At 56.8% G+C, this 230,686-nt stretch carries 218 protein-coding genes, 4 tRNA genes and 2 rRNA genes (1 of these 224 cut by a window edge); 65 read left to right on the top strand and 159 right to left on the bottom strand.

Annotated elements, in window-relative coordinates; genetic code table 11:
- A protein-coding gene (locus tag AP059_RS14395; protein ID WP_059763954.1) for a GreA/GreB family elongation factor crosses the window boundary here: on the top strand, positions 1–47 show its final stretch. 448 nt of this gene lie to the left of the window's left edge; only the last 47 of its 495 coding nucleotides appear in the window; its start codon lies off the left edge, out of view; its stop codon occupies positions 45–47.
- Here AP059_RS14395 and gdhA read toward each other — a convergent pair.
- Positions 44–1,381 (bottom strand): NADP-specific glutamate dehydrogenase, encoded by a 1,338-nt coding sequence (gene gdhA, locus AP059_RS14390; RefSeq protein WP_059763952.1) that lies wholly within the window; start codon positions 1,379–1,381, stop codon positions 44–46. The two genes, AP059_RS14395 and gdhA, sit on opposite strands and share 4 nt — an antisense overlap.
- Before the next feature lie 274 nt (positions 1,382–1,655).
- Positions 1,656–3,323 (bottom strand): energy-dependent translational throttle protein EttA, encoded by a 1,668-nt coding sequence (ettA, locus tag AP059_RS14385; RefSeq protein WP_048362440.1) that lies wholly within the window; start codon positions 3,321–3,323, stop codon positions 1,656–1,658.
- A 293-nt stretch (positions 3,324–3,616) separates the two neighbouring features.
- Between ettA and AP059_RS14380 the strand changes: the two genes are divergently transcribed.
- Together AP059_RS14380 and glyA are read left to right on the top strand one after the other, a co-directional pair.
- Positions 3,617–7,477, top strand: a complete 3,861-nt coding sequence (locus tag AP059_RS14380; protein WP_059763951.1) for a bifunctional diguanylate cyclase/phosphodiesterase — start codon at positions 3,617–3,619, stop codon at positions 7,475–7,477.
- Between the two features lie 131 nt (positions 7,478–7,608).
- Complete coding sequence (gene glyA, locus AP059_RS14375) at positions 7,609–8,862, top strand: serine hydroxymethyltransferase (RefSeq protein ID WP_059763949.1); 1,254 nt, start codon at positions 7,609–7,611, stop codon at positions 8,860–8,862.
- A gap of 139 nt (positions 8,863–9,001) precedes the next feature.
- Here glyA and yjiA read toward each other — a convergent pair whose 3' ends face one another.
- The 3 genes from yjiA to AP059_RS14360 form a co-directional block, all read right to left on the bottom strand.
- A complete protein-coding gene (yjiA, locus tag AP059_RS14370; RefSeq protein ID WP_059763947.1) occupies positions 9,002–9,967 on the bottom strand; it encodes a GTPase in 966 nt (321 codons plus the stop codon).
- Positions 9,968–10,106: 139 nt separating this feature from the next.
- Positions 10,107–10,304 (bottom strand): YbdD/YjiX family protein, encoded by a 198-nt coding sequence (locus AP059_RS14365; protein WP_007937254.1) that lies wholly within the window; start codon positions 10,302–10,304, stop codon positions 10,107–10,109.
- 15 nt (positions 10,305–10,319) lie between these two features.
- Positions 10,320–12,386: a carbon starvation CstA family protein gene (locus tag AP059_RS14360; RefSeq protein ID WP_048362436.1), complete on the bottom strand. Its 2,067-nt coding sequence runs from the start codon at positions 12,384–12,386 to the stop codon at positions 10,320–10,322.
- 168 nt (positions 12,387–12,554) lie between these two features.
- Here AP059_RS14360 and AP059_RS14355 point away from each other — a divergent pair, with 168 nt between their 5' ends.
- Positions 12,555–12,926, top strand: a complete 372-nt coding sequence (locus AP059_RS14355) for a PilZ domain-containing protein (RefSeq protein WP_059763945.1) — start codon at positions 12,555–12,557, stop codon at positions 12,924–12,926.
- Position 12,927: 1 nt separating this feature from the next.
- Here AP059_RS14355 and radA read toward each other — a convergent pair whose 3' ends face one another.
- The 3 genes from radA to katB form a co-directional block, all read right to left on the bottom strand.
- Positions 12,928–14,298: a DNA repair protein RadA gene (gene radA / locus AP059_RS14350; RefSeq protein WP_048362434.1), complete on the bottom strand. Its 1,371-nt coding sequence runs from the start codon at positions 14,296–14,298 to the stop codon at positions 12,928–12,930.
- 45 nt (positions 14,299–14,343) lie between these two features.
- A complete protein-coding gene (locus tag AP059_RS14345) occupies positions 14,344–14,874 on the bottom strand; it encodes an ankyrin repeat domain-containing protein (RefSeq protein ID WP_059763943.1) in 531 nt (176 codons plus the stop codon).
- An 88-nt stretch (positions 14,875–14,962) separates the two neighbouring features.
- A complete protein-coding gene (gene katB, locus AP059_RS14340; RefSeq protein WP_371260634.1) occupies positions 14,963–16,480 on the bottom strand; it encodes a catalase KatB in 1,518 nt (505 codons plus the stop codon).
- Positions 16,481–16,790: 310 nt separating this feature from the next.
- Between katB and mscL the strand changes: the two genes are divergently transcribed.
- A complete protein-coding gene (mscL, locus tag AP059_RS14335) occupies positions 16,791–17,207 on the top strand; it encodes a large-conductance mechanosensitive channel protein MscL (RefSeq protein WP_059763938.1) in 417 nt (138 codons plus the stop codon).
- A gap of 62 nt (positions 17,208–17,269) precedes the next feature.
- Here the strand turns inward: mscL and AP059_RS14330 are convergent, their stop codons facing one another.
- Positions 17,270–18,046, bottom strand: a complete 777-nt coding sequence (locus tag AP059_RS14330; protein WP_059763936.1) for a ferredoxin--NADP reductase — start codon at positions 18,044–18,046, stop codon at positions 17,270–17,272.
- A 420-nt stretch (positions 18,047–18,466) separates the two neighbouring features.
- On the opposite strand from AP059_RS14330, the gene AP059_RS22070 reads away from it, so the two are divergent.
- Complete coding sequence (locus AP059_RS22070; protein WP_082706811.1) at positions 18,467–19,216, top strand: LuxR family transcriptional regulator; 750 nt, start codon at positions 18,467–18,469, stop codon at positions 19,214–19,216.
- 161 nt (positions 19,217–19,377) lie between these two features.
- Complete coding sequence (locus AP059_RS14320) at positions 19,378–20,502, top strand: methyltransferase (RefSeq protein ID WP_059763933.1); 1,125 nt, start codon at positions 19,378–19,380, stop codon at positions 20,500–20,502.
- 182 nt (positions 20,503–20,684) lie between these two features.
- On the opposite strand, the gene AP059_RS14315 is transcribed toward AP059_RS14320, so the two are convergent.
- The 3 genes from AP059_RS14315 to AP059_RS14305 are packed head-to-tail and all read right to left on the bottom strand — an operon-like array spanning position 20,685 to position 23,359.
- Positions 20,685–20,852 (bottom strand): DUF2474 domain-containing protein, encoded by a 168-nt coding sequence (locus AP059_RS14315; RefSeq protein WP_048362428.1) that lies wholly within the window; start codon positions 20,850–20,852, stop codon positions 20,685–20,687.
- A gap of 56 nt (positions 20,853–20,908) precedes the next feature.
- Positions 20,909–21,916 carry a cytochrome d ubiquinol oxidase subunit II gene (gene cydB, locus AP059_RS14310; RefSeq protein WP_048362427.1) on the bottom strand — a complete coding sequence of 336 codons (1,008 nt, stop codon included), beginning with the start codon at positions 21,914–21,916 and terminating at the stop codon, positions 20,909–20,911.
- A 3-nt stretch (positions 21,917–21,919) separates the two neighbouring features.
- Positions 21,920–23,359: a cytochrome ubiquinol oxidase subunit I gene (locus AP059_RS14305; protein WP_059763931.1), complete on the bottom strand. Its 1,440-nt coding sequence runs from the start codon at positions 23,357–23,359 to the stop codon at positions 21,920–21,922.
- A gap of 405 nt (positions 23,360–23,764) precedes the next feature.
- Between AP059_RS14305 and AP059_RS14300 the strand changes: the two genes are divergently transcribed.
- Positions 23,765–24,991, top strand: coding sequence for an MFS transporter (locus AP059_RS14300; RefSeq protein ID WP_059763928.1), 1,227 nt, complete (start codon positions 23,765–23,767; stop codon positions 24,989–24,991).
- A gap of 102 nt (positions 24,992–25,093) precedes the next feature.
- Here the strand turns inward: AP059_RS14300 and AP059_RS14295 are convergent, their stop codons facing one another.
- Positions 25,094–25,531 (bottom strand): DUF4879 domain-containing protein, encoded by a 438-nt coding sequence (locus tag AP059_RS14295; protein WP_059763926.1) that lies wholly within the window; start codon positions 25,529–25,531, stop codon positions 25,094–25,096.
- 210 nt (positions 25,532–25,741) lie between these two features.
- Between AP059_RS14295 and AP059_RS14290 the strand changes: the two genes are divergently transcribed.
- A complete protein-coding gene (locus AP059_RS14290) occupies positions 25,742–27,037 on the top strand; it encodes an NCS2 family permease (RefSeq protein ID WP_059763924.1) in 1,296 nt (431 codons plus the stop codon).
- The gene (trmA, locus tag AP059_RS14285) at positions 27,034–28,122 is read left to right on the top strand and encodes a tRNA (uridine(54)-C5)-methyltransferase TrmA (RefSeq protein ID WP_059763922.1); all 1,089 of its coding nucleotides are present in this window, start codon (positions 27,034–27,036) and stop codon (positions 28,120–28,122) included. The genes AP059_RS14290 and trmA overlap by 4 nt, the downstream gene beginning before the upstream one ends.
- Positions 28,123–28,409: 287 nt before the next feature.
- Here trmA and AP059_RS14280 read toward each other — a convergent pair whose 3' ends face one another.
- The 7 genes from AP059_RS14280 to AP059_RS14250 all read right to left on the bottom strand — a co-directional run bounded on the left by AP059_RS14280 (position 28,410) and on the right by AP059_RS14250 (position 38,250).
- Complete coding sequence (locus tag AP059_RS14280; protein ID WP_059763919.1) at positions 28,410–29,738, bottom strand: TolC family outer membrane protein; 1,329 nt, start codon at positions 29,736–29,738, stop codon at positions 28,410–28,412.
- Positions 29,735–31,060: an HlyD family type I secretion periplasmic adaptor subunit gene (locus AP059_RS14275; RefSeq protein WP_059763917.1), complete on the bottom strand. Its 1,326-nt coding sequence runs from the start codon at positions 31,058–31,060 to the stop codon at positions 29,735–29,737. The genes AP059_RS14280 and AP059_RS14275 overlap by 4 nt, the downstream gene beginning before the upstream one ends.
- Positions 31,057–32,811, bottom strand: coding sequence for a type I secretion system permease/ATPase (locus AP059_RS14270; protein ID WP_059763915.1), 1,755 nt, complete (start codon positions 32,809–32,811; stop codon positions 31,057–31,059). The genes AP059_RS14275 and AP059_RS14270 overlap by 4 nt, the downstream gene beginning before the upstream one ends.
- A gap of 158 nt (positions 32,812–32,969) precedes the next feature.
- Positions 32,970–33,599 carry a heme acquisition protein HasA gene (locus AP059_RS14265; protein WP_059763913.1) on the bottom strand — a complete coding sequence of 210 codons (630 nt, stop codon included), beginning with the start codon at positions 33,597–33,599 and terminating at the stop codon, positions 32,970–32,972.
- 96 nt (positions 33,600–33,695) lie between these two features.
- Positions 33,696–36,476: a TonB-dependent receptor gene (locus tag AP059_RS14260; RefSeq protein ID WP_059763911.1), complete on the bottom strand. Its 2,781-nt coding sequence runs from the start codon at positions 36,474–36,476 to the stop codon at positions 33,696–33,698.
- A 164-nt stretch (positions 36,477–36,640) separates the two neighbouring features.
- Positions 36,641–37,657: a FecR family protein gene (locus tag AP059_RS14255; RefSeq protein WP_059763909.1), complete on the bottom strand. Its 1,017-nt coding sequence runs from the start codon at positions 37,655–37,657 to the stop codon at positions 36,641–36,643.
- An 86-nt stretch (positions 37,658–37,743) separates the two neighbouring features.
- Positions 37,744–38,250 carry an RNA polymerase sigma factor gene (locus AP059_RS14250; protein WP_059764036.1) on the bottom strand — a complete coding sequence of 169 codons (507 nt, stop codon included), beginning with the start codon at positions 38,248–38,250 and terminating at the stop codon, positions 37,744–37,746.
- 226 nt (positions 38,251–38,476) lie between these two features.
- Between AP059_RS14250 and ypfJ the strand changes: the two genes are divergently transcribed.
- Positions 38,477–39,367 (top strand): KPN_02809 family neutral zinc metallopeptidase, encoded by an 891-nt coding sequence (ypfJ, locus tag AP059_RS14245; protein WP_048401413.1) that lies wholly within the window; start codon positions 38,477–38,479, stop codon positions 39,365–39,367.
- Positions 39,368–40,354: a hypothetical protein gene (locus AP059_RS14240; RefSeq protein ID WP_059763907.1), complete on the top strand. Its 987-nt coding sequence runs from the start codon at positions 39,368–39,370 to the stop codon at positions 40,352–40,354.
- A gap of 48 nt (positions 40,355–40,402) precedes the next feature.
- Here AP059_RS14240 and AP059_RS14235 read toward each other — a convergent pair whose 3' ends face one another.
- The 3 genes from AP059_RS14235 to AP059_RS14225 all read right to left on the bottom strand — a co-directional run bounded on the left by AP059_RS14235 (position 40,403) and on the right by AP059_RS14225 (position 42,535).
- Positions 40,403–40,993, bottom strand: coding sequence for an HAD family hydrolase (locus AP059_RS14235; protein ID WP_059763905.1), 591 nt, complete (start codon positions 40,991–40,993; stop codon positions 40,403–40,405).
- Positions 40,990–41,859: an acyl-CoA thioesterase II gene (gene tesB / locus AP059_RS14230; protein ID WP_048362412.1), complete on the bottom strand. Its 870-nt coding sequence runs from the start codon at positions 41,857–41,859 to the stop codon at positions 40,990–40,992. The genes AP059_RS14235 and tesB overlap by 4 nt, the downstream gene beginning before the upstream one ends.
- 106 nt (positions 41,860–41,965) lie before the next feature.
- Entirely contained in the window at positions 41,966–42,535 is a 570-nt protein-coding gene (locus tag AP059_RS14225) for a GNAT family N-acetyltransferase (RefSeq protein ID WP_059763903.1), read from the bottom strand.
- Positions 42,536–42,626: 91 nt separating this feature from the next.
- Here AP059_RS14225 and AP059_RS14220 point away from each other — a divergent pair, with 91 nt between their 5' ends.
- Together AP059_RS14220 and AP059_RS14215 are read left to right on the top strand one after the other, a co-directional pair.
- On the top strand, positions 42,627–43,547 hold the full coding sequence (locus AP059_RS14220) for a histone deacetylase family protein (protein ID WP_059763895.1): 921 nt from the start codon (positions 42,627–42,629) through the stop codon (positions 43,545–43,547).
- 214 nt (positions 43,548–43,761) lie between these two features.
- Complete coding sequence (locus AP059_RS14215; protein WP_059764034.1) at positions 43,762–45,003, top strand: TIGR03862 family flavoprotein; 1,242 nt, start codon at positions 43,762–43,764, stop codon at positions 45,001–45,003.
- A gap of 111 nt (positions 45,004–45,114) precedes the next feature.
- Here the strand turns inward: AP059_RS14215 and AP059_RS14210 are convergent, their stop codons facing one another.
- The 4 genes from AP059_RS14210 to AP059_RS14195 form a co-directional block, all read right to left on the bottom strand.
- The gene (locus tag AP059_RS14210; RefSeq protein WP_059763893.1) at positions 45,115–46,452 is read right to left on the bottom strand and encodes a DEAD/DEAH box helicase; all 1,338 of its coding nucleotides are present in this window, start codon (positions 46,450–46,452) and stop codon (positions 45,115–45,117) included.
- Positions 46,453–46,519: 67 nt separating this feature from the next.
- Complete coding sequence (gene yedA, locus AP059_RS14205; RefSeq protein WP_059763891.1) at positions 46,520–47,410, bottom strand: drug/metabolite exporter YedA; 891 nt, start codon at positions 47,408–47,410, stop codon at positions 46,520–46,522.
- A 124-nt stretch (positions 47,411–47,534) separates the two neighbouring features.
- Positions 47,535–48,146: a 3'-5' exonuclease gene (locus AP059_RS14200; protein WP_059763889.1), complete on the bottom strand. Its 612-nt coding sequence runs from the start codon at positions 48,144–48,146 to the stop codon at positions 47,535–47,537.
- A gap of 29 nt (positions 48,147–48,175) precedes the next feature.
- Entirely contained in the window at positions 48,176–48,652 is a 477-nt protein-coding gene (locus tag AP059_RS14195) for an NYN domain-containing protein (RefSeq protein WP_059763886.1), read from the bottom strand.
- Between the two features lie 193 nt (positions 48,653–48,845).
- On the opposite strand from AP059_RS14195, the gene AP059_RS14190 reads away from it, so the two are divergent.
- A complete protein-coding gene (locus AP059_RS14190) occupies positions 48,846–49,508 on the top strand; it encodes a hypothetical protein (RefSeq protein ID WP_059763884.1) in 663 nt (220 codons plus the stop codon).
- 86 nt (positions 49,509–49,594) lie between these two features.
- The gene (locus tag AP059_RS14185) at positions 49,595–50,677 is read left to right on the top strand and encodes an endonuclease/exonuclease/phosphatase family protein (RefSeq protein WP_059763882.1); all 1,083 of its coding nucleotides are present in this window, start codon (positions 49,595–49,597) and stop codon (positions 50,675–50,677) included.
- A gap of 105 nt (positions 50,678–50,782) precedes the next feature.
- Here AP059_RS14185 and hrpB read toward each other — a convergent pair whose 3' ends face one another.
- A complete protein-coding gene (gene hrpB / locus AP059_RS14180; protein WP_059763880.1) occupies positions 50,783–53,326 on the bottom strand; it encodes an ATP-dependent helicase HrpB in 2,544 nt (847 codons plus the stop codon).
- A 102-nt stretch (positions 53,327–53,428) separates the two neighbouring features.
- Between hrpB and AP059_RS14175 the strand changes: the two genes are divergently transcribed.
- A complete protein-coding gene (locus AP059_RS14175; protein ID WP_059763878.1) occupies positions 53,429–53,848 on the top strand; it encodes a hypothetical protein in 420 nt (139 codons plus the stop codon).
- 14 nt (positions 53,849–53,862) lie between these two features.
- Positions 53,863–54,756, top strand: a complete 894-nt coding sequence (locus AP059_RS14170; protein WP_059763875.1) for a cation diffusion facilitator family transporter — start codon at positions 53,863–53,865, stop codon at positions 54,754–54,756.
- Here the strand turns inward: AP059_RS14170 and AP059_RS14165 are convergent.
- A complete protein-coding gene (locus tag AP059_RS14165; protein ID WP_059763873.1) occupies positions 54,753–55,784 on the bottom strand; it encodes a DUF6515 family protein in 1,032 nt (343 codons plus the stop codon). The genes AP059_RS14170 and AP059_RS14165 overlap by 4 nt on opposite strands.
- A gap of 413 nt (positions 55,785–56,197) precedes the next feature.
- Between AP059_RS14165 and AP059_RS14160 the strand changes: the two genes are divergently transcribed.
- Both AP059_RS14160 and AP059_RS14155 read left to right on the top strand, forming a co-directional pair.
- Positions 56,198–56,677: an Lrp/AsnC family transcriptional regulator gene (locus AP059_RS14160; RefSeq protein ID WP_048362399.1), complete on the top strand. Its 480-nt coding sequence runs from the start codon at positions 56,198–56,200 to the stop codon at positions 56,675–56,677.
- A gap of 172 nt (positions 56,678–56,849) precedes the next feature.
- Complete coding sequence (locus tag AP059_RS14155) at positions 56,850–57,059, top strand: DUF2788 domain-containing protein (RefSeq protein ID WP_003444116.1); 210 nt, start codon at positions 56,850–56,852, stop codon at positions 57,057–57,059.
- Here the strand turns inward: AP059_RS14155 and AP059_RS14150 are convergent.
- The 4 genes from AP059_RS14150 to AP059_RS14135 form a co-directional block, all read right to left on the bottom strand.
- On the bottom strand, positions 57,054–57,620 hold the full coding sequence (locus AP059_RS14150) for a pseudouridine synthase (protein ID WP_165599942.1): 567 nt from the start codon (positions 57,618–57,620) through the stop codon (positions 57,054–57,056). The two genes, AP059_RS14155 and AP059_RS14150, sit on opposite strands and share 6 nt — an antisense overlap.
- A 175-nt stretch (positions 57,621–57,795) precedes the next feature.
- Positions 57,796–59,268 carry an AMP nucleosidase gene (gene amn, locus AP059_RS14145; RefSeq protein WP_165599940.1) on the bottom strand — a complete coding sequence of 491 codons (1,473 nt, stop codon included), beginning with the start codon at positions 59,266–59,268 and terminating at the stop codon, positions 57,796–57,798.
- A 141-nt stretch (positions 59,269–59,409) separates the two neighbouring features.
- Complete coding sequence (locus AP059_RS14140; RefSeq protein ID WP_059763868.1) at positions 59,410–61,059, bottom strand: acyl-CoA dehydrogenase family protein; 1,650 nt, start codon at positions 61,057–61,059, stop codon at positions 59,410–59,412.
- 75 nt (positions 61,060–61,134) lie between these two features.
- Positions 61,135–63,507: a hybrid sensor histidine kinase/response regulator gene (locus AP059_RS14135; protein WP_059763866.1), complete on the bottom strand. Its 2,373-nt coding sequence runs from the start codon at positions 63,505–63,507 to the stop codon at positions 61,135–61,137.
- 288 nt (positions 63,508–63,795) lie between these two features.
- On the opposite strand from AP059_RS14135, the gene AP059_RS14130 reads away from it, so the two are divergent.
- From AP059_RS14130 to AP059_RS14115, 4 genes are all read left to right on the top strand, one after another.
- Positions 63,796–64,593, top strand: a complete 798-nt coding sequence (locus AP059_RS14130) for a hydroxymethylpyrimidine/phosphomethylpyrimidine kinase (protein WP_059763863.1) — start codon at positions 63,796–63,798, stop codon at positions 64,591–64,593.
- A 17-nt stretch (positions 64,594–64,610) separates the two neighbouring features.
- Positions 64,611–65,234: a thiamine phosphate synthase gene (thiE, locus tag AP059_RS14125; RefSeq protein WP_059763861.1), complete on the top strand. Its 624-nt coding sequence runs from the start codon at positions 64,611–64,613 to the stop codon at positions 65,232–65,234.
- A gap of 31 nt (positions 65,235–65,265) precedes the next feature.
- Positions 65,266–66,549, top strand: a complete 1,284-nt coding sequence (gene hemL / locus AP059_RS14120; protein WP_059763859.1) for a glutamate-1-semialdehyde 2,1-aminomutase — start codon at positions 65,266–65,268, stop codon at positions 66,547–66,549.
- Between the two features lie 224 nt (positions 66,550–66,773).
- Positions 66,774–67,322: a tetratricopeptide repeat protein gene (locus AP059_RS14115; protein ID WP_048362392.1), complete on the top strand. Its 549-nt coding sequence runs from the start codon at positions 66,774–66,776 to the stop codon at positions 67,320–67,322.
- 55 nt (positions 67,323–67,377) lie between these two features.
- On the opposite strand, the gene AP059_RS14110 is transcribed toward AP059_RS14115, so the two are convergent.
- Entirely contained in the window at positions 67,378–67,704 is a 327-nt protein-coding gene (locus AP059_RS14110; RefSeq protein WP_019411970.1) for a DUF1820 family protein, read from the bottom strand.
- A 132-nt stretch (positions 67,705–67,836) separates the two neighbouring features.
- On the opposite strand from AP059_RS14110, the gene miaB reads away from it, so the two are divergent.
- The 5 genes from miaB to lnt all read left to right on the top strand — a co-directional run bounded on the left by miaB (position 67,837) and on the right by lnt (position 73,290).
- A complete protein-coding gene (miaB, locus tag AP059_RS14105; RefSeq protein ID WP_048362391.1) occupies positions 67,837–69,165 on the top strand; it encodes a tRNA (N6-isopentenyl adenosine(37)-C2)-methylthiotransferase MiaB in 1,329 nt (442 codons plus the stop codon).
- 227 nt (positions 69,166–69,392) lie between these two features.
- Complete coding sequence (locus AP059_RS14100) at positions 69,393–70,412, top strand: PhoH family protein (RefSeq protein ID WP_059763857.1); 1,020 nt, start codon at positions 69,393–69,395, stop codon at positions 70,410–70,412.
- A complete protein-coding gene (gene ybeY, locus AP059_RS14095; protein WP_059763855.1) occupies positions 70,405–70,863 on the top strand; it encodes an rRNA maturation RNase YbeY in 459 nt (152 codons plus the stop codon). Before AP059_RS14100 ends, ybeY begins: the two co-directional genes overlap by 8 nt.
- Before the next feature lie 41 nt (positions 70,864–70,904).
- Positions 70,905–71,744 (top strand): HlyC/CorC family transporter, encoded by an 840-nt coding sequence (locus tag AP059_RS14090; RefSeq protein WP_048362388.1) that lies wholly within the window; start codon positions 70,905–70,907, stop codon positions 71,742–71,744.
- Positions 71,745–71,766: 22 nt separating this feature from the next.
- Positions 71,767–73,290, top strand: a complete 1,524-nt coding sequence (gene lnt / locus AP059_RS14085) for an apolipoprotein N-acyltransferase (RefSeq protein ID WP_059763853.1) — start codon at positions 71,767–71,769, stop codon at positions 73,288–73,290.
- Positions 73,291–73,559: 269 nt separating this feature from the next.
- On the opposite strand, the gene AP059_RS14080 is transcribed toward lnt, so the two are convergent.
- The gene (locus AP059_RS14080) at positions 73,560–74,321 is read right to left on the bottom strand and encodes a YdcF family protein (protein WP_059763851.1); all 762 of its coding nucleotides are present in this window, start codon (positions 74,319–74,321) and stop codon (positions 73,560–73,562) included.
- Positions 74,322–74,472: 151 nt separating this feature from the next.
- Positions 74,473–74,766 (bottom strand): hypothetical protein, encoded by a 294-nt coding sequence (locus AP059_RS14075; RefSeq protein ID WP_059763848.1) that lies wholly within the window; start codon positions 74,764–74,766, stop codon positions 74,473–74,475.
- A 236-nt stretch (positions 74,767–75,002) separates the two neighbouring features.
- Between AP059_RS14075 and leuS the strand changes: the two genes are divergently transcribed.
- The 5 genes from leuS (at position 75,003) to AP059_RS14050 (ending at position 80,991) form a co-directional block, all read left to right on the top strand.
- Positions 75,003–77,609 (top strand): leucine--tRNA ligase, encoded by a 2,607-nt coding sequence (gene leuS / locus AP059_RS14070; protein ID WP_059763846.1) that lies wholly within the window; start codon positions 75,003–75,005, stop codon positions 77,607–77,609.
- Between the two features lie 91 nt (positions 77,610–77,700).
- Positions 77,701–78,306 (top strand): LPS-assembly lipoprotein LptE, encoded by a 606-nt coding sequence (locus tag AP059_RS14065; protein ID WP_059763844.1) that lies wholly within the window; start codon positions 77,701–77,703, stop codon positions 78,304–78,306.
- Positions 78,307–78,348: 42 nt separating this feature from the next.
- On the top strand, positions 78,349–79,386 hold the full coding sequence (holA, locus tag AP059_RS14060; protein ID WP_059763841.1) for a DNA polymerase III subunit delta: 1,038 nt from the start codon (positions 78,349–78,351) through the stop codon (positions 79,384–79,386).
- A gap of 103 nt (positions 79,387–79,489) precedes the next feature.
- Positions 79,490–79,639, top strand: coding sequence for an alternative ribosome rescue factor ArfA (gene arfA / locus AP059_RS14055; protein WP_059763839.1), 150 nt, complete (start codon positions 79,490–79,492; stop codon positions 79,637–79,639).
- A 50-nt stretch (positions 79,640–79,689) separates the two neighbouring features.
- Complete coding sequence (locus AP059_RS14050; RefSeq protein ID WP_059763836.1) at positions 79,690–80,991, top strand: lytic murein transglycosylase; 1,302 nt, start codon at positions 79,690–79,692, stop codon at positions 80,989–80,991.
- 50 nt (positions 80,992–81,041) lie between these two features.
- Here AP059_RS14050 and AP059_RS14045 read toward each other — a convergent pair whose 3' ends face one another.
- The 13 genes from AP059_RS14045 to AP059_RS13985 form a co-directional block, all read right to left on the bottom strand.
- Positions 81,042–82,004, bottom strand: a complete 963-nt coding sequence (locus AP059_RS14045; protein ID WP_059763834.1) for a S66 peptidase family protein — start codon at positions 82,002–82,004, stop codon at positions 81,042–81,044.
- A gap of 4 nt (positions 82,005–82,008) precedes the next feature.
- Positions 82,009–83,049 carry a lipoyl synthase gene (gene lipA / locus AP059_RS14040; protein WP_048401478.1) on the bottom strand — a complete coding sequence of 347 codons (1,041 nt, stop codon included), beginning with the start codon at positions 83,047–83,049 and terminating at the stop codon, positions 82,009–82,011.
- A 1-nt stretch (position 83,050) separates the two neighbouring features.
- The gene (gene lipB / locus AP059_RS14035) at positions 83,051–83,704 is read right to left on the bottom strand and encodes a lipoyl(octanoyl) transferase LipB (RefSeq protein ID WP_059763832.1); all 654 of its coding nucleotides are present in this window, start codon (positions 83,702–83,704) and stop codon (positions 83,051–83,053) included.
- Entirely contained in the window at positions 83,704–83,979 is a 276-nt protein-coding gene (locus tag AP059_RS14030; RefSeq protein WP_048401480.1) for a DUF493 domain-containing protein, read from the bottom strand. The genes lipB and AP059_RS14030 overlap by 1 nt, the downstream gene beginning before the upstream one ends.
- 79 nt (positions 83,980–84,058) lie before the next feature.
- Positions 84,059–85,216, bottom strand: coding sequence for a D-alanyl-D-alanine carboxypeptidase family protein (locus tag AP059_RS14025; protein WP_048362375.1), 1,158 nt, complete (start codon positions 85,214–85,216; stop codon positions 84,059–84,061).
- Positions 85,217–85,390: 174 nt separating this feature from the next.
- Positions 85,391–86,386, bottom strand: coding sequence for a septal ring lytic transglycosylase RlpA family protein (locus tag AP059_RS14020; RefSeq protein ID WP_048362374.1), 996 nt, complete (start codon positions 86,384–86,386; stop codon positions 85,391–85,393).
- Positions 86,386–87,396 (bottom strand): lytic murein transglycosylase B, encoded by a 1,011-nt coding sequence (gene mltB, locus AP059_RS14015; protein WP_059763830.1) that lies wholly within the window; start codon positions 87,394–87,396, stop codon positions 86,386–86,388. Before mltB ends, AP059_RS14020 begins: the two co-directional genes overlap by 1 nt.
- Positions 87,397–87,413: 17 nt before the next feature.
- Positions 87,414–88,517 carry a rod shape-determining protein RodA gene (rodA, locus tag AP059_RS14010; RefSeq protein ID WP_048363005.1) on the bottom strand — a complete coding sequence of 368 codons (1,104 nt, stop codon included), beginning with the start codon at positions 88,515–88,517 and terminating at the stop codon, positions 87,414–87,416.
- Positions 88,518–88,548: 31 nt separating this feature from the next.
- Complete coding sequence (gene mrdA, locus AP059_RS14005; protein WP_059763828.1) at positions 88,549–90,444, bottom strand: penicillin-binding protein 2; 1,896 nt, start codon at positions 90,442–90,444, stop codon at positions 88,549–88,551.
- Between the two features lie 12 nt (positions 90,445–90,456).
- On the bottom strand, positions 90,457–90,924 hold the full coding sequence (rlmH, locus tag AP059_RS14000; protein ID WP_003444191.1) for a 23S rRNA (pseudouridine(1915)-N(3))-methyltransferase RlmH: 468 nt from the start codon (positions 90,922–90,924) through the stop codon (positions 90,457–90,459).
- 9 nt (positions 90,925–90,933) lie between these two features.
- Positions 90,934–91,428, bottom strand: a complete 495-nt coding sequence (gene rsfS, locus AP059_RS13995; RefSeq protein WP_048362371.1) for a ribosome silencing factor — start codon at positions 91,426–91,428, stop codon at positions 90,934–90,936.
- Between the two features lie 71 nt (positions 91,429–91,499).
- Complete coding sequence (gene nadD, locus AP059_RS13990) at positions 91,500–92,165, bottom strand: nicotinate-nucleotide adenylyltransferase (RefSeq protein ID WP_162207794.1); 666 nt, start codon at positions 92,163–92,165, stop codon at positions 91,500–91,502.
- Positions 92,166–92,190: 25 nt separating this feature from the next.
- On the bottom strand, positions 92,191–93,462 hold the full coding sequence (locus AP059_RS13985; protein ID WP_059763826.1) for a glutamate-5-semialdehyde dehydrogenase: 1,272 nt from the start codon (positions 93,460–93,462) through the stop codon (positions 92,191–92,193).
- A gap of 176 nt (positions 93,463–93,638) precedes the next feature.
- Here AP059_RS13985 and AP059_RS13980 point away from each other — a divergent pair, with 176 nt between their 5' ends.
- Both AP059_RS13980 and AP059_RS13975 read left to right on the top strand, forming a co-directional pair.
- The gene (locus tag AP059_RS13980; RefSeq protein WP_059763824.1) at positions 93,639–94,319 is read left to right on the top strand and encodes a DNA-3-methyladenine glycosylase; all 681 of its coding nucleotides are present in this window, start codon (positions 93,639–93,641) and stop codon (positions 94,317–94,319) included.
- A gap of 25 nt (positions 94,320–94,344) precedes the next feature.
- A complete protein-coding gene (locus AP059_RS13975) occupies positions 94,345–95,661 on the top strand; it encodes a bifunctional DedA family/phosphatase PAP2 family protein (RefSeq protein WP_059763822.1) in 1,317 nt (438 codons plus the stop codon).
- A gap of 101 nt (positions 95,662–95,762) precedes the next feature.
- Here the strand turns inward: AP059_RS13975 and AP059_RS13970 are convergent, their stop codons facing one another.
- The 3 genes from AP059_RS13970 to AP059_RS13960 are packed head-to-tail and all read right to left on the bottom strand — an operon-like array spanning position 95,763 to position 97,439.
- The gene (locus AP059_RS13970) at positions 95,763–96,353 is read right to left on the bottom strand and encodes an LON peptidase substrate-binding domain-containing protein (RefSeq protein WP_059763820.1); all 591 of its coding nucleotides are present in this window, start codon (positions 96,351–96,353) and stop codon (positions 95,763–95,765) included.
- A 10-nt stretch (positions 96,354–96,363) separates the two neighbouring features.
- Positions 96,364–97,080: an LrgB family protein gene (locus tag AP059_RS13965; RefSeq protein WP_059763818.1), complete on the bottom strand. Its 717-nt coding sequence runs from the start codon at positions 97,078–97,080 to the stop codon at positions 96,364–96,366.
- A complete protein-coding gene (locus tag AP059_RS13960) occupies positions 97,077–97,439 on the bottom strand; it encodes a CidA/LrgA family protein (RefSeq protein WP_059763816.1) in 363 nt (120 codons plus the stop codon). The genes AP059_RS13965 and AP059_RS13960 overlap by 4 nt, the downstream gene beginning before the upstream one ends.
- A 170-nt stretch (positions 97,440–97,609) precedes the next feature.
- Between AP059_RS13960 and AP059_RS13955 the strand changes: the two genes are divergently transcribed.
- Both AP059_RS13955 and AP059_RS13950 read left to right on the top strand, forming a co-directional pair.
- A complete protein-coding gene (locus AP059_RS13955) occupies positions 97,610–99,292 on the top strand; it encodes a C13 family peptidase (protein WP_059763814.1) in 1,683 nt (560 codons plus the stop codon).
- A 61-nt stretch (positions 99,293–99,353) separates the two neighbouring features.
- Positions 99,354–99,995 (top strand): nucleoside-diphosphate sugar epimerase, encoded by a 642-nt coding sequence (locus AP059_RS13950; RefSeq protein ID WP_059763812.1) that lies wholly within the window; start codon positions 99,354–99,356, stop codon positions 99,993–99,995.
- A 9-nt stretch (positions 99,996–100,004) separates the two neighbouring features.
- Here the strand turns inward: AP059_RS13950 and AP059_RS13945 are convergent, their stop codons facing one another.
- The 4 genes from AP059_RS13945 to AP059_RS13930 all read right to left on the bottom strand — a co-directional run bounded on the left by AP059_RS13945 (position 100,005) and on the right by AP059_RS13930 (position 104,280).
- Complete coding sequence (locus tag AP059_RS13945) at positions 100,005–100,292, bottom strand: YceK/YidQ family lipoprotein (RefSeq protein WP_048362361.1); 288 nt, start codon at positions 100,290–100,292, stop codon at positions 100,005–100,007.
- Complete coding sequence (gene ubiX, locus AP059_RS13940) at positions 100,285–100,914, bottom strand: flavin prenyltransferase UbiX (protein WP_059763809.1); 630 nt, start codon at positions 100,912–100,914, stop codon at positions 100,285–100,287. Before ubiX ends, AP059_RS13945 begins: the two co-directional genes overlap by 8 nt.
- A complete protein-coding gene (gene mpl, locus AP059_RS13935) occupies positions 100,911–102,260 on the bottom strand; it encodes a UDP-N-acetylmuramate:L-alanyl-gamma-D-glutamyl-meso-diaminopimelate ligase (RefSeq protein ID WP_059763807.1) in 1,350 nt (449 codons plus the stop codon). The genes ubiX and mpl overlap by 4 nt, the downstream gene beginning before the upstream one ends.
- A gap of 133 nt (positions 102,261–102,393) precedes the next feature.
- Positions 102,394–104,280 carry a sigma-54-dependent Fis family transcriptional regulator gene (locus AP059_RS13930; protein ID WP_059763805.1) on the bottom strand — a complete coding sequence of 629 codons (1,887 nt, stop codon included), beginning with the start codon at positions 104,278–104,280 and terminating at the stop codon, positions 102,394–102,396.
- 345 nt (positions 104,281–104,625) lie between these two features.
- On the opposite strand from AP059_RS13930, the gene exaC reads away from it, so the two are divergent.
- From exaC to AP059_RS13890, 8 genes are all read left to right on the top strand, one after another.
- On the top strand, positions 104,626–106,146 hold the full coding sequence (exaC, locus tag AP059_RS13925) for an acetaldehyde dehydrogenase ExaC (RefSeq protein ID WP_048362357.1): 1,521 nt from the start codon (positions 104,626–104,628) through the stop codon (positions 106,144–106,146).
- Positions 106,147–106,297: 151 nt separating this feature from the next.
- Positions 106,298–107,746, top strand: coding sequence for an ethanolamine permease (gene eat, locus AP059_RS13920; RefSeq protein ID WP_059763803.1), 1,449 nt, complete (start codon positions 106,298–106,300; stop codon positions 107,744–107,746).
- A gap of 52 nt (positions 107,747–107,798) precedes the next feature.
- Positions 107,799–109,199, top strand: coding sequence for an ethanolamine ammonia-lyase subunit EutB (locus AP059_RS13915; protein ID WP_059763801.1), 1,401 nt, complete (start codon positions 107,799–107,801; stop codon positions 109,197–109,199).
- A 2-nt stretch (positions 109,200–109,201) separates the two neighbouring features.
- Positions 109,202–110,011, top strand: a complete 810-nt coding sequence (eutC, locus tag AP059_RS13910; protein WP_059763798.1) for an ethanolamine ammonia-lyase subunit EutC — start codon at positions 109,202–109,204, stop codon at positions 110,009–110,011.
- A gap of 239 nt (positions 110,012–110,250) precedes the next feature.
- Positions 110,251–110,898: a DedA family protein gene (locus AP059_RS13905; protein WP_048362353.1), complete on the top strand. Its 648-nt coding sequence runs from the start codon at positions 110,251–110,253 to the stop codon at positions 110,896–110,898.
- Between the two features lie 15 nt (positions 110,899–110,913).
- Positions 110,914–111,726 carry a zinc-dependent peptidase gene (locus tag AP059_RS13900; protein ID WP_059763795.1) on the top strand — a complete coding sequence of 271 codons (813 nt, stop codon included), beginning with the start codon at positions 110,914–110,916 and terminating at the stop codon, positions 111,724–111,726.
- Positions 111,727–111,827: 101 nt separating this feature from the next.
- Complete coding sequence (ppa, locus tag AP059_RS13895) at positions 111,828–112,355, top strand: inorganic diphosphatase (RefSeq protein ID WP_048362351.1); 528 nt, start codon at positions 111,828–111,830, stop codon at positions 112,353–112,355.
- Between the two features lie 229 nt (positions 112,356–112,584).
- Positions 112,585–113,343: a LexA family transcriptional regulator gene (locus tag AP059_RS13890; protein ID WP_059764028.1), complete on the top strand. Its 759-nt coding sequence runs from the start codon at positions 112,585–112,587 to the stop codon at positions 113,341–113,343.
- Between the two features lie 280 nt (positions 113,344–113,623).
- On the opposite strand, the gene AP059_RS13885 is transcribed toward AP059_RS13890, so the two are convergent.
- The 16 genes from AP059_RS13885 to tssA are packed head-to-tail and all read right to left on the bottom strand — an operon-like array spanning position 113,624 to position 133,821.
- A complete protein-coding gene (locus AP059_RS13885; protein ID WP_059763793.1) occupies positions 113,624–114,499 on the bottom strand; it encodes a serine/threonine-protein kinase in 876 nt (291 codons plus the stop codon).
- Positions 114,500–114,510: 11 nt separating this feature from the next.
- A complete protein-coding gene (locus AP059_RS13880) occupies positions 114,511–115,197 on the bottom strand; it encodes a PP2C family protein-serine/threonine phosphatase (RefSeq protein ID WP_059764026.1) in 687 nt (228 codons plus the stop codon).
- A gap of 41 nt (positions 115,198–115,238) precedes the next feature.
- Positions 115,239–118,751, bottom strand: coding sequence for a type VI secretion system membrane subunit TssM (gene tssM / locus AP059_RS13875; RefSeq protein ID WP_059763791.1), 3,513 nt, complete (start codon positions 118,749–118,751; stop codon positions 115,239–115,241).
- A gap of 13 nt (positions 118,752–118,764) precedes the next feature.
- Positions 118,765–119,634: a type IVB secretion system protein IcmH/DotU gene (gene icmH, locus AP059_RS13870; RefSeq protein ID WP_059763789.1), complete on the bottom strand. Its 870-nt coding sequence runs from the start codon at positions 119,632–119,634 to the stop codon at positions 118,765–118,767.
- Between the two features lie 5 nt (positions 119,635–119,639).
- A complete protein-coding gene (gene tssK / locus AP059_RS13865) occupies positions 119,640–120,971 on the bottom strand; it encodes a type VI secretion system baseplate subunit TssK (RefSeq protein WP_059763787.1) in 1,332 nt (443 codons plus the stop codon).
- Positions 120,968–121,471, bottom strand: a complete 504-nt coding sequence (tssJ, locus tag AP059_RS13860; protein WP_059763785.1) for a type VI secretion system lipoprotein TssJ — start codon at positions 121,469–121,471, stop codon at positions 120,968–120,970. Before tssJ ends, tssK begins: the two co-directional genes overlap by 4 nt.
- A gap of 5 nt (positions 121,472–121,476) precedes the next feature.
- Entirely contained in the window at positions 121,477–122,676 is a 1,200-nt protein-coding gene (gene tagH / locus AP059_RS13855) for a type VI secretion system-associated FHA domain protein TagH (RefSeq protein WP_256209876.1), read from the bottom strand.
- 17 nt (positions 122,677–122,693) lie between these two features.
- Positions 122,694–122,834 (bottom strand): hypothetical protein, encoded by a 141-nt coding sequence (locus AP059_RS13850; RefSeq protein WP_059763782.1) that lies wholly within the window; start codon positions 122,832–122,834, stop codon positions 122,694–122,696.
- A 53-nt stretch (positions 122,835–122,887) separates the two neighbouring features.
- The gene (locus AP059_RS13845) at positions 122,888–124,396 is read right to left on the bottom strand and encodes a sigma-54 interaction domain-containing protein (protein ID WP_059763780.1); all 1,509 of its coding nucleotides are present in this window, start codon (positions 124,394–124,396) and stop codon (positions 122,888–122,890) included.
- A 10-nt stretch (positions 124,397–124,406) separates the two neighbouring features.
- Entirely contained in the window at positions 124,407–127,004 is a 2,598-nt protein-coding gene (tssH, locus tag AP059_RS13840) for a type VI secretion system ATPase TssH (RefSeq protein WP_165599939.1), read from the bottom strand.
- Positions 127,005–127,010: 6 nt separating this feature from the next.
- Positions 127,011–128,018 (bottom strand): type VI secretion system baseplate subunit TssG, encoded by a 1,008-nt coding sequence (gene tssG / locus AP059_RS13835; RefSeq protein WP_059763776.1) that lies wholly within the window; start codon positions 128,016–128,018, stop codon positions 127,011–127,013.
- Positions 127,982–129,748, bottom strand: coding sequence for a type VI secretion system baseplate subunit TssF (tssF, locus tag AP059_RS13830; RefSeq protein WP_059763774.1), 1,767 nt, complete (start codon positions 129,746–129,748; stop codon positions 127,982–127,984). Before tssF ends, tssG begins: the two co-directional genes overlap by 37 nt.
- A 53-nt stretch (positions 129,749–129,801) precedes the next feature.
- A complete protein-coding gene (tssE, locus tag AP059_RS13825) occupies positions 129,802–130,209 on the bottom strand; it encodes a type VI secretion system baseplate subunit TssE (protein WP_059763772.1) in 408 nt (135 codons plus the stop codon).
- Positions 130,210–130,220: 11 nt separating this feature from the next.
- Positions 130,221–131,696: a type VI secretion system contractile sheath large subunit gene (tssC, locus tag AP059_RS13820; RefSeq protein ID WP_059763770.1), complete on the bottom strand. Its 1,476-nt coding sequence runs from the start codon at positions 131,694–131,696 to the stop codon at positions 130,221–130,223.
- Between the two features lie 28 nt (positions 131,697–131,724).
- Positions 131,725–132,231 carry a type VI secretion system contractile sheath small subunit gene (gene tssB / locus AP059_RS13815; protein ID WP_059763768.1) on the bottom strand — a complete coding sequence of 169 codons (507 nt, stop codon included), beginning with the start codon at positions 132,229–132,231 and terminating at the stop codon, positions 131,725–131,727.
- A gap of 33 nt (positions 132,232–132,264) precedes the next feature.
- Positions 132,265–133,821, bottom strand: a complete 1,557-nt coding sequence (gene tssA, locus AP059_RS13810) for a type VI secretion system protein TssA (RefSeq protein WP_059764022.1) — start codon at positions 133,819–133,821, stop codon at positions 132,265–132,267.
- 377 nt (positions 133,822–134,198) lie between these two features.
- Here tssA and AP059_RS13805 point away from each other — a divergent pair, with 377 nt between their 5' ends.
- The 4 genes from AP059_RS13805 (at position 134,199) to AP059_RS13790 (ending at position 139,332) form a co-directional block, all read left to right on the top strand.
- The gene (locus tag AP059_RS13805) at positions 134,199–134,441 is read left to right on the top strand and encodes an exodeoxyribonuclease VII small subunit (protein ID WP_048362345.1); all 243 of its coding nucleotides are present in this window, start codon (positions 134,199–134,201) and stop codon (positions 134,439–134,441) included.
- Positions 134,438–135,325 (top strand): (2E,6E)-farnesyl diphosphate synthase, encoded by an 888-nt coding sequence (gene ispA / locus AP059_RS13800; protein WP_048362344.1) that lies wholly within the window; start codon positions 134,438–134,440, stop codon positions 135,323–135,325. Before AP059_RS13805 ends, ispA begins: the two co-directional genes overlap by 4 nt.
- 132 nt (positions 135,326–135,457) lie before the next feature.
- On the top strand, positions 135,458–137,356 hold the full coding sequence (gene dxs / locus AP059_RS13795) for a 1-deoxy-D-xylulose-5-phosphate synthase (RefSeq protein WP_059763766.1): 1,899 nt from the start codon (positions 135,458–135,460) through the stop codon (positions 137,354–137,356).
- Between the two features lie 125 nt (positions 137,357–137,481).
- Entirely contained in the window at positions 137,482–139,332 is a 1,851-nt protein-coding gene (locus AP059_RS13790) for a TonB-dependent receptor domain-containing protein (protein WP_059763763.1), read from the top strand.
- Positions 139,333–139,382: 50 nt separating this feature from the next.
- Here AP059_RS13790 and AP059_RS13785 read toward each other — a convergent pair whose 3' ends face one another.
- From AP059_RS13785 to nrdR, 10 genes are all read right to left on the bottom strand, one after another.
- Positions 139,383–140,180, bottom strand: a complete 798-nt coding sequence (locus tag AP059_RS13785; protein ID WP_059763759.1) for a cobalamin-binding protein — start codon at positions 140,178–140,180, stop codon at positions 139,383–139,385.
- Positions 140,180–140,599 carry a hypothetical protein gene (locus AP059_RS13780; protein ID WP_059763757.1) on the bottom strand — a complete coding sequence of 140 codons (420 nt, stop codon included), beginning with the start codon at positions 140,597–140,599 and terminating at the stop codon, positions 140,180–140,182. The genes AP059_RS13785 and AP059_RS13780 overlap by 1 nt, the downstream gene beginning before the upstream one ends.
- On the bottom strand, positions 140,596–141,213 hold the full coding sequence (gene ribA, locus AP059_RS13775; RefSeq protein WP_059764020.1) for a GTP cyclohydrolase II: 618 nt from the start codon (positions 141,211–141,213) through the stop codon (positions 140,596–140,598). Before ribA ends, AP059_RS13780 begins: the two co-directional genes overlap by 4 nt.
- Positions 141,214–141,451: 238 nt before the next feature.
- Entirely contained in the window at positions 141,452–142,414 is a 963-nt protein-coding gene (gene thiL, locus AP059_RS13770) for a thiamine-phosphate kinase (protein WP_059763755.1), read from the bottom strand.
- A gap of 15 nt (positions 142,415–142,429) precedes the next feature.
- On the bottom strand, positions 142,430–142,930 hold the full coding sequence (nusB, locus tag AP059_RS13765; RefSeq protein WP_019409429.1) for a transcription antitermination factor NusB: 501 nt from the start codon (positions 142,928–142,930) through the stop codon (positions 142,430–142,432).
- Complete coding sequence (gene ribH, locus AP059_RS13760) at positions 142,927–143,403, bottom strand: 6,7-dimethyl-8-ribityllumazine synthase (RefSeq protein WP_059763753.1); 477 nt, start codon at positions 143,401–143,403, stop codon at positions 142,927–142,929. Before ribH ends, nusB begins: the two co-directional genes overlap by 4 nt.
- Positions 143,404–143,495: 92 nt before the next feature.
- Positions 143,496–144,587, bottom strand: coding sequence for a bifunctional 3,4-dihydroxy-2-butanone-4-phosphate synthase/GTP cyclohydrolase II (ribBA, locus tag AP059_RS13755; RefSeq protein ID WP_059763751.1), 1,092 nt, complete (start codon positions 144,585–144,587; stop codon positions 143,496–143,498).
- A gap of 16 nt (positions 144,588–144,603) precedes the next feature.
- Positions 144,604–145,269: a riboflavin synthase gene (locus tag AP059_RS13750; protein WP_059763749.1), complete on the bottom strand. Its 666-nt coding sequence runs from the start codon at positions 145,267–145,269 to the stop codon at positions 144,604–144,606.
- Positions 145,270–145,315: 46 nt separating this feature from the next.
- Positions 145,316–146,407, bottom strand: a complete 1,092-nt coding sequence (ribD, locus tag AP059_RS13745) for a bifunctional diaminohydroxyphosphoribosylaminopyrimidine deaminase/5-amino-6-(5-phosphoribosylamino)uracil reductase RibD (RefSeq protein WP_059764018.1) — start codon at positions 146,405–146,407, stop codon at positions 145,316–145,318.
- A gap of 38 nt (positions 146,408–146,445) precedes the next feature.
- On the bottom strand, positions 146,446–146,910 hold the full coding sequence (gene nrdR / locus AP059_RS13740) for a transcriptional regulator NrdR (protein WP_165599938.1): 465 nt from the start codon (positions 146,908–146,910) through the stop codon (positions 146,446–146,448).
- A 140-nt stretch (positions 146,911–147,050) separates the two neighbouring features.
- On the opposite strand from nrdR, the gene AP059_RS13735 reads away from it, so the two are divergent.
- Genes AP059_RS13735 through AP059_RS13725 form a run of 3 tightly spaced genes read left to right on the top strand, consistent with a single transcriptional unit; the run spans position 147,051 to position 149,093 of the window.
- Complete coding sequence (locus AP059_RS13735) at positions 147,051–147,500, top strand: YbaY family lipoprotein (protein ID WP_059763747.1); 450 nt, start codon at positions 147,051–147,053, stop codon at positions 147,498–147,500.
- Positions 147,497–148,186, top strand: a complete 690-nt coding sequence (locus AP059_RS13730) for a class I SAM-dependent methyltransferase (protein ID WP_059763745.1) — start codon at positions 147,497–147,499, stop codon at positions 148,184–148,186. The genes AP059_RS13735 and AP059_RS13730 overlap by 4 nt, the downstream gene beginning before the upstream one ends.
- Before the next feature lie 31 nt (positions 148,187–148,217).
- A complete protein-coding gene (locus AP059_RS13725) occupies positions 148,218–149,093 on the top strand; it encodes a thioredoxin family protein (RefSeq protein ID WP_059763743.1) in 876 nt (291 codons plus the stop codon).
- A gap of 90 nt (positions 149,094–149,183) precedes the next feature.
- Here the strand turns inward: AP059_RS13725 and AP059_RS13720 are convergent, their stop codons facing one another.
- On the bottom strand, positions 149,184–149,525 hold the full coding sequence (locus AP059_RS13720) for a hypothetical protein (protein WP_059763741.1): 342 nt from the start codon (positions 149,523–149,525) through the stop codon (positions 149,184–149,186).
- Positions 149,526–149,660: 135 nt separating this feature from the next.
- Here AP059_RS13720 and AP059_RS13715 point away from each other — a divergent pair, with 135 nt between their 5' ends.
- From AP059_RS13715 to AP059_RS13695, 5 genes are all read left to right on the top strand, one after another.
- Entirely contained in the window at positions 149,661–150,218 is a 558-nt protein-coding gene (locus tag AP059_RS13715) for a DUF2796 domain-containing protein (protein WP_059763739.1), read from the top strand.
- 71 nt (positions 150,219–150,289) lie between these two features.
- Positions 150,290–151,000, top strand: a complete 711-nt coding sequence (locus AP059_RS13710; protein WP_048362328.1) for an ABC transporter ATP-binding protein — start codon at positions 150,290–150,292, stop codon at positions 150,998–151,000.
- Between the two features lies 1 nt (position 151,001).
- Entirely contained in the window at positions 151,002–152,267 is a 1,266-nt protein-coding gene (locus tag AP059_RS13705; RefSeq protein ID WP_059763737.1) for an ABC transporter permease, read from the top strand.
- 10 nt (positions 152,268–152,277) lie between these two features.
- Entirely contained in the window at positions 152,278–152,808 is a 531-nt protein-coding gene (locus tag AP059_RS13700) for a DUF3299 domain-containing protein (RefSeq protein WP_059763735.1), read from the top strand.
- Positions 152,809–153,046: 238 nt separating this feature from the next.
- The gene (locus tag AP059_RS13695; protein WP_059763733.1) at positions 153,047–153,745 is read left to right on the top strand and encodes an OmpW/AlkL family protein; all 699 of its coding nucleotides are present in this window, start codon (positions 153,047–153,049) and stop codon (positions 153,743–153,745) included.
- A gap of 438 nt (positions 153,746–154,183) precedes the next feature.
- On the opposite strand, the gene AP059_RS13690 is transcribed toward AP059_RS13695, so the two are convergent.
- The 4 genes from AP059_RS13690 to AP059_RS13675 all read right to left on the bottom strand — a co-directional run bounded on the left by AP059_RS13690 (position 154,184) and on the right by AP059_RS13675 (position 159,350).
- Complete coding sequence (locus AP059_RS13690) at positions 154,184–155,113, bottom strand: NAD-dependent epimerase/dehydratase family protein (protein ID WP_059763731.1); 930 nt, start codon at positions 155,111–155,113, stop codon at positions 154,184–154,186.
- Positions 155,106–155,990 (bottom strand): sugar nucleotide-binding protein, encoded by an 885-nt coding sequence (locus AP059_RS13685; RefSeq protein ID WP_082706807.1) that lies wholly within the window; start codon positions 155,988–155,990, stop codon positions 155,106–155,108. Before AP059_RS13685 ends, AP059_RS13690 begins: the two co-directional genes overlap by 8 nt.
- 146 nt (positions 155,991–156,136) lie before the next feature.
- Positions 156,137–158,251: a mechanosensitive ion channel family protein gene (locus AP059_RS13680; protein WP_059764009.1), complete on the bottom strand. Its 2,115-nt coding sequence runs from the start codon at positions 158,249–158,251 to the stop codon at positions 156,137–156,139.
- A gap of 193 nt (positions 158,252–158,444) precedes the next feature.
- Complete coding sequence (locus AP059_RS13675) at positions 158,445–159,350, bottom strand: LysR family transcriptional regulator (RefSeq protein WP_059763728.1); 906 nt, start codon at positions 159,348–159,350, stop codon at positions 158,445–158,447.
- Between the two features lie 110 nt (positions 159,351–159,460).
- Between AP059_RS13675 and AP059_RS13670 the strand changes: the two genes are divergently transcribed.
- Entirely contained in the window at positions 159,461–160,648 is a 1,188-nt protein-coding gene (locus AP059_RS13670; protein ID WP_059763725.1) for an MFS transporter, read from the top strand.
- A 1,486-nt stretch (positions 160,649–162,134) separates the two neighbouring features.
- Here AP059_RS13670 and AP059_RS13660 read toward each other — a convergent pair.
- The 7 genes from AP059_RS13660 to mads1 form a co-directional block, all read right to left on the bottom strand.
- Complete coding sequence (locus tag AP059_RS13660) at positions 162,135–163,376, bottom strand: three-Cys-motif partner protein TcmP (protein ID WP_059763721.1); 1,242 nt, start codon at positions 163,374–163,376, stop codon at positions 162,135–162,137.
- A gap of 31 nt (positions 163,377–163,407) precedes the next feature.
- Entirely contained in the window at positions 163,408–164,196 is a 789-nt protein-coding gene (locus AP059_RS13655; protein WP_059763719.1) for a DUF5131 family protein, read from the bottom strand.
- Between the two features lie 546 nt (positions 164,197–164,742).
- A complete protein-coding gene (locus tag AP059_RS13650) occupies positions 164,743–167,520 on the bottom strand; it encodes a DEAD/DEAH box helicase (protein WP_059763717.1) in 2,778 nt (925 codons plus the stop codon).
- 276 nt (positions 167,521–167,796) lie between these two features.
- Positions 167,797–169,500: a site-specific DNA-methyltransferase gene (locus AP059_RS13640; RefSeq protein ID WP_059763713.1), complete on the bottom strand. Its 1,704-nt coding sequence runs from the start codon at positions 169,498–169,500 to the stop codon at positions 167,797–167,799.
- Positions 169,501–169,510: 10 nt separating this feature from the next.
- Entirely contained in the window at positions 169,511–171,265 is a 1,755-nt protein-coding gene (locus tag AP059_RS13635) for an AIPR family protein (protein ID WP_059763711.1), read from the bottom strand.
- Positions 171,265–174,174, bottom strand: a complete 2,910-nt coding sequence (locus tag AP059_RS13630) for an SNF2-related protein (RefSeq protein ID WP_059763709.1) — start codon at positions 174,172–174,174, stop codon at positions 171,265–171,267. The genes AP059_RS13635 and AP059_RS13630 overlap by 1 nt, the downstream gene beginning before the upstream one ends.
- On the bottom strand, positions 174,171–174,368 hold the full coding sequence (gene mads1, locus AP059_RS13625) for a methylation-associated defense system helix-turn-helix domain-containing protein MAD1 (protein ID WP_441295895.1): 198 nt from the start codon (positions 174,366–174,368) through the stop codon (positions 174,171–174,173). Before mads1 ends, AP059_RS13630 begins: the two co-directional genes overlap by 4 nt.
- Positions 174,369–174,663: 295 nt before the next feature.
- Here mads1 and AP059_RS13620 point away from each other — a divergent pair, with 295 nt between their 5' ends.
- Both AP059_RS13620 and AP059_RS13615 read left to right on the top strand, forming a co-directional pair.
- Complete coding sequence (locus AP059_RS13620; protein WP_059763703.1) at positions 174,664–175,416, top strand: DUF2059 domain-containing protein; 753 nt, start codon at positions 174,664–174,666, stop codon at positions 175,414–175,416.
- A 262-nt stretch (positions 175,417–175,678) separates the two neighbouring features.
- On the top strand, positions 175,679–176,644 hold the full coding sequence (locus AP059_RS13615; protein ID WP_059763701.1) for a restriction endonuclease: 966 nt from the start codon (positions 175,679–175,681) through the stop codon (positions 176,642–176,644).
- Between the two features lie 180 nt (positions 176,645–176,824).
- On the opposite strand, the gene AP059_RS13610 is transcribed toward AP059_RS13615, so the two are convergent.
- The 6 genes from AP059_RS13610 to AP059_RS13590 form a co-directional block, all read right to left on the bottom strand.
- A complete protein-coding gene (locus tag AP059_RS13610; protein ID WP_059763698.1) occupies positions 176,825–177,181 on the bottom strand; it encodes a hypothetical protein in 357 nt (118 codons plus the stop codon).
- Positions 177,182–177,230: 49 nt separating this feature from the next.
- Positions 177,231–177,404, bottom strand: a complete 174-nt coding sequence (locus AP059_RS23065) for a DUF6957 family protein (RefSeq protein WP_371260633.1) — start codon at positions 177,402–177,404, stop codon at positions 177,231–177,233.
- On the bottom strand, positions 177,352–177,633 hold the full coding sequence (locus AP059_RS13605; RefSeq protein WP_256209872.1) for a DUF6957 family protein: 282 nt from the start codon (positions 177,631–177,633) through the stop codon (positions 177,352–177,354). Before AP059_RS13605 ends, AP059_RS23065 begins: the two co-directional genes overlap by 53 nt.
- 110 nt (positions 177,634–177,743) lie before the next feature.
- Positions 177,744–178,472, bottom strand: coding sequence for a metallophosphoesterase family protein (locus tag AP059_RS13600; protein WP_059763696.1), 729 nt, complete (start codon positions 178,470–178,472; stop codon positions 177,744–177,746).
- Positions 178,473–178,578: 106 nt separating this feature from the next.
- Positions 178,579–179,001 (bottom strand): hypothetical protein, encoded by a 423-nt coding sequence (locus AP059_RS13595; protein ID WP_059763693.1) that lies wholly within the window; start codon positions 178,999–179,001, stop codon positions 178,579–178,581.
- 42 nt (positions 179,002–179,043) lie between these two features.
- Positions 179,044–179,451, bottom strand: coding sequence for a DUF6957 family protein (locus AP059_RS13590; protein ID WP_256209870.1), 408 nt, complete (start codon positions 179,449–179,451; stop codon positions 179,044–179,046).
- Positions 179,452–179,605: 154 nt separating this feature from the next.
- Here AP059_RS13590 and AP059_RS13585 point away from each other — a divergent pair, with 154 nt between their 5' ends.
- The 3 genes from AP059_RS13585 (at position 179,606) to AP059_RS13575 (ending at position 181,251) form a co-directional block, all read left to right on the top strand.
- On the top strand, positions 179,606–180,118 hold the full coding sequence (locus AP059_RS13585) for a helix-turn-helix domain-containing protein (RefSeq protein WP_082706806.1): 513 nt from the start codon (positions 179,606–179,608) through the stop codon (positions 180,116–180,118).
- Positions 180,119–180,448: 330 nt separating this feature from the next.
- A complete protein-coding gene (locus AP059_RS13580; RefSeq protein ID WP_059763690.1) occupies positions 180,449–180,754 on the top strand; it encodes a hypothetical protein in 306 nt (101 codons plus the stop codon).
- Positions 180,754–181,251: a hypothetical protein gene (locus AP059_RS13575; RefSeq protein WP_059763688.1), complete on the top strand. Its 498-nt coding sequence runs from the start codon at positions 180,754–180,756 to the stop codon at positions 181,249–181,251. Before AP059_RS13580 ends, AP059_RS13575 begins: the two co-directional genes overlap by 1 nt.
- A gap of 65 nt (positions 181,252–181,316) precedes the next feature.
- Here AP059_RS13575 and AP059_RS13570 read toward each other — a convergent pair whose 3' ends face one another.
- The 8 genes from AP059_RS13570 to AP059_RS13535 form a co-directional block, all read right to left on the bottom strand.
- Positions 181,317–183,608: an AAA family ATPase gene (locus tag AP059_RS13570; protein WP_059763685.1), complete on the bottom strand. Its 2,292-nt coding sequence runs from the start codon at positions 183,606–183,608 to the stop codon at positions 181,317–181,319.
- A gap of 52 nt (positions 183,609–183,660) precedes the next feature.
- Positions 183,661–184,053: a VPA1267 family protein gene (locus AP059_RS22775; RefSeq protein ID WP_256209868.1), complete on the bottom strand. Its 393-nt coding sequence runs from the start codon at positions 184,051–184,053 to the stop codon at positions 183,661–183,663.
- Positions 184,053–184,466, bottom strand: a complete 414-nt coding sequence (locus AP059_RS13560) for a hypothetical protein (protein ID WP_059763682.1) — start codon at positions 184,464–184,466, stop codon at positions 184,053–184,055. Before AP059_RS13560 ends, AP059_RS22775 begins: the two co-directional genes overlap by 1 nt.
- A 3-nt stretch (positions 184,467–184,469) precedes the next feature.
- A complete protein-coding gene (locus AP059_RS13555) occupies positions 184,470–186,476 on the bottom strand; it encodes a hypothetical protein (RefSeq protein ID WP_059763680.1) in 2,007 nt (668 codons plus the stop codon).
- The gene (locus AP059_RS13550; protein ID WP_059763678.1) at positions 186,469–187,989 is read right to left on the bottom strand and encodes a site-specific integrase; all 1,521 of its coding nucleotides are present in this window, start codon (positions 187,987–187,989) and stop codon (positions 186,469–186,471) included. The genes AP059_RS13555 and AP059_RS13550 overlap by 8 nt, the downstream gene beginning before the upstream one ends.
- Positions 187,979–189,193, bottom strand: a complete 1,215-nt coding sequence (locus tag AP059_RS13545; RefSeq protein WP_059763676.1) for a site-specific integrase — start codon at positions 189,191–189,193, stop codon at positions 187,979–187,981. Before AP059_RS13545 ends, AP059_RS13550 begins: the two co-directional genes overlap by 11 nt.
- 142 nt (positions 189,194–189,335) lie before the next feature.
- A complete protein-coding gene (locus AP059_RS13540) occupies positions 189,336–189,875 on the bottom strand; it encodes a single-stranded DNA-binding protein (protein ID WP_048362320.1) in 540 nt (179 codons plus the stop codon).
- 9 nt (positions 189,876–189,884) lie between these two features.
- Complete coding sequence (locus AP059_RS13535; protein ID WP_048401537.1) at positions 189,885–191,276, bottom strand: MFS transporter; 1,392 nt, start codon at positions 191,274–191,276, stop codon at positions 189,885–189,887.
- A gap of 197 nt (positions 191,277–191,473) precedes the next feature.
- Here AP059_RS13535 and uvrA point away from each other — a divergent pair, with 197 nt between their 5' ends.
- The gene (gene uvrA, locus AP059_RS13530) at positions 191,474–194,308 is read left to right on the top strand and encodes an excinuclease ABC subunit UvrA (protein WP_059763673.1); all 2,835 of its coding nucleotides are present in this window, start codon (positions 191,474–191,476) and stop codon (positions 194,306–194,308) included.
- A 59-nt stretch (positions 194,309–194,367) separates the two neighbouring features.
- Here the strand turns inward: uvrA and bfr are convergent, their stop codons facing one another.
- The 51 genes from bfr to AP059_RS13275 form a co-directional block, all read right to left on the bottom strand.
- Complete coding sequence (bfr, locus tag AP059_RS13525) at positions 194,368–194,832, bottom strand: bacterioferritin (RefSeq protein ID WP_048362317.1); 465 nt, start codon at positions 194,830–194,832, stop codon at positions 194,368–194,370.
- Between the two features lie 155 nt (positions 194,833–194,987).
- Entirely contained in the window at positions 194,988–196,436 is a 1,449-nt protein-coding gene (locus AP059_RS13520) for a catalase (RefSeq protein WP_059763672.1), read from the bottom strand.
- 173 nt (positions 196,437–196,609) lie between these two features.
- On the bottom strand, positions 196,610–196,996 hold the full coding sequence (gene rplQ / locus AP059_RS13515) for a 50S ribosomal protein L17 (protein ID WP_016779185.1): 387 nt from the start codon (positions 196,994–196,996) through the stop codon (positions 196,610–196,612).
- Positions 196,997–197,038: 42 nt separating this feature from the next.
- Positions 197,039–198,040: a DNA-directed RNA polymerase subunit alpha gene (locus AP059_RS13510; protein WP_003176403.1), complete on the bottom strand. Its 1,002-nt coding sequence runs from the start codon at positions 198,038–198,040 to the stop codon at positions 197,039–197,041.
- 22 nt (positions 198,041–198,062) lie between these two features.
- Positions 198,063–198,683 (bottom strand): 30S ribosomal protein S4, encoded by a 621-nt coding sequence (gene rpsD / locus AP059_RS13505; RefSeq protein WP_048362315.1) that lies wholly within the window; start codon positions 198,681–198,683, stop codon positions 198,063–198,065.
- An 18-nt stretch (positions 198,684–198,701) separates the two neighbouring features.
- The gene (rpsK, locus tag AP059_RS13500; protein ID WP_007924177.1) at positions 198,702–199,091 is read right to left on the bottom strand and encodes a 30S ribosomal protein S11; all 390 of its coding nucleotides are present in this window, start codon (positions 199,089–199,091) and stop codon (positions 198,702–198,704) included.
- A gap of 30 nt (positions 199,092–199,121) precedes the next feature.
- The gene (gene rpsM, locus AP059_RS13495) at positions 199,122–199,478 is read right to left on the bottom strand and encodes a 30S ribosomal protein S13 (RefSeq protein ID WP_016779184.1); all 357 of its coding nucleotides are present in this window, start codon (positions 199,476–199,478) and stop codon (positions 199,122–199,124) included.
- A gap of 129 nt (positions 199,479–199,607) precedes the next feature.
- Positions 199,608–199,724, bottom strand: coding sequence for a 50S ribosomal protein L36 (gene rpmJ, locus AP059_RS13490; RefSeq protein WP_002555468.1), 117 nt, complete (start codon positions 199,722–199,724; stop codon positions 199,608–199,610).
- A 32-nt stretch (positions 199,725–199,756) separates the two neighbouring features.
- Positions 199,757–201,085, bottom strand: a complete 1,329-nt coding sequence (gene secY, locus AP059_RS13485; RefSeq protein WP_003444361.1) for a preprotein translocase subunit SecY — start codon at positions 201,083–201,085, stop codon at positions 199,757–199,759.
- Positions 201,086–201,523 (bottom strand): 50S ribosomal protein L15, encoded by a 438-nt coding sequence (gene rplO / locus AP059_RS13480; RefSeq protein WP_048362314.1) that lies wholly within the window; start codon positions 201,521–201,523, stop codon positions 201,086–201,088.
- 3 nt (positions 201,524–201,526) lie between these two features.
- Positions 201,527–201,703, bottom strand: coding sequence for a 50S ribosomal protein L30 (rpmD, locus tag AP059_RS13475; protein WP_003444363.1), 177 nt, complete (start codon positions 201,701–201,703; stop codon positions 201,527–201,529).
- Positions 201,704–201,705: 2 nt separating this feature from the next.
- Positions 201,706–202,206, bottom strand: coding sequence for a 30S ribosomal protein S5 (gene rpsE, locus AP059_RS13470; RefSeq protein ID WP_003186035.1), 501 nt, complete (start codon positions 202,204–202,206; stop codon positions 201,706–201,708).
- A 3-nt stretch (positions 202,207–202,209) separates the two neighbouring features.
- Positions 202,210–202,560, bottom strand: a complete 351-nt coding sequence (gene rplR / locus AP059_RS13465; protein ID WP_003444364.1) for a 50S ribosomal protein L18 — start codon at positions 202,558–202,560, stop codon at positions 202,210–202,212.
- Between the two features lie 10 nt (positions 202,561–202,570).
- Positions 202,571–203,104, bottom strand: coding sequence for a 50S ribosomal protein L6 (gene rplF / locus AP059_RS13460; RefSeq protein WP_016779180.1), 534 nt, complete (start codon positions 203,102–203,104; stop codon positions 202,571–202,573).
- 12 nt (positions 203,105–203,116) lie between these two features.
- Complete coding sequence (gene rpsH, locus AP059_RS13455; RefSeq protein WP_019409907.1) at positions 203,117–203,509, bottom strand: 30S ribosomal protein S8; 393 nt, start codon at positions 203,507–203,509, stop codon at positions 203,117–203,119.
- 211 nt (positions 203,510–203,720) lie between these two features.
- Entirely contained in the window at positions 203,721–204,026 is a 306-nt protein-coding gene (rpsN, locus tag AP059_RS13450) for a 30S ribosomal protein S14 (protein WP_019409906.1), read from the bottom strand.
- A 12-nt stretch (positions 204,027–204,038) separates the two neighbouring features.
- Positions 204,039–204,578 carry a 50S ribosomal protein L5 gene (rplE, locus tag AP059_RS13445; protein WP_048362313.1) on the bottom strand — a complete coding sequence of 180 codons (540 nt, stop codon included), beginning with the start codon at positions 204,576–204,578 and terminating at the stop codon, positions 204,039–204,041.
- Between the two features lie 22 nt (positions 204,579–204,600).
- Positions 204,601–204,915 carry a 50S ribosomal protein L24 gene (gene rplX / locus AP059_RS13440; RefSeq protein WP_003444369.1) on the bottom strand — a complete coding sequence of 105 codons (315 nt, stop codon included), beginning with the start codon at positions 204,913–204,915 and terminating at the stop codon, positions 204,601–204,603.
- A gap of 11 nt (positions 204,916–204,926) precedes the next feature.
- A complete protein-coding gene (rplN, locus tag AP059_RS13435) occupies positions 204,927–205,295 on the bottom strand; it encodes a 50S ribosomal protein L14 (protein ID WP_002555479.1) in 369 nt (122 codons plus the stop codon).
- 23 nt (positions 205,296–205,318) lie between these two features.
- Positions 205,319–205,585 (bottom strand): 30S ribosomal protein S17, encoded by a 267-nt coding sequence (gene rpsQ / locus AP059_RS13430; RefSeq protein ID WP_003176419.1) that lies wholly within the window; start codon positions 205,583–205,585, stop codon positions 205,319–205,321.
- A gap of 2 nt (positions 205,586–205,587) precedes the next feature.
- On the bottom strand, positions 205,588–205,779 hold the full coding sequence (gene rpmC, locus AP059_RS13425) for a 50S ribosomal protein L29 (protein WP_002555481.1): 192 nt from the start codon (positions 205,777–205,779) through the stop codon (positions 205,588–205,590).
- Complete coding sequence (gene rplP / locus AP059_RS13420) at positions 205,779–206,192, bottom strand: 50S ribosomal protein L16 (RefSeq protein WP_002555482.1); 414 nt, start codon at positions 206,190–206,192, stop codon at positions 205,779–205,781. The genes rpmC and rplP overlap by 1 nt, the downstream gene beginning before the upstream one ends.
- Positions 206,193–206,204: 12 nt before the next feature.
- Positions 206,205–206,891 carry a 30S ribosomal protein S3 gene (gene rpsC / locus AP059_RS13415; RefSeq protein WP_003176422.1) on the bottom strand — a complete coding sequence of 229 codons (687 nt, stop codon included), beginning with the start codon at positions 206,889–206,891 and terminating at the stop codon, positions 206,205–206,207.
- A gap of 13 nt (positions 206,892–206,904) precedes the next feature.
- Positions 206,905–207,237, bottom strand: a complete 333-nt coding sequence (gene rplV / locus AP059_RS13410) for a 50S ribosomal protein L22 (protein ID WP_003444373.1) — start codon at positions 207,235–207,237, stop codon at positions 206,905–206,907.
- Positions 207,238–207,250: 13 nt separating this feature from the next.
- The gene (gene rpsS, locus AP059_RS13405; protein WP_003232420.1) at positions 207,251–207,526 is read right to left on the bottom strand and encodes a 30S ribosomal protein S19; all 276 of its coding nucleotides are present in this window, start codon (positions 207,524–207,526) and stop codon (positions 207,251–207,253) included.
- A gap of 16 nt (positions 207,527–207,542) precedes the next feature.
- The gene (rplB, locus tag AP059_RS13400; RefSeq protein ID WP_048401541.1) at positions 207,543–208,367 is read right to left on the bottom strand and encodes a 50S ribosomal protein L2; all 825 of its coding nucleotides are present in this window, start codon (positions 208,365–208,367) and stop codon (positions 207,543–207,545) included.
- A 14-nt stretch (positions 208,368–208,381) separates the two neighbouring features.
- Positions 208,382–208,681, bottom strand: coding sequence for a 50S ribosomal protein L23 (rplW, locus tag AP059_RS13395; protein WP_003444375.1), 300 nt, complete (start codon positions 208,679–208,681; stop codon positions 208,382–208,384).
- Positions 208,678–209,280 carry a 50S ribosomal protein L4 gene (gene rplD / locus AP059_RS13390; protein WP_047277894.1) on the bottom strand — a complete coding sequence of 201 codons (603 nt, stop codon included), beginning with the start codon at positions 209,278–209,280 and terminating at the stop codon, positions 208,678–208,680. The genes rplW and rplD overlap by 4 nt, the downstream gene beginning before the upstream one ends.
- Before the next feature lie 12 nt (positions 209,281–209,292).
- Positions 209,293–209,928 carry a 50S ribosomal protein L3 gene (gene rplC / locus AP059_RS13385; protein ID WP_003444377.1) on the bottom strand — a complete coding sequence of 212 codons (636 nt, stop codon included), beginning with the start codon at positions 209,926–209,928 and terminating at the stop codon, positions 209,293–209,295.
- An 81-nt stretch (positions 209,929–210,009) separates the two neighbouring features.
- The gene (gene rpsJ / locus AP059_RS13380) at positions 210,010–210,321 is read right to left on the bottom strand and encodes a 30S ribosomal protein S10 (protein WP_003186070.1); all 312 of its coding nucleotides are present in this window, start codon (positions 210,319–210,321) and stop codon (positions 210,010–210,012) included.
- A 142-nt stretch (positions 210,322–210,463) separates the two neighbouring features.
- Entirely contained in the window at positions 210,464–211,657 is a 1,194-nt protein-coding gene (tuf, locus tag AP059_RS13375; RefSeq protein WP_059763670.1) for an elongation factor Tu, read from the bottom strand.
- 35 nt (positions 211,658–211,692) lie between these two features.
- Positions 211,693–213,798 (bottom strand): elongation factor G, encoded by a 2,106-nt coding sequence (fusA, locus tag AP059_RS13370; RefSeq protein ID WP_048362310.1) that lies wholly within the window; start codon positions 213,796–213,798, stop codon positions 211,693–211,695.
- A 30-nt stretch (positions 213,799–213,828) separates the two neighbouring features.
- The gene (gene rpsG, locus AP059_RS13365; RefSeq protein WP_019824369.1) at positions 213,829–214,299 is read right to left on the bottom strand and encodes a 30S ribosomal protein S7; all 471 of its coding nucleotides are present in this window, start codon (positions 214,297–214,299) and stop codon (positions 213,829–213,831) included.
- A gap of 123 nt (positions 214,300–214,422) precedes the next feature.
- Positions 214,423–214,794: a 30S ribosomal protein S12 gene (rpsL, locus tag AP059_RS13360; RefSeq protein ID WP_002555494.1), complete on the bottom strand. Its 372-nt coding sequence runs from the start codon at positions 214,792–214,794 to the stop codon at positions 214,423–214,425.
- Positions 214,795–215,009: 215 nt separating this feature from the next.
- On the bottom strand, positions 215,010–219,209 hold the full coding sequence (gene rpoC, locus AP059_RS13355) for a DNA-directed RNA polymerase subunit beta' (protein WP_048362309.1): 4,200 nt from the start codon (positions 219,207–219,209) through the stop codon (positions 215,010–215,012).
- A gap of 64 nt (positions 219,210–219,273) precedes the next feature.
- Positions 219,274–223,347 (bottom strand): DNA-directed RNA polymerase subunit beta, encoded by a 4,074-nt coding sequence (gene rpoB / locus AP059_RS13350; protein ID WP_048362308.1) that lies wholly within the window; start codon positions 223,345–223,347, stop codon positions 219,274–219,276.
- A gap of 219 nt (positions 223,348–223,566) precedes the next feature.
- Entirely contained in the window at positions 223,567–223,932 is a 366-nt protein-coding gene (gene rplL / locus AP059_RS13345) for a 50S ribosomal protein L7/L12 (protein WP_019409897.1), read from the bottom strand.
- A 78-nt stretch (positions 223,933–224,010) separates the two neighbouring features.
- Positions 224,011–224,511: a 50S ribosomal protein L10 gene (gene rplJ / locus AP059_RS13340; RefSeq protein ID WP_048362307.1), complete on the bottom strand. Its 501-nt coding sequence runs from the start codon at positions 224,509–224,511 to the stop codon at positions 224,011–224,013.
- A 197-nt stretch (positions 224,512–224,708) separates the two neighbouring features.
- The gene (gene rplA, locus AP059_RS13335; protein WP_048362306.1) at positions 224,709–225,404 is read right to left on the bottom strand and encodes a 50S ribosomal protein L1; all 696 of its coding nucleotides are present in this window, start codon (positions 225,402–225,404) and stop codon (positions 224,709–224,711) included.
- The gene (gene rplK, locus AP059_RS13330; RefSeq protein ID WP_048362305.1) at positions 225,404–225,835 is read right to left on the bottom strand and encodes a 50S ribosomal protein L11; all 432 of its coding nucleotides are present in this window, start codon (positions 225,833–225,835) and stop codon (positions 225,404–225,406) included. Before rplK ends, rplA begins: the two co-directional genes overlap by 1 nt.
- Before the next feature lie 120 nt (positions 225,836–225,955).
- A complete protein-coding gene (gene nusG / locus AP059_RS13325; RefSeq protein ID WP_048362304.1) occupies positions 225,956–226,489 on the bottom strand; it encodes a transcription termination/antitermination protein NusG in 534 nt (177 codons plus the stop codon).
- A gap of 9 nt (positions 226,490–226,498) precedes the next feature.
- The gene (gene secE, locus AP059_RS13320) at positions 226,499–226,867 is read right to left on the bottom strand and encodes a preprotein translocase subunit SecE (RefSeq protein WP_048362303.1); all 369 of its coding nucleotides are present in this window, start codon (positions 226,865–226,867) and stop codon (positions 226,499–226,501) included.
- Positions 226,868–226,912: 45 nt separating this feature from the next.
- Positions 226,913–226,988: transfer RNA gene (locus AP059_RS13315), tRNA-Trp, on the bottom strand.
- Positions 226,989–227,233: 245 nt separating this feature from the next.
- Positions 227,234–227,309 (bottom strand) — tRNA-Thr (locus AP059_RS13310).
- 26 nt (positions 227,310–227,335) lie between these two features.
- Positions 227,336–227,409, bottom strand: a tRNA-Gly gene (locus tag AP059_RS13305).
- Positions 227,410–227,433: 24 nt separating this feature from the next.
- A tRNA-Tyr gene (locus tag AP059_RS13300) sits at positions 227,434–227,518 on the bottom strand.
- A 110-nt stretch (positions 227,519–227,628) separates the two neighbouring features.
- A complete protein-coding gene (locus AP059_RS13295; RefSeq protein ID WP_059763668.1) occupies positions 227,629–228,096 on the bottom strand; it encodes a hypothetical protein in 468 nt (155 codons plus the stop codon).
- A 7-nt stretch (positions 228,097–228,103) separates the two neighbouring features.
- Positions 228,104–228,847 carry a pantothenate kinase gene (locus AP059_RS13290; RefSeq protein ID WP_059763665.1) on the bottom strand — a complete coding sequence of 248 codons (744 nt, stop codon included), beginning with the start codon at positions 228,845–228,847 and terminating at the stop codon, positions 228,104–228,106.
- Positions 228,837–229,784, bottom strand: coding sequence for a bifunctional biotin--[acetyl-CoA-carboxylase] ligase/biotin operon repressor BirA (gene birA, locus AP059_RS13285; RefSeq protein ID WP_059763663.1), 948 nt, complete (start codon positions 229,782–229,784; stop codon positions 228,837–228,839). Before birA ends, AP059_RS13290 begins: the two co-directional genes overlap by 11 nt.
- A gap of 302 nt (positions 229,785–230,086) precedes the next feature.
- Positions 230,087–230,202, bottom strand: a 5S ribosomal RNA gene (gene rrf, locus AP059_RS13280).
- Positions 230,203–230,361: 159 nt separating this feature from the next.
- Positions 230,362–230,686 (bottom strand): 23S ribosomal RNA (locus tag AP059_RS13275); the annotation flags it as partial.

The following is a 230,686-nucleotide window of genomic DNA, read 5'->3' as shown; positions in this document are numbered from 1 at the left end:
CTGCCGGGGATTTGCAGGTCGAAATCATCGCCATAAAACCGGCTTAAACCACGCCCTGCGCCAGCATGGCATCGGCGATTTTGACGAAGCCTGCGATGTTGGCGCCTTTGACGTAGTTGATACGCCCGTTTTCTTCGCCGTAGTGAACACACGCGTGGTGGATCGACTGCATGATGTTGTGCAACTTGCTGTCCACCTCACCTGCCGTCCACAGCAAGCGCATGGCGTTTTGCGACATTTCCAGCCCGCTCACCGCCACGCCACCGGCGTTGGAAGCCTTGCCCGGTGCGAACAGAATGCCAGCCTCGATAAACACGTCCACGGCGTCCAGCGTGGTCGGCATGTTGGCGCCTTCGGCCACGCACACGCAGCCATTGCTCAGCAACGTACGTGCAGCGTCTGCGTCCAGCTCGTTCTGCGTCGCGCACGGCAGGGCAATGTCACACGCCAGATGCCAAGGATGCTGACCGGCCAAAAACTCCAGACCAAACTGTGTCGCCATTTCGCTGATACGCCCACGCTTGACGTTTTTCAGTTCCATCAAGGCTTCCCACTGCGCTTCGTCCAGTCCGGCTTCGCAGTACAGCGTGCCTTCGGAGTCCGACAGAGAAATGACCTTGCCGCCCAGGTCCATGACCTTACGCGCGGCGTATTGCGCCACGTTGCCAGAACCGGAGATCGCAACACGTTTGCCGTCGATGCGCTGGCCGCTGCGCTTGAGCATTTCCTGGGCAAAGTAAACGCAGCCAAAGCCTGTAGCTTCCGGGCGAATCAAGCTGCCGCCGTAGCTCATGCCTTTGCCGGTCAGTACGGAGGTGAACTGGTTGCTCAGGCGTTTGTACTGGCCAAACAGGAAACCGATTTCGCGTGCGCCAACGCCGATATCCCCCGCTGGCACATCCACGTCCGAACCGATATGCCGGTACAGCTCGCTCATAAAGGCCTGACAAAAGCGCATCACTTCTGCATCGCTCTTGCCCTTGGGATTGAAGTCCGAACCGCCCTTGCCGCCGCCCATCGGCAGTGAGGTCAGGGAGTTTTTGAAGGTTTGTTCAAAGGCCAGGAACTTGAGTACACCCAGGTTCACCGAAGGGTGGAAACGCAGGCCGCCTTTGTACGGGCCAATGGCGCTGTTCATCTGAATACGGAAACCACGGTTAACCCGCACTTTGCCTTCGTCATCGACCCACGACACGCGGAACACAATCGCACGCTCAGGTTCGCAAATGCGTTCAAGAATTCCGGAGGTCAGGTAATGCGGATTAGCTTCTAGAAAGGGCCACAGACTGCGCAGGACTTCTTCCACAGCCTGGTGGAATTCTGGTTGGTCCGGGTCACGTTTTTTCAGGCGGGCAAGGAAGTGGTCGACGGATTCGATCATGGATAAGTCTCGGCAAATTTATTGTCGTTAAACGGAGATTGGCCAGAACTTTATCAATTCATGTCGCACCGCGACAGCGCAAAATGTCGCAGTTTTGAATTTAAATGGTGCTTTTATATAAATAACGCTGATTTTGCGGCGCTTTGCGCACCAAAAAAGTGAAACCTGTACCCACTTTTGCCCCGATAAAAAGCCCCCTTGGCAGAGAGGTGCCGTGCAGCCTGCAAAAAAACGGCGCCCGAAGGCGCCGTTGTATTGCAGCAAACTGCCCTTTTTATTGGGCCAGTTTTTTGTGACGCACACGGTGCGGCTGGGTGGCCGCTTCGCCGAGGCGCTTTTTACGGTCAGCTTCGTACTCGGTGTAGTTGCCTTCAAAGAAGACCGCTTGCGAGTCGTCTTCGTACGCCAGAATGTGCGTCGCAACGCGGTCAAGGAACCACCGGTCGTGAGAGATCACAATGGCGGCGCCAGGGAAGTCCAGCAGCGCTTCTTCGAGCGAACGCAGGGTCTCGACGTCAAGGTCGTTGGACGGTTCGTCGAGCAGCAGCACGTTGGCGCCCTCTTTCAAGGTCAGGGCCAGATGCAAGCGACCACGCTCACCACCGGACAGGTCCTTGACGAATTTCTGCTGATCGCCACCCTTGAAGTTGAAACGCCCCACGTAGGTACGCGACGGGATTTCGTAGTTGCCGATGCGGATCACATCGGAACCGTCAGAAATGGCCTGGAACACCGTTTTGCTGCCATCCAGGTCGTCACGGCTCTGGTCAACACACGCCAACTGCACGGTGTCACCGATTTCGATGCTGCCCGAATCCGGCTGCTCTTTGCCCATCAGCATGCGGAACAGGGTCGATTTACCGGCACCGTTACCGCCGATCACGCCCACGATGGCGCCTTTAGGCATGGCGAACGACAAGTTGTCGATCAGTACGCGATCGCCGTAGCCTTTGGAGACGTTTTTGAACTCGATCACTTTGTCACCCAGGCGCGGACCGGCCGGGATGTAGATTTCGTTGGTCTCGCTGCGCTTCTGGAATTCCTGCGATTGCAGTTCTTCGAAGCGTTGCAGACGGGCCTTGGATTTGGACTGACGCGCCTTGGCGCCTTTACGCACCCATTCCAGCTCGTCTTTCATGGCCTTTTCATGGGCCGACTGCTGTTTGGATTCGGCCGCCAGACGGTCCGACTTGGCTTCAAGCCAACCCGAGTAGTTGCCCTCGTAAGGGATACCGGCGCCGCGGTCGAGTTCCAGAATCCAGCCCGCCACGTTGTCCAGGAAGTAACGGTCGTGCGTAATCGCAACCACGGTACCCGGGAAGTCGTGCAGGAAGTGCTCCAGCCAGGCCACCGAGTCGGCGTCCAAGTGGTTGGTAGGTTCGTCGAGCAGCAGCATGTCCGGGGCTGAGAGCAGCAGGCGGCACAGGGCTACACGGCGCTTTTCACCACCCGACAGGTGTTCGATTTTGGCATCCCAGGCCGGCAGACGCAGTGCATCGGCCGCGACTTCAAGCTGGCGCTCAAGGTTGTGGCCGTCGCCCGCTTGCAAGATGGCTTCGAGCTTGGCCTGTTCGGCCGCCAGTTTGTCGAAGTCGGCATCCGGCTCGGCGTATTCGGCGTAAACCTGATCCAGACGCGCCTGAGCGTCCTTGATCACGCTGACGGCTTCTTCAACCACTTCGCGAACGGTTTTGGTCGGGTCCAGTTGCGGCTCTTGCGGCAGGTAGCCGATGTTCAAGTCCGGCATTGGACGGGCTTCGCCGTCGAACTCGGGGTCGACGCCAGCCATGATTTTCAACAGGGTGGATTTACCCGAACCGTTCAAACCGAGTACGCCGATCTTGGCGCCCGGGAAAAACGACAGGGAGATGTTTTTCAGGATTTCCCGCTTCGGCGGAACAACTTTGCTCAGCCGATGCATGGTGAAAACGTATTGAGCCATGGTGAACCTAGCGTCAGTGACTGATGAATAAGGCGCGAGCAATGCACGGCTCAGGCCATAGCAGACGGTCAGGGATTGATCTGGGTCAATGCCTGCTCATGTAAAAAGCCTGAGTGTAGGAGCTCTTATGCCCCCGCGTAACCGGCAAAGCTACCTGAATGCGCAGTGCAGGGCAAACCAGCGCAGAGCAGAGGGCTGGCACTTTGCCACAGTCCAAGGCATGCTAGCCGCCCTTTGGGCGTCCCGCTTATAGTGCGCCTCGCACCTTAGCAGCCAAATCGCAGGATCACAGCTTGCCCAATGTCACACCGCCCAACTCCGCGAGCGCTCCAGGCCAATGGCTTGGCACACCTGTGCGCGGCACGTTAAAAGGCGCATTGGCGACGCTGGTCTTGCTGTTGTTGGCGATGCTGTTCTGGTTGTTGATTGAACAGTTTCGCGAAACCCTCGCGCATAAACGCCAATACAGCGTCAATTACAGTGCCGATCTGGCCGATCACATCAGCCTGAGCATGGCCCTGCGCGCCGAAGTGGCGCTCAATCTGTTGCCCGTTCATGCCCCCCTCGCTCACCGGCAACAGTTGCAAGCGCTGGTCCATCAAATGCGCCAGTCACTGCCTTCGCTGCAAAGCGTGGCCTTGCTCAACCCAAATGGCGAAGTGTTGATCGACAGCGGCGGTATCAGCCCGGACGCGGCCTACCTGCGTGACTGGATCAAACACAGCCGCGCACGCAAACGCACTGACGGTTACTACTTCAGCAATAGCAGCGATGCCGGCACGGCGTACCTGTTGCTGAACAAACTGGGCAACGACCCGCAGGGTTACTGGCTGCTGCGCATGAGCCCGGACCTGCTGCACAACCTGACGCGTCAAAACACCCTTGCCGACCGCCCACAATGGCGGATCGAAAACACCCAGACCCACACCGTGCTGGGCCACAGCGCAGCTGCGATGGCCTCGGCGGCTCCCCTCAGCCCGCAAGACGAGGCCAACACCGTGCTGCTCGCCCCGTTGAGCCACAGTGACTGGCAATTGCGCGGCCTGTTCGATGCCGATGAAGTCGTGGCCCAACTGCTGCCCGGACTGATCGGCAAATGCCTGCTGGGGCTGCTGTTTGCCCTGTTGCCAGTGGTCGCACTGGTCAACATGCGCCGTCGCCAACGCCAGGTGCATGAAGGCCGTCGCCGCTATTACGACATTTTTGAAGGCACCGGCGTGGCGCTGTGTGTGATGGACCTGTCCGGCCTGCCAGCGTTTTTGGAGCGCGAACAGCTTTATGACAGCAACGCGCTCAAGCAATGGATGCATCACAACCCCGAACAGCGTCGCCAGCTGTGCGAGCAGTTACGCATCACTGAAGTCAATCAGGTGGCGTTGCACTTGCTGGACGTGGATTCAGGCGCTGGCGCGTGGATGAAGCTGATCAGCGGCTGCCCGACCAACACCTCGGCTATCAGCTATCAAGTGATCGAAGCCGTCCTCAACCACCAGCAGCAGCTTGAGCTGGAAATCACCCTGGTGGATGCCAATGGCCAGGATCAGCACTTATGGTTGGTGCTGCGCCTGCCCGATGACCGCAGCGAATATCACGCCGTCATTTTGAGCATCAGTGACATCACCAGCCGCAAGCTGATTGAGTTGTCGCTGCAAGAGCGCGAAAGCTTCTGGTCCGATGTGGTGCGCACCGTGCCTGACCACCTGTATGTGCAGGATGTGATCAGCCAGCGGATGATTTTCAGCAACCACCATTTGGGCCACACCCTGGGGTACAACGCCACCGAACTGCAACAAATGGGCGCTTACTTCTGGGAACTGCTGCTTCATCCTGAAGACGCCGAGCAGTATCACCGGTCGCGCCAGCAACAGCGCCATGGCGGCTATGTGCAATTGCTGCAATGCCAACTGCGCTTCCGTCACAGCAATGGTGTGTGGCGCCGCTTTGATATTCGCGAGCAAGCCCTGGCTCGCGATGCCTATGATCAAGTCACGCGCATTGTCGGGGTGGCCAAAGACATCACCGATCAGATCGAAGCCAGCGAGTCACTGCGCGACAGTGAGCAGCGCTATCGGATGCTGGCAGAAAGCATCAGCGACGTGATTTTCTCCACCAACAATACCTTGCAACTGAACTACGTCAGCCCCTCGGTACAAAGCGTATTGGGCTTTGATGCCGAATGGGTGTTCAAGAACGGCTGGCAATCGACCATTGCCAACCCGCAGCAGTTGGCTGGCGTTTACAGCCTGATGGAGCGGGTCAGCAACGCCCTCGACAAACCCGAGCAACTGTCGGCCCTGCGCACCCAACTGGACACCCAACTGTTTCTGTTCGATTGCCTGCGCGCCGACGGGCGCAAAATCCCTATCGAGCTGCGTCTGGTGTTGGTGTGGGATGAAAACGACGCCTTTGAAGGCATCCTCGGTGTGGGCCGTGATATCAGTCAGCAACGGCGTGCTGAAAAAGACCTGCGCATGGCCGCTACGGTGTTTGAGCATTCCACCTCAGCCATCCTCATCACTGACCCTGCGGGCTACATCGTGCAGGCCAACGAAGCGTTCAGCCGGGTCAGTGGCTACGCGGTGTCACAGGTGCTCGATCAATTGCCGAGCATGCTCACCGTCGATGAACAGCAGCAAGCGCACCTGCAATACGTGCTCAAGCAATTGCACCAGCACAACACCTGGGAAGGTGAAGTGTGGCTCAAGCGTCTCAATGGCGAGCATTACCCGGCATGGGTCGGCATCACGGCGGTGTTTGACGATGAAGGCGACCTCGCCAGTTACGTGTGCTTCTTCAGCGACATCAGCGAGCGCAAGGCCAGTGAGCAGCGGATTCACCGCCTGGCCTATTACGACGCCCTGACCCACCTGCCCAACCGCACCCTGTTCCAGGACCGCCTGCACACCGCGTTGCAACAGGCCGAGCGCAACAAGTCGTGGGTGGTGCTGATGTTCCTCGACCTCGACCGCTTCAAACCGATCAATGACTCATTGGGCCACGCCGCAGGCGACCGCATGCTCAAAGACATGGCCATCCGCCTGCTGGCCTGCGTGGACAATGACGACACCGTGGCGCGCATGGGCGGTGACGAATTCACCCTGCTGCTGCAACCGCGAGCCACCCGTGACATGGCGCTCAACCGCGCAATCAGCGTGGCTGAACAGATCCTCGCCAGCCTGGTGCAACCGTTTGTGCTCGAAAGCCGCGAGTTTTTCGTGACCGCCAGTATCGGCATCGCCTTGAGCCCCCAAGACGGCAATGAACTCAGCCAGTTGATGAAAAACGCCGACACGGCGATGTATCACGCCAAGGAGCGCGGCAAAAACAACTTCCAGTTCTATCAGGCGGACATGAACGCCAGCGCCCTGGAGCGTCTCGAACTCGAAAGCGACCTGCGCCACGCATTGGAACAACAAGAATTCATCCTCTATTACCAGCCGCAATTCAGTGGCGACGGCAAACGCCTGACAGGGGCCGAAGCCCTGTTGCGCTGGAACCACCCGCGCCGCGGGTTAGTGCCGCCGGGGGACTTTATACCGGTGCTCGAAGAACTCGGTTTGGTGGTGGACGTGGGCGACTGGGTGCTGGCCGAGTCGTGCCGCCAGCTCAAACACTGGCATCAGGCCAAAGTGCGGGTCCCCAAAGTCTCGGTCAACATCTCGGCGCGTCAGTTCTCTGATGGCCAATTGGGCACGCGTATCGCCACTATCCTCAAAGAAACCGGCTTGCCACCCGCGTGCCTTGAGCTGGAACTGACCGAAAGCATCCTGATGCGTGAAGTCAGCGAAGCCCTGCAAATTCTCGCCAGTTTGAAGAACCTCGGTCTGAGCATTGCCGTGGATGACTTTGGCACCGGGTACTCATCGCTCAACTACCTCAAGCAATTCCCCATCGACGTGCTGAAAATTGACCGCACCTTTGTCGACGGTCTGCCGGAAGGCGAACAAGATGCGCAAATTGCCCGTGCAATTATTGCGATGGCCCATAGCCTGAATCTGGCCGTGATCGCCGAAGGCGTCGAGACCCACGAGCAACTGGACTTTCTGCGCGAGCACGGCTGCGATGAAGTGCAGGGCTACCTGTTCGGCCGCCCGATGCCTGCGCGACAATTTGAAGCACGGTTCAGCCCCGAATCCCTGCCGGTCTTTGAATAAGCGCCTAAAGGCTATCAAAAAGACATCACCTGAAAGCCACTTGTCTGCCACATGATTGCCTTTCATATGCCAGATAAAACCCATTGAGTTAGAATGCGCTTCTTTTCTGCCCCCGATCCTTGAGGACCGCCATGTTCAGCCGTGATTTGACACTTGCCAAGTTCGACGCCGACCTTTTTGCCGCCATGGAGCAAGAAGCTCAGCGCCAGGAAGAACACATTGAGCTGATCGCTTCGGAAAACTACACCAGCCCAGCGGTGATGGAAGCTCAAGGCTCGGTACTCACCAACAAATACGCCGAAGGTTACCCGGGCAAGCGTTACTACGGCGGTTGCGAATACGTCGACGTGGTTGAGCAACTGGCAATCGACCGTGCAAAAGAACTGTTCGGCGCCGATTACGCCAACGTTCAGCCGCACGCAGGCTCGCAAGCCAACAGCGCGGTTTACCTGGCCCTGCTGTCGGCCGGCGACACCATTCTGGGCATGAGCCTGGCCCACGGCGGTCACTTGACCCACGGCGCCAGCGTTTCGTCCTCGGGCAAGCTGTACAACGCTGTGCAGTACGGCATCGACGCCAACGGCCTGATCGACTACGACGAAGTTGAACGCCTGGCGGTTGAACACAAGCCAAAAATGATCGTGGCCGGTTTCTCTGCCTACTCGCAGATCCTCGACTTCCCACGTTTTCGCGAAATCGCAGACAAAGTTGGCGCGTACCTGTTCGTCGACATGGCTCACGTAGCCGGTCTGGTGGCTGCGGGCGTTTACCCGAACCCGGTTCCGTTTGCTGACGTGGTAACCACCACCACGCACAAAACCCTGCGTGGCCCACGTGGCGGCCTGATCCTGGCCAAAGCCAACGCCGACATCGAGAAAAAGCTGAACTCGGCTGTTTTCCCGGGTTCGCAAGGCGGCCCACTGGAACACGTGATCGCAGGCAAGGCCGTTTGCTTTAAAGAAGCGCTGCAACCTGAGTTCAAGGTTTACCAGCAGCAAGTGGTGAAAAACGCCCAAGCGATGGCTTCGGTGTTCATCGAGCGCGGTTTTGACGTGGTATCGGGCGGTACTGAAAACCACTTGTTCCTGCTGTCGCTGATCAAGCAAGACATCTCGGGTAAAGATGCTGACGCCGCTTTGGGCAAAGCCTTCATCACCGTGAACAAAAACTCCGTACCTAACGACCCGCGTTCCCCGTTCGTGACCTCGGGTCTGCGTTTCGGTACACCCGCCGTTACCACGCGCGGTTTCAAAGTTGAAGAATGCCGTGAGCTGGCGACCTGGATTTGCGACATCCTGGACGACATCACTAACGAAGCCGTGATTGATGCAGTACGCGAGAAAGTAAAAGCCGTTTGCAAGAAGCTGCCGGTTTACGGCAACTGAGTGTAAATAGTTGAACAAAAGCCCGGCTCTTGAGCCGGGCTTTTTTGTGGCTGTGAATCCTTGCGCAGGCGCTGGCGAACACTGCAAGCGTTTGATTTTTTAGACGACCGCAGCCTTTGGCAGCGCCTACAGGAAGAGGTCAGGTGAGGTGGGCAAATCCCTCGCGGATCTTGGCCTCGGGTAACTCATCGGCAATAAACACCATCACGCTTTCACGCGCTTCGTCAGCGCGCCATTCGGTGTCCCAGTCAAAACCATACAGTTTCAGTACGCCCTGAAACACTAAGCGCCGGTCTTCACCCGCAATGTTTAACACGCCTTTGTAACGCAGCAATTGCTTGCCGTGGTCTTCGAGCAGTTGGTTCATGAACGTGCTCAGGGTGTCGATATCCAGCGGTTTGTCTGTGCGCAGTACCAGGCTTGAGATGCGATCAACCGTGGCCGCTGGCTGTACCGGACGCAGGCTCAGGCCGCCACCCAGGTCGGCATTGAGGTTAAAGCCACGCACATCGAGCAGCTCGGCCAGGTCGATTTTGCCATGCTCGACCACACGGACCGGCGCACGGCGGTTAATGCGGGTCAGGCGCTCGCACAGCGCATCGAAGGTGGCATCGTCCACCAGGTCGCGCTTGCTCACCAGCAGCCGGTCAGCAAAGCCGATCTGTGCCTGGGCGATGGTTTGTGCCAGGTGGACATCGGCGTGAGCGGCATCGACCAAGGTAATGATGCCGTCCAGCAGATAACGCTCACGCAGCTCTTCGTCGATAAAAAAGGTTTGCGCCACAGGTGCCGGATCGGCCAGCCCGGTGCATTCGATCACCAGTCGATCGAAGGCAATTTCGCCACTGTCCAGCCGCTCAAGCAGCAAGTACAGCGCTTTGGTCAGGTCGGTGTGGATGGTGCAGCACACGCAACCGTTGGCCAGGGTCATCACTTGCACCGGCTCCTCACCCAACAGTTGGGTGTCGATCCCGGCGTCGCTGAATTCGTTTTCGATCACGGCGATTTTCAGCCCGTGCTCGGCCTTGAGCAAGTAACGCAGCAAAGTGGTTTTGCCGGCCCCTAAAAAGCCGCTGAGGATGGTGACGGGGATGGGAGAGGACATGAACAGTCTCCTGAAAAATTGAGGCCGCAAAAAAATGCAGGCGCGAACGCACTGGCGAAAGCATCAAGCCACTCAACAACATCGTTGACTGACATAAAGCCTTCGCAAGCGCGCTCGCGCCTACACAGGCGTTAGCGGGTCAGCAGCACTTGGGGCCGCCCTTGCCGCCATAACGGGCCTCTTGGCGTTCACGAAAGAACGCCTCGTAGCTCATCACCGGTTTGTCCGGGTGCTTGGTTTGCATATGCTCGACGTAGTTGTCGTAGTCGGGCATGCCGACCATCAGGCGCGCGGCCTGACCGAGGTATTTACCGAGGCGACTCAGGTCATTGAACATGCGTGCAACCCTCTATCAGGCGTCAGGAACGGAGTGGTACGGCGACTCTTTATCCGTACGTTCTTTAGAACCCCAAGCCGCGATGCCCACTTTGATCGCAAAGAACAGGATGCTGAACACCACGAACAGGAACAGCACGGTCAAACCGGCATTGGTGTAGGCGTTGATAATTACGTGCTGCATCTGATCGATGTTTTTGGCCGGTGCAATCACTTGGCCCGCGTCCAGCGCCGTGCTGTATTTGTTGGCCAGGGCCAGGAAACCGACAGCCGGGTTGGCATCGAACAACTTGATGAAGCCCGCAGTGGTGGTGCAAATCAGCAACCACACGGCTGGCAGCATGGTTACCCAAATGTAACGCTGACGTTTCATTTTGATCAGTACGACGGTGGCCAGCATCAGCGCGATACCCGCCAGCATCTGGTTAGAGATACCGAACAGCGGCCACAAGGTGTTGATCCCGCCCAGCGGATCGATCACGCCCTGGTACAGCAGGTAGCCCCACATCGCCACACACAGGCCAGTGGCCAGCAAGTTGGCGCCCCACGACTCGGTGCGTTTGAGCGCGGGTACGAAGCTGCCAAGCAAGTCTTGCAGCATGAAGCGGCCAGCACGGGTACCGGCATCTACCGCGGTCAAAATGAACAAGGCTTCAAACAAAATGGCAAAGTGATACCAGAACGCCATAGTGTTTTCGCCCGGCAACACGTTGTGCAGGATCTGTGCGATACCGACCGCCAGCGTAGGCGCGCCGCCAGCACGGGCCAGAACGGTGGTTTCACCGATGTCATGGGCCAGCGCTGTCAGGGCGTCAGGGGTAATTGCAAAGCCCCAACTGCTTACGGTTTGCGCCACGCTCACCACATCGCCGCCCACAATCGCTGCCGGGCTGTTCATGGCGAAGTACACACCAGGCTCGATCACCGAAGCGGCAACCATTGCCATGATGGCGACGAACGACTCCATCAACATGCCGCCGTAGCCGATGTAACGGGCGTTGCTTTCGTTATCCAGCAGTTTGGGGGTAGTACCCGAGGCAATCAGTGCGTGGAAACCCGATACCGCGCCGCACGCAATGGTGATGAACAAGAATGGGAACAGGCCGCCCTTCCAGACCGGACCGTTACCGTCGATGAACTGAGTGACCGCCGGCATTTTCAGCTCGGGCATGGTGACCAGAATCCCGATGGCCAGCGCGACGATGGTGCCGATTTTAAGGAACGTCGACAGGTAATCACGCGGTGCCAGTACCAGCCACACTGGCAAGACCGCCGCGACAAAGCCGTAACCGATCAGCATCCAGGTGATTTGCGTACCGGTGAAAGTGAACACCGGCGCCCACTCAGGGCTTGCCGCAATCTGCCCCCCCAGCCAAATGGAACCCAGCAACAACAGCACGCCCATCACGGAGATTTCACCGATGCGGCCCGGGCGGATGTAGCGCATGTAAATGCCCATAAACATCGCAATCGGGATGGTGGCCATCACCGTAAACATGCCCCACGGGCTCTCGGCCAAGGCTTTGACCACGATCAGCGCCAGCACCGCGAGGATGATGATCATGATCAGGAAGCAGCCAAACAGCGCGATGGTGCCCGGTATTTTGCCCATCTCCTCGCGCACCATGTCGCCCAGGGAGCGACCGTTGCGCCGGGTTGACATGAACAGGACCATGAAGTCCTGCACCGCACCGGCCAGCACCACACCGGCAATCAGCCAAAGCGTGCCCGGCAGGTAACCCATCTGCGCAGCCAGTACCGGGCCGACCAAAGGTCCGGCACCGGCAATGGCAGCAAAGTGGTGACCGAAAAGAATGTGTTTGTTGGTCGGCACATAGTCCAGACCATCGTTGTTGACCACCGCGGGCGTGGCGCGCAATGGGTCCAGCTGCATCACCTTGGTGGCGATAAACAAACTGTAATAACGATAAGCGACCAGATAGATGGCAACGGCTGCCACTACGATCCACAAGGCGTTGATCGCCTCGCCTCGGCGCAAGGCCACTACGCCCAAGGCGCAGGCTCCTACAATCGCCAGCACTAACCACGGAATGTGGCGTAGCAGGCTATTTTTATTATTCATTTTTATATTCCGGCCAGTTGGACAAGAAGGACTGCCCCCGGAGTTTAGCGTCCCCAGCACTAAAGACCAGCCCCTGACGTTGGCCTAGAGCCTTCTTTCAAGTTTTTTTGCACGACTGGCGTTTGCCGTTGTGCGTCTATAGTTCAGGCATAACCAGAGGGTTTGAACATGCACCAGCACCCCGCAGAACGTCGGCGTTTTACCCGTATCCCCTTCGATGCCCAAACAAAAATCAGTCAGGGGCAACGTCATTGGTCGGTCAAACTGCTGGATGTGTCACTTAAAGGGTTGCTGGTCGAAAAACCGCAGAGTGGGTGCCTCGCTCCAGGGCAGACATTTACCGCCAATATCCATCTCAGCGATGAGACCCACGTCATCATGGAGGTACGTTTAGCCCATGAGGATGCGCAACACTTGGGTTTTGAGTGCACACACATCGGCCTGGACTCGATCAGCCACCTGCGGCGGCTGGTCGAATTGAATATGGGCGATGAGCAATTACTGGAGCGAGAGTTAGGGGCGCTGATCAGCACGCAGTAACTTATTCCTCGAATAAAGCATCCAGCGCCTGCTCCAGACGGGTCACGCCGATAATCTGCAATCCCGGTGGCGACTCTTTCGGGGCATTGCCCTTGGGCACGATGGCGCGTTTGAAACCATGTTTGGCGGCCTCTTTCAGCCGTTCCTGACCACTGGGCACTGGTCGTACTTCACCTGATAAACCGACTTCGCCAAACACCAGCAGATCGTGGGGCAGCGGACGATTACGCAGGCTGGACATCACGGCCGCCATCAATGCGAGGTCGGATGCGGTCTCCAGCACTTTGACCCCACCCACCACGTTGAGAAATACGTCCTGATCGTGGGTTGGAATGCCGCCATGACGGTGCAACACCGCGAGCAGCATCGCCAGTCGGTTTTGATCCAGCCCCAGCGTTACACGGCGCGGGTTGGACATATGGCTGTCATCCACCAGCGCTTGCACTTCGACCAGCATCGGCCGCGTGCCCTCCCATGTCGCCATGACCACGCTACCGGGGACTTCTTCTTGTGCTCGCGTCAGGAAAATCGCCGAAGGGTTGGAGACTTCTTTCAAGCCCTTGTCGGTCATGCCGAATACACCCAGTTCGTTGACCGCACCGAAACGGTTTTTTACTGCACGCAGTAACCGCAGACGCCCGTCGGACTCACCCTCGAAATACAACACGGTGTCGACCATGTGTTCCAGCACACGCGGGCCTGCCAGCGCGCCCTCTTTGGTCACGTGGCCAACGAGGAAGATCGCCGTGCCGCTGGATTTTGCATAGCGCACCAACAACGCAGCACTCTCGCGCACCTGCGACACTCCGCCTGGCGCCGACTGCAACTGCTCAGTGAAGATGGTCTGGATCGAGTCGATCACCATCACCTTGGGTTTTTCGAGCTTGGCAGTGGCGATGATGTTTTCGATGCAGGTCTCGGTCATCACCTTCAGTTGATCCTGCGGCAAGCCCAGCCGACGTGCGCGCATGGCCACTTGCTGCTGGGACTCTTCGCCGGTCACATACAGCGCGGGCATGCGCGTCGCCATGTGACACAAGGTTTGCAGCAGGATGGTGGACTTGCCGATGCCGGGGTCGCCACCGATCAACACCACGGAGCCATCTACCAGACCGCCGCCAAGTACCCGGTCCAACTCACCGGAAGCCGTAGAGAAACGCGGGATTTCTTCGATGCTGACTTCGGCCAGGGTTTTGAGCTGAGCTTGTTGACCCGTCCAGCCGCTGCGACCGCTGGGCGGAGCCGCTGCGCCACTTTCAACGATGGTTTCGACCAAGGTGTTCCACACACCGCACTCGGCGCACTGCCCTGACCACTTGGGAAAGGTTGCACCACACTCGGTGCAGCCGAAAATGCGCTTGGGCTTAGCCATCTGAACTCCACGGAAAAACCGCGATGATAGCCCACCCGGCCCGGATCAGTGCGACACCGGCATGCGGATTTCACCGTTGGCCAGCCGAGCGGCACTGTTGCCCAAGGGGTCTTCGGCGTTCAGATCGGCCCCTTTACCCGATAAGTCGTTGAGCAGTTCAACCCGTTTGAACAGGCCCGCGTACATCGCGGCGGTCTGGCCTGCGCCGTTGCGCTGGTCAGGATTGCAGTCGGTGGCCAAAAGCCTGCGAGCGATCTTGAGTTCGCCTTTGAAAATCGCGCCCATCAGGGCTGTGTTACCGCGTTTGTCTTGTACACACGCATTGGCGCCCGCGGCGAGCAAGTGCTCCACGGCTTCGGACTGGCCGTGATACGCAGCCAGAATCAACGCGCTGTAGCCTTTGCTGTCTTGCGTGTCGAGCGAATAACCGGACTCGATGAAGGTGTCGAGCATCGCCACATCACCGCGGCGTGCGGCATCAAAGTAATAGTCCTGAAGCTGAACGCGCACATCGGGTTCTGCGGCGGCGCAAATGCCGCTGACAAGCAGCAAGGCCAGGGAAATAAAAATTCGCATAGTGAGTAACCTGCAATGACGCGTTTGAATCAAAAGCCCCTCACCCCACCCTCTCACAGGGAGAGAAGGGTGGGGTGAGGTCTAGCGGTTAATCCACCAGTTTGGCTGCCAGAGCCTTGACCCGTGCCAAGTCACCTTTGGCCACTTTTGTCACACCTGTGCCGTACTCAGGATCAGCTTTGTAGAGGAACGACAAGATGATGTGCTTGCTTTCATCATCTGTTGTGGCCAGCGACCCGCCGAAGCTTTCAATCAGATCGTTACGCTCTTTCTTGTTGAATGAGCGGTACAAATCACCGGCCTGTTTGAAGTTTTGCTCACGCGTGATCTTCGCTTGCTGGGTCGTACCCGACAGCGTCATTTCGCTGTAACGCGCGGACTGTGGTTCTGCGCGCGGCTCCAGACGGCTAGGCTGATAGTTCACACCACTGCTGGTGTGACCCAGGTTCATCGCGCCGTCCTGATTGCCATTGTTCACCGAAACCCGTGGCGCGTTGATCGGCAGCTGCATTGCGTTAGCGCCCAAACGGTACATCTGGGTGTCGGCGTACGAGAAGACACGCCCTTGCAGCAAACGGTCTTCCGACGGTTCGATACCCGGTACCAGGTTGGCCGGAGCCATCGCGACCTGCTCGGTCTCCTGGAATACATTCGCCGGGTTGCGGTTAAGCACCATCTGGCCGACTTTACGCTCAGGCACATTCGGCCAGATTTTGGTCGCGTCCAACGGGTCAAAATCGAAAGTCTTCAGGTCTTCAGGCTTGAGCACCTGCACGTACAAGTCCCACTTGGGGAAGTCGCCGTTTTTGATGTGAGTGACCAGATCGTTGCTCATGTGGCTGTAGTCTTTGCCTTGAACCTCAGTCACTTGTTTCGGATCAAGGTTCTTCAGGCCTTGCAGGCTTTTCCAGTGAAACTTGACGTAGCGCACGTCGCCCTTCGCGTTAACCAATTTGTAGGCGTGCACACCGTTGCCGTCCATTTCACGGTAGCTGGCGGGCGTCCCCGCGTTGGAGTACAGCTCGGTCAGCGTGCGGGTCGCTTCTGGAACGTGGGAGAAAAAGTCGAAGCGGCGTGAGTCATCGTCCAGATTGGTGCGCGGATCGGGCTTGAAGGCGTGAACCATGTCCGGGAACTTGATCGCGTCACGAATAAAGAAAGTGGGGAAGTTGTTACCTACCAGGTCCCAGTTACCCTCTGCGGTATAGAACTTGGTAGCAAAACCACGCGGGTCACGCAGGGTTTCAGGCGAATGGTTGCCATGTACCACGGCCGAGAAACGCACAAATACCGGCGTGACTTCACCCGCTGCAAATACCTTGGCTTTGGTCAGATCGCTCAAACCATGGGTCACGGTGAACGTGCCGTGAGCGCCCGTACCGCGAGCATGTACAACGCGCTCAGGAATACGCTCGCGGTCAAAACGTTGCAATTTTTGCAACAATTGCACGTCTTGCAGCAGCACTGGACCGTTGGCTCCAGCCGTTTGAGAGTTTTGGTTATCACCAACAGCCGCGCCGTTGTCGCGCGTCAATGTGGCGGCGTGAACAGACGCCGACAGCAAGCTTGCGCTCAAAATACACAGCAGGCGACGCTGTGAAAGCATTCCGAAGCCAAGGGGGGTGGCCATGTGTAGATCCTCTAATTATTGGGTGCGCATCAACGTGCACTGAGCGAAGGCTAGAGGTCCGCGCCGCGAATTCTAAATAGAAAGGTCTCAAGTCAGCCATTAAGAAAAAAAGCTGGCATAGGACGATTTAATCGAGTATTTGGCGCCCCCTTGGCAAGCGGGTGAAAACTTATGACGCTTGAGCAGGTCGATGACTTGCGCATACAGGCAGTCAACCGGTCGGGCAATATCCCCAATGCTGATTTACACTGCGTTTACCAATCTCATCTGTAACAAGGAATAACCTATGGGCGTGATAAGTGAGTTCAAGGCCTTCGCGGTCAAAGGAAACGTGGTCGATATGGCCGTGGGTATCATCATCGGCGCGGCGTTTGGCAAGATCGTGTCGTCCTTCGTCGGCGATGTCATCATGCCCCCCCTGGGATTGCTGATCGGCGGCGTGGATTTCAGTGACCTGGCCATTACCCTTAAAGCTGCCGTAGGCGATGCGCCGGCCGTGGTGCTGGCTTACGGTAAATTCATCCAGAGCGTGATTGATTTCATCATCGTCGCCTTTGCTATCTTTATGGGTGTCAAGGCGATCAACCGTCTAAAACGCGAAGAAGCCGTTGCTCCGAGTGCCCCCGCCCTTCCTTCAAAGGAAGAAGAGTTGCTGGGCGAGATTCGTGATCTGCTTAAAGTTCAGAACAATCGACCTGAATGATCAATGAAAAAAACGGCGCCTGCAGGCGCCGTTTTTTATTCATTATTTTTATAAACAAACAACTACCAGTAGTTCTCAACTGCGACTTGCCCGGGTCGACGCGTCAAACTTAGTTGCATATTCCGTTCTTTCAGCAACTTACGCGTATCGTCAATCATCTGAGGGTTACCACACAACATGACCCGCGAATGTTCTGCAGTTAACTGAGCGCCCACCCTCGCCTCAAGTTCACCACTCTCAATAAGCGTGGTTATTCGGCCATGCAGTTCACCCGGTATTACCTCCCGAGTAACAATCGGCACATAGGTAAACTTGTGCGCATGCTGGGCGAGATACTCACGCGTCGTTAACTGATGGATCAAATCCTGATACGCCAACTCTTTTTGTTCCCTGGCGCTGTACACCAGAATAATGCGCTCAAATTTTTCCCACACCTCAAAGTCTTGCAGAATCGACAGAAACGGCGCGACACCCGTGCCCGTCGATAGCAACCACAGATCACGACCATCCACAAATCGGTCAAGCGTCAAATAACCGAAGGCCTGACGCTCAACCAGCACGCTATCACCTACCTGCAAACGACTGAGTTCACTGGTAAATTCTCCTCCGGGCACCACAATCGAGAAAAACTTTAGAAACTCATCATAGGGTGAAGACACCATTGAGTAGGCGCGCCAGACCGTGCTGCCATCGGCCTTGGTCACGCCCAGTCGGGCAAATTGACCGGCCGTAAACCGGAACCCCTGATCACGCGTAGTGCGCAGGGTGAAGAGGCTGGGGGTCAACGGTGTGACTTCAAGGAGGGTTTGACGGGTGAATTTTTCTGCACTGGCAGTCATGGTGCACTCCATTGGCTAGTGCGCCTAGTGTCGCGCAAAGCAGCGGTGAGGAACACCGACGGTTTGTGATGGCATTGTGTTCACAGCGCGGCGCAGTCAATAGCGCCTTCCAATAGCTCAATAGTCTATTGATAGAGCCTATATAACCCCACTCTTCAAGTGGTATTGCACCTATTACCCCCGGCCTACAAGCACGTAACATTGGCGTCAAAAAAATGCACCCCCTTGACCTTATTTTCATGACACCCATCATGTCCTTGGCCGTTATCGAATATCGATACTAGTGCAATTACACCAATTTTTTTGTACATGACCAAGTTCAAAATACATTGAATGATTTTGAAATGTCCTACAAAACTAAACTACTATGAAGATCGTCATGCAAATTGGATCACATTATTAGGGGCAAGGGATCTCCTCATGAAAACTCACAGTATCTTCTATGAAAATCAATGCATTACTCAAAAATCCGAGACTCAGCTCGCAGAGTACACACTCAAAAAGATAGAAGCCTATGGCTTTAACTTCTTTTTGTTCAGGTTAATCCCGCGTTTTGGGAACATCTCAACGCATAGCAAAATAATTACAAACTATCCGAATGGATTTATGGAATTGTATGAGAAAAACCATTACGTGCAGAAAAACCCTATTGTTATTCACTGCCAACTCTCTATCTCACCCATTATTTGGGATGAAGAGCTGTTTCGTGACACACCCGAAATTTGGGATGAAGAGCTGTTTCGTGACACACCCGAAATTTGGGCAGGCAATCAAGCGCACGGTTTGAATTACGGGTGGTCGCAGTCGGTACATGACACAAAGGGGGTGGTCAGTATTTTGAGCCTGGCCAGGTCTTGCACCCCACTCACTGAAGATGAGTTTGAAGACAAGGCAGCCGGTGTGTTGTGGTTGTGCAACCAATTACACACCTGCATGACAACCCGGTACTTGCCACGCCACGTGGAACAGGCCCAACCCCACCGACTTTCAGCGCGAGAGTCAGAAGTACTGAAATGGACCGCTGAAGGAAAAACGGCTTTCGACATTGGCATGATTCTTAGCCTGACCACCCGTACGGTGAATTTCCATATCAGCAGTGCCATCCGAAAAATGGGGGCGAACAATAAGACCTCCGCCGTCGTCATCGCGACCAAGTCCGGCCTGTTATAAACGGGCCGTATTGCCGCTCCCCAGCATTCACCTGATAAACGCATCAGGTAATCTCCTGCGAAAAAAAGTAAAATCGCGCACACCTGTAAAACCCACGGACTCCAGCGTTGCTACCTGCCCCACGGCACACACGCCGCTGCGATTCCTCAGAGTTTGTCCAAATGCCTGTGCTCGAAACCCCTTTCGCCCAACTCCAGTTGATCCGCCAGCCAGAACAACAGAATGAGCCTTTACAGGCTTTTGATGCGGCGGATGAATATTTGCTTAACCACCTTGCCGAACAGGGGCTGCCTTCTGGCAGCCGCGTTCTGGTGCTCAATGACAGTTTTGGTGCACTGGCTATCAGCCTGGTTAGCACGATGGACGTTACCAGCAGCAGCGACTCATGCCTCGCCATTCAAGCCCTGGAAAAAAATCTGACGCGTAATCACCTCGCATTTGATGCGGTCAAGGTCACGCCCGCCAGCGAACCTCTGGTGGGGCCTTTCGACTGCGTGTTGATTAAAGTCCCCAAGACACTCGCACTGCTTGAAGAGCAACTGATTCGTTTACAAGGTCAATTGGTGCCCGGCACCCCGGTGATCGCTGGTGCCATGGTCAAACACTTGCCACGTGCTGCGGGGGATCTTCTGGAGCGTTACATCGGTCCGGTTCAGGCATCTCTGGCGGTAAAAAAAGCGCGCTTGCTGAGCGCGCAGGTGCAAGCCAAGCCCCTTTTCATATCGCCTTATCCGACGCGTTATCACCTGGATGAGCCAGCCATTGAACTGCTCAACCATGCCAACGTGTTCTGCCGGGAAGGCCTGGACATCGGCACTCGCGCCTTCCTCCCGCATCTGCCAAAAAACCTGGGTGCAGCGCGGGTGGCCGATTTGGGCTGTGGCAATGGCGTATTGGCCATCGCCAGCGCACTGAACAACCCGGATGCTCATTACACACTGGTCGATGAGTCGTTTATGGCAGTGCAATCGGCCCGTGAAAACTGGCAGGCGGCATTGGGCGATCGCGACGTGATCGTGCGGGCTGATGACGGTTTGGCAGGCCAGGAACCCCAGTCTCTGGACGTGGTGCTGTGCAACCCGCCGTTTCATCAGCAGCAAGTGGTGGGCGACTTTCTGGCGTGGCGCATGTTCCACCAAGCCCGCGAGGCGTTGGTGGTTGGAGGCGCGCTGTATATCGTCGGCAACCGCCACTTGGGCTACCACAGCAAGCTGGCCAAGCTGTTTCGCGGCGTAGAACAAGTGGCCGCCACGCCCAAGTTCGTGATTCTGAAAGCGCGCAAATAAACGCTGATGCCTTTAGTGGCAACCCACGCACGAAGGCTGCGAAGTAAGGTTGTGACCCATCGCAGCCTTTGCCCCGCGCAGCGACTACGGCGTTGCCGGCAGCCGAGGTAAAAAAAAACCGCCGAAGCGGGTTATAAATCCGTGCTGCAAGGCAACGGGATGGGAAGTCGGTGGCTGCCTGATCAGTGGGTTTTCATACCCGCCGCCGACATGAACAAACGGACCAGCATGGCAAACACCGCCAGGCTCGCCACGCTGGCGGTCCAGATCACCAGCAACCAGCCAATGCGTTGCCACAGCGGCTTTTTCTCGCACTCTTGCACGTCGTTTAGATAATCTTTTCCAGCCATGTTCAGGCACTCCTCTGAAGGAAATGGCTGCGGCCCTCAGGCCGCAGCAGGCACGTCTAGTGGTAGCCGTCTTCGTGGGTCACCTTGCCGCGGAACACGTAGTAGCTCCAGAAGGTGTAACCCAGAATGAACGGGATGATGAACAAGGTCCCCACCAGCATGAAACCCTGGCTTTGCGGCGGCGCGGCCGCGTCCCAGATTGAAATCGAGGGCGGGATGATGTTCGGCCACAAGCTGATGCCCAAACCGCTGTAACCCAAGAAGATCAACACCAGGGTCAACAGAAACGGCGTGTAATGGGCATTGCGGGCAATCGCTTTAAGCAGGCCATACATCGTCACCAACACCAGAATCGGCACCGGCAAGAACCAGAACAGGTTAGGCAAGGTAAACCAGCGCGCGGCGATGTCTGAATGCGCCAACGGTGTCCACAGGCTGACAACGCCCATCAATACCAGCACAGCCAGTGCCAGCGGGCGACCCAGTTTGTGCATGCGCGCTTGCAGGTGGCCCTCGGTTTTCATGATCAGCCACGTGCAGCCCAGCAAAGCGTACGCCACGATCAGCGCAATCCCGCAAAACACAGTGAAGGGCGACAGCCAGTCCAGTCCACCGCCGGCATACTGGCGGTTGACCACCGGGATGCCGTCAATGAAGGCACCCAGCGCCACCCCTTGGAAAAAGGTCGCCGCCACCGAGCCGCCGATGAACGCCTTGTCCCAGATATGACGCTTCTCGGCACGGGCCTTGAAGCGAAACTCAAAAGCCACGCCGCGGAAAATCAAGCCAATCAGCATCAACATCAATGGCAGATACAACGCTGACAACACTACCGAATAGGCCAGTGGGAAGGCGCCAAACAACGCCGCGCCCCCCAATACCAGCCAGGTTTCGTTACCGTCCCAAACGGGGGCAACGGTATTCATCATCACGTCGCGATCTTGCTCGCCCTTGATGAACGGAAAGAGGATGCCGATCCCGAGATCGAAACCATCCATCACCACGTACATCATGATCCCGAAGATGATGATGATTGCCCAGATAAGTGGCAGATCAATACCCATGACTCAATTCCCCTTATTCAGGCTGTCGCTGTGGCCTTCTTCTGTACCCTCATGGGCAGCAGACAAAGGACGGGCAGGCGTGCGTTGCTGGCCTGGACCACCGGAGGGGTGTGCATCACCTTCATGGGTGATCGGGCCTTTGCGCACCAGGCGCATCATGTAACCCAGCCCCACACCAAACAGTGAGAAGTACACCACCACAAACATGATCAAGGTGATGCTCATCTGCGTCACGCTGTGGTTAGACGAGGCATCTGCGGTGCGCATCAAGCCGTACACCACCCACGGTTGGCGACCCACCTCAGTGGTGAACCAGCCCGCCAGAATCGCGATCAGCCCCGACGGCCCCATCCACAACACTAGGCGCAAGAACCAACGGTTCTCGTACAACGTGCCACGCTTGCGCAGCCACACACTCCACAGTCCGATGAAGATCATGATCATGCCCAGCGCAACCATGATGCGGAAGGTAAAGAACACGATGGTCGAGTTGGGACGGTCGGCGGCCGGGTAGTCCTTCATCGCCGGGATTTGTTTGTCCAGGCTGTGGGTCAGGATCAAGCTGCCGAGGTAAGGAATTTCAACCTTGTAATCGGTGGTTTCGGTTTTCATGTTCGGGATGCCAAACAGGATCAGCGGCGTAGGCTCGCCGGGCTTGTTTTCCCAGTGGCCTTCAATAGCCGCGATTTTCACCGGCTGATACTCAAGAGTATTCAGACCGTGAGCATCACCGATAAACGCCTGAACCGGCGCAACCACCAGGGCCATCCACATCGCCATGGAAAACATACGACGAATGGCGGGCGTGTTACGACCTCGCAGCAAGTGCCAGGCACCGGATGCACCGACAAAGAACGCGGTCGCAACAAACGCAGCGGTCGCCATGTGCGCCAAACGGTACGGGAACGAAGGGTTGAAGATCACCGCCAGCCAATCCACCGGGATCACACGGCCATCGATGATTTCAAAACCTTGCGGGGTCTGCATCCAGCTGTTGGACGCCAGAATCCAGAACGTGGAGACCAATGTGCCCAAGGCTACCATCGCGGTCGAGAAGAAGTGCATCCCTCGGCCCACGCGGTTCCAGCCAAAGAGCATGACGCCCAGAAAACCGGCTTCAAGGAAGAAGGCCGTGAGCACTTCATACGTCAGCAGAGGCCCGGTCACCGCCCCTGCGAAGTCGGAAAATTGTGACCAGTTGGTACCGAACTGATAAGCCATGACCAGACCGGAAACCACGCCCATACCAAAATTGACAGCGAAAATTTTCGACCAAAAGTGATACAGATCGCGGTACGTGTCGTCACGGGTTTTCAGCCACATCCCTTCGAGCACCATGAGATAACTGGCGAGACCGATGGTGATGGCGGGGAAAATGATGTGAAACGAAACGGTAAACGCGAACTGAATTCGGGCGAGATCTAAAGCCTCCAAACCGAACATAAGCCTTCCTCTATCAGGTATCAGGTCGTTCAGGACACGGGCACGGCGCCTGTATCCAACTGTCCCGCAGGCTCTGGCCACAGCGAATCAGCGTTCGCTCTTTTAACCACAGCGCAAAGGGGATCTGGCCGGCTGGCCATTCCAGATAAAACACGAGACGTTTTGATCTGGATCAAGCATTGCTGAAAGAGTAGTCCATTCCGGGCAGGCGGCTAATGTGGTTTGTTGTCGCGTGACAGGTTGTCCCAGGCCCCGGAATAGACCTTTGCAGGAACGATAGGTAATCGATAACCCGCCCTTTGCGCCGTACCGTCTGTCAGCTTTCAGACACCTTCTCCGCGTCATTCTTTGTTACAGATTAATGATAATCTCGCGATCTCCCTTGCCAGCACTCACGGCTTTTAGATGACCTCCCCGCCCTTGTTGCTTCGCCATCACCGACCGTTCATCGCCTTTTGGTTTGCGCGTATTTTCACCGCCAGTGCGTTTCAGATGCTGACTGTGGCCATCGGCTGGAACCTCTATCAACTCACCGGCAATGTGATGGACCTTGGCTGGGTCGGGCTGATCGAGTTCGCACCGCGCGTCATGTTTATGCTGCACACCGGGCATGTGGCGGATCGCTATGACCGGCGCAAGGTGGCGGCGTTATGCCAAACCCTGCAAGGCATGATTGCGCTGACGCTGGCCATCAGCAGCGCTACGGGCCATGTCACGCGGGAAATGATCTTCATCCTGGCGTTTTTGCTGGGCAGTGCACGTTCATTCGAGATGCCGAGCACACAAGCACTCTTGCCTTCCATCGTACCGGTGAGCCTGTTTCCACGGGCGGTCGCTGCCGCGCAGGCAGCACAACAATCGGCAACCATTATTGCCCCGGCGTTTGGCGGGTTGCTGTACGCCTTTGGCAGTGTGTGGGTATATGGCCCTTCGGTGGCGCTGTACCTGATTGCCGCATTGCTGATGAGCAACCTGCCAGCCCGTCAGGCCGCGCTTAATAAAGGCAAAGCCACGCTGGACTCACTACTGGGTGGGATTCGTTTCATCCGCAGTCGCCCTGATGTGCTCGGCGCCATCTCTCTGGACTTGTTTGCCGTGCTACTGGGCGGGGCAACGGCGCTGTTGCCGGTATTTGCCAAAGACATTCTGCTCACTGGGCCTTGGGGCCTGGGCATGTTGCGCTCAGCCCCTGCCGTGGGTGCGCTGTTAATGTCGTTGTGGCTTGCGCGGTTCCCCGTGGAGCGCAAGGTCGGGCGCATCATGTTCACGGCTGTCGGTGTATTTGGGGTCGCAACCATCGCGTTCGGGTTGTCGACCTCATTCTGGTTTTCAATGGCGGTGCTGGTAGTGCTGGGTGCAGCGGACATGATCAGCATGGTGATCCGCGCCTCGTTTGTGCAGCTCGAAACCCCGGATGAAATGCGTGGCCGCGTGAGCGCAGTCAATGGCCTGTTTATCGGCGCCTCGAATCAGCTCGGTGAGTTTGAGTCAGGGGCCACCGCCCACTGGTTGGGCACCGTGCCGGCCGTGGTGCTGGGCGGCATCGGCACATTGGTGGTGACCGGGCTGTGGATAAAACTGTTCCCCGGGCTGGCTAATCGCGACCGCATGGTCGAAGACAAAAATCCGTAATCCCCTTATGCGCGGGCTGCGAATGGGGATTACGGATTGAGGGGACTTTAAGAGATCGCGCCGTGTTGGAAAAAAACGGTGCTTCGCAGCCTGCGGCAGCGACTACCGTATATCGAGGCTGGCGCTGAGCCGGTCATGCGGCGGCACCAACGAAACGTTACTGAACTCAAACCTGCCGCCATCGGTGTTACTGAACGTGAAGGTGTGAAGGTAACCAACGGTGCTTCCTGCACCATTGCACACCACCAAACCTTCGGCCTGGTTGCATACCGGGGCGCTTTCGCCTCTCAACCTTTGGCCGTTGAACGTCACATTGGGCTGAGGGTTGCCATAGCCGCGCTCCAGTACATAGACGCGCACGTCTGAACCGTGGTGCTCGCGCACAGTACGCGTATTGCTGCCTACCTCCTCGTCAGCGCCCGTAACAGACGTCACCCGCAGGATTTCAATGCTGTCCAGCCGGGTCGCTGGCGCAGCGCTTAAACCCACACTCATAAACAGGCTGAAACAAGCTAAAACGAATTTAAATGTGCGCGTCATATGTCCCCCGAAAAACTGGCACACAGTATGCCTGTCACCTGCACGTTACAAAACATCGGCCCACACCAAAACCAAAGCAGCCATACGTCGAAGCTGCTGGTATGATGCGCGGCTTTTTCCGACAGACAGAAAATCTTCAGGCGTTCAAAGTCTGTGCTTTGCTGTTGAACACGATTTAATTACGGCGCCTGGGGCGCCACGGGGACTGGCATGCTGGAAAGGCTGTTTCAACTCAAGGCACACAACACCAACGTGCGGACCGAGATTCTTGCGGGTATCACCACGTTTCTGGCAATGGCCTACATCCTGTTCGTCAACCCGAGCATTCTGGGCGAAACCGGCATGGATAAAGGCGCGGTGTTTGTCGCGACCTGTCTGGCGGCCGCCATCGGCTCAGCAATCATGGGCATCATCGCCAACTACCCGATTGCATTGGCACCGGGCATGGGCCTGAACGCCTTCTTCACTTATACCGTGGTGCTGCATATGGGCCACACCTGGCAAGTGGCGCTGGGTGCGGTCTTCATTTCTGCTGTGCTGTTCTTTCTGTTGTCGATCTTCCGCATCCGCGAATGGATCATTAACAGCATTCCGCTGCCCCTGCGCTCGGCGATTGCAGCCGGTATCGGCTTGTTCCTGGCGCTGATCGCACTGGGTAACGCCGGCATCGTGGTGGCCAACAAGGCCACGCTGGTCGGCATGGGCGACCTGACCCAACCCAAAGTCATTCTCGCCTCGCTGGGCTTTGCCCTGATCGTGGCACTTGAAGCCATGAAAGTACGCGGCGCCGTGCTGATCGGCATTCTGGGCGTGACCGTGGCCTCCATCGTCATGGGCGTGACCGAGTTCGGTGGCGTGATGTCGATGCCGCCCTCGCTGGCCCCCACCTTCCTGCAACTGGACATCAAGGGTGCGCTGGACATCGGGCTGGTCAGCGTAATTTTCGCCTTCCTGTTCGTCGACCTGTTCGACAACTCCGGCACCCTGATCGGGGTTGCCAAGCGCGCGGGCCTGATGGGCAAAGACGGCCACATGCCGAAAATGGGCCGTGCCCTGATCGCTGACAGCACGGCGGCCATGGCCGGTTCACTGCTCGGCACCTCGACCACCACCAGCTACATCGAGTCGGCAGCGGGCGTGAGCGCCGGTGGCCGTACCGGTTTAACTGCCATCGTGGTCGGCATCATGTTCTTGCTGGCCCTGTTCTTCTCGCCACTGGCGGCCAGCGTACCGGCATTCGCCACCGCGCCTGCCCTGATGTTCGTGGCCGTATTGATGATGAGTGGCCTGGCTGAAATCGAATGGGATGACGTGACCGTCGCCGCGCCGGTGGTCATCACCGCACTGGCAATGCCGTTTACATACTCCATTGCCAACGGCATCGCCTTCGGCTTTATTTCCTGGACCGTGATCAAGTTGCTGTCGGGCCGCGCACGCGAGCTGAACGCGCCGCTGATCATTCTGTCGGTTCTGTTCGTGGTCAAGTTGGGTTGGTTTAACGCATGAGTGCCTTGCCGTTTGATTCTGCTACTTACGCCGTAGAACTGGAGGCCAAGGCCAACCGCCTGCGCGAGTTGCTGGCGCCGTTCGATGCGCCAGAACCTCAAGTGTTCGATTCGCCATTGAAAAACTTCCGCCTGCGCGCCGAGTTCCGCTTGTGGCGCGAAGGTGGCGAGCGTCACTACGCGATGTTTGCCCCAGAAGATAAACGTACGCCAATCCTGATCGAAGACTTCCCGATTGCCAGCCTGCGCATCAATCAACTGATGCCACAGCTCAAGGCCGCCTGGAAAGCCAGCTCGGCCCTGAGCCACAAGCTGTTTCAGGTCGAGTTCCAAACCACGCTGGCGGGCGATGCGATGGTCACCTTGTGCTATCACCGCCCGCTGGACGAGCACTGGCAAACGGCCGCCGAGCAACTGGCCAAAGACCTCGACATCAGTGTCATTGGCCGCTCGAAGGGCAAGCGTATCGTCATTGGTCGCGATCACGTCGTAGAAAAGCTCGAAGTCGCTGGCCGTGTCTTCAGTTATCAACAACCGGAAGGCGCCTTCACTCAGCCTAATGGCACGGTCAACCAGAAGATGCTCAATTGGGCGTACGACGCTTTGGGCGAACGGGCGGATGACCTGCTGGAGTTGTATTGCGGCAACGGCAACTTCACCTTGCCGTTGGCCACCCGTGTGCGCAAAGTGCTGGCCACCGAAATCAGCAAGACCTCGGTATATGCCGCACTGAACAACCTTAGCGACAACGCTGTGGATAACGTCACCCTGGTGCGCTTGTCGGCCGAAGAGTTGACTGAAGCCCTGAATGAAGTGCGTCCGTTCCGCCGCTTGCACGGCATTGACCTGAAAAGCTACGACTTCGGGAGCGTCTTTGTTGACCCGCCGCGCGCAGGCATGGACCCGGACACCTGCGAGCTGACCCGTCGCTTCGACAATATCCTGTACATCTCATGCAACCCGCTGACCCTGGCCGAAAACATCGCTCAACTGCATGACACTCACCGCATTGAGCGTTGTGCCGTGTTTGACCAATTCCCGTGGACGCACCACATGGAATCGGGTGTGTTGTTGGTTCGCCGGTAAACGCTTCGCGAGGCTGATAAGCGCGGTGTACCTGTTACACCAGATCGAGAATGGCTTTACGGCCACTACGCGCCCGATCGCAGCCTCGTGCCTCGTCAGCGGCTACATTTTCTGTCTTCCAAACGTGACGGGGCTGCGTGCTTTGTAGACGCTGGCGAGGCACGAGGCTGCGATGCGCGTAGCGGTCGTTCATCTGACCACTGCGGCATATCTGATACATCGTGCTCGCAGGGTTTTACGCGGATCCTGTAGGTGCGCGCTTGCTTCACGCAAGCGCTCTGCACCCTTCAAGATCGTTGAAAATAGCCCGCCATTTGCTGCAAATCTCCTTCGTTCAATAACCCCGCGTAGTACCTGAGTTGCACACGCGCCAGCAAGTAGGCGTACCGCGCCTCGGCCAAGTCGCGTTTGGCACTGAACAACTGCTGCTCGGCATCCAGCACATCCAGGTTGACCCGCTCACCACCGCGTACGCTTTTGTACGTTGCTTGCACGAGCGCACTGGCTGACTCCACTGCCATTTCATAAGCCCGGACTTTGGCCGCCGCACTGCTGCTGAGATTGAACTGCTTGCGCAGGTCTACCAATGTTGTCGCCGTCTGCGCGTCCAGTTCGTACTGCGCCTGGGACAATTGCCGCGCCGCCTGACGCGTCGATGCTGATACCGAGCCGCCCGCAAATAACGGCACGCTCAGTTGAATGCCCACGCTGTTGGTGTCGTACTTCTGGTTGTAGGTGCTTTCAGAATCCGAGCTGGTCTGTCGACTGCTGGCGTACAGGCTGAGTTTAGGAAAATGCCCGGCACGCTTACGCTCCACTTCGTACTCAGCCGAATTCAGTGCATGATGCTGCGACGCCAGTTCAGGGTTATTGGCCAGTGCCAACTCGCGCCAGTTTTCAAACCGCTGAGGCTCCAGCGGCTGAATATTGAAATGCGCCACCAACGGATCAAGTTGATCCACTTGTAACGGCTCACCGAGCATCGCCTCCAACTCACGCAAGGCAACGTCCTGGTCGTCTTGCGCCTCGATCTCTTGCGCCACGGCCATGCTCAGGCGTGCCTGGGTTTCCAGCACATCGGTGCGCGTGCCTTCGCCACCTTTGAGCAAGCGCTGATTGAGTTGCAAGCGCTCGGCAAAGGCCCGCTTCTGCGCCCGGCTCAGTTCAATGCGCTCCTGCGCCAACAACGCCTGGCTGTAGGCACTCAATACCCGCACCAACAGGTATTGGCTTTTACTGCGAAAACGCTCATCGGCAAACAATGCCTGCGCCGCACCTTGTCGCAAGCGGGCATACGCTTCGTAGTCCAGTAGCGGTTGTTGCAAGGTCAGAGTCGAAGCGTAGCTGCGGTAATCGCGGTCTGTACGGGTGCTGGCCTGGGTCACTTCAGAGTCGTTACGCGAGTTGGTGTAGTTCCACGTCAACGTAGGCAACAACGCGGAACGACCGAGAGCGCGGTTCTCCTCCCCTGCCGCCCGTTCTTGGATCGCGGCCTGAAAGGTCGGATCGTTATGCACCGCCAAGTCGTACGCTTGCAGTAAACCCAACGCGTGAGCCGATCCCGTCGAGATCACGCAGACGATCAATAAGGCAGCACTCAATCGACGCGCGCTCATTCCTCCACCATCGCCATGTGCGTACGGTCGAGCAACGGCTTGAACAAGTAATTGAGCATCGAGCGCTCGCCTGTACGGACAAAGGCTTCTACCGGCATGCCGGGGCGAATCTGCAACCCGGCCAGTTGCGCCATACCGGCTTCACTGACTTGGGCACGCAAGGTGTAATACGGCTCGTCGGTGCGTTCATCCACTTGACGGTCCGCCGACACCAGCGTGACTTCGCCCGCCACCCGCGGTGTGGTGCTTTGGCTGAAAGCAGAGAACATCAGCTCAACCGGCAACCCTGCGTGAACCTTGTCTGCCAGCTCAACCGGCACTCGTGCTTCGACCAGCAAAGGCTCGCCTTGGGGCACGATTTCCATTAATGCCTGGCCAGGTTTGATCACGCCGCCTTCGGTAAACACGTCCAGCCCCACAACGATGCCGGATGCCGGGGCGCGCAGTTGGCTGTTGGCCAGTTCAAACTCTGCCGAGGCCAGCCGGTTACGCAGGTCTTGGGTGCGTACACGGGTCTCAGCCAATTGCGTGCGCACCTCTTTCTGGTACTCCTCGGCCAGTTGACGAATTTTAAGACGCATTTCCTGAACTTGACGCTGTAATTGCCCGATACGGCCGTAGTCTTCGCTGATCGAACCCAGTACTTGCGCATACACGCGCTCACTGTCTAGCAGGCGGTTGCGCGGGATGTAGCCATCACGGGCCAGTTCGCGCAGGCCCGCCAATTGCTCGGTGAGGGCGCTGCGTTGCAGCACTTTATTGGCCTGTGAGTCTCGCACCCCACGCAATTGCGCCTCGGCACCCGCAATGCTTTCACCTATGCCCTGCTGATCGAGCAGTAACGCCTGACGCCGACTGCTGAACAACTGCCGTTGCAACGCCAGGTTTGACGCAATTTCAGGGTCGTTCTTGAGCGTCAGCAACTGAGGTTGAAAGGTCACATTCGCAGCACCATCGCCCTCGGCATTGAGTCGTGCCTCACTGGCCAGCGCGCCATAAAACTGGCTGCGCAACGATTGCGCCTGACCCAGCAGCGGCGTCTCCTTAAGGCGGATCAGTACCTGCCCGGCCGTGACCTTGTCGCCATCGCGCACATCAATTCGTTCAACGATCCCGCCCGTGGGGTGTTGCACCACTTTGCGGTGGCCCGACACCATGACTTTGCCTGACACGGCGACGCCTTTGTCCAAAGGGGCGAAGGCCGCCCACCCTAAAAACCCGACAAATCCCCCGAGCATCAGCAGCCAGCCCAGGCGCGAATAACGGGTGTCGTCCAGTTGCAATACGTTGCTGTCCACCGGTTTTACGTTTGAACGGCTCATGCTTTACCCGCCTGCGCCGTGCCAAGGTGGTAACTCACATTCATCGCCGGTTTCGGCGCAGGGGCTTTGACCGGTGCGGGTGTACCGAGCACCTTGGCTGTTGGACCAAAAGCTTGCAGTTGCCCGTCGCGCAGGATCAACAGTTGGTCCGTGAGGGTCAGGACATTGGGTTTGTGAGTAATCAAAATCAACGTTCGCTTAAGGGATTTGAGGTGGGTAATGGCCTGCAACAACGCCTGTTCTCCCGCTTCATCCAGGTTGGAATTAGGCTCATCGAGCACGATTACCGCGGGCAAGCCATACAGGGCCCGTGCCAGACCGATACGTTGTTTCTGCCCCCCCGATAACCCGGCACCCCCCTCGCCGAGGCGGGTTTCGTACCCTTCGGGCAGTTGCAGAATCAGCGCATGCACCCCGGCCATTTGCGCCGCGGCCAATACCTTGTCGGCGTCCACCTCTGCGAAGCGGGCGATGTTTTGCGCGATGGTCCCGGCAAACAGCTGGATGTCCTGTGGTAAATAGCCCAGATACGGCCCGAGTTGGTGCTTGTCCCATTGCGCTAGATCGGCGCCATCCAGTCGTACTTTGCCGCTCAGCGGTTGCCAGACACCCACCAGCAACCGCGCCAGCGTGGATTTACCGCAGCCCGAAGGCCCAATGATCCCCAGCACGTGCCCGGCCGGCAGGTTAAAGCTCAGGTTGGCCAGCGTGGCGCGGCGCGTACCCGGCGCACTGGCCCCCAAGTGCTCGACAGACAATTCACCGCGTGGCGCAGGCAACGCCATGCGCGCGGCGCGCGGGGGATGGGCATGCAGCAGGGCTTCGAGGCGTTGATAGGCCAGACGAGCTGAGGTCCATTGCTTCCAGACGCCAATCAATTGATCGATAGGGCCAAGCACCCGGCCCATGAGGATGGAACCCGCAATCATCATCCCCGCCGTGATTTGCCCTTGCACCGCCAGCCATGCACCCAGCCCGAGCACCAGCGATTGCAGGGCCAAACGCACACCTTTGGACCAGGCCGTGACGGTCGCAGTCTTTTCGCTGGCCAGGTTCTGCTGCGCCAAAAACGCGGTGTGCTGCGCCAGCCAACGCCCGCGCAACGTGTCGAGCATGCCCATCGCCTCTATCGCTTCGGCGTTGCGCAGGTGCGCGCTGGCCTGTTGCGTCGCCTCGACCGAGAGTTCACTGGCGGCTTTCAACGGACCTCGCGACACCCGCTGATTGATCCACGCCAGCGCCATCAGCACCACGGCGCCACCCAGCGCCAATAACCCGAGCCAGGGGCTAAACATGAAAATCACGCACAGATACACCGGAAACCACGGCGCATCGAAAAAGGCGAACAACGCATGACCGGTGGCAAACTGGCGCAAGCTCGTCAGGTCGTTCAGTGCCTGCCCGGCGGCCGGGCTACCGGTGCGTAACTGCGCTTCAAAGGCCGCGTCGTACACCCGTTGATTCAGGCGCATGTCCATTTGCGTGCCGAGGCGGATCACCACCTGGCTACGCACCCATTCCAACGCGCCCATCAGGCCAAACAGGCCGAGGATCATCAGCGTCAGCATCAACAGGGTCATTTGATTGCCCGACGCCAGCACCCGGTCGTACACCTGCAACATGTACAGCGCCGGTGCCAGCATCAGTAAGTTGATCACGGCCGAAAACAGCCCGATGTTGAAAAATGCACGCTTGTAGGCCGTCAAGGCAGCCAGCATCTCATTGGCGACGTGGGCTTTGGGCCGGGTCATGAAGGTATTCCGTGAGCGAAGAACCAACAAAACCGCGCACACCGGGGGGAGCGTGCGCGGCATAACGGTGCTCTTGCAGTGGCTGCGTCAGGCGCGAAGGTCGCTCCAGCGTATGGCGCCTTCAGCGTTGGGCAGCAACGACAAGAACCAGGCGGGTGTTACGCCGCCAACGCCCAGTCTTGGGCCACGTCTTGCACACCCACCAGACCGATGTCGGCCGCCAGCGGTGCATCGGCGTGAGCCAGGCCAGCCGCTGCCAAATCGTCGAAGGTGGATTCGGTAGACAGGCCAAACTCACTCAGCAGGTTGTTGAGTGCACCTTCCAGACCCGCAACGTTGCCTTTCATCAAGCCGTAGATCACGTCCTGTACGGCGTTGCCTGCACGGCCTGCGTCGCTGGCGGCGGAGAGGTCGAGGCCGTTGAAGGAAGCCGTGAAGTCATCCAGACCAAAATGGGCGCCATTGCCTCCATTTAGACCCGAGCCCAAAGTCACGGTATCCAACTCACCCCACAGATAATGGTTCATGTTATCGCCAGGGGAGATTTTCGGATTGAATACATAATTCAGGCCGTTATCGGTGTCGCTGCCGGCAATAAATGCATAGTCCGAGCTATTGGCACCGTGGGTGGCATATTGTTCGCCGCTCATTGCACGCCCTCCGGTATTAAAGCCCCCCGTATTACCCGTGCCATGACCGGCAGTATTAAACCCGGTCGACCATGCACTCAAAGCATCCTGAACAGAGAATGCACCAAATGCAGAATTGTAAGTAATTGAAATAGTCATACCTAAACCTTTTCCTTGGAGAGTTAGTAATACCGCGCATTCGAGTGCGCCTTTTGCTCGACATGAACAAAAACTTTTTAAATTGCGTCTGCGACGTTAGAACTTATATTCCAGCATGCCACTCAGGGTGCGGCCACGCGCCAAACTCAAGTTATTGGCATCGCCCATGGCCACGAAATAGGCCTCGTCCGTGGCGTTTTCCAACACCAGCGTGAGGTTCAAGGCATCGGTTGCCCAGTAGCTGGCATACAGGTCATACACGCTGTACTTGGGCCACGTCGCTTGCTCAAGGTTGGCATAGTTATGGGTATTAATATCCGATCCATTACCGGGGCTGTAACGCAAACGAACTCCCGTATCCAGACGTCGCTCAAGGAACCGCGCACCCACGGTCAATGAACCACGGTCTGCCGGCATGTAGGCAGCAGCCCCCATCACACCGCCGCAACTGACCTTATTGTTGCGGTCATCATCATCCAGCCATTCAGTTTCATGCACCGAACGTAAACTCCACCGTCCATTAGGTAACTGGAAACGTTCATAGCTACTCTTTAGCCTTTTCCCAAACTTCTTGGCGCCGCCCATGAAGTAGTTTTTAGAACAAAAGTCGTTACTCCCGATCATGTGCGTATAACTGAGATTGGTGTACATACGCCCCATGTCATAGTTGAGTTGATACTCAACCCCTCGAAAGTTTGTGTCACTCAAACTATTAACGTAGGCCAGGTCCCCAAAATTACCCGATGCCGTTTCTTCGGGCAGCATGATGCCGTATTGCATAAACGAAAAGTTTTTGACGCGGCTATCAAAGTAAGACACTTTCATGCCTAACCGGTCATTATTGAAAAACAAAGACTCTTTAAAAATATTAAAACCAACTTCCCAGTCGCGGGACTCTTCAGGCTTTAGAAACGGGTTGGGGAATACCCGCTCAGGCGCATTACCGCCATGGGGGCGACCGGTCATGAACACTTCCGTCACGGCGGGTGGGCGCCAGCCCTTGCCCCAGTGAGTGTAGAGCTGCAACCAGTCCACGCCCGGCTTGATTGCCAGGCCGAAGGTGGGGGAAAACTGACCTTGAGTACGATCTATGTCATAGACGTTTTCAGTCCGCACGGCCGGACCACTGCCGATCACTTCTACGCCGTTTTGGTGGCGGATGACTTTTTTGCGGTACTGGGTCATGCCCGTTTCGCCTTCAAGCCGGTAACGGTCATAACGCAGACCACCGCTGACGGTCAGCCAACCGTCATAGTCGTATTGCAGGTTGCTGAACAGGCTGGCCATGCCCCGCTTGCCCGCAGGGTCAGCACCCTCGATATAAGGCAGGGTGACTTCATTTTTAGCGGCGACTTTGCCGGTCTTGGGCTTGAAGGTGTCCTGATACATTTCCAGGCCATAGGTCCAGTTCAACTGGCCGAAGGTGTCGAAGTTGAACAGCGACGTGTTCTGGGCTTGCAGGCCCCAGGTGTCGGTACGAAACCGATCCTTGTAAGCACCAAAGGCGTTATCGGGCGTGGCGTTATGCCGGGCGTTGGCACGAACAAGCTCCGTGCTGACGAAATACAGCTTGCTCTTGAAATCAATCAGCTCGTTGTCCGGGTTAAAGCTGTAGTCAACGGCGTAGTTGACGGTGCCCAAATTGTTTTTGCTGTGGCGCACATAGTCGTAACCCTTCTGGTCAGAGGTGGCGTAGGTCCACGAGTCATTGCTGTCGCTGTCGGTGTTCAAGTAAGTGAATTGCACGCGCTGATCGTTCGCCAGGTTGAGCCCGAACTTGGCCATCTGCGAGCGCGTCACACTGCCGGCATCCCCCACTTCACTTTTCAGCCAGTCATTCCAGGCTTCACGACGTGATTGCTTGACCCTGATTTCACGCCCCAGGTTATCGGCGTTCTGCCGACCGCTGCGGTAGTTACCGAAGTGACGCTCACTGTAGGCAAACAGGACGTCACCGATGTCGTTACCGAAGGCAAAGACTCCACCGCCGTTGAAGTAGGTGCCGTTGCCCATTTCACCAATGCCGCTGCCCGCACGAATACGGCCGCCAAACTCTTTGCCGTCTTTGAGGAACTCGCTGGCTTGGAGGGTGTTGAAGGTGGCGATCCCGCCCAGTACCGCCGCACCGCCCATCCCGGACTGAGAGCCCTTTTCGATTTCGATGCTGGAGATCATTTCCGGGTCGATCAGCATCACGCCATTGCGATGCTGGTGGCCGTTAACGTTGAAGTTCTGGCGCATGCCATCCACGTTCATGTTGACCCGGCCATAGTCCTGCAATCCGCGAATATTGACTGACAGCCCAGGGTCACGCTGGTCCACGGCGGTGTACACGCCCGGGGTTTCTTCCAGCATGTCAGCCGTGTGGCGTGGCGCGCGCTTGTTGATTTGCTCGCTGGTAATCACCGACACCGCTTCGGGGGTCTGGTACACCCAATCCGCGCTATTGCCTTCGGCCTCACTGGCAGAAATTGACGTGGTGCCCAGTGCCAGCGCGCCTTTTAGGTCGCCGCTCACACGGGTTAGGGTGACTTGGCGCTCACCGGTAAAACGGTATTCAATCGGGTTATTGCCCACCAGTCGCGCCAGACCTTCCTGAACCCCGAAGTCGCCTTTGAGCGCTTGAGCGTGCAGGCCTTGCAACATCTGGGTGTCGAACAGCACCTGCAAACCCGCCTGTTCGGCGAATTGCAGTACCGCTTTGTCCAGCGGCTGCGCCGGGATATGGAAGGCTATAAACGCTTGCCGGACCGCACTGCTGACTGTTTGCGCGGCCTGTAGCGGCGCTTGCACGGCTAACAATGCGAATACACCGACATGAACTGCAAAGGCTAACCGGCTTACGGCCCCGATACCTTTGCGCTGATTGAACACCATTATTGTTATCCCCAAGCGTGCACGATTTGCTTTGCGAATGAATCTCAATAGCAAGACGAACAACAGGGGAAAAGTCAGTAACGGTTTTTGCGATTAATTTTCAAATGGGCGAAACAGGCAGGCCGCGGCCTTTAAGAACCACAAAATCGCAGCCTGCACGGTGATCAATAAATCAGGCTGAGGCCCGCCACTTCGACGCGTTTTACGTGCAGTTCACGGGTGAGCGTATGCAGCGCGCTGTCGAGCATTTCAAGGCGGAAGACGCCGCTAACCTGCCGATTGGCCAAGGAGGGATTGGCCAATACGATCTGACCGGGGCGATAGCGGTTGAGTTGCTCAATCACTTGCGCCAACGGCTGGCGGTCAAAAACCAACACGCCACGTCGCCAACCGGTAGCAGCACTCAGGTCGAACTCCGGCAACGGTTGTACACCGTCGGCCTGGCTGTAACGGGCGCTTTGCCCCTCTTTGAGCACGTATTTCGCTGCACCGTTGGCGGGAGGTGTTTGCAGGCTGACTGCCACACTGTGTTGCAACACACCAACCCAAGCCTGATTGCCGCTCTCGCGCCCCACTACAAACTGTGTGCCCAGGGCTTGGGTTTGGCCTCCTGCGCTTTGCACGACAAAGGGCCGGTTTTCGGCCTCGCCCATGGGCGCCACATCAAACACGGCGGACCCCGCCAACAGGCTGATACGCCGCTGCTGCGTGTCATAGTCGATGCGGATTGCACTGGAGGCATCCAGCTCAACCGAGCTGCCGTCATCCAGTTGCACCGTGCGCAACTCGCCGGTGCCGGTTTGATAGTCCGCCTGCATGTGCACCAGCAAGCCCGGGCCACTGACCCACGCTACAGCGATGAGGACGGACAGCGCGACAGCGCGCCCTACCTTGCGCAACGGTCGACGCCGTCGAGCCACTGAGGCAGGCACCGTGCGGGGCGATTCAGGACGCAAACGATGAGCCACGGTCTGCTCCCCGTCAGGCTCTAGCGCCAACTCGCCCAATGCGGCCCACGTCTGTTGTGCGAAGTGCAAGGCTGGCGCGTGGCGCTCATCGGCCGCCAGCCAGCGGCTCAGGTGCAGCTGCGCCTCTTCACTCAACGCACCCGCGTGCAAGCGCACCGCCCACTCGGCGGCCGCCTCAGTAATGGTTTGCTGTTCGGGGCCTTGGCTATTCACGTGTGAATCTCAATTTCTCGTTATGTATAAGCAGTGACGTCTTGCCTGAAGATTCTCAGTAAACCATTCGTCGACATGTAGGAAAGTTATGACTCCGGCGACTGCAAACGCTGCATGACATAAGCCAATGCTTTCGACAGATGCTTTTGCACTGAGCTGTCAGAAATTTCAAGGTGGCGCGCCACTTCCGCGTGGGTCATGCCTTCGATCCGGTTGAGCCTAAATATCTCCCGGGTGCGTTCAGGCAACTGCGCCAATGCCTGTTTTAACGCCATGCGCTGTTGTTCAGCCATCGCCTGGGCCTCCAGCCCTGCCAGTTCGTCCTCGATTTGAGCCAATGCCTCATGGGTCACTGAGTCTGTTTTGCGTCGGGTTTCCTGACGAATGTGATCCACCAGCAGGTTGCGCGCCGTGCGGTAGAGGTAGCCGGGGGAGTTGTCGATGGTGTGTTTGCGCCCATGCTCGGCCATGCGCAGGAAACTTTCCTGAACCAGATCGGCAGCCAGTTGCGGGTCTCGTACCTTGCGCGCCAAATACCCGCGCAGGGTGCTGGCATGCTTGATGAACAAGCCCTTGAGGTCCATATCCGACAAACTGACTCCCTGACGCATGAAGGAAGGGGGCGCCATCTTACTTTTTGTCGAGAATGATTTTCAATTGAAATTAGCGTCCCGTGCGCAGGCAGGCCCACTCAGTTCTGCGACGGCTGCGCACTAAGTGCCATACTTTGCGGTCACTGGAAGAACGTCTGACGACCGGGCTGGCGCAGCTCCTACTCAGCAACAACACTTACCAACAAGATTTACAGAGGAAACCTCCATGCTTTGGAAAAAAGGCCGACGTAGCGACAACGTGGAAGACGTGCGCGATCAAAGCACCGGAGGCGGCGGGATGCGCATCGGTGGTGGCAAGGGCTTGAGTTTGATCGCCGTCGTCGTGATCGTGGGCTTCGGTCTGCTGACCGGACAGGACCCGATGCAAATCCTCGGGCAACTGAGCGGGCAACTGGGCGAGCAATCCTCCCCGCAAGTCACTCAGCAAGCCGGGCATGCGCCCCCCGCCAACGACCAACAAGCCGAGTTTGTGCGCGCCGTGCTGGGCGACACCGAAGACACCTGGCGCCAGGTGTTTCAACAGGCCGGTCGAACCTACAAAGACCCGACGCTGGTGCTGTTTCGCGGCCAGATCAACTCCGCGTGCGGCTTCGCCTCATCGGCCAGCGGTCCGTTTTATTGCCCAGCCGACCAAAAGGTCTATCTGGACATGAGTTTCTTCCAGGAAATGGCTCAACGCTTTCAAGCCGCCGGCGAGTTCGCGCAGGCGTATGTGATCGCGCATGAAGTAGGCCATCACGTGCAAACGCTGCTGGGCGTGTCATCCAAGATGCAGATGGCCCGTCAGCAAGGTAAACGCATGGAAGGTGACGGCGGCCTGCTGGTACGTCAGGAGCTACAAGCCGACTGCCTGGCAGGGGTGTGGGCCAATTTGGCGCAAAAGCGTTTGAACTGGCTGGAACCGGGGGATATCGAGTCAGCCTTGAATGCGGCCAACGCCATCGGCGATGATCGCTTGCAGCAACAAGGGCAAGGCCGTGTGGTGCCGGACTCGTTCACCCACGGCACCTCGGCGCAACGGGTTAAATGGTTCAAGACCGGCTTTGCGCAGGGCAACATCAACCAATGCGACACCTTTTCGGCAGCGAGGTTGTAAATGGGTGCACGGGGTTTGGTGTCATGGATCGTGTTACTGGCCGCCTGCACCACGGCGCAGGCCGCTGAACACGGGGTGAAAGCGCTTAGCCCTGAACGCCTTGCGCTCAACCCCGGCGAGTTGAGCATTGGCTTAAGTCAAGACTGGCAGCACCCTCTGCCTGAGGTGCAACGGGCAGTGATTGTGATTCACGGACGTTTACGCAACGCCCAGACGTATTTGCACAGTGCGCAGCAAGCGGCGGCGCAAGCCGGGGTGCTGTCCACCACGCTGATTATCGCCCCACAGTTTTTAAATGAGCGCGATAACACGCGGCATCGCTTGCCGGACGCGGTGTTGCGCTGGCAAGGGAACGACTGGATGGGCGGGCAGCCCGCCATCAGCCCTGCGCCCCTCAGTTCGTATACTGCGCTGGATCAGATCCTCAACCAGCTCAATGACCGCACGCGTTTCCCGGCCTTGCGCGAGGTGGTGATTGCGGGGCATTCCGGCGGTGCGCAAGTGGTACAGCGTTATGCGCTGACCACCCGGGCGGACAAGGCGTTGCAGGCCGACGGGATCAAGGTGCGCTACGTAATCGCCAACCCGTCAAGTTACGCCTGGCTCACCAAACAGCGGCCCGTTGCGACGTTCGATGCTGCCACCTGCCCTGGGTTCAATACCTGGAAGTACGGGCTCAACGACTTGCCTGCCTATGCCGAAGGGCAAAAACACCATCAGCTGGAAGCGTCGTACGTTGAGCGGGACGTCACCTATCTATTGGGTGCCAACGACATCGACCCCAATCACCCTGCGCTGGATAAAAGCTGCGAGGCAGAGGCTCAAGGGGCTTTCAGGCTGGTCCGCGGCAAGAATTATTTCGCGTCTTTAACCCAGCGCCATCCGCAGGGGCTGCACCAGCGTTTGGTTGAAGTGCCGGGGGTTGGGCACAACGGCGATCAGATGTTCACCTCGCCCGAGGGGCAAAAAGCATTGTTTGGGCAGTAGGACAGTCCCGCAGGCTGTGAGCTTTCAAGATCAAAAGCTCCCAGTCTGTCAGGCCAATAAGCGCCGTAGCTCAAAGCAGTCTTTGGCGTGCCAGTCAGTCAGTTCGGGCCACGGGTTTTGCGGCACGTTGACCAGCACTGTCCGGGCTCCCGCTGCACGACCACACTCAAGATCGAAGCGAAAATCCCCCACCATCACCATCTGTGCAGGCGTTACGCCCCACGCGTTGGCCAATTGCAGCAAGCCGTCCGGGTCGGGCTTGTGCGCAGCGTTGTCGCGCCCCAATACGTCTTGCGCCGCAAAGCATTGCTCCAGGCCAATCGCCTTAAGGGTGATGCGCGCCAGCTCTTGGGCATTGCGGGTCAACACCCCTAAGCGCACACCACGCTCATGCAAATCAAGAACCAGCTCCACCGCGCCCGGCGCAGGCGTCGAGGCAAGCGCCAGTTCACGCTCGTGTTCGAGCAGCCAGGCATGCTTCTCGGCCGACTCAGCAGGCGGTAAGCCCGCAAGGTGGGTGAGGATGTCTTCGTCGTCCGCAATGCACAGCTCACGGTGAATCAGCTTGAAGTCATGCACAGCCACCGTCAGCGTGCCGTCCATGTCGAATACCCAGTGTTTTATGTTCTTAAGCGTCATGCCCAGTCCTTGCGATGGCGAATCAAACCTTCTTGTGTCACTGACGCAACCAGCTGGCCAGCCCGGTTATACACGCTGCCACGGGAGAACCCGCGCGAGTTGCCCGCCCACGGGCTGTCCATTGCGTAGAGCAACCAGTCATCGGCACGCAGGTCCGCATGGAACCACAGCGCGTGGTCGAGGCTGGCCACTTGCATGTCTTTTTGCCATACGCCTTTGCCGTGCGGCAGCAGCGAGGTGGTCAGTAAACCGAAGTCCGAGGCGTAGGCCAGCAGGTATTTGTGCAGCGCTGGCGTGTCGGCCAATGCGCCATCGGCGCGAAACCACACGTATTTGACCGGATCGCTGACCTTGGGGTTGAACGGGTCTTCACCGACCACCGGACGAAACTCGATGGGCTTGGCACACAGCAGTTTTTCGCGCATGGCTTCGGGGATCAAATGCGCGCGCTGACGCGTGATCTCAAGCTCGGAAGGCAAGTTCTCCGGGCCGACCACGTCGGGCATGGTGGTTTGGTGCTCAAAGCCGCCTTCGTCGTACTGAAACGAGGCGCTACAGGTGAAAATCGGCTGGCCCTTCTGGATCGCCGTCACTCGACGCGTGCTGAAACTGCCGCCATCGCGCACACGGTCAACCTGATACACCACCGCCAGTCCCGCATCACCGGGGCGCAAGAAGTAACCGTGCATCGAGTGCACGTGCCGAGCGTCTTCAACCGTCTGGCTCATGGCGGACAGCGATTGGCCCAGCACCTGACCGCCGAACAGCTGGCGAAAGCCCAAATCCTGACTGCGGCCGCGAAAGAGGTTCTCTTCAATCGGTTCCAGGGTCAGCAGGTTGACCAGATCATCCAACACTTGGCTCATTCAGATTTTCCTCACACAGAGCAATGCCGGCGCACTCTACGTTGCGACGGCCAACAAAAATTTGGCACTTGCCACTTAACCTACAACTTGAAAGTCATTTGCCTGCTTATCCGTGCAGTGTTTCCAGCCATTGAGCGCGGCTGATCCGATAGAGCACATGCTTGCTTAACGGATGACCCGGTTCCAACCCCGGATGTTCAAAATCACCGGCCATATCACGCTGCATGCCGATGGCTTGCATCACTTTCTGTGATGGCACGTTGGCCTCAGTGGTAAATGAAACCACTTGATCCAGCGCCAGCCGGTCAAACGCACAACGCAATACCGCCCACGCCGCCTCACTGGCGTAACCCACCCCCCAATGTTTGGGGTCCAGGCGCCAGCCGATCTCGACAGCCGGGGCGAAATGCGCTTTGAAACCGATCTGCGACAGGCCCGTGAAGCCAATAAACGCACCCGTGTCTTTGCGTTCCACCGCCCAAAACCCATAGCCGTGTTCGGCAAAATGACCACGAAAACGACCAATCACCGAGGCGCTTTCAAGACGGCTCAGAGACTTTGGAAAATAGCGCATGACCTGCGGATCGGCGCACATGGCAGCGAACTCCGCCAAATCGGTGTCACGCCAGGGACGCAGACGCAGACGAGCGCTTTCGAGTTCCTGAATTTGCTCCATCTGGCTCCTCCGATGGGTTACGCGGGTTTTCATCTGTCGGGCAGTGTACCGCGCTGATAAGATCCGGCGCTCGCTCCTACATGAAATCACTATGCCTTTACCGCTGATTTATCACGATGATTACAGCCCGCCGTTCCCGGCTGAGCATCGCTTCCCGATGGATAAATTCCGCTTGCTACGTGATCACCTGGTTGCAACCGGGCTGACCTGTGATGCAGACCTGCTACGCCCCTCGTTATGCCCTGTGGATATCCTCGCGCTGGCCCATGACCCGGCGTATATCGCGCGTTACATGGCTGGCGAACTGGCCCACGAAGACCAGCGGCGCCTGGGCTTGCCGTGGAGCGAAGCCCTGGCGCGCAGGACGATTCGCGCCGTGGGCGGCTCCCTGCTCGCCGCCGAGCAGGCACTGGAGCATGGGTTGGCCTGCCATTTGGCCGGCGGTACTCATCATGCGCATTACGATCACCCCGCGGGCTTTTGCATCTTTAACGATTTAGCGGTCATCAGCCGTTACCTGCTGGAAAGCGGGCGCGTCAATCGGGTACTGATTTTTGACTGCGATGTGCATCAAGGTGATGGCACCGCCCGAATTCTTGAACATACGCCTGATGCGATTACCGTTTCCCTGCACTGCGAGAAGAATTTTCCGGCGCGCAAGGCGCAAAGTGATTGGGACATTGGGTTGCCGATGGGCATGGGTGATGCGGCGTACTTACAAGTGGTCGACGAAGCGCTCAATTATCTGTTGCCGCTGTATCAACCAGACCTGGTGCTGTACGACGCTGGGGTCGACGTGCATCAAGATGACGCGCTGGGTTATTTGAAGCTGACCGACGCTGGCGTCGCCGCGCGCGATGTGGCGGTGATGCGCCATTGTCTGGGCCGCGATATACCGGTGGTCGGGGTGATTGGCGGTGGTTACAGCAAAGACCGCAAGGCGTTGGCGCGACGGCACGGGATTTTGCATCACAGCGCACAACACGTCTGGGAGTCATACGGTTGTCATTAATATGTGATTGTTACCCACAATGCCTGTGGAACTGCCTGTGGATAACCTGAGCGAAAGCCGTTGCAGGCCATATGAAACAAGGCGTGTAGAGCACTGTATGTTTTTCGTACAGCTCATACCTGACACTGCGTAGCCGCCTGCGCCAGCGGCTAGGGGAGATATGAAGCATGGTCAGGTAGAATGCAGCGCTTATTTCGCCGATTTGCAGCTCGCCATGACTGACACCAACACGCCCCTTCCCTTTCATGTCGCCATCATTGGCGGTGGCCCGGCCGGGCTGATGGCCGCTGAAGTGCTGAGTCAGGCTGGCGTGCGGGTGGATGTGTACGACGCGATGCCCTCTGTAGGCCGCAAGTTTCTGCTCGCCGGAGTGGGCGGCATGAACATCACTCACTCCGAAGCCTGGCCCGCGTTTTTATCGCGCTACGCTGAGCGTTCGCCGCAGATGGCACCCCTATTACAGGCATTTGATGCCCAAGCCTTGCGTCAATGGATCCATGATCTGGGCATCGAGACCTTTGTCGGCAGCTCAGGCCGAGTGTTCCCCACCGACATGAAAGCAGCCCCCCTGCTGCGCGCCTGGCTCAAGCGTTTGCGCGAGTGCGGTGTGGTTATCCACACCCGCCATCGCTGGCTGGGTTGGCAGGCAGATGGCACATTGCGTATCGGCAGCCCGGAAGGTGAAAAACAGCTCAGGCCTGATGCCGTATTACTGGCCTTGGGCGGCGGCAGCTGGGCCCGCCTGGGCTCGGATGGGGCGTGGATGCCGTGGCTGGCCGAGCGCGGTGTGACGCTGGCGCCGTTACAAGCCAGCAACTGCGGCTTCGATGTGGCGGATTGGAGCGAGGTGCTGCGCAGCAAATTTGCTGGCGCACCGCTCAAGAACATTGCCATTGCCCTGGAGCATCACAGCCCGCGCTTGGGCGAATGCGTGATCACGGCCACCGGGATTGAAGGCAGCTTGATTTACGCGTGGTCCGCGCCCATCCGCGAAGCGATCAACCAACACGGGGTTGCCACACTGGTCATTGACCTGTTGCCGGGCAAGCCTGTGGATAAAGTGGCAACCGCCCTGGCCAAGCCGCGCGGCTCACGTTCGATGAGCAAACATTTGCACAGCCAGTTGGGTCTGGATGGCGTCAAAGCGGCGCTGTTACGCGAGTTGGCACCCGCTGACGCGTTCAATGACCCGGCGCGATTGGCCGAGGCGATCAAGGCGTTAGCGCTGAAACTGGTCAAGGCTCGCCCGTTGGACGAAGCCATCAGCAGTGCCGGTGGCGTGGCGTTTGAAGCGCTGGACGAACACTTGATGCTCAAGCAATTGCCCGGCGTGTTCTGCGCGGGGGAAATGCTGGATTGGGAAGCCCCCACCGGCGGCTACTTGCTCACGGGCTGCTTTGCCAGTGGCCGTGCCGCCGGGTGGGGGGTTTTACGCTGGTTGAAAGTCAAACCTTAACCCCGTAATGCCTGAACGCAGGGTCTGGGTGGCAGACCGCGCGTTCTGGCTTTACGAAGGCTGCGTCGCCGCACGCAGCCTTCGTAAATTGCTACTAAATTCGCTCAACCCTTAAGGTTTGCGCTTACGCGGGCCAGTGTTGAAAACGGGCACTTTACGCACAGGTTTCACCGAAGGTTCGGCCGGGGCCGCTTCGCCGCTGTCGACCCACTTACCCAAGTTGCGTTTGCCGCCACCGCCCGAGGTTTTCGGCTTTTTCGGCTTCTTCGGTTTTTTGATCACTTGGCCCGAGGCGTCGGTTTCAGGCACACGGTGCTCTGGCTCGAAGTCTTGCTCTTCGTGGCGCGGCAACGTTTGGCGGGTCAACATCTCGATGGCCGAGAGCATGTTCACTTCATCGGCACATACCAGCGAAATCGCTTCACCCTTTTGCCCGGCACGGCCGGTACGGCCAATACGGTGGATGTAGTCTTCAGCCACGATCGGCAGGTCAAAGTTAACCACTAACGGTAAGTCTTCGATGTCCAGACCACGGGCCGCGACGTCAGTGGCTACCAGAATCTGCACCTCGCTGGCCTTGAAACGGTCCAACGCACGTTGACGCGTGGCTTGTGGCTTGTCGCCATGAATGCCGTCAGCGTTGATGCCCAAGCCCTGTAGTTTGCCCACCAGCTCGTCGACGCCATTACGGGTTTTGGCGAACACCAGCACCTGCTTCCAGTGCTGGGTACGCAGCAAGTGCAGAAACAGCTCGGGTTTGCGCTTTTTGTCGACCGGGATGACCCACTGTTTAACGCTGCTGGCCGCGACGTTGCGTGGGCTGACTTCAATGCTCAGCGGGTTGTCGAGCATTTGCTCGCCCAGCGCGCGAATGGCATCCGAGAAGGTGGCCGAGAACAGCAAGGTTTGACGCTTTTTAGGCAGCGCGCGATAGATGTCACGCAGCTCTTCGCTGAAACCCAGATCGAGCATGCGATCGGCTTCATCGAGAATCAGGGTTTGCAGTTGGTTGAACTTGATCGCCTTTTGACGATACAGGTCGAGCAGACGACCCGGCGTGGCGACCAGTACATCGACGCCTTTGCGCATTTTCATCATCTGCGGGTTGATGCTCACACCGCCGTACACCGCGTAGGTGCTCAAAGGCAGGTGTTCGGCGTACTGGCGAATGCTTTCGTGAACCTGTTCAGCCAGCTCACGGGTGGGCACCAGCACCAGGGCACGCACAGAGTTGCTGGCCACTTTCGGGCCTTCCATGGTCAGCAATTGCAGGAGCGGCAGAGCAAAGCCACCGGTTTTGCCGGTGCCGGTCTGGGCGGCGGCCATCAGGTCGCGGCCCGCCAGCACTGCGGGGATCGCTTGGGCCTGAACCGGGGTGGGCGTCTGGTAACCGAGCGTCTCTAGGGCGCGCAGCAAGGGTTCGATCAGGCCAAGGGTGGCGAATGTCATGGGGATACCGTCGAAAAAGGTCAGCGCGTGGGTGCATAGGTTGCAATGGCGCGCAGTTTACCCTAATTCAGACGGGTTTCTGCTTACGCCACTGCGGCAAACCGATCAACACCACGGCACTGATAATGACCGCCATCGCCAGGCACTCCTCCACGCCAATGGTCTCACCCGCAAACGCGATGCCCAGCATCACCGCCACGGCGGGGTTGACGTAGGCATAACTGGTGGCCGCTGCCGGACGTACGTTTTTGAGCAAGTACATGTAGGCGCTGAAGGCGATGATCGAGCCAAAGAACACCAGATAGAGTAAGGCGCCCCAACCCGCGGCGGTGGGCATGTGCGTCATGCGCTCACCGCTCAACAGGCTACCGGCCAACAGCACGACCCCGGCGGTGAGCATTTCGGCCGCACTGGCCATCGGCCCTGCTGGCAACGGCAGGTGGCGGCTCCACACCGAACCAAAAGCCCAGGCCGCCGCCGCAAACAGGATCATCGCCGCGCCCACTGGGCTGGCTTGCAGATTGGAGCCAAGGTTGAGCATGCCGATGCCGATCAAGCCGAGCAGGATGCCCGCCCATTCCAGACGCGTGTTACGCGCGCCCCAGAAGTAACCGAACAACAAGGTAAATAGCGGCACCGTGGCCACGGCCAGTGCCGCGACCCCCGAGGCAACGCCCGAATGCTCGGCCAGGGTCACGCCGCCATTGCCACACGCCAACAACAGAAAACCAATCATTGCCGCCGAACGCCATTGCACCCACGTCGGTGCAGGTGAACCGCGCCAGCGCATAAAGGCATACATCAAACTGCCCGCCACGAGGAAGCGCACCCCGGCCATCATCAGCGGCGGCCACGACTCAATACCGATGCGGATCACCAGGTAGGTCGACCCCCAAATCACGTACAAGGCAAAAAAAGCACCGATCAGTTGCAGCGGGAAACGACGTGCGGCAGGCATGGTTCAGCTCAAAGGCAAAGGCAGGGGACCGGGAAGTGTAGACAAGAGTCGCTATCAGCAGAAGTAACAGAACGCACCAAAAGTGGCCGTACACTTTGGCGGCTCTTACAGGCAGGCAGGGTGTTTAAAACCCGCGATAGCGCTTGAGATGCTCGTTGATTTTGGCCGCAGGCACTTTTTGCAAGCTGCGCAACAGGTCGTGGTTGAGCTCGCGCAACCCGTGCTGCTGGCGCAGTTGCTCAGCCAAGTGTGTGGTCAGGTTAGCTGCCATCTCGGCATCGGCCATCGCCCGGTGAGCCTTGCCGGTGTGGGGCAAGTCGGCAAAGGTGGTGAGCGTCCCCAGCTTGTGGTTGGGCGCCTGGGGCATCAAACGGCGCGCCAGCAACAGCGAACAGGCGAAGTTCTGCAAACGGGTGCGCTTGATGCGGCCCATCTCGAAATCCCAGAACTTTTGGTCAAACGCTGCATTGTGCGAGAGCAAAGGGGTGATACCGACAAACTCGTTAACCTCGTTCATCACCTGCTCTGCCGAGGGCGCGGTGCGCAACATGGCGTTGCTGATACCCGTCAACTGCTCGATAAAGCCCGGTACGCGTACGCCCGCGTTCATCAGGCTTTGATAGCGCTCAACGATGCGCCCTTGCTCCAGAATCACCACCGCGATTTCGGTGGCCCGGCAGGTACTGCTCGGGGAGATGCCTGTGGTTTCAAAGTCGATGACGGCGATACGTTCCAAACGAGGTCAATCCTGTAAAAAAGTGAGCGTTACTTGAGTAGCAGACTGCCTTCAATCGGCACATAACGGGTCGCCGCGCGAATCAGCGAGTTGGCCGTGAGGCCGGGCACGCCGTAAACCACGGTTTGTACCCCGTGCTTGCTGGCGATGCGTTCGAGCAACAGGTCAAAGTCGCCATCGCCCGAGGCCAGCACCACTTCGTCCACATTGGCGGCAGCGTCCATGATGTCGATGGTGATGCCCACGTCCCAGTCGCCCTTGGCCGAGCCATCACTGCGCTGGATGTACGGTTTGAGCTTTACGGTGAAACCGAGGTTGCGCAGGATCTGCTGAAACTGCTGTTGCTTGCTGTCGCCCCGGTCGATGGCATACGCGTACGCCTCGACAATCTCACCGCGCTGGCTGATATCCGCCCACAGCGCAGCGTAATTAAAATGGCAGCCATAAGCCTGGCGAACCGTGTAGTAGAGGTTCTGCACATCCGCGAAGACCGCAATTCTTTTCACCGGGAGACCTCAAGGCGCCCAAGCAAGCGGGCACGCAACTGAAAACAAGGCCGCAGTATGCCAGCCTGCTGAGACTTTGCGCGGATTAACCGCCCAACGCGCGAGCACACACGCAGTTCAACACGGACATTTGCTTGGTGCAGGGTTTGATCGGTTAAAGTGGCGCACCGCTTTTGACTGTTGATACCGAACCATGAACCCGCTGACTGTTATTCGCGACTCCCTGTACTTCTTCCAGCGCAACCTGGGCCAGATTGTGGCGCTGTGCCTGCCATTGGTGATTCTTGAGGCTGTGCTGCAACAACTGGTCAACAATGCCACGGGCCCGGATGCATCGCCCGGCTACAGTTTGATCGTCGGGTTGCTGGTGTACCCGATTTACACCGCGGCTCTGATTCTGTTTCTCGACGCCCGCAGCCGGGGCGAAAGCCCGCGCAACCGTGACCTGCTGGCCCGCGCCCTGTACCTGTGGCCGCGATTTGCGCTGCTGGCCGCCATCAGCACACTGCTGATTGTGCTCGGGTTGTCGATGTTCTTTGTGCCGGGTATTTACCTCACCGTAGTGTTCGCATTTGCCGAGTACCGCTTAGTGCTGCGCGGCGAGGCGCCATTGGCCGCGCTGAAGTCTAGTTTTGGACTGAGCAAGGGCCACTTCTGGCGTATTTTCGTGTGCATTTTGGCGGTGCTGGGGCCGCTCATGCTGCTCAAGGAATTAAGCTTTTCGGTGTACCCAAAAGCTGAAAACCCCCTGCTTTCGTTAGCGTTGGAAAGTATCAACAGCTTCTTGCAGTTGTTCTTGTCTGTAGTTCTATTCCGTTTATTCATGCTGATTAGCGACGAGCCTGACAGTCGATAAAACGCCTTCCTACGTATCATCCATTGGGATGCCAGGCAGCGGTCGCGTATGCTCGCTTACATCTTGAAACTTAATAAGCCGACGCCATGCCACGTCTTTTGCGTAATACCGTATTGGGTTTGCTGCTGACAGCCGCGCTGTTGGCGAGCCTGATTTATAGCCTGACGTGGCGCCCTGAAGCCAAAGAAGTGCTGACCGTCAGTTGCCCCACCACCGCCCCTGTGCTGGTGCCGGGGCAGGCGCTCAAGGTCATGACCTGGAACGTGCAATACCTGGCGGGCAAGCGTTATGTGTTCTGGTACAACCTGGCTGATGGCAGCGGGCCTGATACACGCCCGACCGCAGAGGACATGGCGTTCAGTCTGGATCAGGTGACGCGGGTGATTCGCGACGAGCAACCGGACCTGGTGCTGTTGCAGGAAGTCGATAAAAACGCCAAGGCCAGTGGCTATCAGGATCAGCTCACGTTGTTGCAAGAGCGGCTGGTCGACCTCTACCCGTGCAGCGCGCAGGCGGTCACCTGGCAGGCCGACTTCGTGCCCGACCGTCACATTTTTGGCAGTGTGGGCCGCACCTTGGTGACCCTCAGCCGCTTCCAGATCGAGCACGCCGAGCGCCTGCAACTGCCCGTGGCCGAGGCCAACCTGATCAGCCGTCAGTTTGCACCCAAGCCTGCGTTGCTGGTCAGTTACCTGCCCCTCAATGACGGCGGGCAATTAGTGGCCATCAACACTCAGCTTGATAGCCCGACACAGGACAACAGCAACCTGCGCCAACAAATGCAGGCCACCGCGGCGGCGCTGAACAGATTTGAAAGTTACGGCACCCCGTGGCTGATCGGCGGCGATTTCAATCTGCTGCCGATTGGCCAGTATCTGCGCCTGCCCGCCGAGCAGCGAGCGGGTTATTCGCCTGACAGCGAGCTGCATCAGCTGTGGGAGAAGTACCCGATGATCCCCAGCAACCCTGAAGCCACAGGCATCGACCGCGAATTGTGGCTCACCCACTTCCCCAACGACCCGCGTGTCGAAGAACCCGACCGTACCCTCGACTACTTGTTTTACAGCCCCAAGCTCAAACGTATCGAGGGCTATGTACGCCAGGAAGACACCCTCACCCTTTCCGATCATTTACCCGTGGTGGGCCGGTTTTTGTTGCCGCTGGATTGACTCGCCTTGCAGGAGTCGCTGCCAAAGGCTGTGAAAAGGGCCATGGGGGCGTGGGCGTCTAATCAAACGGGTGGCTGCGCAACCCTTCGCAGCCTTTGGCAGCGACTACGAAGAGGCAGGCTTTCGGGGTTTGATCCGTGCGGTGGCTTCGGCCACCAGCGGGTCGTCTGGCCAGTAGTGTTTGGGATAACGGCCTTTGAGGTCTTTTTTCACTTCGGCGTAGGTGCTGCGCCAAAAGTTGGCCAGATCCTGCGTCACTTGCACCGGGCGCCGCGCGGGCGACAGCAGGTGCAATTTGACCACTTGGCGGCCGCCCGCAATGCGCGGGGTGTCAGCCAAACCGAACAGCTCTTGCAGGCGAACGGCCAAAATCGGCGGGTGCTCACTGTAATCCACCCGCACCGAAGAACCCGACGGCACTTTGATGTGATGGGGCGCCAGCTCTTCCAGACGCTGCGGCAAAGGCCAGGGCAATAAGTTATGCACAATGCTCGACAGGTCGAGGCTGGCAAAATGGCTGAGCCGCGAGACCCGCCCCAAGTAAGGCGCCAGCCACTGCTCAAGCCCATTGAGTAACGCGGCATCAGTGACATCCGGCCATTCGCTCTGGCCGTGCGCGTCAAGATCCAGCTGACGCAGTAACGCCACCCGCGCTTGCCACTGACGCAGTTCAGGCGTCCACGGCAACAATTCCAGGCCTTTGCGCCGTACCAGATTGATCAGCGCCTGAGTGCGGGCCGCTTCATCGAGACCTGTCAGCGGTTCACGGCTCAACACCAGTTCGCCGACTTTGCGCTGGCGCTCGGCACGCAACACCCCTTCGCGCTCGTCCCAGTCCAGTTGATCCACCACGCTGACCTGCTCGCTCAACACGCCGTCGAGCAACCCGGGATCGAACTCCGCCGCCAGATAAATGCGCTCTTCACGCTGGCCCTGGCGGCTGCCCAAGTCGGCGATCACCAGCCAGGGATGTTTCATCAGCGCGTCCACTTCGCTGAACAACGCAGCCCGCCCGTTCGCCAGGCGATACTCGGCGCCACCCGGCTTGCGCTGCTGCGCGATACGATCGGGATACGCCAGCGCCAGCAAGGCGCCCAGCCAGCGCGGGTGATCAGGGTCAGCGACGGCTTGAGTCGGCTTACCCCGCAGGCTAGAGCGGTATTGGCGAGCCAGTTGTTTGGCGCGCTGTACGCCGCCCTGCCCACCCCGCGCGGCACGGGTATCGCCCGATAACAACGCCAGGCGACTGTGAACGTCGGCCCCGGCGCCGCGCACAATATCGCGCTCACCCAACAGCGCGGCGACATCACACGCCATCTCAGTCAGGCCCACGTCATGCCCGCGCAACAACAGGTGCGCGATACGTGGGTGTGCGGGCAACTGGGCCATCGCTTCGCCATGCGCAGTAAGTTTCCAGCCGCCATCCACTTGCTTGCGCAGTGCGCCCAAACGTTCCAGCAACTGCTGGGCCTGTGCATAACTTGCCGCAGGCGGCGGATCAAGCCAGATCAGTTCGTTCGGGCTCACCCCCCAACGCGCCAATTGCAGCGCCAGCCCTGCCAGATCTGCTTGCAGGATTTCAGCGCTGCCATAGGCGGCCAGTTGCGCGTGCTGGTCTTCTGACCACAGCCGATAACACACGCCGGGTTCCAGCCGCCCGGCGCGGCCTGCACGCTGGGTGGCGCTGGCCCGGGAGATGCGCTGGGTGTCGAGGCGCGTCATGGCGCTGCCCGGATCAAAGCGTGGCACCCGTGCCAGTCCGGCATCAATCACCACGCGCACGCCATCAATGGTCAGGCTGGTTTCGGCAATGTTGGTGGCCAGCACCACTTTGCGCAGGCCCTTGGGCGCAGGTTCGATGGCGGCCCGTTGTGCGCTCAACTCCAACTCGCCGTGCAGCGGGCACAACAGGATGTCTGTGCGCGAGCCCAGCGCGTCAGCCAACTGTTGATTAACGCGTCGGATTTCTGCCTGACCGGGCAGGAATACCAACACGCTGCCCGTCTCATCGTTGATCGCCTCCAGCACGGTGTTCACCACCCGTGGTTCAACAAACTCACCGGGCACAAACGGCCGCCCCCAACGCATGGCCACCGGGTACATGCGCCCTTCGCTGCGCAACACCGGGGCATCGTCGAGCACGCTGGCCAAACGCTCACCCTCAAGGGTGGCGGACATCAGCAAAATTTTCAGCGGCTGCTCGTCGCGAAACAACTCACGCCCATTAAGGCTCAATGCCAGTGCCAGATCGGCGTCCAGACTGCGCTCATGGAACTCATCGAAGATCAGCAGCCCTACGCCTTCGAGCGCCGGGTCTTGCTGCAGGCGCCGAGTGAGGATGCCTTCGGTGACGACTTCGATACGCGTGTTGAGCCCGATTTTGCTATCGAGTCTGATCCGATAGCCGACGGTTTCTCCGACTTTTTCTCCCAGCTCACTGGCCAACCGCTCCGCCGCAGCGCGGGCGGCCAGGCGCCGCGGTTCGAGCATCACAATCGTCTGCCCGGCGAGCCACGGCTCATTGAGCAAGGCCAGCGGCACACGGGTGGTTTTACCGGCGCCAGGCGGCGCTTCGAGCACGGCTTCGTGCCGTTCAGCCAAGGCGCAACGCAGCGCAGGTAAAACTTCATCAATCGGCAAAGAAATCATGGTGGCTCCAGAACTGTGCGGCGAGTATAACGGCGAACAGTTCGGCATTAAGCGCGGTCTTAATGTTTGGTTTGGCCCTTCAAGCGTTTATGAGGTTTTGGTATGCGTAGGTCTTCGCGCGTCATTGGCGGCATTGTGGTTGCTGCCCTGTTCACCCAACTGACTGCCTGCGGCAGTATTTTCTTCCCGGATCGTCGAGGTCAGATCGACGGCAAAATCGATCCGATGATTGCCGTACTGGATGCCGTGGGGCTGCTGTTTTATGTGATTCCGGGGCTGATTGCGTTTGGTGTCGACTTCGCCACCGGTGCTATTTATTTCCCGCCCGGTAAAACCGCACACATCGACCCGCAAAAATTGCAAGAAACCATCGGTGCTGACGGCAAGGTGGATAACAGCAAGCTGCAAGCCATTCTTGAAAGCGAACTGGGTGGCAGCTTTCCGCTGAACGACCCGCGCCTGATCCAACACAAAGGCAGCGTGCAGCAATTGGCGTTGTACGGTCTTGTACCCGCCGCCTGAGACAAGGAAGCGTCATGAGCAGCAGCCCGGAACACGCACGCCTGTTACGCCTGGCCACCCGCGCATCGGTGGCAGTGGCAAGCCTTTTGATTGTGACCAAGGCCATCGCCTGGTGGCTCAGCGGGTCGATCAGTATGTTGGCCGGGTTGACCGACTCGCTGCTCGATGGTGTGACGTCGTTTCTGAACTTACTGGCCGTGCATTACGCCTTGCGCCCTGCCGATGACGATCACCGTTACGGGCACGGCAAGGCGGAGTCGTTGGCAGGCATGGCGCAGGCGCTGTTTATCGCCGTGAGTGCCGTATTGATTGCATTCCAGGCCATTGAACGCCTGAAAAACCCCGAGCCGGTAGGTGCGCCGTGGATCGGCATTGGCGTGATTGTGTTCTCGCTGGTGATGACCGTCGCCCTGCTGATGCTGCAACACCGCGTGATCAAAGCCACCGGCTCCAACGCGGTGCGGGCGGACTCGCTGCACTACCGCTCCGACTTGTTGCTCAATGGCAGCATTTTGGTTGCGCTGGTGCTGGCCAGCTTCGGCTGGCCGCAACTGGATGCCTGGTTTGGCTTGGGAATTGCGGGTTACATCCTGTGGAGCGCGATCCAGATCGCCCGCGAGAGCTTTTCGGTGTTGATGGACGAAGAGTTACCCACCGAGGTCAGTCAGCACATGCTGGAATTGGCCTGTAGCGTACCCGGCGTGCTGGGCGCCCATGATTTGCGTACACGCATTTCGGGCAGTATCTGGTATGTGCAATTGCACTTGGAGTTGCCCGGCGAACTGACGTTGTCAGTCGCCCATGCCCTCAGCGACCGGGCCGCCGAGGCGATTGAAAAAGCCTACCCGCGCGCCGAAGTGCTGGTGCACGCCGACCCGCAGGAAGTGGTCAAACCCAAGGCTTATTAATAGGTGACCTGATAACCCCGGCTGCTGAGGCAGTTGCCCTGCGCTTGCCGGTAGGTTTGCACCACGGCAGGCGAAGGCGCGTAGGTGGCTTTAGCCGGGTCAAACCCGCTTTGCTCGATGGCCCAGCGATAGCAATCGTAGCGGTCCTGATTAATCTGCGCAGGTGTCTGACCATTCGCCGGGTAGGCCACGACGTCATAGCCGTTGCTCACCGGTTGCGGCGCAGCCACGGGAACAGGCGCCGGTGGCTGGACCACGATGTAGTCCTGCGTAGCGGGCTGATAGGCGTAGTACGCACCCGCTGCCAGGAACATCAACGAACTGCCGATCCACACTTCCCGCGCGTAATCGGGCAAGTAACCTACGCGAATCCCGTAGGGTGGCTGCACCACGACGTAACGCGGACCTTGCGGGCGATACCAATAACCACCGGAAAAGAAGTAGTTCTGCCCGCGATAGGGCACTTGCCAATGCTGACCGGGAAACCGGTCGACCACATAACCGGGCCGGTATTGCGGACCCGGCCCCCAGCCATTGCCCTGCCCGCTCGGGCGACCTTGCCAGCGATTGTCATAGGGGCGGCCATTATTAAAACCGGGGTTGCGGCCATAGTCGGGCCTGGAGTTGCCTTGCCAGTGCGAATAGTCGCCGGGACGCCGGGGAATATCCTGATAGTAACCACGGCGTGGCGGCTGAGTTTGCTGCACCGAATCGGGGCGTGGCTGGATGCTCAGGTGATTAGCCGGTTGCGCCGGGCGATTTTGAGGGTTGCCCTCGCCCTGGGGGCGGGCTTGCCATTGCCCGCCTTGCGGCCGACCCTGGCCCTCAAATGACGGAGGCCGGGCTTGATGACCCTGATTGTCCGGGCGCGGTTGATTATTCGCGCCCGGCCCTTGCGGCCGGTGCTCACCACCGTTGGGACGACCTTGCTGAGGGTTACCATCACCTCGTTCATCGGCCAATAACTGAGCGCTGATACTTACACTGAGCAAGCTAACGGCAGCCAAACGCCAAAGACGCGATTTCATGATGTTCCTCACTGCGGGTTGGGGCGTACACATAAGACTGGAAATCCGAGAACCGGTTCGGCGGCAGGTTAGCAGTTACGATGCTTATTTTCGGCCAATAAAAAAGGGCGACCCGTCGGCCGCCCTTAGAATTTTTCGTCCTGGCTCAACACTTGTGGTGTTGGCTCACCTCGCGCCGTCTTCTGGACAGTGCGTAGCCCGGGGACCGGGGCAACCCTGTGGGGTTGGCGGTCGCGGCTGGCCTGATTCGGCGGGCCGCAGTGGACTCTATGTCCGGGCAGTGATTCTGGTAGTAAGAATAGGCGTTGGCGTGCGGCAGGCGATTGCGAAGATTGCTCAATAAAACAGTACTTGCGCAATTTTTGCCTTAAGGTGGATACTTTCACGCAATAGTTATTACAAAGGGTTACTTCGTGAGCAAACTCGACCGATACGACTTGAGTATTTTGGCGGAATTGCAGCGTGATGCACGCATCTCCAATCAGGAGCTGGCCGAACGCATTGGCTTGTCGCCTTCGCCCTGCTCAAGGCGCGTCAAACAGCTTGAAGACGACGGCTACATTTCGCGCCAAGTGGCACTGCTGGACCGTAAAAAACTGGGATTAACCCTCACCGCCTACGTATTGATCGGCATGGACCGTCACACGCCTGAGCGCTTTGAGAACTTCGAAGCGGCCATTCGCAGCCTGCCGCAAGTGCTGGAGTGCAGCCTGGTAACGGGGGTGGACGCCGATTACCAATTGAAAGTAGTGGTGCCGGACATGGACCACTATCAACAATTGTTATTGGGCCATTTGACCCGTATTGACGGGGTGACCAGCGTGCGTTCCAGCTTCGTGCTTAATCAGGTGCTCAACAGCACTGAGTTGCCGCTGACTCATCTGCGGACATAAGCAGGCTGCGAAGGAGCTGTGGTGACCTCAAGAAAACGGGTTGCGGTGCACCCCTTCGCTGCCTTCGGCCATGAGTTCGCTGTGGGGGTACACCACCCAGATCAACAACCATGCGCACGCTCTGGCGTATACTCCCCCGGTTTTTAATCCCCGATCACGCTGGAGAACACCGATGGATCCTGCCTTACTTGAAGAGTGGATGATGACGATCCTGGTCAGCATCCTGATCATTTTCATGGCGTTTATCGTCTGGGATCTGGCGAAGAAGTCCAAGGCCGGACGTTTCGGCTCGTTCATTCTGTTTTTTGTGCTGGGCCTGGGCGTGGCCGCTTTCATCATCAAAAGCGTGGTCATCGGCCTGATCGAGTCGGGCGCGCTATAGCCGCGCCGGCACTTCCCTGTAGTGCCCCTGCTCCAGCCCTTCAATGCTCCAGTCACCGATGCGCACACGCACCAGACGCAAGGTCGGCAACCCCACGGCTGCGGTCATGCGTCTGACCTGACGGTTTCGCCCTTCGCGAATCACCAGTTCCAGCCAGGCCGTGGGTATGCTTTTGCGAAAACGCACCGGCGGGTTGCGCGGCCACAACTGCGGCTCTTCAAGGGCGCGCGCCTCGGCCGGCAGGGTTTTGCCATCGTTGAGTTCCACGCCCTCGCGCAATTGCTGCAATTGCGCCTCAGTCGGCTCACCTTCCACTTGCACCCAATAAGTTTTGGGCAACTTGTGCTTGGGGTCTGCAATTCGCGCCTGCAACTGACCATCGTTGGTCAACAGCAACAACCCTTCACTGTCGCGATCCAGACGCCCGGCCGGGTATATACAGGGAATCGGGATAAAGTCCTTGAGCGTCGCCCGCCCGCCTTCATCGCTGAACTGGGTCAGCACATCAAACGGCTTATTGAACAGATACAGTTTTGGATCTGACGGTGGCGCTTTGGCCACGCGCCGACTGGCCGCTTGAGGAGCGGGCGCTTTGGACGCCGGACGGTGTGCGGCGGGACGAACAGGACGGGACATGGCAAACCGGACATCTAGCGATCAAGGCCGGCAATGCTAGGGGCTGTTGCCATTTAAGTGCAAGCGCCCCAACTGCCTGATCGCTAAATGCCACGTCCCATCAACGGAATGGCGGTTCGTCAAAGCTGCGCAGTTTGCGCGAGTGCAATGAGTTGAGCTGGCTGCGCATCAAGTCCACGGCCGCAATACCGATTTTCAAATGCTGACTCACCGCGCGCTCATAAAACGCGTTAGCCGAGCCTGGCAGCTTGATTTCGCTGTGCAGCGGTTTATCCGACACACACAGCAACGTGCCGTACGGCACCCGCAAACGATAACCCTGCGCGGCGATGGTGCCGCTTTCCATGTCCACGGCCACGGCACGCGACAGGTTGATCAGCGGGCGCTCCTGTGCCCAGCGCAATTCCCAGTTGCGATCGTCATACGTCAGGACGGTGCCGGTGCGCAGGCGTTTTTTCAGCTCTTCACCACGCTCACCGGTGACTTGCGCTGCCGCTTCCTGAAGCGCCAACTGCACCTCGGCCAGGGCCGGGATCGGAATGTTGGGCGGTACAACCCGGTCGAGGATTCCGTCGCGGCGCATATAGGCGTGGGCCAATACGTAGTCGCCAATGGTTTGCGACTGCCGCAGGCCACCACAGTGACCAATCATCAACCAGCAGTGCGGACGCAACACGGCCAGGTGGTCGGTGATGTTTTTGGCATTGGAGGGACCGACGCCGATGTTCACCAGGGTCACGCCGTGGCCATCGTTGGCCTGCAAGTGGTACGCGGGCATTTGATAGCGGTGCCACACCACGCCCGCCGCAATCGCCTGCGCTTCACCGTAGTCCATGCTCTTTTCGATCAGCACATTGCCGGGCAGCACCATGCGTACAAAACGCGGGTTATCACGCAGTTGTTCCAGGCCGTGGAGGATGAACTGGTCAACGTAACGGTGATAGTTGGTCAGCAGAATCCACGGCTGCACATGACGCCAGTCGCTACCGGTGTAATGCACCAGACGACGCAGTGAGAAGTCCACGCGCGCGGCGTCAAACAGTGCCAGCGGCAGCGGGTCGGTGTTAGCCCAATCGTAGAGGCCGTCGGCAATACCGTCGGTGGCCGCCGACAGGTCGGTGCTGGGGAACACCCGCGCCAGCGCGGCCGCCGTCACGCCGGAGCCTGCGAGTTCGTCGCCCTGCTCAACCACGTACGGGTAAGGAATATTCTGCTGACTGAGGCCCACTTCGACTTCAACGGTGAAGTCACGCATCAGCGGCACCAACTGCTCCAGCAGGTAGTTACGAAACGCCGCAGGATGGGTCACGGTCACGCTGTAGGTGCCGGGCAATTGAACCTTGGCGTAGGCGCGGGTCAGGGTCGGCGTTTCACCATGAATGGTGTTGGTCAAGCGCAGCTCTGGGTAGCGAAACAGCGCACGCTCCTCTGCCGAAGGTTCGATGCGGTCTTTGAGGTAACGTTTGAGGGCCTGGCTCAAGGCCGTGGTTGCGCGTTCGTGCAGGGCGGCGAGGCGATCAACGGCCTCTTGCGCGGTTGAAACGACAATGAAAGCTTCGGTCACGATGAGCATCCTCTCTTCTGAACGGGCAGGCGCTTATCTTGCCTGCATCGTTGGCCAAAGGCACTAGCCAATCCCGTCATTGCCCTGGCGGATGAGGCGTCACGCGAGGCTGCGCCCGGGCACGTAGCGGCCGTCAAATCTGCCACTGACTCAGGCCACTGGCGGGGTTGAGCGCGCGACGAGGGCGGCCACGTTCAGACCGCGTGGCAACGTGCCGTACACCCGGCCACTGCCTTGTAAGCGGCTGGCAATAAAGGCGTCGCTCACGTCGCTGTTTCCTGCCTCCAGCAACAGTTTGGCCTGTAGCCCAAGGGCGATGTCTTCGCTCAGTTGGCGGGCGCGGTACTGAATGTCGTCGGTGTCTTTAAACGCCGTTTTAAGCTGTGCAATGTGCTGCGCCAACCCTGTATGGCCATGCCCGTCACCCAGCTCGATAAACAACGCCTCCAGCACACCTGGCTCTTTGGACAGTGCCCGCAGCACATCAAGGCATTGCACGTTGCCCGAGCCTTCCCAGGTAGAGTTGACCGGCGCTTCGCGGTACAAGCGCGGCAAAATACTGTCTTCGACATACCCTGCGCCGCCCATGCACTCGGCCGCTTCATTGATCATCGCGGGCGCCCGTTTGCAGATCCAGTATTTGCCCACGGCGGTTACCAGTCGCGAGAACTTGGCCTGCTGCGGATCGTCCAGGTGGTCCAGCGCTTGTCCCATGCGCAAACTCAAGGCCAGCGCGGCTTCGCTTTCAAGCGCCAGATCCGCGAGCACGTTTTGCATCAACGGTTGCTCGGCCAGCACCCGGCCACCGACCAAACGGTGAGCGCAATGATGAGTGGCCTGGGTCAGCGCCTGACGCATCAACGCGCTAGATCCCACCATGCAGTCAAAACGCGTCATGGCGACCATTTCAATAATCGTCGGCACCCCACGCCCTTCTTCACCCAGCATCCAGGCCAGCGCGCCTCGAAATTCCACTTCGCTGGAGGCATTGGAACTGTTGCCCAGTTTGTTTTTCAGCCGCTGGATATAGAACTCATTACGACTGCCATCCGGACGGTGGCGCGGCAGTAAAAAGCAACTCAGCCCCTTGTCGGTCTGGGCCAGGGTCAGAAAGCCATCGCACATGGGAGCCGAGCAAAACCATTTATGGCCCAGCAGTTCATAGGCCTGCCCCGGCCCCCGCGCGCCGACCGGGTAAGCCCGCGTGGTATTGGCCCGCACGTCGGTGCCGCCCTGCTTTTCGGTCATGGCCATGCCCAGCGTCACACCGCCCTTTTGACTGATATCGACATTACGCGGGTCGTACACGGTGGCGAGCACCTTGGGCAGCCAGACCTGTGCAACGTCAGGCTGCACACGCAGCGCCGGCACACTGGCAAACGTCATGGTCAGGGGGCAACCACTCCCCGCTTCTGCCTGGGTGTGCAAGTAGGTCATTGAGGCGCGAGCCACGTGGGCGCCGGGTTGCGGATTGGTCCAGGGTAAAGACGGCAAGCCGTGTTCAATCGCGGTGCGCATCAGCTCATGGTAGGCAGGGTGAAAGTCGACCTGATCAATCCGATGACCAAAGCGGTCGTGGCTGACGAACACCGGTTTGTTTTCATTGGCCAAAAAGCCCGCCGCCATCAACGGGCCACCGGCCAGCGCGCCATACGCATCAATCCGCGATTGTGCCCACCCCGCGCCAAAACGCTGCCCCCACTGCTGCAAGGGCAGGTCGATGCGGTACAGGTTAACGCCGTCCAGTGACGGCGGCTGATTGGTCACAGCGTGGGTTTCAGCGTATTGATGCAGGTTCATTGCGCGGGCTCCTGTGGGTCATGCCAATGGAGCCAGTGAAGCACGCATCGCGGTCTTCACAAGTGGCATAACCGCCTAAAGCTCGACGCTTATGCCCTCGCCGTCACGCAACAAGCGCTGCGCCAGGACCTGTTGCAGGTCTTCAAAACGCAGTGGTTTGATCAGGCAGTCGGTAATTGCGTCTACCTGAGAACGCGCGGTGCTGGCCGCAGGCTCTGACTCGAACAACGCCACCACAGGCAACCGTGCACACGCTGCCAACGTCAGCAATTGACTGCCCATTGAGTCGCCCGACACATGGCTGAACGGGCACGCCAACAACACGGCATCCACGCGCTCGCGACGTAGCGTTTCAATGGCCACCTGACCACTTTCGGCACTCAACACGCGATAGCCCAATTTGAGCAACATGCCCCGCAGTAACGGCGAGTTGGCGTTGTTGTCTTCCACCAATAAAACGACGCATTGCTCAGGCGTACGCACCACAGGCTGTGGGACCATCGCCGACTCAGGGGGCGATTCCAGTTCAAGGGAGAGCTGAAACTGTGACCCCTGCCCCGGCTGCGAATGATGAGTCAGGCGCCCGCCGAGCAGTTCAACCAGACGTCGGCAAATCGACAGCCCGATGCCCAAGCCGCCATATTCACGGGTCATGGAGCCATCCACCTGGAAGAAGTGCTGATACAACTCGGCATCTTCCTGATGAACAAAGCCAATACCGCTGTCGATCACATTGAACGCCAACGTCCAACGGCCGGGGCTGGCCGTTTTGCCGGTGACGCGCAGAATCACCCCACCTTCGCGGGTGAACTTAATGGCGTTATCCAGCAAACATTCCAGGCACTGGCGAATTTTCTCGGCATCCCCGATCCATTGATCCGGCAAGCCACGCGCCACTTCATACGAAAACGCCAGGCCCTGGCTTTCAGCCCTTGGCCCAAATTGCTCGCGCAAACCGTGCATCATCTCGTTGAGACTGAAAGGCCGGGCACGGGCCGCCAGGCGCCCGGCCTGCAACTCGGTCAGGGTCAGGATGCCATTGACCATGCCCATCATGGCTTTGGCAGAACCCTCGGCGGTGTGGGTGTACTGCTCAAGTTCAGGCGTCATGTCCAGGGTCTTGATCAACTCCAGCGAGCCAATCACCCCGTTCATGGGCGTGCGCAACTCATGGGTCACCGTGGCCAGAAACTCATCTTTGAGCTGGTTGGTGCGGGCCAGTTGCTGGTTCATTGCCGCCAGTTTTTGCCCGGACTCTTGCAGCGTCCTGGCTTGCAGATCGCGCATGGCGTTGATCCGGTCCGCCAGCGCCAGCGACAGCAGCCCCACTTCAATGGCCGAACCAATCTGGCTGGCGTACATGGTCAGGAATACATTCGGCAAATAGCCCAGCACCATCAGTGTGTTAACCAGCCCGCCGAGCAAAAAGGCGGTCCAGGCGATGACAAAATAACGCGCCACCCGCAGGCCGCGGCACCAGGCCACGATACCGGCAATGAAAATGGTAAAGATAAACGCCAGCGCCAGCCCCGTGGCCAAACGCAACGACGTCGCGTAACTGGTGGTCAGCGCCAGCACCATCACCAGCACACCCACCGCCATCAACACCATCAGCGCCCGGTCGAGCCAGCGGCTGTGGGTGGCGGTGTGCAGGAAGGTGCGGGCGAACTGGCAGCCGAAGAAGGCGGCGCTGCCAATCAAAAATGGGGTGGCGGCGTTGGCCCACCACGGGTTGTTGGGCCAGAAATACTGCACGGCTGCACCGTTGACTGACAGCTGGTACAGGCCGAACGAGGCGATATAGAAGATGTAATAGAGGTAACTGGTGTCGCGCACGCTGACATAGATAAACAAGTTGTAGACCAGCATGCCCAGCAACACGCCGTAAATCAGACCGAGGATGTAAATGCGAACGGGCTGATCTTCCAGATACGCCTTGGTCGACCACAGTGTCAGCGGTGCCTGGATAGAGCCTTCGCTGGCCAGGCGTAAATACACGGTCTGGGTTTGTCCGGGGGTGAAATTCAACTCGAACAGGTAGTTGTTTTCTTTTACCGGGCGACTGTCGAACGGCAGGCCATCGCCGGTGCGCTGGGTCAGTTCAAACTCACCGCTGGCGTTTTGCTGGTAGAGGTCAATACGGTCCAGCGGCGGGTACGCCAGCTCCAGTAGCCAGGAGGTATTGGCGCTCGGGTCTAATGGCTGGTAACTGAGGTCGACTTTGAGCCAAAACACCGAATGCGAGTACCCCGCATTGAGCGTGGCCTTGTCATGGGGTTTGAGCCGTTCGGGGTGGGCGATGACGTCGGCCATCGTCGACTGGCCTGCGACGTCTTCATAGACGTGCATTTCGCGGCCCAACGGCAAGCGCTGAGTGGTCTCATCAAAGGCGACTGCGCAGGCCAGCATTGGCAGCCAGCCCATCAGAACAATAAAAAAATAGCGCATACAGCCCCAAAATGGCCTGCCTGATTGCGTCTGTAAGCCCCCTTTCCTTTTGAGACGACGTAAACCAGCATTACCTGTTATTCGTTTGGCGGTCACTCTAGCACAGCCGCTAATGGCAAATACACATCACGTAAACATTCAAAACAGAGCGTCTAGATCAAGCATTACAGCGATTTTGAGCACACTTTAAGTACGATGTAAGTCAGCGTTTTTTCAGAATTATCCGAAAGAAAATTCCACAGCGTCCTAACCGCCCGTAAAAACTGATTGGTGGTAAGCTCGCGCACCATGAATATCTACAGCTCTCGCCCTGTTGTCCTCTGTCTCTCCGGCCATGACCCCAGTGGTGGCGCCGGCTTGCAGGCAGATATCGAAGCCCTGCTGGCTCAAGGTTGTCACGCCGCTCCGGTGGTCACCGCCCTGACTGTGCAGAACACCGTTAATGTCCGCGATTTTCGTGTGCTGGACCGTGAGTGGGTGCTGGCTCAAGCCGATGCCGTACTCAGCGACTCGCCCGTCTCGGCCGTCAAGCTGGGTATGCTCGGCTCGCTTGCGATGGTCGACACAGTGGTCGAACTGCTTCAAGCCCACCCGCACTTGCCAATGGTCTGCGACCCGGTACTGCGCGCAGGCGGTGGCGGACGGCTGGGCAAGGACGAAGTGGGTTATGCCATGCGCGAGCGCCTGCTGCCTTTGGCCACCATCGCCACGCCCAACCTGCCCGAAGCCCGCATTCTGGCTGAATTGCCTGAAGGCAGTGCCGATGAATGCGCTGAAAAACTCCTGCCATATTGCAAGCATTTGCTCATCACCGGCGGTCACGGCGATGAGCACGAAGTTCATAACCGCCTGTACAGCCGCGACGGCAGCCGTCATACCTTCACCTGCTACCGCCTGCCTGGCAGCTATCACGGCTCAGGCTGCACGCTGGCCAGTACCTTGGCCGGCCGCCTGGCCATTGGCGAACACCTGGTCAGCGCGGTTGAAACGGCACTCAATTACACATGGCGCACCTTGCGTGATGCCGAGCAACTGGGCCAAGGGCAATTTGTACCGCGCCGCTTGCCGCTAGACTTCTGCTCGTAACCCATGAGGCTCGACTTATGAAACTGCGTGGTCTTTACGCAATCACTGACAGCCAATTGCTGGCAGGCAAGTGGATGCCGTATATCGAGGCAGCCCTTGATGGCGGCCTGACCCTGCTGCAATACCGCGACAAAAGCAGTGACGAGGCCCGACGCCTGCGCGAAGCCGAGGCGTTGCGCGACATGTGTGCACGCTACAACGCACACTTGATCATCAATGACGATGCCGAACTGGCGGCACGGTTGGGGGTCGGCGTGCACTTGGGGCAAACCGATGGCCCGTTAACCCCTGCCCGCGCCCTGCTGGGTCGTCAGGCGATCATCGGTTCGACCTGCCACAGTCAAATTGAGCAGGGCGAACAAGCGGCCAAAGAAGGCGCGAGTTATGTCGCCTTTGGCCGCTTCTTCAACTCCAGTACCAAACCCGGCGCACCGACCGCGACCCTGGATGTACTCGATGAAGCCCGCGCGCGGATCAAACTGCCGATCTGTGCAATTGGCGGCATCACTCTGGACAACGCGGCACCGCTGATCGACCACGGAGCTGACTTACTGGCGGTGGTGCACGGCCTGTTTGGCGCCGAGAGCCCACAAGAAGTCACCCGCCGCGCCCGTGCGTTCAACGCTTTGATGTCACTTTAAATACCGATTCCTGATTCAGAGAGAGCCCTTCATGTCTCGTTCCGAAACCCTGTTTGCCAACGCTCAAAAACACATTCCCGGCGGCGTGAATTCGCCGGTTCGTGCCTTCAAAAGCGTGGGCGGCACGCCGTTGTTCTTCAAGCACGCCGAAGGCGCCTACGTGACTGACGAAGACGACAAGCGTTATGTCGATTACGTCGGTTCGTGGGGCCCGATGATTTTGGGCCACAGCCACCCGGACGTGCTGGACGCCGTGCGTGCTCAACTGGAGCACGGCCTGTCGTACGGGGCGCCAACGGCCATGGAAACCGAAATGGCAGACTTGGTGTGCGCCATCGTGCCATCAATGGAAATGGTGCGTATGGTCAGCTCCGGCACTGAGGCGACCATGAGCGCGATTCGCCTGGCGCGTGGTTTCACCGGTCGCGACAACATTCTCAAGTTCGAAGGCTGCTACCACGGCCACTCCGACAGCCTGCTGGTGAAAGCCGGTTCCGGCTTGCTGACCCAGGGTGTCCCCAGCTCGGGCGGCGTGCCAGCTGATTTTGCCAAACACACCCTGACCACGACCTTCAACGACATCGACGCCGTTGAAAAGCTGCTGGCCGAGGTCGGTGACACCGTGGCCTGCATCATCGTTGAGCCGGTAGCGGGCAACATGAACTGCGTGCCACCGGCCCCCGGTTTCTTGCAGGGCCTGCGCAACCTGTGTGACCAGCACGGCGTGGTGCTGATTTTTGACGAAGTGATGACCGGTTTCCGTGTCGCCCTCGGCGGTGCTCAAGCGCACTACGGCGTGACCCCGGACCTGAGCACATTCGGCAAAATCATCGGTGGCGGCATGCCGGTGGGCTGCTTCGGCGGCAAGCGCGAGATCATGGAATGCATTGCGCCCCTGGGCCCGGTGTATCAAGCCGGTACCTTGTCGGGCAACCCGCTGGCGATGGCGGCAGGCTTGACCACGTTGCGCCTGATCAGCCGCCCCGGCTTCCACGCCGAACTGAGCGATTACACCACGCGCTTGCTCGATGGCTTGCAGCAACGCGCTGATGCAGCCGGCATCCCGTTCGTCACGACTCAAGCAGGCGGTATGTTCGGCCTGTACTTCAGCAACGCCGATGACATCGTTACCTTCGACGACGTCATGGCCAGCGATGCGGACCTGTTCAAGCGCTTCTTCCACTTGATGCTCGACGGCGGCGTTTACTTGGCGCCGAGTGCTTTCGAAGCAGGTTTCACCTCGATTGCCCACGGCGATGACGAATTGAAACTGACGCTGGACGCTGCCGAGCGCGCATTTGCCGCCCTGAAGTGATCCACAAAAAACGGCAAGGGTGATGGCCCTTGCCGTTTTTATGCCCGTAATGAGCGGATCTTTTAACCCGCTCGTCCAAAATCGTCTTAAATCAACCGATATCACATGAGTCGCGCAGAAAAACGAGTAAAGACTTTGTAAGGTTGCCTCTGCTTATTTCATAATGCGCGCCTATACATCCCTTGGTCGGGCTTGCCCGTCTTTCCAGAGGTACGTCGATTCCCATGAACCGCACCGGCCGCGCCCTTGCACTGGGCTGCCTGTTGCTCCTACAACCGCTGCTTGCTCAGGCAGGCGGTAACTCGTTGTTGATCCCGGCGATGGGTCGCTGCACCCTCAATACTCAGCCAGAAAATCTGGAAGAGGCGCTTGCCGCGTGCGTGCAAGCAGCAAAAGAGGGGGATGCAGAAGCCGAATACGAGTTAGGCGAGTTCTACTACGACGTTAACAACCCCAAGCGCGACCTCAATCAAGCCCTCAGCTATTTCGAACAAGCGTCGCTGCAAGGCCACGCCATGGCCCAGTTCAAACTGGGCACCATGTTCTTCAAGGGCGAAGGCGTACCGGCCAATAACATTCAGGCGTATATCGTGTTGAAGATGGCGGCCGTTAACGGCGCTGAAGATGCACTGGATACCGCCGACGAAGTGGCCGAGCAAATGCCCCGTGACCAACTCGAAACCGCGACCCAGGTGCTGGGGCAGATATTCCGCAAATACCTGATGGAACTGCAATCGACGGACGCCCGCTCGCCTTTTTCGCCACTGCCTTGACTGACCGCTCGCCCCCCCGAGCGCCAGCCAGCGAGTAGAACTCTGGGGTTAAGCCCTACTTCTCCGGCATCGGAAACGGAAACGGCATCACATTGCTCACGCCACGGGCTTCGCTGATTTTCGGCGTCCCCAGACGCTCCACCTCGTCGATGCGCACAATCGAATGCATCGGCACAAAACTGCGCACCACGCCTTCAAATTGAGCCTTGAGCTTTTCTTCGCTCGGATCAACGACCATTTGCGTGCGCTCACCGAAGACGAATTCTTCTACTTCCAGGAAACCCCACAGATCACTTTGATAGATCTGCTTGGCGTACATTTCGAACACCTGTCCCTGGTTAAGGAAAATCACCTTGTAGATTGGAGCTTCACGTTTGGTCATGGTGGGCGGGTAAACATCTGAAGGTATAAAAGAGGGCGCGAACTATAGCATAGCCGTCAGACGCACAGCGCTAGGAAGCAACGGCTATGCCCCCTATAATGCGCGGTTCTTTGAACCACTTGATGAACACCCATGGCCAAGAAGCTTTACATCGAAACCCACGGTTGCCAGATGAATGAGTACGACAGCTCACGCATGGTCGATCTGCTGGGTGAACATCAGGCCCTGGAAGTCACGGCGCGCGCTGAAGACGCTGATGTCATCCTGCTCAACACCTGCTCGATTCGTGAGCGCGCCCAAGACCGCGTTTACTCGCAATTGGGCCGCTGGCGCGAGCTGAAACTGGCCAACCCGGACATGGTAATTGCCGTCGGGGGATGTGTGGCCAGCCAGGAAGGTGCCGCGATCCGTGATCGCGCGCCCTACGTTGACGTGGTATTTGGCCCGCAGACCCTGCACCGCCTGCCTGAAATGATTGACGCGGCGCGCATCACCAAGCTGCCGCAGGTCGATGTGTCGTTCCCCGAAATCGAAAAATTCGACCACTTGCCCGAGCCACGCATCGACGGCCCGAGCGCCTACGTCTCGGTCATGGAAGGGTGCAGCAAGTACTGCACCTTCTGCGTGGTGCCTTATACCCGCGGTGAAGAAGTCAGCCGTCCGTTCGACGACGTACTCGGCGAGGTCATTCACCTGGCTGAAAACGGTGTGCGCGAAGTCACCCTGCTCGGGCAGAACGTCAACGGTTATCGCGGCTTGACCGAAGACGGTCGCCTGGCTGATCTGGCGGAGCTGATCCGCGTGGTGGCCGCCATCGACGGGATCGAACGTATCCGGTACACCACCTCACACCCGCTGGAGTTCTCGGACAGCCTGATCCAGGCGCATGCCGAAGTACCGGAGCTGGTGAAGCACCTGCACTTGCCGGTGCAATCGGGTTCTGACCGCATTTTGTCGGCCATGAAACGCAACCACACGGCGCTGGAGTACAAGTCCAAGCTGCGCAAACTGCGTGCTGCCGTACCGGGCATCTGCATCAGTTCGGACTTTATCGTGGGCTTCCCCGGCGAGACTGAAAAAGACTTCGAGCAAACCATGAAGCTGATCGAAGACGTCGGCTTCGACTTCTCGTATTCGTTTGTGTACAGCCAGCGCCCCGGTACTCCCGCCGCCGACCTGACAGACGACACCCCAGAAGAGCGCAAGAAGGAACGCCTCAACGCCTTGCAGCATCGACTGAATCAGCAAGGTTTCGAAATCAGCCGACAAATGGTGGGCTCAACCCAGCGAATTTTGGTCACTGACTACTCGAAAAAAGACCCCGGTGAACTGCAAGGCCGTACCGAGAACAACCGCATCGTCAACTTCCGCTGCGACAACCCGCAGTTGATTGGTCAGTTTGCCGATGTACACATCGATGCCGCCCAGCCGCATTCGTTGCGCGGTTCTTTGCTGAACTGACCCCTGCCTCACGTAGCCACGGCGCAGGCGGCGTTCGATTGCGAAGCGATCGTAAATCCTGATCACACGGTTTTAAACACCGTGTGCCTGATTTCACGACGGCTTCGCCGCCGAACGCAGCCTTGGGCAGCGGCTACAGTTGATTTGCAGCGAAGTCCTTTCGCCCATGACCTGCTAGCGTTATCCTTCAAACCATCTTATTTGCCTCAGGGCGGCTAAAAACGACTTTGAACGCACCCATCGAACCACATCGTTTTCTCCTCGAGCCTTTTGAGGCTCGCCGTTTCGCCAATCTGTGCGGGCTGTTGGACGAGCATTTGCGCTTGATCGAACAACGCCTGGCGATCGAAATCCGCAATCGCGGCAATCAGTTCGAACTGATCGGCGACCCAAAAATCACGTTATCCGCAGAAAACCTGCTGCGCCGTCTGTACCGCGAGGCCAAAGCCACCGAGCTTTCGCCAGACATGGTGCACCTGTTCTTGCAGGAATCCGCGGTACAGGACCTCGCCAACGACCCCGTGGCCGAAGCCAGTGTTTCCTTGCGCACCAAAAAGGGCATGATTCGCCCGCGCGGCATCAATCAGCAGCGCTACGTCAAAGAAATCCTGGGCAACGACATCAACTTCGGCATTGGTCCGGCGGGTACGGGTAAAACCTATCTGGCCGTGGCCTGCGCAGTAGATGCCCTTGAGCGCGAGCAGATCCGTCGCATCCTGCTGGTGCGCCCGGCGGTTGAAGCTGGTGAAAAGCTTGGGTTCCTGCCCGGCGATCTGTCGCAGAAAATCGACCCGTACCTGCGCCCGCTGTACGACGCCCTGTACGAGATGCTCGGTTTTGAATACGTGGCCAAGCTGATCGAGCGCCAGGTGATCGAAGTCGCACCGCTGGCCTACATGCGCGGTCGTACGCTCAACAACAGCTTCATCATTCTCGACGAAAGCCAGAACACCACCGTCGAGCAAATGAAGATGTTTCTGACCCGTATCGGTTTCGGCTCCACCGCCGTGATCACCGGTGACATCACCCAGATCGACCTGCCCAAAGGCACCAAGTCAGGGCTTAACCATGTCATCGAAGTGCTCAAGGATGTGCCGGGTATCAGCTTTACGCACTTCCAGTCCAAAGACGTCGTGCGCCACCCTCTGGTGCAACGCATCGTAGAGGCCTATGGCCGCTATGAGCAGGACGCTGCCGACAAGTTGGCCGCCCTGCCTGCCGCCAAGGATTACCGCCACGATGCTTGAGCTTGACCTGCAACTGGCGAGCGAAGCCGGCGCGCCTTCCGAAGCCCAGTTCCGCCAATGGTGCGAACTGGCGTTGCGCCAGCGCAGCGCCGATTCGGAAATGACCATCCGCCTGGTCGACGAGCCTGAAGCCCGCGAACTGAATCACACGTGGCGCCAGAAAGACTACGCGACCAACGTGCTGTCCTTTCCGGCCGACGTGCCCGATGAGTTCCTCGATATCCCGCTACTGGGCGACCTGGTGATTTGTATCGCCGTGGTTGAACGCGAAGCCGCCGAGCAAGGCAAGGCACTTGAAGCCCACTGGGCGCATCTGGTGATTCACGGCTGCTTGCATCTTCTGGGTTACGACCATATAGAAGACGAAGAAGCCGAAGAGATGGAAGCACTGGAACGAACGTTGCTTGCTGAACTGGGCCATCCGGACCCGTACGCAGACGACGAAAACTGATCAACACCACTGAAATTACCAAGGGATACGAGTAAATCGCTATGAGCGAAGACCGATCGAGCAACGGGCAAAAGTCATGGTTGGGTAAGCTGACCCAGGCCTTTGCCCATGAGCCGAAAAACCGCCAGGAGCTGCTTGAGCTGCTGCGCGAAGCACATCAAAACAAATTGTTGGACAGCGAAGCGCTGGCCATCGTCGAAGGCGCCATTCAAGTGGCTGACCTGCAAGTACGCGACATCATGGTGCCGCGTTCGCAGATGATCAGCATCAAGGCGACCCAGACACCCCGCGAATTTCTCCCGGCGATCATCGACGCAGCCCACTCGCGCTACCCGGTGATCGGCGACAGCCACGACGAGGTACTCGGCGTACTGCTGGCCAAAGACCTGCTGCCGCTGATCCTTCAAGAGAACGGCGACAAGTACAACATCAAGGATTTGCTGCGTCCGGCGACGTTTGTCCCCGAGTCCAAGCGCCTGAACGTGTTGCTGCGTGAGTTCCGCGCCAACCACAACCACATGGCCATCGTGATCGACGAATACGGCGGCGTGGCGGGTTTGGTAACGATTGAAGACGTTCTCGAACAGATCGTCGGCGATATCGAAGACGAACACGATGTCGAAGAAGACAGCTACATCAAGCCGCTGCCCAGCGGCGACTTCCTGATCAAAGCCCTGACCCCTATCGAAAACTTCAACGAGTTCTTCGACAGTGACTTCTCCGACGATGAATTCGACACCGTCGGCGGCTTGGTCATGAGTGCGTTCGGGCACTTGCCAAAACGCAATGAAATCACTGAAATCGGCCCCTACCGCTTCCGCATCCTGAATGCTGACAGCCGCCGAATTCACTTGATTCGCCTGACGCCTATCGCCCGCTAAACCTCCCACACCAAGGATTGAAATGCGCTGGATAACCTCCCCCGGCTGGCCCGGTAACTTGCTGGCCGTGGTGGCCGGCGCACTGACAACCTTGGCGTTGGCACCTTTCGACATCTGGCCGCTGGCGCTGGTTGCCCTGGCCATGTTCTACCTCGGCCTGCGTGACCTGTCGCCCAAACAGGCGCTGGGCCGTGGCTGGTGTTTCGGCTTTGGCCTGTTTGGCGCGGGCACCAGCTGGATTTACTACAGCATCCACAACTTCGGTGGCGCGTCGGTGTTGCTGGCCGGGTTGTTAATGCTGGCGTTCACGGCGGCCATTGCGTGGTTTTTCGCCCTACCCGCCTGGTTGTGGGCACGCTGGATTCGTCGCAATGAAGCCCCGCTGGCAGACGCACTGGCGTTCGCTGCGCTGTGGGTTGCGCAAGAGGCCTTTCGCGGCTGGTTCCTCACCGGTTTCCCGTGGCTGTATTCGGGTTACAGCCAGCTCGACGGCCCATTGGCCGGGCTTGCACCGCTGGGTGGCATGTGGCTGATTTCCTTCACCCTGGCACTGACCGCAGCCCTGCTGTGCAACCTGCCGCGCCTGATCAAGGCCAAACGCACGGCGTTTATCGGCGCAGGCTGCGTACTGCTGATCGGCCCGTGGTGCATCGGCCTCGCTCTCAAACATCACGCGTGGACCAGCCCTTCGGGCGACCCGCTGAGCGTGGCGGCGATTCAGGGCAATATCGAACAAAGCATGAAGTGGGACCCTGAACAACTGAATGCGCAGTTGGCCTTGTACCGTGACATGACCTTTAGTTCCAAACGCGCAGACCTGATTATTTGGCCCGAGACAGCGATTCCCGTGCTCAAGGAAAACGCAGAAGGCTACCTGAGCATGATGGGTCGCTTCGCCGCCGAGCGGCATTCGGCCTTGATTACCGGTGTACCGATTCGCCAGGAAGTACGCCATGAGCCGCGTTTTTTCAACGGCATCACGGCCGTGGGCGAAGCGGACGGCACCTACCTGAAACAAAAACTGGTGCCGTTTGGCGAGTACGTGCCGTTGCAAGATGTGTTGCGTGGACTGATCGCCTTCTTCGACCTGCCGATGTCTGACTTCGCACGCGGCCCGGCCGAGCAGGCGCTGCTGCAAGCCAAGGGTTATCAGATCGCGCCGTTTATTTGCTACGAAGTGGTGTACCCGGATTTCGCAGCCAGCCTGGCGGCCAAGAGCGACATTTTGCTGACCATCAGCAACGACACCTGGTTCGGCACCTCGATTGGCCCGTTGCAACACTTGCAGATGGCGCAGATGCGCGCACTGGAGGCGGGCCGCTGGATGATTCGCGCGACTAACAATGGCGTCACCGGGTTGATTAACCCGTATGGCCAAATCACCGCGCAGATCCCGCAATTCGAGCGCGGGATTTTGTACGGCGAAGTGGTGCCGATGCACAACCTCACGCCTTACCTGCAATGGCGCTCGTGGCCGTTGGTCATTGTGTGTGGCCTGCTGATTGGCTGGGCGTTGATCACCAGCCGGATTGCCAAAACGGTGTAGCAAGCGCCCGGTCGAGACGCTAAGACCGATCAAGCTTGAAAGCACACTGCGCGGTTGCGGCGGGCGGCGTAGCCGTCGCCAAGGCATTCAGCCCGCAACCCCGGCATATCGCAGCGGTTGAATCGACGGCTGCTGCGCCCCTGCTCGCAGCCTCGTACCTTGACAGCGACTACCTCGCGTTGAGCGGATTTACCGGTGCTTGGGACTTGAGCACAACCTCATCCCTGGGCAGCGCCTGGCAAGGTCATCTCTGTAATGGCGGGTGCGTATCAGCGGTAAAACAGCGGATACGCCACTTGCCCTGCGGCTTCGTTCAGCAATTGACCCGACTGCCAGATCGACTTGAACTCTGGCATCCAGCCGCCCAAAGGCCGGGCGTTGTCTCGTCCCAGAAACCCGACGGGCGCGGGCACCACGTCGAAACCGGCTTGTTCAAAGCTCCAGACCGAACGCGGCATGTGCCAGGCCTGCGTCACTACGACCACGCGCTTGATGCCTTGCGGCAACAAAATATCGGCGCTCATTTGAGCGTTTTCCCAAGTGGTACGGCTTTGTTCTTCTTTCCAGCGCACCTGCACGCCAAAGTCATCGCGCAGCGAGTCAGCCATTAACTGAGCCTCACTGGGCGGCGTACCGTAGTGCAAACCGCCGGTGGTCAGCAGCGGCAAACCCGATGCTTTAGCCAACCGCGCCGCATAACGCTGGCGCTCTAATCCGGTGCCCGTTGGCTGGTCACTGCCCCACGCCGGATCGCCACGCTCACGGCCCGACCCCAATACCACGATCGCGTCGGCGCGCTGCGCCAAAGTCGACCATTCGCTTTGGGCCAACGCCGGTTCGCGTTCCAGTGCACGCGCACTCCACTCCACCACCACCGGCAAGCTCATCAACCAAAAGCCAGCCACACCCACGGCAAACAGAGCGCCTGCCAAGCGTGGACGCGAACGACGCAGCCACCAGGCAAGCACCAAAATCAGCAGCAGAATGCCGGGCGGTAAAAGAAGTTGTTTAACGAAATATCGAATAGGCATCGAGCATCTCCAAAGATGCCCGAAGCCTAAGGGGGTTGAACCGATGCAACAACAGGCAACGTGAGTGACTGAATAAAAAGGCCTGCTTCATCAACCCTGGGACACGTACTGCATCAAACGATGACTCACGAGCACAGCGTGAATGGCCGTGCTACCCCTTTGCTCCCTTAACCCTGTCCTTGAGCCAGATGACCTTGGCTGTCGGGGGTGCATGCTGCACATTACTGCTGCCTTGCGAACGGCCATCGGCCTCGCGCTCGCTCCGGTTCAAGTATGCGTTGATCAACTCCAGCTCGGCACGACTCAAGCCTCGCAATTCCAGTTCGGCAGGCCGCTCATCACGTAACTGCACTGCCGTTTTTGCTGAATCAAGGGCCACGCTCAAACGATTAATCAGCCGCTCATACACCTGTGACGTTACTGCTGTGCGTTGCGTTTCTGCCATCCGTTCACCTCATCGAAGGAAATAGATCACCCCCGAGATCAAGCTTAGCTGCGCTCGCAAAGCCGGTGCATTGCAGCGACCAACGGAAGGCAGAGGCAATCAGGGTTTCCCTCGATAGAGTGGGGTCATGTATGCTACGGAACTTCCTGTAACCCCTACTCCAACATGACCGGGCAACACAATAGCCGGCCATAGGTTGAAGAGGATTAGGCCACCCTTTATTAGTACAAGTAGCCATGCACGAACAATATCAGCCCCGTGAAATAGAAGCCGCCGCCCAATCATTCTGGGACAACCAAAAGTCCTTCGAAGTCAGCGAAGATCTAGGCAAGGAAACGTTCTACTGCCTATCGATGTTCCCGTACCCAAGCGGCAAGCTACACATGGGGCACGTGCGCAACTACACCATTGGCGACGTGATCTCCCGTTACCAGCGCATGCTCGGTAAAAACGTGTTGCAACCAATGGGTTGGGACGCGTTCGGCATGCCGGCCGAAAACGCCGCGATGAAAAACAAAGTCGCACCGGCCAAATGGACCTACGACAACATCGCCTACATGAAAACCCAGCTCTGCAGCCTGGGTTTGGCCGTCGACTGGTCGCGCGAAATCACCACCTGCAAGCCTGATTACTACCGCTGGGAACAATGGCTGTTTACCCGCCTGTTCGAAAAAGGGGTGATCTACCGCAAAAACGGCACCGTGAACTGGGACCCGGTCGACCAGACCGTTCTGGCCAACGAGCAAGTGATCGACGGCCGCGGCTGGCGTTCGGGCGCGGTGATCGAAAAGCGCGAAATCCCGATGTACTACTTCAAGATCACCGCTTACGCCGATGAACTGCTTGAGGGCCTGGACGACATGCCGGGCTGGCCCGAGCAGGTCAAAACCATGCAGCGCAACTGGATTGGCAAGTCCCGCGGCATGGAAGTGCAGTTCCCGTATAACGTCGATTCCATCGGCGAAGCGGGCACGCTCAAAGTCTTCACTACCCGTCCTGACACCCTGATGGGCGCCACCTATGTGGCCGTTGCCGTTGAACACCCGCTGGCCACCCAGGCCGCGCAAGGCAATCCTGAGCTGCAGGCCTTCATCGCCGAATGCAAAGGCGGCAGTGTCGCTGAAGCCGACATGGCCACCCAAGAGAAAAAGGGCCTGCCTACTTCGCTGTTCGTCGAGCACCCACTGACCGGTGAAAAGCTCCCGGTGTGGGTCGCCAACTATGTGTTGATGCACTACGGCGATGGCGCAGTGATGGCCGTGCCGGCACACGATGAACGCGATTTCGAATTCGCCACCCAATACAACCTGCCGATCAAATCGGTCGTACGCACCAGCGCGGGCGATGCCTCGCCTTCACCGTGGCAGGACGCGTACAACGAACACGGCCCGCTGATCAATTCCGGCGAGTTCGATGGCCTGGACTTCGACGCCGCCTTTGCTGCGATGGAAGCCGCCTTGACAGCCAAAGGCCTGGGTCAATCGCGCACTCAATTCCGTCTGCGCGACTGGGGCGTGAGCCGTCAACGCTACTGGGGCTGCCCGATTCCTATCGTGCATTGCGACACCTGCGGCGATGTGCCAGTCCCTGAAGACCAACTGCCTGTTGTGTTGCCAGAAGACGTCGTACCCGATGGCGCCGGTTCGCCATTGGCGCGCATGCCTGAGTTCTATGAGTGCAGTTGCCCGAAATGCGGCGCACCGGCCAAGCGTGAAACCGACACGATGGACACCTTCGTCGAGTCGTCGTGGTACTACGCCCGCTACGCCTCGCCGCACTATGAAGGTGGCCTGGTCGAAAAGGCTGCGGCTGACCACTGGCTGCCTGTCGATCAGTACATCGGCGGCATCGAACACGCGATCTTGCACCTGCTGTACGCGCGCTTCTTCCACAAATTGATGCGCGACGAGGGTCTGGTCGGCTCCAACGAACCGTTCAAGAACCTGCTGACCCAAGGCATGGTGATTGCCGACACCTATTTCCGTACGCTGGACAACGGTGGCAAGGACTACTTCAACCCGGACGACGTAGAAGTGGTGCGTGACGCGAAGGCCAAGATCATCGGCGCTACGCTGAAGTCGGACGGTCTGCCGGTTGAAATCGGCGGCACGCAAAAAATGTCCAAGTCGCTGAACAACGGCGTTGACCCGCAATCGATGATCGAACAATACGGCGCCGATACCTGCCGCCTGTTCATGATGTTTGCTTCGCCACCCGATGCCAGCCTCGAATGGTCGGACGCAGGTGTTGAAGGTTCGCACCGCTTCCTCAAGCGTGTATGGCGCCTGGCCCATGCCCACGTTGGCCAGGGACTGCCTGGCCCGCTGGACATCGGCACCCTGAACGACGAGCAAAAAGTCATTCGCCGCGCCATTCACCAGGCCATCAAACAAGCGAGCCAGGACGTCGGCCAGCATCACAAATTCAACACCGCCGTCGCGCAAGTGATGACCGTGATGAACGTGCTGGAAAAAGCGCCGCAAACCACCGAACAAGACCGCGCCCTGCTGCAAGAGGGCCTGGAAACCGTGGCGCTGCTGTTGGCACCGATCACCCCGCACATCAGCCATGAGCTGTGGAATCAGCTGGGTCACATCGACGCCATCATCGACGCGCCGTGGCCAACACTGGACGAAAGCGCGTTGGTGCAAGACACGCTGCAACTGGTGATTCAGGTCAACGGCAAGCTGCGCGGGCAAATTGACATGCCCGCCGCTGCCAGCCGCGAAGACATTGAAGCGGCTGCCCGTATCAACGAAAACGTGTTGCGCTTCACCGAAGGCCTGACGATCCGCAAGGTCATCGTTGTGCCGGGCAAACTGGTCAACATCGTCGCCAGCTAAATTGGAACAGGCGCCCCGCCCTACGTGCGGGCGCCCAATAAAACCTTCCGGGCCGCTCAGTCGGCCTATCTGGTTTCAAGGGGAGCAACACATGATCAAACGCAATTTGCTGGTGATGGGCCTCGCGGTACTGCTGAGCGCCTGCGGCTTCCAGCTGCGTGGCACCGGCACCAATCAGTTGTCCATTACTGAACTCGATGTGACCGCGCGTAATGCCTATGGCGATACCGTGCGCCAACTGCGTCAGGTACTGGAAAACAGCGGCGTTAAAATCTCTGCCGGCGCGCCGTATCACTTGATCCTGACCAACGAGCAAGAAACCCAGCGCGCAGCCAGCTATGCGGGCAATGGCGGCACGGTAGAGTACGAATTGACCAACGTACTGAACTACGAGATCCGCGGCGAACACAATCTGCCGTTGCTCGATAACAAGATTGAAGTGCACAAGGTCTACTTGCAGGACAGCAGCAACATCACTGGTTCTGGCCAGGAAGCCACCATGATTCGCGGCGAAATGCGTCGCGAGCTGGTGCAACAGATGGTGCTACGCCTGGAGCAGCTCACGCCTGAGCAGTTGGCCAAATTGCAACAAGTGGCTGACGAGAAGGCAAAGGCTGAAGCCGACGCTCTCGAAGCTGCGCGCAAAGCGCAAGAGGCGACCCCGCAACAGTCGCCACTCGAAGTACCCAATCAGTAAGGCATACGGGGCGCTCAGGCGCCCCGTCATCTATCAAGTCCTATGAAACTCACCCCCGCTCAACTCGCCAAACACCTGCAAGGCAACCTGTCGCCGGTCTATATCATCAGCGGCGATGACCCGTTGCTGTGCCAGGAAGCCGCAGACGCCATTCGCAGTACCGCCCGCCAACAAGGTTACGACGAACGCCAGGTATTCAGCGCTGACGCCAGTTTTGACTGGGGTTCACTGCTGCAAGCAGGCGCCAGCATGTCACTGTTTGCTGAAAAGCGACTGCTGGAACTGCGCTTGCCTTCCGGCAAACCGGGCGATAAAGGGGCTGCTGCACTGATCGAGTATTGCGCCCGCCCCGCCGAAGACACACTGCTGTTGATCAGCTTGCCCAAACTCGATGGCAGCGCGCAGAAAACCAAGTGGGGCAAGGCACTGGTTGAAGGTGCGCGCACTCAGTTCGTGCAAATCTGGCCGGTCGACGCCAATCAATTGCCGCAATGGATTCGTCAGCGTTTGTCTCAGGCCGGTCTTTCAGCAACGCATGACGCTGTCGAACTGATCGCGGCTCGGGTCGAAGGCAACTTACTCGCCGCCGCCCAAGAAATCGAAAAGCTCAAACTGATGGCTGAAGAAGGCCAGATCACCGTCGAGACCGTGCAAGCGGCCGTAGCGGACAGCGCGCGTTTTGATGTGTTCGGGCTGGTCGACGCGGTACTCAATGGCGAGGCCACCCATGCGCTGCGCATGCTCGAAGGCTTGCGCGGCGAAGGTGTCGAGCCACCTGTGATCTTGTGGGCACTGGCGCGCGAACTGCGGGTGCTGGCCAACATTGCATTGCAATACAGCCAGGGCACCCCACTGGACAAAGCCTTCAGCCAGGCCCGGCCACCGGTGTGGGATAAACGCAAACCCCTGATGAGCAAAGCCTTGCAACGTTATTCCGCACAACGCTGGGCGCACCTGTTGATGGACGCGCAACGTATTGATGCACAAATAAAAGGCCAGGCGGCGGGTTCTGCGTGGAGCAGCTTGAGTCGATTAACGCTGCTGATGTGTGGGCAACGTCTGAATCTGCCTGCGGAGTAAACACCTCGCCCCGCAGGAATTTTGGGGCGCAGCATGCCCTCTGGACAACGCTGAAAAACTGGCCGATGATTTGCCCGTGTTTAATCCAGCGAGAGTCAACGCCATGAGCAAGCGCCCCAACGAGGCCAAATCCATTGTCGCCCAACCCTTGTTCCGCAGCCGCCAGGAACGCCCCGCCAAAGGCAAAGGCAGCTACCGCCGCGAAGCCTTCCAGTCGAGAGACCGGGAGGCTTTTTACCTTCTGGCTGCCTGACGACGGGAATGTTAAGGTCTGCATCTGATTCGCATTACCTGGACCTGCGCATGCCCTCAAGTCATACACGCCGTTGGCCGATGCGCCAACTGATCGCTGCTTCTAGCGTCATCCTTTTAGTCGCCTGCGCAGAGAAACCCACCGCAGCCGATGCTCAACCCCTGCCTGTGACGCCTGCCGCACCTGCGGTGATCTCGGCGCCTGTTGCAGACACCCTCGACATCCAGCCCGCTCAAAGCTTCAGCGAGTGGCAAGCCAATTTCCGCGTTCAAGCCCTTAAAGCCGGGATCAGCCCGCTGGTGTTTGATAACGCATTCAAAGACATCACCCCGGACATGGGCGTGATCAAGGCCGACCGCAGCCAACCTGAATTCAGCCGCCCGGTGTGGGAGTACCTTGACGGTGCCCTCTCCCCTTTGCGCGTGCGTAACGGTCAACGCCTGCTGGAGCAGAATGCCCAATTGCTGGGCCGCATCGAACAGCGCTATGGCGTTGACCGCCAGGCACTGGTGTCGGTGTGGGGCATGGAAAGTAACTTCGGTACGTTTCAGGGCAACAAGTCGGTGATTCGTTCACTGGCCACCCTCGCCTATGAAGGTCGCCGCCCGGAGTTTGCCCAGAGCCAACTGATCGCCGCGCTGAAAATCATTCAGGAGGGCGACATTTCGCCCGAGAAAATGCTCGGTTCGTGGGCGGGAGCGATGGGGCAAACCCAGTTCATCCCCACCACCTATGAAACCCATGCGGTCGATTTCGATGGCGATGGTCGCCGCGATATCTGGAACAGCTCGGCCGACGCCCTGGCCTCGACTGCTCACTACCTGCAAAGCTCCGGCTGGAAGCAAGGTCAGCCGTGGGGCTTTGAAGTGAACCTGCCAGTCGGCTTCGACTATGCACTGGCTGACGGCGCGGTACGCAAATCTGTTGGCGAGTGGCAAAAGATCGGTGTCATTGTGCCAGCCAACGCGGCGGGAGCTGATCAATTGAGCGCCACCTTGTTGCTACCGGCCGGCTACCGTGGCCCGGCATTTTTGGTGCTGGATAACTTCCGCGCCATCCTTCGGTACAACAACTCATCGTCCTATGCACTGGCCGTGGGTTTGTTGTCTGAACGCTTCGCAGGCCAAGGGACGATCAAAGGGGAGTGGCCCAAGGATGAGCGACCACTAAGCCGCTCAGAGCGTGTCGAACTGCAAACCCTGCTCAGCAACCGCCATTACGATGCGGGCAAAGCGGACGGGATTATCGGGGCGAATACCCGTAAGGCGATCCGTAGCGCGCAGCAAGCCTTGGGCTGGCCCGCAGATGGCTATCCATCCCATAAGCTGCTCGAAAGCTTGCGTAACCCGTAGGCATCGCCCTCACCCCAACCGTTTCCCTGGAGAGGTTGGGGTGAGGAGCTTCAAGCCTTATGGTTGTTGATCGTAACCACGCACTGCTCTAGCACCAACTGCTGGCGATCAGCATCCAGACTCACCAAAGCGCCCATCGGCAACGTAAGGTTCGGGTCGCAATGCCCACTCCGCCAACCTGCCAGCACGGGAATGCCCAAAGGCTCAAACGTCTGCCCCACCAGTCGGATCAACGCCTCGTGTTCAACACCCGCCACATCCCCCACCAAGACCCCGCGCAACCCGGCAAACTTGCCCGCCAGGCGCAATTGCGTCAAGAAGCGGTCGATCCGGTACAGCGGCTCGTTGACGTCTTCGATAAACAGAATGATGTCGTCTGCATCCAGTTCGAACGCGGTGCCCATCATGGCGCAGATCATCGCCAGATTGCCGCCCAGTAAACGACCACAAGCAACGCCCGGCGCCACGGTGGTCAAGGGAAAGGCAGCCGGGTGGGCCAACTGTGATCCTTGACGGCCGCTGAGCATGTCCAGCAAAGAAGATTCGGTGGGCGCCTGTTTGTCACCCAGCAAGTCAGCATTAAGCATCGGCCCGTGAAAGGTCACAAAGCCTGCATAACGGGTGATCGCCAAGTGCAGCGCGGTGATGTCGCTATAACCGATGAACGGTTTGGGATGACGTTTAAGTCGCTCAAAATCGATACCGTCGAGCAAGCGAGGGCTGCCATAGCCGCCGCGCATGCACAAAATGGCGTCAATGCTGTCATCCGTAAACGCGTCGTGCAGATCGCGCAAGCGAGTTGCATCAGCGCCTGCCAGATAACCGTCCTTTTCCCACACGCCAGGAAACACACGCAGTTGATAGCCGCGCGCTTGTATCCATTGGGTAGCAAGGCTCAGGTCAAGTTCGGCGGGGCCTGCCGGGGCGATCAGGCCGATCACCCCGCCAGCGGGTAGCGCGGGCACCGCGCGGTGGGCCTTGTAGGACACCTGCGCGGTAAGCCGGCTATTCATGCGTTCACTCACCAATCAACATGGTTTTGACCAGCTTGGCCTGCTCATCGGCATGGTACGAAGAACGCACCAAGGGGCCCGAGGCGACGTTTTTGAAGCCCATTTTGTAGCCTTCCTCGGCGAACCAGGCGAAGACGTCCGGGTGAACAAAACGCTGCACCGGCAAGTGGCTGCGCGACGGTTGCAGGTATTGGCCCAACGTCAGCATGTCGATGTCGTGCTCACGCATGCGCTTCATCACTTCAATGACTTCTTCGTCCGTTTCACCCAGGCCCAGCATCAAGCCGGATTTGGTCGGGATGTGCGGCATCATTTGCTTGAAGCGTTGCAGCAAGGTCAACGACCACTGGTAGTCGGAACCCGGACGCGCAGCCTTGTAGAGGCGCGGCACGGTTTCGAGGTTGTGGTTGAACACGTCAGGCGGCTCGGCAGCGGTGATTTCCAACGCGACGTCCATGCGCCCACGGTAGTCGGGCACCAGCGTTTCGAGCAGCACGTTCGGCGACAATTTGCGGATTTCACGGATGCAATCGGCAAAGTGCTGCGCACCACCGTCACGCAGGTCATCACGGTCGACCGAGGTGATCACCACGTACTTCAAACGCAAGTCAGCAATGGCGACCGCCAGGCTTTCTGGCTCATTGACGTCCAGTGGCTTCGGTCGTCCGTGGCCCACGTCGCAGAACGGGCAGCGACGGGTGCAGATGTCGCCCATGATCATGAACGTCGCCGTACCGCCGGAGAAGCATTCGCCCAGGTTCGGGCAGGAGGCTTCTTCACACACGCTGTGCAGCTTGTGCTTGCGCAGCAACGCTTTGATGCGGTCGACTTCCGGCGATACCGGGATGCGCACCCGAATCCAGTCAGGCTTCTTCGGCAACTCGGTGGTCGGAATGATCTTGACCGGGATACGCGCAACCTTCTCGGCACCGCGCAATTTGACGCCGGTCTCAACCTTGGAACGGGCCTCGCTGGCGCGGGCTGCACGTTCGGAGATGTCCAGCGTAGGGATCAGGGTTTGAACAGCGTCTTGCGCAGTAGTCATATCAATCGATTCCGCCCGTGAGGGTCGTCTGCTCAGCATAGTCGAGGTGTTTGACGAGTTGCGCACGCAGTCGGGCACTCACCTCGGCAAATTCAATCGGGCCTGCATGGTCACGCAACTGGGTCATCGCCAGCCCCGCATAACCACAGGGGTTAATCCGTCGAAACGGTTCCAGGTCCATGTCTACATTCAGGGCCAGACCGTGGAAAGAGCAGCCATTGCGAATCCGCAGGCCCAGTGAGGCGATTTTGGCGCCGTCGACATAGACACCCGGCGCATCCACTTTGGCCTGAGCGTTCACGCCATAGCTGGCGAGCAGCTCGATCAGGCAGCGCTCCATCCGGCTGACCAGCTCACGTACACCAAACCCTAACCGGCGGACGTCCAGCAACAGATAAGCGACCATCTGACCGGGCCCGTGGTACGTCACCTGCCCGCCGCGGTCCGATTTGACCACCGGGATATCACCCGGCAACAGCAGGTGCTCGGGCTTGCCTGCCTGACCTTGGGTAAACACCGGCGGATGCTGCACCAGCCAGACTTCATCTTGCGTGTCCGGTTGTTGCTTGCGTGCTTCGGTAAAGCGCTGCATCGCCAGCCAGGTGCGCTCGTAATCAAGCTGACCCAGCTCGCGAATACCCAAGACCTGCGACATCACAACACCATGTGCACGAAGCCGGTGGCCCGCAGTTCGCTGTTGATGTTGTAGAGCTGATCCTGATCGGTTGCCACGATGTGCAACTGGATCGTTGTGTACTTGCCATTGGTGCTTTGACGTTCGTCGACACGCTCATCATTGACCGTCGCGTGTTTCTTCACGATGTCGATGATCTTGTCTTTGTTGCCCACACCCGTGTCGCTGATCACCTTAACCGGGTAATCCACGTTAGGGAATTCGATCTTTGGCGCCTTTACTTCGGTATCGCTCATGGCGTATTGGCCTCGTAAGCCCGGAACTACAGACATGACCCCGTGCCGGGTAGGCACGGGGTCACACAGGTGGGTGCAATCAGTTGAACAACCCGTAGAAGAATAGACGGATGCTATCCCACACGCGTCGGAAAATTCCACCTTCCTCAACGGGTTCAAGTGCGATCAAGTCGGCACTGTGAACAACTTTATCGTCGAGTTTGACTTCAACCTTGCCGATCACGTCACCTTTGGCGATCGGCGCCATCAGTTGCGGGTTCATGGTCATGCTGGCCGCGAGCTTTTTCAACTGGCCTTTAGGCAGGGTCAGGGTCAGGTCATCGGCCAGACCGGCTTTGACCTGGTTGGTGGTGCCTTTCCAGACCGGTGCTTGTGCCAGCTCAGTGCCCTTCTGGTAGAAGGTCTGGGTTTCGAAGAAACGGAAACCGTAGGTCAGCAGCTTTTGCGTCTCGGCAGCACGGGCCGCCTCGCTGTTGGTGCCGAACACCACCGCGATCAAACGCATGCCATCACGCACAGCCGACGACACCATGCAGTAGCCCGCTTCATCGGTATGACCGGTTTTCAGGCCATCAACGGTTTTGTCGCGCCACAGCAGCAGGTTGCGGTTAGGCTGCTTGATGCCGTTCCAGAAGAACTCCTTCTGCGAGTAGATCGCATAGTGAGTCGGGTCTTCGTGGATGATCGCGCGAGCCAGCAGCGACATGTCGTGCGCCGACGAGTAGTGATCGGGGTTTGGCAGGCCGGTCGGGTTCATGAAGTGGCTGTTGGTCATGCCCAACTCGCCCGCGGTTTTGTTCATCAGGTCGGCGAACGCGTCTTCACTGCCGGCGATGTGCTCGGACAGCGCAACGCTGGCGTCGTTACCCGACTGAATGATGATCCCGTGCAGCAAGTCGCTGACCGATACCTGGGAACCGACTTTGATGAACATCCGCGAACCACCGGTACGCCAGGCATTTTCGCTGACGGTTACCGGATCGTTTTCACCGATCTGGCCACGACGGATTTCCAGGGTCGCAATGTACGCGGTCATCAGCTTGGTCAGGCTGGCAGGCGGCAGGCGTTGATCGCCATTGTTCTCAACCAGCACGTTACCGCTGCTGGCATCCATGAGCACGTAGGACTTGGCGGCAAGCTGCGGCGGCGACGGCATCATTTCGGCTGCAAAGGCAGCAGGCGTAATGATCAGCGGGACAAGCAGGCACAGGCGTTTGGCAAAGGTGGTGATGTTCATCCGTCTCTCGAAATTGTTAATGGAAACTTACCCTCGCGGGCAAAACTGTTGTGACAGCCGTTTGACGGGCTGTCGCGTATTCAGTTGCAGCGTGGCCCTCGCAGGGCTTTTATTCTTCGCCGCCACAACTGCGTTTGAGCCTCGAAGGTTCAAGGCCCAACGCGTTAATCAGTGTTACTGATCCGATGTCACAACGCTTGGCTGGCCCAGGTTGGCCAGACGCACGCTGTTTTGCGCTTGTTGTACTTCACCGGCCGAGGCGATTGGCCCCAGTCGTACACGGTGCAAGGTTTGTTGATTGCGCACAATTGAACTGATGAACACCGGAGCGCTGACCATGCCACTGAGCTTGGAGCGAAGCAACTCTGCCGCGTCAGGGTTGGCAAATGCGCCGACCTGCAAGTACGTGCCGTGGCCACTGGCCATGCCTGGCACCGGTACGACATCACTGGCGTGCTGCTGCGCAGGTGGCGTCCATTGTTCAACCTTGCCGGTCGACACCGTAGGGCCGGGGGCATTCTGAGCCATTTTTGGCTCATTGAGCATCAACGGCGCCGGGCGACCGCGCTGCGCCCACCACGCTTGCGGGTCAATGCCTTCAACCTTGACCCGCGCCGTGCCGGTTTCGGCATAGCCGAGTTTTTTGGCCGCCGCATAAGACAAGTCAATGATGCGGTCCGAGTAGAACGGGCCACGGTCGTTGACCCGCAGCACTACAGCTTTACCGTTGTCCAGGTTGGTCACTTTGACGTAGCTGGGCAGTGGCAGGGTTTTGTGCGCGGCGCTCATGCCGTACAGGTCATACACCTCGCCATTGGCGGTGTTTTGACCATGAAACTTGGTGCCGTACCAAGAGGCAGTACCCGATGCGACGTAAGTCTTGGACTCTTGAATCGGGAAGTAGGTTTTACCCAGCACGGTGTACGGGTTGGCTTTGTAGGGCCCGGTGTGCAGGGTCGGGGTGGCATCGGGGATGCGCGAGACGTCCACGTCCCACCACGGCGCGCCGTCTTTGTGCGCGCGGTTGATGTCCAGCCCCGGCGTGGCGCGAACAACGGCGGTCGACTTTTGTGGCGCGGCGGTGCGGCTGCTGGAGCAGCTCACCACCAGCAACGCAAGGGCGGCGCAGGCAGCGACTTTAAGAGGTGTGCGGATCGCTAGAAACGGCATTACTTATTGCCCCGTGCTTGAACCAGCAGGTCGGACAGTTGGTGCACTGCCATGGCGTACATCACGCTACGGTTGTAGCGCGTGATCGCGTAAAAATTCTTCAGGCCCATCCAGTATTCAGGGCCGTTTTCGCCTTCGAGACGGAACGCGGTGACCGGCATGTCGTCATGCAGCGCATCATGACTCGACCACCCCAGCGCTCGCAACTCCCCGACGGTTTTCACCGGCTCGATGCCTTGGGTCAAGCCTTCGTCGACCCGCTCGCCCTGTACATCGGCGCGAATCACCACCGGCTCACCGGCCACCCAGCCATGACGCTTGAAGTAGCTGGCAGCGCTGCCAATCGCGTCGTCCGGGTTGCTCCAGATATTGATGTGGCCGTCGCCGTCAAAGTCCACGGCGTAAGCGCGAAAGCTGCTCGGCATAAATTGCGGCAAGCCCATTGCACCTGCGTACGAGCCTTTAAGGGTCAACGGGTCGACCTGCTCTTCACGGGCCAACAACAGGAACTCACGCAGCTCCTTGCGGAAGAACTCGGCGCGTGGCGGGTAATCAAAGCCCAGGGTCGACAACGCGTCGATCACCCGATAATTGCCGGTGTTGCGACCGTAGAAGGTTTCAACGCCGATGATCGACACAATTACTTGTGCCGGAACACCGTATTCCTGCTCGGCACGGGCCAGTACGGCTTCGTGCTCGCGCCAAAAATCGACACCACGGGCAACACGGGCATCAGAAATAAAGATGGGGCGGTATTCTTTCCACTGCTTGACGCGCTCGGCAGGACGCGAAATAGCGTCGAGAATGCTCTGCTTGCGCTGAGCCTGGCGAAACACGTCCATCAGCTGTTCGCCGGCAAACCCGTAGTCGCGGGTCATTTCACCGACAAACTCAGCCACTTGGGGTGAGCCGTCATAGTCGCCAGCCACCGCGCCTTGCGCCGCCCCGAACAGACCCAACAGGCCTACCCATGACGCGTATCGAGCGGCCCAGCCACGCATTACTTGCATTGAATAATTCACCTTAATCAAACTTGCGCGATCCACTTGCGATGCGTGTGGATCGACATCAAAACCCCAAACGCTGACAGCAGCGTGACGAGCGAAGTTCCGCCGTAGCTAATAAACGGCAATGGCACGCCCACCACCGGCAACAGGCCACTGACCATACCGATGTTGACGAAAACATAAACAAAAAACGTCATGGTCAGGCTGCCGGCCAGCAATTTGCCGAACAGCGTCTGGGCCTGGGCCGTAATCACCAGGCCGCGACCAATCAACAACAGGTAGATCAGCAGCAATGCGCAAATCCCTACCAGGCCGAATTCTTCGCCCATCACCGCGATGATGAAGTCGGTGTGGCTTTCGGGCAGAAAGTCCAGATGCGACTGGGTGCCCAACAGCCAGCCTTTGCCAAACACCCCGCCAGAACCGATGGCCGCCTTGGACTGAATGATGTTCCAGCCGGTGCCCAGCGGGTCGCTTTCAGGGTCGAGAAAGGTCAGTACCCGCTGCTTCTGGTAGTCGTGCATCACGAAAAACCACATGGCCACCGCCACCGGGATGGTGGCCGCCAATACGCTGAGGATCCAGCGCCAGCGCAAACCGCCCATAAACAGCACAAACGCACCGCCCGCCAGCACCAGCAACGCGGTGCCAAGGTCGGGCTGGCGCACAATCAGCGCAAACGGCACGCCGATCAGCATCAAACTGATAGCAACGTGCTTGAGCTGCGGGGGCAAGGTGCGCTTGGAGAGATACCAGGCGATGGTCGCCGGCATCAAAATCTTCATGAACTCCGAAGGCTGGAAGCGAATCACCCCCGGTATGTTGATCCAGCGCGTGGCGCCCATCGCGTTGTGGCCCATCACGTCTACCACCACCAGCAACAACACACCGACCAGGTACCCGATGGGCACCCAGCGCGCCATAAAGCGGGGCTCAAGCTGGGCAATGATAAACATCGACACCAGACCGATACCGAACGAGGTCGCCTGCTTGCTCAGCAGGTCCCAGCTTTTACCGCTGGCCGAATACAACACAAACAAACTGCCAGCTGCCAGGGTCAGCAGCAAAATCAGCAGCGGGCCATCAATGTGCAAGCGCTGAAGCAGCGAGGCACGCCGACGCATCACATCCTCACTGGAGAGCATGCGATCAAAATTACTCATCACTGGCCGAAACCTCCGCCTTTGAAGGGCTGGCGTACTCAGGTTTGAGCTTGCCGTCTGCATCCAGTAACCAGGCGTCCATGACCTTGCGCACCACTGGCGAGGCGACGCGGCTGCCCGCCTCGCCGTTTTCAATCATCACCGAGACCGTAATCTGCGGGTTATTGGCCGGCGCAAAACCGACGAACAAAGCGTGGTCGCGGTGGCGTTCCTGAACCTTGGAACGGTCATACTTTTCGCCTTGCTTGATGGCCACCACCTGCGCCGTACCACTTTTGCCGGCAATCAGGTATTGCGCGCCAACCCCGGCGACCCGGGCCGTACCGCGTGCGCCATGCACCACTTGCTGCATGCCGTGGCTGACCTTGGCCCAGTTGGAGGGGTCGCGCAGCACGATATCAGGCATCGGATTCGGGTCCACGGGCGGTACGCCTTCAATGGTCTTGGCCAGATGCGGGCGAATCCACTTGCCCTTGCTGGCAATCAGCGCCGTGGCTTGCGCCAGTTGCAAAGGCGTGGACTGCATGTAGCCCTGACCGATCCCCAAAATCAGGGTTTCACCCGGAAACCAGGCCTGACGTCGGGTGGCGCGCTTCCACTCGCGCGACGGCATCAGCCCCGCCGACTCTTCAAACATGTCGAGGGAGACTTTCTGACCAATGCCGAACTGGTTCATGTAGGTCGACAGCCGGTCTATACCCAGCTTGTGGGCCAGGTCGTAGAAGTAGGTGTCATTGGAACGCATGATCGCCGTGTCCAAATCCACATAGCCATCACCGCTGCGGTTCCAGTTACGGTATTTGTGGTCGTAATTGGGCAACTGGTAATAACCGGGGTCGTAGACGCGCGAGGCACCGGTGATCACGCCGCTGTCGAGGCCGGCAATCGCCACCGCAGGCTTGATGGTCGAACCCGGCGGGTACAGGCCGCGCAAAATCCGGTTAAACAGCGGACGATCAATGGAGTCGCGTAACTCGGCGTAAGCCTTGAAGCTGATGCCGGTCACAAACAGGTTGGGGTCAAAACTGGGTTGACTGACCATTGCCAGCACCTCGCCCGTCATCGGGTTCAGGGCGACAACAGCGCCACGGCGCCCGGCCAGCGCTTCCTCGGCGGCTTCCTGCAACTTGATATCGAGGCTGAGCACGATGTCTTTGCCGGGGATCGGGTCGGTGCGTTTAAGCACGCGCAACACCCGGCCACGGGCGTTGGTTTCAACTTCTTCGTAACCCACCTGCCCGTGCAGCTCGGCTTCATAGAAGCGCTCGATGCCGGTTTTACCGATGTGATGGGTGCCGCTGTAATTGACCGGATCGAGGGTTTTAAGCTCTTTTTCGTTGATCCGCCCCATGTACCCCACCGAGTGCGCAAAGTGCGCGCCTTGCGGGTAGTGGCGCACCAACTGCGCAACCACTTCCACCCCTGGCAGGCGGAACTGGTTAACGGCAATGCGGGCGATCTGCTCTTCGTTCAGCTCAAACAGAATGGGCACCGGCTCAAACGGCCGACGCCCCTGTTTCATGCGCTTTTCAAACAGTGCGCGGTCTTGCGGGGTGAGTTGCAACACCTCAACAATCACGTCGAGCACTTGTTGCCAGTCGCCGGAGCGCTCGCGGGTCATGCTCAGGCTGAAGCTTGGCCGGTTGTCGGCGATCACCACCCCATTGCGGTCAAAAATCAGGCCACGGGTGGGGGGAATCGGCTGCACGTGCACCCGGTTGTTTTCCGACAATGTCGAGTGGTACTCGTACTGCACCACTTGCAAGTAGTACAGGCGCGCGATCAGCGCACAAATGAGCGCCACCACGACACAGGCGCCGACCACGACGCGGCTGCGCACAAGGCGTGCGTCTTTCTCGTGGTCTTTGAGGCGAATCGGCTGAGACATTCAGGACGCTGACTATTTGTGATAAGGGTGCCCGGACAGAACCGTCCAGGCGCGATACAACTGCTCACCAATCAGAATCCTTACCAACGGGTGCGGCAACGTCAACGGCGACAACGACCAGCGTTGATCGGCACGCGCGCACACTTCGGGCGCCAGCCCTTCAGGGCCGCCCACCATGAAGTTGACCGTGCGCGAGTCCAGGCGCCAGCGGTCGAGTTCGACCGCCAGTTGCTCGGTACTCCAAGGCTTACCGTGCACTTCCAGCGTGACAATCCGCTCGCCCGGGCCGACTTTGGCCAGCATGGCCTCGCCTTCCTGACGGATAAAACGGGCCACGTCGGCATTCTTGCCACGGGTATTGAGCGGTATTTCTACCAGTTCGAGCGCCAGCTCGGATGGCAGACGCTTGGCATATTCATGCCAGCCTTCTTCCACCCACTTGGGCATACGCGAACCGACAGCGATCAAACGCAGGCGCACAGCGAACCCTTATTCCTGGTCTTTGTTGAGCTTGAGGAAATGCTCATGGGTGTTTTCCGGGCTGTGGTGAGCAGCGCTGCCTGCACGGCTTTGCTCGGCACCGGCCCACAGACGCTCCAGGTCGTAGAACTGACGGGCGCTGGCGGTCATCATGTGAACGATCACGTCGTCCATGTCCAGCAGTACCCAATCGCTGTCGCCCTTGCCTTCTTCACCCAATGGCTTGACGCCCAGGGCTTTCACCGCTTCACGGATTTTGTCGAGCATTGCGCCGATCTGACGGTTCGAGGTACCGGTGGCAATGATCATGTAATCGGTGATGCTGTGCTTGTCGCGCACATCAATCACTTGAATGTCCTGGGCTTTGACGTCTTCCAGCGCGGCAACAGCAACCTTGACCAGCTCGTCGCCTTTGAGCGGCTCGGCGCTAAAGGTTTTTTCTGGCAGCGGAGCGCTCTTGAAGGTGCCTTTGCGTTTTACTTTGCTTACATCTTTGTTGGTCATATAAAACTCGTTTTGCTCGTATGTTCGGGGGGTTCAATACACGTCAAATCGTGCCTTGAACCACGCCTTTTTCAGTTCGACGCACGGTAAAGCCCGTGCGCATCGATGTAGGCCAGGACCGCGTCGGGCACCAGATAACGTACCGACTTACCGCTGGCCAGCAGTTGACGGATCTGGGTGGCGGATACCGCGAGCGGTGTCTGCCAGACGAATGCAATCTGTCCGCTCGACCCTTTCAGGGCCAGCGGGTCGCTTACCGAGCGCGCCGCCAACAGATTGCGCAAGGCATCCGGCGGTTCGCTGTCGGCATCCGGGCGCTGTAGCACCAGGATATGGCAATGCTGGAGCAACTCTTCCCAGCGATGCCACGTGGGCAGGCCGCAAAACGCGTCCCAACCCAGCAATAAAAACAACTGGTCGTCGGCGGCCAACTCGGCCCGCATCAGTTCCAGGGTGTCGATTGTGTAGGACGGCTTGTCCCGTTGCAGTTCCCGGGCGTCAACCACCAGCGTAGCCACTCCGGCGACGGCGCACTCAACCATCGCCAAACGGTCGTGCGCTGACACTTGCGGGGTGTCGCGGTGAGGTGGCCTGGCGTTGGGGGTCAGACGCAGCTCATCGAGCGCCATCATTTCCGCCACTTCCAGCCCACCGCGCAAATGCCCGATGTGCACCGGATCGAAGGTTCCACCCAACACGCCAATGCGCCGGGGTAACGCGTCGTTCAGCGGTGCCATCATTGGCGCGTCAAGGTCGGCCAATTCAAGCCGGCTCCTGACCGCGCAGCTGCCCATCACCGACCACAATGTACTTCTCGCAGGTCAAACCTTCGAGACCCACCGGGCCGCGGGCGTGCAGCTTATCAGTAGAAATGCCAATCTCCGCACCCAATCCGTATTCAAATCCATCGGCGAAGCAGGTTGGGGTGTTGAGCATCACCGAACTGGAGTCCACTTCGGCCATAAAACGCCGTGCGTCGCCCTGGTGTTCGGTCACGATCGAGTCGGTGTGATGGGAGCCGTAGTGATTGATGTGTTCAATCGCCTGGTCCAGCCCGTCGACAATACGGATCGACAAAATCGCGTCCAGGTACTCGGTGTGCCAGTCGTCTTCAGTGGCAGCCACCACGTCAATCAGCGCCTGCGTGCGCTCACAACCGCGCAGCTCGACACCTTTGGCACGAAACTCTTCGGCCATTGCCGGCAAGAACTGCGCCGCCACCGCCTGATCGACCAGCAAGGTTTCCATCGCCCCGCAAATGCCATAACGGTAGGTTTTGGCATTGAACGCAATACGCTGCGCTTTTGTCAGGTCCGCCTGGGCACTCACGTATACATGGCAGATGCCGTCCAGGTGCTTGATGACCGGAACACGGGCGTCACGGCTCACGCGCTCGATCAAGCCTTTGCCACCGCGTGGCACGATCACGTCCACATACTCGGGCATGGTGATCAATGCACCGACGGCGGCACGGTCCGTGACCTCAACCACTTGCACCACTGCCGGCGGCAGACCGGCCTCAGCCAGCCCTCGCTGGATACAGGCGGCAATCGCACGGTTGGAATGAATGGCCTCGGAGCCACCGCGCAAAATAGTCGCGTTGCCCGACTTCAAGCACAGGCTCGCAGCATCGATGGTCACATTGGGGCGCGACTCATAAATAATGCCAACCACGCCCAGCGGCACGCGCATTTTGCCCACCTGAATGCCCGAAGGCCGGTAGCTCATGTCGCGAATCGCGCCGACCGGGTCCGGCAAGCTGGCCACCTGACGCAAACCGACGATCATGCCGTCGATGCGCGCTGGGGTCAGCGCCAGACGCTCCAACATCGCGGGTTCCAGACCATTGGCACGCCCCGCCGCCAGATCCTGCTCGTTGGCAGCGGTGAGTTCGGGACGGGCAGCATCCAATGCAGCGGCAGCCGCCAGCAGGGCACGGTTTTTTTGCCCGGTGCTGGCACGGCCAATCACACGGGACGCTTGGCGAGCGGCGCGACCCAGGCGGGTCATGTAGTCAAGAACGGACTCAGTCATGGTCTCAATGGTCTTGGCAGGGAGGAAAGCGGCCGATTATAGCGGTCCCGCCGCCTCACGCACAGCGGTGGCAGGCGGATGGTCGAAATGGGCTGTAAATACACCGCGTTCAGCCTCGATTAAGCAGGTCTTGCTATGATCTGCCCCTTTTCAGCCATCCATTAATCGATCCGAAGATGCCCAACGTACTGCCGGATTCATTTTTTGACCGTGACGCCCAGCGCGTCGCCCGCCAACTGCTGGGCAAAGTCATCCGCCATCGAGTCAACGGGCTGTGGCTGAGCGCGCGCATTATCGAAACCGAAGCCTATTACTGCGTCGATAAGGGCAGCCACGCGTCATTGGGCTATACCGAAAAACGCAAAGCGCTGTTTATGGATGGCGGGCACATTTACATGTACTACGCTCGCGGCGGTGATTCGTTGAACTTCAGCGCCCACGGCCCCGGCAATGCGGTACTGATCAAGTCGGCGTACCCCTGGGTTGACGCGCTCTCAGGCCCTGACAGCCTGGCGCAGATGCAACGCAACAATCCGGACACACACGGCAATCCGCGCCCCGCTGCCAGGCTCTGCGCCGGGCAAACGCTGCTGTGTAAAGCGTTGGGGCTGAAAGTGCGCGAATGGGATGCAAAATGTTTCGACCTTGAACGTTTGCGGGTCGATGACGTCGCACAACAACCCTCGCAGATCATTCAAACCACGCGTTTGGGCATCCCTCACGGGCGTGACGAGCACCTGATGTACCGCTTTGTCGATGCCGACTATGCCGCGCACTGCACACGCAACCCGCTACGCCGCGGGCAGGTTGAGGGCCGGGACTATGTGACGCTGCAACACACCTGCACCGCCGATTAAATAACGATCAAAAGGAAGTTGAAACATGGGCCCATGGCTCGATAGCGTAACTGGCTGGCTAACAGCCAACCCGCAGTGGCTGGGCCTCGCGGTATTTATTGTGGCGTGCGTGGAGTGCCTGGCAATTGCCGGGATCATCGTGCCCGGCACCGTTTTGCTGTTTGCGATTGCCGTCATGGCCGGCAGCGGCGCCCTGTCATTGGGTGAAACCTTGTTATTGGGTTTTCTCGGCGGCCTGCTCGGTGACGTGGTGTCTTACGCACTGGGCAGACGCTTCCACCAAAACATTCGGCGATTACCGCTGTTACGCACCCATCCTCAATGGATGAACGGCGCCGAGAGCTACTTTCACAAGTACGGCATTGTCAGCTTGCTGATTGGCCGCTTTATCGGCCCGCTGCGCCCGATGCTGCCGATGGTGGCGGGCATGTGCGACATGCCCATCCCGCGCTTTATTGGTGTCAGCCTGCTGGCCGGCATGGGTTGGGCAGTGGCGTACTTGCTGCCCGGTTGGGCGACCGGGGCCGCCATCCGCCTGCCCTTGCCCGAAGGGTTCTGGCCGCAAGCCGCGGTGGTTGCTGTCGGCCTGGCCGCGCTGCTGGGCCTGAGCATCAATGCCAGCATCCGGCGCCAATCCGGGGCCACGGTGCTGATCGGTGCCCTGAGCCTGAGCCTGCTGCTGGCAGTGTTCGTCGGCTACCCCTACCTCAGCGCTCTGGACCGGGGCATCTCGGCACTGGTGCAAGAACATCGCAGCAGCGCGATGGACATGGCCGCGGTCCTGGTGACGCAAATTGGCAACTTCCGCACCCAGTTCCTGGCTGCCGCCGTGGTCTGCGTCATTTTGCTGGTGACCCGCCAATGGCGCGCCATGTTCTTTTTCGGTGGGGTCACGCTGTTTACGGCTGTGGCCAACACCACGACCAAACACTTCTTTGCACGGATGCGCCCAGACGTATTGGTCGACCCGCTCACCAGTTACAGCATGCCCAGCGGGCACAGTTCGGGGGCGTTTGCATTTTTTGTGGCGCTGGCGATTCTGGCCGGGCGCGAGCAACCGCAACGCATGCGCGTGACGTGGGTGTTGCTGGGGTGCCTGCTGGCGATCACGGTCGCCATGTCACGGGTTTACCTGGGCGCTCATTGGCCAACAGACATCATGGCCGGCGCATTACTGGCGATTACGGTCAATGCGTTTGCACTCGCCCTGAGCCAACGCTTTATGCCGCTCAGCCCGGTCCCGCAAAAAGTCTGGTGGGTGATTTTGCCCGCCTGCACCGCGCTGTACGGCTTTTTTATGCTCGGGCACCTGTCCAAAGAGCTGCTGCGCTACGCCTATTGATAGCCCAAAACGCAGCTCATTTTGCAGGAACCACCGAGGTACGGGGCTGCGTTCAGGCGCAGCCTCTTATGCCCCGTCAGCCACGCCAAATCAGCGACGGTTCAATTAAGGGCCTCACCCTGCATCTCGTCGAGTAACACTTGAATACCATCAAGGCGCTGCTGCGGGTCATCGACTTGCAGCAGTTGGAGCTTGTCCTCTTCGGCAAAAGGCAACAAATACGCCAGCTGATTGCCCAGTGACTGCTGCCCCGACACCTCGGTGTTCATCTCCAGAGCCGCCACCATGGGATGCTCTGCCAACGCTTTGAGTAACGCCAGCAGGTCTTGATCTTCGTCACCCAGCGGTTGCTCGGCAACTTCATCCAGCCATTCAATTTCGGCCAGCAATGACTGATTGGGTTGCGCCTGCGAGCTCAAGACCTGAAAGCGCCGCCCGCCTTCGACACGAATGCCCAGCAGCCCGTTGTCCTGCTGTTTGAAGTCTCGGATCAGTGCCTCACACCCAATCGGGGCGATATCTTGCGGGGCGTCGCCCACTTCGCTGCCCTCAAGAATGCAGACCACGCCAAAGCCTGCACCCTGCTTCAGGCAGCAGGCGATCATATCGAGGTAGCGCGCCTCAAAGATTTGCAGGTCCAGCACACACCCCGGAAACAGCACGGTATTGAGGGGAAACAACGGCAATGTCATGTCTACGTCCTTACACCATGAGGCTGACGGCCAGCGGTAAAAATACCGCCGTACCCACGCCCATTAAACTCATCGCCAACGCCGCAAAGGCGCCGCACTCTTCGCTTTCTTGCAAGGCCACCGATGTGCCCACCGCATGCGCCGTCATACCCAATGCCATGCCGCGCGCCTCGGTGCTGTGAACGCGCAACAGGCTCAGCAGGCTTGGGCCGACGATCGCACCGATGACCCCGGTAATCAGTACAAACACTGCCGCCAACGCCGCCACACCGCCAATTTGCTCTGCCACCAGCATGGCAATCGGTGAAGTGACCGACTTGGGCGCCAACGTCATCAGCACTCTGTGCTCCGTGCCGAACCAGGCGCCCAACAGCACCACGAGACCGGTCGCAAATACCCCGCCAATCACCAGCGTAGTAAAGATGGGCCAAAACAGTTGCCGGATTCGCCGCAGGTTCAAGTACAACGGCACCGCCAACGCTACCGTGGCAGGCCCCAGCAGAATGCTAAGAATGTCAGTGCTGTTGCGGTACTCGTCGTAGCTCAGGCCACAGCTGAGCAACACGCCAATCACCAACAACATCGAGGCCAGCACGGGCTGTAGAAAGATCCAGCGGGTTTTCTCAAACGCTGCGAGCACCAGTTGATAAGCACCCAGAGTGATGCCGATACCAAACAGCGGGTGATGAATCACGGCGTACCAGGCCCCTTGCCATTCCAGGGTCATGGCCGCTCCTCAGGGTGCTGATGACGTTTGAGCAAACGCTGCATCAACACACCGACGAAGGCCATCGAGATTAAAAGCGACAATACCAATGCCCCGGCAATGGCCCAAAAATCTGCCGCGATATCGCGCGCGTAAACCATCACCCCCACGGCGGGCGGCACTAACAGCAAGGGCAAGTAGCGCAGCAGACCACTGGCGGCTTGACTTAACGGCTCGGAGACTTCGCCGCGCACCATCAAAAATGCCAATAGCAGCAGCAACCCGATAATGGGGCCGGGCAAAACAGGGATGAACACATGATTGAGGGCGGTGCCGAGCAATTGAAACAGCACCAGCCAGGTCAGGCCGCGTAACAACATTTCACATCTCCAGCGATCTTTTTTGCGGCGCATTATAGGCACGCTCCCAACCCGCTGGCATGGCTAACGCCATGATCGGCCGGTGAATATCTCAGGATGTTTCATGTGGCCCTATAGAGCGGCTTCCTTTGCTGCGGCATACTCGGTGGCCTAACTTTGCGGATCCTGCCATGCGCCCATTTGTCCCCCTCGCTTTGACCCTGCTGCTGACGGCCTGCGGCGACGGTGAATCGCTGTTGCCGCCGGACGCGCGCCTGCCCGATGGCGGGCGCTATCGCGGTGAAGTGGTCAATGGGTTGCTGCAAGGCCCGGGGCGCATCGACTACCCGAATGGCAGTTGGTACGCAGGTAATTTCAGCAATGGGGTGTTCCAGGGCCAGGGCGAATGGCACGCCAGCAATGGCGATGTGTACCGTGGCTCGTTTGAGCAAGGTTTATACAGCGGCCAGGGCAGCCTGATCACCCACGACAGTGATTACATGGGCGGCTTCAAGCAGGGCCGGCGCGAAGGTGAAGGCACGCTTAAAGAAGGCGGCATGAGTTATCGCGGCGAGTTCAAAGACGACCAGTTCTGGGGCAACGGCCACCTTGAACTCGATGACGGCAGCCAGTATGAGGGCCAGTTCGCGCGCGGCAAACCCCACGGCCAGGGCAAGCGCAGCGATGCCAGCGGTAATGAATTCACTGGCACGTTTGTGAACGGTCAACTTGAGGGCAGCGGCATTTTCAACAGTGCCGAAGGCGATCAGTACGAAGGCGAATTCAAAGACAACCAGCTCAATGGCAAAGGCCGCTACGAAAACGCAGACGGCGATGTGTGGATCGGCGAGTTCAAGGATGGCGCCCTCACTGGCAAAGGCGAGTTCATTGGCATCGACGCCAGTCATTATCGCGGCCAGTTCAGCGAGTGGCGCTTCAACGGCCCCGGCCACCTCAGCCTTGCGGACGGCAGCACCTACGTCGGGGACTTTGCCAACGACACCTATCAGGGCTACGGCACCTTGACGCTGAGCGACGGCTCGGTCGAAAAGGGCTACTGGATCAACGGCCTGCGGGTACGCGACGATAAAGGCAACCTGTTGCCCGATCCGCTGGAGCTGGGTTTACTCAACCAGGGCAAGCTACTGGACAAGGCCCTTAAAGCGGTGCCGCCGTCCACCCCGGCCATTGAGCTGTACAGCCTGGTACTGGGGGGCGACGGCAAGCAAAGCGTGTTTTTGCGTGAAGCCGACTACGTCAGCGACATGCTCGCCAGCCGTTTCGGCAGCCGCGGCCAGATCAGCCTGGTCAACCATCGCGATCACTTGATGGATCGCCCTATGGCCACCCGCGAAAACCTGCACCGCGCCGCCAAAACCCTGGCCGAGCGCACCGGCCCCGAAGACCTGGTCTTCATTTACCTGACCAGCCACGGCACCCACGATCACGAACTGGTGCTGGACCAGCCGCGCCTTGAACTGGCCGACCTGCCCGCCGAAGATTTGGCAGCCGCTCTGGCCCCCCTCAAGCATCGCGACAAAATCATTGTGGTTTCCGCCTGCTACTCCGGCGGTTTCATACCGGCGCTCAAGGATGAAAGAACCTTGATCATGACCGCGTCCGAGGCCAACAAAGTGTCGTTTGGGTGTTCGGAAGAAGCCGACTTCACTTACTTCGGCAATGCCCTGTTTGCCCAAGCCCTGAACCAGACTGACGACCTGCAAAAAGCTTTCGCGCTGGCCAGGCAGTACGTCGCCGAACGCGAAAAAACCGATAACTTCGAGCCTTCTGAGCCACAAATCTGGGCCCCTAAAGGTGTATTGAACCATTGGCAACGCTTGCGCGAGCACCAGGCCCGGCAGGCGCTGCACTAAACCGATTGAACAGCATGCACGCCCAGAGTGACTAAGCTGACTGTATTAAGGGAGAACTCGCATGTACCTGACGCCTAAGCACATCTTGCTTGCTGGTGCCACCGGTCTGACCGGTGAGCTTTTGCTCGACCGCTTACTTAACGAACCCACCATCGAACGCGTGCTCGCCCCCTCGCGCAAGCCATTGGCCGAACACCCGCACCTGGACAACCCGGTGGGTGAGCCTGCGGTGTTTTTGCCTCAGCTCAGCGGCCCGGTCGACGTGGCCTTCTGCTGTTTGGGCACCACGATCAAACAGGCAGGGTCGGAACAAGCGTTTCGCGCTGTGGATCACGACATGGTCGTGGCATTTGGCAAGCGTGCGCGGGAGATGGGTGCACGGCACTTGATCGTCGTCAGCGCCATCGGGGCTGACCCCAAATCTTCCGTGTTCTATACCCGGGTCAAAGGCGAGATGGAGCAATCTTTGCGCGCTCAAGGCTGGCCGCAACTGACCCTTGCACGCCCCTCGGTGCTGATTGGTGAGCGCATGGAAGAGCGACCAGTGGAAAAAATTGCGGCCACTCTGTCCAAACTGGTGCCCGGCAAATACCACGGTATTGAAGCCTGCGAGCTTGCCCGTGCTCTGTGGCGATTGGCACTGGAAGAAGACAACGGTGTGCGCGTGGTTGAGTCGGACGAGCTGAGAAAGTTGGGCAAGTAACCCCACTGGCTACAGCCCGCCGCTGGCCTGAAACCCGACGCCCAGAACGGTCAGCACCGACAGCGGCAACAACACCGTATCGAGCAACGCGCTGGCCGGCAGATCCAGCCCCGGGTAGCGCGGGGCTTGCGCGCCAAACCGGTCCAGCGCACAACAACCGCCCTGCATTGCATACCAATCCAGCCGCGTGCCCGCGTACACCACCGGCGCGCCCGGCTTGGCCGCGTCCAGCGTTCGAACGCTGGCGCAGCCCCCGATGTGCATCACCGCCAGCAAGGCCAGCAGCGCTTTACTCATCGCCGCCCACATGGTGCTCGCCCCAACGCGGGAGCATGTCCTGCGGGATGTTGAGCAGATTGAGAATCCGTGCCACTACAAAGTCGACCAAGTCATCGATGGTTTGCGGCTGGTGATAGAAACCCGGCGAGGCGGGCAAGATCACGGCGCCCATGTTCGACAGTTTGAGCATGTTCTCCAGATGGATGCTGGAGTACGGCGCCTCTCGCGGCACCAGAATCAACTGGCGCCGCTCTTTGAGGGTCACGTCCGCCGCACGCTCGACCAAGTTGTTGCAAGCCCCGGTGGCAATGGCCGACAGCGTGCCCGTGGAGCACGGCACCACCACCATCGCAGCAGGCGCGCCAGAGCCGGAAGCCACGGGCGACATCCAGTCTTCTTTGCCGTAGACGCGAATCTGCCCGGCAGCCGCGCCGGTGTATTCGGTCAGAAAGGTCTGCATGGCTTGTGGTTTAGGCGGCAGGTTGACGTCGGTTTCGGTCGCCATCACCAATTGCGCGGCCTTGGAGATCAAAAAATGCACTTCGCGGTCTTCGCGCACCAGGCAATCGAGCAGGCGCAACGCATATTGCATACCCGAGGCGCCCGTCACGGCCAGCGTGATGCGTTCCGGGCCGTTCATCGCAATGCATCCGCTAATTTGCCGTGCAACCCGCCGAAACCGCCGTTGCTCATGATCACCACATGCGCGCCCGGTTTAACGTGGGTTTTGACGTCCGCAATGATTGCTTCCAGCGAATCGCACACCTGCGTGGACACGGGGCTGGATGCGACCGTAGCCGCCAGATCCCACCCCAGATTGGCCGGGGCGTACCAGACCACGTGATCGGCTTGCACCACACTGCCCGGCAAACCGTCGCGGTGGGCGCCCAGCTTCATGGAGTTGGAGCGCGGCTCGATGACGGCGATGAGCGGCGCATCGCCAATGCGTTTGCGCAGGCCGTCCAGCGTGGTGGCAATGGCCGTTGGATGATGCGCAAAGTCGTCATACAGCGTGATGCCATTGACCTCGGCGACTTTTTCCATCCGCCGTTTCACACTTTTAAACGCACTCAAGCCTTCAATGGCCATGCTCGGCACCACGCCCACATGGCGCGCAGCGGCCAAGGTCGCCAAGGCGTTAGCGACGTTATGCTGCCCGGTCATGTCCCACTCGACGGTGCCTTGAACGGTGCCGTCAAACAGCACCTCAAAGCGCGAGCCGTCGGCACTGAGCAAGCGCGCCTGCCATTGACCGCCCTCGCCCGTGGTTTGCACCGGCGTCCAGCACCCCATCTCGATGACCCGCTGCAACGCAGGCTCGGTGGTGGGGTGAATCACCAGTCCTTCACTCGGGATCGTGCGGACCAAGTGGTGAAATTGACGCTCAATCGAGGGGAGATCCGGGAAGATATCAGCGTGATCGAACTCAAGGTTGTTCAAAATCGCGGTACGTGGGCGGTAATGCACAAACTTTGAGCGTTTGTCGAAGAAGGCGCTGTCGTACTCATCGGCCTCGACCACAAAAAAAGGCGTGTCGCCCAAACGGGCCGAGACCGCAAAGTTTTGCGGTACGCCACCGATCAGGAAGCCCGGCGCCATGCCCGCGTGCTCAAGCACCCAGGCCAGCATGCTGCTGGTCGTGGTTTTGCCATGGGTCCCGGCCACGGCCAGCACCCAGCGACCTTGGAGTACGTGGTCAGCCAGCCACTGCGGGCCAGACACATAAGGCAGGCCCTTGTTCAGTACGTACTCGACCGCCGGATTGCCGCGCGACAGTGCGTTGCCAATGACCACCAGGTCAGGCGCGGGGTCGAGCTGGGCCGGGTCGTAACCTTGAGTCAACTCAATGCCTTGAGCTTGCAACTGGGTGCTCATTGGCGGGTAGACGTTCGCATCGGAGCCTGTGACGTGATGGCCCAGCTCTTTGGCCAATACCGCCAGCGAACCCATGAAAGTGCCGCAAATACCAAGAATATGAATGTGCATAGTCGACCTCGTAAATCATCGGCGAAGGGTAGCGTAGGGGGCTTTTTTTCGCACCTGATGATTCGGGGCCATTAGCCCCTGCCCCTCACCTTGGCACTCTGATGCAGGGAGAGGGTCAGGGTGAGGGCCGGCCTTAACGTTCGATCCCATGCTTGCGCAGCTTGCGATACAGCGTATTGCGGCTGACCCCCAGTTGCAGCGCGGTGTGGGTCATGTGCCAGCGATGCAATTGCAGCGCCATCAGCAAGGCCATTTTCTCGGCCTCTTCCAGCGGCTGCTCTGAAGGCGCAACCACTCCGACAGGCGCTATCCGCACGTTGGCCGGCAGATCCTGAAGTTTGATCTCGCCACCCTCACACAACGCCGCCAGGGTGCGTAGCACGTTGCGCATTTGCCGCACGTTGCCCGGCCAGGCAAAGTTCAGCAAGGCGTCTCGCGCCTCGTGCTGGATGACCAGCGGCTCCTGCCCTGCTTCTTCGGCCAGCAGAAAATCCAGCAACTGCGACTTGTCACTGCGATCACGCAAGGCAGGCAAGGCGATTTCCAGCCCGTTCAACCGGTAAAACAGGTCTTCGCGAAAACTGCCCTCGGCCACCCGCTCCAGCAGGTTACGGTGAGTCGCACTGATGATGCGCACGTTGACCGCTTGTGGCTCGCCGCCAATCGGCACCACCAAGCGGTCCTCCAGCACTCTTAACAGCCGCGTTTGCATGGCCAGTGGCATGTCGCCGATTTCGTCCAGAAACAAGGTGCCGCCATCAGCCTGCTGCAACTTGCCTTGCATCCCTTCTTTGCGCGCGCCCGTAAAGCTGCCACCGCGATAACCGAACAATTCGCTTTCAATCAGGCTTTCGGGGATCGCGGCGCAGTTGAGCGCTACGAACGACTGCCCAGCGCGCAAGCTGGCCTGGTGCACGGCCTTGGCAAAGGCTTCTTTACCCGAGCCGGTTTCGCCATTGATGAGCAACGGCACGTCGCGCTCAAACACCCGCAGGGCACGCCGAAAATCGTTTTGCAACGCTTCATCGCCCAAACAAATACTGCTTGTTTGCACGCGCACCGGCTCAGGCTGAACACGAACAGGGGTCGGCACCGTGCGCGCCGGGCCACGCAATGCGGCAAATAAATAACGGCCGTCACGGGTGCACAATGGCCAACTGGCACTGGCTTGCGGGGTCGCACGGGCAAACAGCTCATCACCCGAACTGTCGAACAGGCCATCAATGTTGTGCCCCACCAGCCCGTCACGGGCTTTGCCCAGCAGGTTGAGTGCGCTTTGATTCACCGCGCAGATCACCCCGTCGCCATCAAACGCCAGCATGCCTTCGCTAAACAGCCCGAGTGACTGAGCTTGCAGATGAAAACGCAGCAGCCATTGGCCTTCAAAGTGATGCAGGAAGTAGCTGCTTTCGATGATTTTGGCGGAGAGATTGACCAGCGCCATCGTATGAAACTGGCTCTGGCGCGACACTTCATGGCGCGCCGAAGACACATCCAGCACCGCCAGCAACTCGCCCTGCGGGTCAAATACCGGGCTTGCCGAGCAGGTCAGGCCGGTATGACGGCCACGAAAGTGTTCGTCCTGATGGATGGTCAGCGCCTGGCGCTCAACCATGCAGGTGCCGATGCCATTGGTGCCTTCACGGGCCTCACTCCAGTCCGCCCCCAGCCACAACCCTGCGTGTTCAAACACTTTGCGCTCGGCAGGTGCGGTCACGCAGTTAAGAATCACGCCCCGCGCATCGGTCAACAGCACCGCATGACCGGCCCCCGAAAGCTGTTGATGCAGGCTGTTCATTTCATGACCGGCAATGTGCAACACCTGTTGCAGGCGCTCGCGACCTTCAAGAATGCGCCCATGTTCAAGCACCGTAGGGGCGATGTTTTGCGCGGGATCGAGGTGGTAATCCTCCAGGCAGCGTTGCCAGGAGCGAACGATTGACGGGTCGCATCCTTGAGGATGGCCCTGGGTGACGTCGATGACTTGTCGGGCGTGCCGACTGATATCTGCACTGCGCATTTTTATTGTTCTCCGCTCTGTCTCGGCGGTCTTAGCGTGCACGGGGAAAACGACCCGCGAGCAACCACTCAGAACCAGTCCAAACCGAGCCATCAGCATCCTCTTGCACTGCTGGCATTGCAATCGTCATCTGACTGACTGGTCATGCGCTGTACCGCTTTTGGCACAAAGTGTCACTACCACTGTGTCGACTGTGACACATCGTTTCGCTGACGCCCATCGCTCACACGCCTGAAAGCCCCGTTTTAGAGCGCTCATAACTATTTGGCCCGACCTTTGCTCCTGCTTGGGGCAACGCCACCGCGCGTCCTCCCATAAGCACAATAAAGCCAGGAGACATTCACCATGCGTTACGCACAACCCGGTACTGAAGGCTCGATCGTCTCGTTCAAGAGCCAATACGGTAACTACATCGGCGGCGAATTCGTGGCGCCGGTCAACGGCCAATACTTCACCAACACCTCGCCGGTCAACGGCAAGCCCATCGCTCAATTTCCGCGTTCGACGGCCCAAGACATCGAAAAAGCCCTCGACGCAGCTCACGCCGCCGCCGATGCCTGGGGTGCAACCTCAGTGCAGGCGCGCTCGCTGGTGCTGCTGAAAATCGCTGATCGCATCGAACAAAACCTTGAACTGCTGGCCGTGACCGAAACGTGGGACAACGGCAAAGCCGTGCGCGAAACCCTGAACGCCGACGTGCCATTGGCCGCCGATCACTTCCGTTACTACGCCGGTTGCATCCGCGCTCAGGAAGGCAGCGCCGCCGAAATTGACGGCAACACGGTTGCGTATCACATCCACGAACCGCTGGGCGTGGTCGGTCAAATCATCCCGTGGAACTTCCCGCTGCTGATGGCCGCCTGGAAACTCGCGCCAGCGCTGGCGGCGGGTAACTGCATCGTGCTCAAACCGGCCGAACAAACGCCGTTGAGCATCACGGTGCTGATGGAGTTAATCGGCGATCTGCTGCCACCGGGCGTGCTGAACGTGGTGCAAGGCTTCGGCAAAGAAGCAGGCGAAGCCCTGGCGACCAGCAAGCGCATTGCCAAAATCGCCTTCACCGGCTCAACCCCGGTCGGCTCGCACATCATGAAATGTGCCGCTGAGAACATCATTCCCTCCACCGTGGAGCTGGGCGGCAAGTCGCCCAACATCTTCTTCGCCGACATCATGCAAGCCGAACCAAGCTTCATTGAGAAAGCCGCTGAGGGCCTGGTGCTGGCGTTCTTCAACCAGGGCGAAGTCTGCACTTGCCCCTCGCGCGCGCTGATTCAGGAGTCGATCTACGACGATTTCATGAAAGTGGTGATGAAGAAGGTGGAGTCGATCAAACGTGGCGACCCGCTGGACACCGACACGATGGTCGGTGCTCAGGCCTCCGAGCAGCAGTTCGACAAGATCCTGTCCTACCTGGAAATTGCCAAGGCAGAAGGTGCGCAGCTGCTGACGGGCGGCCAAGTGGCCAAGCTCGAAGGCGACCTGGCAACCGGCTATTACATCCAGCCGACGCTGCTCAAGGGCACCAACAAAATGCGCGTGTTCCAGGAAGAAATCTTTGGCCCGGTGGTCAGCATCACCACGTTCAAGGACGAAGCCGAAGCGCTGGCCATCGCCAATGACACTGAATTCGGTCTGGGTGCCGGTTTGTGGACCCGCGACATCAACCGCGCTTACCGCATGGGCCGCGCAATCAAGGCCGGTCGGGTGTGGACCAACTGCTATCACCTGTACCCCGCACACGCGGCGTTCGGCGGCTACAAAAAGTCCGGTGTCGGCCGTGAAACCCACAAGATGATGCTCGACCACTATCAGCAGACCAAAAACCTGCTGGTCAGCTACGACATCAACCCGCTGGGTTTCTTCTAAAAAACGCCCCCGCTGGCTGCGATCTTTGATCCTTTAAAGATCGCAGCCTGCGTCAGCTACAGGTCTACACCGCTCTACCTCAGGGCCTATGGCCCGGCTCTTGCTTTACACCCTGTCAAATTCCTAACTATAAAAGAACAGGTGAAATCACATGCCTAGCGAACCGAATGCCGCTACTGCGGCCCCCTCTTCGGTCGACTTTGAAAAAGTCGGCTCCGATTACTTTCAACAACGTGAACTGAAAAAAGGCGCCGCCGGTTGGGTCCTGCTGGTAGGGCTGGGCGTTGCTTATGTGATTTCCGGTGACTACGCCGGGTGGAACTTCGGGTTGGCTCAAGGCGGCTGGGGCGGAATGTTTCTCGCAACCTTGCTCATGGCCACCATGTACCTGTGCATGTGCTTCTCGCTGGCCGAATTGTCCTCGATGATCCCGACAGCGGGCGGCGGCTATGGCTTTGCCCGCAGCGCCTTTGGCCCCTGGGGCGGTTTTTTGACCGGCACCGCGATCCTGATCGAATACGCCATCGCCCCCGCCGCCATCGCTGTGTTTATCGGCGCGTACTGCGAGTCGTTATTCGGGATTGGTGGCTGGATGATCTACCTGGCGTTCTACATCATCTTTATCGGCATCCACATTTTCGGTGTCGGTGAAGCCCTTAAATTGATGTTCATCATCACCGCCGTGGCCGCCATTGCCTTGGGCGTGTTTTTAGTCGCCATGGTGCCGCACTTCAACGTCGCCAACCTGCTGGACATCCCGGTGAGCAACGCCAAGGGCGCCAGCCCGTTCCTGCCGTTCGGCTATGTCGGCGTGTGGGCGGCCATTCCTTATGCCATCTGGTTTTTCCTCGCCGTAGAGGGCGTGCCGCTGGCCGCCGAAGAAACCAAAAACCCCAAGCGGGACCTGCCGCGCGGTTTGATTGGCGCCATGCTGGTGCTCGTGACCTTCGCCCTGCTGATCTTGGTGATTGGCCCCGGCGGCGCGGGGGCACATCACTTGATGGCCTCGGGTAACCCGTTGGTGGAAGCGCTGAGCAAAGCGTATGGCGGCTCCACCTGGATGGGCGGCTTCGTCAATCTGGTCGGGTTGGCCGGTTTGATCGCCAGCTTCTTCTCGATCATTTATGCCTACTCGCGTCAGATATTCGCCCTGTCTCGCGCAGGTTATTTGCCTCGCAAGCTGTCCGAAACCAACAAGAGCAAAGCGCCGGTACTGGCGTTGATCATCCCCGGCATCATCGGTTTTGGGCTGTCGCTGACCGGGCAAGGTGACTTGCTGATTCTGGTGGCGGTGTTTGGTGCAACCATTTCCTACGTACTGATGATGGCCGCGCACATCACCCTGCGCATTCGTCGCCCCAAAATGGAGCGTCCATATCGCACACCGGGCGGTATTTTCACCTCTGGCATCGCCTTGGTGCTCGCCTGCGTCGCGGTCGTGGCCGGTTTCCTGGTCGACCCGCGGGTGGTGATTGGTGCGGCGGTGATCTATGGAGTATTAATTGCTTACTTTGCTTTCTACAGTCGGCATCACTTGGTAGCCGGTACGCCTGAAGAAGAATTTGCGGCGATTCAACACGCCGAACAAACCTTGCACTGATCGCTGAGAATCCCGCCAGACGCCCTGCGTCTGGCGTCAAGGAGCACCCTGTATGGCAACGTTTTCTCACGCGGTGGGCACTCAGACTTACCGTTTCGACAGCCTCAAAGAGGTGATGGCCAAAGCCAGCCCCGCACGCTCCGGGGACTTTTTGGCCGGTGTAGCCGCGCACAACGATGGCGAACGTGTGGCCGCGCAAATGGCGCTGGCTGACATCCCGCTCTCGCACTTCCTGCAAGAAGCGCTGATTCCTTACGAGGCCGATGAAGTCACGCGCCTGATCATCGACAGCCATGACGCTCAGGCGTTTGCCGCCGTCAGCCACCTGACCGTGGGGGGCTTTCGTGACTGGCTGCTCAGTGATGCCGCCGATGAACACAGCTTGCGCGCCCTGGCTCCAGGGCTTACGCCTGAAATGGCAGCCGCCGTGTCAAAAATCATGCGCGTGCAAGACCTGATTCTGGTGGCGCAAAAAATCCGTGTGGTCACGCAGTTTCGCGGCACCGTTGGTCTGCGTGGGCGACTGTCAACGCGCCTGCAACCCAACCATCCCACCGATGACCCGGCCGGGATTGCCGCGAGCATTCTCGACGGCCTGCTCTACGGCAACGGCGACGCCATGATTGGCATCAACCCGGCCACTGACAGCATTGCCTCGATCTGCGATTTGCTGAACATGCTCGACGCGATCATTCAGCGCTATGAGATCCCCACGCAATCGTGCGTGCTGACCCACGTCACAACCTCAATTGAAGCGATCAATCGCGGGGTGCCGTTGGACCTGGTGTTTCAGTCAATTGCGGGCACTGAAGCGGCAAACGCCAGTTTCGGGATTAATCTGAATGTATTGCAAGAAGGTTACGACGCCGGTTTAAGCCTCAATCGCGGCACACTGGGCAACAACTTGATGTATTTCGAGACAGGCCAAGGCAGTGCGTTGTCGGCTAACGCGCATTTTGGTGTCGATCAGCAAACCTGTGAGACCCGCGCCTATGCGGTGGCTCGGCATTTCAAGCCATTTTTGGTCAACACCGTGGTCGGTTTTATCGGCCCCGAGTATCTGTACAACGGCAAACAGATCATCCGCGCCGGGCTTGAAGACCATTTTTGCGGCAAGTTACTGGGGGTGCCGATGGGCTGCGACATCTGCTACACCAACCACGCCGAAGCCGATCAGGACGACATGGACACCTTGCTGACGTTACTCGGCGTGGCCGGGATTAATTTCATCATGGGTATTCCGGGGTCGGACGACATCATGCTCAATTACCAGACCACGTCCTTTCACGATGCGTTATATGCGCGCAAAACCTTGGGCCTTAAACCCGCACCCGAGTTTGAACAGTGGTTGAGCAAGGTCGGCATTTTTACCCAAAACGACGGCCGCATTGAATTTGGTCATCAACTACCGCCGCTGTTTCGTCAGGCGCTGACCCACTTGGGAGGACGTTGAACATGGCCCATACCCCGACCGACAGCCACAACCCATGGCTGCAACTGCGCACGCTGACCCCGGCGCGCATTGCGCTGGGCCGCACCGGTACCAGTTTGCCGACCCATGCGCAACTGGACTTTCAATTCGCCCATGCGCAGGCACGCGATGCGGTGCATCTGCCCTTTGATCACGCCGCCTTGAGCGCACAACTTCACGAGCGTGGCCGTGACAGCTTGTTGCTGCACAGCGCCGCCGCTGATCGCCACAGCTACCTGCAACGCCCTGATCTTGGCCGACAGTTACACGCAGACTCGGCACAGCACTTGCGCGAATATGCACAGGCCCACCCCGGTGGGGTCGATGTGGCCGTGGTCGTGGCCGATGGTTTGTCGGCGCTGGCGGTTCATCGTCATGCCGTGCCCTTTTTGGCGCGCATGCAAGAGCACATCGCCGCTGAGGGCTGGTCGCTGTCGCCAGTGATGCTGGTGGAGCAAGGCCGCGTCGCGGTCGCCGATGAAATTGGTGAGCTACTCGGGGCAAAAATGGTGGTGATGCTGATTGGCGAGCGGCCCGGCCTGAGTTCACCCGACAGCCTGGGACTGTATTTCACCTATGCGCCCAAAGTGGGGCTGACCGATGCCTTTCGCAACTGTATTTCCAACGTGCGGCTTGAGGGATTGAGCTATGGCATGGCCGCCCATCGGCTGGCGTACTTGATGCGCGAGGCCTGCCGTCGACAATTGTCGGGGGTCAATCTCAAAGACGAAGCCCAGGTGCAGACGCTGGACGCAGCCGCTCCCCACGAAAACTTCCTGCTCAAGGGTGAGTAAAAACACCTAACCGCTGCAAAGGGACAGCATGTATTACCATGACGACCGCCACATACTGGGGTGATGACGGATCGGCATTCATCAATACATGCTTCGCTACAAACTCTGGAAGCAGAATTTGCGTCAATCCGTATAATCCTCTCCGTTCAAAATGTACGAAAACACTACATACGCTGTAGTTAACTGCCTTTTTCCCCGCACAGACCTGCTGAGCCGGGTCATCCACACAGGTGCTTTACATGGATTTCAACCCGGTCGACATTATCTTGCACCTCGATGTGTACCTCGACATGCTGGTAAACAATTACGGGCCGTGGATCTACGCCATCCTGTTCCTGGTGATCTTTTGCGAAACCGGCCTGGTGGTCATGCCGTTCTTGCCCGGTGACTCACTGCTGTTCATCGCAGGCGCTGTAGCAGCCGGTGGCGGTATGGACCCGGTGTTATTGGGCGGCTTGCTGATGCTGGCAGCGATCATGGGTGACAGCACCAACTACGTGATAGGACGAACGGTCGGCGAGCGGTTATTCAGCAATCCTGACTCGAAAATTTTCCGCCGCGATTACCTGCAAAAAACCCATGACTTCTACGAACGTCATGGCGGAAAAACAGTGACCATGGCGCGTTTTCTGCCGATTTTCCGTACCTTCGCGCCGTTTGTCGCAGGCGTGGCACGCATGTTTTACCCGCGCTTCTTTATGTTCAGCGTATTCGGCACCGTACTGTGGGTCGGCGGTCTGGTGACCTTGGGTTACTTCTTCGGCAACGTGCCGTTCATCAAGAAGAACCTGTCGTTGCTGGTGGTGGGCATCATTCTGCTATCGCTGATACCGATGATTATTGGTGTGGTTCGCAGCCGCTTCGGTCGCAGCCCCTCTAAAGCCTGAACGAGATAAACCGACATGTGGTCACTGAGCGAATGGAGACGCCAGAGGATTCTTGCCCAGCACCCGGTGGCGCCCGATACGTGGCATGACGTGCGCCAGCGACTGAGCATCCTCGATGGTCTGGATGACGAACAAGACCGCTGGCTACGCGAACACAGCGTGCTGTTTTTGCAAGACAAGCACCTGACGCCGATGCCCGGCGTAGAACTGAGCGATGAAAGCCGGTTGCTGCTGGCGGCTCAGGCGCAATTGCCGTTGCTGAATCTGGGCGATCTGGACTGGTATGAAGGCTTTCACGAGATCGTGCTCTACCCCGACGACTTCGTCAGTCCGCAGCGTCATCTCGACGCCAGTGGTGTCGAGCACGAATGGGAAGGTCATCACAGTGGTGAAGCGTGGCAACACGGACCGGTCGTGTTGGCTTGGCCCGGCGTGTTGGCGGGTGGCGGCTGGGATGCCAGCAACCTGGTGATCCACGAATTGGCGCACAAGCTCGACATGCTCAACGGTGCAGCTAATGGCATGCCGCCACTGCATCCTGGCATGAGCGTCAGCGACTGGTCTCACGCCATGCAACAGGCGTACGACCACCTCAACCACTACCTCGACCACCATAACCCCGATCACGCGCCCATCGACCCGTATGCGGGCGAGAACCCGGCGGAGTTTTTTGCAGTCATCAGTGAATACTTTTTCACGGCGCCGGACCTGCTCCACCATGCCTATGCGCAGGTGTATCAGCAGCTTTGCCTGTTTTACCGCCAAGATCCGCTGGCCCGCCTGCAAAAACTACAAAGCGAACACCCCCAATACCGTGCACCGCACTGATCGCCCAAGCGTGACGTCGTTGCAGGAATACGCCTATAATCGCCGCCACTTTTTGGCCAAATCGGCCAAGTAAACTGGCCTACTAACGGGGGCACCGCCCAATGAGCTACAGCAAAATTCCGGCTGGCAAAGACCTGCCGAATGACATCTACGTCGCTATCGAGATTCCGGCTAACCACGCGCCGATCAAATATGAAATCGACAAAGACAGCGATTGCCTGTTCGTTGACCGCTTCATGGCCACCCCGATGTTCTACCCGGCCAACTATGGTTTCATCCCCAACACCCTGGCTGACGACGGTGATCCCCTCGACGTGCTGGTCGTGACCCCTTACCCCGTTGCACCGGGTTCGGTTATCCGCGCGCGTCCAGTGGGCATTCTGCACATGACTGACGACGGCGGCGGCGATGCCAAAGTAGTAGCAGTGCCTCACGACAAACTGTCCCAGCTGTACGTAGACGTCAAAGAGTACACCGACCTGCCACCCCTGCTGATTCAGCAGATCCAGCACTTCTTCGAGAACTACAAAGATCTCGAAAAAGGCAAATGGGTGAAAATCGAAGGTTGGGGCGACGCAGAAGCCGCCCGCACCGAGATCACCAAGTCGGTTGCCGCCTACAAAGGCTAAATGTGGGTTAACGGGCTTCGGCAAGTTCCTACATTAAAAACCCCGGTCTTCCGGGGTTTTTTTATGCCTGCATAAACGCAAGGAAACAGCCTGTTCACACCCACCAAATAAGCCACACAGCAAGTGTAGGAAATGACCCTGTAATAGCGGGATGAGTCTTTTTTTTAGCGCGTTTTTTGAACGTTTAGTTTATTTAAACAGTGATCTCTTCTCCGTAAACTCCGCCAGCATGAATACATCCGGTGATCGTCTAAGACTCCTTTTAAGGGAGTGCCATTTATCTGCTTCGGACTTCGCTGCCAATCGGCGCGTTACGCCGCAGCACGTCAACAACTGGTTCAAGCGGGGTATCCCGATGGCTCGCCTGGACGAAATCGCAGAGCTCTTATGTGTTAACAGCCGATGGCTGCGCACGGGTGAAGGGGTTAAACATCCAAAGGTACCGATCTCCAACCATACGACGTGTTTACCCGCCGGCGAGGTGGGTTATGCCCCCAACCAAAACACTGCACTGATCGCTGATAAAAACGACATCCACATTCCGTTTTACAACGAAGTGCTCAGCCCATGCGGGACAAAAAAAACCCGCGTCGTTGAAATTCCGGACAACCGCGTTCGCCTCGACTGCTCGATCCTGCATGCCGCAGACGTCAGCGCCGAGAACGCCATTTGCGTGCCCATGATCGGCCACAGCATGTCGCACAAGATTCAGAGCGGCTCGACGATTGCTATCGACCGCAGCTTGACCCACATCGTGGACGGCGAAATTTACGCCCTGGAACAGGACGGCATGCTGCGGATCAAATACGTCTACCGCCAGCCCAAAGACGGTTTGCGTTTGCGTAGCCACAATGCCAAGGAATACCCGGACGAAGTATTCAGTGCTGAACACATCCGAACTTTGGACATTCGTATTTTGGGCTGGGTTTTTTGGTGGTCCACACTCAACACGCGCAGGCCAGCCGTGCCGAGCCTGTTAAATGAATAAACAAAGAACCTGCGCCCAGACACATCGCGCGCAGGTTTTAGCTAGGAAACATCACCCACTTTAAGTATGCTGCGCGGCACACTGACATGCCGTTCGTGGTGATTGAATGGCGTGCACGACCAGGCAAGCAAACAGCACCTGCGTCCCACACTCTTAAGCATGCGCTGAGTGTCCAAATTGAAGGTGGGTACGGTTTACCAAAAATAAACCAAATCCACCCCCGAGAAGCCGGCCACAAGCCGGCTTTTTAATTGCCTGCTTAAAAGCCCCTTTCGCACTTTCATTTCATAAAATGCCACCATTTCTTAGTCTCACTTAACGCCTCGCGCAAAGGTTCAATGCTGATGCTGCGTGCTGCCGGGTCAAGTGCGAGTGCCTTTTGTAGAGCGCGCCAAAACACTGGGGGGAGTTGCCGCGGTTTTTCGGGGTCCGTTGCTCGGGGCAAGTGCTTTAACGCCCCAGGGCATGGCGCAATCAAGGGGCATTTACCGGTCGCCAGTTCATAGAGTAAGCAACCTGCGCCGTACACATCGGCACTGCGGGTAAGGGGCGCGCCGGCGAGTAGTTCGGGGGCGGCGTAGCCTGGGGTCCAGGCGCCAAAGTGGGTACGGCTCAGGGGAGCCAGACCTTTGAGTACGCCCGCCTCGCTCTGGCCCAGGCCGAAGTCAAATAGCCGAACACCGGTTTCACTGAGCATGACGTTGCCGGGTTTGATGTCGCCATGCAGCACGCCGCGCTGATGGGCATGTGCAAGCGCATCGAGCAATGGCAAGGCGATCTCTCGCAGCTCTGACAACGATAAGCCCAGCGGTCGCTCACACAACAAACGGTCAAGAGTGGGACCCGGTAAATGCTCCATCACAATAAAGGCGCAGTGGTGTTCGGTGTCGATGTCAAAGTTATGCATGCGCAGCACATTGGGATGGCACAACTGACGTACTAACGCGTATTCATTGAACAGCAGCGCACATCCGTCTGGCGCCAGGGCGATGTTTTCGCCCAACAGTTTCAGCGCGACATCGGACTGCGAGTCGCCCAACTGTTCTTGCAGCAGGTCACGCGCACGGTACACAACACCCATCCCGCCTGCCCCTAGCAAGCGCTCAATGCGGTAACGGCCGCTTAATACGCGCGGTACTTGATTGCTACAAGCCATGTCCCGTTGGCTCATTGAGCGATGACCACTGCGCACAGGTTATCCCTCGCCGCACCTGACAACACGTCATCGAACAGGCGCGCCACTGCCAGTTCAGGCGCACTCACACTCAACGCTTGCCCCAATGCGCCGGGGGTCAACTCTTGATAAATGCCGTCACTGCACAACAGAAACACATCTCCCGCTTGCACCTCGAACTCCAGTACCTCCAACGCCAAAGCTGGGGCAGCCCCCACCGCTCGTGTTAAGGCTCGGGCATCCGGGTGGGCACACGCATGCCGGTGGCTCATGTGCTCTTGCTCGATCAATCGCTGCTGGAAAGAGTGATCCCGCGACAACTGATAGAGCATGTGTTGGCGCCATAAATAGCACCGACTGTCCCCCGCCCAGAGGCAGACACCGTGACGGCCTTCGATCAACAAAACAGCCACTGTGCTACCGGTGATGTGCTGCTCCGGGAGAGCACGGGCGCCCCGCTCATGGCAGAGCTGCTGATTGACGCCCTGCAAGCAGTCGCGAACCGCTTGCAACCGCGGCCCTAAATCGTTTTGAGCCGGCAGAGCGCCCAAACGGCTCACCAGCAATTGGCTGGCCACATCACCACTGCAATGCCCACCCATGCCATCGGCCACTGCCCACACCCCACGCTCGGGGCTGTTCAGAAAAGCATCTTCGTTGCGCAGCCGCACCTTGCCCATATCGGTGCGCGCTGCGCTTCGCCATTGCGCGGTCACGCCCTTCACAACTGGGCAGGTAAACGAAAGCTGCGCAGCGCTTGCAGGTCAAACGGGTTCGGTGTGCGCTGGCTCATAAGCACATAGTTGGCCCGCAGCCCGCCCACATCAGCCTTCAGCAACATGACGTCGCGCCCACTCAGGTAGTCGATTTGCATCAGGTCCAATACTCGAAACAGTGACCACGGCCCTGTGTTTTTTTCGATGCCGATTGGACGTCCGACGTTTTTTTCCAGGACCAGGCTGGTACGTCCATTGTCGGCCTGAGTCGGCCACTGGAAATTCATCGGTACGATGGGACCGTGCCGGTACTCGATCATTTGATCACCGAAGCGCAACTGCGAACGGCTGACGCTGGAGTCCAGGCTGTAAGGCTCGAGGGTGAACTGCACCTGCGGCTCGGATGGATTTTGCGCAAAAAAGCCCTGACGAATAACTTGAGCCGTGGCCATCTGCTCAAAATACACCCGTGACATCGGCAAACTTTTACCGTCCATGCTGCGCAAGCGATAACTGCCCGCGTCCCGACTGACAAAAGGTTTCATCCAGGTGTCGAAGAATTGATCGGCAAGCCCCTGCGCTTTAAAAAACTCACGGAAGTCGTTCAGCGCCACATCGCTGCTGCTGTGTGCATCAAAGGGGTAACGTTGCTTAAGCGCTCGGGCATAAAACCGGTACAGCTCGTGCTGATAGCGTTTATTTAGAAATTGATACGAATCATTAAGCACCAGCCCCCATGTGTCCTCGTTCAGGGTGTTGAACCAGCCATTAAGGGGACGCGGCAAGCGTTGGGCGGCTTGGCGTAATTGGCTCAGCGCATCACGCTGCCCACTCATACGCAACCTGGCCATCTCAAAAGCGGCTTGATCCGGCGCACTGGCGCGGGCCAGTCCTGCCATTTGTAATTGCACATCCGTGAGCCCGACCAATAACGGTGTCAGGCTCGCCGTTGGCGCATCATTGTCATCCAGTAAATGGTGTAACGGCTCAAACTGGCGCTGCAATGCCTTCTTTGAGGTGTCCGGCACAGTGCTCGCCAGGACCTCAGTGCCTTTGGCGACAACCGCCCCGGCAACCGCCGTGAGTTTGCCGCCCTGCGCGCCAACGGCAGTCGTCACAGAAGGCAACTCATCGGCAATGCTGATGAAGCGCGTGTTCTCACGCACGGCGACCAACAGCTGCAAGAGCGGTGAGTTGGCAGACGTCAGGCCCGCCATCTGCTCGGCACCTTCACGGGCGTCGCTCATCGGCTGCAACGCCAGGCGCCCAACCGCTTCGGCCCAATGGTCGGCGTAGTCACGAAAATACAGTTGCTCCAGTGCAACCATGAGTTTGCGCATGTCCATCGCACTGATGCTGCTGCCTTCGCCCAACACCCAGTTATCACGCAGGATGTCACTGACCAGGCTCGCGCCCTGGATCGAAAAATACTGTTGATAACCTTGCTGGGTATAGAAGCCCGGAATGCTGTAATCCGCACCGCTGAACAAATGGCCCTGTGGCCCGAGGTGCTGGCTGAGGCTGTAAGGCGCCAAAGAATGGGCCTGCTCGCGTAATGTGCGGTACACCACCGTGGCCAATGACTCACTGCGCAACACCTGTCGCGCCTGTGCAATCAGGCCTTCATCGAGCGGGGACTTGAAGGCGGTTCCCAATAAGCGTTCGAAATGCTGATTAAGACCGTTTTGCACGTCTGTCAGCCCCGGGTAGCGCAGCGACCAGTCGCTGGCAATCCAGGCCTTGAGCCAGGCGTTATCGCGTTGTTCGACGGCGTCAAACATCAGATAGGCGCGCAAACTATTGAGCAGGCGTTCACGATCACTCAGGTTGGCGCGGATCTGTTGTTCGAGTTGCTGCTTGACCCGGGGCAATAACTGCGTGTGCAATTCGTTTCGGTAGGCCTGTGTGAGCACCCGCTTAACAGCAGCGCCCTGATACAGACCGCTGCGCTCATACAACGCAACCTGCGTCATGGAGGGGAACACCTGGGTTGCCGCGTAATGCGTGTCCAGGGTCTTGAGCGTAGCCTGCGCATCATCGCGCGGACTTAATTGCGCACGTTGTCGAACCCCTTGCTGAGCCAAATGACGCAGTTGTTCAAGGCGCTCATGGTTGGATGAAAAACTGCCTGCCCACAGCACCCCCAACACACTCAACACAGCCATCGCGAGCAGGTACTGAAACCGCTGCCCCCAATGAATACGGCGCTGCTCACGCTTGTCCAACCCTGCCAGTTGCGCTTCCGGGAAAATAACGCGGCTCAACAGATGGTTAATAAAGTAAGCGCGACCGGTGTGCAGGAGTGGAGATTGTGGCTTTTGGGCTGTCTCGACGCTGTCCGCTTCCGGATTTTGCGTAGCGGGGCTGGCCATGACATGGGGCGCGCTGGTCAGGTAAACACCCCGTAGCGGGCTGGCGCGCTGGTAGCGATTACCCGTAAACGTCATGTCGCTAAAGACGCACAGTTGCGCGGCGATCTCGCTCAACTGATGGGGAAAATCCAGAATAAGGCCACGGCGTTGCGCGTCTCGCTCCTGGTGCATGCGCGTGATGATCTGGCTGTTGAGACGCCCCAGCAGCGCCTCAAGCTCGGCACGCAGCAACGCCGTTCCGCCTTGGTTGTTATCAAAACTGGCGCCGAATACCTGATCACGCTCATCGCGGGTCAGTTGTTCAAAGAAAGCGTCAAACCCCGGTACGCTGTCGGTCTTGCTCAGCACCAGGTACACCGGCAGCTCGATCCGCAGAACCCGATGGATGTCTTGCAGGCGCGCCCGAATCTGATCTGACAATTGCGACAACGCGGGCTGATCGCCCTGGCTCAACAGGTCTACTGGCACCGTCACCAGCACGCCGTTCAAAGGTCGTTCACGCCTGCGTTTGCGCAACAAGCCGAGCAAGGTGTTCCAGCCACTGGCATCTACGCGCTCATTACCCTGTGTCAAAAACCGCCCCGCGGTATCTATCAGCACCCCGTGCTCGGCAAAGTACCACTCGCAATCAGACGTACCGCGCATATCACGGGTCAGGGTGCGATCAAGTTTGTTCAGCGGAAACTCCAGCCCCGAAAAGTCCAGCAAGCTGGTTTTGCCAGCGCCTTGGGGGCCCAGCAACACGTACCAGGGCAACTCGTCGCGCCAGCGCTCACTGCGGCCTTTGTAAACGCTGGTGTTTTTCAAGGTGTGCAACGCGGTTTTAAAGCGCTTGCGCAGGCTTTTGCGCGACGCTTCAATCTCTTGTTCCTGACGCTCGTGTGTTTTGCCCGCGTCGCTGTCTGCCAGCACTTTTTTACGCACACCGGCGCGCCAACTGACATACACCATCGCCAGCCCCCAGATCAGCAGCAAGGCGCTGATACTTAAAAGCCTGGCGATGGGGTCTGCCCAAAACTTGTAGTCATCGACCGCCAGCAATGGCCCGACCCACCACACCAACAGCGCGGCCCCTAACACCAGTAACAGCGTCCAGAGCCATGTCTGACGTAGCAGCGACACGCTCGTTTTCAAGAAACTCTTCATCATCAATTCCTGTTTACAACTGCGGCCTGACAACCGGAGCAGCGTGCTGTTGATAAGGTTGCATGACTGCTGCACGCTGCTCGCCCAAGACCCAGGCAAACCCTGCGTACATGACGCCCGCACAGCCCAGGGTCAGAGCCACGAGGACCCAACGCGCCACGATGCGTACCACGCTGTTACGCCGCATGCCCAAGCCCTGCCAATGGGGAGACACTTCGCGAATGGCATCACCGCGCAAGTGGCGGATTTGCCGATACAAGCTGTCGCGAATGGAGTCCAGCTCCAGCGCGCCACGGGTTTCGATGCGGAATTTGCCCTCAAAGCCCAGCGACAAACACACGTACAGCAGCTCCAGCAAATACAGGTTGCGCACAGGGTCCCTGGAGACCTGCTCAATGAATTGAAAGACTTTGGTGCCACCAAACGTTTCGTTGTGAAAACTGCCCAGCAAACTCTTTTGCGGCCAGTCACTTTCATTGCCCCATGCTGTAGTGGCGATGGCTTCGTCCACCACCGTACAAAGCACATACCGGGCGCTCATCACCTGAGTGCTTTCAATCCCGTTGCGCAGTGCCGTGGCTTCGAATGCTTTTATGGCTTTGGTCAGGTGAGCACTCAGGGTGTCTCGCGTGTGCTGCTGGACGTTGCGTTCAATCCCGACCACAAACGACAACACATCACTGGCCGCAGCCACTAAAGGGTTGAGACTGATACGGATTGTTTCGTCAGGTGCCAGCCGGGCGTTGAACACCATCAGCGCGTCGATGTTTTCAATGCGTGGGGCGTGTTCGGCATCGGTCAGCGCAACCTGTTGCGGCGCTCTGCCGTAGCGGTCTACCAACACGGTTTTACTGCCTTGAGGCGGTTGAATGTCCGGTTTCATGAGGGTCAGTTCCTGATAGCCCAAAATTTCAGTTCAAGCTCAGAGAACTCACCCGACACATGGAAGGCAAAGCCGCCTGAGCGCTGCATTTGCGCCAGATCGTCGGCATTGAGTTCGAGGATGAAATAGGTTTTGTCGGCGTGGAACGGGATTTGCCGCGGGGCTACTGGCAAAGGTTTGAGCCTGAACCCTGGCAGGTGCAAGTTGACCAGGTGACGAATGCTTTCAACCGGGCCCACTTTCAAGTGCGCCGGCAAGCGATGACGCAGCTCTTCGCTGTCACAGTTGGCTTTAGCCACCACCACAAACGATGTCGTCGCCAATTGTGTGTGATCGTCGAGCTGCGCCACACGCACCCCGTACTGGCGCGCCTGCAACACCAGCTCGGTGGCATGCTGCTCTAGTACCATCGACAACACCTGACGCAGGGCGTCCATCAGCGCGCGGAAACTCTGCCCCTGCTGACTGTGCTGGTAACGACTGTTCAATTGCGGGCGTTTGGATTCGCTGGCAAACGTCGACAGATCACCCAATAGCGCCAGCAACGTGCAATACAGCTCCTCGGGATGCAGTTGCTCAAGGTCCAGGTAATGAAGCAGCACCAGCTCCGTGCGATTGATCAATTGCAGCATCATGAAGTCGCCCACTTCTGCCCCGCCCACCTTGCCGTTTGAGCGAATTCGCTCGGCCAGCTTGTCGCCCCGGTGACCAAGCATGCTGATGACTTCTTTAAGACACGACTGCAAATACCCCGAGCAATGGGTGTGGATAAACGTCGGGACAAACTCGGTGTCGAGTTTGATTACGCCATCGGGCGTGGTGTCCTGGATGTCACACAGTTGCAGTTTTACCCAGGACTGCTCGCTGTGCTGCGCGCCCAGTAACAAACGAAAATTGGGGCGTCCACAACTGAGTACGCTTTTTGAGTCTTCACCCGCATTGGAATCTGACACCTGCGTTTCATACACGGTGTAACGCGACAATACGTCTGCCTGCTCGGCACGCCGGGCTTCAATGTGGTTGCCCGTCACCAACGGCAACGCCAGGAAAACCGGGGCTTTTCCCGTGTTGGGCGGTACGTCGAGCGCGAGCGGCTGGGTGTCGTTACCCAGTTCGAACAGGCTCCCGTCCGGCAATACGCCCGAAGCATGGCTGATCACCAGTTTGCTCATATTGAGAAACTGCACATCGATCTCCAACCTCAAGAACCCCCAGGTGTATCGGCCCAATAATTGGGTGCGCGTTTTCATCTGGTGCTCGTAATAACGGTCACTGTGCTGAAAATGCTGGGGGCGCAGCAGCAAGCCTTCTTGCCAAATGACTTTATGCACATTCATGAGCCGTCACCTGGCGCGGCGGATGCCCCGTCGGTGCGGCGAATGCCTGCCAGGTCAAGCCTCAGGTGCGCGTGCGTAATGTGCTCGGGCCTCAACTCAATCACGTAGCGCCACTGGGTGTGTGGCAAGTCGCGATAAGCCGCCACGACGCCCACATAGCGGCTGCCCGGCGCAACACTGAGTTTGTGCGAAACACGCTCGCCAGGCCGTAATTCGAGTTCTTCACTGACAACCAGGTCTTGCGCCAGTAATTCTTGGGCTCGCTCAAAGACACCGAAAAAATCGGCATTTTCGAATGCCACTGGATGTTTGAGTTCCAGCAAACGAATCACGACGGGCGAGGGACGCCCGTGCAAGTCCGGGTTGACTTGATCGCTGGCACTGAGCGTCAGGTCGAGTTTGGTCACGTGCGAGTAGGGTGACAACGCCGTGCAGCCTGCCAGCAGCACTGCGCACAACGCCAGCAACGTGTTGAAGTAAGCAGAAGTACAACGCAGCATGCGCTTCATCCTTGAGGGTTGTTGTGAAGGGTGCAAATCAAACGCACTTGTTCGTCATAGACCTGGGCAAAGTCGCGGGCCAGCAACCGCTCGGTCCAGTCATCGTCTTGTTGCAGGGCTTGGTGATAGCGGTTGAACGCCCGCCAATGGCTGGCAGCCGTAGTCCATAGCGGCTTGTGACCTTCACGCTCGAAACGCAAGACCAACTGCTGCGGGGAGAAGTGTTCAAGGCTGTTACGCACCACCGCGCGGCTCGCGCTGAGCATCGCTACCTGATGTGCTTGCATGTCTCTGAATGTGCGTACCACCCACTGCTCGGCCGTCGGTTGGTGAAGCACGGGAGCGCCGAGTAAAAGCCTTAACGCCTGCCGGGCATCGTGGGTCGACTTAAAGGGGTCCTGCTCCGCTCCCGGCGCCACGGTGCGAGCCAGCCGCAGTTCGTTTTTCAATTCATTGCGTGTCCACACGTTCTGCTGCATACCGGCGATGCACTGTTTGAGCAGCTTGGCGGCATTGAGCGCCAGCGCCTCTCGCGCCTCAAGATCAAGCGCCAGCACGTCAACGCCCAGCTCCTCGCCGAATGCATCCCAAAATCCATCGTTTATCGGTGTGCAGGGCACGGGCGGCGAATCGAGGGCGGGCTGCGCTTCGGCGATCAACTGCGGCGCGATCAAGTGTTCGAAGTCGATGGGCGTGAAGCCCGCATGGTGTTCGTGCTGCACATCGACCCATTCCTGGCGAGTGGGTTCGTCCTCAAATAAAAGCTCGGGCAGAGGCGCCGGGGCCTCATGCAGCACGTCGAGACCGATAAAAGCATCATCGGGTATCACGCTGCCTGCCATTTGAGGCAGGCCAACATGCTCCAGGCGCACTTGCAGCGGTTGCTCCAAACGCGCACGAATGGAAAAACCGGCAAGGCCAAACACATCACCGTGCTTGATGCGTTGTAACTGGCCTGGCGCCAGGTACGTCTGGCCACCATTGAAAGACGTTCCATTGGTGCTCAGGTCTTTAATGAAGTACATACCGCCCTGATGGGTGATATGCGCATGCTGGCCGGACACGTGCCCTGTCGTGTCCATAAGCACCCACTCACACAGGTTATTACGGCCAATGTAACCACCGGTTTCAGTGAATCTGTAGTGCTTGCACTGACCCGCCGCCAAGGGCTGTGTCGTCAGCAAGTCAAAGACCAGTTCCATCATGATGCTGCTCCTTGCGGTCATTTACCGCGATTGACCGCTTGCGGATCGCCCAGGGGGCGATAGTGGCTGTCGTTGAATATGTAATTGCCGTTACAGCCACCCAGACCGCACAACACGGCAAGGCTCAGCACCACAAAAGGCCAGTGGCGAACAGTCATCTTAAAAATCTCCAGAAGTAGGCCGTGCACGACATGAGAAAAAGGTGAGCGCATCAGGATGCATAGGCCCCAATCTCATCCGAATCGATATTCAGCCGCCCCAGCCGGTACAGCAGCGTGCGGCGTGCAAGGCCCAACTCGTGAGCCGTGCGGGTCTGATTGCCCGCGTTCTTGCGCAAGCAATCGAGCAACAAACCGCGCTCAATGGCATCCATGCGTTTACGAAAGTTCAGGCGCCCTGACTCGTCAGCAGACGCCAAGGGCAAGGCAAAATGTTCGGCCAGCAACTCCGGTCCGTCGCACAACAAAACAGCGCGCTCGACCAACCCTTTGAGTTCACGCACGTTGCCCGGGAAGGCGTAACGCGCCAGTTGCTCACGCGCGCTGTCGGCCAGCACCACCGGGCGGCGCTGTAAAAACGCGCAGGCAGTGGCTGCAAAGTGGCAGGCCAGATCATGCATATCGGTGCCGCGATCACGCAGTGCGGGCAGCGCAATTGGAAACTGCGCCAGGCGGTAATACAGGTCTTCACGAAACCGGCCCTGGCTCACCAGTTTTTTCAAATCGCGATGGGTCGCCGCAATGATGCGAACGTCGACGGTGTGACTGTCGTTGCGCCCTAACGGGCGGATTTCGCCCTCTTGCAGCACACGCAGTAACTTGGCCTGCAACGACAAAGGCATGTCGCCGATTTCGTCCAGTAGCAAGGTTCCACCGTGAGCTGCATCAAACAGACCGGGACGGTCACGGTCCGCCCCGGTGAAGGCCCCTTTGCGATAACCGAACAACTCGCTTTCAAGCAGGTCTTGCGGGAAAGCGGCGCAGTTCTGCACGATGAAGGGCTGGGCACGGCGAGGGCCGCTGTCATGAATGGCGCGCGCCACGATTTCTTTACCGGTGCCGGTTTCACCCAGCAACAGCACGGTGTAGGGGCTGTGCACCACGCGGTTGATCAAGCGCCAGGTCTTGCGCATCACCGCGCTGGAACCAATCAAAGTGCCGGCGCTGACGCAACGTCCCAACGGTTTGGCCCACTGCGTATCACGTTGCAAGAGGCGCACCTGCATCAACGTAAAGTTACCCAGGGCGCTCAACGACTGGGCGAACCCTTGCAGCTCGACCCGTTTGCCACTGGCCACCAACAACACACCGGCCACCCCTTGCCGCGCATCCAGCAACGGCACGCATAACAAGGACTGCCAAGGCGCGCCATGAGCCGGTAAAAAGTCGAGCTTGTGCAAACTGCTATTGAGGTTGCACAGGCTCAAGATCCGTTTTTGGCTGACCGTAAAGTGCAGCAGTTGCTGGGCGCTGTAGTCCGCGTAAAAACCTGTGTCCAGCGCTGGCTGCAACAGGCCGTTAAACCATTGAGCCCTGAGTTCCAGCCCGTTGTGCGGGCCATTGATGACGTAAAACTGGCTCAACTCACAGCCACTGAGCTGCGCCATTGCCCGGGCACTCTGGCCGAGTACGGTGGCGCTGTCGGTGGCCTGTGACAGGTCGCAAAATTGGGCCAGCAAGGCTTCTGCATACGCCAGCGGTTGCGATACATGGGTAAACATCAAGCCAACCTCACTCAAATTCACACAGCACGCGGGCTTGAGGATCAAGCGTGGCGTGCACCGATGAGAGGGTTTGGCCGGTGGCCATTGCGTCAAGCAAGCGGTCGGCTACCAAGGGCAATACGTGCGAGTCGATCAAGTAGTCGATAAGCCGCGCACCGCTGTCACTTTGGGTGCAGCGCTCGGCCAAGTGGTCCACCAAAAGCTGGCAATGACTGAACTGCACATGACGGCGCGCCAGCCGCTCGCCCAGACGTTGAAGCTTTATTTCGATCAATTCGCGCAGCACCGGGCCGCTCACCGGGTAATACGGCACCACCTGCATGCGTGCCAGCAGGGCAGGTTTGAAGTGTTGGCTGAGCGATGGCCGAATGTGCTCTTCGAGCGTTTGAGCGCTGGGCCTGGCGCCGTTTTGGCATAACGCGGTGATGCGCTCGCTGGCCAGGTTTGAGGTCATTAAAATCAGCGTGTTGCGAAAGTTGATTTCACGCCCTTCGCCATCGTTGACCACGCCCTTGTCGAAGATTTGATAGAACAGGTTCAGAACGTCGGGATCGGCCTTTTCGACTTCATCCAACAGCACCACCGAGTACGGCTTTTGCCGCACCGCTTCGGTCAGCATGCCGCCTTCGCCATAGCCGACATAACCGGGCGGCGCGCCAATCAGTCGCGAGACAGTGTGCTTTTCTTGAAACTCCGACATGTTGATGGTGGTGATAAAACGTTCACCGCCGTACAACAGGTCGGCGAGCGCCAGCGCGGTTTCAGTCTTGCCGACGCCACTGGGGCCCACCAGCAAGAACACCCCCACGGGCGCATCGGGCTTGTTAAGTCCCGCCGCTGTTGCACGCATGGCGCGGTCCAGTGCATGGATCGCTTGATCCTGACCGCGAATCCGGGCGGCCAAATCCCGACCAAAGTGCGCCACCTGGGTGCTGTGTTCACGCGCCAGCTGAGTCAGCGGCACACCGGTCCAGGCACTGATGACTTCAGCCACCAACCGCGGGCACACTTCAAAACTGACCAGACGCTCTTTGCTGTGGGCTTGGGTCAACGCCCGGTGGGTTTGATTGAGTTGCGCTTGCAGGGCGCCAACGTCGCCCTGCTCTGTTTCGCACGCCAGTGCGTCGCGAGCTTGGGCCAGTTGTTGGCGCAGGGCCAACACGCGTTCAGCCAGCGTGCGCTGTTCCAACCAACTGGCATGCAGCGCCATTTGCTCCACATCGACCTGCTGCAAGCGCTGCTCCAGCCGCTGCAGCGCGGCCTCGTCAATCATCAGCCCCGCGTTGGCATCACGACGCATGGCCTGACGCTGGCGCTCGCCCTCAGCAGCCTCGGCACGCAGCTTTTCGAGTGTTTCAGGCGCCGCTGCCAGGCTGATGCGCACGCGGGCGCAGGCGGTGTCGAGCACGTCAACGGCCTTGTCTGGCAACTGACGGCCCGCCAGATAACGCGCCGACAACTCGGCTGCGGCGACCACCGCATCGTCGCGCAAATAAATACCGTGACTCTTTTCATAGACGTGAGCCAACCCACGCAGGATGGTCACCGCTTCATTGACCGTCGGCTCGTGCAATTGCACCGGCTGAAAGCGTCGGGCCAGTGCCGGGTCTTTCTCGAAGTACTTTTTGTACTCGCCCCATGTCGTCGCGGCGATGGTGCGCAACTCACCACGGGCCAGTGCAGGCTTGAGCAGATTGGCAGCATCGGAGCCTCCCGCATTGCCCCCCGCCCCAATCAGGGTATGCGCCTCGTCGATGAACAAAATGATGGGAGCAGGCGATGCCTTCACTTCGTCGATGACGCCTTTGAGGCGGCGCTCAAACTCCCCCTTGACGCTGGCTCCGGCTTGCAACAACCCCATGTCCAACGACAGCAGCTCAACACCCTGAAGCACTGGCGGTACTTGGTCTGCGGCAATGCGCAAGGCCAATCCTTCCACAATCGCGGTCTTGCCGACCCCGGCCTCCCCCACCACGATCGGGTTGTTTTTACGGCGGCGCGCCAGAATGTCGATCATCTGGCGGATCGCATCATCGCGGCATAGCACCGGATCGAGCTGTCCGGCGCGTGCCTGCTCAGTGAGGTTGAGGGTAAAACGCTGAAGTAACGACTCCCCGCCCGCGGATGCGTGAACGGGCGTTTGCGAGGCCAGATGCGCGAGGGCGAAGGCTTTCAGGCGCTCAATATTGATCGCTGCCAATAACGCCTGATAACGGCTGCCGGCATAACGTACGGGGTTGCGCAGCAACGCCAGCAGCAAGGCTGCCTGATCAACTTGAGTGTGCTTTAGCTCCAGATTGGCGACTAACAAAGCGTCTTGCAGCCACTGAATCAATTCGGGGGAAAACACCGGATTACGCGACGAACTGTGTTCAACCCGCGACTGCAACACTGCGTTCAACTGACCGGGGTCTACGTCGGCGTCTTGCAACGCACGCATCAGCAAACCTTCGGGGCGCTCCAGCAAACCCAGCAACAGGTCCTCAACCAGAATAATGCTCGCGCCGCGTGCCACGCAGCGCTCGGCACATGCCTCAAGGTCACGCCGGGTAGCGGCATCCAGCGCTTGTATCAGTTGTTGCAGGTCTACGTTGATCATGGTCATCCGTCCTTAATGAATGTTGTTGCCCAGGGTCACGACGCCGTCTGACCGTTCACGTCCCAACCAACTGGTCCATCCAAGGCGACAGGTGTTATGCGCACCGATACACAGTTCGCGTATTTCTTCATGCCGCAGGACCAGTCGAATGTCGTAGTCCAGCGGGTCCCGCAGGGTGAATCGCACCAATGCGCACATCGGCAGGTAACCCGCACCGATGGGCAGCAGTTCGTGAAAACGGTCCCAGCCCAATTCGCGAATGTGGATACGAAACTTGCCGCTGCAATCACGCACGTGTTCACCCAGCACCAGGCTTTCGCCAAGCTGGTGATTGCTGCGCCCCAACCCGTTGCGTTGTTCTTGAAGAATCTCGACACGGCGCTCAATGCACTGCTCAAGGGTCAAGGCCGCATGCTTGAAGTAATAACGCAGCACCGACTCGATCAATGCCGCCGAGTGCGCCCGTAAACTCAGCAGCCCGAGGTAAGGCAACAGGCGCCGCCAGTTCAGTTCTTGGGCATTGCGAATCGCCTCGCCACCCAGGCCGATCAACGCAAATAGCTGACTGGAAAACGGGTCGCTGGCTCCCCGTTCAAAACGAGCGCAATAACGATATTTGCGCCAGACCGGTAGCATCAGGCGCTGCAACCGATGATGGAACAGGTCAAGAAAGTCGCGCGTGGTGTTGACCTCTTCACCCTGCTCCAACGCTTGCTCGCCATAGAAAGCCGGTAACGGAGACGCTGAACCCACCAGCCCCATCAGGTTGAAACACAGGCGCGCACGGAGCTGCCCGTGCTCGACGAAAAACGCCACGCGCTCAACGTCACTGCCCGGAAACCCGAGACTGGGGTTTGCGACAAATTCCAGACGTTCATAAAGCACGTCTTCACTGGCGCCCGGATCGTCGTCACGCAGCCGGTCCATAACCAGCAACACGGCCTGATACAGCGAGTACTCTCGTATGCTTCGCGTCAGCCCGCTTAAAGCAGGGGCTGCAAGCCCATGCGCGGTGTCCATTGGTAAACCTCTCCGTGTGTACTGATAACGCGCAGCTCGTGGTAAGAGTTGAGGCTCGCGTACAGGGCAAAAAACTCGTTGAGCACTGATGCAAAAACAAACACGTCGCCATCACCGATGTAGCCTTTGGGGTCAATCGTCAGGTGGGTGCGTAGCCCGCGCAGCGGTAAGCCCCGATGCAAGCGATCAACGTGTTCGTGGCGGATGGAGATGAGGCCGTTCAGCAGGTTCTTGCTGATACGCTCGGCTTGTTCGTCGTAGTAGCGCGGCAGGTCGTAGGTCTGGAGAATCACCTTCAATGCCTCGACGTTGGCCAACGACAAATAGTTGAGCGACATGTTGCTGATCAACTTCCAGAGGAAGTCGCGATTGAGTGGTGGTGCGTAGCTCGACGTCACCGGGCAAATGTTGCGAAACACCAGGGTCTCGGGCGTGCCTTCGGCGGGCAGGCAGATGTCGCCCTGCTGAAGCTGGCGCGGCAGGTTCTGGTTGGTGCAGGTCAATTCGACAGACAAGGTTTCGCTGCTTTCGGGTTGACGCTGGCCAAAACTCAGGTAGGTATCCAGCCCTTCGTGCAATAACGACGGGCGTTGCCTGACGCTGTAATGGGCATGTTGTTGCAATGCATCAAAACTGGGGTCGTGCTCAAACGATTCGAAGGGCACATAGGTCTGGCCGCCGCTGCCTCCCACTCGCCAGCCACTGACGTCATCAACCGAAAAGACCCCGCAGTGCTCCAGCTCGATTTTTGACGGCATCACCAAGTACTCGTCCTGCTTGCCGTCCAGCCGGATGGGTATGGCATCGTGAGTGAATAAATTGACCACCGGCGTGCAATACAGCTTCACGTTCTCCAGTGTGGGCCGCAGGGGTTGGGTGCTGTGCTGGCGAATAAAAAACCGCAGTTCGAGGCCCCGGGTTTGCTTGAGGGTGTCTTGCGCCAGGCTTTCAAGGACCTCCAGCCCCTTGAGGTCGACAAACAGGAACTTGTCCTGAAAGGCGAAGTACTCCTGCAAGTAGCGATACCCGCGAAAAGTGTTCAAGGGGTAGGGGATCAGCGCCTCCTCTTCGGCAAACCCCACCGGCTGAATGTGATCTGCCGGGAGCGTGAACGCGCTCAGCGCTTGCCCGCCGTCATCGAGCGGCACGACTGTCACGTTCTCCAGATGGCGCAATAGTCCGAGATAGAGCATTTGGCTGATGTAACGCTCACCCGCCAGATGCAGGCGCAAGCGGCTGATATTCAGCTCGCCCAAATGCCCCTCACACGTCATTTGCAGGCGCAGGCTCAACATTGCGCCCCCGCCGGTCACTGAATGCTTGAGTTCCGTCAGCTGTAGAGGCAATACGTCGGTGGGGTAACAGGTGCGAAACTGACAACTCACGCCCTGGACGGGTTTACTGGCCACACCGGTGTCGCGTTTAACCTGCAATGCCGGGCCTGCGTGTTGCAAAGGATCAAATTGCAACATGCTGAATGCAGGCAATGGACGCATGTAGTTGGGCCACAGCAAGTGCATCAGCGAGTGGCTCAACTCTGGCAATTCGTCATCCAGTTTCTGACGCAACCGCCCCGTCAAAAATGCAAACCCTTCAAGCAACCGTTCTACGTCCGGGTCACGCCCGGCCTGGCCCAAAAACGGTGCCAACGCCGGACTACGCTCAGCGAAGCGACTGCCCAACTGGCGCAATGCCGTCAGTTCGCTTTGGTAGTAATGGTTAAAAGACACGCGATTACCTGTTTGTTGTCGATGCCGGAAAATGAAAAGGGCAGACCGTGCCGTCAGTCGACACGGACTTGACCGCTGCCATCCAGATGCGCCGAAAAGCTCACTTGACGCTTAAGCCCGCCCGCCTCCAGCAGCCCTTCAATACAGAAAGTCAGACGCAGGGGATGCTGATCATTGGGCAACGTAACGACCCGCACCTGGCTCAGGCGCGGCTCGTACTGTTCGATGAAGGTTTCAATGGCCTGACGGCCCTGACTCAATGACTCATGCAGGCTGACGCTCATGTCGTTCAGGTCGGGCAAGCCATAATCGGGCAGCGTTTGCACACTGCCCGCACGGGTGCTGAGCATCTTGGCCAGTTGGGCAGCGACTGAACTCATGATTGAAACTTCGCGGCTGTGACCGACACGTTTTTGCGCATCGCCATTCAAGCGCTCGAAGAGGCTGCCGTATCCCGTCATGCTCAGCCCCGTTACTCTTTGTCCAGCTTGCCGACCAGCGACAAGGTGAAGTCAGCGCCCATGTATTTGAAATGCGGGCGCACGTTCAGGTTGACGCGGTACCAGCCAGGCTCGCCTTCAACGTCGCTGACAATGATTTGTGCTGCACGCAAGGGGCGTCGGCCACGCACTTCTGCGCCAGGGTTTTCCTGGTCGGCGACAAACTGGCGGATCCACTTGTTGAGTTCGCTCTCAAGGTCGGTGCGCTCTTTCCACGAACCCAATTGCTCACGCTGCAAAACCTTGAGGTAATGCGCCAGGCGGTTGACGATCATCATGTAAGGCAACTGGGTGCCGAGCTTGTAATTCAGCTCCGCGGTCTTGCCCTCTTCACTGATGCCAAAGAGCTTGGGTTTTTGCACCGAGCTGGCCGAGAAGAACGCTGCGTTGTCGCTGCCTTTGCGCATGGTCAGGGAGATGAAGCCTTCCTCTGCCAGCTCATATTCGCGACGGTCGGACACCAGCACCTCGGTCGGGATTTTGGTTTCGATCTCGCCCATGCTTTCGAAGTGGTGCAGCGGCAGGTCTTCAACTGCGCCTCCACTCTGCGGGCCAATGATGTTGGGGCACCAGCGGAACTTGGCGAAGCTTTCAGTCAGCCTTGAGGCAAAGGTATAGGCGGTATTACCCCACAAATAATGCTCGTGACTATTGGCAACGGTCTCCTTGTACACAAACGTTTTGACCGGGTTTTCTTGCGGGTCATAGGGGTTGCGTAACAAAAAGCGCGGGACGGTCAAGGCCATGTAGCGCGCATCTTCGGACTCGCGAAAACTCTGCCATTTGGCAAATTGCGGGCCGGCGAAGTGGTCTTTCAAGTCTTTGAGGTTGGGCATCCCGGTGAAACTTTCGATGCCGAAGAACTTCGGCCCGGCCGATGCGATAAAGGGCGCGTGGGCCATGCAGGCCACACTCGACACGTATTGCATCAGTTTCACGTCCGGTGAGCTGGGGGACATAAAGTAATTGGCAATGATTGCGCCCACCGGCTCGCCACCGAACTGCCCGTATTCAGCGGTATACACGTGCTTGTACAGACCCGACTGCATGACTTCGGGTGAGTCTTCAAAGTCGTCCAGCAGGTCGGTCTTGGAGACGTTGAGGATTTCAATCTTGATGTTTTCGCGGAAGTTGGTGCGGTCGACCAACAACTGCAAACCCCGCCAGGCCGACTCCAGTGACTGGAAGTCAGGGTGATGAACGATTTCGTCCATCTGCTGGCTGAGCTTGGCGTCGATCTGGGCAATCATTCGGTCAACCATTGCCTTCTTGACCGGCTCACCCTGATTCTGCGGCTTGAGCAGTTCTTCGATAAACGCTGCAACACCGCGCTTGGCGATGCCATAGGCTTCGTCATCCGGGGTGAGGCGGGTTTGGGCAATGATGCCGTCAAGAATGCTGAAGGCGGTGTTCTGGTCGTCCTGTTGCGGCGCGGCGCGAGTACTCATGAAGTGCTTTCCTTTACTGATGGGGGGCTCAAACGTCCGATGCCGGCGCAACAACCAAGTCCAGCTCACTCAGCACCCGGGCACGGGATGCCTCATCGGCCAGCACACCTTCAATCGCTTTGCGAAAACTGGGCGCATTGCCCAGCGGGCCTTTAAGTGCGACCAAGGCGTCGCGCAGCTCCATCAGTTTTTTCAGCTCGGGCACTTGCTCCACCAGGCTCGCGGGGTTGAAGTCCTTCATGGCGCTGATGTTCAGGGCAATAGCCAACTCATCCGTACCACCCTCCTCTTGCAGGCGGTTTGGCACATTCAGGCTCAAGCTCAGCCCTTGCTTGGCAAGCACCTCATCAAAGGTCATTTTGTCGATGGCGACGGGCTTTCGGTCTTCGAGTTTTCGCTCATCGACTTGCTGTACGTAATCGCCGATGACGAGCAACTTCAACGGCAGTTCAATCTCTTCTTGAGCGCCGCCCGTAGCGGGTTTGAACGTGATGTTGATCCGTTCTTTGGGTGCGACCGAGCCTTCTTTGGCCATGAGGTTCTTTCCTTTCGTGTGTGGCCTGTGGGCCTATTCGAGTACCACTTCAAGATCGAGGTGGCACAACCTGCGATACATCTCATCCTTGCGTTCGCGCACGTCATGGCTCTGCGGCAACAGCTCGCAACAGCGGTGCAAAAGACGTATGACTTCAAGCACCAGTTGCGGCTCCCACGCCTGCAAACCTGAGCGTTGAAGTAATTGATCGAGCATTTCGAGCTGGGTTTTGGCGAGTTCGTACTTCTTGCTGAGGAAGCACAACCGGGCGAGGGTCAGTTGCCAGTGAAAACGCTCCCGTTCGTTTTGCGCACTGGCCAGCCCGCGCTTGAGCTGTTGCACCGCCGGCTTGAAGCCACTGCTGCGAGCAACCTCTTGAGCCTCTTGCAGCGCAACCTCCCAGAGCGGTCGAGCAACGTTGGGTGCCACGGATTCGGGGGCGGGCTGCGTCTGTAAATGCGGCATGACGCAGGTTGCAATCCAGTCGTGGGTCTGAGGGTCGGCAAACGGTGTGCCGTCGCTAAAGCGCAGTTGCGCAAGGCCCGGAAGCCGCTGAAGGAGGAGTGCCATATGCTGTTCAACTTCACGCATGGCCACGTCAGCCTTCAACGCGCTCAAACACGCCCAAACCCTGCGCTGGCCATCGAACCAGAACGGGGCTTTGCTCAGGCAGGCTTCCAGCGCCATCAGCAAGTCGGCGAACTGCTGGAGCTCAAACTGTTGGTCAAACGTTTTAAGTGTCTGCGCCGCCGGGCCGCGCACCGGTGTGATGTGTTCGCCATTGCGTTCAGGCGCCACGTCGATGGCCATCCAGGTCAGCGTTCGGTTCAGGCGCAACGCCCGCAGGTCAGTGGCGTTCTGTTTTAGCCACCAGACACACAATGTCCGTGCGTTGTGCTGAAGGGCACGCAACGATTTTTGCGCGTCTTTTTCGCTATCAATCGGCGAGGTGTTCTCAATCAATTGGGTCGCCACGTGCCTGACCTGCGCCACCATTGACGAAAGGGGGCCTGGCGCTTGCTGATTATCGGTGGCTCGCTCAACCATACGGCTCAAACGGCGGCAAACCGGTAACAGCAGCGGCACCTCGTCGCCCAAATGCAAGGTCAACACGCGCTCCAACTCCAACAGCAGTTCAACCATGTGCCTAAACAGCGGCAGTTGCTCCTGAAGAGGAATACTGTCATTGAGCGCCCGATCCAGACGCACAGTTAGCCAACTGATGGCCGCCGCCCGCGTACGCGGCTTGAGCGGGTGAATAAGCGCCCATTGCCGGGTGCACAGGTGATGCAGCAGCCCCAAACCCGCCAGCAATCCATTGAAGGACTCGCGCTGATACAACGCCCACGTCAACCAGACACCCACGCGCAGGTCTTTGGACTGGTCACACAGCAGCGCTTCGCTTTGCTCTTGTACGGCCAGCCAGTCGATCGGGACGCTTTCATGCAGTGATTGAGCTTTGCCCAGCTCGCGCTCCAGGGCCTCGAACTCATGAGAGAAACGCACGTCGTTGCCGGCGAAGCTGTCTTTGAATACCGGCGACTTGGCCAAACTGACAACCCGCGCATACAGCTTGTTGGCATAGGTCATGGCCTGCCGCCAACCAAAGAAGAACGCGCACTCAATGCTGTCGAAAAACAAGAGAAAGTTGCCACTGGCCACTACCGATTCCATTCAAGTGGCGAGACAGTATTGGAAAGGGAAAGTAAAAAATGTCGGAATTTTCCGTATTTTTTAAGGAAGCGTCTCCGAGCTAAAAAACCTACAAAAATAGACTGTTAGGAGCGTAATCGCTGCCATTTACGACCCCTTTCCTACGCCGTCCAAAGACAAATAGGCACGGCACTTCAATCCTCCGCCCAATGAACGCACAAGCGCACTGAGCACCAGCACCCGCCGCCCGATTTGCCCCAAAACTCAGCGTCTGCTAGTGTCGGCCGGTTTTAACGCCTACCGAGAGCGACGCCATGGCCCGCAAAAAAACTTCCCCGGATTTCGAGCAGTCCCTCGCAGAGCTGCAAACACTGGTCGAGCGCCTGGAAAACGGCGAGCTGTCGCTTGAAGACTCGCTGACAGCCTTCGAACAAGGCATTCGCCTGACCCGTGATTGCCAGGGCGCACTCACTCAAGCCGAGCAAAAAGTGCAGATATTGCTTGAGCGTGATGGCGAGCTGGCGCAAGAACCCTTCGATGCGGAACAGCCCGAATGATTGATGCCTACCAGGCCAGCAGCCAGGCCCGCGTCAATGCGGCCCTTGAACGCTTGTTTGTCGCGCCGTCGCCGCAGTTGGCCCGTCTATATGAGGCCATGCGCTATAGCGTCATGAATGGAGGCAAGCGGGTTCGCCCGCTGCTGGCGTATGCCGCTTGCCAAGCCTTGGGTTGCCCACCCGAGCACGCCAACGGTGCAGCCTGCGCAGTAGAACTTATTCATGCCTACTCGCTGGTACACGATGATTTGCCCGCGATGGACGACGACGACCTGCGCCGTGGCCAGCCCACTACGCACAAAGCCTTCGATGAAGCCTGCGCAATTCTGGCCGGTGACGGTTTGCAAAGCCTGGCGTTCAGCGCCCTGCTCGACACGCACATGAGCACACTGGATGCCCAGACGCGCTTACAGATGGTGTCTGACTTGGCATTGGCCGCAGGCCCGGCAGGCATGGTAGGCGGTCAAGCCATCGACCTCGGCTCAGTCGGCATCAAGCTTGATCAAAACGCCCTGGAATACATGCACCGGCACAAGACCGGCGCCCTGATCGAAGCCAGTGTGCAACTGGGCGCATTGGCCAGCGGCCGTGCCCAGCCCAGTGACTTGCAGGCCCTGAAGGTGTATGCGCGGGCCATTGGTCTGGCGTTTCAAGTGCAGGACGACATCCTTGATGTGGAAGGCGATACCGCGACCCTGGGCAAACAGTCGGGCGCCGATGCGGCCCGTGACAAGCCTACGTACCCGTCTTTGATGGGCCTGAACGCCGCCAAAGCCTATGCACTTGAGCTGCGCGATCAGGCCATTGACGCCCTGCGACCTTTTGATGCAGCGGCAGAGCCATTGCGTGAACTGGCGCGCTATATCGTAGAGCGCCGCCACTAAAAGCGGCGCTATCCCGATATTTCAGACACGCTCTAATGCCAAGGTCTGACTAACGAATACCAGACTCCGTGGGCAGCTTACGTTGCATAAGGTAAACTGCCGCCTCTTCTTATACCTATAACGATTCGCCTGATGCCAACGACGTTTCATGAGTTTCCCCGCAAGCGCCCGACCACGCCCCTGCTCGACCGAGCCGGCACGCCTGCGGGCCTGCGCCGGTTAGCCGAAGCCGAGCTGGAACCTTTGGCCGATGAATTGCGCCAGGAACTGCTCTACACCGTCGGCCAGACGGGCGGGCATTTTGGTGCAGGCTTAGGCGTCATCGAGCTGACCATCGCGTTGCACTACGTGTTTGACACCCCGGACGACCGCGTGGTGTGGGACGTGGGTCATCAGGCGTATCCGCACAAAATTCTCACCGGCCGTCGTGAGCAAATGGCGACCTTGCGCCAGAAGGACGGCGTTGCCGCCTTTCCGCGTCGTTCCGAAAGCGAGTACGACACCTTTGGCGTCGGTCACTCCAGCACCTCGATCAGCGCTGCGCTGGGCATGGCAATTGCCGCCCGTTTGCAAAACAGCGACCGCAAAGCCATTGCGGTGATCGGTGATGGCGCCTTGACCGCTGGCATGGCGTTTGAAGCGTTGAACCATGCGCCGGAGGTCAACGCCAACATGTTGGTGATCCTCAACGACAACGACATGTCGATCTCGCGCAATGTGGGCGGGTTGTCCAACTACCTGGCCAAAATTCTGTCGAGCCGCACCTACGCCAGCATGCGCGAAGGCAGCAAGAAAGTGCTGTCGCGCTTGCCCGGCGCCTGGGAAATCGCCCGTCGCACCGAAGAATATGCCAAAGGCATGTTGGTGCCCGGCACGTTGTTTGAAGAACTGGGCTGGAACTACATCGGCCCGATTGACGGCCACGACCTGCCGACACTGATCGCGACGCTGCGCAACATGCGCGACCTCAAAGGCCCGCAGTTCCTGCACATCGTCACCAAAAAGGGCAAGGGCTTCGCCCCGGCAGAAGTCGACCCGATCGGTTACCACGCCATCACCAAACTTGAACCGCTGGACGCGCCAAAAGCCGCCCCCAAAGCGGCGAGCGGGCCTAAGTATTCCGCCGTGTTTGGCGAGTGGTTATGCGACATGGCCGCCGCCGATCAGCGCCTGGTGGGCATTACCCCGGCGATGAAAGAGGGATCGGACCTGATCGCATTCAGCGAGCGCTTCCCGTTGCGTTATTTCGACGTGGCCATTGCTGAACAACACGCCGTAACCTTTGCCGCGGGCATGGCCTGCGAAGGCGCCAAGCCAGTGGTGGCCATTTATTCGACGTTCCTGCAACGCGGTTATGACCAATTGGTACACGACGTGGCCGTGCAAAACCTGGACGTGCTGTTTGCCATCGACCGTGCGGGCCTGGTGGGTGAAGACGGCCCAACCCATGCCGGCAGCTTCGACCTGTCTTACCTGCGCTGCATTCCGGGCATGGTCATCATGACCCCGAGTGACGAAAACGAATTGCGCAAAATGCTCACCACCGGCCATCTGTATAACGGCCCGGCGGCGGTGCGTTACCCACGCGGTACGGGGCCCAATACGCCCATCGAGAAAACACTGGAACCGATCGAGATCGGCAAAGGCGTGATCCGTCGCAAAGGGTCGAAAGTGGCGATGCTGGTGTTCGGCGTGCAACTGGCCCAAGCCCTGCAAGTGGCCGAAACACTCGACGCCACTGTGGTCGACATGCGTTTCGTTAAACCGATGGATGAAGCGCTGGTGCGAGAAATGGCCAACAGCCACGACCTGTTGGTGACCGTCGAAGAAAACGCCATCATGGGCGGCGCAGGCTCAGCGGTCAGTGAGTTCATGGCCCGCGAAAACCTGCTTAAGCCCATTCTTCACCTGGGCTTGCCGGACGTGTACGTCGAGCACGCCAAACCGAGCCAGATGCTGGCCGAATGCGGTCTGGATGCGCCAGGCATTGAAGCCTCGGTGCGCCAGCGCATGGCACTGCTGGGGCTTTAAAAACACTCTGTAGTCGCTGCCGCAGGCTGCGAAGGGTTGGGGGTGCGTCGTGGCGACGGACCTTTTTCTTGAAGGCCTTGGGCCCTTATCGCAGCCTGCGGCGGCGACTACAGAATCCGGATTCCATGAAACATCTGCGCACAGCCTTATTCCTCAGCTTTATCCCTGCCAGCTCGCTGATGGCCGACGCCATTGAACGTGACGACGCGCTCAAGCTCCCGCAAACACTGATCACCGGCAATCGCCAGGTAGAGGCGCGCTCGGACAGCAGCAGCGCCAATACAGTGTTTACCCGCGCCGACATCGACCGCCTGCAACCCACCAGCCTGAGCGACCTGCTGGGGCGCGTGCCCGGCGTACAAGTCGCACGCAGTGGTGGGCGCGGAGCGTTACCGGGCATCTATATTCGTGGCACCAAGTCAGCGCAAAGCCTGGTTCTGGTGGACGGCCAGCGCATGGCCAATGCCACGTCGGCCGACAGCAACCTGCAATACCTGAACATTGACCAGATCGAGCGCGTCGAAGTGCTGCGCGGCTCGCGCTCGGTGATATATGGCAGCGATGCCATCGGCGGCGTGATTCAGATTTTTACCCGACGTGGCGCCCATCAAGCGCCGCAACTGCGTCTGCACAGTGCGATGGGCAGCTATGGCAGCTCGCAAAACAGCGTGGGGGTTTCTGGCGGGGATGCGCAAACACGCTTCAACCTCAGCGGGGCGCTGGAGGAAACGGCGGGTATTAATCGCACCACCGTGTCCTACCCGGTCGATAACGATCACGACGCTTACCGTAACAAATCCGTCAGCCTGAACCTGAACCACAGCCTGAACGACACACTGGAAGTCGGGATCAGTGCCATCAAGAGCACCGGCAAAACCGAACTGGATGCCATGTTCGGCCAACAGGGTTACAGCGATTTCGACATCAGCAGCGTGGGCAGTTTTATCGATGCGCAGCTCTCAGAGCGCTGGAACTCACGCCTTGAGCTGGGCCATAGCGAGAACCGCGAAAAGACCCGGGACAAGCTCAGCCCCGCCCTTTACAGCTTCAACACCTATCGCGACGCGTTGAATTGGCAGAACACCCTGACGCTGGACGATCAAAACAGCCTGACGCTTGGCCTTGATGCGTATGAAGACCGGGTACGCAGCAGCACTGACTTTGAGCAAGACAGCCGCTGGAACCGCGCAGCGTTTGTTCAGCATCGCTTTGAGGGCGAGTACTTTTCGACGGAGCTGGGGCTGCGTCACGACAAAAACCAACAATTTGGTAGCAACAACACCTGGAGTGGCAGCCTGACGGTGCCGTTGAATGCGGACAACGATGTGCTGCTGTCCTACAGCGAGGGCTTTCGTGCGCCAACGTTTAACGATTTGTACTACCCGCAGTTTGGCAACCCGTCACTCAAACCCGAGCATTCCAAAAGCTACGAACTGCAATGGCGCAGTCAGTTAAGCGACACCAGCCGACTGGAGACATCGCTGTATCGCACAGACATTCGCGACGCAATCGTGGCAGATGCCGACTGGATTCAGCAAAACATTGGCTCAGCCCGCATTACCGGTTTTGAAAGCGCGCTGCATCAAGAGTGGTTCGGCTGGCAAAGCAGCCTGGGCGTCGCAATCATCGACCCGCGCGACCGTGACACGGGCAAAACCCTGAGCCGTCGCGCGCGGCGCACGTTGAGCCTGGATCTGGATCGTCAGTTTGATCGCCTTGGCGTCGGCGCCAGTTGGCAAGCGGTGAGCAGCAGCTATAACGACGAAGCCAATCAACAGCCGATTGGCGGCTATGGACTGTTAGGGCTGCGGGGCAACTGGCAGGCCAGTTCAGAGGTGCGCCTGGAGGTGAAAGTCGACAACCTGCTGGATAAAACCTTCACCCGCGCGCTATACGGCTATGAAGGGCAGTATTACGGCTATCGCGAAGAGCGGCGCAGCCTGCAATTTGGCGTGACCTGGACGCCCCCCTTATAACCCCGACGGCTGTGTTTTTTAGATCAACCGCTCGCAGCCTTCGCCAGCGTCTACGGGGTTATCGACAGTTGCCGACAGAGCTTGGCTGTTGCTTCGATCATCTGCCCGCTCGGCCGCTCAAGACCTTTGTCGCTCAATAAAAGTAATCGCCCGTGCTTTACCGCGTCGATCTGCGGCCAGGCTTTCCAGGCAGTCAACTGCGCCTGGGTGCCTGCAATGATCACCTCAGGGTTGCGCTGCAACACAGACTCGATGCTGACCTGCGGTGCAGGCAGATGAAGGTCTGCAAACACATTGCTGGCGCCGCATACCGCCAGTGCATCGCTGATGATTTGCCCGCCACCTACGGTGTACAGCGGTTGATCCCACACTTGGTAAAACACCCGCAATGGTGTGTCACGGTGATACTGCTCGCGCAACTCAGCCAGCCGCGCCCGCCACTGCGTGGCCAGTTCATGGCCGCGCTCGGGGCGATTCAAGGCAATGGCCAGGGCTTGGACCTGTTCGGCCAGTTCACTCAGACTTTTGGGGTCAGCACTGTAGGTCGGGATGTTCAACCGGCGCAGTTGTTCGCGTTGCGCAACGCCGACACTGCCCGGCCATAGCAAGAGCAAGTCCGGTTGCAGGCTGACCACACGCTCCATGTCCAACTGGCCATAGCCGCCCACTGAAGGGACATGGGCCAGTTCCGGCAAGGGCTCGCCTGCGTCCAGACGCCCGACCAGCAGGTCGCTGGCGCCCAGCTCTACCACCATTTCAGACAGCGACGGTGCCAGGCTGACCACCCGCGTGGCGGCCATGCCGGGTACGCCCACGGCCAGCAACGCAAGCGCCAGCCACAGGCGCATCAACCGACCTGACGAGGAATGCGACAGAGGTAAAACAGCACCAGCGTCGACAACGCCAGCAACAACAGCGGCACACCTTCAAGCCCGACAAATACCGCCAGCGCGGCGATCCAGGCAGGCAGCCCGGCGGCCAGCAAAGCACGCCGCCGTACCTGCGCCAGATGATCCCAGGCAGCAGGCTCTTGCGCGGTATCGAGGGCTTTTTGCAGGTTGATCAGGCCATGTTTGTAGGGGCTGAACGTGCGCAGGGTGACAAACATCGACGCCACCCCGGCAATAAAGAAAGGCATTGTCAGCCCAGGCAGCAAGGGTTCGGACTTGCCGAAAAACCAGTTGGCCAATGCCAGCGGCAGCAGGGTCAGTACCAACTGTTGCCACCAACTGAAACTCAAGCGCCGACGACGCTGGCCCCGGGTCACGCCGGGTCAGCCTCGTTCTGGTGTTGATTGCCCATCATGTGCCCGAGTTTATTGGCCTTGGTCGCCAGGTACAGCTTGTTGTGCGGGTTGTGGCCGGTGTGCAGCGGCACACGCTCAGCGACGGTGATGCCCATATCGGTCAAGGCTTTGACCTTGCGCGGGTTGTTGGTCATCAAACGCAGGGACTTGACGCCCATGTGCTCAAGCATCGGCAGGCAGATTGCGTAATCACGCTGATCGGCCGCAAAGCCCAGACGTTCGTTGGCCTCAACGGTGTCAGCGCCGCCGTCCTGCAACTCGTAGGCGCGGATCTTGTTCAGCAGGCCAATGCCGCGGCCTTCCTGACGCAAGTACAGCAACACGCCGCGGCCTTCGCGGGCGATGGCCTGCAAGGCCGCTTCGAGCTGTGAACCGCAGTCACAGCGTTGACTGAACAATGCATCGCCGGTCAGGCATTCAGAATGCACCCGGCCCAGCACGGGCGCGCCATCCGCCACGTCGCCCAAACTGAGCACAACGTGTTCACGACCCGTGGCTTTCTCAAGGAAGCCATGCATGGTGAATTCGGCAAAGGGAGTAGGGAGTTTGCAAGCGGCAACAAAAGCGACGGGCACCGTGTGCTCCTGATCAATTTGAGGACTGGAAATTCGCAGAGGCGGCATTGTAGCAGGAGGTTCCTACAGACGCTTAGGCTGAATTATCGGAGATAAATATCAAAAAGTTTGATTCTTTTGAGGCGCTGCTTCAACTTCGTAGTCGCTGCCGCAGGCTGCGATACGGGTGAACGACCTGCACCTTTTTTAAAGCACGACCGCTGTGCGGCCGATCGCAGCCTGTGGCAGCGACTACGGGTTAGATGCCACGGAAATGCTGGTAACCACGAATGGCCGGGGTGATGTCTTGCCCATCCGCATCCAACAACCCAACGCCCTGCCCTTCAACCACACAGCCAATCACGTGGATCGGCCAGCCGTCCGCCTGCAGGGTCGGCACATCGCGCTCAGGCAAGGTAAACGCCAGTACGTAGTCGTCGCCGCCGCTCAAGGCCGCTTGCTGCGCGCCCGCGCTGCCCAAAAACTCTTCCAGGGCCAATGAGACCGGCACGCGATCACGGTCGATCAGCAGCCGCACCTGTGAGGCCAGCGCGATGTGCCCGCAATCGGCCAACAAGCCGTCGGAGATATCCAGCGCGCTGGTGGCTTTGCCGCGCAGCGCCTGGCCCAACGCCAGTTGCGGCTGCGGCGACCAGTAATGCGCCAGCAAAGGTTGCGCAATAAACGATTCGGCGCTGCGCTGGCCCAACACCAAGGGCAAGGCCCCGGCGGCATTGCCCAACTCACCGCCCACGCACAACACATCACCCGCCTGCGCACCGCTGCGGGTCAGGGCACGCCCGCTGGCCACGCGGCCGAACACCGTGAGCGTCAGGCACAGCGGCCCCCGCGTGGTGTCGCCACCGATCAGGCGCAGATTGCACGCCACAGCCATTTGATTCAAACCCCGGGCGAACGCTTGCAGCCAATCGGTGTGAACCGTCGGCAAGGTCAGGGCAAGGGTAAACGCGAGGGGGGTTGCGCCCATGGCCGCCAAATCACTGGCCGCCACTGCCAGCGAACGCTGACCGAGCAAGAAAGGGTCGCAAGGATCTGCGAAGTGCACGCCTGCCACCAGCGTGTCGGTAGAGATAGCCAGTTGTTCCCCGAAGGGAACATCCAGCAGGGCGCAGTCGTCGCCAATACCCAGCGCAACGCCCTCGCCGCCTTGGGCACAAGGCGCGGCAGCGAAAACGGTGCGGATCAGCTCAAACTCGCCCATGGCATGCAGCGCTGTTTAGCGCTTGAACGCTTTAACTTCGGCTTCACGCAGGCGTGGTGCCAATTTGTCGAGTACACCGTTGACGAACTTGTGGCCGTCGGTGGAACCGTACACTTTGGCCAGCTCGATGCCTTCGTTGATCACAACGCGGTAAGGCACGTCGACACGCTTGATCAGTTCCCAGGTGGACAGACGCAGTACAGCCAGTTCAACCGGGTCCAGCTCTTCGATGGTGATGTCCAGACACGGGGTCAGGGCAGCATCGATTTCGCCACGGTGTGCAGGCACGCCGTGCAGGATTTCACGGAAGTAAGCCGCATCAACGTCAGTGAAGTCGTTATCAACGCGAAACTGCGCTTCGATTTCGTTCAACGAATGCTTGGCCATGTGCCACTGGTACAGCGCCTGGGTCGCGAGCTGACGCGCTTCGCGACGTTTGGCACTTTTAGAGGGCTTGCCAGCGTCCGCAGGTTTTGGATCGCGCGGGTTGAAACGATCGCTTTCGTCGGAAATCACTTGGCCTCCAACTGCGCCAACAGGCTGACCATTTCGAGGGCGGACAAGGCAGCTTCTGCGCCTTTGTTACCGGCTTTGGTGCCGGAACGCTCGATGGCTTGCTCGATGGAGTCAACGGTCAGCACGCCGAATGCAACCGGTACGCCGAACTGCATGGACACCTGGGCCAAGCCTTTGGTGCACTCGCCAGCAACGTATTCGAAGTGCGGCGTACCGCCACGAATCACAGCGCCCAGGGCGATGATGGCGGCGAATTCGTTGCGCTGGGCAACCTTTTGCGCAACCAACGGGATTTCGAACGCACCCGGCGCGCGAATGAGGGTGATGTCACTTTCGTTCACACCGTGGCGAACCAGGGCATCAACGGCACCACTCACCAGGCTTTCGACAACAAAGCTGTTGAAACGGCCAACTACAAGTGCGTAGCGACCTTTGGGGGCAATGAAGGTACCTTCGATGGTCTTCAGGGTCATTCGGTATGTCTCGTATTAAAGAGCCAGAACGCACTCGCGTGCGTTCTTTAAGGAGTTTGGGCCACGAATTTCAGACGGGAAACACCCGGTCTTTATTCGGAGGGCACGTATTCTACAACTTCCAGATCGAAACCGGATATGGCGTTGAACTTCATTGGTGAACTCATCAGGCGCATTTTGCGCACACCAAGGTCACGCAGGATCTGCGAACCGGCACCCACGATGCTGTAAGTGGTCGGTTTTTTCACTGGCGCAGCGTCGGCAGTTTCGCGGATGTGCGCCAGCAGCACGTCACCGTCCAGCGGATGGCCCAGCAGCAATACAACCCCGCTACCGGCCTGTGCCACGGCACTCATGGCGGCGCGCAGGCTCCAGCGGCCGGGCTGCTTGACCATCAGCAGATCGCGCAGCGGGTCCATGTTGTGCACCCGTACCAGCGTCGGTTCTTCAGCGCAGATCTTGCCCAGGGTCAGCGCCATGTGCACATCACCTTCGACTGAATCACGATAGGTCACCAAATTGAATTGGCCCAGTTCGCTGTCCAATGGCTGCTCGGCAATCCGCTGAACGGTACGTTCGTGGATCATGCGGTAGTGGATCAGGTCGGCAATGGTGCCGATTTTGATGCCATGCTCAGCCGCAAATGTTTCAAGCTGCGGGCGACGGGACATGGTGCCGTCGTCATTCATCACTTCGCAGATCACGCCGCTGGGTTCGAAACCGGCCATGCGCGCCAGGTCGCAGGCGGCTTCGGTGTGACCGGCGCGGGCCAGAGTGCCACCCGCCTGGGCCATCAGCGGGAAGATGTGGCCGGGGCTGACGATGTCTTCGGCCTTGGCATCTTTGGCAGAGGCCGCTTGCACGGTGCGGGCGCGGTCAGCGGCAGAAATGCCCGTGGTGACGCCGGTCGCCGCTTCAATGGAAACAGTGAACTTGGTGCCGAAACCCGAACCGTTGCGCGGTGCCATCAAGGGCAACTTGAGCAGCTCGCAGCGCTCGCGGGTCATTGGCATACAGATCAAGCCACGGGCGAAGCGCGCCATGAAGTTGATGTGCTCGGCCTTGCAGCACTCGGCGGCCATGATCAGGTCGCCTTCGTTTTCGCGGTCTTCGTCATCCATGAGGATGACCATCTTGCCTTGGCGGATGTCTTCAACCAGTTCTTCGATGCTGTTGAGCGCCACGCGGCACCCCCTTAAGTCAGGATTTGAGGTAGCCGTTGGCGGCCAGAAAACTTTCGCTGATGGTGCTGCCCTGGGTCGGCTCGGCGGCTTTGTCGCCCAGCAACAAACGCTCCAGGTAACGCGCCAGCAGGTCAACTTCAAGGTTTACCCGGCGGCCAGGGCGGTAGTCGCCCATGATGGTTTCAGTCAGGGTATGCGGGATGATGGTCAGCGAGAATTCGGCGCCATTGACCGAGTTCACGGTCAGGCTGGTGCCGTCTACCGTGATCGAGCCTTTATGGGCGATGTACTTGGCCAGCGCTTTGGGTGCGCGGATACGGAACTCAATGGCGCGGGCGTTCTCCTCACGGAAGATCACCTCGCCCACGCCGTCCACGTGGCCGCTTACCAAATGCCCACCCAGACGTGTGGTCGGGGTCAGGGCCTTTTCCAGGTTGACCCGGCTGCCCGTTTTCAAATCATTGAACGCGGTGCAGTCCAGCGTTTCGCGACTGACATCGGCCATAAAACCATTGCCCGGCAACTCAACCGCGGTCAGGCACACGCCGTTGATCGCGATGCTGTCGCCCAGCTTGACGTCGCTCAGGTCGAGCTTGCCGGTGTCTACATAAACCCGTACATCACCACCTTTTGGGGTCAGTGCACGGATGTTGCCGATGGATTCGATAATGCCGGTAAACATGGCGTTCCCCTTGAGAACCAAGCCTGCGTAAAACGGAGGCTGAGAATTATACGCTCGCTGATGGCACAGGTATGGCAATGACTCGCCAGTCATCCCCCACCGCGCGCATTTCGATGATCTTGAGTTCGCTCGCTTCGCTCATGCGGGTCAACGGCAGCTCCAGCAAGGGACGGGCCGTCGAACCCAAAAACTTGGCTGCGATGAAAATCTGATACTCGTCCACCAGGCCCTGTTCGGCAAATGCACCCGCCAGACGAGGACCGGCTTCAACCAGCACTTCGTTGACATCGCGGGCGGCCAGCGCCAACAGCAACTGACGCAGATCGATCTGACCGTTCTCGCCTGGAATCACCAGGCACTCGGGGCCTGTGCGGTATTGTTCGGCAGGCGGCACACAGGTGGCGACCAGCGCTGGCCCGGCCTTGAAGAACGGTGCATCCAGCGGCACGCGCAAGCGCCCGTCAATCAACACGCGCAGCGGCGCACGACTCATGGCCAGCGCGGTCTGCTCGGCATCCAGCCCCAACTCATCGGCACGCACCGTTAAACGGGCGCCATCGGCCAGTACCGTGTCGGCACCGGTTATCACCACGCTGGCTTGCGCGCGCAAGCGCTGCACCGCAGAACGTGCGGCAGGCCCGGTAATCCATTGGCTCTCACCGCTGGCCATCGCGGTGCGCCCGTCCAGGCTCATTGCCAGCTTGACTCGCACAAACGGCAGGCCATGCTCCATGCGCTTGAGAAAGCCCTGGTTCAAGGCCCGCGCTTGAGATTCCAGCACGCCGCACCGCACCTCAATGCCAGCATCGGCCAAACGCTTGAGGCCACGCCCTGCGACTTCCGGGTTTGGGTCTTGCATGGCGGCCACCACGCGGGCGACCCCGGCATTGACCAAGCCTTCGGCGCACGGCGGGGTGCGCCCGTGATGACTGCACGGCTCAAGGGTGACGTAGGCCGTCGCCCCGCGAGCCAGTGCTCCGGCGGCCCGCAAGGCGTGGACCTCGGCGTGCGGCTCACCCGCACGCACATGCCAGCCTTCGCCGACGATCTGGCCGTCACGCACGATGACGCAACCCACACGAGGGTTGGGGTGGGTGGTGTACAGCCCCTTACGGGCCAGCTCGATGGCACGCGCCATGTAATGGGCGTCTAAAACCAGTTGCTCAGTGGACACAATCACTCCTTTGAAGGCTCACGGGCAAGGCGGTCGATCTCTTCGCGGAACTCATTGAGGTCCTGGAAGCGTCGATAAACAGAGGCAAAACGGATGTAGGCCACTTCGTCGAGCTTTTGCAGCTCGCCCATGACCAGCTCACCCACGACCAGCGATTTGACTTCGCGTTCGCCGGTGGCGCGCAGCCTGCTTTTGATATGGGCCAGCGCCGCTTCAAGACGCTCGACACTCACCGGGCGTTTTTCCAGCGCACGCTGCATGCCGGCGCGCAGTTTTTCTTCGTCGAACGGCTGACGACTGCCGTCTTGCTTGATAAGGCGGGGTAAGACCAACTCAGCTGTTTCAAAGGTGGTGAAACGCTCACCACAGGCCAGGCATTCACGCCGGCGGCGCACCTGATCGCCCTCGGCGACCAGACGCGAGTCGATGACTTTAGTGTCGTTGGCACCGCAGAAGGGACAGTGCATGGTGGCAGGCAACAAAAAATGGGGAGCGCCATGGTAGCGCATCCCACTGGCAAGACAAGCCATAGGCTTTACGGTATACAGTCCGCCTACTACGTTTTACACAATCTGATACAACGACTGACCTGCCGCTGGAGCCCACTATGTCGCTACGAACGCTTGTTTTGCTGTGCCTCGCCAGTTTGCTGGTCGCCTGTAGCAGTGAGCCGCCAAAGTCGGCACAACCCCAGGTGCTGGCGCAGCCAAAAACCGATGCCCCGGCCGATCTTGGCCCCCTGCCCGCCTATCAGCGTGAATTGAGTGGCGTGCTGACCGGCGTACCGGCTGGCGCAGAAGTCGAATTGGCAATGCTGATCGTGGATGAACGCGGACGTCCTCAAGGGCTGATGGCCAGCAGCAAGATCATCGGCAATAACCAGCCACTGCCGTTCAAGCTGCGATTCAACCCGCAAGCGTTTCCGGCCGGGGCACGGGTGGAACTGCGCGGGCGCGCCAGTCAGTCCGGGCAACTGATTCTGCACCTGCCGTCGCGCATCATCGGCCAACCCGCGACCCAGGCAATGGGCACCCTGGCACTCGTCAAAGCGCCATGAACACACCGGTCGACCTGCAACAGTCATTAAGTGAGCTGCTGGGTGATGCGCGGCTGGTGGCCACCGATCTGCCTGGCACCTCACTCCAACTGTGGTTGATCGACGCGCACAACATGGACCGCGCCTTCACCCCGGACGAAACCCGGCGCATTCTCTACGAGCCGCCCTACTGGGCCTTTTGCTGGGCCAGCGGCCTGGCATTGGCGCGGTATCTGGCCCAACACCCGCAGTGGGTCAAAGGCAAGCGCGTACTGGATTTTGGCGCCGGTTCGGGGGTGGCGGCCATTGCTGCGGCCAAGGCCGGCGCGCTGCAAGTGCTGGCGTGTGATCTGGACCCATTGGCGCTGGCTGCCTGTCGAGCCAACGCTGAACTGAATAATGTGCAACTGAGTTATTGCAGCGACTTTTTTGCCGAGGCGGACCGCTTTGATCTGATTCTGGTGGCCGACGTACTCTACGACCGGGAAAACCTGCCGCTGCTGGATCAATTTTTGACCCGAGGGCAGCAGGCATTGGTGGCTGATTCGCGGGTGCGCGACTTTAAACATCCGCTGTACCGGCAACTGGCAACGCTCAGGGCATTGACCTTACCCGACCTGGCCGAACCCCATGAGTTTCGCCAAGTGAGCCTGTATCACGCGCAGCGCAGCAGTACGGCTTTCAGCGTGCCCGCACAGCCTTTATAGTTGCCCTCATTTACCTGTTTCGAGACCCGTAATGAATCAGCCAACCACGACTTTCAGCTTCGATGTGACCTCAGCAGACTTCGATAAACGCGTGATCGAAGCCTCTTTCGATCAGCCGGTGTTAGTCGATTTCTGGGCCGAATGGTGCGCACCGTGCAAAGTGATGCTGCCGATCCTGGAACACATTGCCGAGGACTACCAAGGCGAGCTGCTGCTGGCCAAAGTCAATTGCGACATTGAACAGGACATCGTGGGGCGCATCGGTATCCAGACCCTGCCCACGGTGGTGCTGTTCAAGGATGGCAAAGTCGTCGACGGGTTTCAGGAAGCACAGCCGGAGTCCGCCATTCGCGCAATGCTTGAACCCCATGTCGAAATGCCTGCCCCGCCCGCCGAAGACCCGATGGTTCAGGCTCAGGCACTGTTTGCCGAAAGCCGTTTTGCCGAAGCCGAGGCGCTACTCAAACAGGTCCTGACCGAAGACAACACCCACGCCAAGGCGCTGATTTTGTATGGTCGCTGCCTGGCTGAGCGTGGCGAGCTGGCAGAAGCGCAAGCCGTACTCGACGCTGTAAAAAGCGATGAGCACAAAGCCGAGTTGGCGGGCGCCAAGGCGCAATTGACCTTTTTGAGCCAGGCCAAAGACCTGCCTGATGTCGCGGACTTGAAAACCCGCGTGGCGCAAAATCCGCAGGACGATGAAGCCGCCTACCAACTGGCCGTTCAGCAATTGGCCCGCCAGCAATATGAAGGCGCCCTCGAAGGTTTGCTTAAACTGTTTGTGCGCAATCGCAGCTACAACGAAGGCATTACGCACAAAACTTTGCTGCAAGTGTTCGACCTGCTGGGCAACGATCACCCGCTGGTGACCACTTACCGCCGCAAATTGTTTGCAGCGCTGTACTAAACCCGCACATCAACACGCAGGCTGCGATCGCTTGATCTTAAAAAGATCGCAGCCAACGCCTACGCCAAGTCAGGCGTGCATCCTGCTGATTTATTCAACCCAGCTGTAAACCGGTGAGTCAGTGCCGCTGACCACTTTCACCTCGCTGCTGTGGCGCAACCGCACCAGCAAGCGCTTCCCGGCACCTGTACTGCCGGTCAGCGCTTGCAGTTGGGCGAGCAGTTGCGGGCCGGTCATCTGACCCGCCTGACGCAACAAATCCTTGGTCGCTTCCCACACGGCATCGTCTTGATTCGCAGGTTTGTGGGCAACGGCAACCGGGGCCGGTGCGTTAACGTTTAACTGCCCGCCCAGCTGCGCCCACTCCGCCTCATCCAGCTCTACCGTCAAATCCACTGGCCAGTCGCCAATTGTTCCGCGAATACGCACCATCACCCTGCTCCTGAAGTTTCATCAAGGCATGCTCCCACGCGTCTTGCGTAACGCCAAGCACACGGGCAAACTCTCGCAACATTGTTATAAGATCACATAACAAGCCATTCCCCCTTTACTAGCTGGAGTCATGCTATGCGCCGTTTGCTGCTTGCTTTGCCGTTTGCCCTGTTGCCGCTGGCTGTGGCGCATGCTGCTGAGGACCACGATCACGAACACGGCAGCCTGGCGCCGCATGAACACGGCGTTGCCAGCTTGAACGTGGCGCTTGATGGTCAAACACTGGAACTGGACCTCGACGGCCCGGCCATGAATCTGGTGGGATTCGAGCACCTTGCCAGTACTGACGCTGACAAAGCCAAGGTCGCTGCCGCCCGCACCCAGCTGACCAATCCATTAGTGCTGTTCAGCGTGCCGAAAGCAGCCGGTTGCACAGTCGATGAACAGGAACTCAACAGCCCGTTATTCGACCCGGCCCCTGAAGAGCGCGTGAGTAAAACAGAGCATCACCACAGCGATATCGAAGCTCACTACGCGTTCACGTGCAGCCATCCTGAAGCACTGAAAACCCTGGATCTGGCGCAGTTTTTCAAGACATTCCCCGCCACCCACACATTCAAGGTACAACTGATCGGCCCAAGCGGTCAGCAGGCCGTGCAAGTGACGGCCAAAGCAGCGACGCTCACGTTCTAAACGGGTACAGGCGCGAGCTTGCCTTGCGCCTCTAGGCCCTTCCATCACCTTGCAGGCGACCCTGACTCCCCATGACCCACGCACTCATCGAACTGAGCGACCTGAGTTTTAATTGGCCGGGCCACCCCGTGCTGCTGGATATTCCTCAGTTCCGCCTGCAAGCGGGCGAAACCCTGTTCCTCAAAGGCCCCAGCGGCAGTGGTAAAACCACGTTGCTGGGCTTGCTCGGCGGTGTGCAAAAAGCCAATCGCGGGACGATCCGTTTGCTGGGCCAGGCACTCAGCGAACTCGGAGCGGGCGCACGGGACCGGTTTCGCGTCGATCACACCGGTTATATTTTTCAGCAATTCAATTTGCTGCCCTTTTTGTCAGTGCGCGAAAACGTTGAGTTGCCGTGCCACTTTTCCAAACTGCGCGCCAGCCGTGCCACCCAACGCCACGGTAGCGTTGATAAAGCGGCGCAAACCTTGCTCGCCCATTTGGGCCTTAAAGATCCCGCGTTGCTGGAGCGCCGTGCCGACTCGCTGTCCATCGGCCAGCAACAACGGGTGGCCGCCGCCCGCGCCCTGATCGGCCAACCCGAGCTGGTGATCGCCGATGAGCCCACCTCGGCCCTCGATGCCGATGCCCGCGAAGCGTTTATCCAATTGTTGTTCGCCGAATGCCGCGAGGCCGGAGCCAGCTTGCTGTTTGTCAGTCACGACCAGAGCCTGGCCCCGCTGTTTGATCGCAACCTATCGCTGTCTGAACTCAATCGTGCCGCCACGACGGCAGAGGTCTGAGATGTATTTGTTTCGTCTTGCGCTGGCCAGCCTGGCTAACCGCCGTTTTACCGCGTTACTGACAGCATTCGCGATTGCCCTGTCTGTGTGTTTGTTGCTGGCAGTGGAGCGGGTTCGAACGGAGGCCCGCAGCAGTTTTGCCAGCACCATCAGCGGCACGGACCTGATCGTCGGCGCACGTTCGGGGTCGGTCAATTTGCTGCTGTATTCGGTGTTTCGCATCGGCAATGCCACCAACAACATCCGCTGGGACAGCTTTGAACACTTCGCCAATAACCCGAAGGTGAAGTGGGCAATTCCCATGTCGTTGGGCGACTCCCACCGCGGCTACCGGGTGATGGGCACCAGCGAGGCGTACTTTGAGCATTATCAGTACGGCCATCGGCAAAACCTTGAGCTGGCCGCTGGCCGCGCCTTTGCTACCGATCCGTTTGAAGTGGTGCTGGGGGCTGAGGTCGCGCAGGCGTTGCACTATAAATTAGGCGACAAACTGGTGTTGGCGCATGGCGTCGCCGCCGTGAGCCTGGTCAAGCACGACGATAAACCGTTTACCGTGGTCGGCATTCTCAAGCGCACCGGCACCCCGGTCGACCGCACGCTGCACATCAGCCTCGGCGGCATGGAAGCCATTCACATCGACTGGCATAACGGCGTGCCTGCTCGCGGCGCAGGCCGCATTACGGCCGATCAGGCCCGCAACATGGACCTCACGCCGCAGGCCATTACCGCCTTTATGCTGGGGTTGAACAGTAAAATTTCGACCTTTGCCCTGCAACGTGAAATCAATGAATTTCGCGGCGAACCGATGATGGCAATTTTGCCCGGCGTGGCCCTGCAAGAACTCTGGAGTTTGATGAGTACCGCTGAAAAGGCCCTGTTTGTGGTCTCGTTGTTTGTGGTGCTGACCGGGTTGATTGGCATGCTCACCGCCATTTTGACCAGCCTCAACGAGCGGCGCCGCGAGATGGCGATTTTGCGTTCAGTGGGTGCCCGCCCTTGGCACATTGCCACTTTGCTGGTGTTTGAAGCGCTGGCGTTGGCATTGGCTGGCGTGGTTGCAGGTGTGGCGTTGTTGTATGTGAGCATCGCCGTGGCCCAAGGCTACGTGCAGTCGAACTACGGGCTGTATTTGCCGTTGGCCTGGCCGAGTGAATATGAATGGACCTTGCTCGCAGGTATTCTGGCAGCCGCCCTGTTGATGGGCTGCGTGCCCGCCTGGCGCGCTTACCGACAATCGCTGGCCGATGGTCTGTCCATTCGCTTATGAGCCTGTGCCTATGAATCGCTCTGTATTGCCGCGCGCGCTGCTCGCACTGTTGCTGCTGGTGTCCGCTCCACTGTGGGCGGCTGAACCGAAGGAATTGACCTGGTCTGAGATGATCCCGCCGGATGCGCCGCCCGAAGTGGCGGACATGGCGCCGATGCACGACCTGTCGCAACTGGGCAACCTTGATCCGGAGGCAGCACCTGCGGCCAAACAGGGCATGCCCAATGCACCGGTGGTGCCTGCGCTGGACGGTCAGCACATTCGCCTGCCGGGTTATATCGTGCCGCTTGAGGTGAATGAAGAAGGGCGCACCACGGACTTTTTGCTGGTGCCGTACTACGGCGCCTGCATTCATGTCCCGCCTCCGCCGTCGAATCAGATCGTGCATGTCACCAGCAAAGTCGGGGTCAAGCTCGATGAGCTGTACCAACCGTACTGGATCGAAGGCGCGATGCAGGTCAAGCCCAGCACCAGCGAACTGGCTGATGCCGGTTACCAGATGGATGCGCAGAAAATCTACGTCTACGAACTGCCGGAATAGTCCCTCGTCGCCGTTGCCGAAGGCGAGGCTCGATGGCCAAGCGATCGTAAACCCGAAGACTGCGGTGCTGGTGAAGCGCTACGTTGGAGGGTTAAGCGAGCGCATATTTGGGTGTTGGTTCACGAAATTTTCACAATTTTTCCGGTCTTCACCGTTTCATTGAGCTGGGTCAACAGAGGTGCACAGGGCGCTCACTACCATTGGTTATATAAATTTTAAATATCCAATTGGAGCTCCCATGCACAAGTCTTTGCTCAGCGTAGCGGCCCTCGCCCTCGCCGTCGTTGCCCCGCTTGCTCACGCGCACACTGAAGGCGACATCATCGTCCGTGCCGGTGCAATCACGGTTAACCCGAAAGCCGACAGCTCCAGCGTCAAAGTGGACCAAGGTCCACTGTCGGGTACCGATCTGGGTGGCAAAGCGACCATGAGCAGCGACACGCAATTGGGTCTTAACTTTGCGTACATGGTCACCAACAACATCGGTATCGAATTGTTGGCAGCGACGCCGTTTGAGCATGACGTGAAACTCAAAGGCACCGGCCTTGATGCCGCCAACGGCAAACTCGGCTCCCTCAAGCACTTGCCGCCAACCTTGAGCGTTGTGTACTACCCGCTGGACTCCAAATCGGCGTTCCAACCGTACGTCGGTGCCGGTATCAACTACACCTGGATCTATGACGAACACGTCGGTAGCCGCGCCAACGCAGCAGGCTTCGACAACTTCAAAGCAAAAAACTCGTGGGGCATGGCGTGGCAGATCGGTGCTGACTACATGCTGACCGACAACATCATGATCAACGCCCAGGCACGCTACATCGACATCGATACCCGCGCCACCGTTGAAAACAACGGCGTTGCACCGGGCACCCGGGCCAAGGTCAACGTTGATGTAGACCCATGGGTTTACATGGTAGGCCTGGGTTACAAGTTCTAAGCTACCTCGCTAGATGCATTAAAAAACCAGAACCCCGTTAGCACAGGGTTCTGGTTTTTTATGACATCGCGAAACAGCCCACTCATTGATTACTTATGCTTGAAGCACCGTACACCGTGGTGATTTTAATCGGGTCCACGCAGTGCCCTTATTCGTAATATTTAAGTGTGCTCTCGGCTAGAAACGCTAGCCTGTTGTCCACTCAACGTTATCCGAGAAGGGTGAATCATTCCCCTCCAAATACGCGCGTACTGCAATCGCATTGCGTTCCCCCGGATTGCCTCGCAACGCCGTAAAAGCAATTTCAAACGCCCCCAAGTAATTCGCAAATCCATCCGTGCCAATGCTGCGCTCTGAATGATCCGTTAATGCATAAAAAATCCCGCACTTATGATGCGGGATTAATAGAGTGGGGACGGTCGACCTATAGTTAGCGGCTCAGCGCCCCAACAAACGCGCCAGCCCTTCACTCATCGGCGTGGTTTCACCCAAGGTGAATCGTTGCAATAAACGGCTGTTGTCGGCACGCGAATGGCGGATGTCACCGGAACGCGGCGGGCCGTAGCTGATCGGCGGCAACTGGCCGACAACGTCGCTCAGTGCGGTGAGCATTTGCTTGAGGGTGGTGGCTTTGTTCAGGCCCACGTTAACCGCGCCCTCTTCAACGTGTTCAGCCTCGACGGCCTGCACCAGAATGTTGACCAGATCACCGACGTAGACGAAATCGCGGGTTTGCTCGCCATCGCCAAAAATAGTGATAGGCAGGCCTTTTTCAGCGCGCTCACTGAAGATGCTGATCACGCCCGAGTACGGCGAAGACGGGTCTTGGCGTGGCCCGAAAACGTTGAAGAAGCGAAAGATCACAGGTTCCAGGCCGTGCTGGCGACGGTAGAAATCCAAATAGTATTCGCTGGCCAGCTTGTCGGATGCATAGGGCGTGAGCGGTGCTTTAGGCGTGTCTTCGACAATCGACTCACCTTCACCGTTGTTGCCGTAAACCGCAGCACTGGAGGCAAATACCACGCGCTTTACACCTGATTCACGCATGGCTTCGCACACGTTCAAGGTGCCGACGAAGTTGCTTTGGTGAGTGCGTACCGGGTCGTCTACCGAGGCTTGTACTGAAGCCACGGCTGCCAGATGCACAACGGCACGGCACCCGGCCATGACGTCGGCGACCAGCGCTGCATCTGCCACATCACCTTCAATCAGTTCTACGTTGGGATTGTCCAGGGGCAGGTTGCTGCGTTTGCCTGTGGACATGTCATCCAGGATTCGCACTGCGTAGCCCTTGGCCAGCAACGCGTCAACCAGATTGGAACCTATAAACCCGGCGCCGCCGGTGACGAGGATCGGGGCATCAGCCATGACGATAAAACCTGTCCAGTAGGATCGGGAGACCGGCACGCCAAGCGCGAGGTTTGATCCCGAAGGTGTGTAGGATTTTTTTACATGCCAGCACCGCGTGCTGTGGTTCTTCTGCTGCATCCGGCCGTGCGGCGTGCGCTTGTGGTGTAGGCGCTTCGATTGCCAACGGATGCAGGTTTCGCGCCTCGGCCAAAATCGCCTGACCAAGCGCCAGCGGAGTAGTGGCCTCATGCCCGGCGTAGTGGTAGGTGCCCCACAAGGGTGCCGAGCAATCCAGCTGCTTGAGCACCGAAATGATTACCCGCGCCGCATCATCGACTGGCGTGGGATTGCCGCGGCGATCATCGGCCATCAGCAACTCACCGGGTTTTTCAGCCTGAGCCAGAAAACGCCCCAGGGTGCCATCCGGGCTGTCATCGAGCAGCCAGCCGAAACGCAACAGCACGTGCTGCGGGCAAATGGCCCGCACACTCTGCTCGATCCGCCACAGCGCCTGACCACGCAACCCCAAGGGCACGGGTTCGTCTTTTTCGCTGTAGGCCGTGGCCCGCGAACCGTCGAAGACGCGATAACTGGAAGGTTGGAGCAAGGTGATGCTGTGATGCTGGCACAGTTCGGCCAACCGTTCGACGGCATGTTCCTGGGCAGCCAAGCGGGTTTCGCTGACTGACTGCGCCTGGAACCAGTCGAAGTAGTACGCAAGGTTGATAACGGCGTCCGGTCGGGTGTCGTCGAGCAGTTGCGTGAGACTCGCAGCGTCCCAGCCGTCTTGCGGCGGACGCGGGGCCAGGAAGTGGATGTCTTCCTCGGCACCCAGACGAATCAGCGCCTGCCCGAGAGCATTTCCGCCGCCCAATAACATAAGGCGCATTCGCATAGAGTGTGCAGGCTCAGTCTATTCAGAACGGTGATGTATACCAGAAAACCAACCGTGCAAGCTGTTGGCCATGATCAAGACTCCCGCATTTTGCGGGTTTATCCGCCTGTCGTCACTGACAAACTGCTCCCCAGGCTCGCAGCGGATCATTGCGACGATGGCGGCATATCGGTCAGCAATAGCGTAGACCGATGTGGCGCCCCGTCTGGCGCCGCAGATTGCGTCACTGCACCGACGGGGGCCAGCAGGGCCTGTGGATAGGTTTGCGCAAAATGAACGTCATCAGACTTATCCACAAGCTTTTTGAGCCGGTCATTGAACGCACGGGTAATGGTGCTTTGCGCACCGGACATGGTCCGAAATTGGGCCGTCACGGTGACACCATCCAGGTTCATGCTATCGACGCCGAAGACGGTCAACGAACCTTGCAAGCTAAGACTGAGCAATGGGTCATCGCTGATTTGTCGGCCAGCGTCGCGAATCAGGACGGTGGCTTGGTCGATGTCCGTGGCATAAGTGAACTGCACCGAGAAGAAGGCGTAGGCAAATTGCCTGGAGTGATTGATGACTGCCTTGATCTGACCGAAAGGCACCGAGTGCACAAAACCGCGGCTGTCGCGCAGACGCAAGGTGCGAATGGTCAAACCCTCGACCGTACCCGCGTGGTTGGCGTCTACCACGACCCAATCGCCCACTGAAATGGTGTCTTCGATGATGATGAAAAGCCCGGTAATGACGTCTTGCACCAACTGCTGAGAACCAAAACCGATCGCCAGGCCAATCACCCCGGCACCCGCCAGGAAAGGCGCAACGTTGACCCCTAAATTGGCCATCGTGGTAATGGTGCAGACCACCACCAGTATCACTTTGATTGCATTGCGCATCAGCGGCAGGATGGTTTTGATCCGCGTACTCGGCTCACGGGCGCCGCGGCGATTGGTGGTGGGTTGCAGCGCTTGCTGGATGGCGGTGTCCAGCACCACCCAGGCCAGCCAGGTGACTAATAAAATCAGCAGGATATGCCCCAGTGAATCGCTGATAACCTTGCCGGTGTTGCTGTCCGAGGCAAACGCCAGCAGCGAAAAGCCCCAGATTTGCGCCAGCAATTCGATAAAGGTAACCGCCAGAGCGATGCGCAATAGCGCATACAGCACGGTCATCAAACGCTCTTTATACGCGCCACTGCGTTTTACCTCGGTGTGGAAGCCGTGATGCAAAATCGTGCTCATGAACACGGTGGCGATCAACAAGGCGCACGTCAGCAATGCATTGCGCATGGTCCGCTCACTGCCCTCCCCCACGCCCAACAATCCAAGCGCCGACACCAACAGCATCAGCAGGATCGGCCAGTACCACAGCACCGAAAAAATGCGCAATGACTCTTGTAGCGAGGGCTGGCCCACACGCTGCGCCAACGCCCGGTCGCGAATCAGGTGTGCGACAGGGCGACGCAATTTGACGGCTAAAAAAGCAAACACTGCGCACGCCAGTAACCCCGTCAGTACCGACAAGCAACTCGCAATGTTGCCGCCGATTTGTCGAGCAATTTGCGGGCTATTCATGGCGTCGCTGAAGGCGGCAAAAAAACCGATCAAAAATAAGGGCCGAAGAGAATATCGACGAATAATCTCTACCGCGCGTCGCTTGTGCCCTACATAAAACATCGCACTCAAGGACAGCACTAACGCGGCACAGAACACGCCCGCACTGCTGGCATACGAGAGGCTGAGGGCCAACGAGCGGCCAATGGAGTCTTGCAGCATGCGACTGGCATATAAGGTCAGCGGCAAGGCGATCAAAGCGGGCAGCAGGTAAGAAAGCGTGTAACGCGTCAATGTTTGCACACGCGGCCGTGGCCTGAGCCCACGGCTATTACACGCATGGCGAGCCAATACCCGCCCTCCCATGACCGCAGCGGCAAACACAGCCAGCCAGACAGCGGACAGCACCAAGAAGTCGCCTACACCACTCCAGGACGGATGCGACGCGACCTGTTCAACCAAAACACCGACTTCGTCCGCCGCTCGATCCGTGCGCAAACGCCACGCATCGAGCAGGTGCACGCTCATGCCCAGTTTTTCTTGCATCTCATCCATGCCCGCGCCCAAGGCTGCGAGCAAACCGCCGTCAACCAGCACCGGAGGCTTTCCATCAGACTCTTCAGCCTTGATTACGGAGGCCAGCGTGGGCGCTGCCTGCAAAAAGCCATTGCCGGTCAGCAGCAGGATGAACAGCAAACATACTGTTTTAAAAGAAGACAAAACCGGGGGAACCTCCTGAACGTCTGTTATCAACTGATCGAAATGCGCCAGCGAAGTTCGAATTTCAGCCGCCATATCTATTTTTCTGAGTACAGCGTAGTCAATCACCAGGAAGTGTTCGCACAAAAGGCGCAAAAGCATCTCACGCTGGACGCAGATAAAAGCCGCAAAGATCGGGGTATCTGCCTGCGCCTCAAGGCGCCAGCGCAGCCCCCAGTGCCTCAAGTAGAACGCTCACTTTAGGCTGGGCCTCTCGGCGCTTGAGCCACACCAGATTCACCGGCGACCCTTCGGTAGCCAAGTGCGCCAATACCTCCACCAGTTTTCCCTCTGCCAGTGGCTGCTTAACCAGCCAGGTCGGTAATTGAGCAATGCCATGACCTGCCAACACAGCGGCTACCTGCCCTTCACCGTCACCCACTGTGAGATGGGCAGGCAACAGCCGGCGCTCGCTGCCACCTTGCGGCCCCGCAAAATACCAAGGGTTGACCTGGCCATCTGCACGGCCATACATCACGCAGCGGTGGTGCTCCAGATCATGCGCAGTCTTGGGTGCTCCCTGCTTGAGCACATACGCGGGGGAGGCGCAAAAAACCAGCCGTTCGGTCCCCAAATAGCGCCGCCCCAAGGTGGGCGGCCATATGTTTGAGCCACCAATGCGCACCACGATGTCGATATCCTCTTCAACCGGGTCCACATAACGATCAGAAAACGAGATGTGCGGCACTAACAGTTCATGCGCTTCAACGCAGCGCAAAATAACCCCGAGCGCATGCAGGCGCCCGTAGGCCGCTGGCAGGTCGATGCGCACACGCCCCATGGGTTCCGTGTTGTGGGCATGAAGTGACAGTTCGGCCTCCTCCAGTTCACCCAGCACGTTGGTGCAGGTGCGATAGAACCTGACGCCCGCATCGGTCAGAGCCAGCCTGCGGGTAGTTCGATTAAACAGCCGGGTGTCCAACCGCGCTTCCAGACGGGTAATGGCTTTACTGATGGCTGAGCGAGTCACGTTCAGCCGCTCGGCCGCCGCCGTGAAACTGCCGGTTTCAGCTACGCAAACAAATACATCCAGACCTTTCAACCGCTCGGAAGAAAACATGACACCTCGCCATTGGGTAATTAAATTCACTCGATTGGGTATTTTATAGCCGCAATATGAATAAATTTCTCCAATAAGCTGTCGCCCTGATTTCAATAGAGCGATGCAACATGCCTTCTTCACAGACCCCTGCTGCGGTCCACAGTCCATCTCAACCTCGAACCGGGGTACAGATTGCAATCATGGCGATTGCGGCCTTTGTGATTGTGACAACCGAATTTTTAATCATCGGCCTACTGCCCGCGCTGGCTCGTGACCTGGCCATTTCCGTGACTCTTGCGGGACAGTTAGTCACGTTATTTGCCTTCACGGTGATGCTGTTTGGCCCCATTTTGACAGCGCGGCTAGCGCATATTGATCGGCGCAAGCTGTTCACTTTCATCGTGCTGGTGTTTGCGGCATCCAATGCATTGGCAGCCGTGTCGGTCAATATCTGGGTCATGGCGATAGCCCGTTTTATTCCCGCGCTGCTGTTGCCGGTGTTTTGGGGCACCGCCAGCGAAACCGCTGGGCAACTGGCCGGCCCGGCGCATGCCGGCAAGGCCATCGCCAATGTGTACATGGGTATTTCGGCAGCGCTGGTATTTGGCATTCCGTTGGGCACGCTGGCCGCAGATGCTGTCGGATGGCGTGGCAGTTTTTGGATCTTGGCGGCCCTGTGCCTGTTGATCGCAGGACTGATGCTCACCTGCATGCCGACACTGCCTTCTGCGCCACAACGCACCACGGCAGACAAACAAACACAGATCCTCAAAGACCCGCGCTTTATCGGCCACATCGCACTCTCAATACTGACCTTTACAGCGATGTTTACCGCTTATACCTACCTGGCAGACACCCTTGAGAGCCTGGCTGGCATTGCGCCCCGTCACGTGGGTTGGTGGCTCATGGGCTTTGGTGCTGTAGGCATGCTGGGTAACCATATCGGCGGGCGTCTTGTTGATCGCAGCCCGCTGGGGTCCAGTGTGTTGTTCCTGACATTACTGGCGGCCGGCATGCTGGCAGCCACTCCCCTCGCGTCACAGCACACGGGGCTGATTGTTGCGCTGGTGGTGTGGGGCATCGCCTACACGGCCCTGTTTCCGATCTGCCAGGTTCGCGTCATGCGCGCGGGCGCCAAGGCTCAAGCCTTAGCGGCATCCTTGAACATTTCGGCAGCCAATGCGGGCATCGGTTTGGGCGCAATCGTGGGAGGCCTCGGGATTGAGCACTATGGGCTCCAATCGCTGGGCATGATCTCAGCAGGCATTGCCGCGACGGCTATAGGCTTGGCCTTGCTGTTGATGCGACGCTCATAAACCGCGCAAATAAAAAGGCCGGTCACTGTGAAAGTGACCGGCCTTTTAAGCGTTCAGCGTGCGTGAGTTCTGCGGCCAAGCACGTGCCTTGTGGGGCTTAGAACGGTTATAAACACCAGAAAGCCAACCCATCCAGCGGGTGAGTGAGTGAAACTCCATATTTTATTGACTTTATCGGGCTGCCAACTACAAACAAACAAAATCATCGTAACGTTTTTTGTTAATTTATGGCTCAAATCGCCCTCTAAACTTTACAAAATTAATTAGGCTACTCTCTCAGCAGGATCGTCGAAGCCGCGCCTAAATCCAGACGAACGGTAACCACCACTGCATCGCAGAATGCAAAACAGCCATCTATGGAAAGCGTCCAGCGCCTAACAGGTGCGCTCAACGTCTCGAGTTCACTTAAGGAGCCGAATATGAGTAATCAGCTTTTCTCTGGCTTGGATCGGGCCATGCAGCACCCGCTCAAAAAACGAACAATTATCGAAATTATTGGACAGCTATAATTATTCCCCAGCCATAATTTAAAATAATTCAATTCGAGCCGGATGGTTGAAAGCCAAAAACCAGCGTCCACTCTCTATGGACTCAATGCTGAGAGCTCAAGCCTTCTCTTTCCAAAATTTTGCGGGAAAAATCACCGGAATAGTCGCTTTTGGCTTTCTTCTGCAGCATGCCCGTCGCAAGGATCTGGTATCACTCTAGATTTATGCGCCACGGCTTCCCAGCATAGAGGTAGCCTCGTTAAACCGGCAGCAGGTCACCAATCCGGCTCTGGCTCTGTACCCAAATGAATCGACATTACGAGCGCTCGTCGGTAATGCAAAGGGGTGGCGTTCAATTCTAAGGAAAGTAGTCGGTCGGCGGCACCAACCAAGGCGTCAATCCGCTCGCGCGGCACTGCTATATACGCAACCAAACGTGTCCCGCTAGCGGACATAGACCCTATCCCTTTTGGGGGAGCGATGTCCTGCATTAATCGAGGATCTGCGCAAAGCTGGCACTCGACCCGTGGATACTTAAATCTCTCGGGGTAAAGCACGTCGCCCCTCAGAGTCAAAATCATATGCTCATGATAATGACCTTCGTTATTCCTCAAATTGTTGGGCAAAGCTAGGCTGAGCGACCAGGTGAAATCCCATCCCGACAGCTTGATTTGATAGAGCGTTCGCTGCGTTTCGATCCTTGGACGACCTCGCCGAGCGTTAGATTTCTGCTGGGCTTTACGGGTCATAGCGACCTCCACCAGAAAGGTCGGCATTTGGGGGTAAGATACCGACCGACCTCACAAGCATAGTTGTGGTGACGGTGGGTGCACTGGCTTTAAACTTTAAAGGGGTAAGCAGTGGTTCAGGAAAGCGTGAATGCCGGATGCTGAGCTGTAAATAACCTTTGCGACGCCGACCGGACACCTACGGCCCCAGACTGCAGGGCCTTTGCCTGATCTTGCGATTGATGAACGCCAACCCCTTTCGTAACAATCCTATTTTTTCCCCTGAAATATGGAGAAAAAGCTCGTTTGGCTTTTGAGTTTGATCGTGTCAGACACATCGATCTTTGTTGCTTTTCGGCGAGGCCCACCCGCCTTGGTGATTACTTCAATGTCCGGGTTCTCGATCATTGCCAAGTGGATGTCGTCGCTATGCGCCGGTGTATGGTTGTAGATCCGACTGTAGAAGTCCCCCATGCTCAATGCGTCGCCGAACTCGGAAACGACACGCGGGATATCGTCATGCAGCTGGCCTTTAGCTTCCTCTCGTGCCGAGGTGTCAAACAGGTACAGCGTGCCTTCCTCCTGAGGGTCATGGGCAAGCATGTTCAGGCCAGAGCGACCGTAGTGCGCCTGCGACTGGCTGTTTTCATGCAGAACATTGTTATACACCTGGCGAGCTCGGTAGGAGTTTGAAAGGTGAATGAGCCAATAGCGCCAACCGCCTGGGTTGTTGATGGAAAACGGGCTGACAAAATGGGCGCACTTTTGGAAGGCAGAGAACACGATGTGCTCGGCAGTTCCGAGCCAAACCCGCTTGTTCATCTGTTCGGACAGGGCATCCAGATCGAACTTACTCAACGATAAATAAGCCAGTTGGCTTTCTAAAGCCTTCGCATTGTCTTTCTGTAGGTAGGTCAGTAGGGACGAAATCATGAAGGTGTAGAACACTTCGGTCGAGGTGTTTGAGCTCATGATGTCGAGTAGCGTGCCCCGAGTCACGTGGCTGTGACCGTACTGATCCAGATTGAAAATTACGTTTCGAAGTTTACCCCTTTGCAGTAGCTCTTTTATTTTCGGGTATGCATATTCGAAGGTGGTGTTGAGGTACTCGATATGGACGGTTAGGTAATCGTTTGGTTCGACTTGCTCTATCAACACAGGTGTCAGATGCTGTTTGAGCAAATCGAGCACCGGCTGTTCGAAATCGTTCAGGATCAGAAAGCATTCAATATGAATTGGCGCGAGGTTTTGCATTGCACGATGTACGTTGATCGCCCTAGTCGCGCGGTTCAGCTCCTCGACAAAAATGATAGGTGAGCCCGGTGAACCGCATTTATATCGTCCACCGCCAGCAAAACCGTCGACTACAGCGAGGCGAAACCGCTCCCTTTTAGGAAGCTGGCAGCGAGTAATAACGTACTGAAAGAAATACTCTCGAAGGATTTGATGCTTCTTCCTGGAGTGATCAGACAGAACAGCGCCGTCCTCCCACTCGTACTGCTTAACTGCCATTCCAATATCCCTATCACGGTTCGCTGTATTTCTACTGAGGTGACGCGCCTATGATATTGATAGGCATTTCGTCCCATGTCTTGCCTCTATACTCGCGGCCATTCGCCTTCTTGGATCGGCGAATATTATCCTCACCCCACGTTCCCCACTGCTTGAAAAAGAACGCCGTGCCACTTTCAAGACACTGGGTGTAAATCTCGTCTATCCAACCCTCTTTTACGGGACGAGCCCTGTTCCCACTCTCACCACCCACGATTGCCCAATCTATACCGGAAAGGTCGATAGCCCCAACAGGGCCAATCAAAGGCTCGAATGAAATGAATCGGATATGAGCAGGCGTTTCTTTGAGATACTCAGCCCTGGACGCTGTATCGCTGTTTTCTATAGATGTGCCAAGCCAGACGTTTGGTAGGACTTCCCGAATGATCTCCTGCAGGATCTGCTTCATCCGCTCAGGTCGCTTCGTCAGAATCTGATAGTTGTGATGGGGCGTATCACGCATCACCTTCCAGACATCCTGGATGAAGCTGTCACTTACCTGCTCATGGAACAAGTCGCTCATCGAGTTAACGAACACCTTACGTGGCTTTCTCCACCGATAGGGAATGGAGAGCGATTCTCGATCTTCGATGATCTTCCCATTCCAAACCACGCGCTTATTTTTCTTACGCGTCAGACCGGTGTACTTGGCCATGCCCATCGATTCGAGACGTCTCGCCATTTCCATGGCGTAGCAGTTTTTGCAGCCCGCGCTGATGATTGAGCAGCCTGCCACCGGATTCCAGGTAGAGTCAGTCCACTCGATCTGTGTTTCTGCCATTTCCTTTCCTACAGCCTCCTCGTTGGCGTTTCTGGCTGGCGCACTTGATATCCGAACAGGCGAGATTGGTCGCTATCTTAGAGAAGACCTTCGCTCAAAGGGCTGTCACGCATTCTGGCCGGCCCCATGGAGCAGAGATAAGCTGCACGATTCGGTAAGTTCGCTGTATACATGTACACCATATCAGCGGTCACGGTGGTCTGCTACGAGAGTTTTCTGCTGAATGAACTCCTGCGCGCATCTCTTGATCGCTGTGATGACGTATTTTTTCAAAACAGCACCTCTGCCCCCAAAAATCCCTTGGATTGCCCGGCAGTGAGCGAAAGCCAGATGCCCTCCAGATTTCTAGGGGCTAAAAAAACCACCGAACGAGGTGGTTTTTTAGCTTTCTTATGCAGGATACACCCATAGGCCGTCGCGCGGTTCTGGAACTGCTCCAGTGATCCACACCTATGAACAATTTTATTATGTTGCTGCACTCTACCCAAGAGTAGCCAAAGCTGCCTCTGAAGCTACGGCTTCCGATAGGTGCAGTAAGGGTAACTATTAACTTAAGCTCTGCCCGTTATCTTTCACCTCAAACTGTAAATAATCGGACAGTCGCTTGTCTTCGCTCACATCGTCGTGCGGAACCAGCAAGTAATGCCAAGGCTTGCCCCCTATGCCCTCAGCATGCTCACTGGCATGTCGACACCAGCGAGAGGCAGCCGCACTCTTTGCCAAGACTTCTGCAGACGTCAGATCCACACGAGCTTTGGTCTCGACCACTAAAATCTTGTCTATCAGTTCAGCCACGAAGTCAGGAATGTACTCCGGCTGTTCTATGCCCAGTTTGTAGTAAATCTGAAACTGCCCTTTGGCTGGCTTGAACCATTTCAGAGCATCTCGCTCTAGTAGTAGCGAAAAACGTCGTTCAGTATCTGAATCAAACTTCTGTAAAGGGTAGAGGCAGCGACTGAAACCGCCGAACAACATCTGCTTTATGCGACTTAGCTCCGTCACCGTCTCACGTACATTATGAGCTGTTTGACCTACTGCAGCGGTGTAGTTACAAGGTTTTAGCTCGGTAAAACCACGGCTAACATGGACTTCATAACCCCCAGCCCGCTCCCAAAAGTGCTCCATCATCTGGGCGCGGATCAGGCGCGCGAGCTCCTTGCCATAGGCATCGAAGATCTCATGCAACTCACTTTCTGAATAGCTCTGCTGCCGATAGTGTTCGACTGCTTGGCCGGCAAGGTCATAAAGCAAATCGGCCTGTGTAAAATAATCGATATCATCGAAGTCAATCAACCGCTTGACGATGTAATCCTCGAACCGTTTCTCCCGCAGACCACTTTCGCGACTCAGAGTGAACTGCTCGTTAGTGCGTAGTGTCTGGCCTACGATCTCGCGTTGACCTGGCTGGAAATTAGGCAGCTCACCCAGACGAAACGGATTAAACCCTGTAGTGATCTCACCCGTTGGTACGACTGAAATACGCGGAATATCGATACTTTGCTGCACCAATATTTCGGTGGTTTTTGCCACTATCGCAGTTAGATCGAGTTCTGGAGACTGATCATCTATACCCTGAAGCAATTGCCCTTGCAGCGGCTTCAGGCGGTACTCAACTTCAGCCAGGATGGTCTGCTGCATTTCTGGTGTTAGCAATGCTGCGCTCGTTGGTGCTAGCTCGCGCTTCAACTCGTAAGTAGCGATAACCTCGCGAACGGTCTGTGCAGCCTTGAGCTCGGCCTCGGTGTTGAAGGCTGGGGCAATCTGTTCTGCGGCCTGCGCGCCGCCGACCTCAACTCCAGCATCTACATCAACCAACGCCGCTGGTATGTTCCGTGTGTGCTCATCTTGAAGGCCTAATCGCGCCAAGATATTGGGCACTACCTGAACACTTATTCGTCGCTCTTCATTGCCCGGAGCCTCTAGAATTAACTGCTTGAGGCGAATTGGCGAATCACCGCGATTAGCGTCGTCGATAATTTCTTGGAATTTATCGTGGGCTACGATGTTCAATCGATCAACCGCTGCCACCCCAGTGCGCTTGCCATAGGGTAGGCGCAAACCACGTCCAATGGACTGTTCGATCAGCGTACGTGCATTGGCCGCGCGCAAGGGCACGATGGTATAAAGGTTAGTGACGTCCCAACCTTCCTTGAGCATGTTGACGTGGATGACGATCTCGGTTGGCTCATCCGGGCTTTCCACATTCAGCAGCGCTTCGATCATCTTTTCCTCTTCAACTCCGGTACGGCTGGAGTCGACTTGGATCACCTTGCCCTGATAACGGGCCTCAAAGAACGCTGCCGATTCGATCAGTATCTTCAACTGCCCTGCATGCGTGGTGTCGCGGGCGATCACAAGGATAAAGGGTTTGACCATTTTCGCGCCGCTTTCTCGGGCATAGGTCAACAATTCCACCTTAGTGGCCTCGTGAAGACGCACCCCGTCTTCCAGCTTAATCTTCTCGATCTCTTCAACACTGTGGTTGCTGGCCTTGAAGTTACGCTGCGTGACCACCGCCGGCTCTTTGACGAAACCATCGGCCATCGCACGAGCCAAAGGGTAGTCCATCACAACATTTTTGAAGGGCACCGGCCCCTTGGGAGTTTCTACGAATGGTGTCGCGGTGACCTCTAGACCAAACAATGGATTCAGTTCATTGATAGCACGCATGCCTGACTGAGCTCGGTAGCGGTGCGATTCATCCATCAGCAGTACCAGATCGGGAAGGTTAGCCAAGTGGTTGAAGTAGCTCTCTCCTAGTACCTCACGCATACGTTTGATACGTGGCTCCTTACCACCACGCACTTCTGAATTGATCTTCGAAATGTTGAAAATATTAATGCGCACCTCACCAAACAGTTCCCCAGCAGCGACGTTCTGCTGATCGTAGTTGTCCCCGGTGATGACCCTTGGTGCATTGATGGCAAATTCGCCAATTCCCTTGAACACGTACTTGGATGTGTTCGGCGTAAAGTCGGTGATCAGCTTGTTATAGATAGTCAGGTTCGGAGCCAGCACGAAGAAATTGCTGATGCCATGTGCCAAGTGTAAGTACGCAATAAACGCACCCATCAACCTGGTCTTACCTACGCCAGTAGCGAGTGCGAAGCATAGGGATGGGAAATCGCGCTCGAAATCTTCAAGCGTTTCAAACTCGGCCTTAAGCGTCGAGAGAATGGCAGCGACCCCCACTTCGCGAGCGCTGTCCTTATCCAGTATTTCCGGAGCAGCATTAATCGCAGTCACCAACCGCGCTAGGGACTCTGCCTGCGGCGGTCGCAACGAAAGGCGGCCAGTGACATGATTCTGAACGCGCGCATTCATAAGTCTTTTCCTTTTTTCGAATGTGCAGGCCGCTTCCTGCTAGTTTCAATCCACGTCACCGGCTGAGCGATCTTGGCTACGAAGTTAAAATGCATGTGAGTGCCCTTCCTTGAACTTCGCCCGAAACCCTTGCCGCATGCACCAGGAAGCCCCAATCCTTTATGCTTAAAAAATCGCAGAGTTGCCTCTGCGCCATCCTCATAATTTCATTTTGCAATCGTAGATGGATGGGCGCCGGGAGGTTCGTGCTCAGTTCGAACTGGGAGTGGCCCCGGATCATGGCACTTCATCCATCGATGCACTACCGAACAAATCGTCGGTAACCGTGTCGAGCACCCCTTTGCGTCCTCGCGCAGGGGACGAATGTTGAACTGGAACCGGCTCAGCCAAAGGCAAATTGGCAACATTCAGGCTGTAGTCGTCATGGCCCCACTCACAACGAGCTAAAACCATCTTTGGAATTCTTTTGAGTGTCAGATTCGGCCAGCGCGAAGCGGCTGCACTTCCTGTGATGCCGTGAAAGGCTGAACAGCACACCAACAAACTTTGCTCGGCGCCCACCTCGTCCGACAGAACCTGCAATTGATCAGCGGAAAGACTCTGCGTAGTTACGCATATGAAATCGCGCTCGCTGGAACGGCCATGCTGCCACCAATGTGCTTCCGATGGGGCGTATATGAAGCCCTCGAGCTTGCACAGGGCCTCCGCAAGTTGGGCCGCGTCATAATCGGGGTTGATTACCGGGTTACCCCAGCGATCTTCTACGATCAGGCTGGGTGCAAGGCGATAATAGCGAAACCCTCCCCCCCCCTTCCAATCAACTGCCTCCGTGATACCACCGATGTCTTCACCATCGATTACCTTCTTCAGGCGCGGGACGATATGCGTATGGCAGTGTTCACCTAGCTCAACCATGATCCAGCGTCTGCCCATCTTGTGTGCGACTGCGCCGGTAGTACCGGAGCCGGCGAAGGAGTCGAGTACAAGGTCACCTGGGTTAGTTGCGATGTGTAAGATATGCTGCAGAAGCCTCTCCGGTTTTGGAGTCGCAAAGGGCTCCACTCCCGAAAGCAACTTATTCAAGTGGTCTCTCTTCGCCTCTTGATTGTGGCCAACATCATCGGCAGACCACCAGGTTCTAGGTACCACACCACCCTGAACATCCGAGAGATATCGCTTAATAATCGGCATGCCATCGCCTTTTGCGCCGAAGTAAGCACGTCCCTCACTTCGAGCAATGGCCAGCGTCTCACGTGAAAAAGCCCAGCCCCGCCCCGGAGGCGGCGTTACAATACGTCCCGACGGAAGAGTGACTTCGAATCTAGATCCCTCGCTTGCGCTTTTTGCTGTTCCGTTGTCCCCCTGCAACCAAGGCCCTCTAGGATCATCATCAATGTTCTTGTAACGTTTTTCTTGATCAGATGTTCTCTCAAGAAGATTTCGCACCTTTGCCCAACGGTTACTGTCACGCGCATATACGAGCACATAATCGTGCGATACCGAAAATGTAGTGTCGCTGCGTCGCCCTTTGTCTTTCTCCCATACCATACTAGTTAAATAGTTAGCACGACCAAAAATCTCATCACAAACAATTTTCAGGTAATGAGCCTCGTTATCGTCGATTGTGATCCACAACGAGCCATCTTCCGATAGCAATTTTTTGATGATTTCCAAGCGATCCCGCATCAACCCCAACCAGATTGAATGCTCAAGCCCATCGTCATATTGAGCAAACGCGCTACCGGTATTGTATGGCGGGTCAATAAAAATACACTTTACTTTACCGGTAAATTCTTGCTCTAGCGCTTTCAGCGCCAAGAGGTTGTCCCCGAAAATCAACCGATTATCAAATATATCTTGTTCGCTCACACGCGAGTCAGCGTGATACGACTTTTCCGTATCCGCCAAGAGTATGCGCGGCTCCAGTTTTGGTCGTTTCTCCTTACCCACCCATGTAAGTTCGAGTTTGTTCTTGCTCATTGCATTGTTCCTAATTTCGTTGCTGTGCGAGGGAGGCCATCAGTCGACGCTTCACCTCAATGCAATCAGTTTTGTTCTCGAACACACTGCGCGCCTGCTTATTCCATTGACCTGATTGAATAACATTAATCAGGTGCTCTGAAATCAGATCGATATCACGAGAAACTTCTGTTAGTTCAACATCAGTCAATTCTAAAGTCGGCCCATTCGGTAACTGATGCCGGATAAAAATGACATGCAAAATAATCCAGCTACCGTGAGTAAGAATTTCTCTCGCCCGAAGCGTGCCCGCTGGTAGATCCCTAGGATCACTTTCAGCGCTGGCCCGAGCTCGTACTTTCTCAATAACCGACCGACCAATCTGGGCAATTCGCCACATTTTTCGTGCTGTTAGCGAATCAGGAAATAATTTCTCGTAGGCGTTTCGCAGAGGGTCTGTAACTGGAACTAAACCCTCCCGCCCAAATAACTTCTTTCTGTCAGACTTAGCAGCCACCACATAATCTTGCCAGTCACTTGTAGTTACAGTGCACGCTAGGAATGGTGCGAGCTCACGCACGCTGAAGCATGTTGCCGAAAGGGAAGGGTCGTCCACACCCTGCTTGACCAAATAAGTTATCTCGGCCATTTTCAAAGTATGCTGCCACATCGCCTGCCTATCATCGAGTGCCGCGAAATCTTCTAAATCAACGGCATTCTGTCTGTTACGTGACTGAGTGACGCGTTCACCGAAGCCATCAGGCGCGTTTTCCAAACAAATAAACGTTGCCATAACTGACGTGGGATGATCATCGTAATGAGCCAATGGTTCTCTAGCTATCGCACCAACTGTCTGTGCGCCGTTGATAATCGATAATCCTCGAACACGAAAGCTACCAATGTGTCGATTTGGGTCGAACGGGTGTATTTCATTTATTGTGTGGCAAAGGAAGGTAACGCCATTATTGAAGTAAAAGAAGTGCTCTGCTTCATGTCGAAGCGTCTCACTCAACCCTACGTTCACAGACGTTGCGCCCTTAAAGTGCCGAATATTCCGATCAACAAGTTGTTCTTTATGTGAGGCCCAAAGTTCTGCAAGTTGCTTTGCATCCATACGACCGTAGAAGGCCTTATAGGGACGATCTGAGTGACCATAATCCTTTAATTCAACCTGTGCCTCTATAGGCTGGGATGAAACGCCATTCAAGTGCAGATCATGCAGGGTGATAAGTCCATAGGCATGACATTTGAGAAAGCCTGGATTTGTTCCATTAAATGCACGTTCTAAATCTGAAAAAATTTCTCGCCGATCGTCTGATACAGCTGTTCCAGTGTAGGCCAAAATAACCTTTACTCTGCAGACTCCGCTGTCTAACGCCCTCGTAATATCTGTTTGACGGTTTCGTAAGGCGTTGTTGAAACGAGTCCAGCGCCCTTGAAGCAGATCGGCGACTCCATCCCGAAACTTGGAAACGTCACCAAGCTCTGGCTCCCCTACCCCACTGCCTTTGTACTTGGATTGAACAAGCCAGATAGTCTGATCTGACGCAACAAAAACTGAATCAATACCATGATCGAATCCGCCATCGATGCTGGCAGCCACAGCATCATCAAGCGAAGCGCCCGCGCCCTCATGAAGGACAAATGCCGCAACGGCCTTTGACAAAAAGTTACTGCGCAGAGATTCCGGAGATGTCCCCGTCCCAGTGATGCGGGCCGAATAATCTTCATCCAGTTTTTCACACAGCAGATCAAGTTCGAGTGGTCGAGCGAGAACCGTTGCCATTAAACCAACTCCCATTCCATGGTAAATAATGTGCGCTCTTCTACTTTCTGCTGGAGTTGCAACTCCAACTGACTAATAAGATCGTTACGTTGGGCTTCGACTTCATCCTGCCGATTGAAGAGTTCCCTGCGAAGCTTACTGCGCTTGCCCTCCAACTCTCGCTGTTTTTTCTGCCACGACAGCTTTTCTTCGAGCGTTGGAGATGTTGCAGCAGTACGACGCACTTCCTTAATCTCCCGATCAATCTCTTTAATGTCCTGCTCCAAACCAAGTTTGAGATCGTCCGCCCATGCATCCAACTTCTGCACTTCCTGATCAAAGTAACCAAGATTACGCTGTTTAATCTCACGCAAAAGATTACTTTTTCTTGTCAGAAAATCCTCAGACAGCTCGGATGATATATGTAGATTTTCGACGTCCGTTACTTGAGCAGGTAATCGCAGCAATTTTTCGGGATCATCTTCAGGTAACGGCTCGCCGGAGTTGGAGCAGGCTGAAACCACAAGGTGCTGCTCTTGATCTCCCAAGGCATCAACATTTAATAATGTGACAGAAAGCCAGCCACTATGTCCTCGCCATTTTTCCAGAGTACTGATTCTGCTTCCGTATGCAGCGTAATCAAAAATCAAGCGCTTTGGTGCTTGTAGATTCCGAGCTTTAGCCCGCTCGATGGCCCATTCCGCTAATGGATGGCTTATACGATACAGATGTGCATCGCCGCTACGCCGAGGGAGCTCATAGCGACCTAGCGATACTGGGTGCCCTTCGACAACAGCCGTAGGGTTTAGATCTTCAGGCAAGCTATGTAGGACAAACTCGTTAATCTCTGTCTCATTATCAAAGCGAGCGTGGGCGTGCAATTCCGTCCTGCTTAGATCCATAAGCAGACGCTCGTACTTGTTCAGAACAGTTATGCTGTCATTATTACGAACACGTAGCTTTTCCTGCACTTCCTCGTCAAAATTTTCTAGAAGAATTTGGCGAGTTTTGACCATTGCCTCATCGATTTCACTGGCTAGCTCTTTCTGAAGCGCCTTAAAGCTGGCACGAATTTCCTCTGGTTCGCGGCAGCTTTGGTAGATCGCAGCGATGCGTCGTTCGAAATCTACTCCAGAACCTATAGCGCCCAGTACTTCATCACTCGCCCCAAAGACTCCTTCAAACAGCTTGAACTTCTGCGACAAAAGCTCATAGACCCTAGCATCTGCCTCGTTGCTGCGATCAACGAAGTTGACCACAACCACGTCATGTTTCTGTCCATAACGGTGACAACGACCGATCCGCTGTTCGATCCGTTGTGGATTCCAAGGTAAGTCATAATTGATCACTAACGAGCAGAATTGAAGGTTGATACCTTCTGCACCTGCTTCAGTGGCAATCATGACTTTGCCACGCTCTTTAAAATGCTCCACCAGAGCAGCACGGATGTCCGCAGTCTTGGAGCCGGAGATGCGATCAGTGTCGGCATGTCGCTTAAGCCAATCTTTATAGATAACTTGGGCAGGTGCGTCGCTGTTTGTGCCGTTAAATAGCACAATGCCATCCCCATAGGGTGTCTCAGATAACAAAGAAAGCAGGTAGTCCTGGGTTCGCTTAGATTCAGTAAAGATTAGAGCTTTCTTCGCAGCGCCCAGGCGCTCTAGCTCAGCAAAGGCGCGATCCAAAGCGGTCAGTAATGCTTGTCCCTTGGAGTTCTGACGAATGCTGGTCGCCAAATCCTTGAAACGCCGCAGTTCAGCGACTTCGTCAACAAGTTCTGCTCGCTCACTCGAAGTAGTGCCTCCGGAGCTATCACGTAACCCGTCACTGCTCCATTCCTCGGCAGTTTCATCCAACGACTCGTAATCTTCATCCAAAGTGTCTACCAGATCCGTGGCCTCGGGCGTTTCGTCCAGTTTTCCTTGAAGGCGATTGGCCATGGTCTCCAAGGCACCAGCGATGGCATGGCTTGAGGAAGCCAAAAGCTTCCAAAGAACTAGGGAGATCAGTTGGCGCTGACCTTCCGGTAAGGCTTTTAGGTTGGGGCGGCGCAGGTAGTCGGCAACCAGCGAGGAGAGCATTTTCTCTTCCTTGCTGGGTGTGAACTCCTCAAGTATGGCAATGCGTGCAGTGTATGGTACGTATTGCTGTACCTGCCGACGTAGAGTGCGCTTGCAGATTGGCGCAAGGCGCTCCCGCAAACTCCGGGCTGCCTGCTCCGTACGAACCGAAGAGAACTGCGCTCGGAAGCTGTCGAGATCGCCGAATACGCGGTCATCAATCATGCTGACCAAGCCGTATAGTTCTAACAACGAGTTTTGCAACGGCGTAGCAGTGAGCAGCACCTTCGCATGAACGTGCTCAAGCGCGTCGCGGATCGTACGAGCAATGACATTATCAGGCTTGTACACGTTGCGCAGACGGTGAGCTTCATCCATCACCACCAGATCCCACTGAATTCGTCGAAGCTCATCAGCTTTGCTCTTTGCAAACTGATAGGAACAAATGACCGGGCCATTCGCGTATAGAAAAGGCTGCGTTACGCCTTGTTTGCGCAAAGCATTGAAGCTCTTCGCTTCTAATATCAGACCTTGGAGATTGAACTTGTCTTGCAGCTCCTGATGCCATTGTTTGCGAAGGTTGGCCGGTGTAATGATGAGCATTTGCCGACGTCGTTCGGCCCAGTGCTGAGAAATCACCAACCCAGCTTCAATGGTTTTGCCTAGACCCACCTCATCCGCCAGAATTACTCCGCGCGACAACGGATTCCGACAGGCAAAGAGCGCCGCCTCCACCTGATGTGGATTTAGGTCTACCTGTGAGTCCACCAAGGCGCCGGCCAGTGACTCAACGCTTCCGCTGGCGGCTCTACGGGAGAGTTGCCACGCTATGTATTGGCTCTGTTGATGCGTCAGGGAAGAAGCATTCATTCACTCTTTTCCTTATTGTCCTTTATCCGCTGAGCTATCCAGACATCCAGCTCCTGTCGGCGAAAGCGCCATGTCCCACCAAATTTGAATGCAGGGATTTCGCCTTTTTGAGCAAGACGATAGATCGTACGCTTCCCAGCTTTTAGGTAGTCAGCTACCTCGTCGAGCGTAAGGATTTCACTTTCTGAACTCATCATTGAGGTAAGCCAACATCAGTCAATTTTTGCCAAGTCTGGCCAATGCTAACTGGCAAGAGACATCAAGCCCAGCACAAAAATGCTCCGCGCGTTCTAATTCGGAGAAGTGTCCCCTAGACGCCAGATCGAGGTGCATTGAATGCTTGGTTCGACTTACGCCTTGCGGATGGTACAAAGCATTCCGCGCTTCATAGTCCGATAGCGCGCGGATCGACGGTGTAGGAAATGCAGGCATATCTCGACAAATCAGCATCAGTGCACGGAGAATAGCGACCTGCTGACAGGAGTCCCTATGCGTCGTTTGTTTTTCTCAATGCTGATGTTCTGCGTTTTGCCCGCCTGGGCAGACGGCCACGACCAGTTGTACAAGGTCGCCGGCTGGCCGGAACAACGTGCGCATTTCAACGACGCCCTCTCCGCCGCTCAGCAACGCTACCAAAGCACCCTGCCACCGGCGGTATTCCAGGCATTGGTCAGTAACAGCAATCAACGTTTTGATTCCAAGGCTGTCGACCAGCGCGCTGAAGCACAATTACGCAAGAACCTATCCGATCCGAAGCCTGCGCTGGCGTTTTTCCAATCGCCGCTGGGCAAGAAAATCGTCGCTGCCGAATTGCTCGCGACCCGTCACGATCAACTGGCGAAAAACGCAAAGGGATTGCCGAAGATGCAGGCCAACGACAACCGCCTGCTGATCATTGGTCATCTGGCCCAAGCGTTGCCGGCGCGCGAGGCTGGCGCCGAAATCAGCCTGGCGATTGCCGGCGTCGCCGCTGACAGCCTGAGCTCGATGATCCCCGGCCTCCTCGGCGCGGGTCAGGCCCAAGGCATGTTGAACGGGCAGCGACAGCGTTTGATGGATCAGATCGGCAGCGACCTCAACAACACGCTGCTATATGTCTACCGCGACCTGTCGGATGAAGAGCTGGAAGAATTTGCCACGTTTGCCGAATCGGCAGAGGGGAAGGCTTACTATCAAGCGGCGTTGGCGGCGATTCGGGCTGCATTAGCTGTAGGGCAAAGTGCACCGGGCCTAGCACCCTAAGATTTTTAGGAATGCTGTTTCGCAGGCAGCCCGTTTTGCAGAAACGCGTTAGCGACCTGGGAGGTCGAATGTTCTGCGAGCAACACGCGTTCCCATTGAGCCAGAGATGCGCCCTTGACGCAGTCCGCGAATGGGACGCCGCTCACTATCAGGTACGGGCCAAGCCATTGAAATATCGAAATCCCCGCGAAACTTAGCCACCATCGCCCGTTATGCTGGAAATCGGAATGTGTATTGCACGCGCAGCATCTAAGGATCGGTTTTGATCTCCAGTGGGACAAGGCAGCAATCCATCCCCATCACGCACGAATGGAAGCTGTTACCATCGGAAAATGCGCAGAAATTGGGTGATAGGGGCGCGCTATCTGAATACTCCGCTCCCACAAATGACTGGAATGCCAAACAACCTATAGATGGGACTAAAGAAGTGCCTGTAAAACCTAACTGGTATCAATTCCAAGAAGACATCTGCTCTTACTTTAGATCAATTGGAGCAAGTGCTGAAACAAACGCTACCGTTCAAGGGGTCAGAACCTCTCACGATGTAGATGTTTTGATAAAAACGAAATATCTTGGCGAAGACTTAGTTTGGATTGTTGAGGCCAAGCAATGGAAAAGCCGAGTAAACAAACTTCAGGTTTTAGCGCTTAGAACCATAGCTGAAGATATCGGAGTTGATAGGGCGTTCATAATCTCAGAAGCAGGCTTTCAAAGCGGAGCATACGAAGCCGCAGAAAACACGAATGTAAAATTAAAGACTTATGAAGAATTAAAAACAGATACTCGCCATCTTGTCGAAAGCGAAATAATTAAAACCTATAAAAAGCGTCTGGAACTGATTGAAACGCGCTATTGGTCGCATAGCAAATCCATTCGAAAAAAATATGGTTTAAGGGGAGAGATTTGGGATTTCCCCGTAAACTTTTCAGGCATGACGCTCCTGCAAACAGCTCAAGATGCAATATTTGCAGCGGAGGCTAATGAATACCCGATCAACCTAGAAACATTTCTAGCCGAGAAGCAGGGCGATTTAACTGCAACGAATTTTCAACAACTCGTAAACTGGCTCAACTTGAATCTTAATTTTATTGATGAAAAGATTTTAGTGGCGGAAATAGAAATGCTAAAACATGGCGATTTCAAACCCAACCTTCGCCTTCGTGACCACGCAGCAACATCGTCCTTAAAAATGTATGCAGCCGCCATCAAAATGAGTAGAGAAGAGTAGTTTCCGACTTTATAACGCTTAGCTTAATCACGAAAGCATCAACCTTAGGGCCTCACTAAATTCTGCCTCGGGCCGTTGGTTGGCAGTGGCGGCAGGCCGGACACGAAGCAACTCAACATGAATACGCGATCTAAGTTGGGGACGTAGCTAACGGAGGACGGCCCTACCACCCAGGGGCTATCAGAGGAGTTCGCCGGTGCAGAGAAACTTAAGGAAACTCATGCGTCCACCACCACGTTTAAAACCGCCGATCACGTAATTGCCGTCCTGAGTTTCAAGCAGCCAAAACCTCCCCTCTTTCCTCGCGAACTGAATTTTACCTGTGCGAAGAATAGAACCATCTGCTCTGTGATGCGCATCGTCCCGCTCAGAGTGACCGAATGACACCCCCAAGCACGTGTCGTCAATGATCGTCGCATCACTGATAAAGGCGATGATGGGTACGCTGTATTTTCGAAGACTAGCCCGCACCAAGCGACTCATTTGAAAGTCGCTCACATCCTTACTGTGGAACTCCAGCTCAATTACTTCAGGCATCCAATCCAAACTCCAAAACGACTCTGTATAAATTGTCGGCGAGCATCGCTCACCCTACTTTCATCGAAAAAGCAGCACCAATGCTCGCCTCTTTTCTCAGTCCTGGCCCCAGCAGGAGATAGACAGTTTTTTTGGTTTCAAACATGTAAGGGCTGGAAGAGATACCGAAATTACTGCACACCCACATCGAAGGCTGGAAGCGATTTTGACTGTCGAGGACAATTTCGTGGGCGAAAAGCGTCGCGGGAAGTAGACCCAGCCCGGTTGAGTTTGTCTTTCTCAGTAGGTGTCACAGTGAGATCGATCAGGATCCACTGCTTCACAACACAGAATGCTTTGCCTGGGAAGGTGTCTGCGGCGAATTCAATTAGCTCGTTTTGGGTGCCGCGCCAGCCAGCAACCTCCTCGCCGGCGCCGTAAAGGAGCTGGGAAATCTCTTCTAACGTAACCATGTGAATTTCTCGATCGATGTAGGTTTAGATCGTACAAATGGAATTCATACCAGCGCCAGAACGTAGGGAAAACCTCAGATTGCTGAGGTTTATCGCCGAATCGCAGCTCATCAAATCTCGAGCAAAAAATCCTGATCGAAACCGGTGTCTTCAGTCGGATATCCGCGAGGATTTGACACAACTCGGCATCCTCCTTTAACGAAATCCGCAGCGATATGGGTATGTCCGTACACCCAAAGATCGGCCTTCCCTAGAAGTTCAGGCCAATTGTTTGCGTATGCTGCAATGAGGTGGGCAGGAAAATCCTCACTCACGTATTCCGACGTAGGGGCATGGTGCGTGACGACAACAGTCTTATCGGCGAAGGGCTTGTCCAGTTCCCCAGTAAGCCAGGCGTACGCCGCCTTGGATTTAGCGATCAAGTCATCTGGACGCAAACGTCGGAAATTTTCATCGGTTCTGATCACGGTGAAATCGTTCATCCAGTCCCAAGCGACTCGTTTCGCGGCAACGACATCTCCGGTCGACGAGTAATCTGTCCATGCAGTCGTGACCAAAAACCTAGTTTGGTTGATGATCAATACTTCGTTTTCGAGGACGTGCACGTGAGCAGCAGCCGCCTCTTTCATTTTTCGCAACGTGTGATCAATGTGGCCGCCGTAGTACTCATGATTTCCGCAAACGTAAATCACCGGGCACTGGAATGTGTCATTTGCCCACGAGACTCCACGCGATTTGATATCAATATCACCAGCGAGAATGACTACGTCTGCGTCGCTTGGGGCGGGCTCGAATGGAGCGAAGCCGAGGTGCAGATCTGAATAAATCTGAATTTTCATAGCAGACGACCACTTTCGTTTTAGTTGTACATTGCATACAGCTGCGGCGGGCGGCCTCCGACCATGGCGCGCCTTGCTAGGAGAGGCTGAGATTTACGTACTCGGATTAAAAAATCACTCGAAGCTCTTTGAGAGAGTGAGGGTCAACAAGACAGCCTGGGGCATCCGTATAAGCCTTTTCGTCGCTAATGTTATGAAGGCAAATACGAGCACCACTAGTGTCATATCCGACCAACAGCCCCGAAAGCCCCTCCATAATCCATTTGCCGGCTTTGTTCATCCACCCAGGCGTGACGACCTGAATTTCCGTAACGACAAAATCGATGGTTTGTTGGGAAAGTATTTCTTCGAGCATATCGACGTCACTAATCATCATGGTGCGTGTCCACACCCTGCCTTCCAATCGCTCTTCAAGGACAACGTGATACCAAGCATGAGCCAAGTGGCGCTCAAACATCCGCCAGTTCGAATATCCATCCCCAAAAATATTAGGCGCGCCCTCGGCAGCGGTCTCATGACTTCTAAACATTTCACATTCCCGTGGATCTACAGACCGCAGTAGCAGCCGATATCATTGATAAAGAGACAGTATTGCAGCGAGACTGGCTGACTTTTCGTCGCCGTCTCCCGCCAAAACGTACACCGTGTTTTTGGTTTCAAAGAGAAAGCCATCTTGGAATGAAATGGCCATGGTGCTGCGCACCCAATTTCCGTAATCGAAGCGTCCTCGGCTGTCTAGGATGACTTTTTCGGCAAAAACAAAGAGCGGCAGATGGCCATGAACGTGGATTTTGGTGAGATCCGCATCGCTCGCTATTGCGCGCACGATCGTCCACTGCTGGACGATGCAAAAGCCTTTGTTTGGAAAGCGGCCCTGTACCAGCTGAATCAAGTTTTCTTGGCTTTCCGTAGAACCAGACCGCGGCTCTCCATTGCTGGAGAGGAGCTCGCTGGCTGCTTGGATTTCTTCGAATTCCAATCAAAAAACCTCTGACAATACATGTGATATGTTTGCGCGGGATCTCGCACCCTAATCGGAGCGAGGATGCACCAGCAATTCCTAATGAAGAACTATATTCCATAGATGGGAATTTATCAATGTGGCCTTATCCTTTCCTTTGTGGGAAGTACTCATGCCATTGCGATTAGCGCTAGCCGCGATCCTACGATTGACCAGGAAAGCACGCGGCTTGTCCCAAGAGCAGCTTGCTACCGCAGTAGAAGCGAGGCATCTACACAACCTTGAGCACGCAAAGTCCAGCGTAACCCTTGACACTCTTGAAGGGATAGCCAAGCGTCTTGACGTCGATGTTTTAGCTCTACTCGCTATGGCCTCTAGCTACGAGAGGCAACAATCCACTGCTGACTTCCTTTCATTCCTGAGCCATGAAATCCAGAAGCTGGAAAAGCTCGGTGTAATGGCCAACCTGCCAAGTGAATTTCAAGATGGTGATTTGCGGACGGGTAAAGCGGGCAAGCGGCCCGTGCCTGCTGAAAAGATTCAGGCGGTGCTTGCCTACAAAGCAAAAGGTTTTACTCAGAAACAAACGTGCTCAGAGCTTGGCATGGCGGCCTCAACCGTCAACAAGATTTGGCACTCAGATGCAGGGGACGAGTCGTCACCCCGATCAACACACCCGAACTGATCTGTTCACTGATGAAACAGAACTCCTGATGCCGTACTTTTTTACCTGCCTAACTTACGCAAGGTGACTTCGACAGACGCTTATCCATCGGGGCCATCAGCTTGGGCATAAACCCCATGTCGTTTGCAGATCGCATCCGATATATCGGGATGGTTGCTCACTCCGTACGGCTGACATGAGTGGCCCCACGTGCGCGCTGGCATTTTGCCATGTTTTTATGGTATATCAACTGCTTAACTAGCCGTTCAGTTTGTTTAGGCATCGGGTAAATTTCGTTGCTTCCAACCCGCTCGAACACGGCCCACCCAAAACTCAGCAAGGAGAGATAGCATGGCGACTTCCAAAGAAAGAGCTTTAGAGTATTTCAACAGATTATTAAAGGCTAACAATCCGAAGCTTGAATTACAAAAAATATATACAGACCTTAATAACCTGATCTATACGGCCAGTAAAAAGCCCATAGATCGAAGCACCAAAGTTGAAATTCTTGAAGAGCTTGAGCATCTTATAAGGCAGACGCCTAGCCTGGAAGAGCGCCACAACTATGGAACCTACGATTCGATTCGAGGCACCACAGCGTCAGACAACAGTGACATCCTCGACGTGATCAGTGCTATGAAGAAGAGAGCAGAATAATGGACTTAAAGAGTAGCGACATAATCTCTCTTATCAGCCTAATAATTGCCATTGGCTCAGCATACTTCGCTAAATCCTCAAGCAAACAAGCAAATCGGATTGCACAAGAAAACTTAAACTTGCAGCATGGCATGGTTGAACTTGAAATAAGCCAGTCAATCGAGGGTGCAAAATCAGGCATTAACGAAATCTCTATGGTGATGGTTCCCTATGTGGTGAAAGAGACTGGGGAAAGCCTAACAAGCGAAGAAGCTGCCATTCTCGGCCTATATAGAAAAAACTTTAACGCTGCAACTCAGACTCTTATAAATTATTACGACTCGGCCTGCTCAAAATATATCGACGGAAAAGTTGACAAAATCAGGTTCAAAAAAACCTACAAAACCGAAATACGAAAACTTATCGAAAATGAAACCCTCAAAGAATACTTCAACCCATTAACATCTTCATATAAGCCAATACTAAATGTCTATTCTGAATGGGAAAATCTTGAATAACGATGGATAAAATTTGTAGCCCAGGGTGCAGGCCTAGACAGCCTCCCCCCTTGGCCTCTTGAGATTTACGATGTCTCACTATCACCTGCTTGAAGTTCGGCCTCAAGAAGCGCCTTCAAACCAACCTGCCTTGAAAAGGCCTTGGGTGGCAACCTGATAGCGTCTCGCACCGCATCGATGTCGCCCACCAGGATGACCTGCACCTGAGCCCTGGTGACTGCGGTGTAGACGAATGTTCTGTCTAGGATGCGTGATTTGCGGACAGGGATGATTACCCTCTTGAATTGTGACCCCTGTGCCTTGTGCACCGTGATGGAGTAAGCGAGCTCTATTGAATCGACGTCGGTGTCCAGAATGTAATGTTGAACACCATCAAAGGTCGCCATTCCCAGCGCTATGGCGATACGAGGTTTGTTCTCATCCCCTAGGTCTACTGATTGCGGTTTATCAAACACCTCATCAATCTGGCCAAGCGATCCGTTTTGCAGGTTCCGCATCCAATCGTTTGTGGTGTACATAACCAGATCCCCGACGCACAAGCCTGTTGCCTCGATCTCACCTGTTTCAGGGTTTTCCGCGAGTAAGGGACGGCTGTGGTCAGCATATCTGAGGTGGCAGGTTCGATTGATCGTCTCGACCCCAGCGAAGGCACATGATCTGGTGGCAGAAAGGATCTGTGTATTTTCCGTATCTTGCTCATAAAGCCGAATTACAGTCGAAATGATTTGATCATCGGAGCAAGGCAAAAACACTACGTCATCAGTTTCGTTGGAGCTAAATGTTGGCTGTAATCCAACGCGAATCTGGCCGGACGCCAATGGTATGGCGGACTCTTTCGACTGCCGCTTAACCTCGGTGAGCTCAGTGGTCGGCACTCCGGGCATGCTGCACAGCACGTGCAGGATAAGTCCGGCTCCAATGGGTGGTAGTTGGTAAGGGTCGCCAACTAGGATCACCTGACTTTCAGGTGGTAGCTTCTGAACCAGTCGGTAGAACGTGACAAGATCAAGCATCGACGCTTCATCGATGACGATGATTGGCGCCGACCCCATTTCTTTGTCTGTCACCTTGTTCAGAAAGCCTGCAATAGTCCGCGCTTCCTCGCCCGTAGCTTCAATCATTCGAGCGGTGGCTCGGCCAGATAGCGCCATTTGGAATCGAGGTCGACCTGTCGTATCGAGGGCTTTGTACAGGGCTTTGAGTACGGTGGTTTTTCCAACGCCGGCACCACCAGTGATGATGCTGAAGCGTTTGGCAAACGAGGTAGCCACAGCGAGCTGCTGAGCTTGGTTCAAACCGAATGCAGGAAGCCCCAGATGCACCCTCTCCCCCGCCTCAAACTGCGTGATGACCTCGCTTACATCCACAGCGAACAGCTGTGGCTGCAACGACGGGGTAACGATTAGGTCTCGGATGAACTGAGCACAACGTCGCTCCATCAGCCAAGAGCCAGGTGCAAATAGCATCACACCCAGGTGATCGAGTTCCTTGCATACAAACTGACCGGCTGACGAGCCCGCCAACAAGGCCTTTGCCAGCGCCGCGCTTGGAGCTGAATGGGGTTTGATCAGTTGCCCGACGGTGGCCTGAAGATCTCTAAGTGAGCTGCATGTGTGGCCTTTCTCAGAAGCTCGATACAGAGCCTCCTCCAATGCCGCAGCAATCCTTCGATTATCATCAATGCTCACGCCAAAGCTATCTCTGGCGATGCCATCCACCAGCCCCCATACCCCTGCGAAACTGAGAAGCCGATACGGATCACTGGTCAGCGCGGAGATCGTGTTCTTCTTGTGGAACCGAATTGCTTTCCTGGCTAGGCCTAGTGGGATTTGCTTGTCCTGGACGAAGCGGAGTGTTTTAGCATCTCCGTCTTCAGCCCAACGCTTGAACATGCCCTCTCGAACATCTTCAGTCGGGATGATCAGCATTATGGCTTCGTGATCAGCATGATCGAGCACTTCATAAAGCCGCTCTCCCAGAGTATCCCAAAGCCGAGTAGCCTTAACTTCACCAACCCCTCTGACGTTGTCACCTAACCACTGGATTACTTGAGAGCCGCTCGGGCGAACAAGACGAATATCCTGGGCATCAACGGTCATTTCATTGATCGCAAACGCACCATGAGTCCTCAGGATAGTGGTGACTTCGCCATAGATCTCAAAGATGGCGCCTACAGCGATGTCGGAGAGCTTGGCGATAGCGTCCGCCACCTTGATGACCACAGGTCTCGACCGGTCATTGATGCCCCGAACAACATCCATGCGATGACCGAATGCGATACACCCCTTGCGGTTAGCAGAACGGATGCTGGTGATGCGTACACTGATGTTGATCAGCATAGGGGCAATGGCATTCATCTGGGCATCCTTCCGGTTTCTTCGAGAAACTCGCTCATGAGCGTGTGGCGATCTAGCATTTGCTTGGCGGCTTGGCGGCTTGGAGCTCAGCGCGCAACGCGGCGTTCTCTTGCTCCAGAGAATTCAGTCGCTGACCGTCCTGCCTCCGCTGTTTCGCATCAGTGTCTCTCAGCGCAGGCTCCACTTTCTGTCCAGATGGCAGAGAAGCCACCATCGGAGGCAATACCCCTGCCACCCTGAGTTCGGCCTCAAGGCTCTCCAGCGCCGACCGGATGGCCGGATTCTGCACTAGAGCACTCTTCCCGAACCCGCACTCAGTTGCGATTTCGGAACGCTTCAGCTTGCCCCGGTGAACGTACTCTCTGAAGTCACCGTCAGTCTTCGAGGTTGCCCAGGCAAGAAATGCAGCGTGGTTTTGTTCAGCAATCTGCTGCCCGTTAGCCATCAGGATTTCGCCTCTGAGGAGTCACGGTCAACAAACGGCAGCGGAGCATCAAGCTTGTCCGCCGACACGTTGAATTTATGGGCGTTGTACTGCCAACGCATGAACCGCTCCAACAACCGTTCGTTCTCACGCTCTAGTCGGTGATTTTCAGCCTCCAGCCGACGAATTCTCTGCTCAGCGATGCTGAGGCTTGCAGGTCGCTTGGTTGAAACAAATCCGGACTTCAGCCTGGCTTTTTGGTGGGTGAACGCGCTCTTAATCTTCTCGTGTGAATTCAGGGTTTGCCGAGTGGGCCGTGACCCTATCAACGGCTCAATGGCATCGCAAAGCGCCTCCCAGGCGAGCTTTCCTTCCCAACCGTCAATCAAGCCGACAATCATATCCAGGTCTTTTGGACTCAAGTGCTTTGCCATGCCTTACATCCCCATCAGTGCACGGAGCTCGTCCATGTCCGGCTCGTCGTTTTCAGGTGCAGGCAGGCTCGGGGCAGTTGATCGAGCAGCAATAGCACGCTTCAGCGGACTGAACTCCTGGTCATTGCTCAAACGAATGATCGTACCGTCGTGTGTATCCTTCGACTCCAGAATTTCAATCAGTTGATCAGCTCGCTCAAGGGTTTTGATCTGATGCTGACTCCAGCGATCTGCACCGTAGATACCGTCCTCGTTGGCAGCCTGCGCCTTTGCAAGCTGAACACGGATTCCGTCACGGTGGCTCTTGAGTCGTTCAAGCTTGCCGTCATCCCCTTTCACACAGACCTGCTCAGTGCAATTCAGACAGTCACGGTGCTTCTGGCACGGCAGCATCGAATAGTCATGCACGCAGAAGCCGAAGATTGTGATGTGAGCAATCCCCTCACCCAAGGCATCGAGGTCAGCTAATGTTACTGGTGTGTTCTCTCTGATCTTGGTCAAAGCGACGCCAATTCCCGCCTCCCTCGCCATCTCGACATGCTCATCAGTTGTCATGTGGTTATAGGTAGCGTTCTGGTGGATGTTGGCTCGCCCTGACCATTTGGCGATGTCCAACTGGCCCAGGCTGCCGCGTTGAGCCAGCGTATTCAGGTAGTGGCGAACTTGGTGAGATGTCATGGAGATGGGAGTACCGTCAGGGTTCTTGTACCCATTCCGCTCCCAAATGCTGCGCTCTTGGCCATCGATGTAATTGATGTCAGTGGTGAACGTACTCTTCCCTGGAGCCCAGACAATGATAGGTCGAGGCGGCATATCCAAACGCAGTTCATTCTGACGAAAGCAGCAAAGGGCTTCGGAATATTTGATGTGCCGTTCTTTATTAAGCCATGGCCAACCCTTTGGCAGCTTGCTGTGCATGAAGTCATTGAGAAATGACAGCGTCACAAACCCTTTACGGGCATAGATTTCGCCGTATGGCTCGTACCCCCGAAACGCGGTTTTGAGGGCGTCTCTAGCATTTCCACTCGCCGAGACACCTAAAGCTTGGCAGGCTTGCTCATTCGTTAGCTGCTGATTCTCCCCTACGTTCGGGCAATCTTCGTGTCGGTAAAACTTGTCTGGATGGCTTTCAAGCCACTTCGCTAGCTTGCGGCCTGGCTCAGACATTTCGGTGAGACGACGAGCTGCTTCCTCAGCGATTTGCACCATCGGGGTGGGTATCCACTTGATGTCGGATTCAAATCCCTTGCCGGCGTAGAACCTTAGCCCCATGCGCTCGACGCCCTTTGCGTCGGTTGCCCGATGCAGGCAGTTCACTGGGAGATCTTGAACTTCTGTAATCCTGGACGGTGCGCACATGCACAGCGCAAAGATCGACGTAGTGAAGCGATCTCGTGCGCCTTGCAGGTCGTTGTTGAACATCTCAGCCATGGCTTCAAGCATGTAGTCGTGAGGCATTTTTTCCTCGCGCCGCAGCTTGGCAACATCATCCGTACGATGAATCTCTGCTGGCTTCTTGATGGGATTTTTCCAAGCGATTGGCGCTGGAATGATTCGGCTTTCATTCAAAAAATTGACAAGCTTCACTAAGCTGATGCCAGCCTGATACGACGAGCTATCATAAGTGCGCGCTACTTTCGCGGCCTCATCCAAGACACTAATGTCGGTTAGCGTGATGTCAGCGGAACCTTTGATTTCAAGCAAAGCAGCTTCAATGCAACGGATCGCCTTGAACTCGTTTTTGAGCTTGTTCGGATTATGTCCCTGCTGGTAACGAACGTAGGCTTTAGCGAAAGGAATGATGCCAGCGTTGAGGAGCTGATCCTCGGTATACCCACGGGATGGTGCCCCTTTCTTTGCGAAGTTACCCACACCTGGCCACGCATTACTGTACCAGTCGAGATCGGAGCCAAATACTGTGAGCCTGTCCCGGCACATGAGGATGAACTCTTCCAGGTTTTGCTGGCTGGTCAGCTGAGGCTTGGGAACGAACTGAAAAATATTACTCATCGGCGGAGTCGCCCTTCATGGCATTGCAACGGGTAACTACATCACTGACGGCGAGGATGAGCCGGTCATTCACGGACGCTATCTTCAGATCACCTGTGCTCGCTAGGACACCGTCACGCTCAGCGATCAGTTCCTCCAGAACAAATTCATGAGGCCCATCCAGCCAGGGCTGGAAGTGAGAACAGGTGTAACAAGCGATAGGAGCCAGAGCACCACAAAAACCGTAGCTGCCACAGGTACCAACATTTCCTCCGGCGCTGCAGATCCGGCTGCTACGGTCATCACCCCGCCGAGCTTTCGACTCATTCACCACAAGGACACCTTGGAACGCCTGAGCCAGTGGGGCCAGCTGCAGAGCCACAGCCTTGTCAATCCGCTCAACTATGTCAGGAATGTTCTTTACATAAACGCCAGCATTCTGAAGATCCGAATGATCGAGAGCCTCCGCAATGACGTACTCACCCTTCCCCTCCCTGGCCAGGTTAGTGCCAAGGGTATACCTGAAGCGGTATGCATTAAGATGAGTAACGGCCCCGGTTCGCTCGCTAACTACACCAATGATTTCTTTGACGCTCCGCATGACCTCAGTAACTTCCTGCGACCGCGCGTGGAGGAAGTCACCGTCCAATTGGTCTTTCAAACTCCCCTTCGGGTCGTAATTGCCCAAGGCAGGGAATAGAGGCAATTCTAGAATGAGATCACGTTCGAGCGCCTTACCGTAAGCGTCCTCGAAGGCCAATCGTACTGCTTCCGCTTGGGACTGCAGCAGAACCCACAGATCCTCCACAATTTCAAACTTGGAAAAAGAACTCCGCCAGTCCGCATGCCGCTGTTTGGCGCGAGGGAAATTCACATAATATTTTTGACCTGGCTTAATCAGATCCTTAATTTTCAGCGCAGTAATCTGAATTGGCCTACGCCCTGTCATGGACAGGATCATCGCATAGCATGTATCCCGGAGCTTTATCCTACCCTCCGCAAATCCTTCGATCACGTTTGAAACAATCCCATCCATTTCAATATCAGTAAGCGGGCCGCTCTCTGGACACATTGACTGAACTGCGTATCCTTTTTCGTTTCCTTTGATCTTCCACTTTTCGATCATGCTCAACGCTTGGGGAGGAACACCGGGATAGCCAAGCGCAGTCCATGTACGCATGAAAACTCGAATCGAACTCAGCATCCAGTCGTTCTTGCCTAAGCTAGCCCGATATGAAATCAGAGATTCCGAACTAAAAAGTTCGAAACCCACACAGAACTCCAAATAAGGTTTCAACCATGTAAAAAGATTTTTCGCGTAGTTAGCAGAGCAAGTTTCGGCATACACTGCCAATACTTGGCGAAAGCTCACGCCCAATTCGCTACCGATCAACTCATCGATGTCACTTGGATAAAAAGCGATATCTTTACTCAAGCGCCAATGATCAGACGAAATGACAACTTCATAACCGTCCCTTGACAGAAAATCAGTACGCAGATAGCGAGACGACAGATCACCATTATTAACGATCACTAGAAGACTTCCTCAAATACTTCTCTTGCAAACCAATCACTGCCTTACCGGCTTGTTCTTTGATATGACGCTTATTGTATGTGCGAGCAGTACCTGAGGTTTCGTTCCATCCCATCAGGTATGAGCGGAGCTTTTCTTCGCGCTCAGGGCTCGTTCCCCTCTCATCGCAATTCTGAGAGAAAATGTAATTCCAATGATGACGAAGAGAATGGGCGTGAAGTCCAGAAAATTCGTTAGCGAGACTAGACAAAGTTTCAATGAAGCGCCCAAATCCGGAGTTAGATAATGGCCATCCCAAAGTATCACCGGGTTTATGAGTTACGAATAGGTAACCATGCTTTCGTGCACCTGGAACCTTGTTGCGATAACGAGAAATGTAATCACGGATTTTGTCCATGAACTCTTGAATCAGGGGAAAGGTGCGTTCACGGGTCTTGGCCAAGGGTTGATAAGTCCTTGGATCATCTGGTGAGTCCGCACGTCGGACAACTTTGACGGTGTTTTTAGCAAAGTCGAAATCCGCTATCTTGAGATTCAGTACCTCTCCTCGCCGCATCCCAGTGATACGGAGGAGCCCGAACAGCAGCGCATTCCTGAATTGAATGCCGATGTCTATGACAGGGTTGGCTTCATGGCCAGGAGTGAGGATCTCTTCAAGCTTGTCTAGCAGGGTGTCATCGAGATGGGTCTCCGACCGGTCTGACTCGGTCTTACCGGGAGTCTTAGGACGGTTCGCCTTGATCTGCGCGACCATGGCCGCAATTGAACTCGCACTGCTCTCCGTCATGGGGTGCAGTCTGCCTGCCAGAAAACCCACGAAGCATGCAATGTCAGTCATGCGGTTGTACTGGCTGTCTCTGCTAACTCGCTTACGACGCCCTTTGATGGACACCACCTTGCCGTCCTTCGGTCGCATGTCCGCCAGCCGTTTCTGAGCGAAGTCTCGAAGGGAATGGATCTCATGAGGCAGGAGCAGTTCGCTTCGCTTAAACCGCGACTCCAACTCCAGGTTGTAGTAGTCCTGCCAGGCGAACAGCAACTTGAGCGATGACAACACACTGTTGATCGTGTTGATCGAGAGGGAGGCACCGCGCAGCTCGGCTGTCACATAGAGCGCCGGGTAGTAGAGAGGCATCCCAGTATCGTCGACAAGGATTGAGAACCTCTCCCCCGACTCACCCTGAAATCTTCTGATCGACTGCATACACACCTCGAATTCCTTACGTAAATTCAAGGTAAGAGCGTGGAAATAAATCGTCAGCGATTTTTTACGCCGCGAAAACGAGAAAGCCCCCGCAGGGCGGGGGCTTTCTTATAAAACTTTACAAAAAAGTCTCAGGTGGACTCTAGAACGGGATGTCGTCATCAAAGCTGTCGAAATCCGGAGCAGGTTGCGGTGCCTGCTGTTGCGGCGCTGGGCGCGAATCACGCTGTGGCTGCTGTTGCTGCTGTTGCGGCGCAGGGCGTTGAGCCTGCTGACGCGGGGCAGACTGCTGCTGTTGGTAGTTATTGCCACCACCCTGGTTTTGTTGGTCGCCCTGAGGACGGCCACCCAGCAGCTGCATGGTGCCCTGCATGTCGACCACGATTTCAGTGGTGTAACGCTTGATACCGTCTTTTTCCCACTCACGGGTTTGCAGCTTGCCTTCGATGTAGACTTGCGAACCTTTACGCAGGTATTCGCCGGCGATTTCAGCCACTTTGCCGAACATCGAGACACGGTGCCATTCAGTCTTTTCGACTTTCTGGCCAGTTTGCTTGTCAGTCCACTGTTCGCTGGTTGCCAGACTCAGGTTGGTCACGGCATTACCGTTAGGCAAGTAGCGAACTTCGGGATCCTGGCCGCACGTGCCGACCAATATAACTTTGTTAACCCCACGGGCCATAACGTTCTCCTAGGCTTCGCACGTCGGCGCTGGGTTAACCAACTGCTCGAGTGTCGCGCGATCCAATAGTTCGGTGTCCAATTTGATATAAATGGCAGCCTCTTCGGCTACCACCACTGCATCAGTGACTCCAGCAACAGCCTTCAAACGCTCGCTCAGGCCTGCTTCGCGAAGCGCCTCAGGCGATAACGGCAAGCGCACGCTTGTCACATACGGAGGTTCGCGCATGGTAACAGCAAAGGCGAGCCAGAGGGCAGCCAGACCTGCGCATCCAAGGAACACAACCGACAGACCGCCATGCTGAAATAACCAGCCGCCGAGTATGCCGCCCAGTGCTGAACCAAGGAATTGGCTGGTGGAATAAACGCCCATCGCCGTGCCCTTGCCGCCCGCCGGTGACACTTTGCTGATCAGCGAAGGCAATGACGCCTCTAGCAGATTGAACGCGGTGAAAAACACCACCGTGCCGATCACTAAGGCGCGCAAGCTGTCGCCGAACTGCCAGAAGAATAGCTCAGTGAGCATCAACGTCGCGACGGCGCCGAGTAAAACTCGTTTCATTTTGCGTTTTTTCTCGCCGTAGATAATGAACGGGATCATGGCGAAGAAAGAAATAAGCAAGGCAGTCAGGTAGACCCACCAGTGTTGTTCCTTGGGCAAACCGGCTTTTTCAACCAGCGCCAGCGGCAAGGCGATGAAGCTGGACATCAACATGGCGTGCAACACAAAGATGCCGAGGTCCAGGCGCAGCAAATCGGGATGGCGCAAGGTCGGTATCAAAGCCTGCCTGGCCACGCCGGATTCACGGTGCTGCAACGTACCGGTTGAGCGCGGCACCATGAACATGACGATCACAATCCCCACCAGAGCCATCGCGCCGGTGGCTAAAAACAAACCCGACAAACCGAATGCGCGGGTTAACAACGGGCCTACGACCATTGCCACGGCAAACGACAACCCAATGGTCATGCCGATCATGGCCATGGCTTTGGTGCGGTGTTGTTCGCGAGTCAGATCAGAAAGCAGAGCCATGACGGCAGCAGAAATGGCGCCGGCGCCTTGAAGGACTCGTCCTGCAATCACGCCCCAAATTGAATCCGAGTTCGCAGCCAGTACGCTGCCCAAGGCAAAGACAATTAATCCGAGGTAGATCACCGGGCGCCGACCAATGCGGTCAGAAATAACCCCGAACGGAATTTGAAAAAGCGCCTGAGTCAGGCCATAGGCACCAATGGCCAGGCCAATCAAGGCCGGTGTAGCACCTGCGAGGTCCATCCCATAGGTCGCCAATACGGGCAACACCATGAACATACCAAGCATACGGAAGGCAAACACAAGGGCCAGACCGCTTGCTGCGCGGGTCTCGCTACCACTCATGCGTTCGCTATGGGGATCGTGCATGGAAAAACCTCGTGTGAACCGGCGGCGATTCTACCAGTCCCATCGTGTAACAGCACACACACGAGCGATGCGCGACGCTTTGTCACGTAAAAGTTATAAAGGCTGCTTAATGACATCGTGCCATTAAGGGCCTGCACAGCTTTCGCACAGCGCCGTATACTCATTCGTTTACGTAATGCCCGCCAAGCGAGGCCGCAGTGGACAAGATCCTGATACGTGGGGCACGAACCCACAACCTGAAGAACATCGACCTGACCCTGCCACGGGACAAACTGATCGTCATCACCGGACTGTCTGGCTCCGGCAAATCATCCCTGGCGTTTGACACGTTGTATGCCGAAGGCCAGCGACGTTATGTCGAGTCACTGTCAGCCTATGCGCGGCAGTTTCTGTCAATGATGGAAAAGCCTGACGTCGACACCATCGAAGGTCTGTCGCCAGCAATCTCCATCGAGCAGAAATCAACCTCACACAACCCGCGATCAACTGTCGGCACCATCACTGAAATTTACGACTACCTGCGTTTGCTGTATGCCCGGGTCGGTATTCCGCGTTGCCCGGATCACGATATTCCCCTGGAAGCACAGACCGTCAGCCAGATGGTCGACTTGGTGCTGGCACAACCCGAAGGCAGCAAGCTGATGTTGCTGGCGCCGGTGATTCGTGAGCGCAAGGGCGAGCATTTGTCGGTGTTTGAAGAGCTGCGAGCGCAAGGATTTGTGCGTGCGCGGGTTAACGGAAAACTCTGCGAGCTGGATGAACTGCCGAAGCTGGACAAGCAGAAAAAACACACCATCGATGTGGTGGTTGACCGCTTTAAAGTACGTGCGGACCTGCAACAACGTTTGGCTGAATCGTTTGAAACAGCTCTGAAACTGGCCGATGGCATCGCCTTGGTCGCGCCAATGGACGACGAGCCTGGCGAAGAAATGATTTTCTCGGCGCGCTTTGCCTGCCCTATTTGCGGGCATGCCATCAGCGAACTGGAACCCAAACTGTTTTCCTTCAACAACCCGGCGGGCGCTTGCCCGACGTGCGATGGTTTGGGCGTGAAGCAGTTTTTCGACATCAAGCGCCTGGTCAACGGCGATTTAACCTTGGCCGAAGGCGCCATCCGTGGATGGGACAGGCGTAACGTCTATTACTTCCAGATGCTCGGTGCGCTGGCCAAGCATTACGATTTCAGCCTCGAAGTGCCGTTCAGCGAGCTGCCTGCGGACAAACAGAAAGTCATTCTGTATGGCAGCGGTACCCAGAATGTGGACTTCCGCTATTTGAATGATCGCGGCGACATCGTTAAACGCGCGCACCCGTTCGAAGGCATCGTGCCCAATCTTGAGCGTCGCTATCGTGAAACCGAGTCGGCGACCGTGCGCGAAGAGCTGGCCAAGTTCCTCAGCACGCAGGCCTGCCCCGACTGCCGGGGCACGCGTTTGCGCCGTGAAGCGCGCCATGTGTGGGTGGGCGAAAAAACCCTCCCTGCCGTTACCAACATGCCGATTGGCGATGCAACAGAGTATTTCAGCACGCTGAGCCTGACCGGCCGCCGTGGCGAAATTGCGGACAAGATTCTTAAAGAGATTCGCGAGCGCTTACAGTTCCTGGTGAATGTGGGTCTGGATTACTTGTCTCTGGACCGTAGCGCCGACACATTATCCGGCGGCGAAGCGCAGCGCATTCGCTTGGCCAGCCAGATTGGTGCGGGCTTGGTGGGCGTGCTGTATATCCTCGACGAGCCGTCTATCGGTTTGCATCAGCGCGATAACGATCGCTTGCTGGGCACGCTCAAGCACCTGCGCGACATTGGCAATACGGTGATTGTCGTCGAGCACGATGAAGATGCCATCCGGCTGGCGGACTATGTGGTGGACATCGGGCCGGGCGCGGGCGTACATGGTGGCCATATCGTTGCGCAAGGCACGCCTGCCGAAGTCATGGCCCACCCTGACTCGCTGACGGGCAAATACTTGTCGGGCCGGGTGAAGATCGCAGTCCCTGCCAAACGCACACCCCGCAACAAGAAGCTGACCTTGTCGCTCAAAGGCGCGCGCGGCAACAATTTGCGCAATGTAGACCTTGAGATCCCGATTGGTTTGCTGACGTGTGTGACCGGTGTTTCAGGGTCAGGCAAGTCGACGCTGATCAACAACACGCTCTACCCGCTCAGCGCAACGGCCTTGAACGGTGCTACCACGCTGGAAGCCGCCGCTCACGACAGCATTAAAGGTCTGGAGCACCTGGATAAAGTCGTAGACATCGACCAAAGCCCGATCGGCCGTACGCCGCGTTCCAACCCGGCGACGTACACCGGGCTGTTTACCCCCATTCGCGAACTGTTTTCTGGCGTGCCTGAATCCCGCTCCCGGGGCTATGGTCCGGGGCGTTTCTCGTTCAACGTGAAAGGGGGTCGCTGCGAGGCGTGCCAAGGTGATGGTTTGATCAAGGTAGAGATGCACTTTCTGCCTGACATCTACGTGCCGTGCGACGTGTGCAAAAGCAAGCGCTATAACCGCGAAACCCTTGAGATCAAATACAAGGGCAAGAGCATCCACGAAGTGCTGGAGATGACCATCGAAGAAGCCCGTGTGTTCTTCGATGCGGTGCCTGCCTTGGCGCGTAAGCTGCAAACGTTGATGGACGTAGGCTTGTCATACATCAAGCTCGGACAATCTGCCACGACACTGTCAGGCGGTGAAGCGCAGCGGGTGAAGCTGTCCCGCGAGCTGTCCAAGCGTGACACTGGTAAAACCCTGTATATCCTCGACGAGCCAACAACGGGCCTGCACTTTGCGGATATTCAACAGTTGCTGGATGTGCTGCATCGTCTGCGCGATCACGGCAACACCGTGGTGGTCATCGAGCACAACCTGGACGTGATTAAAACAGCCGACTGGCTGGTGGACCTCGGTCCTGAAGGCGGCTCCAAAGGTGGGCAGATCATTGCCACCGGCACGCCTGAAGACGTCGCTGAAATGAAGCAGTCACACACAGGCTTCTATCTGAAGCCGTTACTGATCCGCGACAAAGCTTAACCGCAACGCATGATAAAGCCCCTGTCATCGTGAGATGACAGGGGCTTTTTACTGAGCCATCAGAACTGCGATTGCAGGTAGTTCTGAAGGCCGATTGACTTGATCAGGCCCAGCTGTTTTTCCAGCCAGTAGGTGTGATCTTCTTCGGTATCAGCCAACTGAATACGCAGCATGTCGCGGCTGACGTAATCCTTGTGTAGCTCGCACAACTCAATGCCTTTGCACAGTGCAGCACGTACTTTGTACTCAAGGCGTAAATCTGCGGCGAACATGTCCGGTACAGAAGTACCCACATCCAAGTCATCCGGGCGCATACGCGGCGTACCTTCAAGCATCAGAATCCGGCGCATCAACGCATCTGCGTGTTGTGCCTCTTCTTCCATCTCGTGGTTGATACGCTCGTACAACTTTGTGAAACCCCAATCCTCATACATACGGGAATGGACGAAATATTGGTCACGTGCAGCCAGCTCGCCGGTCAGCAACGTGTTGAGGTAATCGATTACTTCCGGGTGCCCTAGCATCGGCCCACATCTCCCTGCTTGAAAGGCTGTAGTTTGAACCAAGCCGACCAAGAGGTCACGGCTCAATCGCAATAAATACCCTCTTATGACGAGAAAAACAGGTTAAAAAACGCAAAAACCGCCCAATTGAGGGCGGTTCTGCTTCTCACTTAGAGTTAGTTACGCTGTACACCCAGCGCATTTGCAACACCGTCACCATACGCCTGATCGGCATTGTAGAAATGCTGAAGCTGACGCTCCACCACGTCGTCCGATACCCCGGCCATGGCGCCTGCAATATTGTTGATGAGCAAGGCTTTCTGCTCCTCATTCATCAAGCGAAACAAAGCACCGGCATGGCTGTAGTAGTCGCTATCTTCACGGTGATCGTAACGGTCCGCTGCGCCGCTCAACGCCAAAGGCGGCTCAGCGTACTGCGGCGCCTGCTTGGGAGCGTCTGCGTAGCTATTAGGCTCGTAGTTCGGCGCTGCCCCCCCATTGTTGCCATATGCCATCGAGCCATCACGCTGGTACGTGTGAACGGGTACACGAGGCGAGTTGATCGGCAGGTGTTGGTGGTTAGTCCCTACACGATAGCGATGCGCATCGGCGTAAGCGAACACACGGCCTTGCAGCATGCGATCAGGAGACAGACCTACGCCCGGAATCATGTTGCTAGGCCCAAAAGCGGCTTGTTCGACTTCTGCGAAATAGTTGAGCGGGTTGCGGTTCAACTCCAGCTCGCCAATTTCTATCAACGGGAACTCTTTTTGCGACCAGGTTTTAGTCACATCAAACGGGTTTTCGTAATGTGCAGCGGCCTGCGCTTCGGTCATTACCTGCATGCAAACGCGCCATTTCGGGAAGTCGCCACGCTCAATTGCACCAAACAGATCACGCTGAGCGTAGTCAGGATCAGTGCCTGCCAAACGTGCAGCTTCTGCCGGTGGCAGGTTTTTGATGCCTTGCTTGGTTTTGTAATGCCATTTAACCCAATGACGCTCACCCGCAGCGTTGATCAAGCTGTAAGTGTGGCTGCCGAAGCCGTGCATGTGGCGGTAGCCATCAGGAATGCCTCGGTCAGAAAACAAGATCGTGACCTGGTGCAGAGACTCCGGTGAGTGCGACCAGAAGTCCCACATCATTTGTGCGCTTTTCAGATTGCTCTGCGGCAGACGCTTTTGCGTGTGAATGAAGTCAGGAAACTTCAGTGGATCACGGATGAAAAACACAGGCGTGTTGTTACCCACAATGTCCCAGTTACCTTCTTCGGTGTAGAACTTGATGGCAAAGCCGCGCGGGTCGCGCTCGGTGTCAGCAGAACCGCGTTCACCACCCACAGTAGAGAAGCGCATGAATGTCGGCGTTTGCTTGCCAAGGGTATCGAACAGTTTGGCGCTGCTGAACTGGGTCATCTCACGGGTGAGGGTGAACGTACCGTGCGCACCTGAACCTTTTGCGTGGACACGACGCTCTGGAATATTTTCGCGGTTGAAATGCGCGAGCTTCTCAAGCAAATGGAAGTCATCGAGCAGCAAGGGGCCGCGAGGACCGGCAGAACGAGAATTCTGGTTATCAGCTACAGGGGCGCCGCTGGCGGTGGTAAGCGTTTTGGTCTGGCTCATGCGTTTACTTCCTCAGTCAGTCTTGGTGCTGCCGGCTAATCGGCTGAGGAGGAGTATTGACCATGTATTTAACATGGGCAAATGCATTAAATGATGCGTAACAATAGAAAAACTTAATTCAACGCGCACAAAAAACCGGGCACTAGGCCCGGTTCTTTGTAGAGACTGACGTCTTACTCAGCGGATACAGCTTCACCGCCAACTGGACGATCAACCAACTCGACGTACGCCATAGGCGCGTTGTCGCCAGCGCGGAAACCGCACTTGAGGATGCGCAGGTAGCCACCCTCACGAGTTGCATAACGCTTGCCCAGATCGTTGAACAGCTTACCAACCATGGCTTTCGAACGAGTACGGTCGAATGCCAGACGGCGGTTAGCAACAGAATCAATCTTGGCCAGAGTAATCAGCGGCTCAGCAACACGACGCAGTTCTTTGGCTTTCGGCAGAGTCGTTTTGATCAGCTCGTGCTCGAACAACGACACTGCCATGTTTTGAAACATAGCCTTGCGGTGCGAGCTAGTGCGGCTCAGGTGACGACCACTTTTACGATGACGCATGGTTCATTCCTTACCAAACACAACGTTCGGTGATTACGACGATCAGGCAGTCGCCTTGTCGTCCTTCTTAAGACTTGCAGGCGGCCAGTTGTCGAGGCGCATGCCGAGGGACAGACCACGGGAGGCCAGAACGTCCTTGATTTCAGTCAAGGATTTCTTGCCCAGGTTCGGAGTCTTCAACAGTTCTACTTCGGTGCGCTGAATCAGGTCACCGATGTAGTAAATGTTCTCCGCCTTAAGGCAGTTGGCCGAACGCACGGTCAGTTCCAGATCGTCAACCGGACGAAGCAGGATCGGATCGATCTCGTCTTCCTGTTCGATAACCACTGGCTCGCTGTCACCTTTGAGGTCGACGAATGCAGCCAACTGCTGTTGCAGGATGGTTGCAGCACGACGAATGGCCTCTTCAGGATCCAGGGTACCGTTGGTCTCCAGATCAATAACCAGTTTGTCCAGGTTGGTGCGCTGCTCGACACGGGCGTTTTCCACCACGTATGCGATACGGCGAACCGGGCTGAACGAAGAATCAAGCTGCAAGCGACCAATGCTGCGGCTTTCGTCTTCATCGCTCTGACGCGAGTCGGCTGGTTCATAACCACGACCACGAGCTACAGTGAGCTTCATGTTCAAGGCGCCGTTAGACGCCAGGTTGGCGATTACGTGATCGGGATTAACGATCTCGACATCATGATCCAGCTGAATATCGGCAGCGGTAACCACCCCCGAACCCTTCTTCGACAAGGTCAGCGTAACTTCGTCACGGCCGTGCAGCTTGATAGCCAGACCTTTAAGGTTCAACAGGATTTCAATTACGTCTTCCTGTACACCTTCGATGGCGCTGTACTCGTGGAGCACACCATCAATCTCGGCCTCGACTACTGCACAGCCTGGCATTGAGGACAACAGGATGCGGCGCAGCGCGTTGCCCAGGGTGTGGCCAAAACCACGCTCGAGAGGCTCGAGAGTGATTTTAGCGCGGGTTGGACTGACAACTTGCACATCAATATGGCGAGGTGTCAGGAACTCATTTACCGAAATCTGCATGGATGCACCTATTTTCTAGCCCTTACTTGGAGTAGAGCTCGACAATCAGGCTTTCGTTGATGTCGGCGGACAGATCACTGCGAGCAGGAACGTTCTTGAAAACGCCCGACTTCTTCTCAGTGTCTACTTCTACCCATTCTACGCGGCCACGTTGGGCACACAGATCGAGAGCTTGGACAATGCGAAGCTGGTTCTTTGCTTTCTCGCGGATAGCGACCACGTCACCAGCACGAACCTGGAACGACGGTACGTTAACGGTCTGACCGTTTACGCTGATCGACTTGTGCGATACCAACTGACGAGATTCGGCACGAGTAGAACCGAAACCCATACGGTATACGACGTTATCCAGACGGCATTCGAGCAGTTGCAGCAGGTTTTCACCGGTTGCACCTTTTTTGCCAGCAGCTTGTTTGTAGTAGCCGCTGAACTGACGCTCGAGAACGCCGTAGATACGACGGACCTTCTGCTTTTCACGCAGTTGGGTGCCGTAGTCGGATTGGCGACCGCGGCGTTGGCCGTGGATGCCTGGAGCAGCTTCAATATTGCACTTCGATTCGATAGCGCGCACACCACTCTTCAGGAAGAGATCGGTGCCTTCACGACGTGCCAGTTTGCATTTTGGACCAATGTAACGAGCCATTCTTTACAGTCTCCTGGATTACACGCGGCGCTTCTTCGGCGGACGGCACCCGTTGTGCGGGATTGGCGTCACGTCGGTGATGCTGGCGATCTTATAGCCACAGCCGTTCAAAGCACGGACAGCGGACTCACGACCTGGACCTGGGCCCTTAACGTTAACGTCAAGGTTTTTCAGGCCATATTCCAGCGCAGCTTGACCAGCACGTTCAGCAGCTACTTGAGCAGCAAACGGCGTGGACTTGCGAGAACCGCGGAAACCCGAACCACCGGAGGTAGCCCAAGAAAGCGCATTACCCTGACGGTCGGTGATGGTCACGATGGTGTTGTTGAAAGACGCGTGGATGTGGGCGATGCCATCAACCACTGTCTTTTTAATCTTTTTACGAGGACGAGCAGCAGGTTTTGCCATGACTAAATTCCTGTCGATTCGCTGGTGCGATTACTTGCGGATCGGCTTACGCGGACCTTTGCGAGTACGCGCGTTGGTCTTGGTACGCTGACCGCGCACTGGAAGACCACGACGATGGCGCAGACCGCGGTAGCAGCCCAAGTCCATCAAGCGTTTGATTTTCATGTTGACTTCACGACGCAGATCACCTTCAGTGGTGAACTTTGCCACTTCGCCACGCAGCAACTCAATCTGCTCGTCGCTCAGATCCTTGATCTTAGCGGCTGGGTTTACACCAGCATCCGCACAGATTTTCTGTGAGGTAGTGCGACCAACACCATAGATGTAGGTCAGCGAGATAACAGTGTGCTTGTTATCTGGAATGTTAACGCCTGCAATACGGGCCATTCAGTGGGACTCCAATTGACAGCTACCTACGCCCCGGAAGCCAAGAAATAGGGCGCGAGATAATATCGCTGTAATAACAAATAATCAACCCAGCAGCGCACTAGCTGCTGGGCTTCAAACAGATCACACTCAGCCTTGGCGCTGTTTGTGACGTGGTTCCGCGCTGCAAATTACCCGAACAACACCTTCGCGGCGAATAATCTTGCAGTTACGGCACAGCTTTTTCACCGATGCACGAACTTTCATCACCAACTCCTCTCACCTTACGGGGTAGTACTTCAGCGGAGCATGCCGCTGCCGTAGCCCTTCAGGTTGGCTTTCTTCATCAGGGATTCGTACTGGTGCGAAACGAGGTGCGATTGTACTTGGGACATGAAGTCCATAACAACCACAACAACGATCAGCAACGAGGTCCCGCCAAGGTAGAACGGAACGTTTGCCGCAACCACCAGGAACTGGGGCAACAGGCACACGGCCGTCATATAAAGAGCACCGAACAGAGTCAAACGAGTCAAAACGCCATCAATATAGCGTGCCGACTGCTCACCTGGACGGATACCCGGAATAAAGGCACCGGACTTCTTCAGGTTTTCCGCTACGTCTTTCGGATTGAACATCAACGCCGTATAGAAGAAGCAGAAGAAAATAATCCCTGCACTAAACAGCAGAATATTCAACGGCTGACCAGGAGCGATCGACTGCGAGATGTCCTGCAACCAGCCCATACCTTCAGACTGACCAAACCAGGCACCCAGCGAAGCCGGGAACAGCAAAATGCTGCTCGCGAAAATAGCCGGGATAACGCCGGCCATATTCACTTTTAGCGGCAAGTGGCTTGTCTGTGCAGCAAAAACCTTGCGGCCCTGCTGACGCTTGGCGTAGTGAACAGCAATACGACGCTGACCACGCTCAATGAACACCACAAAACCGATAATCGCTACTGCCAGCAAACCGATAGCAACCAGGGCGAAGATATTGATATCGCCCTGACGCGCAGACTCGAAAGACTGCCCAATTGCTCTCGGAAGACCGGCGACGATACCCGAAAAAATCAACATCGAGATACCGTTGCCAACACCACGCTCTGTAATCTGCTCACCCAGCCACATCATGAACATTGCACCCGCCACAAACGTGGTTACTGCAACGAAATGGAAGCCTAGGTCACCAGTGAACGCTACGCCTTGCCCTGCCAGACCTATGGACATGCCAATAGCCTGAACAAGAGCAAGAGCGACAGTGAGGTAGCGGGTGTACTGGCTTATCTTGCGACGACCAGCTTCACCTTCCTTCTTCAACTGCTCCAGCTGTGGGCTGACAGCGGACATAAGCTGCATGATGATCGATGCCGAAATATACGGCATGATCCCCAACGCAAAAATACTCATCCGCTCCAGCGCACCGCCGGAAAACATGTTGAACAAGCTAAGAATGGTCCCCTCATTCTGTCGAAACAGGTCCGCTAGCCGGTCCGGGTTAATACCTGGAACTGGGATGTGTGCGCCTATTCGGTAGACGATAATCGCCAGGAATAGAAAACGCAGACGAGCCCAGAGCTCGGATAACCCGCCTTTGCTGAGCGCTGAGAGAGCACCTTGCTTAGCCATTTATTCCTCGAACTTGCCGCCAGCTGCTTCGATAGCCGAACGCGCACCTTTGGTGGCGCCGATTCCCTTGCCGATTGTGACAGCGCGAGTCACTTCACCGGACAGCATGATTTTCACACGCAGTACGTTGACGTTGATCACGTTGGCATCTTTCAGGGTCTGCAGAGTAACGATGTCGCCGTCCACTTTAGCCAGCTCGGACAAACGCACTTCTGCGCGATCCATAGCTTTCAGGGAAACGAAACCGAACTTAGGCAGACGGCGATGCAGCGGCTGTTGACCGCCTTCAAAGCCTGGAGCAATTGTGCCACCGGAGCGGGAGGACTGACCTTTGTGACCACGGCCACCAGTCTTACCCAAACCACTACCGATACCACGGCCCGGACGATGCTTTTCGCGACGGGAACCCGGCGCTGGACTCAGATCATTGAGTTTCATCGATTAACCCTCTACACGCAGCATGTAGTAAGCCTTGTTGATCATCCCGCGATTCTCGGGAGTATCAAGTACTTCTACAGTGTGACCGATGCGACGCAGACCCAGACCCTTAATGCACAGTTTGTGATTAGGGATGCGGCCGGTCATGCTTTTGATCAGCGTTACTTTTACGGTAGCCATGATCAGAAGATCTCCTTGACACTTTTGCCGCGCTTGGCAGCAATGGATTCAGGAGATTGCATAGCTTTCAAACCTTTAAAAGTGGCGTGAACCACGTTTACCGGGTTAGTCGAGCCGTAGCACTTGGCCAGTACGTTCTGAACGCCAGCAACTTCGAGGACAGCACGCATAGCGCCGCCAGCGATGATACCGGTACCTTCAGAAGCAGGCTGCATGTACACCTTCGAAGCGCCATGAGCAGACTTCATTGCGTACTGCAGAGTTGTACCGTTCAGGTCAACTTGGATCATGTTGCGGCGAGCAGCTTCCATTGCCTTCTGGATCGCAGCAGGCACTTCACGTGACTTGCCACGGCCGAAGCCAACACGCCCTTTACCATCACCTACCACGGTCAACGCGGTGAAGGTGAAGATACGGCCGCCTTTAACGGTTTTGGCTACGCGGTTAACTTGAACCAGCTTCTCAATGTAGCCTTCGTCGCGCTTTTGGTCGTTATTTGACATAACTTAGAACTCCAGCCCAGCTTCACGAGCAGCCTCAGCCAGCGCTTTCACGCGGCCGTGGTACTTGAAGCCAGAGCGGTCGAAAGCCACCTGCGAGACGCCAGCGGCTTTTGCACGCGTAGCGACCAGCTGGCCAACCTTTGTGGCCGCGTCGATGTTGCCAGTAGCAGCATCACGCAGTTCTTTGTCCAAAGTCGAGGCGCTTGCCAGGACTTTGCTGCCGTCGGCCGAGATGACCTGGGCGTATATATGCTGAGACGAGCGGAACACGCAGAGACGCACGACTTCGAGTTCGTGCATTTTCAGACGTGCTTTGCGAGCGCGACGCAGTCGAGTAACTTTTTTGTCGGTCATTTGCTATGCCCTACTTCTTCTTGGCTTCTTTACGACGGACGACTTCGTCCGCGTAACGTACACCCTTACCTTTATAAGGTTCTGGTGGACGGAAACCGCGGATCTCAGCGGCGACCTGACCTACCAGTTGCTTATCGATACCCTTGATCAGGATGTCGGTTTGGCTTGGTGTCTCAGCGGTGATGCCTTCCGGCAATTCGTAATCCACTGGGTGCGAGAAGCCAAGAGCCAGGTTCAGCACTGTGCCTTTTGCTTGCGCTTTGTAACCAACACCGACCAGCTGGAGCTTACGCTCGAAGCCTTGGCTTACGCCTTGGACCATGTTGTTTACCAACGCACGAGTGGTACCAGCCATTGCGCGAGTTTGTTGATCGCCATTGCGAGCAGCGAAACGCAACTCACCGGCTTCTTCAACGATCTCAACGGACGAATGGATGTTCAGTTCTAGAGTGCCCTTGGCACCCTTCACCGAAAGCTGTTGGCCGGCGAATTTTACTTCGACACCAGCTGGCAGCTTAACGGGGTTCTTAGCGACGCGTGACATGCTTATCCCCCCTTAGAACACAGTGCAAAGAACTTCGCCGCCGACACCGGCAGCGCGCGCAGCACGATCCGTCATCACACCTTTGTTGGTGGAGACGATAGACACACCGAGACCGCCACGAACTTTTGGCAGATCATCGGAGGACTTGTACTGACGCAGGCCTGGACGGCTAACGCGCTTAACTTCTTCGATGACTGGACGGCCTTCGAAGTACTTCAGCTCGATAGACAGCAGTGGTTTGATTTCGCTGCTGATCTGATAATCCGCGATGTAACCTTCGTCCTTCAGGACTTTAGCTACAGCTACCTTCAACGTGGAAGATGGCATGCTTACGACGGACTTTTCAGCCATCTGGGCATTACGGATTCGAGTTAGCATGTCCGCTAACGGGTCCTGCATACTCATGGGCTAGACGCTCCTGTTACAAAAATAATTAGCCTTGCGGCTACAACTATCGCCGAGTGACACGCAGCTAAAAAGCACGGGCTCAGGCGAGCCGGTCATTCTAGACACACACCAGAAATGAATCAAGCCCCAATAGGGGCTTGATTCATGTTCAAGGTCACCGACTGTCAGGATCTTGCGACCCTGACAATGACGACTCTGCCGTTTCGCCTTACCAGCTGGCTTTAACCAGACCAGGTACGTCGCCACGCATTGCTGCTTCACGCAATTTGTTACGGCCCAGGCCGAACTTGCGGTAAACACCATGCGGACGACCAGTCAAGCGGCAGCGGTTACGCATGCGCGCAGCGCTTGCATCACGTGGCTGCTTCTGCAGAGCAACTTGAGCTTCCCAACGCGCTTCTGGACTTGCGTTCAGATCCACGATGATAGCTTTCAGCTCAGCACGCTTCTTGGCGAACTTAGCAACCGTGAGCTGACGCTTCAGCTCGCGGTTTTTCATGCTCATCTTAGCCATGGTCTACTCCAATCAGTTGCGGAACGGGAATTTGAAAGCACGCAACAGGGCGCGACCTTCATCATCCGTTCGAGCAGTGGTGGTCAGGGTAATGTCCAGACCGCGGAGAGCATCGATTTTGTCGTAGTCAATTTCCGGGAAAATGATCTGCTCTTTTACGCCCATGCTGTAGTTACCACGACCATCGAAGGACTTGGCATTCAGGCCGCGGAAGTCGCGTACCCGAGGCAGGGAGATCGACAGCAGACGATCCAGGAATTCGTACATACGCTCACGGCGCAGAGTTACTTTGACGCCGATCGGCCAGCCTTCGCGAACTTTAAAGCCTGCGATGGACTTGCGAGCGTAAGTCACAACAACTTTTTGACCCGTGATCTTTTCCAAATCAGCTACAGCGTGCTCGATGATTTTTTTATCACCGATCGCTTCGCCCAAACCCATGTTCAGGGTGATTTTGGTAACGCGCGGAACTTCCATCACGTTCGAAAGCTTAAGTTCTTCCTTAAGTTTCGGAGCGATTTCCTTCCGGTAAATCTCTTTTAGTCGTGCCATGGTCTTATCTACCTAGCAGTGTTCAAGCATCAACCGCTTTTTGGGTCGACTTGAAGACACGAATTTTTTTGCCTTCTTCTACTTTGAAACCAACGCGGTCAGCCTTGTTGGTTTCGCCGTTGAAGATGGCGACGTTAGAAGCGTCCAGTGGAGCTTCTTTCTCGACGATACCGCCCTGCACGCCCGACATCGGGTTAGGCTTGGTATGACGCTTTACCAGGTTCAGACCACCAATAACCAGACGGTTATTAGCGAGAACCTTAAGCACCTTACCGCGCTTACCTTTGTCTTTGCCGGCGATCACGATGATCTCGTCGTCACGACGAATCTTTTGCATGTCGGATCTCCTTACAGCACTTCTGGGGCGAGCGAGACGATCTTCATGAACTTCTCAGTACGAAGTTCACGGGTCACTGGCCCAAAGATACGGGTGCCGATCGGCTCTTGCTTGTTGTTCAGAAGAACAGCAGCGTTGCCATCAAAGCGGATAATGGAGCCATCAGCACGACGTACGCCGTGACGAGTGCGGACTACAACAGCAGTCATCACTTGGCCTTTTTTCACTTTACCGCGAGGAATTGCTTCCTTCACGGTAACTTTGATGATGTCACCGATACCAGCGTAACGACGATGGGAGCCACCCAGCACCTTGATGCACATAACACGGCGTGCGCCGCTGTTATCGGCCACATCGAGCATGGATTGAGTCTGAATCATATAATTTCTCCGACCCCTAGTCCTTAGACTTCCACAGCGCGTTCGAGAACATCAACCAATGCCCAAGACTTAGTCTTGGCCAGCGGACGAGTTTCACGAATAGTGACTTTGTCGCCGATGTGGCACTGATTGGTTTCGTCGTGCGCGTGCAGCTTAGTCGAACGCTTAACGTATTTACCGTAGATCGGGTGCTTAACGCGACGCTCGATCAGAACGGTGATGGTCTTGTCCATCTTGTCGCTGACAACACGGCCAGTCAGCGTACGGACAGTTTTTTCGGCTTCAGCCATGATTACTTACCTGCCTGCTGGTTGAGCACAGTCTTCACGCGAGCGATGTCACGCTTAACTTGCGAGAGCAGATGCGACTGCCCCAACTGGCCAGTTGCTTTCTGCATGCGCAGATTGAACTGGTCGCGCAGCAAGCCGAGCAATTGCTCGTTCAGCTGCTGTGCGGATTTTTCACGAAGTTCATTCGCTTTCATCACATCACCGTCCGTTTAACAAAGGAGGTGGCGAGCGGCAGCTTTGCAGCAGCCAGGGCGAAAGCCTCACGCGCCAGCTCTTCAGTAACACCCTCGATTTCATACAGGACTTTGCCTGGCTGAATCTGGGCAACCCAATATTCCACGTTACCCTTACCTTTACCCATTCGAACTTCGAGGGGCTTTTTGGTAACTGGTTTGTCCGGGAATACACGGATCCAGATCTTACCGCCACGCTTAACGTGACGGGTCAGTGCACGACGCGCTGATTCGATCTGACGAGCGGTGAGACGACCACGAGCAACAGACTTCAGCGCGAACTCGCCGAAGCTGACTTTGCTACCGCGCAATGCCAAGCCACGGTTGTGGCCTGTCATCTGCTTGCGGAACTTCGTACGCTTAGGTTGTAACATTTGGCGTACCCCTTACTTAGCAGCTTTTTTACGAGGCGCTGGTGCTTGTGGCTTCAGCTCTTCTTGGCGACCACCAATTACTTCGCCTTTGAAGATCCAAACCTTTACACCGATCACACCATAAGTGGTGTGAGCTTCGTAGTTGGCATAGTCGATGTCGGCACGCAGGGTGTGCAATGGCACACGACCTTCGCGATACCATTCAGTACGTGCAATTTCAGCACCGCCGAGACGACCGCTCACTTGGATTTTGATGCCTTTGGCACCAATGCGCATAGCGTTCTGTACAGCGCGTTTCATCGCGCGACGGAACATTACACGACGCTCCAGCTGCTGAGCTACGCTCTGCGCAACCAGCATACCGTCAAGTTCCGGCTTGCGGATCTCTTCGATATTGATGTGCACAGGCACACCCATTTGCTTGGTCAGGTCCTGACGCAGTTTCTCAACATCTTCACCTTTCTTCCCGATAACGATACCTGGACGAGCAGTGTGGATGGTGATACGTGCAGTTTGGGCCGGACGATGGATATCGATACGGCTTACGGACGCGCTTTTTAGTTTGTCTTGGAGGTATTCACGCACCTTCAGATCAGCGAACAAATAGTCCGCATAAGTCCGGCCGTCTGCGTACCAGACGGAGGTGTGCTCCTTGACGATTCCCAGGCGAATGCCAATGGGATGTACTTTCTGACCCATCTCTTCGACTCCGTTACTTGTCAGCAACCTTGACAGTGATATGGCAAGACCGCTTGACGATGCGATCAGCGCGGCCTTTGGCACGCGGCATGATGCGCTTCAGCGAACGCCCTTCGTTGACGAAAACGGTGGCGACTTTCAAGTCGTCAACGTCTGCGCCTTCGTTATGCTCGGCGTTGGCTACGGCCGACTCCAGCACTTTCTTGATGATCTCGGCGGCTTTCTTGTTGCTGAAAGCCAACAGGTTGAGCGCTTCGCCCACCTTCTTCCCGCGGATCTGGTCGGCGACCAAGCGGGCTTTCTGGGCGGAGATTCGAGCGCCCGACAACTTAGCGGCTACTTCCATCGTTCCTTACCCCTTAACGCTTGGCTTTCTTGTCTGCCACGTGCCCACGATAAGTGCGGGTACCGGCAAACTCGCCTAGTTTATGGCCAACCATGTCTTCGTTCACAAGAACTGGGACATGAAGACGACCGTTATGCACAGCGATGGTCAGACCGACCATTTGCGGCAGGATCATCGAACGACGCGACCAGGTTTTCACCGGTTTGCGATCATTCTTTTCCGCCGCCACTTCGATCTTCTTCAGTAGGTGAAGATCAATAAAAGGACCTTTTTTCAGAGAACGTGGCACTGTCGTATCCCTCTATTTACTTGCGACGACGGACGATCATTTTGTCGGTACGCTTATTACCACGAGTCTTCGCGCCCTTAGTCGGGAAGCCCCATGGCGATACCGGATGACGACCACCAGAGGTACGACCTTCACCACCACCATGTGGGTGGTCAACCGGGTTCATGGCAACACCACGAACGGTTGGGCGAACGCCACGCCAGCGTTTGGCACCAGCTTTACCCAGCGAACGCAGGCTGTGCTCGGAGTTCGAGACTTCGCCCAACGTCGCACGGCATTCAGCCAATACTTTACGCATTTCACCGGAACGCAGACGCAGGGTCACGTAGACACCATCACGAGCGACCAGCTGAGCCGAAGCACCAGCGGAACGAGCGATCTGTGCGCCTTTGCCCGGCTTCAATTCGATGCCGTGTACGGTGCTACCAACTGGAATGCTGCGCAGTTGCAGCTGGTTACCTGGCTTGATCGGAGCCAAAGCACCCGAAATCAGCTGGTCGCCAGCGCTCACGCCTTTAGGGGCGATGATGTAACGGCGTTCGCCGTCTGCGTACAACATAAGAGCAATGTGAGCAGTACGGTTTGGATCGTATTCGATACGCTCAACAGTGGCTGGGATGCCATCTTTGTCGTTGCGACGGAAGTCGACCATACGGTAATGCTGCTTATGACCACCACCAATGTGACGCGTGGTAATACGGCCATTATTGTTACGACCACCAGACTTCGATTTTTTCTCGAGCAGCGGTGCGTGAGGAGCGCCTTTATGCAGCTCCTGGTTGACCACCTTGACCACATGACGGCGGCCAGGGGAAGTCGGTTTGCATTTAACGATTGCCATGATGCACCCCTTCCTTACTCAGCACTGCTGCTGAAATCGAGATCTTGGCCTGGCTGAAGGGAGATTACTGCCTTCTTCCAGTCATTACGCTTGCCCACGCCGCGAGCGGTGCGCTTGCTCTTACCCAGAACATTCAGGGTAGTAACACGCTCAACTTTCACGCTGAACAGGCTTTCGACGGCCTTCTTGATTTCCAGCTTGGTTGCATCAGTAGCAACCTTGAAAACGAACTGGCCTTTCTTGTCTGCCAGAACCGTAGCCTTCTCGGAAACGTGCGGGCCAAGCAGAACTTTAAATACGCGTTCCTGGTTCATCCCAGCAGCTCCTCGAATTTCTTCACGGCCGACACGGTGATCAACACCTTGTCGTATGCGATCAGACTAACTGGATCGGAGCCTTGCACGTCACGAACATCAACGTGTGGCAGGTTACGAGCAGCCAGGTACAGGTTCTGATCAACAACTTCAGACACGATCAGGACATCAGTCAGACCCATGCCATTCAGTTTGTTCAGCAGATCTTTGGTTTTCGGCGCTTCAACAGCGAAGTCCTGAACCACAACCAGACGATCAGTACGCACCAGCTCAGCAAGGATGGAGCGCATTGCTGCGCGGTACATCTTCTTGTTCAGCTTCTGAGAGTGATCCTGTGGGCGAGCTGCGAAAGTGGTACCACCGCCACGCCAGATAGGGCTACGGATAGTACCGGCACGAGCACGGCCAGTACCTTTCTGACGCCAAGGGCGCTTACCGCCACCACGAACGTCGGAACGGGTCTTTTGCTGCTTGCTACCTTGACGGCCGCCGGCCATGTAGGCCACGACTGCTTGGTGAACCAGCGTCTCATTGAACTCGCCGCCGAACGTCAGTTCGGAAACTTCGATCGCCTGAGCGTCATTTACATTTAATTGCATGTCAGCTTCCCCTTAACCGCGAGCCTTGGCCGCTGGACGTACAACCAGGTTGCCGCCAGTAGCGCCAGGAACAGCACCCTTGACCAACAACAGATTGCGTTCAGCGTCGACGCGCACTACTTCGAGGGACTGCACGGTCACGCGCTCAGCGCCCATATGACCGGACATTTTTTTGCCCTTGAATACACGACCAGGAGTCTGGCACTGGCCAATAGAGCCCGGGACGCGGTGGGAAACGGAGTTACCGTGAGTGTTATCTTGGCCACGGAAATTCCAACGCTTGATCGTACCCTGGAAGCCTTTACCTTTGGACTGACCGGTCACATCGACCATCTGACCTGCGGTGAAGATTTCAGCGTTGATCAGATCGCCTGCCTGGTACTCGCCTTCTTCAAGACGGAATTCCATTACGGTACGACCGGCTGCAACGTTTGCTTTAGCGAAGTGACCCGCCTGAGCAGCAGTTACACGCGAAGCGCGACGCTCGCCGACAGTGACTTGCACTGCACGATAGCCATCGGTTTCTTCAGTTTTGAACTGGGTGACGCGATTCGGCTCGATCTCAATGACCGTGACCGGAATGGAGACACCTTCTTCGGTGAAAATACGGGTCATACCGCATTTACGACCGACTACACCAATAGTCATGTTGTAAACCTCATGAGTGTACGGGGCTTTCACCCGCTATGGCCGCCCATTTCAGAGCGTTACACGACTAAGACCCAAGTCTTAGCCGAGGCTGATCTGTACTTCCACACCGGCCGCCAGATCTAGCTTCATAAGAGCGTCAACGGTTTTATCCGTTGGCTGGACGATGTCCAGTACGCGCTTATGAGTACGGATCTCGTACTGGTCACGCGCGTCTTTGTTAACGTGCGGAGAGACCAGAACGGTGAACCGCTCTTTACGAGTAGGCAGTGGAATTGGACCACGAACCTGAGCACCAGTACGTTTCGCGGTTTCCACGATTTCCTGGGTTGATTGGTCGATCAGGCGATGGTCAAAAGCCTTCAACCTGATACGGATTTGCTGATTTTGCATTGGATTTCAGACTCCGATTGCTATTCCCACCGAGCGCAATACGCCCGTTAAAAGGAGGCGCAATTCTATAGACGGCCCAACAGGGTGTCAACTCAATAAAAAAAGCCCCCGCTGAGCGGGGGCCTTTTTAAGCGATCATCGATTACTCGATGATTTTGGCTACAACGCCAGCGCCTACAGTACGACCGCCTTCACGGATTGCGAAACGCAGACCGTCTTCCATTGCGATAGTTTTGATCAGGGTGACAACCATTTTGATGTTGTCGCCTGGCATTACCATCTCAACGCCTTCCGGCAGTTCGCAGTTACCAGTTACGTCAGTTGTACGGAAGTAGAACTGAGGACGGTAGCCTTTGAAGAACGGAGTGTGACGACCGCCTTCTTCCTTGCTCAAAACATAAACTTCTGCTTCGAACTTGGTGTGCGGCTTAACCGAACCTGGCTTAACCAGAACCTGGCCACGCTCAACGTCGTCACGCTTGGTGCCACGCAACAGAACGCCGCAGTTCTCGCCTGCACGACCTTCGTCAAGCAGCTTGCGGAACATTTCAACGCCGGTGCAAGTGGTAACAGTCGTGTCACGCAGACCAACGATTTCCAGCGGATCTTGAACGCGAACGATACCGCGCTCGATACGACCAGTCACAACAGTACCGCGACCAGAGATCGAGAATACGTCTTCGATTGGCATCAGGAACGGCTTGTCGATTACGCGAACCGGATCTGGAATGTAGGTATCCAGAGTTTCAACCAGCTTACGAACGGCAGTGGTGCCCATTTCGTTGTCGTCTTTGCCTTCCAGCGCCATACGAGCCGAACCGATGATGATCGGAGTGTCGTCGCCCGGGAAGTCGTAAGTCGACAGCAGGTCACGAACTTCCATCTCAACCAGTTCCAGCAGCTCAGCGTCGTCTACCAGGTCAGCCTTGTTCAGGAAGACCACGATGTACGGAACGCCAACCTGACGGGACAGCAGGATGTGCTCACGGGTTTGTGGCATCGGACCATCAGCGGCCGAACAAACCAGGATAGCGCCGTCCATCTGGGCAGCACCGGTGATCATGTTCTTCACATAGTCAGCGTGACCTGGGCAGTCAACGTGAGCGTAGTGACGAATGTGCGAGTTGTATTCAACGTGCGCAGTGTTGATGGTGATACCACGAGCTTTTTCTTCTGGCGCGCTGTCGATTTTATCGAAGTCAACGATTGCAGAACCGAAAACTTCGGAGCAAACACGAGTCAGAGCTGCAGTCAGCGTGGTTTTACCATGGTCAACGTGACCGATAGTGCCAACGTTGACGTGCGGTAGGGAACGATCAAATTTTTCTTTAGCCACGACAATTAACTCCTTGCCTAAAGGACTGAACTAAATCAGCCTTGTTTTTTAGTAACAGCTTCGACGATGTGCGACGGCGCTGTATCGTATTTTTTGAATTCCATAGAGTAGCTTGCGCGACCCTGAGACATGGAACGAACGTCGGTCGCATAACCGAACATTTCACCCAACGGCACTTCAGCACGAATTACTTTGCCGGAGACCGTATCTTCCATACCCTGGATCATGCCGCGACGACGATTCAAGTCGCCCATCACGTCACCCATATAGTCTTCAGGTGTAACAACCTCTACCGCCATGATCGGCTCAAGCAACTCACCGCCACCTTTGGAGGCCAATTGCTTGGTAGCCATGGAAGCAGCCACCTTAAACGCCATCTCGTTGGAGTCGACGTCGTGGTAAGAACCATCAAACACGGTAGCCTTCAGGCCGATCAGCGGATAACCGGCAACAACACCGTTCTTCATCTGCTCTTCGATACCCTTCTGGATAGCCGGGATGTATTCCTTAGGAACCACACCACCTACCACTTCGTTCACGAATTGCAGACCTTCCTGACCTTCGTCAGCAGGAGCAAAACGGATCCAGCAGTGACCAAACTGGCCACGACCGCCGGACTGGCGAACGAACTTGCCTTCGATCTCACAGCTCTTCGTGATGCGCTCACGATACGAAACCTGAGGCTTACCGATGTTAGCTTCGACGTTGAACTCACGGCGCATCCGGTCAACCAGGATGTCCAAGTGCAGCTCGCCCATGCCAGAAATGATCGTTTGACCAGTTTCTTCATCAGTTTTTACGCGGAAAGATGGATCTTCCTGAGCAAGTTTGCCCAGAGCGACACCCATTTTTTCCTGGTCATCCTTGGTCTTCGGCTCAACGGCAACCGAAATAACCGGCTCCGGGAAGTCCATACGAACCAGAATGATTGGCTTGTCAGCGTTGCACAAAGTCTCACCCGTGGTGACGTCCTTCATGCCGATCAAGGCCGCGATGTCACCAGCGCGTACTTCCTTGATTTCTTCACGGGCGTTTGCGTGCATTTGCACCATACGACCCACACGCTCTTTCTTGCCTTTAACCGAGTTGATTACACCGTCACCGGAGTTCAACACGCCCGAGTAAACTCGAACAAAAGTCAAAGTACCCACGAATGGGTCAGTCGCGATCTTGAACGCCAATGCCGAGAACGGCTCGTTGTCGTCTGCATGACGCTCCAGCTCGATAGTCTCGTCATCCGGGTCAGTACCCTTGATGGCAGGAATATCGGTTGGCGCAGGCAAGAAGTCGATAACGGCGTCGAGAACCAGGGGAACACCCTTGTTCTTGAAGGAAGAACCGCAAACAGCCAAGACGATCTCACCAGCGATAGTACGCTGACGCAGAGCCGCCTTGATTTCTTCGATGGTAAATTCTTCACCTTCGAGGTACTTGTTCATCAGCTCTTCATTGGCTTCGGCAGCAGCCTGGACCATGTTGTCGCGCCATTCGTCAGCCAGTTCCTGCAGTTCAGCAGGGATAGGCTTACGAACAGGAACCATACCTTTATCAGCATCGTTCCAGTACACAGCTTCCATGTTGATCAGATCAATCTGACCCTGGAAGTTGTCTTCAGAACCGATAGCGAGCTGGATAGGCACCGGAGTGTGACCCAGACGCTTTTTGATCTGCTCGATCACACGCAGGAAGTTTGCACCTGCACGGTCCATCTTGTTTACGTAAACAAGACGTGGAACACCGTATTTGTTGGCTTGACGCCATACGGTTTCCGACTGAGGCTCAACACCCGACGTGCCGCAGAAAACAACAACTGCACCATCGAGTACACGCAGGGAACGCTCAACTTCAATAGTGAAGTCTACGTGACCCGGAGTATCGATTACGTTGAAGCGGTGCTCGTCCTTGTACTGCTTGGCAGAACCTTTCCAGAAGGCGGTAATAGCAGCAGAAGTAATGGTAATACCACGCTCCTGCTCCTGAACCATCCAGTCTGTGGTCGCGGCGCCATCATGCACCTCGCCCATTTTGTGACTTTTGCCAGTGTAAAAAAGGACGCGCTCGGTGGTGGTGGTTTTACCAGCATCCACGTGAGCAACGATACCGATGTTACGGTAGCGATTAATCGGAGTAGTACGAGCCATAAAGCCCTCGCAAAATGAGTAGCGCTGAAATTAGAAGCGGTAGTGCGAGAAAGCCTTGTTAGCTTCAGCCATACGGTGCACGTCTTCACGCTTCTTAACTGCTGCGCCCTTGCCTTCGGCAGCATCCAACAGTTCGCCAGCCAAGCGCAGAGCCATAGACTTCTCGCCGCGCTTGCGGGCGAAGTCTACCAACCAGCGCATTGCCAGGGCGTTACGACGGGACGGGCGAACTTCGACCGGAACCTGGTAAGTAGCACCGCCTACACGGCGCGACTTCACTTCGACCAGCGGAGCGATGGCGTCGAGAGCTTTCTCGAAGATTTCCAGGGGATCGCTGTTCTTGCGTTCTTTAACCTTTTCCAGCGCGCCATAAACGATACGCTCGGCAACGGCTTTTTTGCCGCTTTCCATCACGTGGTTCATGAACTTCGCCAGGATTTGGCTTCCGTATTTTGGATCGTCAAGCACATCGCGCTTGGCTGCTACGCGTCTTCTTGGCATGGATAAGCCCTCAAACGGTCTTCAGGTTAGCTCGGAACCATTACACCCAGTGGATGCACGCCCGACCTTACTCTTATCGACTCAGAAAAAAAGAAATCTGCATTATTTACCAGCAACCGAATACTACTTCGGCTTCTTGGTACCGTACTTCGAACGACCTTGGTTACGACCTTTAACGCCGGAAGTATCCAAAGAGCCGCGAACGGTGTGATAACGAACACCTGGCAAGTCTTTTACACGACCGCCACGAATCAGTACCACGCTGTGCTCTTGCAGGTTGTGACCTTCACCACCGATGTACGAGGAAACCTCGAAACCGTTGGTCAGGCGCACACGGCATACTTTACGCAGTGCCGAGTTAGGTTTTTTCGGCGTAGTTGTATACACACGGGTGCATACGCCACGACGTTGCGGGCAGTTTTGCAGCGCAGGCACGTCGGATTTCTCGACGATACGCTTACGCGGCTGACGTACCAGCTGGTTGATAGTTGCCATCTACTAGCTCCACTGTTGTCTTGCGACGCTATTGTCTTGCAAGAAAAGCAAAATGGCAGGAACGAATTCCCGCCAAATTTAGGGGTACAAGAGTCTAAAGAGGATCTTGTCCCCAGTCAAGGCAAGGCCCCGACCTTACGCCACATCAAACCGAGGTTAATGACCTCGGTTCGATGAACGGAAGAGCCGGGGCCTACCTTCATTTACCGCAGAACTCAGTTACCGCTCGAGTTCAGCGCTTCGGTCAGTGCAGCTTCCACTTCACTGGCGCTCACGCGCAACGGTTTGTCAGCTTCACGACGACGCTTGCGCTCGCTGTGGTATGCCAAACCGGTACCTGCCGGGATCAATCGACCCACGACAACGTTTTCTTTCAGGCCACGCAGATAATCGCGCTTGCCGGTTACCGCTGCTTCGGTCAGTACTCGTGTGGTCTCTTGGAAAGAGGCTGCAGAGATGAACGACTCAGTCGACAACGATGCCTTGGTGATACCCAGCAGAACGCGAGTGAACTTGGATACGAATTTGTCTTCGCCACCCAAACGCTCGTTCTCGGTCAATACCTGAGTCAACTCCATCTGGTCGCCCTTGATGAAGGTGGAATCACCCGACTCGGCAATCTCAACTTTACGCAGCATCTGACGCAGAATGGTCTCGATGTGCTTATCGTTGATTTTTACGCCTTGCAGACGGTAAACGTCCTGGATCTCGTTAACGATGTACTTGGCCAACGCACTCACACCCAGCAGACGCAGGATGTCATGTGGATCGCTAGGACCGTCGGAGATAACTTCGCCGCGGTTCACTTGCTCGCCTTCGAAGACGTTCAGGTGACGCCACTTTGGAATCAGCTCTTCGTACGGATCAGTACCGTCGTTCGGGGTAATAACCAGACGGCGCTTGCCTTTGGTTTCTTTACCGAACGCGATGGTGCCGCTGACTTCAGCCAAAATAGAGGCTTCTTTCGGACGACGCGCTTCGAACAAGTCAGCAACGCGTGGCAGACCACCGGTGATGTCTCGAGTTTTCGAAGTTTCTTGCGGAATACGAGCGATAACGTCACCGATCGCGATTTCCGCACCATCCGCTACACCGACCAAGGCGTTGGCTGGCAAGAAGTACTGAGCCGGTACGTCAGTACCTGGCAACAGCAGATCTTTACCATCGACACCCACCATCTTGACGGCTGGACGAATGTCTTTGCCGGCAGCTGGACGGTCTTTGGCATCAAGCACTTCGATGTTGGTCATACCGGTCAATTCGTCAGTCTGACGCTTGATCGTGATGCCTTCTTCCATGCCTACGTAGGTCACAGTACCTTTCATTTCGGTAACGATTGGGTGAGTGTGCGGATCCCACTTGGCTACGATAGAGCCAGCGTCAACCTTGTCACCTTCTTTAACCGAAATCACGGCACCGTACGGCAGCTTGTAACGCTCACGCTCACGACCGAAGTCATCAGCGATGGCCAGCTCACCGGAACGGGACACAGCAACCAGGCAACCGTCTACGCGCTCAACATGCTTCAGGTTATGCAGACGGACAGTACCGCCATTTTTGACCTGGACGCTGTCAGCAGCAGAGGTCCGGCTTGCCGCACCACCGATGTGGAACGTACGCATTGTCAGCTGTGTACCCGGCTCACCAATCGACTGAGCAGCGATTACGCCGACAGCTTCACCGATGTTCACCTGGTGACCACGAGCCAAGTCACGGCCGTAGCACTTGGCACAGATACCGAAGCGCGTTTCACAGCTGATTGGCGAGCGCACGATCACTTCATCGATGCTGTTCAGCTCGATGAACTCAACCCACTTCTCGTCTACCAGAGTGCCCGCAGGAACGATAACTTCTTCGGTGCCCGGCTTGAATACGTCACGGGCGATAACTCGACCCAGAACGCGCTCACCCAACGGCTCCACAACGTCGCCGCCTTCGATGTGCGGAGTCATCAGCAGACCGTGTTCGGTACCGCAGTCAACCTCAGTCACAACCAAGTCTTGAGCTACGTCTACCAGACGACGCGTCAGGTAACCGGAGTTAGCCGTTTTCAAGGCCGTATCCGCAAGACCCTTACGAGCACCGTGAGTGGAGATGAAGTACTGAAGTACGCTCAAACCTTCACGGAAGTTCGCAGTAATTGGCGTTTCGATGATGGAGCCGTCCGGCTTGGCCATCAGACCACGCATACCGGCCAGCTGACGGATCTGCGCAGCAGAACCTCGAGCACCGGAGTCGGCCATCATGTACATCGAGTTGAACGACTCTTGCTCAACTTCAACGCCGTGACGATCGATAACCTTCTCTTTCGAGAGGTTGGACATCATTGCCTTGGAGACTTCGTCGTTCGCTTTCGACCAAAGGTCGATTACTTTGTTGTACTTCTCGCCCTGGGTTACCAGGCCGGAGGCGTACTGACTTTCGATTTCTTTCACTTCATCGGTTGCAGCCGCGATGATGCGCGCTTTTTCATCCGGGATAACGAAGTCGTTAACACCGATGGAAACGCCAGAAATGGTCGAGTAAGCAAAACCTGTGTACATCAACTGGTCGGCGAAGATCACAGTCTCTTTCAAACCAACCACGCGGTAGCACTGGTTGATCAGTTTGGAGATCGCTTTTTTCTTCATCGGCAAGTTGACGACGTCGTACGACAGACCTTTTGGCACAACCTGGAACAACAGCGCACGGCCGACAGTGGTGTCGACGATACGGGTGTTGCTCACGCTGCCGCCATCACGGTCATTGACGGTTTCGCTGATGCGAACCTTAACCTTGGCATGCAGTGCGGCTTCGCCTGCACGGAATACACGGTCAACTTCTTGCAAGTCAGCGAACACACGACCTTCGCCTTTGGCGTTGATCGCTTCACGCGTCATGTAGTACAGACCCAATACAACGTCCTGCGACGGAACGATGATTGGCTCACCGTTGGCTGGCGACAGAATGTTGTTGGTCGACATCATCAACGCACGCGCTTCCAGCTGGGCTTCCAGTGTCAGCGGTACGTGCACGGCCATTTGGTCACCGTCGAAGTCGGCGTTGTACGCAGCACAGACCAGCGGGTGCAGCTGGATAGCCTTACCTTCGATCAGTACCGGTTCAAACGCCTGGATACCCAGACGGTGAAGGGTCGGTGCACGGTTGAGAAGTACCGGGTGTTCGCGAATAACCTCAGCGAGAACGTCCCAAACCTCTGGCAGCTCGCGCTCAACCATCTTCTTGGCTGCTTTGATGGTAGTCGCCAGACCACGCATTTCCAGCTTGCCGAAAATGAACGGTTTGAATAGCTCGAGAGCCATTTTTTTCGGCAGACCGCACTGGTGCAGACGCAGGGTCGGACCTACGGTAATTACCGAACGACCCGAGTAGTCAACACGCTTACCGAGCAAGTTCTGACGGAAACGACCTTGCTTACCCTTGATCATGTCAGCCAAGGATTTCAGAGGACGCTTGTTGGAACCAGTAATAGCGCGACCACGACGGCCGTTGTCGAGCAAGGCGTCGACCGCTTCTTGCAACATACGCTTTTCGTTACGCACGATGATGTCCGGAGCGGACAGATCAAGCAGGCGCTTCAAGCGGTTGTTACGGTTGATCACTCGACGATACAGATCGTTGAGGTCGGAAGTCGCGAAGCGACCACCATCCAGCGGCACCAAAGGACGCAGATCTGGTGGCAGAACCGGCAGAACGGTCAGCACCATCCACTCAGGAAGGTTGCCGGAACCCAGGAAGGCTTCCATCAACTTCAGGCGCTTGGACAGCTTCTTGATTTTGGTTTCGGAGTTGGTTTGCGGAATTTCTTCGCGCAGACGGCCAATCTCGTGTTCCAGGTCGATAGCGTGCAGCAGTTCACGAACAGCTTCAGCACCCATGCGGGCATCGAAGTCGTCGCCGAACTCTTCCAGCGCTTCAAAATACTGCTCATCGTTCAGCAGCTGACCTTTTTCCAGAGTGGTCATGCCCGGATCGATAACGACATAGCTCTCGAAGTAGAGAACGCGTTCGATATCACGCAGGGTCATGTCCATCAACAAGCCGATACGGGACGGCAGCGATTTCAGGAACCAGATGTGAGCCACTGGCGAAGCCAGCTCGATGTGAGCCATGCGCTCGCGACGGACCTTGGCCAGTGCAACTTCAACGCCACACTTCTCACAGATCACACCGCGGTGCTTCAAGCGCTTGTACTTACCGCACAGGCACTCGTAATCCTTGACCGGGCCAAAGATTTTGGCGCAGAACAGGCCGTCACGTTCAGGTTTGAACGTACGGTAGTTAATGGTTTCCGGCTTTTTAACTTCACCGAACGACCACGAACGGATCATCTCAGGCGATGCCAATCCAATACGGATGGCGTCGAACTCTTCGACTTGACCCTGGTTTTTCAGCAAATTCAGTAGGTCTTTCAAGGCCTTTCCTCCTGGCGGAGCAGAGAGCGGGCATCACAGCCCCGCTCTCGATTCGCGTCACGTGTTATTCGGTTTCCAGATCGATATCGATGCCGAGGGAACGAATTTCTTTGATCAACACGTTGAAGGACTCGGGCATGCCCGGCTCCATACGGTGATCGCCGTCCACGATGTTTTTGTACATCTTGGTACGACCGTTCACATCGTCCGACTTCACTGTGAGCATTTCTTGCAGAGTGTATGCCGCGCCGTAGGCTTCCAGCGCCCAGACCTCCATCTCCCCGAAACGCTGACCACCGAACTGTGCCTTACCACCCAGCGGCTGCTGGGTAACCAGGCTGTAAGAACCGGTAGAACGAGCGTGCATCTTGTCGTCCACCAAGTGGTTCAGCTTCAGCATGTACATGTAGCCAACGGTAACCGGACGCTCGAACTTGTTGCCGGTACGACCATCTGTCAGCACCATCTGGCCGCTGTCCGGCAAGTCTGCCAGACGTAGCATTGCCTTGATTTCGCTTTCTTTTGCACCGTCAAACACCGGGGTGGCCATCGGCACACCGCCACGAAGGTTCTTCGCCAGATCCAGGATTTCCTGATCGGAGAAGTCATCCAGGCTTTCTTGACGACCGCCAATTTCGTTGTAGATCTCATGCAAGAACTTACGCAGGTCAGCGACCTTGCGTTGCTCTTCAATCATGAGGTTGATCTTCTCGCCCAAACCTTTGGCAGCGAGGCCCAGGTGAGTTTCGAGAATCTGACCAACGTTCATACGCGAAGGTACGCCCAACGGGTTGAGAACAACATCGACCGGGGTGCCATTGGCATCGTACGGCATGTCTTCAACCGGCATGATCACGGAGACCACACCTTTGTTACCGTGACGACCAGCCATCTTGTCACCCGGCTGGATGCGACGACGGATTGCCAGGTAAACCTTGACGATTTTCAGCACGCCTGGAGCCAGGTCATCGCCTTGCTGCAGTTTGCGCTTCTTGTCTTCGAACTTGTCGTCCAGCAGACGACGGCGATCGATGATGTAAGCCTGAGCCTTTTCAAGCTGCTCGTTCAGAGCATCTTCAGCCATGCGCAGTTTGAACCACTGACCATGCTCAAGACCGTCCAGGATTTCATGGGTGATTTCCTGACCTTTCTTCAGACCAGCTCCACCTTCGGCAATACGGCCAACCAGTGCAGAGCGCAGACGTTCGAAAGTGGCGCCTTCAACGATACGGAACTCTTCGTTCAAATCCTTGCGGATCTCGTCCAGCTGGGTTTTCTCGATCGACAGGGCACGAGCATCACGCTCTACGCCGTCACGAGTGAAAACCTGAACGTCAATTACCGTGCCTTTGGTACCGGTAGGTACACGCAGGGAAGTGTCTTTAACGTCGCTGGCTTTTTCACCGAAGATTGCACGCAACAGCTTCTCTTCTGGTGTCAGCTGGGTCTCGCCTTTCGGAGTGACCTTACCCACCAGAATGTCGCCAGCGCCAACTTCAGCACCTACGTAAACAATACCGGCTTCGTCCAGTTTGTTCAGTGCAGCTTCACCCACGTTAGGGATGTCCGCAGTGATCTCTTCAGGCCCAAGCTTGGTGTCACGCGCCACACAGGTCAGTTCCTGAATGTGGATCGTGGTAAAGCGATCTTCTTGAACAACGCGTTCCGACAAGCAGATGGAGTCTTCGAAGTTGTAACCGTTCCAGGCCATGAACGCGATGCGCATGTTCTGACCCAATGCCAGTTCACCCATATCGGTGGACGGGCCGTCGGCCATGATGTCGCTACGCTGAACACGATCACCCTTGCGAACCAGCGGACGCTGGTTGATGCACGTGTTCTGGTTGGATCGGGTGTATTTGGTCAGGTTGTAGATGTCGACACCGGCTTCGCCAGTCTCAACTTCGTCATCAGCAACACGAACCACGATACGGCTTGCATCAACAGAGTCGATTACGCCGCCACGACGAGCCACGACGCAAACGCCGGAGTCACGAGCTACGTTACGCTCCATGCCGGTACCTACCAGCGGCTTGTCAGCGCGCAGGGTCGGTACAGCTTGACGCTGCATGTTGGAACCCATCAACGCACGGTTGGCGTCATCGTGCTCCAGGAACGGGATCAGCGACGCTGCAACCGACACTACCTGCTTGGGCGATACGTCCATCAAGGTGACGTCTTCCGGCGCCTTAACGGTGAATTCGTTCAAGTGGCGGACAGCTACCAATTCGTCGACCAGCACTTTCTTGTCGTTCATCGTGGCCGAAGCCTGAGCGATCACGTGATCAGCTTCTTCGATGGCGGACAGGAAAACGATCTCGTCGGTCACCAAAGCGTCTTTCACCACGCGGTACGGGCTCTCAAGGAAGCCGTACTGGTTGGTGCGCGCATAGGCAGCCAAGGAGTTGATCAGACCGATGTTCGGACCTTCCGGAGTCTCAATAGGGCAAACACGGCCGTAGTGAGTCGGGTGTACGTCACGAACTTCAAAGCCGGCACGCTCACGCGTCAAACCGCCCGGGCCCAGTGCAGAAACACGGCGCTTGTGGGTGATCTCGGACAGCGGGTTGTTCTGGTCCATGAACTGGGAAAGCTGGCTGGAACCGAAGAACTCTTTCACCGCGGCAGCGACTGGCTTCGCGTTGATCAGGTCTTGCGGCATCAGGCCTTCGCTTTCAGCCATCGACAGACGCTCTTTGACCGCACGCTCAACACGTACCAAGCCAACGCGGAACTGGTTTTCAGCCATTTCGCCTACACAGCGAACACGACGGTTACCCAGGTGGTCGATGTCATCGACGATGCCTTTACCGTTACGGATGTCGACCAAAGTCTTCAGTACCGCGACGATATCTTCTTTGCACAACACACCCGAACCTTCGATTTCGGTACGACCGATACGACGGTTGAACTTCATCCGGCCGACCGCAGACAGGTCATAACGCTCAGGACTGAAGAACAGGTTGTTGAACAAGGTTTCGGCAGCGTCTTTGGTTGGCGGCTCGCCGGGACGCATCATGCGATAGATCTCGACCAGGGCTTCCAATTGGTTGCTGGTGGAGTCGATCTTCAGAGTGTCGGAGACGAACGGACCGCAGTCGATATCGTTGGTGTACAACGTTTCAATACGAACAACCTGGCTCTTGGCAATTTTAGCCAGAATCTCAGTGGTCAGTTCGGTGTTGCACTCAGCAATGATTTCGCCAGTTGCCGGATGCACGATAGCCTTGGCCGTTGTGCGACCCAGGACGTAGTCCAGAGGCATAACGAGCTCTTTGATACCGGCTTTTTCCAGCTGGTTGATGTGACGAGCAGTAATACGACGACCCTGCTCAACAATCACCTTGCCTTTGTCATCGGTAATATCGATGGCCGCAATTTCACCGCGCAGGCGCTGAGGAACCAGCTCCAGGCTGATGCTTTCACCTTGAACGTGGAAAACGTTGGTGGTGTAAAACGCGTCCAGCACTTGCTCAGTGGTGTAGCCCAGCGCACGCAGCAATACCGATGCAGGCAGCTTGCGACGACGGTCAATACGCACGAACACGCAGTCTTTAGGGTCGAATTCGAAATCCAACCAAGAACCGCGGTACGGGATGATGCGAGCGGAATAAAGCAGTTTACCGGAGCTGTGCGTCTTGCCGCGGTCGTGGTCAAAGAACACGCCCGGGGAACGGTGCAGTTGGGAAACAATTACACGCTCAGTACCGTTGATTACAAAGGTACCGTTTTCAGTCATCAGGGGGATTTCACCCATGTAGACTTCTTGCTCTTTGATGTCCTTGATTGCTTTATTCGACGATTCTTTGTCGAAAATAATCAAGCGAACTTTTACCCGCAAAGGTACGGCGTACGTTACACCGCGCAACACGCATTCTTTGACATCAAACGCCGGTTCGCCCAAGCGATAACCGACATACTCCAGCGCAGCATTGCCGGAGTAGCTGATGATCGGGAAAACGGATTTGAAGGCCGCATGCAGGCCCACGTCGCGGAACTGATCTTTAGTCGCTCCCGCCTGCAAGAATTCACGATACGAATCCAGCTGGATTGCCAAGAGATACGGCACATCCATGACGTCCGGCAACTTGCTAAAGTCCTTGCGGATACGTTTTTTCTCAGTATATGAGTAAGCCATCAGCGTTCCCCAGCTTGGTCACCTGCTTGTTTGGCCTCTCCCGACGGGAGCAGCCAGAAAATCGTGCAAACCCCTTGGTTTGCTCCACCGCACAGGGTGGTTACAGCACGTTAGAGACGCCGACCCAGTCGGCAGCCAATAACGGAAAAAGGCCGGTGGCATGAGCCACCAGCCATCAGCCTCAGCTTAACGCCTGGGCTGGATACGCAAGGTCGATGCTTATTTCAGCTCGACTTTAGCGCCTGCTTCTTCCAAGGTAGCCTTGGCTTTGTCAGCTGCGTCTTTAGCAACAGCTTCCAATACCATAGCTGGAGCGCCGTCAACTACTGCCTTGGCTTCTTTCAAGCCCAGACCAGTCAGCTCACGAACAGCCTTGATCACGTTAACTTTCTTCTCGCCAGCTTCCAGCAGCATGACGTTGAATTCAGTTTGCTCTTCAACAACAGCGGCAGCAGCAGCTGGACCAGCAGAAGCAGCGGCAGCCGAAACGCCGAATTTTTCTTCGAAAGCTTTGATCAGCTCAACAACCTGCAGAACCGACATTTCAGCTACGGCGTTGAGGATATCGTCTTGGGAGATAGACATTGCTGTATTTCCTGAATTGGGGGACGGCCTACGCGGCCATCGAAATAAACAAAAATACGCGAGAGAAAATGCTCAGCCTTAGGCTGCAGCAGCTTCTTTTTGCTCGCGAACTGCAGCCAGAGTACGAGCCAGCTTGCTGGTAGCGCCTTGAATCACGCTCATCAGCTGCGAAATAGCTTCGTTACGGGTCGGCAGTGTTGCCAGTACGTCGATTTGGTTAGCTGCGAGGAACTTGCCCTCGAACGCAGCTGCCTTAATCTCGAACTTATCCTGACCCTTAGCGAACTCTTTGAACAAACGGGCAGCAGCGCCAGGATGTTCGTTGGAGAATGCAATCAAGGTCGGGCCAGTGAACACGTCGTTGAGAACACTGTAGTCAGTGTCAGCAACTGCGCGCTTGAGCAGAGTGTTACGTACAACACGTACGTAAACGCCTGCTTCACGAGCCTCTTTACGGAGTCCGGTCATAGCGCTTACTGTCACACCGCGGGCATCAGCCACAACAGCAGACAGGGCAACTTTGGCAGCCTCGTTGACTTCAGCGACGATGGCCTTCTTGTCTTCGAGTTTAATTGCCACGGGTTTAACTCCTGCTTGTTACCGTTTCATTCAGCCGAGGCTGAATGTCGTTTTGGTGTCTGATTCGGTAAGGAACCGGGAGCACCATCTGCGTAGGCTTGAGGTTTAAGGCTTTCACCGCCTACGGTCTTGGATAGCCCCCGCCAGGCAGGGACCCCAATCTTTCAACTGGCACATTTAACTGCGCCAACTTTGTCTTACGCGTCCAGAGAACCTTGGTCGATGACCAAGCCTGGGCCCATAGTGGTGCTCAGGGTAACGCGCTTAACGTAAATACCTTTCGAGGAAGCAGGCTTGATACGCTTCAGATCAGCGATCAGGGCTTCAACGTTTTCCTTCAGCTGGACAGCATCAAAGCCGACCTTGCCAACGGAAGTGTGGATGATACCGTTTTTGTCGGTGCGATAACGAACCTGACCAGCTTTGGCGTTTTTAACCGCGGTAGCAACGTCTGGAGTTACAGTACCAACCTTAGGGTTAGGCATCAGACCACGTGGACCCAGGATTTGACCCAACTGACCTACAACACGCATTGCGTCCGGGGATGCAATTACTACGTCATAGTTCAGGTCGCCGCCTTTCATTTCGGCAGCCAGATCGTCCATACCAACGCGATCAGCGCCGGCCGCCAGAGCAGCTTCAGCAGCCGGACCCTGTGTGAACACAGCTACACGTACAGTCTTACCAGTGCCGTGTGGCAGCACAGTCGCGCTACGAACAACCTGGTCAGATTTACGCGGGTCTACGCCCAAGTTAACAGCGATGTCAAAAGACTCACTGAACTTAACAGTCGACAGCTCAGCCAGAAGAGCGGCAGCGTCTACAAAGTTGTAGGACTTGCCAGCTTCGATTTTACCGGCGATTGCCTTTTGACGCTTAGTCAGCTTAGCCATTACACACCCTCCACGTTAAGGCCCATGCTACGAGCAGAGCCGGCGATGGTACGCACGGCTGCATCCAGATCAGCTGCAGTCAGATCCGCGTTTTTGGTTTTCGCGATTTCTTCCAGCTGAGCACGGGTAACAGTGCCAACCTTAACGGTGTTTGGACGAGCGGAACCGCTAGTCAAACCAGCCGCTTTCTTCAGCAGAACCGAAGCAGGAGTCGACTTAGTTTCGAATGTGAAGCTACGGTCGCTGTATACAGTGATGATCACTGGAGTCGGCAGACCTGGCTCAATACCCTGAGTACGGGCGTTGAAAGCCTTGCAGAATTCCATGATGTTCACACCGTGCTGACCCAGAGCCGGACCAACAGGTGGGCTTGGGTTAGCCTGAGCGGCCTTCACTTGCAGCTTGATGTAAGCGGTAATTTTCTTGGCCATGAGGCACTCCAATTACGGGTTCAGACGCCTAAATTAAAAGGCTCCCCGGTTACTTGCGTGTTTATCCCAGTGACGACAAAACCCCACAGCCTAAGCCATGGGGTTGGGATGCGTATTCAGCTAGACCTTTTCGACCTGGCTAAACTCTAGCTCCACCGGAGTGGAACGACCGAAAATGAGCACAGCCACTTGGATGCGACTCTTTTCGTAGTTAACTTCTTCTACCGTGCCATTGAAATCAGCAAACGGGCCGTCGGTCACACGAACAACCTCACCCGGCTCGAACAGTGTTTTCGGCTTAGGCTTATCACTGCCATCAGCAACACGTCGCAGAATCGCTTCTGCTTCTTTGTCTGTGATCGGTGCTGGCTTGTCAGCGGTGCCACCAATAAAGCCCATGACACGAGGGGTATCCTTGACCAAGTGCCAAGTACCTTCGTTCATGTCCATTTGGACCAACACATAACCAGGGAAGAACTTGCGCTCACTTTTGCGTTTCTGGCCATTACGCATTTCAACCACTTCTTCAGTGGGAACCAGAATTTCGCCGAAGCCTTCTTCCATGCCTGCCAGCTTAATACGCTCAATCAAAGAGCGCATAACATGCTTTTCGTAACCCGAATAAGCATGCACTACGTACCAACGCTTAGCCACGGGACACCCTTAGCCAACAATCAAGGAAACGAGCCAGCCGAGCAGGGAATCCAAACCCCACAACAGCAACGCCATAACAAGAACAACAGCCACCACGATCAACGTAGTCTGCGTAGTTTCTTGGCGAGTTGGCCATACGACTTTACGAATTTCAGCACGAGCTTCCTTTACCAGGACAGCAAACGACTTGCCTTTTGCAGTCTGCAAACCCACATAGGCAGCAACAGCAGCAATCACAAGAAGTGCGATGACGCGATACAGGATCGGCGAACCAGAATAATACTGATTCCCAACAACGCCAACCACCACAAGCGCAACCACTACTAGCCACTTGAGGAGATCGAAGCGAGAGCCTTGAACTTCAGCCTTGGGAGTCATCAAAGAGGATCCTGTGAAAAGAAAGCCAGATGCATTGTACGAATCTGGCAGGTCAGGAGGGAATCGAACCCCCAACCTACGGTTTTGGAGACCGTCGCTCTGCCAATTGAGCTACTGACCTAAAACATTATCGAGCCGCCGATTATGCCGACCCGAGAGAGACTTTTCAACAAACAATGCGAATACTTTTGCAATCAGATCATGAGACAACCTGAAAACCTTGCTAGCAGCAGAATGCGTGCCACCCACAAAAGCAATCACCAACCAGAGCAGCAGACCCAACCAACAGCCCACCAGCAAACACTCCAGGCAAGCTATTCAGCCCGCTAAAACAAAGGCAGATATTTTCATATCTGCCTTGTTATATGGAGCTCTTGAGCGGATTTGAACCGCTGACCTCACCCTTACCAAGGGTGTGCTCTACCAACTGAGCTACAAGAGCAAAACCTTCTCTAAACCAGCATGTTATGGAGCGGGTGGCGGGAATCGAACCCGCATCATCAGCTTGGAAGGCTGAGGTTCTACCACTAAACTACACCCGCAAAACATGCTGACCGATATAAATATGGTGGAGGGGGAAGGATTCGAACCTTCGAAGTCGTAGACGTCAGATTTACAGTCTGATCCCTTTGGCCGCTCGGGAACCCCTCCTGAGCTGGTCGAAATTCTACATCATTTCAACCTTATGTCAACCGCTTTTGTTAAGTAAATCATCAACTTAGGCGACTTACACACTTCACATCAAAAACCCTTTTAGGTGTTCACTGTGGAGCGGGCGCCATTCTATGCAAACTATCCGGCAGCTGCAACCCCCCGCAGTCCTTTTTTTCGTATTTGAAGTCATTGAATTCATTAGCAAGATTCTGCAAAAGAACTTCAGGCTTTTTTTCATCCCCTTGCGCGCTGATCTTGAATAGATAGCTTGGCGCGCCCGCACCTCCATCAACGGTTAATTCGCTTGCAACATCTGTCTCTGCGAGCCTCTGGCGAATGATACTCAGCGAAGCTCCATCGATTGGAAGAGTCAGGTGGAAGCACGTGCTTAGCGGCGCAACGACCTCCCCTCCTGGCGCTATGGGACGGACCTCCTTAAGCAATTGAATATCTTGTTTGCTGCCTTTGTACAGCGCCAGAGAGGCGACCTCCTTAACCCTAGGAGGCGCCTCTTGCTGACGCCACACATAGTAGAAAATATTGAGCACCACTAGCAGTAGGAACAGCCAACGCATAGAAACCTCAAGACAAAGGACAAGCTGTAGCCAAGCCGACAAAAACAAGATCTTTTACCAGGTGCGCCTGGGGTAGTGCAGACATCACCAAATCCGCATCCCCACCAGTAAGGAATACCTCGAATTCCTCCCCCCAATATTCATGGGCCAATTGGAGTTGAGTCTGGACAAATCCGCGAAGCATCAGTAAGCATCCCCTCTCGACCGCCTCAACAGTAGTACGACCTGGAGTGCTGCTCAGCAAAGCCTGCTCGGCAGAATGATCGTCATACTTTATCCGTCGCGTATGTGTACGCAGCTGATCTCGCATCAGCGGGAGACCAGGGCAAATAAACCCACCCAGATGCCGTCCATTCGCCGCAACAAAATCTGCGGTCACTGCCGTACCTAGGTCCAAAATCAAACACGCACCTTTGGACAGCTCAAACGCGCCCACCACTGCCAGCCAGCGATCTAGCCCTAGACGCTCGAAGTCCTCATAACCATTCGTGACACCTGCCACGGCCCGGACAGGGCTTGCGCACATCACGGCAACAGAAAATTCAGCTCTCAGCACAGCAACCAAACACGCAGTTTCCTCATCACTGCGCACGCTAACCATACGGCAATGAGTAATCTTTAGATCATGATTATCTGACACGGCGGCTATCAATTCAGTTGCTGAGTCAGCTATACCCGAACCTAAGACTGCCTCGCGATCCAAGACCCGCCACTTGATAAAACTATTGCCACAATCCATTTCAAGAATCATTACGCAACCTCAAGCTCAGCTCACCGCCGCTGAACACTTTCTCCTGACCTTCCACGCTCAAGCGCAATGCGCCCTGCGGATCTATACCGATGACCGTTCCATTTACCTGGTTCACACCGGCAATTAGTGAAACCTCACGCCCAGCCCACAGGTGATTTGACTCCCACTCAGCCTGAACGGCAGAAAAACCTAGCTTAGCGTGACGCTCAAGATACATCTGCAAGGTCTCACTCAGCGTCAAAATAACGAGATTACGATTCACCTCCTTGCCCGTCTCCAATCGCATTGATGTCCACGCTTGGTCAACCTCGTTTGTCGCCTTCATATTTACGTTGATACCAATACCGATGACCACATGACACACATCCGCTGGATCACCCACCAACTCCAACAAAATACCCGCGATCTTTTTATTACCGACCAACAAATCGTTTGGCCACTTAAGCCCCACACTTGAACAGTCATAACTTCGCAAAACACTCATTACAGCCAGGCCTACAACTAAACTCAACCCTTCCAGTTGATGCATGCCTCCGTCCATCCTAAGCACCAAGCTGTAGTAAATATTTTGAGCAAAAGGACTAACCCACTTGCGACCGCGTCGCCCACGACCTGCACTTTGTTGCTCAGCCACGACAACAAAAGGCGCCGCCCTCCCCGCAGAAACCCCACGCAATGCCTCTGCGTTGGTGGAGTCCAGTGACTCAAATATCGATATAGGATAGTGAGAATCCGCCAATGTCCCTTGATCTATAAGCTCAAGCGGTGCAGCCAATTTATAGCCACGACCACGAACTTTATGAATAGGCAGGTTCAATTCGACCTCTAACTTCTGGAGCTGCTTCCATACGGCACTGCGACTGATACCTAGCGCGGCACCTAGAGCTTGTCCAGAATGAAAACGACCATCTTTAAGGAGCTTCAACAACGTCAGCATGCACGTATCGCCTCGCAATCAGGTACGCATGATAACGACGGACAACGTCACTGCATAGAAAAGCGCTGGATTGCACTATCCAAGATTTGGTGGCGCCGTACCGATCCCGATGCAGCCAATGCTTGAAATTAGGAAACTGTAGCGCCATCGATGCCTAGGTATTAGTTACATAACGTGGGAGCACCTGGGTCTCCATATACGCTGAAGACAACGCAAATATTCAGCAATTTGGATCAAGAATATTTTTGAGCGCACAAACAAAATCCCCATCTGCGTGAGCAGACAGGGATTCTGGAATTTAATCTTGACGATGACCTACTCTCACATGGGGAAACCCCACACTACCATCGGCGATGCATCGTTTCACTACTGAGTTCGGGATGGGATCAGGTGGTTCCAATGCTCTATGGTCGTCAAGAAATTCGGGTACTGAGTCGTAGCCAGTTGGCTTCGCTTCAGCAAATTGGGTATGTGATAGCTTTCGGTGTTTTGTGAGTATTTCGAACTTTCGGTTCGTTTCGTCTTCACACACCGCAATCTGATGCTCTTTCGAGTAGTCAAATTGCTTGGGTGTTATATGGTCAAGCCTCACGGGCAATTAGTATTGGTTAGCTCAACGCCTCACAGCGCTTACACACCCAACCTATCAACGTCGTAGTCTTCGACGGCCCTTTAGGGAACTCAAGGTTCCAGTGAGATCTCATCTTGAGGCAAGTTTCCCGCTTAGATGCTTTCAGCGGTTATCTTTCCCGAACATAGCTACCCGGCAATGCCACTGGCGTGACAACCGGAACACCAGAGGTTCGTCCACTCCGGTCCTCTCGTACTAGGAGCAGCCCCTCTCAAATCTCAAACGTCCACGGCAGATAGGGACCGAACTGTCTCACGACGTTCTAAACCCA

The sequence above is a fragment of the Pseudomonas sp. TAA207 genome (assembly GCF_001529285.1).
GTDB lineage: Bacteria > Pseudomonadota > Gammaproteobacteria > Pseudomonadales > Pseudomonadaceae > Aquipseudomonas > Aquipseudomonas weihenstephanensis.
The sequence above is the reverse complement of the archived record's forward strand: the minus strand, read 5'-3'. Positions and strand labels throughout refer to the sequence as shown.

Bases quoted from the DNA above. Each gene is read 5' to 3' on its own strand.
- lipA (WP_048401478.1), bottom strand. From the start codon at position 83,049: ATGACTACTGCGCAAGACGCTGTTCAAACCCTGATCCCTACGCTGGAC.
- AP059_RS14355 (WP_059763945.1), top strand. From the start codon at position 12,555: ATGCACCAGCACCCCGCAGAACGTCGGCGTTTTACCCGTATCCCCTTC.
- AP059_RS13605 (WP_256209872.1), bottom strand. From the start codon at position 177,633: ATGGTTACGTTAGAAGAGATTTCCCAGCTCCTTTACGGCGCCGGCGAG.
- AP059_RS14030 (WP_048401480.1), bottom strand. From the start codon at position 83,979: ATGAGCGATACCGAAGTAAAGGCGCCAAAGATCGAATTCCCTAACGTG.
- trmA (WP_059763922.1), top strand. From the start codon at position 27,034: ATGAGTGCCTTGCCGTTTGATTCTGCTACTTACGCCGTAGAACTGGAG.
- AP059_RS14190 (WP_059763884.1), top strand. From the start codon at position 48,846: ATGAACCCGCTGACTGTTATTCGCGACTCCCTGTACTTCTTCCAGCGC.
- AP059_RS13880 (WP_059764026.1), bottom strand. From the start codon at position 115,197: ATGGGCAAGGTGCGGCTGCGCAACGAAGATGCTTTTCTGAACAGCCCC.
- AP059_RS14140 (WP_059763868.1), bottom strand. From the start codon at position 61,059: ATGAACCTGCATCAATACGCTGAAACCCACGCTGTGACCAATCAGCCG.
- eat (WP_059763803.1), top strand. From the start codon at position 106,298: ATGCCTAGCGAACCGAATGCCGCTACTGCGGCCCCCTCTTCGGTCGAC.
- rplO (WP_048362314.1), bottom strand. From the start codon at position 201,523: ATGAAACTCAATGATCTGAGTCCAGCGCCGGGTTCCCGTCGCGAAAAG.
- mads1 (WP_441295895.1), bottom strand. From the start codon at position 174,368: ATGAGTTCAGAAAGTGAAATCCTTACGCTCGACGAGGTAGCTGACTAC.
- thiL (WP_059763755.1), bottom strand. From the start codon at position 142,414: ATGGGCGAGTTTGAGCTGATCCGCACCGTTTTCGCTGCCGCGCCTTGT.
- AP059_RS13785 (WP_059763759.1), bottom strand. From the start codon at position 140,180: ATGCGCCTGTGGCTGGCGCTTGCGTTGCTGGCCGTGGGCGTACCCGGC.
- AP059_RS13695 (WP_059763733.1), top strand. From the start codon at position 153,047: ATGCACAAGTCTTTGCTCAGCGTAGCGGCCCTCGCCCTCGCCGTCGTT.
- rpsH (WP_019409907.1), bottom strand. From the start codon at position 203,509: ATGAGTATGCAGGACCCGTTAGCGGACATGCTAACTCGAATCCGTAAT.
- AP059_RS13570 (WP_059763685.1), bottom strand. From the start codon at position 183,608: ATGAATGCCATTGCCCCTATGCTGATCAACATCAGTGTACGCATCACC.
- AP059_RS13690 (WP_059763731.1), bottom strand. From the start codon at position 155,113: ATGGCTGATGCCCCGATCCTCGTCACCGGCGGCGCCGGGTTTATAGGT.
- AP059_RS13700 (WP_059763735.1), top strand. From the start codon at position 152,278: ATGAATCGCTCTGTATTGCCGCGCGCGCTGCTCGCACTGTTGCTGCTG.
- tagH (WP_256209876.1), bottom strand. From the start codon at position 122,676: ATGATGGAACTGGTCTTTGACTTGCTGACGACACAGCCCTTGGCGGCG.
- dxs (WP_059763766.1), top strand. From the start codon at position 135,458: ATGCCAACGACGTTTCATGAGTTTCCCCGCAAGCGCCCGACCACGCCC.
- ribH (WP_059763753.1), bottom strand. From the start codon at position 143,403: ATGACCCTGAAGACCATCGAAGGTACCTTCATTGCCCCCAAAGGTCGC.
- AP059_RS14270 (WP_059763915.1), bottom strand. From the start codon at position 32,811: ATGACCCGGCCCAAAGCCCACGTCGCCAATGAGATGCTGGCTGCCTTG.
- AP059_RS13640 (WP_059763713.1), bottom strand. From the start codon at position 169,500: ATGAGCAAGAACAAACTCGAACTTACATGGGTGGGTAAGGAGAAACGA.
- tssH (WP_165599939.1), bottom strand. From the start codon at position 127,004: ATGACCATGATCAACGTAGACCTGCAACAACTGATACAAGCGCTGGAT.
- gdhA (WP_059763952.1), bottom strand. From the start codon at position 1,381: ATGATCGAATCCGTCGACCACTTCCTTGCCCGCCTGAAAAAACGTGAC.
- hemL (WP_059763859.1), top strand. From the start codon at position 65,266: ATGTCTCGTTCCGAAACCCTGTTTGCCAACGCTCAAAAACACATTCCC.
- yjiA (WP_059763947.1), bottom strand. From the start codon at position 9,967: ATGTCCTCTCCCATCCCCGTCACCATCCTCAGCGGCTTTTTAGGGGCC.
- AP059_RS13660 (WP_059763721.1), bottom strand. From the start codon at position 163,376: ATGGCAGTTAAGCAGTACGAGTGGGAGGACGGCGCTGTTCTGTCTGAT.
- rplD (WP_047277894.1), bottom strand. From the start codon at position 209,280: ATGCAATTAAATGTAAATGACGCTCAGGCGATCGAAGTTTCCGAACTG.
- AP059_RS13730 (WP_059763745.1), top strand. From the start codon at position 147,497: ATGAACACACCGGTCGACCTGCAACAGTCATTAAGTGAGCTGCTGGGT.
- AP059_RS13510 (WP_003176403.1), bottom strand. From the start codon at position 198,040: ATGCAGATTTCGGTAAATGAGTTCCTGACACCTCGCCATATTGATGTG.
- AP059_RS14280 (WP_059763919.1), bottom strand. From the start codon at position 29,738: ATGAGCGCGCGTCGATTGAGTGCTGCCTTATTGATCGTCTGCGTGATC.
- rodA (WP_048363005.1), bottom strand. From the start codon at position 88,517: ATGCGTCGGCGTGCCTCGCTGCTTCAGCGCTTGCACATTGATGGCCCG.
- AP059_RS13600 (WP_059763696.1), bottom strand. From the start codon at position 178,472: ATGAAAATTCAGATTTATTCAGATCTGCACCTCGGCTTCGCTCCATTC.
- AP059_RS14220 (WP_059763895.1), top strand. From the start codon at position 42,627: ATGCCTTTACCGCTGATTTATCACGATGATTACAGCCCGCCGTTCCCG.
- rsfS (WP_048362371.1), bottom strand. From the start codon at position 91,428: ATGACCAACAAAGATGTAAGCAAAGTAAAACGCAAAGGCACCTTCAAG.
- tssG (WP_059763776.1), bottom strand. From the start codon at position 128,018: ATGGACACCGCGCATGGGCTTGCAGCCCCTGCTTTAAGCGGGCTGACG.
- AP059_RS13575 (WP_059763688.1), top strand. From the start codon at position 180,754: ATGGACTTAAAGAGTAGCGACATAATCTCTCTTATCAGCCTAATAATT.
- AP059_RS14320 (WP_059763933.1), top strand. From the start codon at position 19,378: ATGCCTGTGCTCGAAACCCCTTTCGCCCAACTCCAGTTGATCCGCCAG.
- AP059_RS22070 (WP_082706811.1), top strand. From the start codon at position 18,467: ATGAAAACTCACAGTATCTTCTATGAAAATCAATGCATTACTCAAAAA.
- AP059_RS13905 (WP_048362353.1), top strand. From the start codon at position 110,251: ATGGATTTCAACCCGGTCGACATTATCTTGCACCTCGATGTGTACCTC.
- mscL (WP_059763938.1), top strand. From the start codon at position 16,791: ATGGGCGTGATAAGTGAGTTCAAGGCCTTCGCGGTCAAAGGAAACGTG.
- AP059_RS14165 (WP_059763873.1), bottom strand. From the start codon at position 55,784: ATGAAATCGCGTCTTTGGCGTTTGGCTGCCGTTAGCTTGCTCAGTGTA.
- rplR (WP_003444364.1), bottom strand. From the start codon at position 202,560: ATGACCGACAAAAAAGTTACTCGACTGCGTCGCGCTCGCAAAGCACGT.
- AP059_RS14275 (WP_059763917.1), bottom strand. From the start codon at position 31,060: ATGAGCCGTTCAAACGTAAAACCGGTGGACAGCAACGTATTGCAACTG.
- AP059_RS13585 (WP_082706806.1), top strand. From the start codon at position 179,606: ATGCCATTGCGATTAGCGCTAGCCGCGATCCTACGATTGACCAGGAAA.
- mpl (WP_059763807.1), bottom strand. From the start codon at position 102,260: ATGCACATTCATATTCTTGGTATTTGCGGCACTTTCATGGGTTCGCTG.
- rplQ (WP_016779185.1), bottom strand. From the start codon at position 196,996: ATGCGTCATCGTAAAAGTGGTCGTCACCTGAGCCGCACTAGCTCGCAC.
- ubiX (WP_059763809.1), bottom strand. From the start codon at position 100,914: ATGAACGGCCCGGAACGCATCACGCTGGCCGTGACGGGCGCCTCGGGT.
- AP059_RS14295 (WP_059763926.1), bottom strand. From the start codon at position 25,531: ATGACGCGCACATTTAAATTCGTTTTAGCTTGTTTCAGCCTGTTTATG.
- AP059_RS13715 (WP_059763739.1), top strand. From the start codon at position 149,661: ATGCGCCGTTTGCTGCTTGCTTTGCCGTTTGCCCTGTTGCCGCTGGCT.
- icmH (WP_059763789.1), bottom strand. From the start codon at position 119,634: ATGAAACCGGACATTCAACCGCCTCAAGGCAGTAAAACCGTGTTGGTA.
- AP059_RS14065 (WP_059763844.1), top strand. From the start codon at position 77,701: ATGATCAAACGCAATTTGCTGGTGATGGGCCTCGCGGTACTGCTGAGC.
- rpsQ (WP_003176419.1), bottom strand. From the start codon at position 205,585: ATGGCTGAAGCCGAAAAAACTGTCCGTACGCTGACTGGCCGTGTTGTC.
- mltB (WP_059763830.1), bottom strand. From the start codon at position 87,396: ATGCAAGTAATGCGTGGCTGGGCCGCTCGATACGCGTCATGGGTAGGC.
- rpmD (WP_003444363.1), bottom strand. From the start codon at position 201,703: ATGGCTACCGTAAAAGTAACGCTGATCAAAAGCATGACCGGCCGCATC.
- AP059_RS14090 (WP_048362388.1), top strand. From the start codon at position 70,905: ATGAGCGAAGACCGATCGAGCAACGGGCAAAAGTCATGGTTGGGTAAG.
- AP059_RS14115 (WP_048362392.1), top strand. From the start codon at position 66,774: ATGAACCGCACCGGCCGCGCCCTTGCACTGGGCTGCCTGTTGCTCCTA.
- AP059_RS13705 (WP_059763737.1), top strand. From the start codon at position 151,002: ATGTATTTGTTTCGTCTTGCGCTGGCCAGCCTGGCTAACCGCCGTTTT.
- AP059_RS14345 (WP_059763943.1), bottom strand. From the start codon at position 14,874: ATGCGAATTTTTATTTCCCTGGCCTTGCTGCTTGTCAGCGGCATTTGC.
- AP059_RS13655 (WP_059763719.1), bottom strand. From the start codon at position 164,196: ATGGCAGAAACACAGATCGAGTGGACTGACTCTACCTGGAATCCGGTG.
- rplC (WP_003444377.1), bottom strand. From the start codon at position 209,928: ATGACTATTGGTGTAGTCGGTCGTAAATGCGGTATGACCCGTATTTTC.
- ettA (WP_048362440.1), bottom strand. From the start codon at position 3,323: ATGGCTCAATACGTTTTCACCATGCATCGGCTGAGCAAAGTTGTTCCG.
- rplW (WP_003444375.1), bottom strand. From the start codon at position 208,681: ATGAACCAGGAACGCGTATTTAAAGTTCTGCTTGGCCCGCACGTTTCC.
- rpsE (WP_003186035.1), bottom strand. From the start codon at position 202,206: ATGTCAAATAACGACCAAAAGCGCGACGAAGGCTACATTGAGAAGCTG.
- AP059_RS13545 (WP_059763676.1), bottom strand. From the start codon at position 189,193: ATGCAGTCGATCAGAAGATTTCAGGGTGAGTCGGGGGAGAGGTTCTCA.
- ppa (WP_048362351.1), top strand. From the start codon at position 111,828: ATGAGCTACAGCAAAATTCCGGCTGGCAAAGACCTGCCGAATGACATC.
- secE (WP_048362303.1), bottom strand. From the start codon at position 226,867: ATGACTCCCAAGGCTGAAGTTCAAGGCTCTCGCTTCGATCTCCTCAAG.
- ispA (WP_048362344.1), top strand. From the start codon at position 134,438: ATGATTGATGCCTACCAGGCCAGCAGCCAGGCCCGCGTCAATGCGGCC.
- AP059_RS14260 (WP_059763911.1), bottom strand. From the start codon at position 36,476: ATGGTGTTCAATCAGCGCAAAGGTATCGGGGCCGTAAGCCGGTTAGCC.
- tssE (WP_059763772.1), bottom strand. From the start codon at position 130,209: ATGACGGGATACGGCAGCCTCTTCGAGCGCTTGAATGGCGATGCGCAA.
- AP059_RS13980 (WP_059763824.1), top strand. From the start codon at position 93,639: ATGCCCAACGTACTGCCGGATTCATTTTTTGACCGTGACGCCCAGCGC.
- tssB (WP_059763768.1), bottom strand. From the start codon at position 132,231: ATGGCCAAAGAAGGCTCGGTCGCACCCAAAGAACGGATCAACATCACG.
- AP059_RS13520 (WP_059763672.1), bottom strand. From the start codon at position 196,436: ATGAGCCAGACCAAAACGCTTACCACCGCCAGCGGCGCCCCTGTAGCT.
- eutC (WP_059763798.1), top strand. From the start codon at position 109,202: ATGGCCCATACCCCGACCGACAGCCACAACCCATGGCTGCAACTGCGC.
- rplV (WP_003444373.1), bottom strand. From the start codon at position 207,237: ATGGAAGTAGCCGCTAAGTTGTCGGGCGCTCGAATCTCCGCCCAGAAA.
- AP059_RS13650 (WP_059763717.1), bottom strand. From the start codon at position 167,520: ATGAATGCGCGCGTTCAGAATCATGTCACTGGCCGCCTTTCGTTGCGA.
- AP059_RS13580 (WP_059763690.1), top strand. From the start codon at position 180,449: ATGGCGACTTCCAAAGAAAGAGCTTTAGAGTATTTCAACAGATTATTA.
- AP059_RS13540 (WP_048362320.1), bottom strand. From the start codon at position 189,875: ATGGCCCGTGGGGTTAACAAAGTTATATTGGTCGGCACGTGCGGCCAG.
- rpsC (WP_003176422.1), bottom strand. From the start codon at position 206,891: ATGGGTCAGAAAGTACATCCCATTGGCATTCGCCTGGGAATCGTCAAG.
- AP059_RS14235 (WP_059763905.1), bottom strand. From the start codon at position 40,993: ATGACGCTTAAGAACATAAAACACTGGGTATTCGACATGGACGGCACG.
- AP059_RS14020 (WP_048362374.1), bottom strand. From the start codon at position 86,386: ATGCCGTTTCTAGCGATCCGCACACCTCTTAAAGTCGCTGCCTGCGCC.
- yedA (WP_059763891.1), bottom strand. From the start codon at position 47,410: ATGCCTGCCGCACGTCGTTTCCCGCTGCAACTGATCGGTGCTTTTTTT.
- glyA (WP_059763949.1), top strand. From the start codon at position 7,609: ATGTTCAGCCGTGATTTGACACTTGCCAAGTTCGACGCCGACCTTTTT.
- rpoB (WP_048362308.1), bottom strand. From the start codon at position 223,347: ATGGCTTACTCATATACTGAGAAAAAACGTATCCGCAAGGACTTTAGC.
- AP059_RS14045 (WP_059763834.1), bottom strand. From the start codon at position 82,004: ATGAATAGCCGGCTTACCGCGCAGGTGTCCTACAAGGCCCACCGCGCG.
- AP059_RS14265 (WP_059763913.1), bottom strand. From the start codon at position 33,599: ATGACTATTTCAATTACTTACAATTCTGCATTTGGTGCATTCTCTGTT.
- tssC (WP_059763770.1), bottom strand. From the start codon at position 131,696: ATGAGTACTCGCGCCGCGCCGCAACAGGACGACCAGAACACCGCCTTC.
- AP059_RS13950 (WP_059763812.1), top strand. From the start codon at position 99,354: ATGTACCTGACGCCTAAGCACATCTTGCTTGCTGGTGCCACCGGTCTG.
- tssK (WP_059763787.1), bottom strand. From the start codon at position 120,971: ATGAATGTGCATAAAGTCATTTGGCAAGAAGGCTTGCTGCTGCGCCCC.
- amn (WP_165599940.1), bottom strand. From the start codon at position 59,268: ATGCTCATCGTGACCGAAGCTTTCATTGTCGTTTCAACCGCGCAAGAG.
- AP059_RS13610 (WP_059763698.1), bottom strand. From the start codon at position 177,181: ATGCCTGAAGTAATTGAGCTGGAGTTCCACAGTAAGGATGTGAGCGAC.
- AP059_RS13290 (WP_059763665.1), bottom strand. From the start codon at position 228,847: ATGATTCTTGAAATGGATTGTGGCAATAGTTTTATCAAGTGGCGGGTC.
- ribD (WP_059764018.1), bottom strand. From the start codon at position 146,407: ATGGCGCGTGCCATCGAGCTGGCCCGTAAGGGGCTGTACACCACCCAC.
- AP059_RS14135 (WP_059763866.1), bottom strand. From the start codon at position 63,507: ATGCGCTATTTTTTTATTGTTCTGATGGGCTGGCTGCCAATGCTGGCC.
- AP059_RS22775 (WP_256209868.1), bottom strand. From the start codon at position 184,053: ATGGCTAACGGGCAGCAGATTGCTGAACAAAACCACGCTGCATTTCTT.
- bfr (WP_048362317.1), bottom strand. From the start codon at position 194,832: ATGCTAGGGCACCCGGAAGTAATCGATTACCTCAACACGTTGCTGACC.
- leuS (WP_059763846.1), top strand. From the start codon at position 75,003: ATGCACGAACAATATCAGCCCCGTGAAATAGAAGCCGCCGCCCAATCA.
- AP059_RS13750 (WP_059763749.1), bottom strand. From the start codon at position 145,269: ATGTTTACCGGCATTATCGAATCCATCGGCAACATCCGTGCACTGACC.
- mrdA (WP_059763828.1), bottom strand. From the start codon at position 90,444: ATGTCTCAGCCGATTCGCCTCAAAGACCACGAGAAAGACGCACGCCTT.
- tesB (WP_048362412.1), bottom strand. From the start codon at position 41,859: ATGAGCCAAGTGTTGGATGATCTGGTCAACCTGCTGACCCTGGAACCG.
- tssJ (WP_059763785.1), bottom strand. From the start codon at position 121,471: ATGCTGCGTTGTACTTCTGCTTACTTCAACACGTTGCTGGCGTTGTGC.
- AP059_RS13560 (WP_059763682.1), bottom strand. From the start codon at position 184,466: ATGGCAAAGCACTTGAGTCCAAAAGACCTGGATATGATTGTCGGCTTG.
- AP059_RS14110 (WP_019411970.1), bottom strand. From the start codon at position 67,704: ATGACCAAACGTGAAGCTCCAATCTACAAGGTGATTTTCCTTAACCAG.
- rplF (WP_016779180.1), bottom strand. From the start codon at position 203,104: ATGTCACGCGTCGCTAAGAACCCCGTTAAGCTGCCAGCTGGTGTCGAA.
- AP059_RS13720 (WP_059763741.1), bottom strand. From the start codon at position 149,525: ATGGTGCGTATTCGCGGAACAATTGGCGACTGGCCAGTGGATTTGACG.
- secY (WP_003444361.1), bottom strand. From the start codon at position 201,085: ATGGCTAAGCAAGGTGCTCTCTCAGCGCTCAGCAAAGGCGGGTTATCC.
- AP059_RS13635 (WP_059763711.1), bottom strand. From the start codon at position 171,265: ATGGCAACGGTTCTCGCTCGACCACTCGAACTTGATCTGCTGTGTGAA.
- holA (WP_059763841.1), top strand. From the start codon at position 78,349: ATGAAACTCACCCCCGCTCAACTCGCCAAACACCTGCAAGGCAACCTG.
- AP059_RS13915 (WP_059763801.1), top strand. From the start codon at position 107,799: ATGGCAACGTTTTCTCACGCGGTGGGCACTCAGACTTACCGTTTCGAC.
- rpsD (WP_048362315.1), bottom strand. From the start codon at position 198,683: ATGGCTCGTTACATTGGTCCAAAATGCAAACTGGCACGTCGTGAAGGC.
- AP059_RS14130 (WP_059763863.1), top strand. From the start codon at position 63,796: ATGAATATCTACAGCTCTCGCCCTGTTGTCCTCTGTCTCTCCGGCCAT.
- AP059_RS13670 (WP_059763725.1), top strand. From the start codon at position 159,461: ATGCCTTCTTCACAGACCCCTGCTGCGGTCCACAGTCCATCTCAACCT.
- rpmJ (WP_002555468.1), bottom strand. From the start codon at position 199,724: ATGAAAGTTCGTGCATCGGTGAAAAAGCTGTGCCGTAACTGCAAGATT.
- rpsJ (WP_003186070.1), bottom strand. From the start codon at position 210,321: ATGCAAAATCAGCAAATCCGTATCAGGTTGAAGGCTTTTGACCATCGC.
- miaB (WP_048362391.1), top strand. From the start codon at position 67,837: ATGGCCAAGAAGCTTTACATCGAAACCCACGGTTGCCAGATGAATGAG.
- AP059_RS13975 (WP_059763822.1), top strand. From the start codon at position 94,345: ATGGGCCCATGGCTCGATAGCGTAACTGGCTGGCTAACAGCCAACCCG.
- hrpB (WP_059763880.1), bottom strand. From the start codon at position 53,326: ATGATTTCTTTGCCGATTGATGAAGTTTTACCTGCGCTGCGTTGCGCC.
- AP059_RS14170 (WP_059763875.1), top strand. From the start codon at position 53,863: ATGAGCAGCAGCCCGGAACACGCACGCCTGTTACGCCTGGCCACCCGC.
- AP059_RS13595 (WP_059763693.1), bottom strand. From the start codon at position 179,001: ATGTTTAGAAGTCATGAGACCGCTGCCGAGGGCGCGCCTAATATTTTT.
- AP059_RS14210 (WP_059763893.1), bottom strand. From the start codon at position 46,452: ATGACATTCGCCACCCTTGGCCTGATCGAACCCTTGCTGCGCGCCCTA.
- rpsL (WP_002555494.1), bottom strand. From the start codon at position 214,794: ATGGCAACTATCAACCAGCTGGTACGTCAGCCGCGTAAGCGTATCGTC.
- AP059_RS13965 (WP_059763818.1), bottom strand. From the start codon at position 97,080: ATGACCCTGGAATGGCAAGGGGCCTGGTACGCCGTGATTCATCACCCG.
- AP059_RS14360 (WP_048362436.1), bottom strand. From the start codon at position 12,386: ATGAATAATAAAAATAGCCTGCTACGCCACATTCCGTGGTTAGTGCTG.
- AP059_RS14305 (WP_059763931.1), bottom strand. From the start codon at position 23,359: ATGTTCGGTTTGGAGGCTTTAGATCTCGCCCGAATTCAGTTCGCGTTT.
- AP059_RS13900 (WP_059763795.1), top strand. From the start codon at position 110,914: ATGTGGTCACTGAGCGAATGGAGACGCCAGAGGATTCTTGCCCAGCAC.
- tssM (WP_059763791.1), bottom strand. From the start codon at position 118,751: ATGAAGAGTTTCTTGAAAACGAGCGTGTCGCTGCTACGTCAGACATGG.
- rplK (WP_048362305.1), bottom strand. From the start codon at position 225,835: ATGGCCAAGAAAATTACCGCTTACATCAAGCTGCAAGTGAAGGCCGCT.
- AP059_RS13790 (WP_059763763.1), top strand. From the start codon at position 137,482: ATGAAACATCTGCGCACAGCCTTATTCCTCAGCTTTATCCCTGCCAGC.
- fusA (WP_048362310.1), bottom strand. From the start codon at position 213,798: ATGGCTCGTACTACTCCGATTAATCGCTACCGTAACATCGGTATCGTT.
- AP059_RS14365 (WP_007937254.1), bottom strand. From the start codon at position 10,304: ATGTTCAATGACCTGAGTCGCCTCGGTAAATACCTCGGTCAGGCCGCG.
- AP059_RS14025 (WP_048362375.1), bottom strand. From the start codon at position 85,216: ATGAACATCACCACCTTTGCCAAACGCCTGTGCCTGCTTGTCCCGCTG.
- AP059_RS14080 (WP_059763851.1), bottom strand. From the start codon at position 74,321: ATGCCTATTCGATATTTCGTTAAACAACTTCTTTTACCGCCCGGCATT.
- AP059_RS13955 (WP_059763814.1), top strand. From the start codon at position 97,610: ATGCGCCCATTTGTCCCCCTCGCTTTGACCCTGCTGCTGACGGCCTGC.
- AP059_RS14330 (WP_059763936.1), bottom strand. From the start codon at position 18,046: ATGACTGCCAGTGCAGAAAAATTCACCCGTCAAACCCTCCTTGAAGTC.
- rpmC (WP_002555481.1), bottom strand. From the start codon at position 205,779: ATGAAAGCGAATGAACTTCGTGAAAAATCCGCACAGCAGCTGAACGAG.
- AP059_RS13295 (WP_059763668.1), bottom strand. From the start codon at position 228,096: ATGCGTTGGCTGTTCCTACTGCTAGTGGTGCTCAATATTTTCTACTAT.
- AP059_RS14290 (WP_059763924.1), top strand. From the start codon at position 25,742: ATGCTGGAAAGGCTGTTTCAACTCAAGGCACACAACACCAACGTGCGG.
- radA (WP_048362434.1), bottom strand. From the start codon at position 14,298: ATGGCTAAGCCCAAGCGCATTTTCGGCTGCACCGAGTGTGGTGCAACC.
- ybeY (WP_059763855.1), top strand. From the start codon at position 70,405: ATGCTTGAGCTTGACCTGCAACTGGCGAGCGAAGCCGGCGCGCCTTCC.
- AP059_RS13985 (WP_059763826.1), bottom strand. From the start codon at position 93,462: ATGACTGAGTCCGTTCTTGACTACATGACCCGCCTGGGTCGCGCCGCT.
- tssA (WP_059764022.1), bottom strand. From the start codon at position 133,821: ATGACCTATGCCAACAAGCTGTATGCGCGGGTTGTCAGTTTGGCCAAG.
- rplB (WP_048401541.1), bottom strand. From the start codon at position 208,367: ATGGCAATCGTTAAATGCAAACCGACTTCCCCTGGCCGCCGTCATGTG.
- AP059_RS13535 (WP_048401537.1), bottom strand. From the start codon at position 191,276: ATGCACGATCCCCATAGCGAACGCATGAGTGGTAGCGAGACCCGCGCA.
- AP059_RS14155 (WP_003444116.1), top strand. From the start codon at position 56,850: ATGGATCCTGCCTTACTTGAAGAGTGGATGATGACGATCCTGGTCAGC.
- AP059_RS14225 (WP_059763903.1), bottom strand. From the start codon at position 42,535: ATGGAGCAAATTCAGGAACTCGAAAGCGCTCGTCTGCGTCTGCGTCCC.
- AP059_RS13620 (WP_059763703.1), top strand. From the start codon at position 174,664: ATGCGTCGTTTGTTTTTCTCAATGCTGATGTTCTGCGTTTTGCCCGCC.
- lnt (WP_059763853.1), top strand. From the start codon at position 71,767: ATGCGCTGGATAACCTCCCCCGGCTGGCCCGGTAACTTGCTGGCCGTG.
- AP059_RS13805 (WP_048362345.1), top strand. From the start codon at position 134,199: ATGGCCCGCAAAAAAACTTCCCCGGATTTCGAGCAGTCCCTCGCAGAG.
- rplX (WP_003444369.1), bottom strand. From the start codon at position 204,915: ATGCAAAAGATTCGTCGTGACGACGAGATCATCGTGATCGCCGGCAAA.
- AP059_RS14315 (WP_048362428.1), bottom strand. From the start codon at position 20,852: ATGGCTGGAAAAGATTATCTAAACGACGTGCAAGAGTGCGAGAAAAAG.
- AP059_RS14175 (WP_059763878.1), top strand. From the start codon at position 53,429: ATGCGTAGGTCTTCGCGCGTCATTGGCGGCATTGTGGTTGCTGCCCTG.
- AP059_RS13630 (WP_059763709.1), bottom strand. From the start codon at position 174,174: ATGAATGCTTCTTCCCTGACGCATCAACAGAGCCAATACATAGCGTGG.
- AP059_RS13685 (WP_082706807.1), bottom strand. From the start codon at position 155,990: ATGCGAATGCGCCTTATGTTATTGGGCGGCGGAAATGCTCTCGGGCAG.
- AP059_RS13970 (WP_059763820.1), bottom strand. From the start codon at position 96,353: ATGACATTGCCGTTGTTTCCCCTCAATACCGTGCTGTTTCCGGGGTGT.
- AP059_RS13850 (WP_059763782.1), bottom strand. From the start codon at position 122,834: ATGACTGTTCGCCACTGGCCTTTTGTGGTGCTGAGCCTTGCCGTGTTG.
- AP059_RS13845 (WP_059763780.1), bottom strand. From the start codon at position 124,396: ATGTTTACCCATGTATCGCAACCGCTGGCGTATGCAGAAGCCTTGCTG.
- rplN (WP_002555479.1), bottom strand. From the start codon at position 205,295: ATGATTCAGACTCAATCCATGCTCGATGTGGCCGATAACAGCGGCGCA.
- rpsK (WP_007924177.1), bottom strand. From the start codon at position 199,091: ATGGCAAAACCTGCTGCTCGTCCTCGTAAAAAGATTAAAAAGACAGTG.
- exaC (WP_048362357.1), top strand. From the start codon at position 104,626: ATGCGTTACGCACAACCCGGTACTGAAGGCTCGATCGTCTCGTTCAAG.
- rplL (WP_019409897.1), bottom strand. From the start codon at position 223,932: ATGTCTATCTCCCAAGACGATATCCTCAACGCCGTAGCTGAAATGTCG.
- rpsG (WP_019824369.1), bottom strand. From the start codon at position 214,299: ATGCCAAGAAGACGCGTAGCAGCCAAGCGCGATGTGCTTGACGATCCA.
- AP059_RS14050 (WP_059763836.1), top strand. From the start codon at position 79,690: ATGCCCTCAAGTCATACACGCCGTTGGCCGATGCGCCAACTGATCGCT.
- rplP (WP_002555482.1), bottom strand. From the start codon at position 206,192: ATGTTACAACCTAAGCGTACGAAGTTCCGCAAGCAGATGACAGGCCAC.
- AP059_RS14215 (WP_059764034.1), top strand. From the start codon at position 43,762: ATGACTGACACCAACACGCCCCTTCCCTTTCATGTCGCCATCATTGGC.
- AP059_RS14185 (WP_059763882.1), top strand. From the start codon at position 49,595: ATGCCACGTCTTTTGCGTAATACCGTATTGGGTTTGCTGCTGACAGCC.
- AP059_RS13930 (WP_059763805.1), bottom strand. From the start codon at position 104,280: ATGCGCAGTGCAGATATCAGTCGGCACGCCCGACAAGTCATCGACGTC.
- katB (WP_371260634.1), bottom strand. From the start codon at position 16,480: ATGCTTTCACAGCGTCGCCTGCTGTGTATTTTGAGCGCAAGCTTGCTG.
- rplA (WP_048362306.1), bottom strand. From the start codon at position 225,404: ATGGCTAAGCTGACTAAGCGTCAAAAGGCAATCGCCGGTAAAATCGAA.
- AP059_RS13675 (WP_059763728.1), bottom strand. From the start codon at position 159,350: ATGTTTTCTTCCGAGCGGTTGAAAGGTCTGGATGTATTTGTTTGCGTA.
- AP059_RS13555 (WP_059763680.1), bottom strand. From the start codon at position 186,476: ATGAGTAATATTTTTCAGTTCGTTCCCAAGCCTCAGCTGACCAGCCAG.
- AP059_RS13710 (WP_048362328.1), top strand. From the start codon at position 150,290: ATGACCCACGCACTCATCGAACTGAGCGACCTGAGTTTTAATTGGCCG.
- AP059_RS13735 (WP_059763747.1), top strand. From the start codon at position 147,051: ATGTCGCTACGAACGCTTGTTTTGCTGTGCCTCGCCAGTTTGCTGGTC.
- AP059_RS13945 (WP_048362361.1), bottom strand. From the start codon at position 100,292: ATGAGTAAAGCGCTGCTGGCCTTGCTGGCGGTGATGCACATCGGGGGC.
- AP059_RS13725 (WP_059763743.1), top strand. From the start codon at position 148,218: ATGAATCAGCCAACCACGACTTTCAGCTTCGATGTGACCTCAGCAGAC.
- rpsN (WP_019409906.1), bottom strand. From the start codon at position 204,026: ATGGCTAAGATGAGCATGAAAAACCGCGAGCTGAAGCGTCAGCTCACG.
- thiE (WP_059763861.1), top strand. From the start codon at position 64,611: ATGAAACTGCGTGGTCTTTACGCAATCACTGACAGCCAATTGCTGGCA.
- AP059_RS14300 (WP_059763928.1), top strand. From the start codon at position 23,765: ATGACCTCCCCGCCCTTGTTGCTTCGCCATCACCGACCGTTCATCGCC.
- arfA (WP_059763839.1), top strand. From the start codon at position 79,490: ATGAGCAAGCGCCCCAACGAGGCCAAATCCATTGTCGCCCAACCCTTG.
- AP059_RS14240 (WP_059763907.1), top strand. From the start codon at position 39,368: ATGGGTGCACGGGGTTTGGTGTCATGGATCGTGTTACTGGCCGCCTGC.
- cydB (WP_048362427.1), bottom strand. From the start codon at position 21,916: ATGGGTATTGATCTGCCACTTATCTGGGCAATCATCATCATCTTCGGG.
- ypfJ (WP_048401413.1), top strand. From the start codon at position 38,477: ATGCTTTGGAAAAAAGGCCGACGTAGCGACAACGTGGAAGACGTGCGC.
- AP059_RS14075 (WP_059763848.1), bottom strand. From the start codon at position 74,766: ATGGCAGAAACGCAACGCACAGCAGTAACGTCACAGGTGTATGAGCGG.
- nrdR (WP_165599938.1), bottom strand. From the start codon at position 146,910: ATGCACTGTCCCTTCTGCGGTGCCAACGACACTAAAGTCATCGACTCG.
- rpsM (WP_016779184.1), bottom strand. From the start codon at position 199,478: ATGGCCCGTATTGCAGGCGTTAACATTCCAGATAACAAGCACACTGTT.
- AP059_RS13960 (WP_059763816.1), bottom strand. From the start codon at position 97,439: ATGTTGTTACGCGGCCTGACCTGGCTGGTGCTGTTTCAATTGCTCGGC.
- AP059_RS13890 (WP_059764028.1), top strand. From the start codon at position 112,585: ATGAATACATCCGGTGATCGTCTAAGACTCCTTTTAAGGGAGTGCCAT.
- AP059_RS13885 (WP_059763793.1), bottom strand. From the start codon at position 114,499: ATGGCTTGTAGCAATCAAGTACCGCGCGTATTAAGCGGCCGTTACCGC.
- lipB (WP_059763832.1), bottom strand. From the start codon at position 83,704: ATGTCGCAGGTCTTGGGTATTCGCGAGCTGGGTCAGCTTGATTACGAG.
- birA (WP_059763663.1), bottom strand. From the start codon at position 229,784: ATGCTGACGTTGTTGAAGCTCCTTAAAGATGGTCGTTTTCATTCTGGA.
- rplE (WP_048362313.1), bottom strand. From the start codon at position 204,578: ATGGCACGACTAAAAGAGATTTACCGGAAGGAAATCGCTCCGAAACTT.
- nadD (WP_162207794.1), bottom strand. From the start codon at position 92,165: ATGGCACCGCTGAACGACGCGTTACCCCGGCGCATTGGCGTGTTGGGT.